Genomic DNA, 224,844 nt, shown 5'->3' with positions numbered 1-224,844 from the left:
GCCGTCGCACGCGAGCCAGATCATCCTCGACTTCCCCGTGATCGACAACGACGAGCTCGCGAAGATCCGCGCGATCGACCGCACGCCAGGATCGCGCCGCACGGTCGTCATCAAGGGGCTCTACCGCGTCGAGGACGGCCACGAGGGCATGGAGCGGCGGCTCGACGAGATGTGCCGCGAGGTCGACGAGGCGATCGTCGAGGGCGCGCAGTACGTCATCCTCTCCGACCGCGACTCGACCGACCAGCTCGCGCCCATCCCGACCCTGCTCATGACGAGCGCCGTGCACCACCACCTGATCAGCGCATCCACGCGCATGCGCGTCGGCATCGTCGTCGAGGCGGGCGACGTGCGCGAGGTGCACCACGTGGCGCTGCTCATCGGCTACGGCGCGAGCGCCGTCAACCCCTACCTCGCGATGGAGACCGCCGAGCAGCTCGCCCTCACCGGCCAGCTCGGCGCCGACGTCGACACCGCGGTGCGCAACCTCAACAAGGCGCTCGGCAAGGGCGTGACGAAGATCATGTCGAAGATGGGCATCTCGACCGTCGGCTCGTACGGCGGCGCGCAGGCCTTCGAGGCCGTCGGCCTCTCGCAGGCCCTCGTCGACCGCTACTTCACCGGGACCCACTCGCCGCTCGGCGGCGTCGGGCTCGAGGTGATCGCCGAGGAGAACCGCCTCCGCCACCGCGCTGCCTACCCGGACGAGCGGGCGCCGCTCGCGCACGAGCGGCTCGCGACGGGCGGCGAGTACCAGTGGCGCCGCGACGGCGCCCCGCACCTGTTCAGCCCGGAGACGGTCTTCAAGCTGCAGCACGCGACCCGCACCGGCCGCTACGAGGTCTTCGAGGAGTACACCCGGCTCGTCGACGACCAGGCCGAGCAGCTCAAGACGCTCCGCGGCCTCATGCGCTTCAAGACGGATGCGGTGACGCCCGTGCCGATCGACGAGGTCGAGCCGGTCTCCGAGATCGTCAAGCGCTTCTCGACCGGCGCGATGAGCTACGGCTCGATCTCGAAGGAGGCGCACGAGACGCTGGCGATCGCGATGAACCGGCTCGGCGCGAAGTCGAACACCGGGGAGGGCGGCGAGGACGTCGAGCGGCTCCTCGACCCCGAGCGGCGCAGCGCGATCAAGCAGGTCGCGTCGGGCCGCTTCGGCGTCACGAGCATGTACCTCACCCACGCCGACGACCTGCAGATCAAGATGGCGCAGGGCGCGAAGCCCGGCGAGGGCGGCCAGCTGCCGCCGGGCAAGGTCTACCCGTGGGTCGCGCGCACGCGGCACGCGACCGCGGGCGTCGGGCTCATCTCGCCCCCGCCGCACCACGACATCTACTCGATCGAGGATCTCAAGCAGCTCATCTTCGACCTCAAGCGCGCCAACGCATCCGCCCGGGTGCACGTGAAGCTCGTCTCGCAGTCGGGCATCGGCGCGGTCGCGGCGGGCGTCGCGAAGGCGAAGGCCGACGTCGTGCTCGTCTCCGGCCACGACGGCGGCACGGGCGCGAGCCCGCTCAACTCCCTCAAGCACGCGGGCACCCCGTGGGAGATCGGCCTCGCCGAGACGCAGCACACCCTGATGGTCAACGGGCTGCGCGAGCGCGTGAGCGTGCAGGTCGACGGGCAGCTGAAGACGGGCCGCGACGTCCTGATCGGCGCGCTCCTCGGCGCCGAGGAGTTCGGCTTCGCGACCGCACCCCTCGTCGTCTCCGGCTGCATCATGATGCGCGTCTGCCACCTCGACACGTGCCCCGTGGGCGTCGCGACGCAGAACCCGGTGCTGCGCGAGCGCTTCACCGGGAAGCCCGAGTTCGTCGTGCAGTTCTTCGAGTTCCTCGCCCAGCAGGTGCGCGAGCTGCTCGCGTCGCTCGGGCTCCGCTCGATCGACGAGGCGATCGGCCGCGCCGACCTGCTCGACGTCGACCCGGCGGTGCGCCACTGGAAGGCGTCGGGGCTCGACCTCGCGCCTGTGCTCACGGCCCCCGCCGGCGTGCAGGGCGCGCCGCGGAAGACGGTCGAGCAGGATCACGAGCTCGAGCAGCAGCTCGACACGCACCTGCTGCCGCAGCTCGCCGCCGCGCTCGACGCGGGCGAGCGGCTCGTGCTCGACCTCGAGATCGCCAACACCGACCGCGCCGTCGGCACGATGCTCGGCCACGCGGTGACGAAGCGCGCCGGGGAGGCGGGGCTCGAGCCGGGCACCGTCGACCTGACGCTGCGCGGCTCCGCAGGGCAGTCGCTCGGCGCGTTCATCCCGCGCGGCATCGCGCTGCGGCTCGTGGGCGACGCGAACGACTACGTCGGCAAGGGACTCTCGGGCGGCCTCATCACGGTGCGCCCGCCCGAGGACGCGGCGCTCGTCGCCGAGCGGAACGTCATCGCCGGGAACGTCATCGGCTACGGCGCGACCGCCGGAGAGCTCTACCTGCGCGGCGTCGTGGGCGAGCGCTTCCTCGTGCGCAACTCGGGCGCGACGGCGGTGTGCGAGGGCGTCGGCGACCACGCGCTCGAGTACATGACCGGTGGCACCGCCGTCATCCTCGGCGCGACGGGCCGCAACATCGGCGCGGGCATGTCGGGCGGCTGCGCCTACATCCTCGACCTCGACCGGCGGCTCCTCAACCAGGACTCGTTCCACCAGGGCGAGCTGCGCATCGATCCGCTGCGCGACGAGGATCGCATCGAGCTGCGCGCGATCCTCGCGCGGCACGTCGAGCTCACGGGCTCCGCTGTCGCCGAGCGGCTACTCGCGACCGACTTCGAGCGCTTCTCGAAGCTCGTGCCGCGCGACTGGGCGATGGTGCGCGACATCCGCCTCGATGCCGAGCGGCAGGGCGTCGATCCCGATTCCGACAACATCTGGCGCAAGATCCTGGAGGTGACCGGTGGCTGATCCTCGTGGATTCCTGAAGGTGACGGAGCGCGAGCTCCCGAAGAAGCGACCCGTGCCGGTCCGCATCCTCGACTGGCGCGAGATCGGCGAGCCGGGGGACCGCGCGGTGCTGCAGCGCCAGGCCGGGCGCTGCATGGACTGCGGCGTGCCGTTCTGCCACCAGGGCTGCCCGCTCGGCAACCTCATCCCCGAGTGGAACGACCTCACGTGGCGCGGCGAGGGGCGCGCCGCGAGCGACCGGCTGCACGCGACGAACAACTTCCCCGAGCTCACCGGGCGGCTGTGCCCGGCGCCGTGCGAGTCGTCGTGCGTGCTCGGCATCAACCAGCCCGCGGTGACGATCAAGTCGATCGAGCAGTCGATCGCCGACGAGGCGTTCGCGAACGGCTGGACGGAGCCGCATCCGCCCGCACGCCTCACCGGCAAGACGGTCGCGGTCGTCGGCTCGGGCCCCGCGGGGCTCGCCGCCGCGCAGCAGCTCACGCGCGCGGGGCACACCGTGGCCGTGTACGAGCGCGACGACCGCATCGGCGGCCTGCTGCGCTACGGCATCCCCGACTTCAAGCTCGAGAAGCGCACGATCGACGCGCGCCTCGCGCAGATGCAGGCGGAGGGCACGCGCTTCCGCGCGGGCGTCGAGATCGGCCGCGACCTCAGCTGGGACGACCTGTACGACCGCTTCGACGCGGTCGTCGTCGCGACCGGCGCTCCCGTCGCGCGCGAGCTCGACATCCCGGGCCGCGGCCTCGACGGCGTGCACCTCGCGATGGACTACCTCGTGCAGCAGAACCGCGCGGTCGCCGGCGCCACCCGCGCCGACCAGATCTCGGCGGCGGGCAAGCACGTCGTCGTGCTCGGCGGCGGCGACACCGGCTCCGACTGCATCGGCACCGCGCACCGCCAGGGCGCGCTCTCGGTCACGAACCTCGCGATCGGCGTGCAGCCGCCCGCTGAGCGGCCCGCGCACCAGCCGTGGCCCGTGCACCCGAACCTCTTCGAGGTGCAGACGAGCCACGAGGAGGGCGGCGCGCGCGAGTACCTCGTCTCGACCGTCGAGTTCCTCGCGAACGGGGCCGGCGAGGTGCGGGCGCTCCGCATCGCCGACACCGAGATCGTCGACGGCGTGCGGCGGCCCAAGGCCGGCACCGAGCGCGAGCTCCCCGCCGACCTCGTGCTGCTCGCGCTCGGCTTCACGGGTGCGGATGCGTCGATCGGCGACGCGCTCGGCGTCCCGTTCGAGCGCGGCCTGCCGCAGCGGCGGGCCGACTTCTCGACCGACCGCCCGGGCGTCTTCGTGGCCGGCGACGCCGGACGCGGCGCATCCCTCATCGTGTGGGCGATCGCCGAGGGCCGCGCGACGGCCGCGGCGGTCGACGCCTACCTCGAGGGATCGAGCGAGCTGCCGTCGCCGGTGCGAGCGACCGACCGCCCCTTCGCGGCGTGAGCGAGGGCGCCCGGGTGAGTCCCGGGCGCCCTTGCTGGCAGGATGGAAGACGATCGTGCCGATCCCACCCAGGCGGCGCGAGGACGAAAGCGAGTGACTTGTGAAGAGAGCCAAGATCGTCGCGACGTGGGGGCCGGCCCTTGCCGGCTACGAGACCACGAAGGCCGCCATCGCAGCCGGAGTGAACGTCGCGCGCATGAACCTGAGCCATGGCGACCGCAGCGTCCACGAGGAGGTGTACGCCGACATCCGCCGCGCCTCCGACGAGCTCGGCAAGCCCGTCGGCATCCTCGTCGACCTGCAGGGGCCGAAGATCCGCCTCGGCAGGATCCCGGGCGGCCCGTACGACCTCGCCGAGGGCGACCGGTTCGTGATCACGACCGACGAGGTCGAGGGCGACGGCCAGCGCGCCGGCACGACGTTCGCGGGCCTCCCCGCCGACGTGCGGCCCGGCGACCCGCTGCTCATCGACGACGGCCGCATCGTGCTGCGCGCCGTCGAGGTGACCGAGACCGATGTCGTGACCGAGGTCGTCGTGGGCGGCCCGGTGTCGTCGAACAAGGGCATCAACCTGCCCGGCGTCGCCGTCAACGTGCCGGCGCTGAGCGAGAAGGACGAGTCCGACCTGCGCTGGGCGCTCGACCTCGGCGCCGACATCATCGCGCTCTCGTTCGTGCGCGACGCGAAGGACATCGAGCGCGTCCACGCGATCATGGCGGAGGAGGGCCGCAAGCTCCCCGTCGTCGCGAAGATCGAGAAGCCGCAGGCGGTCGAGAACCTCGCCGACATCATCGACGCGTTCGACGCGATCATGGTCGCGCGCGGCGACCTCGGCGTCGAGCTGCCCCTCGAGCAGGTCCCGCTCGTGCAGAAGCGCGCGATCGAGATGGCGCGCCGCTGGGCCAAGCCCGTGATCGTCGCGACCCAGGTGCTCGAGTCGATGATCGAGAACCCGCGCCCCACGCGCGCCGAGGCGAGCGACTGCGCGAACGCGATCCTCGACGGCGCGGATGCGGTGATGCTCTCGGGCGAGACGAGCGTCGGCAAGCACGCGATCACGACGATCGAGACGATGTCGCGCATCATCGGGGCGGCGGAGGAGCAGGGGCTCGGCCGCATCCCTCCGCTCGGCACGAAGCCGCGCACGCAGGGCGGCGCGATCACGCTCGCCGCGCTCGAGGTGGCGGAGTTCGTCGACGCGAAGGCGATCGTCGTCTTCACGGAGTCGGGCGACTCTGCGCGCCGCATGTCGCGCCTGCGCCCGGCGATCCCCATGTTCGGCTTCACGCCCGACCCCGAGGTCGAGTGCCGCATGCAGATGATCTGGGGCATGACGACGCACCTCGTCGACCGCGTGATGCACACCGACGACATGATCGCCCAGGTCGACGACATCCTCATCGGCAAGCGCCTCGCTGCGACGGGCGACAAGGTCGTCGTGGTCTCCGGCATGCCGCCGGGCATCTCGGGCTCCACCAACGACCTGCGCGTGCACCGCGTCGGCGACGTGCACGCCGAGGCGGCGCCCGCGTACCACGGCAAGCGCCGCATCGAGGTCGTGCACTCCGCACCGCATCCCGACGAGGCCTGACGCCCTCGCTGGTCGAGTAGGCGGCGCAGCCGCCGTATCGAGACCACTCGCCCTCGCTGGTCGAGTAGGCCCGTTCGCCGGTCGAGGAGGCCCGTTCGCTGGTCGAGTAGGCGGCGCAGCCGCCGTATCGAGACCACTCGCCCTCGCTGGTCGAGTAGGCCCGCAGGGTCGTATCGAGACCACTCGCTCCGCTGAGCGATGCGGTCTCGGTACGCGGCCCTCGGGGCCGCTACTCGACCTTGACGACTCCGGGCTCAAGCCGGCTGCGCCGACTTGAGCCCTCCGTCGTCAAGTGCCGGTGGTGGGACTCGAACCCACATTCCTCGCGGAAGCGCAGTTTGAGTGCGCCGCGTCTGCCAATTCCGCCACACCGGCTCGGACTGCGGGCGAAGCCGCGCGCTGCCGAACACTAGGCTAGTGGTCATGACCGATGACCTCTTCGCCGAGCCGCAGCTCGACTCCGCAGCCGACACGACGCCCAGCACGGCGCGCACCGTCCTCGTCGCCGAGGACGAGTCGCTCATCCGCCTCGACATCGTCGAGACGCTGCAGGCCGCGGGCTACGAGGTCATCGGCGAGGCCGGCGACGGCGAGCGCGCCGTCGAGCTCGCGACCGAGCTGCAGCCCGACCTCATCGTCATGGACGTGAAGATGCCGAAGATGGACGGCATCTCGGCCGCCGAGAAGATCGGCGAGGCGAAGATCGCCCCCGTCGTGCTGCTGACGGCCTTCAGCCAGAAGGAGCTCGTCGAGCGCGCCGGCGAGGCCGGGGCGCTCGCCTACGTCGTCAAGCCCTTCACGCAGAACGACCTGCTGCCCGCGATCGAGATCGCGCTCGCGCGCTGGGACCAGATCCGCGCGCTCGAGTCGGAGGTCGCCGACCTCGCCGACCGCTTCGAGACCCGCAAGCTCGTCGACCGCGCGAAGGGCCTGCTGAACCAGAAGATGGGCCTCGCCGAGCCCGAGGCGTTCCGCTGGATCCAGAAGGCGTCGATGGACCGCCGCCTCACGATGGCCGAGGTCGCGCAGGCCGTCATCGAGCAGCTCTCCGCCAAGAAGTAGCGCCTCGCCCGCCGGTCGAGCCCGCGCACCAGCGCCCGCCCGCCCGCCGCGTGCGCTCCTGCCCCGAGCGGTCGCTTCCGCGTCCGAGCGGTCGCTTCCGCGTCCGAGCGGTCAGTCCCGCGCTTGAGCGGTCGCTTCCGCGCCCGAGCGGTCAGTGCCGCTCTTGAACGGTCAGTCCCGCGCTTGAACGGTCGCTTCCGCTCTTGAACGGTCACTTCCGCTCTTGATTGGTCGGTTGCGCGCCTGATCGGCCAGCCCGGTGTTGAGGACGGCCGCGCGCGTCCGCGCCGTCGGGCCCTGTCCACACCCCGGCGCATCGCGCAGCGCGGGACAGCCGCGGCGCGTGCATCATCCCGCGTATGCGGAGTCCACACGGTCTGACCATCCGCCAGGGCCTCGAGCGCGGCTACACCGAAGCCGAGCTGCGCTCGATGGCGTTCACGCGCCCCGCTCGCGGCGCTCGCATCACGGCAGCGATCGGCGACGAGGCGCGAGCGCTCTTCGAGGCCGTGCGCGTCCTCGCCCGCGATGATCACTTCTTCTGCCTCACCACCGCCGCGCGCATCCACGGCATGCCTCTGCCCATGCGGCTCGAGAACGAGGCGACGGTGCACCTCGCGGCTCCGACTGACGGCTCTCGCATGCGCCGCAAGGGAGTCGCCGGGCACCGGCTGAAGTCCGAGGTGGTCGAGGTCGACGGGACGCGGGTGGAAGCGAGAGCGGACACCTTCGTGCACCTGGCGACCATGCTCACCGTCGAGGAGCTCGTCGCGGCAGGTGACTGGCTGGTGTCGACGAAGCGACGTGATCCGCTGTTGTGGAGGACTTGACGGATGCGCTGCGACGCTACGCGGGAGCGCGCGGGCTCCATCGGGCCCGGCGCGCGCTGGCGCTCGTCCGCGTCGGCGCCGAGTCGCCGCGCGAATCGCTGGTGCGGTTGCTCATCGTCGGGGCGCTGCCCGAGCCTGTGCTGCAGCACGAGGTGTTCGACGCGACCGGGCTCTTGGTCGCTCGCCTCGACATCAGCTGGCCGCTCCTGAAGCTCGGCGTCGAGTACGACGGCGAGCACCACGACGATCCCGCCCAACACGAGCGCGACCGCGTCCGGCGCGAGCGGCTGCGCGCACTCGGGTGGAACGTCATCGTGGTGACGAGAGATGATCTGCGGGACGGAGGAGCGAGAATCCTCCAGCAGATCGTGGCCGCGCACCGGCGCTACGCGTCGTGGACCGCGGCCTGAGCAACCGCTCGTGGGCGGAGGTGACCTTTCGGACGCGGGCGTGACCGTTCGGACGCGGAGGTGACCGCTCGGACGCGGAGGTGACCGCTCGGACGCGGAGGTGACCGCTCGAGCGCTGAAGCGACCGCTCGGACGCGGAGGTGACCGCTCGGACGCGGAGGTGACCGCTCGAGCGCTGAAGCGACCGCTCGGTCGCGGGGCTGACCGCTCGGACGTGGACGTGCCCGACGCGAAGGTGACCGCTCGGATGCGGAAGTGACCGCTCGGACGCGGAAGTGACCGCTCGGACGCGGAAGTGACCGCTCGGATGCGGAAGTGACCGCTCAGGGAGCAGGCACGCGGGCGCGGAGCGTGGCGCGACCCGCGCGTCAGCGGGACTTGATGAAGTTCGTGATGCGGAGGGTCGAGGCGCGGCGGCCCTCGTCGTCGGTGCAGACGACCTCGTGCACCGTCATCGAGCGCCCGAGGTGGATGGCGCGGCACTCGGCCGTCACCCATCCGCTCGTGATCGAGCGCGTGTGCGTGGCATTGATGTCCGTGCCGACTGCGTAGCGGCCCTCGCCCGCGTGGATGTTGGCGCTCACCGAGCCGAGCGTCTCGGCGATCACGCAGTAGGCGCCGCCGTGCACGAAGCCCACGGGCTGCCGGTTGCCCTCCGCGGGCATGCGCGCGACGGAGTGCTCCGCCGAGAGCCGCAGGAACTCGATCCCCATCCGCTCGGCGAGCTCACCGCCCGGCCGGCCCTCACGTCGTGCGAGGAGCGCGGCGGTCGCCTCGTCGACGTCGGCGCCGTCGTGCTCGCTGGGCAGGGTCATCGCAGCTCCGCTCGGAAGGGGGTGTCGGCAGCGGCCACTAGGCTGGCCGACGTGTCGGATCCGAAGCCTACCCTCATGGTCATCGACGGGCATTCGCTCGCATTCCGGGCGTTCTTCGCCCTCCCGCTCGAGAACTTCGTGAACTCGCAGGGGCAGCACACGAACGCGATCCACGGCTTCCTGTCGATGCTCCTGAAGCTGCTCGCCGACCACAAGCCGACCCACCTCGCCGTCGCGTTCGACATCTCCCGCTTCTCGTTCCGCACCCGCGAGTACGCCGAGTACAAGGGCACGCGCGACGAGACGCCCAAGGAGTTCAAGGGCCAGGTGCCGCTGCTCGAGGAGGCGCTGCACGCGATGGGCGTGCGCACCCTCTCGAAGGAGGACTACGAGGCCGACGACATCCTCGCCACGCTCTCGGTCGAGGGCCCGAAGGCGGGCATGGACGTCTTCGTCGTCTCGGGCGACCGCGACACGATCCAGCTCGTCAACGACCGCGTGACGCTGCTCTACCCCGCGGTGCGCGGCGTCTCCGAGCTCAAGCACTACACGCCCGAGACGGTGCGCGAGCGCTACGGCATCGAGCCGCACCAGTACCCCGAGATCGCGGCGCTCATCGGCGAGACGAGCGACAACCTCACCGGCATCGACAAGGTGGGCGAGAAGACCGCCGTCAAGTGGATCCAGCAGTACGGCACCGTTGAGAACCTCCTCGCGCACGCCGACGAGATCAAGGGCGTCGTCGGCAACAACCTCCGCGAGCAGCGCGAGCGCGCCGAGCGCAACCGACGGCTCAACAAGCTCCTGACCGACGTCGACCTCGGCGTGCGCCCCGAGGAGCTCGCCCGCGGCCCCATCGACGAGGCGGCGCTGCGCGACGTCTTCCAGCGGCTGCAGTTCCGCACGCTGCTCGACCGGGTGCTCAAGCAGGAGGGCAGCGGCGAGCAGGCGGCGGCGCTCGAGCCGACCGTGCAGTCGCCCGCGGTGCAGAAGCTCGTCGACGAGGAGCTCGACCTCTGGCTCGAGCGCGCGACCGGCACGGTCGCCGTCGCGATCGCGCCCGACGGGGTGGGCGGCATCGCCGGCTTCGGCGTCGCGACCGAGGGCGCGAGCGCCTACGTGCCCTACAAGGCCGGCACGGCCGACTACGACGGATTCGTCGCGTGGCTCGCGTCGGACGCCCCGAAGGTGCTCCACGACGTCAAGCGCTCCATCAAGGTGCTCGAAGAGGCAGGGCTCGCGCTCGGCGGCGCCGTGCACGACACGCGGGTCGCCGCGTGGCTCGCGACCCCGACCGCGCCGCCGAAGACGTTCGAGCTCGACTGGCAGACCGAGGCGCTGCTCGGCGCGACGCTGCCGGCGCCCGACCCGAACCAGCTCGTCCCCGAGATCGCGCCGGAGGAGCTCGGCACCGTCGCGTGGCTCACGGGCGAGCTCGCCCGCGCGCAGCGCCCGCGCCTCGACGAGGGAACGCAGGGCGTGCTCGACCGCATCGAGCTGCCGCTCATGCCCGTGCTGCACCGCATGGAGCGCCAGGGCGTCGCGATGGACCGCGACGTGCTGCAGCGCATCCACGACACCATGCGGGAGCAGGCCGCCGGCCACGCGGAGGCCGCGTACGCGGAGATCGGCCACGAGGTGAACCTCGGCAGCCCCAAGCAGCTGCAGACGGTGCTCTTCGAAGAGCTCGACATGCCGAAGACGCGCGCGACGAAGACGGGCTACTCGACCGACGCGCAGTCGCTCGCCGACCTGCAGGAGACGAATCCGCATCCGTTCCTCGGCCTGCTGCTGCAGCACCGGGAGACGACGAAGCTCGCGCAGATCATCGAGTCGCTCCTCAAGGCCATCCAGGACGACGGGCGCATCCGCACCCGCTACGACCAGACGGGCTCCGCCTCCGGCCGCCTCTCGTCGAACGACCCCAACCTGCAGAACATCCCGGTGCGCACCGAGGTGAGCCGCGAGATCCGCTCGGCGTTCGTGCACGGGGCCGAGTTCGAGACGATGCTCACCGCCGACTACTCGCAGATCGAGATGCGCATCATGGCGCACCTCTCGGGCGACGCGGGCCTCATCGAGGCGTTCCTCTCGGGCGAGGACCTGCACCGCTTCGTCGGCAGCCGCATCTTCGGCGTCGACCCGAGCGAGGTGACGCCGCTGCAGCGCGTCAAGGTCAAGGCGATGAGCTACGGCCTCGCGTACGGGCTGAGCGCCTTCGGCCTCTCGAAGCAGCTGCGCATCTCGCAGGCCGAGGCGAAGCAGCTCATGCTCGACTACTTCCAGCGCTTCGGCGGCATCCGCGACTACCTGCGCGGCGTCGTGCAGCAGGCGAAGGACGACGGCTACACGACGACGATCTTCGGCCGCCGCCGCCCGTTCCCCGACCTCACGTCGTCGAACCGGGTGCTGCGCGAGAACGCCGAGCGCCAGGCGCTCAACTCGCCGATCCAGGGCTCCGCCGCCGACATCATCAAGCGCGCGATGCTCGGCATCGACCGGCGCATCATCGACGAGGGCCTCGGCTCGCGGATGCTGCTGCAGGTGCACGACGAGCTCGTCTTCGAGGTCGCGACCGGCGAGCGCGAGGCGCTCGAGGCGATCGTGCGCGAGGAGATGGGCGGCGCCGCCGACCTCTCCGTGCCGCTCGAGGTGCAGGTGGGCGTGGGTCCCAACTGGGATGCCGCGGCGCACTAGCCTGATGCGATGAGCGATCCGCTGCAGTTCGGCCTCTTCATCCCGCAGGGCTGGCGCCTCGACCTCGTCGGCATCGACCCCGCAGACCAGTGGCAGCGGATGCTGTCGGTCGCCGAGGCCGCGGATGCCGGCCCGTGGGCGTCGGTGTGGGTCTACGACCACTTCCACACCACCCCGCAGCCCACGCACGAGGCGACGCACGAGGCGTGGTCGCTCATGGCCGCGCTCGCGGCGAGCACCTCGCGCGTGCGGCTCGGGCAGATGTGCACGTGCATGGGCTACCGCAACCCCGCCTACCTCGCGAAGGTCGCCGCGACCGTCGACGTGATCTCCGGCGGTCGGCTCGAGTTCGGCATCGGCGCCGGCTGGTACGAGCACGAGTGGCGCGCGTACGGGTATGGCTTCCCGGGCGTCGGGGAGCGCATCTCGGCCCTGCGCGACGGCGTGCAGATCATCCAGCGGCTCTGGGCCGAGGGGGAGGCGTCGATCGAGTCGGAGACCTTCACCGTCGACGGCGCGATCTGCCGGCCCCAGCCGCTGCAGACGGGCCGCGACGGCCGGCCGCGCGTCCCCACCTGGATCGCGGGCGGGGGCGAGCAGCGCACGCTCCGCTACGCGGCCAAGTGGGCCGACGCGACCAACTTCGGCGGCGGCCCCGAGCAGTTCGCGCGCAAGCGCGACATCCTGCGCACGCACCTCGACCGCGAGGGGCGCGACCCGGCGCACGTGCGGCTGACCTCCAACCTCAACATCGTGGTGCGCGAGACGGAGGCGGAGGCCCGGCGCGTGGTGGAGGAGGTCAACGCGCGCGCCGACTCGGCGCTGCGCCCCGAGCACGCGGGCACCGGCTTCTCGAGCAGGGGCGCCGTGATCGGCACGCCGCAGCAGGTGATCGACCACGTCGGCGCGCTGCGGGACGCGGGCCTCGGCACGCTCATCGCGTACATGCCTGACGTCGCCTACGACCGCACCGGCATGGAGCTCTTCGAGCGCGACGTCATGCCGGCCCTGTGACTTCGCCGTAGGCTGTCGGCATGACAGACGAGACCGTCGGCGCATCGTCGCGCCCGCAGACCGACATCGACCGCATCGCCGAGGACTACGTGCACCGCGCGGCCGTCCTGAACCCCGAGCTCAACGTCTGGACGGGCCTCGAGGGCGACAAGGCCGGCTACGGCGACTACTCGCCCGAGGGCCGCGCCGCGATGGCCGAGCTCGCGCGCGACGTGCTCGCCCAGCTCGAGCAGGCCGAGCCCGCCGACGACATCGACTGGGTCACGAAGACCGACCTCGCGCGCGAGCTCCGGCTCGAGCTCGACATCGACGCCGCCGGCTGGGGCGACCGCGACCTCAACAACCTGGCGAGCCCCGCGTCGTCGATCCGCGACATCTTCGACCTCATGCCCACCGCATCCGAGCAGCACTGGGACGACATCGCGCAGCGCATGCGCAACGTGCCGGGCGCGATCGACGGCTACATCGCGTCGCTGCGCGCGGGCATCGCGAGCGGCAACACCCCCGCGGCCCGCCAGATCGACAACGTGCTCGAGCAGTACGCCGACTACGCGGCCGGCACCGGCTTCTTCCACGAGTTCGCCGCCGGCGCGAAGGCGGGCGACGCCGAGCTGCCCGAGTCGCTGCGCCGCGACCTCGCGGTCGCCGCGGGCGAGGCCACCACGGCGCACGAGCGGTTCGCGGCCTTCCTCCGCGACGAGCTCGCCGCATCCGCCAACCCCGTCGACGCCGTCGGGCGCGAGTTCTACTCGCTCATGTCGCGGCGCTTCCTCGGCGCCGAGGTCGACCTCGACGAGACCTACGCGTGGGGCATCGAGGAGCTCGACCGGATGCGCTCCGAGCAGGAGGCCATCGCGAACGAGATCAAGCCCGGCGCGAGCGTGCAGGAGGCGATCGAGTTCCTCGACGGCGACGCGAGCCGCAAGCTGCACGGCACCGAGGCCCTCAAGGCGTGGATGCAGCGCACGAGCGACCAGGCGATCGAGGAGCTCGGACGCACCCACTTCGACATCGCCGAGCCGATCAAGGCGCTCGAGTGCATGATCGCGCCCACCGAGACGGGCGGCATCTACTACACCGGCCCCGCCGACGACTTCTCGCGGCCCGGCCGCATGTGGTGGTCGGTGCCCAAGGGCATCACCGAGTTCGACACGTGGCGCGAGCTCACGACCGTCTACCACGAGGGCGTCCCGGGCCACCACCTGCAGATCGCGCAGCAGACCTACAACCGGGGCGAGCTGAACCTCTGGCGGCGCGCGTTCGCGGGCACGTCGGGCCACGCGGAGGGCTGGGCGCTCTACGCCGAGCGCCTCATGGAGTCGCTCGGCTACCTCGACGACCCGGCGGACCGCCTCGGCATGCTCGACGGGCAGCGGATGCGCGCGGCCCGCGTCGTGCTCGACATCGGCGTGCACCTCGGCAAGCCGCGCCTCGACGGCACGGGGGAGTGGGACTTCGACTACGCCTTCGAGTTCATGAAGCAGAACGTGAACATGAACGAGCCGTTCGTGCGCTTCGAGGTCAACCGCTACTTCGGCTGGCCGGGCCAGGCGCCGTCGTACAAGATCGGCCAGCGCATCTTCGAGCAGATCCGCGACGAGGCGAAGGAGGCCGAGGGCGACGCGTTCGACCTCAAGCGCTTCCACATGCGCGTGCTCAACATCGGCGGCGTCGGCCTCGACACGCTGCGCGAGGCGGTGCTCCGCCGCTGATCCCGCAGCGCCTGCACCCCGGTTGTCGCGTCTCATAGCCGGGGTGTAGGATTGTGCGGTCACTCGTGTGACGCACGAACAATCCGTATCGCCGCAGCGCATCCGCATGCCCTTCGGCCCGACATCCCCCACCAAAGGCAACTTGAACTCTATGACCACTGCAACGACCACGGCTCCCAAGCAGGTCGCTGTGAACGACATCGGCTCGGCCGATGACTTCATGGCCGCCGTTGAGAAGACCCTGAAGTTCTTCAACGACGGCGACCTCATCGAGGGCACCGTCGTCAAGATCGACCGCGACGAGGTCCTTCTCGACGTCGGCTACAAGACCGAGGGCGTCATCCCCTCGCGCGAGCTCTCCATCAAGCACGACGTCGACCCGACCGAGGTCGTCGAGGTCGGCGACACCGTCGAGGCGCTCGTCCTCCAGAAGGAGGACAAGGAGGGTCGCCTGATCCTCTCGAAGAAGCGCGCGCAGTACGAGCGCGCCTGGGGCGATGTCGAGCGCATCAAGGACGAGGACGGCGTCGTCACCGGCACCGTCATCGAGGTCGTCAAGGGCGGTCTCATCGTCGACATCGGCCTGCGCGGCTTCCTGCCGGCGTCGCTCATCGAGCTGCGCCGCGTCCGGGACCTCACGCCGTACCTCGGCCAGGAGATCGAGGCGAAGATCCTCGAGCTCGACAAGAACCGCAACAACGTCGTGCTCTCGCGCCGCGCCCTCCTCGAGGAGACGCAGTCGGCATCGCGCGGCGCCTTCCTGCAGTCGCTGCAGAAGGGCCAGGTCCGCAAGGGCGTCGTCTCGTCGATCGTCAACTTCGGCGCGTTCGTCGACCTGGGCGGCGTGGACGGCCTCGTGCACGTCTCCGAGCTCTCGTGGAAGCACATCGAGCACGCCTCCGAGGTCGTCGAGGTGGGCCAGGAGGTCACCGTCGAGATCCTCACCGTCGAGCTCGACCGCGAGCGCGTCTCGCTGTCGCTCAAGGCGACGCAGGAGGACCCGTGGCAGATCTTCGCCCGCACCCACGCGATCGGCCAGGTCGCGCCGGGCAAGGTCACGAAGCTCGTCACGTTCGGCGCGTTCGTGCGCGTCGCGGACGGCATCGAGGGCCTCGTGCACATCTCGGAGCTGTCGTCGAAGCACGTCGAGACCGCTGACCAGGTCGTCTCGGTGGGCGACGAGGTCTTCGTGAAGATCATCGACATCGACCTCGAGCGCCGCCGCATCTCGCTCTCGCTCAAGCAGGCGAACGAGGGCGTCGACCCCGAGGGCACCGACTTCGACCCGGCGCTCTACGGCATGCTCGCCGAGTACGACGAGCAGGGCAACTACAAGTTCCCGGAGGGCTTCGACCCCGAGACGAACGAGTGGAAGGAAGGCTTCGACGCCGAGCGCGAGGCCTGGGAGGCCGAGTACGCCGCAGCGCAGTCGCGCTGGGAGGCGCACAAGGCGCAGGTCGCGTCGGCTCGCGACGCCGAGCTGCTCTCGAACGACGTGCCCTCGGGTGCGTCCTCGTTCGGCGGCAGCACGGAGGAGTCGGGCGCGGGCACCCTCGCCGACGACGAGGCGCTCGCCGCGCTCCGTGAGAAGCTCACGGGCGCCAGCGAGTAGCAGTCCCCCCCCTGAAGCGGGTCGCACCACATGCGGTGCGGCCCGCTTCGGCGTTCCGGGCGTGCGGGCGAGCTCAGCCGGGCGCGCCGCGGTCCGTCGCCGGCCGGAGGTCGGCGTTCCTACGGCGGCGCGCGCTGCGCACGATCGACCAGGCGAGCAGCCCCAGCAGCGCGAGGCCCACGAGCACGAGCACGGGCGCGACGATCGCCAGCAGCGACATCCCGACCGCGCCGACGTCCTCGATCGTCGAGACGACGGGGGCTGCGACGCCCGCGGTCGCGGCGTTCGCGGTCGGCCGCAGCGCCGTCTTGCCCGCGTGCACCCCGAGCGCGATGACCGCGCCCACCACGATCGGCACCCACTGGTTGCTCGCGAAGAACTCCGCGGGGTCGGTGACGGCGACGGTGGATGCGGTGGAGGAGGATCCGAAGACGAGGCCGCCAGCCGCCGGGCGCACGAGCGTCTGCACGACATCGTTGACACTGTCGACCGCGGGGATCTTGTCGGCGACGACCTCGATCACGAGCAGCACCGCGAGGATGCCGAGCACCCATCCGTTCGACAGCCACGCCCAGCCGTCGGGGAGGGCGAGCGCGCCGGGGAAGAAGCGATCGGCGAGGCCGACGATGAGCAGCGGGATGTAGGCGTTCATGCCCGCGGCGGCGGCGAGCCCGGAACCGGTCAGGAGCTCGAGCATGGGCCCTCCCTCGGGGGCGGCGCGGGCGGCCGCCTGCCGGGATGCTAGCCCCACGGCCTGGGCGCCGCGCCGATGCCTGCGCGCACGGTAGGTTCAGTGCATGATCGCGACGGCCTCGCGGGTGCGCACGGGCACGGTGCGGCCCGACCGCACGCGCGAGCGCGCGACCGCCGTCAACCAGCTGCTGCTCGCGGCAGCGGCGCTCGCAGCCGCGGGCCTCGTCGTGGTGCTCGCCGACATCGAGCACGGCGACATCCTCTTCCTCGGGGTGCTGTCGATCTTCGGGCTCACGGTCGCTGCGCTCGTCGTGCCGTGGAACCGCATCCACCCCCGTTGGGTCGGGGCGATCCCGATCGGCGACATGGCCGCGATCTTCTTCCTGCAGCGCGGCGAGCCCGACGCGCAGCTGTGGCTGCTGTGGATGGTGCCCGCGACGTGGCTCGCCACGATCGGCGGCTGGCGCGGGCTCGTGATCGGCGCAGCCGGCTCGAGCGTGCTGTTCTGGATCGCGACGGCGCTGCACGGCGAGGCGACGACACCCGTGCAGATGGTGCTCGGCCCGCTCGCGATCTCGGTCGCCGCGATCGTCGCGTTCGTCGCCTCGCGGCGCGCGGCGGCCCAGCGCGCCCTGCTCGACGAGCAGGCGGAGTACCTCGACCACGCCGTCGAGCGCGCCCGCCGCCAGGAGGACGCCGTGAGCGAGCTGCTCGACGCGGTCGACTTCGGCGTCGTGCGCATCAGCGCCGACGGCTCCATCTCGATCGAGAACGACGCCCACTCGCGGCTGCACGCGATCGAGAGCGAGGGCCAGCTCTACGAGGCCGACGGCGTGACGCGGATGGACGCCTCGCAGGCCCCGCTCGCGCGCGCACGCCGCGGAGCCACGTTCGAGAACGTCCTCTACTGGCAGGGCCCGCCGGGGGAGGACCGTCGCGCGCTGCAGGCGACCGCGCGGCGGCTCATCGACGTCGACGGCACCGACGTCGGCGTGATCCTCGTCACGCGCGACGTGACCGCAGAGCGGCTCGCCGTCGCGATGCGCGACGAGCTCGTCGCATCGGTCTCGCACGAGCTGCGCACGCCGCTCACGAGCGTGCTCGGGCACCTCGACCTCGCGCTCGAGGACCCGGACGTCGGCGGTGCCGCCCGTCGCAGCCTCGAGATCGCCGAGCGCAACGCCTCGCGGCTGCTCGTCATCATCGGCGACGTGCTCGCGGCCACCGCCGAGGGCCCGGGCCGCTTCGACGTCCGTCCGGTCGAGGAGGACCTCGCGAGCGTCGTCCTCGCCTCGGTCGAGGCGCTCGAGCACAAGGCCGAGGCGCGCGGCATCCGCATCGACGCCTCGGGCGTCGAGCCGGCCGTCGCGCACATCGATCCCATCCGCATCCGCCAGGTCGTCGACAACCTCGTGGGCAACGCCGTGAGCTACCACACGGGCGACGGCCTCATCGAGGTCGGCGTCACGTGCGACGACAAGCACGCGTGGCTCGTGGTGCGCGACGACGGCCCCGGCATCGCCGAGGACGTGCTGCCGCACCTGTTCGAGCGGCGCTTCCGCGCGGAGTCGGCGCAGCGCAGCCGTCCGCACGGGAACGGCCTCGGGCTCGCGATCAGCCGCGACCTCGTCCGCGCCCACGGCGGCGAGATCACCGTGCAGAGCGAGCCGGCCGCCGGCGCCACCTTCGTCGTGCGGCTGCCGCTGCGCAGAGCAGGAGCCACCGCATGACCCTCGACGCCGACACCGTCAAGCTCATCACCGCGCTCGTCGTGCACGTCGCGGGCGGCATGTTCGTGCTCGAGACGATGCTGCGCAAGGACGACCGCGCGGGACGCGTGTGGGCGCTCGGCTTCATCGCGGCGATGATCGCGACGGAGGCCTACCTGCTCGACGCCGTGACGGATGCGGGCTGGTGGCCGATCGCGATCGGCAACGCGTCGTGGGTGACGGCGATCGGCCTGCTGTGGATCGGCTGCCGCGTGTTCAACGGCCGGCAGGCGCGAGGCGCCGCGATCGTCGTCGGGGCAGCAGCGGTCGCCGCCGTCGTCGCGGTGCTGCTCGAGCTCGCGAGCGGAGCGCCCGTCGGCGACGGGCCCGGCAGCGCGCGCTGGTCGGGTGCGTGGGTCATGTTCGCGGCGAACGCCGCCTTCGCGGGGCTCGGTGCGGCCGAGACGGTGCGCGGCGCCATGCGGCGCACCCGCACCGCGCTCGGCCTCGGCGTCGTGATGCTGCTCGCGTCGGTCTTCCAGGCGGCGCGGCTCGTGAGCGCGATCGTGCTCGGCACCGACGATGAGGGCTTCCGCACGTGGATCAGCAGCGGCGTCGCGGGCGTCGCGACCATCTGCCTCGTGATCGTCGCGGTGCTCGCGGCGTCGGTGCTCCGCGCGGAGCAGGTGCGCATGCGCGGCACCGAGGACTCGTCGCTCATGGCGATCGCGCCCGACGGCGTGCTGCTCGCGCCGTCGTTCGTGCGCGTGCTCGGCGGGCGGCTGATGCGCGCCAACCGCCGTGCCGAGCTGTTCGCCGTGCTCGTCATCCGCATCGACGCGCTCGCGCGCATCGCGACGGCGTTCGGCGCCGACGAGGCCGAGCACGTGCGGCAGGCCGTGCGCGCCGCGGCCCGGCGGCTCTCGCCCACGACCGCCGCGCTCGGCACCGACGACCGCGGCACGCTCATGCTCGCGTTCCAGCCGGCGACTCCCGCCGAGGCGCGGCAGCTCGCCGCGCGCATGCACCGGGCCATGCTCGACCAGCTGAGCACCGCGGGGGTGCCGGTCGTGCCGCCGATCGGCATGGGCGTGAGCCTCACGAGCATCACGGGCTACGACCGCGACACGCTCCTCGACGCCGCGAAGGCGGCCGCGAAGCGCGCGATCGCGAGCGACGACGTGACGGTCGCGGTCGCGGGCGAGGACGACGAGGCCGAGGGCCCGAGCGTCGGTCAGGCGGTGCGGCGGTAGCCGACCCCTCGCACGGTCTCGATCCAGCGGGGCTCGGAGGGCGACTCGCCGAGCTTGCGGCGGAGGTTCGCGACGTGCACCTCGATCGCGCGCGCGTCGTGCTCGCTCAGGTAGTGGTCGGGCTCGCCGCGCTCGCCGCGCAGCATGCCGGCGAGCTGCATCTTGCTCACGACGCGGCGGCCGGAGCCGAGCAGCATCCGCAGGATGTCGAACTCGCTGCGGGTGAGCTCGACCTCGGAGCCCTCGAGCTCGACGACGCGCGCACCGGGCTCGAGCCGCAGCCCGCGGTGCTCGAGCGGCGCGAACTCCGCGTCGACCTCGCTCCACTGCTCCGCCGGGGCCTCGGCCGACGCCGCCGCGGCCGCAGGCCCGGGGTGGCTCTCGGCCGCGACGGTCGGCGCAGGGCCCGTCGGGAGCGGGGGAGAGGGATGCGTCGACGCGAGCACGCGGGGACGCCGCATCATGGCCTCGATGCGGGCGCGGAGCTCGCGGGGGCGGAACGGCTTCACGATGTAGTCGTCCGCGCCGGTCTGCAGCCCCACGAGCGTGTCGATCTCGTCGCCGCGCGCGGTGATCATCACGATGTAGGCCGTGCTGATCGCGCGCACCTGGCGTGCGGTCTCGAAGCCGTCGATGCCCGGCATGTTCACATCGACCGTCACGACGATCGGGTCGTGCTCCCGCACGAGCTCAACCCCGGTGACGCCGTCCGCGGCGACGTGCACCGTGAACCCGCCCTGGGTGAGCACCTGCGCCAGCAGCTCCCGGATGTCCTCGCCGTCCTCGATGACGACCGCGACGTCCTCGTCCATGGGTGTCTCCGCATCCGCACCGCGTGACCCGGTGCATTCGCGATCGATAGTAGTGCGCACCGCCGACGGGCGGGGCGCGATCACGCGGCTCTGGTCACGGGAGCCGCTGGAGTCCTTCCGACGAGCACGACGGCGAGCAGCAGCAGCACGCCCGCCGCGATCGGGATGGCGTAGGCGGGGCTCGCGGCCGCCGCGACCGCGGTCCCGACGACGGGGATCCGCAGGGTGGGCGCCCACGCCTCCGCACCGATGCGGTGGGCGGTGCCCTCGCGCTCGGCCGAGACCGCCGTCGTCATGCTCCACGCGCCGTCCGGCGCGCGCTCCATCGAGACGATCCGCTCGAGGTGCGTGGCACCGGTGCCGCCCGCGGGCACGCTCACGACGTCGCCCGGCTCGAGCCGCTCGGCGGGGACGCGCGTGACGACGAGCAGGTCGCCCGCCGCGTACTGCGGCGCCATCGCGTCGGTGCCGGCGACCTCGGCCCGGGCGAGCCCCGCGAGCGAGCCGCTCCACAGGACCGCGGCCGCGGCGCCGACGAGCCCCAGGCAGCCGAGCAGGATGAGGGCGGCGGTGCGCAGAGCGCGCATGCTTGCTCCTTCGGTCAAGATCTCGTGGATCGTGCCCGACGCTACGGCGGCAGGCTCAGCGGCGCGGTGCCGAGCGCCAAGCCCCCGCTTGAGGCTTCCTCAGGAGTTCCCGTGCGAGACTCGGTGCATGCCACTCGTCGCGCTCACCGGAGGCATCGCCTCGGGCAAGTCCACGATCGCGGACCGGCTCGCGCAGCACGGCGCGGTCGTCGTCGACGCCGACGCGATCGTGCGCGAGCTGCAGGAGCCCGGCCAGCCCGTGCTCGCCGCGATCGCCGAGGAGTTCGGCGCGCACCTGCTGCGGGCAGACGGCTCGCTCGACCGCGCGGCGCTCGGCGCCGAGGTGTTCGCCGACCACGACGCGCGCCACCGCCTCAACGCCATCGTGCACCCGGCGGTGGGGCGGGAGTCCGCGCGCCGGTTCCGCGCCGCGCTCGAGGCCGATCCGCGCGCCGTCGTCGTCTACGACGTGCCGCTGCTGGTCGAGGCGCGGCCCGACGACCCGTGGGACCTGGTGGTCGTCGCGCACGCGCCGGCCGAGACGCGCATCCGCCGCCTGGTCGAGCTGCGCGGGATGGATGAGGCGGATGCGCGGGCCCGCGTCGCGGCGCAGGCGAGCGACGAGCGCCGGCTCGCCATCGCGGACGTCGTGATCGAGACCGCGGGGTCGCTCGAGGAGACCCTCGCGCAGGTCGACCGGCTCTGGGAGCGGCTCGTCCAGGGGGATGTGGGCGGCCGCTCGTAGGCTGGTCGCATGGAACCGACGCGTGCCGTGCGGCCGTTCGAGGTCGTGAGCGAGTACCAGCCCTCTGGCGATCAGCCCAAGGCGATCCGCGAGCTGGCCGCCGCGGTCGACCGGGGCGAGACCGACGTGGTGCTGCTCGGGGCGACGGGCACCGGCAAGAGCGCAACGACGGCGTGGCTCATCGAGCAGGTGCAGCGGCCCACGCTCGTCATGGCGCACAACAAGACGCTCGCGGCGCAGCTCGCGAACGAGTTCCGGGAGCTGCTGCCGAACAACGCGGTCGAGTACTTCGTCTCGTACTACGACTACTACCAGCCCGAGGCATACGTGCCGCAGACGGACACCTTCATCGAGAAGGACTCCTCGCTCAACGCCGAGGTCGAGCGGCTGCGGCACTCCGCGACCAACTCGCTGCTCTCGCGTCGCGACGTCGTCGTCGTCTCGACCGTCTCGTGCATCTACGGCCTCGGCACGCCCGAGGAGTACCTCGAGGCGATGGTGGCGCTCCAGGTGGGGATGCGGATCGACCGGCAGGCGCTGCTGCGCCGGTTCGTCGCCATGCAGTACCAGCGCAACGACGTCGCCTTCGCGCGCGGCACGTTCCGGGTGCGCGGCGACACGATCGAGATCATCCCGATGTACGAGGAGCACGCGATCCGCATCGAGCTCTTCGGCGACGAGATCGAGGCGCTGTCGACGCTGCACCCGCTCACCGGCCAGGTGCTCGAGACGCACCAGTCGATCTCGATCTTCCCCGGCAGCCACTACGTCGCCGGCACCGACCGCATGCACGCCGCGATGGAGCGCATCCGCACCGAGCTCGAGGAGCGGCTCAAGGTGCTCGAGCGCGAGGGCAAGCTGCTCGAGGCGCAGCGGCTGCGCATGCGCACGACGTTCGACCTCGAGATGATGGAGCAGATCGGCTTCTGCTCCGGCATCGAGAACTACTCGCGCCACATCGACGGCCGCGAGCAGGGCGAGCCGCCGCACTGCCTGCTCGACTACTTCCCCGACGACTTCCTCGTCGTCATCGACGAGTCGCACGTCACGGTGCCGCAGATCGGCGCGATGTACGAGGGCGACGCGAGCCGCAAGCGCACGCTCGTCGAGCACGGGTTCCGGCTGCCGAGCGCCCTCGACAACCGCCCGCTCAAGTTCGACGAGTTCCTCGAGCGCACGCCGCAGAAGGTCTACCTCTCGGCGACGCCCGGCAACTACGAGATGGGGCTCGCCGACACGGTCGTCGAGCAGATCATCCGCCCGACGGGCCTCGTCGACCCGCAGCTCGTCGTGAAGCCCACGAAGGGCCAGATCGACGACCTGCTCGAGGAGATCCGGGTGCGCGCCGAGCGCGACGAGCGCGTGCTCGTGACGACGCTCACGAAGAAGATGGCGGAGGAGCTCACCGAGTACTTCACCGAGGCGGGGGTGCGGGTGCGCTACCTGCACTCCGACGTCGACACGCTGCGGCGCGTCGAGCTGCTCACGCAGCTGCGGCAGGGCGTGTTCGACGTGCTCGTCGGCATCAACCTGCTGCGCGAGGGCCTCGATCTGCCTGAGGTGTCGCTCGTGTCGATCCTCGACGCCGACAAGGAGGGGTTCCTGCGCTCGTCGCGGTCGCTCATCCAGACGATCGGGCGCGCGGCGCGCAACGTCTCGGGCGAGGTGCACCTCTACGCCGACACGATCACCGACTCGATGCGGCTCGCGATCGACGAGACCGAGCGGCGGCGCGAGATCCAGATCGCGTACAACACCGAGCACGGCATCGACCCGAAGCCGCTGCGCAAGCGCATCGCCGACATCACCGAGGTGCTCGCGCGCGAGCAGGCCGACACCGACGACCTGCTCGAGGGCACGCGGCGCGGCGCGCCCACGCCGCGCCTCGCGAAGGACCGCTCGGAGCTCGACGGCCCCGCGCAGCTCGAGGCGATCATCGCCGACCTCACGGCGCAGATGACGGAGGCTGCGGGCGAGCTGAAGTTCGAGCTCGCCGCACGCATCCGCGACGAGCTGCACGACCTCAAGCGCGACCTGCGCCAAATGCGTCAGGCGAGTTAGCGGCGGCCATTTCTGGCCGCCGCTCGCCTGACGCCGACGCCCGTCCCGGGCGGAGGAGGCGAGCGAGGAGAGCCCATTTCTGGCCTCTCCTCGCCGCGCGCCGAGGCCCGTCTCGGGCCGAGGGGGCGAGTGAGCGGCGGCCATTACTGGCCGCGCGCCGAGGAGCAGCGTGGCGCGGGATGATGCTGTCGTGACGACGATCGACCTGAACTCCGACCTGGGCGAGAACGTGCCCGACCGGATCGTCGGCGACGACGAGGCCATGCTGCGCGTGGTGTCGAGCGCCAATGTCTCCTGCGGCTTCCACGCGGGCAGCCCCGAGGGCATCCGCGCGACCCTGCGCGCGGCAGTCGCCCAGGGCGTCGCGATCGGCGCGCACCCCGGCTACCGCGACTACGAGGGGTTCGGGCGCCGCGCGACGGACGTCGACTCCGCGACGCTCCAGGCGCACGTCGAGTACCAGCTGGGAGCGCTGCAGGGCCTCGCCGCCGCCGTGGGCGGGAGCGTCGTGTATGTGAAGCCGCACGGCGCCCTCTACAACACCATCGCGCGCGACGAGCGGCAGGCGCGCGCCGTCGTCGCGGCGATCCGCGCCGTCGACCGGTCGCTCGTGCTGCTGGGCCTCGCCGGCGGCGTCGTGCTCGACATCGCGGAGCACGCGGGCCTCGCCACCGCATCCGAGGCGTTCGCCGATCGCGCGTACACGCCCGAGGGCCTGCTGGTCTCGCGCAGCGAGGAGGGCTCGGTGCTGCACGACCCACAGCTCGTCGCCGCGCGGATGGTCCGGCTGGCGCAGGAGGGCGTGGTGCGGGCGGTCGACGGCACCGACGTCGCGGTGCGCGCGGAGTCGATCTGCGTGCACGGCGACAGCGCGGGTGCGATCGCGATGGCCGAGGCGACGCGAGCTGCGCTCGAGGCCGCCGAGGTGACGATCGCGCCGTTCGCCGGGCCGCGCGCGTGACGGGTGCCGCATGACCCGCGTGCTGACCGTGGCCGACACCGCGCTGCTGCTCGAGGCGGGCGACCTCGACGAGACGATGCGCCTGCTGCCGGCGCTGCGGGCCGCCGCGCTCGAGGGCGTCACCGAGCTCGTCCCCGCCGCCCGCACGATCCTGGTGCGGTTCGACCCGAGCGTCGTGCACCCCACCAACCTCGCCGAGCGACTGCTCGCCGTCGCGCCGGCCGAGCACCGGGCCGCCGCGGGCGACGTCGTCACGATTCCGGTGCGCTACGACGGGGAGGACCTCGCCGAGGTCGCCGAGCTCCTGGGCCTCGACGCCGAGGCGCTGATCGCCCGGCACCAGGCGGCGGCCTGGACGGTCGCGTTCACCGGGTTCGCGCCTGGCTTCGGCTACCTCGTCGGCGACGACCCGGTGTTCGACGTGCCGCGCCGGCCCTCGCCGCGCACGCGCATCCCCGCAGGGTCCGTCGCGCTCGCCGGGCGCTTCTCCGGCGTCTACCCGACGCAGAGCCCGGGCGGCTGGCAGCTCATCGGCCGCACCGATCTCGCGATGTGGGACCTCGATCGCGACCCGCCCGCGCTGCTCGCGCCCGGCACCGCCGTGCGCTTCGAGCGCGTGGAGCGCGAGCTCATCGAGACCGCGCGGCCCGCGAGCGCGGTGGCGGGCACGGTTGCGAGCGCGGCGGCGGGTGCGACGCACGCCATCGAGGTCGTGCGGCCCGGGCTGCAGCTGCTCGTGCAGGATCTCGGCAGGCCCGGCATGGCGGCGCAGGGCGTCTCGGCCGCGGGCGCCGCCGATCGGGCTGCGCTGCGCGAGGCGAACCGCGCGGTGGGCAACGCGCCCGGCGAAGCGGGGCTCGAGCTCGCCGGTGGCGGAGCCACGCTGCGCTTCCGCGGCTCGGGCGTCATCGCGCTCACGGGGGCGGGGGCGGATGCGGCGCTGCACGCGGGCGATGCGGTCCACGTCGTCGAGTCCGGGCGTCCCGCCGCCGTCGAGGACGGCGACGAGCTGCGCATCGGCGGCGTGCGCGACGGGCTGCGCGTCGTGCTCGCCGTGCGCGGCGGGCTCTCGATCGATCCGGTGCTCGGCAGCCGCTCCACCGACACGCTCGCGCAGCTCGGCCCCGCGCCGCTCGCGGCCGGCGACGTCGTGCCGCTGCACGGGCCGGGGCGCGCGATCCGCGCGGTCGAGCGCACCCGGGCTCCGCGCATCCCCCTGCCCGCGCCCGGCGAGGAGGTCGAGCTCGGCATCGTGCTCGGTCCGCGCGACGACTGGTTCACCCCGGCGGCCCTCGCCTCGCTCGTCGCGCAGTCGTGGGCGGTGACGCCGCGCTCCGATCGGGTCGGCGTGCGGCTCTCCGGCGAGCCCCTCGAGCGCGCGCGGCACGGCGAGCTCGAGAGCGAGGGCGCGGTGACCGGCGCCATCCAGGTGCCGCCCGACGGGCAGCCCGTGCTCTTCCTGCCCGACCACCCGCTCACCGGCGGCTACCCGATCATCGGCGCCGTCGTCGACCGCGACCTCGACCTCGCCGGCCAGCTGCCGCCGGGGTCGCGCGTCCGCTTCCGCATCGTCGCCGCCGACGGCGCCGCGACCGACTGACCAGGAGACCACCGTGCAGAAGATCCTCATCGCCAACCGCGGCGAGATCGCGGTCCGCATCGCGCGCGCCTGCGCCGAGGCGGGGTATCGCTCGGTCGCCGTCTACGCCGACCAGGATGTCGACGCGATGCACGTGCGCCTCGCCGACGAGGCCTTCGCGCTCGGCGGCACCACCGCATCCGAGACCTACCTGAGCATCCCCTCGCTGCTCGCCGCCGCCCGCGCGAGCGGCGCCGACGCCGTGCACCCCGGCTACGGCTTCCTCTCGGAGAGCGCCGACTTCGCGCAGGCGGTCGAGGAGGCGGGGCTCACCTGGATCGGCCCGACGCCCGAGAGCATCGAGGCCCTCGGCGACAAGGTGACCGCGCGCCGCATCGCGCAGCAGGCGGGCGCGCCGCTCGCCGCAGGCACCGACCGGCCGCTCGCAGGCGCCGACGACGCCGTCGCCTTCGCGCGCGAGCACGGGCTGCCGGTCGTCGTGAAGGCGGCGTTCGGCGGCGGCGGCCGCGGGCTCAAGGTCGCGCGGACGATCGACGAGGTGGCGGATGCGTTCGGCTCGTCGACGCGGGAGGCCATCGCGGCGTTCGGCCGCGGCGAGTGCTTCATCGAGCGCTACCTCGAGCGGCCGCGGCACGTCGAGGTGCAGGTGCTCGGGGACGGCCGAGGCCGGGTCGTGGTGGTGGGGGACCGCGACTGCTCGCTGCAGCGTCGCAGCCAGAAGCTCGTCGAGGAGGCGCCCGCGCCGGGCCTCACCGCGGCACAGCGTGACCGCATCCACGCCGCTGCCCGCGACATCTGCGCCGCGGTCGACTACCGGGGCGCGGGCACGGTGGAGTTCCTGCTGGGCGCCGACGGCACCATCTCGTTCCTCGAGGTGAACACGCGCCTGCAGGTCGAGCATCCGGTCACCGAGGCCGTCACGGGCGTCGACCTCGTGCGCGAGCAGCTGCGCATCGCCGAGGGGGAGGGGCCCTCGATCGGCGGCACGCCGCCGCCCGTCGGCCACGCGATCGAGCTGCGCCTCAACGCCGAGGATCCGGGCCGCGGCTTCCTGCCCAGCCCGGGCCGAATCACCGCGCTGCGCGTGCCCGGCGGTCCCGGCGTGCGATGGGATGCGGGGGTCGAGGCGGGCGACCGCGTGGAGGCCGCGTTCGACTCGCTCGCCGCCAAGCTCATCGTGCACGGCGCGGATCGCGATGCGGCACTCGTGCGGCTGCGGCGGGCGCTGCGGGAGCTCGAGGTGACGGGCATCGCGACGGTGGCGCCGTTCGCCGAGGCGCTGCTCGACGAGCCCGACTTCTCGACAGCGGGCTTCGCCGTCTCGACGCAGTGGATCGAGGCCGAGCTCATGCCGCGGCTCGCGCTCCAGGATCGTCCCGCGCCAGCGCCCGCCGAAGCGCTGCGGCGCGTGCCGATCGAGATCGACGGGCGCCGGGTCGTGCTGGGCCTGCCGCCCGGGGCGCTCGCGGCGGCCGCGGGCGTCTCCCCGTCGGCTCCGCGCGTGCAGGACGCAGCGGATGCGCTGGGCGCGACGGATCCGGAGGCGGTCGCGGCCCCCGTGCCAGGCACCCTCGTGCGCTGGCTCGTCGCCGACGGCGCCCGCGTCGAGGCCGGCGACGAGCTCGCGGTGCTCGACGCGATGAAGATGGAGACGCGCGCGCTCGCGCACCGGGGCGGAACGCTCGAGCACCGGGCCGCGGAGGGCGACGCCGTGGCGGTCGACGAGGCGATCGGCCGCATCGCGGGGTGAGCCGAGCGCGAACGCCCGGGGGACGTGTGGGTGGTCGAACGTAGACTTGTTCGGTGACGATCACCACCACCAGCACCCCCGAGCTGCACGTGCGCGGCGCGCGCGAGCACAACCTCAAGGACGTCGATCTGCGCATCCCGCGCGACGCGCTGGTGGTCTTCACGGGGCTCTCGGGCTCGGGCAAGTCGTCGCTCGCGTTCGACACGATCTTCGCCGAGGGGCAGCGCCGCTACGTCGAGTCGCTCTCGGCCTACGCGCGGCAGTTCCTCGGCCAGGTCGACCGGCCCGACGTCGACTTCATCGAGGGGCTGAGCCCCGCGGTCTCGATCGACCAGAAGTCCACGAACCGCAACCCGCGCTCCACCGTCGGCACGATCACCGAGGTGTTCGACTACATGCGCCTGCTGTGGGCGCGCATCGGCGTGCCGCACTGCCACGTGTGCGGCGAGCGCATCCAGCGGCAGACCGTGCAGCAGATCGCCGACGAGCTCATGGAGCTGCCCGAGCGCACGCGGTTCCAGATCCTCGCGCCCGTCGTGCAGCAGAAGAAGGGCGAGTTCGCCGACCTGCTCCGCAACCTCGTCGCCACCGGCTATTCGCGCGCCGTCATCGACGGCGAGCTCGTGCAGCTCGCCGAAGCCCCGGCGCTCAAGAAGCAGGTCAAGCACGACATCTCGGTCGTCGTCGACCGCCTCGTCGCGGAGCCCGGGATGCTCTCGCGCCTCACCGACTCGCTCGAGACGGCGCTGCGGCTCGCCGACGGGCTCGTCACGATCGACTACGTCGACCTCGACGAGGCCGACCCGGAGCGCCGCCGCACCTTCAGCGAGAAGCTCTCGTGCCCCAACCGGCACCCCGTCGCGCTCACCGAGATCGAGCCGCGGACGTTCTCGTTCAACGCCCCCTTCGGCGCGTGCCCCGAGTGCACCGGCATCGGCACGCGCATGGCCGCCGACCCCGACCTCGTGATCGCCGACGAGGCGCTCTCGATCCGCGACGGCGCGATCCTGCCGTGGACGCAGTCGGGCAAGGGCCTCTACACGTACTTCGAGCGCCTGCTGACGGGCCTCGCGAAGGAGATGGGCTTCTCGCTCGACACCCCGTGGAACGAGCTCGACGCCGACGTGCAGCAGGTCGTGCTGCACGGCACCGAGGGCAACGTCATGGTGCAGTGGCGCAACCGGTACGGGCGCACCCTCAAGTACGCCTCCGGGTACGAGGGCGTCATGCCCTACATCCAGCGCAAGCACGCCGAGGCCGACAGCGACTGGGTGCGCTCGAAGCACGCCGAGTTCCTGCGCGAGGTGCCGTGCCCGGAGTGCGGCGGCGCACGGCTCAAGCCCGAGGTGCTCGCCGTGCTCGTGCACGGCATGTCCATCTCGACCGTCGCCGAGATGAGCCTCACCGACGCGCAGGCGTACATGCACGGGCTCGAGCTCGATGAGCGCGAGGCGACGATCGCGGCGGCCGTGCTGCGCGAGATCCGCGCACGGCTCGACTTCCTCATCCGGGTTGGGCTCGGCTACCTCACGCTCGCGCGCGCGGCCGCGACCCTCTCAGGCGGCGAGGCGCAGCGCATCCGCCTCGCCACGCAGATCGGCGCGGGGCTCACGGGCGTGCTCTACGTGCTCGACGAGCCCTCGATCGGCCTGCACCAGCGCGACAACCGCAAGCTCATCTCGACGCTCGAGGCGCTGCGCGACCTCGGCAACACGCTCATCGTCGTCGAGCACGACGAGGACACCATCCGCACCGCCGACTGGATCGTCGACATCGGTCCGGGCGCCGGTGAGCACGGCGGCGAGGTCGTGCACTCCGGCAGCTACGACGAGCTCATCGAGAACCAGGCGTCCCTGACGGGCGCCTACCTCGCGGGCCGCGAGCGCATCCCGGTGCCCGCCGAGCGGCGCCCGATCGACCCCGAGCGGATGCTGCGGATCGAGGGCGCGCGCGCCAACAACCTCCAGTCGATCGACGTCGACATCCCGCTCGGCGTCTTCGTCGCCGTCACGGGCGTGTCGGGCTCCGGTAAGTCGACGCTCGTGAACGACATCCTGCACAAGGTGCTCGCGAACGCGCTCAACGGCGCCCGCCAGGTGCCGGCGAAGCACACGCGCGTCACCGGTCTGCACCACCTCGACAAGGTCGTGCACGTCGACCAGGGCCCGATCGGCCGCACCCCGCGCTCGAACCCCGCGACGTACACGGGCGTGTTCGACAAGATCCGCAACCTCTTCGCCGAGACGGCGGAGGCGAAGGCGCGCGGCTACCTCGCCGGGCGGTTCTCGTTCAACGTCAAGGGCGGGCGCTGCGAGGCGTGCCAGGGCGACGGCACGCTCAAGATCGAGATGAACTTCCTGCCCGACGTGTACGTCGAGTGCGAGGTCTGCCACGGGCAGCGCTACAACCGCGACACGCTCTCGGTGCACTACAAGGGCAAGTCGATCGCCGACGTGCTCGCGATGCCGATCGAGGAGGCCGCCGAGTTCTTCGCACCCATCTCGTCGATCCACCGCTACCTCAAGACGCTCGTCGACGTGGGGCTCGGCTACGTGCGGCTCGGGCAGTCCGCGACGACGCTCTCGGGCGGCGAGGCCCAGCGCGTGAAGCTCGCGACCGAGCTGCAGCGGCGCACGTCGGGGCGCGCGATCTACGTGCTCGACGAGCCCACGACCGGTCTCCACTTCGACGACGTGCGCAAGCTGCTCGAGGTGCTCGACGGGCTCGTGCAGAAGGGCAACACCGTCCTCACGATCGAGCACGCCCTCGACGTCATCAAGAGCGCCGACTGGATCATCGACCTCGGCCCGGAGGGCGGCTCGGGCGGCGGCACGATCGTCGCGACGGGCACGCCCGAGGAGGTCGCGGAGGTGCCGGAGAGCTTCACCGGCGGCTTCCTGAAGGAGATCCTGGGCGCAGGCGTGCGATGAGCCGCCCGGCGGGCTCCCGCACGGTGCCGTACAAGCCGGCGCCCGGCACCATCCCGACCGCTCCGGGCGTCTACCGGTTCCGCGATGAGCACGAGCGCGTGCTCTACGTCGGCAAGGCGAAGAACCTGCGACAGCGGCTCTCGAACTACTTCCAGCCGCTCGAGACGCTGCACGAGCGCACCCGGCGCATGGTGCTCACCGCCGTGCGCGTCGAGTGGACGATCGTCGCGAGCGAGTTCGAGGCGCTGCAGCTCGAGTTCACCTGGATCAAGGAGTACGAGCCGCCGTTCAACGTGCAGTTCCGGGACGACAAGTCCTACCCGTACCTCGCGGTGACGATGGGCGACGACGTGCCGCGCGCGATGATCACGCGCAATCGCGGCATCCGGGGCGCGCGCTACTTCGGGCCGTACACGAAGGTCTGGGCCATCCGCGAGACCCTCGACCTGCTGCTCAAGGCGTTCCCGATGCGGTCGTGCAGCCAATCCGTCTACGATCGCGCCGAGCGCACCGGGCGGCCGTGCCTGCTCGGCGACATCGGCAAGTGCTCGGCGCCGTGCGTCGGCCGCGTCACGCTCGACGAGCACCGGGCGACGGCCCGCGACCTCGTCGCGTTCATGAACGGCGGCGACCAGGAGTTCGTCGACCGCGTGCGGGAGGAGATGCAGCGGGCGAGCGCCCGGCTCGAGTTCGAGCGGGCCGCGCGGCTCCGCGACCAGCTCGCCGCGCTCGAGTCGGTGCTCGAGCGCACGAGCGTCGTGCTCTCCGACCACGTCGACGCCGACGTCTTCGGCCTCGTGCACGACGAGCTGAGCGCCGCCGTGCACCTGTTCGCGGTGCGCGGGGGCCGCATCCGCGGCACGAAGTCGTGGGTCGTCGACACCGAGATCGATCTCACCGACGGCGAGCTCGCCACGCAGATCATGCGCATCGCCTACGAGGCGGGCGATCCGCCGGCCCGCGAGGTGCTGCTGCCGCGCCAGCCGGACTCGGTGCACGAGGTCGAGACGTGGCTCACCGAGCGCCGAGGCGAGCACGGCCTCCCGGGCCGCGTCGTCGTGCGGGTGCCGCAGCGCGGGGAGAAGCGCAAGCTCGCCGACTCGGCGACGGTGAACGCCGCGCACGCGCTGCAGGTCGCGCGCACGAAGCGCACGAGCGACTACGTCACGCGCTCGCAGGCCCTCGCCGACCTGCAGGAGGCGCTCGGCATGGCCGAGGCGCCGCTGCGCATCGAGTGCTTCGACGTCTCGCACCTCGGCGGCACGGGCGTGGTCGCCTCGATGGTCGTCTTCGAGGACGGCCTGCCGCGCAAGGACCAGTACCGCAAGTTCGCGATCGCGCAGACGACCGACGACACCGACTCCATCCACCAGGTGATCACCCGGCGGGCGCGGTACATCGTCGAGGGAGACCCCGAGGACTCCGGCACCCGATTCGCCTATACGCCCCAGTTGCTGCTCGTCGACGGCGGACGGCCGCAGGTGCAGGCGGCGAAGCGGGCGCTCGACGAGGCGGGCGTGCGCGGCATCGCGCTCGCCGGCATCGCGAAGCGGCTCGAGGAGCTCTGGCTCCCCGACGACGAGTACCCGGTGATCCTGCCGCGCACGAGCGAGGCCCTCTACCTCGTGCAGCGGCTGCGCGACGAGGCCCACCGGGTGGCGATCAGCTACCAGCGCGTCAAGCGCTCGAGCGCGATCGAGTCGCAGCTGAGCGGCATCCCGGGCCTCGGGCCGGCGCGCGTGCGCGCGCTGCTGCGGCACTTCGGCTCCGCGAAGCGCGTGCGCGCCGCCGCCCCGGAGGAGCTCGCGGAGGTGCCCGGCATCGGGCCGGCGCTCGCACAGGCCGTCGCGCGACGACTGGGCGCCGATACGATGGGCGCACCAGCCGAGGGACAGGGATCGCAGTCGTGAACGCCAGAGAGATCGTCATCATCACCGGGATGTCCGGTGCGGGCCGCACGACCGTCGCCAACGCGCTGGAGGATCTCGGCTGGTTCGTCGTCGACAACCTGCCTCCGACGATGCTCCGGGCGCTCGTGCGCACGGCGGCGGGGAACGCGAGCACCGAGCCGAAGCTCGCCATCGTCGTCGACGTCCGCGGCGGCGCCCTCTTCGACGACGCGCGCCGCTTCGTCGAGATGCTCCGCGCCGAGCACCAGGTGCGCGTGCTCTTCCTCGAGGCGAGCGACGCCGAGCTCGTGCGCCGCTACGAGCAGGTGCGCCGCCCGCACCCGCTACAGGGCGACGGCACGATCCTCGACGGCATCCGCATGGAGCGCACGCGCCTCGAGTCGTTGCGCGGCATGGCCGACGACCTGCTCGACACCACGGGGCTCAACCCGCACCAGCTCACCACCCGCGTGGGGGAGCGCTTCGCGCCCGGGGGCGAGCTCGAGGTGACGCTCACGGTGATGAGCTTCGGCTTCAAGTACGGGCTGCCGGTCGACGCCGACCTCATCGCCGACATGCGCTTCCTCCCGAACCCCTTCTGGATGCCCGAGCTGCGCGGCCACGACGGCACCGAGGCCGTCGTGCGCGACTACGTGCTGCAGCAGGAGGGCGCGGCCGAGTTCGCCGATCGCTACATCGAGGCGCTGGGGCCCGTGCTCGCGGGTTTCGCCCGCGAGAACAAGCTGCACGCCGTCCTGGGCGTAGGGTGCACCGGTGGCAAGCACCGCTCGGTCGCGATGGCCGAGCACCTGGCGGGGCGCCTCAACGGCACCCCCGGCCTGCGCGTCGCGGTGAAGCACCGGGATCTGGGGCGCGAATGACGAGAGGAGCTGGCGTGGCACTGACCGACGACGTCAAGGAGGAGCTCGCGCGGGTGCGCGTGACGCGACCCCAGACGAAGGCGGCAGAGGTGGCGACGCTGCTGCGCTTCGCCGGGGGCCTGCACGTGATCTCGAACCGCGTCGCGGTCGAGAGCGAGCTCGACTCCGCCGCGGCCGCGCGGCGACTCGCGCGGAGCATCCTCGAGCTCTACGGCGTGCGCGCCGAGATCGCGAAGATCTCCTCGGGCTCGAACCGCCAGAGCGGCGCGTACCTCGTGCGCGTCATCGCCGAGGGCGAGACGCTCGCGCGGCAGACCGGGCTCATGGATGCGCGGCGCCGGCCCGTGCGCGGCCTGCCGAACAAGGTCACGACCGGCTCGCTCGAGGACCTCGCCGGCATCTGGCGGGGCGCGTTCCTCGCGAACGGCTCGCTCTCGGACCCGGGGCGCTCGGCGGCGCTCGAGGTCGTCTGCCCGGGCAACGAGGCCGCGATGGCCCTCGTCGGCGCGGCCAGCCGGCTCGGCGTGCCCGCGAAGTCGCGCGAGGTGCGCGGCGCGCACCGCGTCGTGATCCGCGAGGGCGAGCCCATCTCGCGCATGCTCACGACCATGGGCGCCCACGAGACGGTGCAGGCGTGGGCCGAGCTGCGGCAGCGCCGCGAGGTGCGCGCGACCGCCAACCGGCTCGTCAACTTCGACGACGCCAACCTGCGGCGCAGCGCCCAGGCCGCCGTGGCCGCGTGCGCCCGCATCGAGCGCGCCCTCGAGATCCTCGGGCCGGAGGTGCCCGAGCACCTCGCGTACGCCGGGAGGCTCCGCCTCGAGCACCGCGATGCGAGCCTCGACGAGCTCGGCCACCTCGCCCAGCCGACGATGACGAAGGACGCCGTCGCCGGCCGCATCCGCCGCCTGCTCGCGATGGCCGACCGCGCCGCGCAGGACCGCGGGATCCCCAGCACCGAGGCCGCGGTCCCGGAGGACATCGACGTCTGAGCGACCAGCCTCGGCGGAGGTCGCCGTGGATAGGATCGAAGCGACCAATCGGCGCGTTCCGCGCGAGAGAGGAGAGCCAGCCATGGCCGTCTACACCCTTCCCGAGCTGCCGTACGACTACGCAGCGCTCGAGCCCCACATCTCCGCCAAGATCATGGAGCTGCACCACGACAAGCACCACAAGGCGTACGTCGACGGCGCGAACACCGCGCTCGAGAAGCTGCAGGCCGCTCGCGACGCCGACGACTTCGCGAACGTGAACAAGCTCGAGAAGGACCTCGCGTTCAACCTCGGCGGGCACACCAACCACACCGTCTTCTGGAACAACCTCTCGGGCGACGGCGGCGGCGAGCCCGAGGGCGAGCTGCAGGCCGCGATCGGCGAGTTCTTCGGCGACTTCGCGAAGTTCAAGGCGCACTTCACGGCGAACGCGACGGGCATCCAGGGCTCCGGCTGGTCGGTGCTCGCTTGGGACTCGATCGCTGCGCGCCTCAACGTGTTCCAGCTCTTCGACCAGCAGGGCAACGTGCCCGTCGGCGCGCACCCCATCCTCATGCTCGACATGTGGGAGCACGCGTTCTACCTCGACTACCTCAACGTCAAGGCCGACTACGTCAAGGCGTTCTGGAACATCGTCAACTGGCAGGACGCCCAGGCCCGCTTCGACGCGGCGAAGGCGCAGACCGCGGGGCTCATCACCCGCTGACCACCGTCACCATGTGACCGGGGCCCCGGGCACCGCGCCCGGGGCCCTTCCATCCCGACAGTCAGGAAGACCATCCCATGACTCTGAAGGTAGCCATCAACGGCTTCGGTCGGATCGGCCGCAACTTCGTCCGTGCAGCGCTTGCCCAGGGCGCTGACATCGACATCGTCGCGGTCAACGATCTCACCGACAACAAGACGCTCGCCCACCTGCTCAAGTACGACTCGGTCGCGGGCGTGATCGACGCGCCCGTCACGTTCGACGAGGGCACGATCAGCGTCGGCGACGACCAGTTCCGCGCCCTCGAGGAGAAGGACCCGAGCAAGCTCCCGTGGGGCGAGCTCGACGTCGACGTCGTCATCGAGTCGACCGGCCGCTTCACGAAGGTCGACGCCGCCTCGGCGCACCTCGAGGCCGGCGCGAAGAAGGTCATCCTCTCCGCTCCCGCGAAGGGCCCGGCCCCGACGTTCGTGATGGGCGTCAACCACGAGGACTACGACCCCGAGACCGACCACGTCATCTCGAACGCGTCGTGCACCACGAACTGCCTCGCGCCGCTCGCGAAGGTGTTCCACGAGTCGTTCGGCATCGAGCGCGGCCTCATGACGACCGTGCACGCCTACACGGCGGACCAGAACCTGCAGGACGGGCCCCACAGCGACCTGCGCCGCGCCCGCGCGGCCGCGCTGTCGATCATCCCGACCTCGACCGGCGCCGCGAAGGCGATCGGCCTCGTGCTGCCCGAGCTCAACGGCCTGCTCGACGGCTACGCGCTGCGGGTGCCGACGCCGACGGGCTCGATCACCGACCTCACCGTCACGACCCGCGACGGACTCACGGTCGACGAGGTGAACGCCGCCTACCGCGCAGCCGCCGAGTCGGGTCCGCTCAAGGGCTTCCTGCAGTACACGGAGGACGAGATCGTCTCGGCCGACATCGTCGGCAACCCGCACTCGTCGATCTTCGACTCGGGCCTGACCCGCGTGATGGGCGACCAGGTGAAGATCTCGTCGTGGTACGACAACGAGTGGGGCTACTCCTGCCGCCTCGTCGACCTCGCGGCGCACGTCGGCGCGAAGCTCTGATCCCGATGGCGATCCGCACCCTCGACTCGCTCGGCGACCTCGCCGGGAAGACCGTCCTCATCCGCTGCGACTTCAACGTGCCGCTGCAGGATGCGCGCATCACCGACGAGGGGCGGATCGTCGCCTCGCTGCCCACCCTTCGCGCCCTGCTCGAGCAGGGCGCGAAGGTGGTGGCGATGTCGCACCTCGGCCGCCCGAAGGGCGCGCCCGAGGCGCAGTACTCGCTCGCGCCCGTCGCGGAGCGGCTCGGCGAGCTGCTCGGCGCCGAGGTCGCGTTCGCGACCGACACCGTCGGCGACGACGCGGCACGCGTGCGCGCCGCGCTGCAGGACGGGCAGCTCGCGCTGCTCGAGAACCTGCGCTTCGACCCCCGCGAGACGAGCAAGGACGCCGCGGAGCGCGAGGCGTTCGCCGCCGAGCTCGCCGCCGGCGCCGACGCGTTCGTCTCCGACGGCTTCGGCGTCGTCCACCGCGAGCAGGCGAGCGTGTTCGAGGTGGCCGCGGCGCTCCCGAGCGCCGCGGGCCTGCTCGTCGAGCGCGAGCTCGACGTGCTCTCCCGCCTGACCGAGACGCCCGAGCGCCCCTACGCCGTCGTGCTCGGCGGCTCCAAGGTGAGCGACAAGCTCGGCGTCATCGAGCACCTGCTGCCGCGCGTCGACCGCCTGCTCATCGGCGGCGGCATGCTCTTCACGTTCCTCGCCGCGCAGGGCCACGGCGTCGCCGCGAGCCTCCTCGAGGAGGACCAGCTCGAGCGGGTGCGCGGCTACCTGCAGCGCGCCGACGAGCTGGGCGTGCAGCTGCTGCTGCCGACCGACGTCGTCGTCGCGGCCGCGTTCGACGCCGACGCCGAGCACGAGACGGTCGCGGCCGACGCGATCGAGTCGTCGCGCTTCGGCGCCTCCGGCATCGGCCTCGACATCGGCCCGGCCTCCGCCGCAGCGTTCGCGGACGCGATCCGCGACGCGCGCACCGTCTTCTGGAACGGCCCGATGGGCGTGTTCGAGATGCCGGCGTTCGCGGCCGGCACGCGCTCGGTCGCGCAGGCGCTCACCGAGGTCGACGGCCTCGCGGTGGTGGGCGGCGGCGACTCCGCGGCCGCCGTGCGCCAGCTCGGCTTCGCCGACGACGACTTCGGGCACATCTCCACCGGCGGCGGCGCGAGCCTCGAGTTCCTCGAGGGCGCACGGCTGCCGGGACTCGAGGCACTCGGCTGGGAAGGACACTGATGGCAGACCGCATCCCGCTCATCGCGGGCAACTGGAAGCTCAACCAGGATCACCTGCAGGCGATCGCGCTCGTGCAGAAGCTCGCGTGGACCCTGCAGGACGGCAAGCACGACCACTCGCAGGTCGAGGTGGCGGTCTTCCCGCCGTTCACCGACCTGCGCAGCGTGCAGACCCTCATCTCCGCCGAGCGCTTCGAGCTGCGCTTCGGCGCGCAGGACGTCTCGCAGCACGACTCGGGCGCCCACACCGGCGAGGTGTCGGCGGCGATGCTCGCGAAGCTCGAGTGCTCGTACGCGATCGTCGGGCACTCCGAGCGCCGGCAGGACCACGGCGAGACGGATGCGCTCATCGGCAAGAAGGCCGCCGCCGCCATGCGGCACGGGGTCACGCCGGTGATCTGCGTGGGGGAGACGGCCGAGGACCTCGAGCAGCACGGCGCGAGCGCCGTGCCCGTGCAGCAGCTGCGCGACGTGCTCGCCGAGCTCCCCGAGGCGGGCGAGATCGTCGTCGCCTACGAGCCGGTCTGGGCGATCGGCTCCGGCCAGGCTGCCACGAGCGAGCAGGCGCAGCAGGTGTGCCAGGCGCTGCGGCGGGTGCTCGCCGAGGTGCGCGGCGACGAGGCTGCGGCGGCGACCCGGATCCTGTACGGCGGCAGCGTCAAGTCGGGCAACATCGCCGGCTTCATGCGCGAGGCCGACATCGACGGCGCCCTCGTGGGCGGCGCGAGCCTCGACGCGGCGGAGTTCGCGGCGATCGCCCGCTTCCGCCAGCACGTCGGTACCTGACCTCCGCAGCCGCGGGGAAGACCTGCGGTAGGATGGACGTTGCACTCCGCACGGCCCTGTTCGGTCGTGCCCGCATTCGGAAAGAGAGCCCTGTGGAGATTCTCCAGATCATCATGCAGGTGATCCTCGGCATCACGTCGGTGCTGCTGACGCTGTTCATCCTGCTGCACAAGGGTCGCGGCGGCGGCCTGAGCGACATGTTCGGCGGCGGCGTCGGCTCGTCGATCGGCTCGTCGGGTGTCGCTGAGCGCAACCTCAACACGATCACGGTCGTCGTGAGCCTCGCATGGGTCGCCTCGATCGTCGTGCTCGGCCTCATCACGAAGTTCGCGAGCCTCTGATGGCGTCGGGAGGCAGTGCGATCCGCGGCTCGCGCGTCGGCGCGGGCCCCATGGGCGAGCAGGACCGCGGCTTCCACGCCGAGCGCGTGGCGGTCTCGTACTGGGACGCGATGGGCAACGAGACGGTCCGCTACTTCGCGGCCGACCTGCCCGAGGATGAGATCCCCGAGGTCATCGACTCGCCGTCGACCGGTCTGCCGGCCGGCCGCGACAAGGACAACCCGCCGCAGGTGGCGAAGAACGAGCCGTACAAGACGCACCTCGCGTACGTGAAGGAGCGCCGCACGCCCGAGGAGGCCGCCGAGCTGCTCGAGGAGGCGCTGCAGAAGCTGCGCTCCGCCGAGGGCCGCGGCTGAGGCGACCCCGACCGAGCCGCTAGCGGCCGTCCTCCTCCAGGAGGGCGGCCGCTTCGGCGTCGAGCAGCATGAGCGTCTCGCGGCGGCCCGCTGCGGTGACCGCGGGTGCCGCCTCCGGCGCCGCGCCGCCGCGCACGAGCGAGACGGCCTCGGCCTTGTCGCCGCCGGCGACGACGAGCCAGACGCGGTCCGAGGCGGTGATCGCACCGACGGTGAAGCTGATGCGCTCGGGCGGGGGCTTGGGGGAGTCGCGCACGGCGATGACCCCGACGCCCGGCTCGTGCACGCCCGGGTGGCCCGGGAAGAGCGACGCGATGTGCGCATCCGGCCCCATGCCGAGGAGCGTCAGGTCGATCTGCCCGAGCTCCGCGAGCATCGCGCTCGCCGCCGCGGCGGCGTCGTCGAGGCCGGCGTCACCGACGCCAGGACCGGCGGCGGCGGGCAGCTCGTGCACGTTGCCCGCGGGGATCGGCACGCGGTCGAGCAGCGCCTCGCGCGCCTGCCGGGCGTTGCGGTCGGGGGAGTCGGCCGGCACGAAGCGCTCGTCGCTCCACGTCACGTGCACGCGCTCCCAGTCGACAGCGCGGTCGGCGAGCGCGGCGAGCAGCTCGATGCCGACCGAGCCGCCCGTCAGGGCGATCGTCGCCCTGCCCTGGGCCTCGGTGAGCTCGGCCAGCAGCGCGGCGAGCCGGTCGGCGGTCTGCCCGACGAGGCTCGCGCGGTCGGGGTGGACGATGACGGTCATCTCGGCTCCTCTGCGATCGACTGCAGCACCTGACGGTACATGTCGTCGGGATCGAGCTTCCGCAGCTCCTCGGCGAGCTGATCCTGGAGCGCGCGCGTCGACAGCGCCACGTGGTGCGCCGGCTGGCCGGGCTGCTCGAGCACGCCGACCGAGTCGCGCACGCGCGTGAGAGACGAGTCGCCGCTCGTGCGCCGCAGCTGCACCGCGTGCAGGCCGCTCGAGCCGGTCGGGGTGTCGCCGGCCTCGAGCTTCTCGACCGGCACCTGCAGGCGCAGCCGCAGCCACGCCGCCATGAGGTGCACGCTCGGGTTGGCCAGGTCGCCGCTTACCGCGACCGAGCTCACCGGCTCGTACGGCGGCTGGTCGAGCAGCGCCGCGAGGTGCGCCCGCCAGTTCGTCAGCCGCGTCCACGCGAGGTCGGTGTCGCCCGGCGTGTAGCAGCCGGCGAGCGTGAGGATCGCCGCGTGCGGATCCGCCTGCTTGCCGGAATCGGTGATGCGGCGCTGCGAGATCTGCCCGAGCTGCGACGCCGAGGGCGTCTCGGGCATGAACGTCGGCCACCAGGCCACGACCGGCGCGTCGGGCAGCAGCAGCCCCTGCACGATGCCGAGCAGGTGCGAGCCGAGCTCGCCGTAGCACTGCAGCAGCACGACCTCGCTCGCGCCCGCGTCGGCGCCCACGCGCAGCTCGGCGTCGAGCCGCGCCTCCTCGCGGGCGTTGATGTGATCGGGGTTGCGGGAGACGACCAGCACGCGCATCGGGTGCTCGCGAGAGGCCTGGTTGGCCGCCCGGATCGCCTCCTCCTCGTGCCCGATCTGCGTGTGGACGACGAGCGTCAGCACGCGGCCGAGCGCGACGACGCCGCCCTCCTCGCGGATCTCGAGCATGCGCCGCTGCACCTCAGCGGTCGTGGTGCGGGAGAGTCGGATGATCACGGGCGCCTCCAGTGCCTGCCGTCGCGCGCGAGCAGCTCGTGGGCGCTGCGCGGGCCCCACGATCCGGGCTGGTACTGCTCGACGGGGCCGCCCTCGGCCTCCCAGTGCTCCTCGATCGGGTCGAGGATCCTCCAGGAGAGCTCGACCTCCTCGTGGCGGGGGAAGAGCGGCGGGTCGCCGAGCAGCACGTCGAGGATGAGCCGCTCGTACGCCTCGGGGCTCTCCTCGGTGAAGGCGTGGCCGTAGCCGAAGTCCATCGTCACGTCGCGCACGTGCATGCCGGGGCCCGGCACCTTCGAGCCGAAGCGCATCGAGACGCCCTCGTCGGGCTGCACGCGGATCACGAGCGCGTTCTCGCTCATGGTGCGCAGGTCGGAGGCCTCGAAGAGGTACTGCGACGCGCGCTTGAAGACGATCGCGATCTCGGTGACGCGGCGCCCGAGCCGCTTGCCGGCGCGCAGGTAGAACGGCACGCCCGACCAGCGGCGCGTGTCGACCTCGAGCTTGATCGCCGCATAGGTCTCGGTCGCGGAGTCGGGGCGCATGCCCTCCTCGTCGAGGAAGCCGAGCACCTGCCCGCCGCCGTGCCAGCCGCCGCCGTACTGCCCGCGGGCCGTCGAGTGCTCGAGGGGGAGCGGCACGCGCGCGGCGCGCAGCACCTTCTCCTTCTCGACCCGCAGGTCGGCGGCGTCGAACGACACCGGCTCCTCCATCGCCGTGAGGGCGAAGAGCTGCAGCAGGTGGTTCTGGATCACGTCGCGCGCGGCGCCGATGCCGTCGTAGTAGCCGGCGCGGCCGCCGACGCCGATGTCCTCGGCCATCGTGATCTGGACGTGGTCGATGTGGTTGGCGTTCCAGATCGGCTCCCACAGCGCGTTCGCGAAGCGCAGCGCGAGGATGTTCTGCACCGTCTCCTTGCCGAGGTAGTGGTCGATGCGGAAGACGCTGTCGGCGGGGAAGACCGACTCGACGACGTCGTTGAGCTCGCGCGCGGAGGCGAGGTCGTGGCCGAACGGCTTCTCGATCACCACGCGGCGCCAGCGGTCGCCGTCGCCCTCGGCGAGCCCGGAGCGCTTGAGCTGCTGGGTCACGAGCGGGAAGGCGTTCGGCGGGATCGACAGGTAGAAGGCGTGGTTGCCCATCGTGCCGCGCGTGCGGTCGAGCTCGGCGAGCACCTCGGCGAGCCGGTCGAAGGCCGCGTCGTCGTCGAAGTCGCCCTGCACGAACCGGATGCCCTCGGCGAGCTGCCGCCACACCGACTCGCGGAACGAGGTGCGGGCGTGCTGCTGCACCGCCTCGCGCACGACGTCGGCGAACTGCTCGTGGCTCCAGTCGCGGCGGCCGAAGCCGACGAGCCCGAAGCCCGGCGGCAGCAGGCCCCGGTTGGCGAGGTCGTAGACCGCCGGCAGCAGCTTCTTGCGCGCGAGGTCGCCCGTGACGCCGAAGAACGTCATCGCGTTGGGTCCGGGGATGCGCGTGAGGCGCTGGTCGCTCGGGTCGCGCAGCGGGTTGCTGCCGGCCGCGATCACCGCACCCGCGCCCGCGCCCGCGACCGGGGCCGGCTGCGCGGCCCCGGTCGAGGTGCCGGTCATCGCGATGCGGCGGCGAGGAGCCGGTCGAGGCCCTCGTCGAGGTCGTCGAGCGTGAGCGTCAGCACGGGGCGGCCGTGCTCGGCGAGCACGCTCGCGTCGCCGGACGCCTGCGCCTGGATCAGCTGGCCGAACGTGAACGGGCGGCCCGGGATCGCGAGGTCCTCGTGCGGCTGGCCGAGCAGCTGCAGGAAGACGCCGTTCGGCGTGCCGCCCTTGTGGTACTGCCCGGTCGAGTGCAGGAAGCGCGGTCCCCAGCCGAACGTCACCGGCCGGCCGGTGCGAGCGGCGAACGCCGCGCGCAGGCGCTCGAAGCGCGGCTGCCCGATCCGGTCGAGGTAGGCGTGGATCGCGAGGTAGCCGCCCTCGCCCAGCTGGGCGAGGAGGGCGTCGATGGATGCGTCGACCGTGTCGAGCGCGACGCCGTCGGTGCCGCGCACCTCGATGCCCGCATCCGTCGCCACGGGCGCAGCGGCGGGCTCGAGCGAGTCGAGCAGACCGCGCGCCGCGACCTTGGCCGACTCGACGTCGGGCTGGTCGAACGGGTTGATGCCGAGGAGGCGGCCCGCGACGGCGACCGCGAACTCCCACACGAGCAGCTGCGCGCCGAGCGTGCCCGCGACCTCGACCTCGCCCTCGGCGACCTCGCGCGCGTCGCGGGCCGAGCCCACGAGCCGCACGACCTGCAGGTCGTCGAGACCTGCGGAGAGCTCGGGCGCTCGCTTCTCGAGCACGATCGGCAGCAGGCCGAGGCCCTCCTTGCCGGTCGACTCGGCGATGAGCTGCTCGGCCCAGTCGCCGAGGCCCACGATGTGCGTGCCGTCGGCGACGATGCCCGTCTTGTCGCGCAGCGGCCGCGTGCCCGCGATCGCCGCCGCGAGCCGCAGGCCCGGGTTGTGCTCGGCATCCTCGCTGATCTCCGGCAGCACGGCGATCGCCTCGTCGATGAGCTCGCGCACGTCGACGCCGGCGAGCGCCGACGGCACGATGCCGAACGCGGTGAGCGCCGAGTAGCGGCCGCCGACGTTGGGGTCGGCGTTGAAGACGCGGTAGCCCGCGCGGCGGGCGTCGGCGTCGAGCGGCGAGCCGGGGTCGGTGACGACGATGATCCGCTCGGCGGGGTCGATGCCCGCGTCGCGGTACGCCGCCTCGAAGGCGCGCCGCTGGCTGTCGGTCTCGAGCGTCGAGCCCGACTTCGAGGAGACGACGAGCGCGGTGCGGTCGAGCCCGTCGCGGAGCGCGCGGCGCACCTGGTCGGGGTCGGTCGAGTCGAGCACCGTGAGGTCGACGCCCTCGGTGCGCGTGATCACCTCGGGCGCGAGCGACGAGCCGCCCATGCCCGCGAGGGCGATGCGGTCGACGCCGCGCTCGCGCAGCTGCCTGCGGAGCGCCTCGACGTCGTCGACGAGCCCGCGCGAGCCCGCGGCAGCCTCGACCCAGCCGAGCCGGATCGAGGCCTCGGCCTCGGCGGCCTCGCCCCAGAGCGTCGCGTCGCCGGCGACGAGCCGCCCCGCGACGCCGTCGGCGACGAGCTGCGGCACGACGCGGTCGATCGCCTCGGCGGCGGCCCCGGAGGCCGCGATGATGAACGTCATGCCTGGGCTCCCGCGGGGCTCATGTGCTCGCGCACGGTCTGGACGAGCTCGCCCCAGGAGGCGTCGAACTTCTCGAGGCCCTCGGTCTCGAGCAGCTCGACGACCTCGGTGTAGGAGACGCCGACGGCCTCGAGCGCGTCGAGCACGGCCTCGGCCTCCTCGAACGTGCCGGCGATGGCGTCGCCGGCGATCCGGCCGTGGTCGGCGACCGCCTCGAGCGTCTTCTCGGGCATCGTGTTGACCGTCTGCGGCGCGACGAGCTCGGTGACGTAGAGCGTGTCGGGCAGCGCCGGGTCCTTGACCCCTGTCGACGCCCACAGCGGGCGCTGCGTGTTGGCACCGGCCTCGAGCAGCGTGAGCGCGCGCTCGGTGCTGAACGCCTCGAGCCACACGCGGTACGCGAGGCGCGCGTTGGCGATGCCCGCCTTGCCCCGCAGCGCCGTCGCCTCCTCGGTGCCGATCGCGTCGAGCCGCTTGTCGATCTCGGTGTCGACGCGCGAGACGAAGAACGACGCGACCGAGTGGATCTTCGAGAGGTCGTGCCCCGCCTGCTGCGCCCGCTCGAGCCCCGTGAGGTAGGCGTTGATGACGTCGCGGTACCGGTCGAGCGAGAAGATGAGCGTCACGTTGACGCTCATGCCCGCCGCCGTCGTCGCCGCGATCGCCTCGAGGCCCTCCTGGGTCGCGGGGATCTTGATGAGCACGTTCTCGCGGCCGACGCGCTCGTGCAGCATCGCGGCCTGCGCGATCGTGCCCTCGGTGTCGCGGGCGAGGCCCGGCTCGACCTCGATCGAGACGCGGCCGTCGACGCCGCCGGTGGATGCGTAGACGTCGGCGAAGAGATCGCACGCCTGCGCGACGTCCTCGGTCGTGAGGGCCGTGATGACCTCGTCGACCTCCGCGCCGCTCGCCGCGAGCTCCTGCACCGCGGCCTCGTAGGACTCCCCGGCGGCGATCGCGTTGGCGAAGATCGTCGGGTTCGTCGTGACGCCCACGACGTCCCGCTCGGCGATGAGCTCGGCGAGGTTGCCGCTCGTGATGCGCTGCCGCGACAGGTCGTCGAGCCAGATGCTGACGCCGGCGTCGCTCAGGGCCCGGGTGTTCTCGTTCATTCTCTGCCTCCTGCCCGGCCCGCTCAGCGGGCCGCCTCGATGGATGCGCGAGCCGCCTCGACCACGGCCTCCGCCGTGAAGCCGAACTCGCGGAAGAGCGTCTGCCAGTCGGCGCTCGCGCCGAAGTGGTCGATCGCGACCGATCGGCCGGCGTCGCCGACGATCCCGTGCCACGAGAGCGCCGAGCCGGCCTCGACCGAGACGCGCGCGCGCACGGCGGCCGGGAGCACCGACTCGCGGTACTCGTCGGACTGCTCGGCGAACCACTCGAGCGACGGCGCCGCGACGACGCGGGCGGCGATGCCGTCGGCGCGCAGCTGCTCGCGCGCGGCGAGCGCGAGCTGCACCTCGGAGCCCGTCGCGATGAGCAGCACGTCGGGCGTGCCGCCGTCGGCCTCGGCGAGCACGTAGGCGCCCTTGGCCACGTTCGACGCGTGGGCGAGCGTGTCGCCCGTCGCGTCGCCATCGCCGCGCTCGAGCACCGGGATGTTCTGGCGGGTGAGGGCGATGCCGACCGGCCGGTCGCGGCGCTCGAGGATCGTCTTCCACGCCCACGCGGTCTCGTTCGCGTCGGAGGGGCGCACGATCTCGAAGCCCGGGATCGCGCGGAGCGTCGCGAGCTGCTCGATCGGCTGGTGCGTCGGGCCGTCCTCGCCGAGCGCGACGGAGTCGTGCGTCCACACGTGGACGGGGTGCACGCCCATGAGCGCCGCGAGCCGCAGCGCCGGGCGCTGGTAGTCGCTGAAGATCAGGAACGTGCCGCCGTAGGGGCGCGTCGGCCCGTGCAGCACGATGCCGTTCAGGATCGCGGCCATGGCGTGCTCGCGGATGCCGAAGTGCATCGTGCGGCCGGCGGCGGATGCGTCGGGCCACGCCTTCGTGCCGTGCTCGGCCGGGGCGAACGACCCCTTGCCCTCGAGCGTCGTGTTGTTCGACTCGGCGAGGTCGGCCGAGCCGCCCCAGAGCTCGGGCACGACGTCGGCGAGCGCGTTGAGCGCCTTGCCGGACGCCGCGCGGGTCGAGACCTCGGTGCCGGCCTCGAACACGGGCAGCGCGTCCTCCACGCCCTCGGGCAGCGCGCCCGAGAGGAGGCGGTCGAGCAGCGCCTTGCGCTCGGGGTTCGCGGCGGCCCAAGCGTCGAAGCGCTCCTGCCACGCACCGCGCGCCTCCGCGGCGCGCTCCTGCGCGTTGCGGCGCGTGTACGCGATGACGGCGTCGTCGACCTGGAAGGTCTGCTCGGGGTCGAAGCCGAGCACCTCCTTGACGGCCGCGACCTCGTCGGCGCCGAGCTTCGAGCCGTGGATCTTGCCCGTGCCCTGCTTGTTCGGCGCCGGCCAGCCGATGATCGTCTTGAGCACGATGAGGGTGGGCCTCGCGGTCTCGGCCTTGCCCTGCTCGATCGCCGCGTGGAGCGCCTCGACGTCCTCGACGTACTCCGAGCCGAGGGGGCCGTCGCCCTTGCGCCACGAGACCTCGAGCACCTGCCAGCCGTACGCCTCGTAGCGCGCCTGGACGTCCTCGGTGAACGCGATGTCGACGTCGTCCTCGATCGAGATCGCGTTGGAGTCGTAGATCGCGATGAGGCGGCCGAGCTGCTGGTGGCCCGCGAGCGAGCCGGCCTCGCTCGTGACGCCCTCCTGCAGGTCGCCGTCGCCGGCGATCACGTAGGTGTAGTGGTCGAACGGGCTCTCGCCGTCCGGGGTGTCGGGGTCGAGCAGCTGGCGCTCGAAGCGCTGCGCGTACGCGAAGCCGACGGCCGAGGCGAGCCCCTGGCCGAGCGGGCCGGTCGTGATCTCGACGCCCTTCGTGTGCCCGTACTCGGGGTGGCCGGGGGTCAGCGAGCCCCAGGTGCGCAGCGACTCGATGTCGTGCTTCTCGAGGCCGGACCCCGTGAGGTACAGCTGGATGTACTGCGTGAGCGACGAGTGCCCGACCGACAGGATGAAGCGGTCGCGGCCGAGCCACCGCTCGTCGGCGGGGTCGCGGTCCATCACCTTCTGGAAGAGCAGGTGCGCGACGGGCGCCAGGCTCATCGCGGTGCCGGGGTGGCCGTTGCCGACCTTCTCGACGGCGTCGGCGGCCAGCACGCGTGCTGTGTCGACGGCCTGCTGGTCGTTGGTGGTCCAATCGAGTGCCAAAGAGGCTCCTTCTTCGGGCGATCGCGCGCACAGCGGGACCGCGACGGGGCGGACGGATGCGACCCGTCCAGCATAGTGAGGCAGCGCATCCGCCCCCGGTGCGATTCCCGCATGCGCTCCGCGGACGTCGGCTAGGATGGTGGCTGGCCTCCGGCCCCCTCGCCGGCCCCGTCCTGATCGGATCTCCCTGCATGTCCACTGCGACCACTCCTGGCGTCAGCACGCCGACGGATGCGGGGCGACGGGGGACGAGGCTCGCGGTCAAGGCGAAGGCGTACGTCGCGCTCACGAAGCCGCGCGTGATCGAGCTGCTGCTCGTCACCGCGCTCCCGACGATGTTCCTCGCGGCCGGCGGCGTGCCGCCGATCGGCGCGCTCGTCGCGACGCTCGTCGGCGGCTTCCTGAGCGCAGGCAGCGCGAACGCGTTCAACATGATCCTCGATCGCGACATCGACCGCGTGATGCACCGCACGCAGCAGCGCCCGCTCGTCACCGGCACCCTGTCGGTGACCGAGGCGCGCGTGTTCGCGTGGAGCATGGCGGTCGTCTCGACGGTCGTGCTCGGCGTGTTCGCGACATGGCTCGCGGCGGCGCTCTCGGTCGCGGCGATCGCCTTCTACGTGCTGATCTACACGATGCTGCTCAAGCGCCGCACCGAGCAGAACATCGTGTGGGGCGGCATCGCGGGATGCTTCCCGGTCGTGATCGGCTGGGCGGGCGTCACGGGCACGCTCGACTGGCCCGCCTGGATCCTCTTCACCCTCGTCTTCCTCTGGACCCCGGCGCACTACTGGCCGCTGTCGATGAAGTACCGCGACGACTACGAGGCCGCCGACGTGCCGATGCTCGGCGTGCTGCGCGGCAAGCCGATGGTGGGCATCCAGGTGATCCTGTACGCGTGGGCGTCGCTCGCGTGCACGCTCCTGCTGATCCCGGTGGGCGGCATGGGACTGCTGTACTCGGCCGTCGCGCTCCTCGCGGGCGGCTGGTTCGTCGCCGAGGCGCACGCGCTCTACAGCCGCGCGATCCGGGGCGTGCGCGAGCTGCGCGCGATGCGGGTCTTCCACGCGTCGAACACGTACCTCACGCTCGTCTTCCTCGCGGTGGGCGTCGACGCGCTGCTGCCGCTCTGACGTCCTGCTGCCGCTCTGGCTCGCTGAGCCTCGGCTGACGGCCTCCTGAGCGGCCGCTGACGGGACGCCGCGCGCCGCGGCGCTAGAGTCGCGCGCATCGTCCCCTGCAGAGTCGAGGCCCGATGCTCCTGATGGCCGTGTGCGCCGTGCTCCTGCTCGCCGGCGTCGCCGCGGTCGTCGCGTGGGGCGGCGAGCGCCTGCTCGAGCCAGCGCCCCCGATCGGCGCGCCGCCGTCCCGGCGCGCGGCGCTCGGGCACTACGGGCGCTGGCTCATGCTCCTCGCTGCCGCGGTCGTCGGCCCCGGGGTGCTCGTCGCGGGCGCCGGCGGACGGCTGGCGATGCGGCTACTCGCGATCACGTCGCACGGGTCGCGCGGGCGCCGCACCGAGGGGCAGGCGCTCATCGGCGAGATCACGCTCGAGGGCACCGCGGCGTTCGTCGTCTTCGGCGCGATGCCGCTCGCGCTCATCGCCGGCGCGCTGTTCCTGCTCGTCGCGCCCTGGCTGCCGCAGGGCCGGCTCGGGGGCCTCGCGTACGGCGGCCTGCTGCTCGTGCTCGGCGCGCCGTTCCTCGACCCGCTGCGCGCCGACAACCTCGACTTCGACCTGCTCGGGCCGGGCTGGCTCTCGGTGCTCGTGCTCGGCGGCCTCGTCGTGCTCCACGGCGCGGCGGTCGCGGCGATCGCGGGACGGGTGAGCCGCGCGCTGCGATCACCGACGTGGCGCACGTGGCTGCTGCTCGCGGTGCCGATCGTGGCGGCCGCGCCGCTCGTGCCGCTCGCGGCGATCATGGCGGCGCTGCCCGTGGTCGTCGGCGCGCTCGTCGTGCTCGCGGCCCCGCGCCTCCTGCCATGGTTCCTCGCGCTGCGCTCATCGCCGCGCGGCACGCTCGTCGGCAGGGTCGTCCTGGGCGTCGCCGCCGCCGTGGCGCTCCCCGCGCTCATCTGGGCCGTCGTCTCGATCGTGTCGCGCTGACCGCGACGGCTGACGTCAGACGCGGTCGAGCATCTGCAGCAGGCGGCCCTCGCGGAGCGCCCACGGGCTCACGTCGAGCTCCTTGACGCCGAACGCGCGCATCGTCTCCGACAGCACGATGCCGCCCGCGACGATCTGGAACGTGCGGTCGGGCGTGATGCCCGGGAGCGCGGTGCGGGAGCGCGCATCCATCTTCGCGAGCCGCGGCACCCAGTCGTCGAGCTGCGCACGGCTCAGCACCGCGCGGTCGGCGTCGCCGACGCCCGGCAGCACGTTGCCGGCGAGGCGGGCGAGCGAGCGGATGGTCTTCGACGAGCCGATGACGTGGTCGGGGCGGCCGTGCGGCTTGACGCGCGCGACCGCGTCGTCGAGCACGCCCTTCGCGTAGAGGCGCAGCGCCCGCTGGTCGACCGCCGACGGCGGATCGGCGTGGAAGAAGCCGACGGTGCTGCGACCGGCGCCGAGCGGCACCGAGAGCGCGACATCGGGCTCCTCGTCCTGGCCCATCGCGATCTCGAGCGAGCCGCCGCCGATGTCGAGCAGCAGGATGCGGCCGGCCGACCAGCCGAACCAGCGGCGCACCGCGAGGAACGTCAGCCGGGCCTCGTCGGGGCCGGAGAGGATGTCGAGGGTCACGCCGGCCTTCCGCTCGACGCGCGCGACGACCTCCTCGCCGTTCGTCGCCTCGCGGATCGCGCTCGTCGCCATCACGACGAAGTCGTCGAGCTGCTCCTCGCGCGCGATGGCAGCGCACTCGCCGATCGCCTCGAGGAGGGCGTCGACGCCCTCGCGGCTGATCGCGCCGTCCTCCTGCAGGTAGCGCATGAGGCGGAGCGTGCGCTTGTGCGACCGCTGCGGCACCGGGCGGCCGCCGAGCCGCACGTCGACGATGAGCAGGTGCACGGTGTTCGAGCCGATGTCGAGCACGCCGAGGCGCGCGCCGTGCCGCACGTCGCCGAGCGAGCCGTCCTCCGGGCGTGCTCCGGCGGGGGAGTCGGGGGCGCTCGTCATGCGCCCGATCCTGCCATCAGCCCGCGGCGACCGCATTCGCACCGCGCCGCGCGCGCGGCGCCGCGCCCGACGCATCCGTGCCCGCGCCGACGCGCTGCGCGGGCCGCAGCGACAGCACGACCGCCGCGCCGATCGCGGTCGTCACGACCGAGAGCACCATGTGGATGCCGACGAGCAGGATGGGCAGGCCCGTGTTGGACTGCACGATGCCCACGAGGATCTGCACGAGCACGATGCCGAGCAGCGCGAGGGACCAGCGCAGGTGCAGGCGGGGCCCGCGCGCCGCTGCCGCGACGACGACCGCGAGCACGAGCGCGAGCAGCACGTAGCCGGGCACGGCGTGCACGTGCTGCATGATCGCGGGGTCGAGGCCGTTGCGCGCCGCGCCGCCGTCGCCCGCGTGCGGCCCGGAGCCGGTCGTGAGCACGCCCACGACCACCACGACGGCGAGCGCGAGCGTCATCGCGTGCACGAGGATCGACTGCCAGCGCGGGGCGGTGCGCGGCCCCGACGGGCCGACGACGACCTTCCAGGCGAGCACGGCCGAGAGCGCGACGAGCACGACCGAGAGCAGGAAGTGCACGCCGACGGTGTCGGGCCGCAGCTGCATCCACACGACCACGGCGCCGATGAGCGCCTGGGCGACCGTGAGGCCGAGCACGAGCGCGGCGAGCGTCACGACGAGGCGCCCCGCGCGCCGGCGGATGGCGAGCACGAGCATCACGACCGCGACGACGACGACGATGCCGCCCCACACGCGGTTGCCGAACTCGATGAGGCCGTGGATGCCCTGCTCGGGCACGGGCGTGAAGGACTCGGGGGTGCAGTTGGGCCACTCGGAGCAGCCGAGCCCCGAACCGGTCAGCCGCACGGCGCCGCCGGTGCCGACGATGATGATCTGCGACAGCAGGGTCATCCAGGCCGCGACGACCAGGCTGCGCGAGCGCGTGAGCAAGATGCACCTCTCCTGCCGGTCGCGGTAGGATCGTGGGGAGCCCATCGGCTCCGAATCCCCGTGCCGCTGAACGCGGTGAGGCATGTGCGACGGCCACTCCATTATGGCCCGATCGCGACCGTGCCTCGGCCGGAGGTGCGGAGGCCGCGCGGAATGCCGAGGAGCACCGCCGGGTTGCAACAGATGCGTGAAAAGGGGGAGCGATGTCCGATGTCCTGATCGACCGGCCCGAGCTCGAGAGCTTGGGGCAGTACGAGTTCGGCTGGCATGACTCCGACGAGGCCGGTGCGACTGCGAAGCGCGGCCTGAGCGAGGCGGTCGTGCGCGACATCTCGCGGCTGAAGAGCGAGTCCGACTGGATGCTCGAGCGGCGCCTCAAGGGGCTCCAGCTGTTCGAGCGCAAGCCGATGCCGACGTGGGGTGCCGACATCTCGGGCATCGACTTCGACAACATCAAGTACTTCGTGCGCTCGACCGAGCGCCAGGCGCAGACGTGGGAGGACCTGCCGGAGGACATCCGGAACACCTACGACCGCCTCGGCATCCCCGAGGCCGAGCGCGCCAGGCTCGTCGCGGGCGTCGCCGCGCAGTACGAGTCCGAGGTCGTCTACCACCAGATCCAGGAGGACCTGGAGCGGCAGGGCGTCATCTTCATGGACACCGACACGGCGCTGCGCGAGCACCCCGAGTTCTTCGAGGAGTACTTCGGCACCGTCATCCCGGCCGGCGACAACAAGTTCGCGGCGCTCAACACGGCGGTGTGGTCCGGCGGCTCGTTCGTCTACGTCCCGAAGGGCGTCCACGTAGAGATCCCGCTGCAGGCCTACTTCCGCATCAACACCGAGAACATGGGCCAGTTCGAGCGCACGCTCATCATCGCCGACGAGGGCTCGTACGTGCACTACATCGAGGGCTGCACGGCCCCGATCTACTCGAGCGACTCGCTGCACTCGGCCGTCGTCGAGATCATCGTGAAGAAGAACGCCCGCGTGCGCTACACGACGATCCAGAACTGGTCGAACAACGTCTACAACCTCGTCACGAAGCGCGCCATCGCCGAGGAGGGCGCGACGATGGAGTGGATCGACGGCAACATTGGCTCCAAGGTGACGATGAAGTACCCGTCGATCTACCTCGTGGGCGAGCGCGCCAAGGGCGAGACGCTCTCGGTCGCGTTCGCAGGCCCCGGCCAGCACCAGGACGCCGGCGCGAAGATGATCCACATGGCGCCGTACACGACGTCGTCGATCGTCTCGAAGTCGATCGCGCGCGGGGGCGGCCGCTCGGGCTACCGCGGCGAGGTGCGCGTGGATGCGAACGCGCACCACTCGGCGAACAGCGTCGTCTGCGACGCGCTGCTCGTCGACACGATCTCGCGCTCCGACACCTACCCGGCGATCGACATCCGCGTCGACGACGTGGTGCTCGGGCACGAGGCCACCGTGTCGAAGGTGAGCGAGGAGCAGCTGTTCTACCTCATGTCCCGCGGCCTCGAGGAGACCGAGGCGATGGCCATGATCGTCCGCGGCTTCATCGAGCCGATCGCCCGCGAGCTGCCGATGGAGTACGCGCTCGAGCTCAACAAGCTCATCGAGATGAGCATGGAAGGATCCGTCGGCTGACATGACCGCCACCGAGACCACTCCTGCCCACCTGACCACCGCCGAGCGCTTCGTCCCGATCCAGACGCGCTCCGAGCGGCCCACGTCGTTCGACCCGGCCGACTTCGGCACGCCCACCGGCCGCGAGGTCAACTGGCGCCTCAGCGACCTGAAGCGCCTCGCGCCGCTGCTCGTCGACGAGGAGACCGAGACCGGCGAGACGAACGCGATCGAGTACGACGTCGCGGCGCTCGAGGCGGCGGGCCTGCTCGTCGAGTCGAGCGGGCACGACGCCGCGCCGCGCGGCGAGATCTTCCGCCCCGAGGACGTCGTGAGCGCGATCGCGTGGAAGCGCTGCGAGAACGCGCTGCACGTGCGCCTGCCGGAGGGCCGCGAGCTCTCCGAGCCGATCATCGCTCGCCTGCACGGCACGGGCGCCGACCGCCACGGCAACGCCCACATCGTCATCGAGGCGATGCCCGGCTCGGTCGGCACGCTCGTGCTGCACCACTCGGGCTCGGCGCAGTACGCGCAGAACGTCGAGATCATCGTCCGCGACGGCGCGCGCCTCACGCTCGTGTCGGTGCAGGACTGGGAGGACGACGCCGTGCATGCGGCCGCCCACCAGGCGGTCGTCGGCGACGGCGCCTACCTCAAGCACATGGTCGTCTCGTTCGGCGGCGGTGTCGTGCGCGTCAACCCGTCGCTGCGCCTCGCCGGCCACCGCGCCGAGGGGGAGATGTACGGCCTCTCGTTCTCGGACAGCGGCCAGCACATCGAGAGCCAGGTGTTCCTCCACCACGAGGGCGTCGAGACCCGCGGCGACGTGCTCTACAAGGGCGCGCTCCAGGGCACCGGCGCGCGCTCGGTGTGGATCGGCGATGTGCTCATCGGGCAGGGCGCCACGGGCACCGACAGCTACGAGAAGAACCAGAACCTCGTGCTGACCGACGGCGCCCGCGCCGACAGCATCCCGAACCTCGAGATCAAGACCGGCGACATCGCCGGCGCCGGGCACGCATCCGCCACCGGCCGCTTCGACGACGAGCAGCTCTTCTACCTCGAGTCGCGAGGCATCGAGGAGGAGGAGGCCCGTCGCCTCGTCGTGATCGGCTTCCTCATGGAGATCGTGCAGAAGATCGGCGTGCCCGAGATCGAGGAGCGGCTCGCCGAGGCGATCGAGGAGGAGCTGCGCCGCGGCGCCGGCCTCGCGCCCGCCTCGAAGGCGGGGGCATGACGGCACAGCGCGCGTGCGGCGTCGACGACGTCGCGGTGAGCGCAGCCGTGAAGGTCGAGCTCGACGGCATCGCGGTCGCGATCGTCAAGCAGTCGGACGGCACGATCCACGCCATCGGCGACACGTGCACCCACGGCGAGATCTCGCTGTCGGAGGGGTTCGTCGAGGACGACACGATCGAGTGCTGGGCGCACGGCTCGCAGTTCGCGCTGCGCACCGGCAAGCCGCTCAACCTGCCGGCGTACGAGCCGGTGCCGGTGTTCCCCGTGACCATCGACGGCGACGACGTGCTCGTCGACGTCGCGAACCCATTGACCCAGAATTCGTAGAGAGGGAAGCACGATGAGCGTCCTGGACATCAAGGACCTGCGGGTCTCGATCGAGACCGAGCAGGGCAAGAAGGAGATCCTGCGCGGCGTCGATCTCACGATCAACTCGGATGAGATCCACGCGGTGATGGGCCCCAACGGCTCGGGCAAGTCGACCCTCGCGTACACGATCGCGGGCCACCCGCGCTACGAGGTCGACGGCGGCTCGATCACGCTCGACGGCGAGGACGTCCTCGAGATGAGCGTCGACGAGCGGGCCCGCGCCGGCCTCTTCCTCGCGATGCAGTACCCGGTGGAGATCCCCGGCGTCACGGTCTCGAACTTCCTCCGCACCGCGAAGACCGCGATCGACGGCGAGGCACCGCGCGTGCGCCAGTGGATCGGCGACGTGCGCGGCGCCATGGAGAAGCTGCGCATGGACCCGTCGTTCGGCGAGCGCAACGTCAACGAGGGCTTCTCGGGCGGCGAGAAGAAGCGCCACGAGATCCTCCAGATGGAGCTCCTGCGCCCCCGCTTCGCGGTGCTCGACGAGACCGACTCCGGCCTCGACGTCGACGCGCTGCGGGTCGTCTCCGAGGGCGTCAACCGCATCAAGGGCGAGACGGGCCTCGGCGTGCTCCTCATCACGCACTACACGCGCATCCTGCGCTACATCGAGCCGGACCACGTGCACGTGTTCGTCAACGGGCGCGTGGCCGAGCAGGGCGGTCCCGAGCTCGCGCACCGCCTCGAGGAGGAGGGCTACGATCGGTACCTGAAGGCAGGTGTGTGATGGCGCTGATCGAGGTCGACGCGGCGAAGTTCGACGAGGCGACCGAGGCGCTCAAGGACGTCGTCGACCCGGAGCTCGACGTCAACATCGTCGACCTCGGGCTCGTCTACGACCTCGCGTGGGACGACGAGCAGGATGCGCTCGTCATCTCGATGACGCTCACCTCGGCCGGCTGCCCGCTCACCGACGTGATCGAGACCGAGATCGCCGAGAAGCTCGACGGCGTCGTCGAGCGGTTCCGCATCAACTGGGTCTGGATGCCGCCGTGGGGCCCCGAGCGCATCACGGAGGACGGCCGCGAGATGATGAGGGCGCTGGGCTTCACGATCTGACGCCGTCAGATCGCGGAAGGCCCGGTGGGCCTTCCGGCCCAGCGCCGTCACGAGCGCAAGCGAGTGAGCTGGGCTTCACGATCTGACGCCGTCAGATCGCGGAAGGCCCAGTGGGCCTTCCGGCCCAGCGCCGTCACGAGCGCAAGCGAGTGAGCTGGGCTTCACGATCTGACGCCGTGAGATCGCGGAAGGCCCAGTGGGCCTTCCGGCCCAGCGCCGTCACGAGCGCAAGCGAGTGAACTCGGGTTCACGCCCACCGAGGAGAGCAGCCACGCATGGACCCCGCTTCCTGGCTCTTCGACCTCTACGGCGCCACGATCCCGGTCGGCGGCGGCCAGGAGCTGCTGCTGCGCGAGGTCGTCGGCAACGCCTTCGGCCTCGCGAGCGCGCTCGGCGGCATGCTGCGCCGCGTCTGGGCGTGGCCCGTCGGCATCGTCGGCAACCTGCTGCTGCTGACGGTCTTCCTCGGCGCCCTCCTCGATCCGTCGCACACGCTGCCCGCGCTGCTCGGCCAGGCCGGCAGGCAGGTGATGTTCATCGCCGTCGCGATCTACGGATGGGTGCGGTGGCGCCAGGCGCGCGGCCCGCAGGGCACGATCGTGCCGCGCTGGGCGAGCGGCCGGCAGCGCATCGGCCTCGCGGTCGCGATGGTCGTCGGCACGGTCGCGCTCACACCGATCTTCCGCGCGCTCGGCTCGTTCGAGCCCGTGTGGGCGGATGCGTGGACGTTCGTCGGATCGCTCCTGGCGACCTACGGGATGGCCCGCGGGTGGACGGAGTTCTGGCTCATCTGGGTCGCCGTCGACCTCGTGGGCGTGCCGCTGCTGGTCGCCGCCGGCTATTGGGCGACGGCCGGGATGTACGCCTTCTACGGCGCGTTCACCGTCGCGGGCTTCATCGTGTGGGCGCGCGCCCGCCACAAGCCCGTCGTCTCGACGCTCCTGCCGGATCCGCGGGTCGAGCGCAAGGACGATCCGCGCTGACGAGGGGTGCGAGGATGTCGCCATGAGCTCCGTCTCGACGACTCGCCGCAACCGCGCCGCCGTGCTCGCGGCCGCTCGCGCCGCCGGCGAGTCGTCCCGCGCCGAGCTCGCCGAGGCGACCGGCCTCAGCATCGCGACAGTCTCCCGCGCCGCGGCCGCGCTGATCGACGCGGGCCTCCTCGTCGAGCACGCCACGGTCGGCCCGGCGGGCGGCCGCCCGCTCGGGCGCGTGCGCGTCGCGGCCGGCGCGGCGCTCGTGCTCGCGGTCGACGTCGCCGACCACCACACGACCCTCTCGCTCGTCGACCTCGACGGCGCGGTGCGCTGGAGCGAACGGCTCGACGACCCGCCCGAGGGGCCCGAGGAGCGCCTCGCGCACACCCTCGAGGCCACGACCGGCGCCTTCCTCGTCGACCGGGACGGCCGGATGCCCGTCGCCGTCGGCGTCGCGATCCCCGGTCCCGTGCAGACCGACGGCACCGTCGACTTCGCGCCCGCCCTGCACTGGCACGGCGTGCGGCTCGGCGAGCTGCTGCGCGAGCGCCTCGGCGCGCCCGTGGCGGTCGGCAACGACGCCAACCTCATCGCCGTCGCCGAGTCGCGCTGGGGCGCGCAGCGCGGCGCGTCGAGCCTCATGGCGCTCGCCGTGTTCGAGGGCGTCGGCGCGGGCATCGTCGAGGCTGGCCGGATCGTGGAGGGCAGCCGCGGCTTCGCCGGGCAGATCGGCCGCATGCTCGTCGGGCCCGACTCGATCGACCGGCAGCAGGACGACTTCGGCGACCTCGAGTCGCAGCTGGGCTCCGCGGGCCTCGTGCGCCGCGCCGCAGAGGCCGGGGTCGCGCTGCCCCCAGACGCGGAGCCGTTCGCGGCGCTGTTCGCGCACTTGGGGGACCGCTCCGCCGCGGGTGCGCTCGCGGAGCGGGTGCTCGACGAGTTCGCCGTCGCGCTCGCCAACGTGTGCGCGCTGCTCGATCCCGAGGCGATCGTGCTCGCGGGCCGCTTCGCGCCGCTCGCGGGCGTCGTCGGGCCCGAGCTCGAGCGGCGCCTGACGGGCCGCGTGCTGCACCTCCCGGCGCTCGTGCCGGCGTCGACGCCGGTCGACGGCGCGCTGCTCGGCGCCGCCGCCATCGCGATCGACGCGTTCGGGCCGCTCGAGCAGCTGCTCGACCGCGAGGTCACGATTCGGCCACGGCGCTAGCCGCGTCGCCTCCGGCGTGCCAGACTGTCCCCATCATTTCTCGCAGTCTGCGTGAAAGTGCAGGCTCAGATGCAAGGAGGCATCGACATGCGACAGCGCGCACTCGGTCTCGCAGCGGTGGCGACGGCGGCTCTCGTCGTCGCGGGCTGCTCGACCGTCTCGAACGAGCCCGCCCCCAGCGGCTCCGAGGGGGAGGCGGCCGGCCCCTTCACGATCGGCGTCAGCAACGGCTTCGTCGGCTCGGAGTACCGCACCCAGATGATCGCCGACATCGAGGAGGCCGCGTCCGAGTACCAGGACGAGGGCCTGCTCGAGGACCTCGTGCTCGAGAACGCCGACACCGACGTCAACGGCCAGATCCAGCAGGTCCGCAACCTCATCAACGCCGGCGTCGACGCCATCATCGTCGACCCGAACTCCGGCTCTGCGCTCGACCAGGTGTTCCAGGAGGCGACTGACCAGGGCATCCACGTCTTCGCGATCGACCAGGCCGTCACGGCCGAGAGCGTCATCAACGTCGGCATCGACCAGGCCCTCTGGGCGGAGACGAGCGCCGAGTGGCTCGCCGAGCAGGTGGGCGAGGGCGGCAGCATCGTCGCCGTCAACGGCATCTCGGGCCACCCGGCCAACGAGGCGCGCTGGGGCGCGGCCGAGGCGGTGTTCGAAGACGCGGGCGTCGAGGTGCTCACGACCGCCGACGGCGGCTGGGACCAGGCCACAGGCCAGCAGCAGATGGCGAACCTGCTCGCGACCTACCCCGACATCGACGGCGTGTGGACGCAGGACGGCATGGCCCTCGGTGTGCTCCAGGCGCTCATCGCCGCCGAGAAGCAGGACGAGATCGTGATGTCGGGCGAGGCCCGCAACGGGTTCCTGCGGCTGTGGAGCGAGCAGGGCGACGGCTTCGAGTCGATCGGCGTCGTGAACCCTCCCGGCACCGGCGCGACGGCGCTGCACATCGCGATGGCGATGCTGCAGGGCCAGGAGCTCGACGAGGCGCAGCTCGAGAACGGGCACGACATCGTGCTCGAGCTCGAAGAGCCCGTCACGAGCGCGAACTTCGACGAGGTCTGGGCCGAGGTCGAGGGCGAGCCCGACACCTACGTGCTCGACTCCGTGCTCTCGCGCGACGACGTGCAGCGCTTCTTCCAGTAGGAGACCGACGATGACCGAGACCTCGCCGCTCGTGCGCCTCACGGGCGTGCGCAAGCGCTACGGCGGTGTGCGCGCGCTCCAGGGTGCGAGCCTGACGGCCGCGGGCGGCGAGGTCCACGGGCTGCTGGGGCCGAACGGCTCCGGCAAGTCCACGCTCGGCAAGGTGCTCGCGGGCTCGGTGCGCCCTGACGCCGCAGAGATCGAGATCGACGGCGCTCCGGTGCGCATCGGCTCGCCGCGGGCGGCCGCGCGGCTCGGCATCGCCGCCGTCTACCAGCAGCTGAGCCTCATCCCCGAGCTCACGGTGGGGGAGAACCTCGTGCTCGGGCAGGAGCCGGGCCGCGCCGGCTTCCTCTCCGACCGCGCGGCGCGCCGCCGGGTGGGCCCGGTGCTCGAGCGGCTCGGGCCGGCGCTCGGTGACGTGCGCGCCGACCAGCCCGTGCGCGAGCTCGCGCCCGGCCAGCAGCAGCTCGTCGAGATCGGCAAGGCGCTGCTGCGCGAGCCGCGCATCCTGCTGCTCGACGAGGCGACCGCGTCGCTGCACCGCGACCAGGTGGCCGTCGTCTTCGAGATCGTGCGCGAGCTGCGCCACGCCGGCGCGAGCATCCTGTTCGTCTCCCACCGGCTCGACGAGATCACCGACCTGTGCGACCGCGCGACGATCCTGCGCTCGGGCGAGACGGTCGCCGAGACCCCGATCGCGGGCGTGCAGCCCGACGCGCTCGTGCGCCTCATGGTCGGCGACGTGCAGGCCGTCGAGCGCGACCACGGCGAGCGACCCTCCGGGCGCGTCCGCCTCGAGGTCCGCGACCTCGCGGGCGGCCGCCTGCGGGGGGTGCGGATGCAGGCGCGCGCAGGCGAGATCGTGGGCCTCGGCGGCCTCCAGGGCCAGGGGCAGTCGGAGCTGCTGCTCGCGCTGTTCGGCGCGACCGCGGCGACGGGCGAGGTCGAGGTCGACGGCGCCCCCGTGCGCCTCGCCTCCCCGCGCGCGGCCGCCGCGCGAGGCATCGCGCTCGTGCCCGGCGACCGCGGCACCCAGGGCACGCTCCCGCCGCGCTCGATCCAGGAGAACCTCGCGATCGCGAGCATCGGCCGTCGCAGCCGCGCGGGTGTGCTGCGCGCCGCCGGGGAGCGCGCCGCCGCCCGCTCGATGGTCGACGCGCTCGCCATCAAGCTCGGCGATCTCGGCGATCCCGTCTCGAGCCTCTCGGGCGGCAACGCGCAGAAGGTCGTCTTCGGCAAGTGGCTGCTCACCGAGCCCGGCGTCGTGCTGCTCGACGACCCGACGAAGGGCGTCGACGTCGGCGCGAAGGCGGAGATCTACCGCATCATCCGGCGCCTCGCCGACGAGGGCGCGACCGTCGTCATCAACTCGAGCGAGGATCGCGAGCTCGTGACCGTGTGCGACCGCGTGCTCGTCATGTTCGAGGGCGCGATCCACGCCGAGCTCGTCGGCGACGAGATCACCGAGCAGCGGCTCGTCGAGGCCGCGCTGCGGATCGGCGCGGGCTCGCAGCACGCGCCGGGGGAGCGCACCGCGGAGGACGCCGCATGACCGCCACCGCGCCCCCGCCCGTCGACGAGCGCACGCCCATCGGCGAGCGCCTCGGACGGGTCCGCGTCGCCTCGTGGGCGACCGCCGGCCTGCTCGTCGCCGCGGTCGTGCTCGCGGTCGTGCTGCAGCCGGGCATCACCACCCCCTACGGCATCGCGTCGACGTTCGCGACCTTCCTGCCGCTCGTGCTCGTCGCGGTCGCGCAGGCGGTCGTCGTGATCGGCGGCGGGCTCGACCTCTCCGCGGGCGCGATCGTCGCGCTCTCGAGCGTCGTCGCCGTGCAGGTCATGCAGGGCAGCGACGGGCTCGCGCTCGTCGGGTTCGCCGCGGCGATCGGCACCGGCCTCGCGTGCGGCATCGTCAACGGCCTCATCGTGAGCCGGCTGCGACTGCAGCCGCTCATCGCGACCTTCGCCACCGCATCCGTCTTCTCGGGCCTCGCGCTCCTCGTGCTGCCGACCCCCGGCGGCACGGTGCCCGCGGTGCTCACCGGCACGTTCCGGCAGGCCGTCGCCACGGTGCCGGTCTCGCTGCTGCTCGTCGTCGCCGTCGCGCTCGGCTGGCTCGTCGTGCGCCGGCTGCGCATCATGCGGCACATCCGCGCGACAGGCGGCGGGCCCGCGGCCGCCTTCGCGTCGCTCGTGCCCGTCGCCGGCGCGCAGCTCGCCTCCTACGCGATCTGCGGCGGCGTGTGCGGCATCGCGGCGATGGCGGTGCTCGGCAACGCGGGCTCCGGCGACCCGTTCATCGGCGGCGACCTCGCGCTCAACAGCATCGCGGCGGTCGTCATCGGCGGCATCGCGCTGCGCGGCGGCATCGGCTCGCCGATCGGCGCGATCGCGGGCGCCATCACGCTCTCGCTCGCCTCGACCATCCTCTTCTCGATCGGCCTGCCCACCTCGTGGCGAGCGCTCGCCTCCGGGCTCGTCGTCATCCTCGCGCTCGCCCTGAGCGCCCTCGGCGCACCGAGGAGGCAGCGATGAGCCGCACCGACCTCGCGACCGCGCCCGTCGCGAGCCGCGCCGCGCGCCTGCTCCGCGACCCCGTCGTCATCGCGGCGCTCATCGCCGTCCTCCTGGTCGTCATCGGCGGCGTGCTGAAGCCCGGCTTCGCCGCTCCCGACCAGATCGTGAACATGCTGCGGGTCGCCTCGTTCCTCGGCATCATCGCCATCGGGCAGACGATCGTCGTGCTCTCGGGCGGCGAGGGCATCGACCTCTCGGTCGGCGTGACCGCGACGCTCGCCGCGATCCTCGCGAGCCGCACGATGAACGGGTCGGATGCGCTGCTCGTGCCGGGCGTGCTGCTCGCCATCGGGGTCGCGGCCCTCATCGGCCTGACGAACGGCCTCGGCATCGTGCTGCTGCGCATCCCGCCCTTCGTCATGACGCTCGGCATGCTCGGCGTCGTGAGCGGGCTCGTGCTCGTCGTCACCGGCGGCGTCGCGGACGGCCGCGCCGCCCCGGCGCTCGTGCAGCTCGTCAACGGGCGCGACGTGCTCGGCGTCCCCGGCATCCTGCTCGTCTGGGCGGTGCTCGCCGTGCTCGTGACGCTCCTGCTGCGCCGCACGACCTTCGGCGCCCAGCTCTACGCCGTCGGCTCGAGCCGCGAGGCGTCGCGCCTCTCGGGCGTGCCGGTCGGGCGCACGCTCGTCGTCGCCTACGTCCTGTGCTCGGTCTTCGCGGCCCTCGGCGGCATCGCGATGGTCGGCTACTCGCAGCAGGTGTTCCTGAGCCTCGCCGACGACCTCACGCTCCCGTCGATCGCCGCGGTCATCATCGGCGGCACGCTCGTCTCGGGCGGCGTCGGCGGCTACCTCGGCAGCGCGATCGGGGCGATCGTGCTCACCGTCCTCACCAGCCTCCTCACGACCCTCAGCATGCCCGAGTGGGCGCGCACCGTCGTGCAGGGCGTCGTGCTCATCGCGCTGCTGGCCGTCTACGGCCGCCAGCGCCGGCTGCGGGCCTGACGGCGCCGCTCACCTGATCGAAGGGATCCCCACCATGGCTCAGCGCTCCGTGCTCGGCGTCGGCATCGTCGGCGCCGGCTTCATCGGCGAGTTCCACGTGCGATCGTTCGCGGGCGTGCGCGACGGCGACGTCGTCGCGGTCGCCTCCCGCACCTCCGAGAGCGCGACGCGGCTCGCGGGCATCGCCGAGGAGCTCGGTGTCGGGCGCGACGTCGCGGTGCACGCCGACGTGCGCGCGCTCGTGCGCGACGACCGCGTCGACGCGGTGTGGGTGCTCGCGCCCAACGACTCCCGCCTCGAGGTCGTGCGGGCGATCGTCGAGGAGGTGCGCGCCGGCGCACGCCTGACCGGCATCGCGATCGAGAAGCCGCTCGGCCGCACCGTCGCCGAGGCGCGCGAGATCCTCGAGCTCGTCGAGTCGGCGGGGCTCCTGCACGCCTACCTCGAGAACCAGGTCTACTCGCCGTCGATCACGCGCGCGCACGAGCTCGTGTGGCGCCGAGGCGCCGAGGCCGCCGGCACGCCCTACCTCGCGCGCTGCGCCGAGGAGCACTCCGGACCGCACAAGGCGTGGTTCTGGGACGGCGCGAAGCAGGGCGGCGGCGTGCTGAGCGACATGATGTGCCACTCGGTCGAGGCGGGCCGCTACCTGCTGACGCCGCCCGGCGTGGACCCCTCCGACTGGCTCACGCCCGTCTCCGTGACCGCGAGCATCCAGAGCCTCAAGTGGGGCCGACCCGCCTACGCCGAGCGGCTCATGGAGCTCTACCCCGGCGCGCCCGACTACCGCGAGCGGCCGAGCGAGGACTACGCGCGCGCCGCGTGGGAGTTCGTGAACGGCGACGGCGAGACGGTCATCGCCGAGGGCACGACCTCGTGGAGCTACGTGGGCGCGGGCCTGCGCCTCTCGTTCGAGCTGCTCGGCCCCGAGTACTCGATGCAGTCGGACACGCTCGCGACCGAGTCGCGCGTCTTCCTCTCGCGAGCGCTCGGGCAGGCGCAGGGCGAGGACATGCTCGAGAAGCAGAACGCCGAGCAGGGCCTCATGCCGATCGTCTCCGACGAGGCCGTCTCCTACGGCTACACGGGGGAGAACCGCCACGTGACGAGCTGCTTCCTGCGGGGCGAGCAGCCGCTCGAGTCGCTGCGCAACGGCCTCGCGGTCGCCGAGCTGCTCATGGCGGCGTACCAGTCGGCCCAGACGGGGCAGACTGTGCGCTGGCCCGTCGACGTCGAGGGCTTCGTGCCCGACGTCGCGCAGGGCGCCTGGAACCCGCGCCGCGCGACGGCCTAGCTCCGGCGGTCGCGGCCCGGGCGATCGCGGCCCGGGCGGTCGCGGTCGGACCGGTCGCGATCGGGCCGAGCGCGCTGCGGCCGATCGCGGCCGTCGCGGTCGCCCCGGCGCTGCCGGTCCTGCCGCCCGCGCTCGCCGGGCTCGCGGCGCCCCGTGTCGACGCGGATGTCGATGGGCACGCCGAGGATGCGGGTCTGCGAGAGCCGCTCGAGCTGCGCGCGGTCGAGCTCGGGCAGCTCGACGAGCGTGAAGTCGAAGCGGATCTGGATGCGGCCGAAGTCGTCGCGCCCGAGCCCGCCCTCGTTCGCGAGCGCGCCGACGATCTGCCGGGGTTCGACGCCGCGCTTGCTGCCGACCGCGAGGCGGTAGGTCGTCACGTCCGCGGGCCCGCGGCGCGGGCGCCGCTCGCCGCCGTCGGCGCGCTCGCGCTCGGGCCGCGGCGCGCGCGAGGCCTGGAGCGCCCGGTCGGCCTCCTCGTCGAGCAGCAGCGGGGTCTCGCCCTGCGCGACGACGGCGAGGGCCGCCGCGACGTCCTCCTGCTCGGCGTCGTGGTGGGCGACGTAGTGGGCGACGATGTCGCGGAACGCCTCGATGCGGTCGGTCTGCTCGAGCGCCGCGGTGATCGCGTCGTCGAAGCGCGTGAGCCGCGTCTGGTTGACCTCGCCCGCGCTCGGCATCGGCATGATCGCGAGCGTGCCGCGCGTCGCCTTCTCGATCGCCGAGAGCATCCGCCGCTCGCGCGCGGTCACGAAGCTGATCGCGTCGCCCGTGCGGCCCGCGCGGCCCGTGCGGCCGATCCGATGCACGTACGACTCCGTGTCGATCGGCAGGTCGTAGTTGATGACGTGGCTGATGCGCTCGACGTCGAGGCCGCGGGCGGCGACATCGGTCGCGACGAGCACGTCGAGCTCGCCCGAGCGGAGCTGCTCGATGATGCGCTCGCGCTGCGGCTGGGCGACGTCGCCCGAGATCGCGGCGGCGGCGTGGCCCCGCGCCCGCAGCCGCTCGGCGACCGTCTCGGTCTCGCCGCGGGTGCGCGTGAAGACGATCGCGGCCTCGAACGGCTCGACCTCGAGCACGCGGGTGAGCGCCTCGAGCTTCTGCTGGTAGCTCACCATGAGCGCGCGCTGGGTGATGCTCGGCGAGGTCTGCGCGCCGCCGCGCACCGTCACCTCGGCGGGCTCGCGCAGGTGCTGCTGCGAGATGGCGCGGATCTGCCGCGGCATCGTTGCCGAGAAGAGCGCGACCTGCTTGTCCTCCGGCGTCTGCTGCAGGATCTCGTCGACGTCCTCCGCGAAGCCCATCCGCAGCATCTCGTCGGCCTCGTCGAGCACGACGTGCGTGAGGCCCGAGAGGTCGAGGGTGCCCTTCGCGAGGTGGTCCATGATGCGGCCCGGCGTGCCGACCACGACGTGCACGCCGCGGCGCAGCGCCGAGAGCTGCACGCCGTAGCCCTGCCCGCCGTAGATCGGCAGCACGTGCACGCCGCCGAGGTGCGCCGCGTAGCGCTCGAACGCCTCGCACACCTGTACCGCGAGCTCACGGGTCGGCGTGAGCACGAGCGCCTGCGGCTCGCGCCGCGCGACGTCGATCGCGGCGAGCACCGGCAGCGCGAACGCCGCGGTCTTGCCCGTCCCCGTCTGCGCGAGGCCGATGATGTCGCGCCCCTCGAGCAGCAGCGGGATCGTCTCGGCCTGGATCGCCGACGGCGTCTCGTAGCCGACATCGTCGAGCGCGCGGAGGATCTCGGGCGGCAGGCCCAGGCTCGCGAACGCGCTGCCCTCGCCGTCGCGGTCGCCGGCAGGGTCGCGGTCGTCGCCAGGGGCGCCGTGTTCGTCGGTCATGGTCCCCACGCTACGCGCTGCCGGGTCGGCGGCGGTGCACGAGCGGATGCGGGGCGGACGACGAGGGGCCCGCGCTCGAGCGCGGGCCCCTCACGGGTCGGTCGTGGGGCTCAGCGCGCGCGGCGCTCGAACGCGCGCACGCCCGCCCACGCGGCGGGGAGCACCGCGGCGGCGATCGCCCACTTCACGAGGCCGCCGACGATGAACGGCACGAAGCCCACGGCGAGCGCGCCCGCGAGGTCGACCGGCGCGCCCATCGCGGCGAGCACGGCGGCCATGTAGGGGATGCCGAAGGCGAAGGGGATGAGGCTCGCGAGGCCGAAGAGCGCGATCGCGAGCACGGGGCGGCGGTCCCAGCGGCGCTCGGCGAGCCAGCCGACGACGGCGGCCGTGGCGATGAAGCCGATGATGAAGCCGAACGACGGCTTGCCGATCGCGGCGATGCTCCCCGTGAAGCCCGCGAAGACGGGCGCGCCGGCGAGGCCGAGCGCCATGTAGCCGCCCATCGCCGCGATGCCGCGACGCATGCCGAGCGTCGCGGCCACGAGCATGACGCCGAGCGTCTGGCCGGTGATCGGCACGGGCCACATCGGGATCTCGACCTGCGCGAGCGCCGCGACGACGGCGATGCCGGCGGCGACGAGGAGCAGGTCCTTCACGAGCGTGCGGTGCCCGACGAGCGCGTCGGCGAGCACGGTGCGGCGGGGCAGGGGCAGGGCGGCTGCAGTCATGGCGACAGCCTAGGCGGGCCCGCGGACCGCGCCGGCATCCGCTCGGCATCCGCCGCGGCGCATCGCCCGCGCTGATAGGCTGGGCGGCTGGCCCGCCTCCGTCCGGGCCGCCCCGCACCCCGTCGAGAGAGGCTCCCGCGCGTCATGATCGCCGTGTCCGGCTTCGAGCTCTCCGTCGGCCCCCGCACGCTCATGAGCGACGTGTCGTTCCGCATCGCCGCGGGCGACAAGATCGGGCTCGTCGGGCGCAACGGCGCGGGCAAGACGACGATGACGAAGGTGCTCGCGGGCGTGAGCGACGACCGCGACGGCCACACGTTCTCGGGCACCGTCGAGCGCACCGGCGAGATCGGCTACCTGCCGCAGGACCCGCGCTCGGGCGACCCGAAGCAGACCGCGCGCCGACGCATCCTCGACGCCCGAGGCATCGGCGAGCTCGTCGAGGGCATGCGCCTCGCGACCGAGCAGATGGGGGAGGGCGGCGCCGTCGCCGACGAGGCGATGCGCCGGTACAGCCGCCTCGAGGATCGCTTCCTCGCGCTCGGCGGCTACGCGGCCGAGGCCGAGGGCGCCGCGATCGCGTCGAACCTGCAGCTGCCCGACCGCATCCTCGACCAGCCGCTCGAGACGCTCTCGGGCGGCCAGCGCCGCCGCATCGAGCTCGCCCGCATCCTCTTCTCGGGCGCCGACACGATGCTGCTCGACGAGCCGACGAACCACCTGGACGCCGACTCCGTCGTGTGGCTGCGCGAGTTCCTCAAGGGCTACCAGGGCGGCCTCATGGTCATCAGCCACGACGTCGAGCTCGTCGAGGAGACGGTGAACCGCGTCTTCTACCTCGACGCGAACCGCCAGGTGATCGACATCTACAACACCGGGTGGAAGCTCTACCTGCGCCAGCGCGAGGCCGACGCCGAGCGCCGCAAGCGCGAGCGCGCCAACGTCGAGAAGCAGGCGAGCCAGCTCGAGCTGCAGGCGGCCAAGATGGGCGCGAAGGCGACGAAGGCCGTCGCGGCGAAGCAGATGGCGCGCCGAGCGGAGCGGATGCGGTCGGGGCTCGAGGAGGAGCGCGCGGTCGACCGGGTCGCGAAGCTGCGCTTCCCGAAGCCGGCGCCCGTGGGGAAGACCCCGATCATGGCGCGCGACCTGTCGAAGTCGTACGGCTCGCTCGAGATCTTCACGGCCGTCGACCTCGCGGTCGACCGCGGCTCGCGCGTCGTCGTGCTCGGGCTCAACGGCGCGGGGAAGACCACGCTCCTGCGCATCCTCGCCGGGGTCGCCGAGAGCGACACCGGCGAGATCGAGCGCGGCCACGGCCTGCGGATCGGCTACTACGCGCAGGAGCACGAGACCCTCGACGTCGACCGCACCGTGCTGCAGAACATGCTGACCGCATCCCCGGACATCGCGCCCACCGAGGCGCGCCGGGTGCTCGGCTCGTTCCTCTTCACCGGCGACGACGCCGACAAGCCCGCCCGCGTGCTCTCGGGCGGGGAGAAGACGCGCCTCTCGCTCGCGATGCTCGTCGTCTCGAGCGCCAACCTGCTGCTGCTCGACGAGCCGACGAACAACCTCGACCCCGCGAGCCGCGAGGAGATCCTCGGCGCGCTCGGCGCCTACGAGGGCGCCGTCATCCTCGTGAGCCACGACGAGGGCGCCGTCGAGGCGCTCGACCCCGAGCGCGTGCTCATCATGCCCGACGGCACCGAGGACCTCTGGAACCCGGAGTACCTCGAGCTGATCGGGCTCGCCTAGCCTCGGAAGTCGGAGAGGAGCGGCCATGGATGCGCTGACCGGCCCGGTGCTGGTGGTCTGGCTGTCGTTCCACGCCGTCGGCGTGCTCGCCTTCGCGATCTCGGGCGCGCTGCTCGCGGTCGAGAAGCGGATGGACCTCGTCGGCATCGCCGGGCTCGCCGTCGTCACGGCGACCGGCGGCGGCATGGCGCGCGACGTGCTGATCGGCGCCACCCCGGTGGCGGCCCTCACCGACTGGTGGATGCTCGCGGTGGCGCTCGGCGGCGCGGCGGTCGTGTTCCTGCTGCACCGCTGGATGCGCCGGCTCGACAAGGCGGTGCTCGTGTTCGACGCGATCGGGCTCGGCGTCTTCGTCGTCGCCGGCGCGTCGAAGGCGATGCAGCTGGGCGTCGGCCCGGTCGGTGCCGCGTTCGCCGGCATGCTCACCGGCATCGGCGGCGGCGTGCTGCGCGACGCCCTCGCCAACGACATCCCCGCCGTGTTCCGGCGCGACTCGCGCCTCTACCTGCTGCCGGCGCTGCTCGGGTCGAGCGCCGCCGCCGCGGCGATCGCGCTCGGCGCGGGCCACTGGCTGCTCATCATGGGGATCGCCGCGCTCGTGACGACGCTGCGCATCGCGAGCGAGCTGCTCGGATGGCGGCTGCCGTCCGTGCGCACCGAGGCGATCCCGACGGTCGGCGGCTGACTCAGCCGCGATCGAGGATGTCGTCCTCGACGTCGGCGTCGGTGCGGCGCGCGCGCACGGGGCGCTCCGTCGGCCGCTCGCCGCGCAGCTCATCGCGCATGCCCCACGCGAGCGCCGCGAAGCCGCCGAGCGCGAAGACGAACCACTGCAGCGTGTACGACAGGTGCGGCCCCTCGTCGAGCACGGGGCGCGTCGCGACCGCGACATCGTCGGGCACGCCGCCGCCCTCGCTCGCGAGCAGCCCGTAGGCGCCCGTGTACGTCGGCTCGCCGAGGTCGGCGGCGATCGCGTCGAGGTCGACGGATGCGATCTGCCCCTCCGGCGCTCCGCGGCCGGGGATCGCTCCCTCGTCGGGGCGCAGGCGCGCGACGACGACCGTCTGCCCCGCGGGGGTCTCCGGCTCGGTCACCGGCCGCTCGGCCCCCGACGCCTGGTCGATCCAGCCGCGGTCGACGAGGAAGACGGCGCCGTCGGTCGTGCGGAACGGCGCGATGACGTCGAAGCCGACCTGCCCGCCCTGCCAGCGGCCGCGCAGCAGCAGCTGCTCGTCGAGCAGGTACTCGCCCTCGAGGCGCACGGGCGTCCACTGCTGGTCGGCGTCGTACGCGTCGAGCGCGGGCAGCGCATCCGCCACCGCGACCGGCTCGCGGTCGTAGTTGCTCGCGAGCCGATCGATCGCGGCGAGCGCCTCCTCCCGCCGGTTCCACTGCCACACGCCGAGCGCGCAGCAGACGATCGCGAACACGACGGCCGCGGCGAGGTAGCCGAGCCAGCGAGGCTCGCGCAGGAGGCGCAGCATCAGGCGATCCGCTCCACGGTCTCGCCGAAGGCCGTCGCCGTCACCGGGAAGCCGCGCGAGCGCAGCCACGCCGCGAGCGTCTCGCGGTGCTCGTCGCACGCCGCCCACGTCTTGACCCGGTCGGCCGAGTGGATGCGGGGGTTGCGCCAGTGCAACGCGTGGGCGGCCGTCGCGCCGCAGCCGGACGCCGAGCAGCGGGCCTCGCCCGAGCCGCCGTCGAGCATCGAGAGCAGGCTCACTCGGCGTCCCCCTTGCCCGGCGGCAGCGCGTTCGGCGGCGTGAGGCCCTGCGTGACGTGCCGGGTCGAGACGTTCGCGATCACGACCGCGAAGTAGGGGATGAAGACGGCGAAGAACGCCGGCACGAGCTTCCACCACCCCGGCACGACGAAGAAGATGCCGAAGCACGCGACGCGCACGAGCATGAGGTAGAAGTACATGCGGAAGCGCCTCTGACGATCCTCGTCAGGGGACATCGGGAGGTCGGTGATCGACCCGGAGCGCTCTCGCATGGCTCCACCGAGTCTACGCCCGCGCGCCCGGCGCCCACCCTGTGCGAACCGCATGGATCGGGCGACGTAGGCTTCTCGGCATGACCTCTCGCACCGTCCTCGTCACCGGCGGCAACCGCGGCATCGGCCGCGCCATCGCCCAGGCCTTCCTCGACGCCGGCCACCGCGTCGCGATCACCTCGCGCGACGGCTCCGGGCCCGAGGGCCCCCTCGCCGTCGCCGCCGACGTGACCGACAGCGCCTCGGTCGACGCCGCGTTCACGCGCATCGAGGCCGAGCTCGGCCCGGTGGAGGTCGTCGTCGCGAACGCCGGCATCACGCGGGACACGCTGCTCATGCGCATGAGCGAGCAGGACTTCGTCGACGTCGTCGACACGAACCTCACGGGCGCCTTCCGCGTCGTGCAGCGCGCGTCGAAGGGCATGCTGCGCGCGAAGTGGGGGAGGGTCGTGCTCATCTCGAGCGTCGTCGGCCTCTACGGCGGCCCGGGCCAGGTCAACTACGCCGCGTCGAAGGCGGGCCTCGTGGGCATCGCCCGCTCGATCACGCGCGAGCTCGGCGCGCGCGGCATCACCGCGAACGTCGTCGCACCCGGCTTCATCGAGACCGACATGACGGCCGAGCTCGACGACGCGACGCAGGCGGAGTACAAGAAGGCGATCCCGGCCGGCCGCTACGCGACTCCCGAGGAGGTCGCCGCCGTCGTGCGCTGGATCGCCGGCGACGAGGCCGCGTACATCTCGGGCGCCGTCATCCCCGTCGACGGCGGCCTCGGCATGGGGCACTGACGCGCGAGCCGAGGAGGGGGCGATGGAGAGCCGGCACGTGAGCGTCGTCATCCGGCGCGCGCCGCGCGAGGTCGCGGCCTTCGCCGGCGATCCCTCGCACCTGCCCGCGTGGGCCGCGGGGCTCGCGCAGGGCGAGCTGCGCACCGAGGCCGACGCGCTCGTCGTCGACTCGCCGATGGGCCGCGTGCGGGTGCGCTTCGCGCCGCCCAACGACCTCGGCGTGCTCGACCACGACGTGACGCTGCCCGACGGCACGGTCGTGCACAACCCCATGCGCGTCGTCGCGCATCCGCTCGGCGCCGAGGTCGTCTTCACGCTGCGGCGCCTCGAGGGCGTCGGGGCGGATGCGTTCGAGGCCGACGCGCAGGCGGTCGCGGCCGACCTCGAGCGGCTGCGGGCGCTGCTCGAGGGCTGAGGTCAGCGGGTCGGGACGCCCGGCAGCAGCGCGAGGAGCTCGCGGAAGTCGGGCACGTCGACCACGTGGCTCGCGCGCTCCCGCACCGCCGGCTTCGCGCAGAAGGCCACCGAGACGCCCGCGGCGCCCATCATGAGCAGGTCGTTCGCGCCGTCGCCGACCGCCATCACGGCCTCGCGCGCCACGCCGAGGTTCGCGCGCAGCGACTCGAGCGTGTCGCGCTTCGCCGCGCCGTCGATGATCGGGCCGGTCGAGCGGCCCGTGAGCCGACCGCCTGCGACCTCGAGCCGGTTGGCGCGCGCGTGGTCGATGCCGAGTTCTGCCGCGAGCGGATCGAGCACCTCGTGGAAGCCGCCGGAGACCGCGGCGATCCGACCGCCGCGCGCGTGCACCTCGGCGATGAGCTCTGGGACGCCGTCGGTCACCGTCACCTGCGCCCGAGCGTCGTCGACGACGGAGGCGGGGAGGCCCTCGAGGATGAGCAGGCGCTCGGCGAGGGACGCCGCGAAGTCGAGCTCGCCCTGCATCGCGCGCTCGGTGACCGCGGCGACGTGCCGCTCGGCGTCCGGGCCGACGGCGCGCGCGAGCAGCTCGATGACCTCATCGCGGATGAGCGTGGAGTCGACGTCGGTGACGACGAGCAGCGAGGCGCGCGTCACTGGTCGATCTTCGCGCCCTTGGGCACCGTGACGATGCCCGAGGCCGAGACGGCGAAGCCCCGCGCGCGGTCGTGGTCGTGGTCGACGCCGACCTGCACGCCGGGACCGATCTCGACCGACTTGTCGATGATCGCGCGGCGCACGACGGCGCCCGCGCCCACGTGCACCCCGTCGAACAGGATCGCGTCGGAGACGGTCGCGCCCGCGTCGACCGTGCACCAGGGCGCGACGACGCTGCGCACGATCGAGGCGCCCTGCACGACCGAGCCCGAGCCCACGATCGCCTCGTTGACGTCGGCGGCGCGGCCCCACGCGTCACGCGTGAACTTCGCCGGCGGGGCGTTGACGATCTGCGTGTAGATCGGCCACTCGCGGTTGTAGAGGTTGAAGATCGGCAGCGCCGAGATGAGGTCCATGTGCGCGTCGAAGAACGACTCGATCGTGCCGACGTCGCGCCAGTAGTACTTGTCGCGCTCGGTCGCGCCCGGCACGGTGTTGTGCTTGAGGTCGTACATGCCGGCCTCGCCGCGCTGCACGAACCAGGGGATGAGGTCGCCGCCCATGTCGTGGTCGGAGTCCTCGATCGCGTTGTCGGCCGTCACGGCCTCGACGAGCGCATCCGCGTCGAAGACGTAGTTGCCCATCGAGGCGAGCACCTCGCCGGGCGCGACGACGAGGTCGGATGCGTCGGCGGGCTTCTCGTGGAACGCGCGGATGAAGCCGCTGCGCTCGGCGTCCTCCTCGATGACGCCGAACTGGTTGGCCAGCTCGAGCGGCTGGCGGATGCCCGCGACGGTCGCGCGCGCGCCCGAGGCGATGTGCGCGTCGATCATGTCGCGGAAGTCCATGCGGTAGACGTGGTCGGCGCCGACCACGACGACGATGTCGGGGCGCTCGTCGGCGATGAGGTTGAGCGACTGGAAGATCGCGTCGGCGCTGCCGGCGAACCAGTGCTTGCCCGTGCGCTGCTGCGCGGGCACCGACGTCACGTAGGAGTTGAGCATGTTCGACATGCGCCACACCTGCGAGATGTGCCGGTCGAGCGAGTGCGACTTGTACTGCGTGAGCACGACGATCTGCCGCAGGCCCGAGTTGATGAGGTTCGAGATGGCGAAGTCGATGAGGCGATAGGCGCCGCCGAACGGCACGGCCGGCTTCGCCCGGTCGGCGGTGAGCGGCATCAGCCGCTTGCCCTCGCCGCCGGCGAGCACGATCCCGAAGACCTTCTTGTCCATGCCCATCACCCTATGCGCCGCCCGCTGGACGCGACCAGGGACGCGCACAGACTCCCGTGCCCTCCTGGCGTACGGTGAAGCCATGCGCGTCGACCTGCTGACCAAGGAGTACCCGCCGGCCGTCTACGGCGGCGCCGGAGTGCACGTGACCGAGCTCGTGCGGGCGCTGCGGCGCTCGATCGAGGTGCAGGTGCGCTGCTTCGGCGCGCCTCGCGACGAGGCCGACGTCACGGCCTACGACGTGCCGGCCGAGCTCGCGGAGGCGAACGCCGCGCTGCAGACGCTCGCGGTCGACCTGCAGATCGCCGATGCCGTCGCCGGCACCGACCTCGTGCACTCCCACACCTGGTACGCGAACGAGGCCGGCCGCCTCGCGCAGCAGCTCCACGGTGTGCCGCACGTCGTGAGCGCGCACTCGCTCGAGCCGCTGCGCCCCTGGAAGGCCGAGCAGCTCGGCGGCGGCTACCGCATCTCGAGCGACGTCGAGCGGCGCGCCTACGAGGCCGCCGATCGCGTCATCGCGGTCTCCGACGGCATGCGCGCCGACATCCTGCGCAGCTACCCCGCGCTCGACCCCGAGCGGGTCGTCACGGTCTACAACGGCATCGACCTCGAGGCGTGGGCGCCGAACCCCGACGCCGACCGCGCGCGCGCCCTCGGGCTCGACCCCGACCATCCGTCGGTCGTCTTCGTCGGCCGCATCACGCGCCAGAAGGGCCTGCCGCACCTGCTGCGCGCCGCGCGCGAGCTGCCCGAGGGGGTGCAGCTCATCCTGTGCGCCGGCGCCCCCGACACGGCCGAGATCATGGGCGAGGTGCGCGGCCTCGTGGAGGAGCTGCAGTCGACGCGCGAGGGCGTCGTGTGGATCGACGACGTGCTGCCGCGCGACGACCTGCGCGCGCTCCTCACGCACGCGACGACCTTCGTCTGCCCGAGCGTGTACGAGCCGCTCGGCATCGTGAACCTCGAGGCCATGGCGTGCGGCGCGCCCGTCGTCGGCAGCGCGACCGGCGGCATCCCCGAGGTGGTCGACGACGGCGTCACGGGCTTCCTCGTGCCGATCGACCAGGTGCAGGACGGCACGGGCACGCCGACCGACCCCGCCCGCTACGAGGCCGACCTCGCCGACGCGCTCACGCGCATGCTCGCCGATCCCGAGGCGGCCCGCCGCATGGGCGCCGCGGGCCGGGAGCGCGCGCGCGAGCGCTTCGACTGGGGCCGCATCGCCGAGCAGACGCGCGGCATCTACGAGGCGGTGCTCGCCGAGCGCTCGGCATGAGGCGCCCCGCGCGGCGGCGCGGGAGGGCCTCGCGCGCTCGATAGGCTCGCACCCATGGCCAGCGTCCTCGAGCTCTCCGACGTGTCGTTCGTGCGGAACGGCAACCGCATCCTCGACTCCATCACCTGGACCGTCGGCGAGGCCGACCGCTGGGTGATCCTGGGGCCGAACGGCGCGGGCAAGTCGACCATCCTGCAGCTCGCCGCCGCCACGACCCACCCGTCGTCCGGCACCGTCGACGTGCTGGGGGAGCGGGTGGGGAAGGTCGACGTCTTCGACCTGCGCACGCGCATCGGCCTCGCCGCCACGGGCCTCGCCCGCCGCATCCCGGCGTGGGAGCGCGTCGGCGACGTCGTGCTCACCGCGGCCTACGCCGTCACGGGCCGCTGGCGCGAGCGGTACGAGTCGGAGGACCTCGAGCGCGCCGCCGAGGTCATGGACGCGTGGGACCTCACCGAGCTCTCCACCCGCACCTTCGGCACGCTCTCCGACGGCGAGCGCAAGCGCGTCCAGATCGCGCGCGCGGTGATGACCGACCCCGAGCTCATGCTGCTCGACGAGCCCGCCGGCAGCCTCGACCTCGGCGCGCGCGAGTCGCTCCTCGAGTCGCTCGAGGAGTACGCGTCGAGCTCCCTCGCCCCCGCGATCGTCATGGTGACGCACCACGTCGAGGAGATCCCGCCGGGCTTCACCCACGCGCTGCTGCTCTCGGCCGGACGCGTGACCGCGGCAGGCCCGCTCGCCGAGGTGCTCACCGACGACAACCTCACGACCGCGTTCGGCGTGCCCCTGCAGGTGCGCCACGAGGACGGCCGCTGGCGGGCCCAGGCTCGCCGCTGAGCGCGCCGACCTGATACACTCGTCCGTCGGCCCCCGATGCATCTGCACCGCAGCCGAAGACTTTCCGCGCCCGAGCGACCAAGGACTGCCATGAAGACCGAGATCCACCCCGACTACAAGCCGATCGTGTTCCGCGACCTCGCCTCGGGCGAGACGTTCCTGACGCGCTCGACCGTGACGAGCGACAAGACGATCGAGCTCGACGGCGAGACCTACCCCGTCATCGACGTCGAGATCTCGTCGGCCTCGCACCCGTTCTACACGGGCAAGCAGCGCATCATGGACTCGGCCGGCCGCGTCGAGAAGTTCAAGAACCGCTACAAGGGCTTCGGCGGCTGATCCTCAGCCACCACGAGAGGGCGACGGGCTTCGGCTCGTCGCCCTCTGTCGTGTGCGGTCCGGGTTCGCTCGTGCGGGCTCGCGCGCACGCGCACGCACGGGTGCGACGGGTCTCGTGACGCGTGCGGCTGCGCCGCGCGCTCCTCGACCTTGACGTCTCCGGGCTCACGATGGTGAGCCCTCCGCCGTCAACGCCTCAGCGGCCAGCCGCGGCCCGCGCTGAACGACGGGTCGGTGCGGCGCCGGAACTGCTCGAAGTCGGCCGCCTGCTCGTCGGCCCAGCGCATCGTGAGCTCGTGCAGCGAGATCGGGTCGATGCGCAGCTCGGGGTGCCGCGCCGTCATGGCCTGGGCGATCCGGCCCGCGGCGATCGCGTCGGCGCTCGCGTCGTGCGCGTCGACGAGCTCGACCCCGTAGACCTCGGCAGCGACCGTCAGCGTGCGCTTGCCGCGGCGGTAGCGGTCGAGCCGGCGGTCGAGCACCATCGGGTCGATGACCGGGCGCGCATCGAGCGGCTCGTGGCCGTGGCGGCGGCACTCGGCGTCGAGCAGCGAGATGTCGTAGGCGGCGTTGAACGCGCACACCGCGAGGCCCTGCGCGAGGTAGCCGGCGAGCAGGTCGCGGATCTCGCACACCGAGGCCGACGCCTCGGCGCCCTCGGCCCGCGCGCGCTCGGTCGTGATGCCGTGCACGGCGATCGAGCCCTCCGGGATCTCGACGCCGGGGTCGACGATCCAGTGGCGCTCCTCGACGACCGAGCCCGACGCATCCAGCACGCCGACGTAGGCGGTGACGATGCGCGCCTCGAGCGGGTCGACGCCCGTCGTCTCGAGGTCGAACACCACGAGCCGGTCGATCCAGCGGTCGGGCGCGGAGGCGCTCACCTCGAGGATCGGGCGGCGCAGCTGCGTGTCGGTCATGGCCCCACGGTAACCGCGGCCTCCCACAGCCGCCGGTAGGCTCGGCGGGTGCCTGAGGAACCCGCCCCGATCGCGTCGCCCTACCGCGCGCTGCTCGAGGCGCTCCCGCAGCGCCGCCGGGAGGTCGACGTCGCCGGCACGCGCACCGCGCTCGTCGAGTACGGCGCGCCGGATGCGCCGCCGATCGTCTTCGTGCACGGCTTCCGCGGCGACCACCACGGGCTCGAGCCCGTCGCCGCCCACCTGCCCGGCATGCGCATCCTCATCCCCGACCTCCCCGGCTTCGGCGCCTCGGATGCGCTGCCGCGCGCGACGATCGAGGCGTACGCCGCGTGGCTGCGGGCGCTCGTCGCCGCGGAGGCGCCCGGCGCGCCGGTGCTCGGCCACTCGTTCGGCTCGATCGTCGTCGCGCACGCGGCCGCGAGCGGGCTCGACGCGAGCCGGATCGTGCTCGTCAACCCCATCGCGACGCCAGCGCTTTCCGGCGTCAACCGCGTCGGGTCGCTGCTCGCGCTCGCCTACTACCGCGCCGCCGCGGCGCTCCCGGAGCGCGCGGGGCTCGCGCTGCTCGGTGCACCGCCGATCGTGCGCGGCATGAGCGCCTTCATGGCGAAGACGCGCGACCGAGCGCTGCTGCGCTGGATCCACGACCAGCACGACCGCTACTTCTCGCGCTACGCGTCCCGCGCGTCCGTGCTCGAGGCCTTCGACGCCTCGATCCGCCACACCGTCGGCGAGGTCGCCGAGCGCGTCGCGCAGCCCGTGCAGCTCATCGCCGCCGACCGCGACGACATCACGCCGCTCGCGCAGCAGCACCGCTTGCGCACGCGCTTCCCCGACGCGCGGCTCTCGGTGCTCACCGGCGTCGGCCACCTCGTGCACTACGAGCGCCCGCGGGAGGCCGCGGCGATCATCCGCCGGTTCCTGGCGGAGGCGGGCTGACGTGCGGGTGCTGTTCGACTGCCGCTACGTGCGGCACGAGCGCCACGACGGGATCTCGCGCTTCTCGGCCGAGCTCGTCGCCGAGCTCGCGCGCGACCACGACGTCACGATGCTCGTGAGCGACCGGCGCCAGCTCGCGATGCTGCCGCCGCTGCCGCACGTGCTCGGACCGTCGCCGACCGGCCCGCTCGAGCCGCTCACCGCGTGGCGCCTGCGCCGCGTGGCCGCCGACGTCGCGTTCTCGCCCATGCAGACGATCGGCTCGATCGGCCGCGCCTGGCCGCTCGTGACGACCGTGCACGACCTCATCTACTACCGCCACCCCGAGCCGCCGCGGAACCTGCCGGCACCCGTGCGGCTGCTGTGGCGGCTGTACCACCGCGCGTTCTGGCCGCAGCGGCTGCTGCTGAACGGGGTCGACGGCGTCGCGACGGTCTCCGAGACCACGCGCGGGCTCATCACCGAGCACCGGCTGACGCGACGGCCCGTCGCGGTCGTGCCCAACGCCGTCACGCGCCTCGGGGAGCCCGTCGCGCACGCGGCCCCGCCTACGCGCCGGCTCGTCTACATGGGCTCGTTCATGCCCTACAAGGACGTCGAGACGCTCGTGCGGGCGACCGCCCTGCTGCCGGGCCACGAGCTGCACCTGTGCAGCCGGGTCGACCCCGCGACGCGAGAGTGGCTCGCACGGGTCGCGCCGGGCGCATCCGTCGTCTTCCACGACGGCGTCTCGGACGCCGAGTACGCCGACCTGCTGCGCAGCGCGACCGCGCTCGTCCACGCCTCGCACGACGAGGGCTTCGGCATCCCGCTGCTCGAGGCGATGAGCCTCGGCGTGCCCGTCGTCGTGAGCGACATCCCGATCTTCCGCGAGGTGGGGGGCGACGCCGCCGTGACGTTCCCCGTGGGCGATGCGGATGCGCTCGCGCGCGCCGTGCGATCGCTCGAGGGGGAGTGGGCGGCCCGGTCGCGCGCCTCGAGGCAGCAGGCCGCGCGCTTCAGCTGGCGCGCGTCGGCCGAGCGGCTGGGGGCGTTCCTCGAGGAGGTCGTCGCGAGGGCGGGGCGCAGGGTCTCGTGACGCGTGCGCCTGCGGCGCGCTGCAGAGTTGCGGCGTGTGGGGCCGCACGAACGGTGAGAGGCCCGACACGCCGCAACCCTTCGCCGCGCTTGCGGCGCGCTCCTCGACCGGCGGGCTAGAAGGGCGCGACGAGGGCGTCGGCGATCGCCGTGAGCGTCTCGCTCGTGCCGTCCTCCACGCGCACGGCGGCCCGCGCATCCCACTTCGTCTCGCCCCGGTTGACGATCACGATCGGCACGTCGGCGCGCCGCGCGACCTCGAGCAGCCGCGTGCCCGAGTTCACGACGAGCGACGAGCCGGCCACGAGCACCGCGTCGCCAGCGGCGATCACGTCGCGCGCGGCGGCGAAGACCGCGGTCGGCACGAGCTCGCCGAAGAACACGACGTCGGGCTTGAGCATGCCGCCGCACACCGGGCAGACGGGCGCGCGGAAGTCCTGCGAGGCGTCGATCTCGACGTCGCCGTCGGGCTGCAGGCGCACCTGCTCCGGCACCCGGATCCACGGGTTGTCGGCCTCGATCTGCTCGGCGATGCGCTCGCGGTCGAACGTGCGGCCGCACTGCAGGCACGAGACGGTGTGCATGCGGCCGTGCACGTGCACCACCTCGCGCGAGCCCGCGCGCTCGTGCAGGTCGTCGACGTTCTGCGTCGCGATGCCGGTGATGAGGCCCGCCTCCTCCATGCGCGCGAGGGCGCGATGGCCGTCGTTCGGATGCACGCCGGTGAAGCGCCGCCAGCCGAGGTGGCTGCCCGCCCAGTAGCGGCGCCGCGCGGCCTCGCTGCTGCGGAACGCCGCGAAGTCCATCGGGGTGCGGCGCGGGGCGCCCTCGCCGCGGTAGTCGGGGATGCCCGAATCGGTCGAGATGCCCGCGCCCGTGAGCACGGCGACCCGGCGGCCGCGGAGCAGGTCGATCGCAGTGTCGAGCACGCGCCCACCCTACTCGCGCCGCTACCCTGGAGCACGGTGCGCCGACGGGGCGGCGCCCGAGGGGAGCACGCATGCCGGTCATCGGGATCGACGCGCTCGACGACCCCCGGCTCACCGACTACGTCGCGCTCACCGACGTCGCGCTCCGGCGTCGCACCGAGCCCGAGCGCGGCCTCTACATCGCCGAGTCGCAGACGGTGCTCGAGCGCGCGCTGCGCGCCGGCCACCGACCGCGCTCGGTGCTCGTGGCGCCCCGCTGGCTCCCGCACGTCGAGGCGGTGCTCGCCGAGGCGGCGCCGGGCCTCGACGTGCCCGTCTTCGTGGGCGAGGAGCCCGTGCTCGAGGCGCTCACCGGCTTCCACCTGCACCGCGGCGCGCTCGCCGCGATGCAGCGGCCCGAGCTGCCGGATGCGGCGGCGCTGCTCGCGCGCGCCCGCCGCGTCGTCGTGCTCGACGGCCTCGTCGACCACACGAACGTCGGCGCCGCGTTCCGCTCGGTCGCGGGCATCGGGGCGGATGCGGTGCTCGTGACGCAGACGTGCGCCGACCCGCTCTACCGGCGCAGCGTGCGGGTGTCGATGGGCACCGTGCTGCAGGTGCCGTGGACCCGCATCGATTCGCTCGAGGCCGCCGCGCCCGTCTTCCGCGAGGCCGGCTTCGAGACCGTCGCGATGGCGCTCCGCGACGACGCCGTCGACCTCGACGACTACGCGACGGATGCGCCCGAGCGCGTCGCGCTCGTGTTCGGCTCCGAGGGTCCAGGGCTCTCGGCCCGCGCGCTCGCCGCGGCCGACCGCGTCGTGCGCATCCCCATGCACCACGGGGTCGACTCGCTCAACGTCGCCGCGTCGGCCGCCGTGGCGATGTGGGCGCTGCGGAGCCGCGCGTGAGCGCCGCTGTCACCGCGGTGACGCAGCGGCGCAGCCGGCCGCATCCGCTCGTCGTCCTGCTGCGCGCGCTCGTCGTGCTCGCACTCGTCGCCGCGCTGCTGCTCGGCCTCGCCGTCGCCTTCGCGCCCGCGCCGTCCGTCGCCCCGCGCGCCGTCGCGGCGCCCCAGCCCGAGGCCGCGCCGGTCGCCGTCGCGTGGCCGGAGGGCGCGCGATCGGCGGGCTACGCCGTCGCCGGCTTCGAGGGCGCCATCGAGTCGTGGGGGAGCGAGGAGGCGCATCCGATGGCGAGCGTCACGAAGCTCGCCACCGTGCTCATCGTGCTCGAGGCGCATCCGATCGAGGGCGACAGCCGCGGTGCCGAGATCGCGCTCGACGCCGACGACGTGCGCGCCCAGGGCCGCGCGATCGCCGACAACGCGCCGATCGCGCCGGTCTACGACGGCATGGTCGTGACGCAGCGCGACCTCATCGAGTGGTCGCTCGTCGACTCGGCCGGCAACGCCGTGTGGTCGCTCGCCAACTGGGCGTTCGGCTCGATCGACGGCTTCCTCGCCGCCGCCGACGCGTGGGCCGACCGGCACGACCTCGCGCACACCTCGCTCGCCGATCCCGCCGGGCTCTCGGCGCAGAGCGTCTCGAGCGCCGCCGACCTCACGCGCATCGGCCTCATGGCGGTCGACGACCCCGTGGTGCTCGCGACCCTGCAGCTCGAGTCGGTCACGATCCCCGGCATCGGCTACGCGCCGAACACCAACCGCATCCTCGGCGAGGGCGACGTCGACGGCGGCAAGACGGGCACCCTCAAGGTGTGGGGCCGGAACCTCCTCGTCACCGCCGAGCGGCTCGTCGACGGCGAGCGCCGGCGCGTCGTCGCCGTCGTGATGGGCACCATCACCGCCGAGGAGATCGACGCGCAGATGCTCGCGCTCGTCGAGAGCCTCTGGACGGGCTTCGCGCGGCGCGAGGTGCTGCCCGAGGGCACGGTCGTCGCGGAGTACGTCGCGCCGTGGGGCGCGCGCGTCGAGGCGAGGACGCAGACGGCGCTCGAGGCCGACGCGTTCGGCGAGGTCGTGCCCAGCGCGACCGTCGCGGTCGACGAGGCGATCGAGCCCGGCCGGCCGCGCGGCGAGGTGGGCAGCGCATCCGTCACCGAGCTCTCGGGGGAGACCCGAACCACGAGCGTGCGGACGACCGGGATGCTCGCCGAGCCCGACCTCGCGTGGCGGGCGGCGCATCCGCTCGACGCGCTCGCCTGGTACCTCGACTAGGCGCCCTCCGGCGGCTCCGGCGGCAGCTCGTGCGGCGGCGCGGGCGGCAGCTCGTGCGGCAGCACGGGGCCGGGCGTGGGCCGCTTCGGCAGGATCGCATCGCCCGACGAGCGGCCGCGCAGCCGCCGCAGCACCCACGGCGCGAGGTGCTCGCGCGCCCAGTGGAGGTCCTCGAGGCGCGTCTGCTGCCACGACCGCGCGGGCAGCGGCTCGGGCTCCATGTGCGTGAGCGCGTGCGCGACGCCGAGCGCGTCGAGCACGAGCATCGCGATCTCGTGGTGGCCGTAGGCCGAGAAGTGCAGCCGATCCGGCGCCCACATCTGCGGCTGCTGCAGGTGGCGCGCCGACCACATGTCGGCCATGACCGCGCCGTGCTTCGCCGCGACGCCCCACAGGTTGGCGTTGTAGATGCCGACCTTGCCGCGGATGGAGCGGAGCACGGGCGTCATCGCGATGTCCGGGCCGTTGAACAGCACGACCTCGGCACCCGTCGCGCGCAGCCGCCCGACGACGTCGTCGAGCCGCGCCGCGAGCGCATCGGGGTCGCCGCCCGGGCGGATGAGGTCGTTGCCGCCCGCCGAGATCGTCACGAGGTCGGGCTGCAGGGCGATCGCGGGCTCGAGCTGCTCGTCGACGATCTGGCCGAGGAGCCGGCCACGGATCGCGAGGTTGGCGTACTCGAAGCCGGGGTTCGTGCGGGCGAGCTCCTCGGCGACGCGGTCGGCCCAGCCGCGCACGCCGTTCGGGAGGTCCGGCTCCTCGTCGCCGACCCCCTCGGTGAAGCTGTCGCCGAGGGCGACGTAGCGCGTGTAGGGGTGCTCCATGCCGGGGTGCTGCATGCCTCCCATCCTGCCCGCTCCCGCCAAGCGCGGCTCCCGGTCGCGTGGGCGCGCCGTGGGACGATGGATGCGTGAGCAAGCAGGACGGCTCGAACCGCCTCGTCTCGGGTCCCGAGGTCGACGACGCGACCGCGACGATCCTGCACGTCGACCTCGACGCGTTCTTCGCATCGGCGTCGCTGCTCGCGCGCCCCGACCTCGTGGGGCTGCCCGTCGTGATCGGCCACGACTCGTCGCGCTCGGTCGTGACGGCCGCGACGTACGAGGCGCGCAAGTACGGCGTGCACTCGGCGATGCCGATGGCGCGCGCGCTCCGGCTGTGCCCCCGCGCGGTCGTGCTCGAGCCCGACTTCCGGCTCTACGCCCGGCTGTCCGCGCACGTCATGGGGATCCTCGACGACACGTCGCCCGACGTCGAGCGGCTCGGCATCGACGAGGCGTTCGTCGGCATCGCAGGTCTGCGGCGCCTCGCGGGCGGGGCGAACCGCATCGGCCCCGCGCTCCGGGCGCGCATCCGCGCCGAGACGGGCCTCGTCGCCTCGATCGGCGCCGCCGGCACGAAGTACGTCGCGAAGCTCGCCTCCTCGCGCGCGAAGCCCGACGGGATGCTCGTCGTGCCCGACGACGCGGTCGTCGGCTTCCTGCACCCGCAGCCCGTCTCGGCGCTGTGGGGCGTGGGCCCGAAGCAGCAGGAGCGGCTCGCCCGCTACGGGCTGCACACGGTCGCCGACGTCGCGCACACGCCCGAGGAGCGGCTCCAGGCGTGGTTCGGCGAGGCGACCGGCCGCCACCTCGCCGCGCTCGCGTGGGGCCGGGACGCGCGCTCGGTCGAGGAGCGCGGGCACGAGCAGTCCTTCGGCCACAACCACACCTTCTTCCGCGACGTGACCGATCCCGCCGAGCTGCGCGGCGAGATCCTGCGGCTCGGCACGGGCGTCGGCCGACGGCTGCGCGACGCGGGCGTGCAGGGCCGCACCGTCACGCTCACGGTGCGCTTCCACGACTTCCGCACGATCACGCGCTCGCGCACCCTGCCCGAGGCGACCGACGTCACGCGCGTGATCGTGGAGACGGCGTGGTCGCTGCTCGACCAGCTCGGCCCCATCGGCCCGGTGCGGCTCGTCGGCGTGCGGGCGAGCTCGGTGCAGGACGCCGCCGACCACGGCCTGCTGTGGGACGACAGCGAGACGTGGGGGAGCGCGGAGCGTGCGATGGATGCGGTGCACGACCGCTTCGGCGCGGCCGCGGTCGCCCCGGCGAGCATGCTGCGGCGCGAGCGGAAGCGCGAGGACACGGGGCCCTCGGGCGGGGACTGAGGTCGGGTGGGGTGCGTCAGCGCCGCCCGCGACCGAGCCAGCGCTCGAGCGGGATCGAGCCGGACTGGTTCGGCGTCAGGATCCAGACGACGGCGTAGACGCCCCAGCCGAGCACGGGGAGCGCGAAGAGCAGGAGGGTGACGAGGCGGACGATCCACACGTTGATGCCCGTCTTCGCTGCGATGCCGCCGCAGATGCCGGCGAGCAGTCGGGCGGGGCCGCGGCGGAAGCCGGCGCGGCGGATGCTGTCGAAGACCATGGCGGCAGGCTAGCCGCGCGAGCCGGGAGCGCGCTGGGGAGTGCCGACCGCAACCGCCCGGGAACGGCTCGAGGCCCGGGAGCATCTGCTTCCGGGCCTCGATCTGTGCGCGAGGGGGGACTTGAACCCCCACGCCCTAATACGGGCACTAGCACCTCAAGCTAGCGCGTCTGCCAATTCCGCCACCCGCGCAAGGTGTCGGACCACTTGGTGGGCCGATCAACGACTCTAGCACGGCCCGAGCGCGCTCGATGACCACGCCGGGCGGCTAGCCTTGCCTGGTGACCGACGGACTGACTCGAACTGCGCGCATCGCGAGGGACCTCATCCGGATCGACACCCAGAACTGGGGCGGCGGCCGCTCGAGCGGCGAGGCGGAGGCCGCGGCCTACGTCGTCGAGGCGCTCGCAGCGATGGGCGTCGCGAGCGAGACGTTCGAGGCCGCGCCCGGCCGCACGAGCGTCGTCGCGCGCATCGAGGGCACCGATCCGTCGCTGCCGCTGCTCGTCGTGCACGGGCACCTCGACGTCGTGCCGGCCGACGCGAGCGAGTGGAGCGTCGACCCCTTCGAGGGCGTCGTGCGCGACGGCATGCTGTGGGGCCGCGGAGCGGTCGACATGAAGCAGATGGACGCGATGATCCTCGCCGCCCTCGAGCGCATCCTGACCTCCGGCCGGCGCCCGCGTCGCGGCCTCGTGGTGGCGTTCTTCGCCGACGAGGAGGCCGGCGGCGCGTTCGGCTCGCAGTGGCTCGTGCGCAACCACCCCGACCTCTTCGCGGGCGCGACCGAGGCGATCAGCGAGGTCGGCGGCTACTCGATCGAGATCGAGGGCCGCCGCGCCTACCTGCTGCAGACCGCGGAGAAGGCGCTGCAGTGGATCCTGCTGCGAGCGCGCGGCACCGCGGCGCACGGATCGCAGCACATGCGCGACAACGCCGTCACCGCCCTCGCGCGCGCCGTCGCCGCGGTGGGCGAGCACGAGTTCCCGGTCGAGCTCACCGACACCACCCGCGAGCTCATCGCCCGCGTCGCCGAGCTGCTCGGCGCCGAGGACGACGACCCGGATGCGGTGGCTGAGCGCACGGGCACGGTCGCGCGCTTCCTGCGCTCGAGCCTGCGCCACACCGCCAACCCCACGCAGCTCGACGCGGGCTACAAGCACAACGTCATCCCCTCGGTCGCCGAGGCCCGGATCGACGTCCGGCCGCTGCCGGGCCGCGAGCGCGAGGCGATCGACGGCATCCGCGCCCTCGTGGGCGACGCGATCGAGGTCGAGCTCGTGCACGGCGACGTCGGCCTCGAGCAGCCCTTCTCGGGCCCGCTCGTCGAGGCGATGACCGCGGCGCTCGGCCGCCACGACCCGGGGGCGGCGGTGCTGCCGTACATGCTCTCGGGCGGCACCGACAACAAGGCGCTCTCCGAGCTCGGCATCGCCGGCTACGGGTTCGCGCCGCTGCGGCTCACGCCCGAGCTCGACTTCGCCGCCATGTTCCACGGCGTCGACGAGCGCGTGCCGCTCGACGCCCTCGACTTCGGCACCGACGTGCTCGAGGACCTGCTGCTCACCTACTGAGAGACCCATGGACTGGCTGATCGCGATCTTCCTCGGGGCCCTGCAGGGCGCCACCGAGTTCCTGCCCATCTCCTCGAGCGCGCACCTGCGCATCGCGGGCATCTTCCTGCCCGGCGCCGAGGACCCGGGCGCGACGTTCACCGCGATCACCCAGATCGGCACCGAGCTCGCGGTGGTGATCTTCTTCTGGAAGGACATCACCCGCATCATCGGCAAGTGGTTCCAGCAGTTCTCGGGCAAGGCCGACCGCCAGGACCCCGACGTGAAGATGGGCTGGCTCGTGATCATCGGCACGATCCCGATCGTGCTCGCGGGCGTGCTGTTCCAGGACCTCATCCGCGACCAGCTGCGGAGCCTCTGGATCACCGCGACCGTCCTGATCGTCTTCGGCCTCGTCCTCGGCGCCGCCGACCTCCTGGGGCGCCGCATCAAGACCCTCGAGACGACGACCTACCGCGACGGTCTGCTGATCGGCGTCGCCCAGGTGCTCGCGCTCATCCCGGGCGTCTCGCGCTCGGGCGCGACCGTCACGATGGGCCGCGCGCTCGGCTACCAGCGCCCCGCGGCCGCGAAGTACGCGTTCTTCCTCGCCGTGCCCGCCGTCTTCGGCGCCGGCATCTACGAGACCATCCAGGCGCTTCGCGAGCCGACCTCGGTCGGGCTCGGGATGGGTCCCACGATCCTCGCGACCGTCGTCGCGTTCGTCGTCGGCATCGCCGTCATCAAGTGGCTCATGGCGTGGATCTCGCGGCGGAGCTTCCTGCCGTTCGTCGTCTACCGCATCGTGCTCGGCACGCTCCTGCTCGTCGCGCTCGCCGCCGGCTGGATCGACGCGCTGTGAGGTCGTGGGAGCGGCCGTCGGTGCCGTCGCTCGCCGAGCTCGGCCACGGCGAGGGGCAGCTGCCGAGCGTGCACGACGTGCGCACCGACGCGCGCGTCGTGCTGCCCGACGGACCCGTCGCATCCATGTACACGTGCGGCATCACGCCCTACGACGCGACGCACCTCGGGCACGCGTTCACCTACCTCGCGTTCGACACGCTCACGCGCGTGTGGCTCGACGCGGGCGTCGAGGTGCGCACGGCGATGAACTCGACCGACGTCGACGACCCGTTGCTCGAGCGCGCTGCGCGCGACGGCGTCGACTGGCGGCGGCTCGCCGAGCAGCAGCAGGAGCTCTACCGGCAGGACATGGCGGCGCTGCGCATCCTGCCGCCGGATCGCTGGATCGCCGTGACCGAGCGCATCGCGCCGATCGCGCAGGCGGTGCAGCGGCTGCTCGAGACGGGCGACGCCTACCGGCTCCCCGCACCCGACGCCGAGGGCGGGGGCGAGGACGTGCTCTTCGACACGACCCGCGAGCGCGCGTTCCGCATGGGCGCGGGCAGCCGCACCGACGAGGCCGAGATGCTCGAGCTGACCCGCGAGTTCGGCGGCGACCCCGACCGCCCCGGGAAGCGGTCGCCGCTCGACCCGCTGCTGTGGCGCGCCGAGCGGCCGGGGGAGCCCGCGTGGGACTCGCCGGTCGGCCGCGGGCGCCCCGGCTGGCACGTCGAGTGCACCGTCATCGCGATGGACGAGCTCGGCGCGCCGTTCACGGTCGCCGCGGGCGGCCGCGACCTGCGCTTCCCGCACCAGGAGATGCAGGGCCACCACGCGATCGCGCTCGGCGCACCGCTCTTCAGCCGCGCGCGGCTCAACGCGGGCCTCGTCGCGTTCGAGGGCGAGAAGATGTCGAAGTCGCTCGGCAACCTCGTGCTCGTCTCGGCGCTGCTGCGGGCCGGTGCGCGCCCCGCGGCGCTGCGGCTCGCGCTGCTGGCGCACCACTGGCGCGACGACTGGGAGTGGTTCCCGCACGAGCTCGAGGAGGCCGAGCGCCGCCTCGACCGCTGGCTCGCGTGGTCCGTGACGCCCGATGACGACCCGTCGCACGCGGACTCGGTCGTCCCGTGGCTGCGCGTGACCCTCGCCGACGACCTCAACACCCCCGCGGCGCTGCAGGCGGTCGACGCCTTCATCGCGCGCGCGCCGGCCGACGAGGCGAGCATCGCCGCGATCGACGCGCTGCTCGGCATCGACCTGCGGAGCGTGCCCGCACGCTGAGGCGGCTCAGACGGGCGGCGCGTCGTCCTCGGGCTGCTCGCCCGGCTCCTCCGGGTCCTCGCCGCGCGGCGCGTCGGGGCGCTGCGGCTCGGTGCCGCGCACCGGGCCCTGGCGCGGAGAGGGCTGGGAGCGCAGGAACCGCTCGAACTCGTGGGCGAGCGCCTCGCCGGAGGCCTCGGGGCTCTCGACCGCGTCGCGCTGCTCCTCGAGCTTGCCGATGTAGGCGCGCATGTCGTCGTCGCGCTCGGTGATCTCGTCGATCCCGCGCTCCCACTCGCCCGCCTGCTCGGGCAGGTCGCCGAGCGGGATCGTCACGTCGAGCATCTCGGAGAGCCGGTCGAGCAGCGCGATGACGGCCTTCGGCGCGGGCGCGTTGTGCACGTAGTGCGGCACCGATGCCCACAGCGACGCGGTCTCGATGCCCGCCTCCTGCGCGAGGAGCGACAGGACGCTCATGATGCCGGTCGGGCCCTCGTACTCGCTCTGCAGCACGCCCAGGCGCGACTGCAGCACGCGGCTGTCGCTCGAGACCGCGGTCGAGATCGGCCGCGAGTGCGGCACGTCGGCGAGCATCGCCCCGACGAACACGATCGCGTCGATCTCGCAGCCGCGCGCGATCTCGAGGAACTCCGCGGCGAACGCCGTCCAGTTGCGGCTCGGCTCGGCGCCGACGACCGCGAAGAGCTCGCCCTCGTTGCCCGTCGAGACGTCGAGGCCCGCGTCGTCCGCGAGCGACGTGCGGCCGGAGGGCCGGGTCGGCGCGTAGGCGATCGTCGCGGGCCACTGCAGCGCGCGCGTGCCGTCGTCGAGCGTGCGGATGACCGGGCGGTGGAGCGCGAAGTCGACGTACTCGTCGGGCTCGATCTCGTCGAACGCCTCGAGCTCGCACGCCTCGATGAGCCGGCGCACCGCGCTGCTGGCCGCGTCGCCCGCGTCGGTCCAGCCCTCGAACGCGACGACCATGATCCGGCCCTCGATGGGTCCTCGTGCCACCCCCGGCACCTCCTCACGTCGAACGCCCACTCTACGCCGCCGACCCCCGGCCGTCCGCTGGTCCGGGGCGGGGCGGATGCGCGCCGCCGCTAGGCTTCTGCGGTGACCTCCCGAGCCCCTGCCGCCGTGCTGTTCGACATGGACGGCACCCTCATCGACACCGAGCCGCTGTGGATGGCGGCGGAGGCGCGCCTCGCCGCCGAGCACGGCATCCCGTGGGGCCCCGAGCAGGCCGAGGCGCTCGTCGGCGTCGACCTGTGGGACGGCGCCCGCGTCTTCCAGTCGCTCGGGGTGCCCATGCACGAGGACGCGATCGTCGAGCGGCTCGTCGGCGAGGTGCTCGCCGGCATCGGCGACGACCTGCCGGCGCGGCCGGGCGCCATCGAGCTGCTGCACGAGCTGCTCGAGCACGACGTGCCGGTCGCCCTCGTCACGATGTCGACGCGCGACCTCGTCGACCGCGTCGAGGCCTCGCTCGCGGCGCGCCTCGGACGCGCGCCCTTCCAGGCGACGGTCGCGGGCGACGAGTGCCGCCAGGGCAAGCCCCACCCCGAGCCCTACCTGCGCGGCCTCGAGCTGCTCGGCGTCGAGGCCGCGGGCTCGATCGCGATCGAGGACTCGTTCCACGGCGCCCGGAGCGCCCTCGCCGCCGGGCTCACGACGATCGGCGTGCCGCACGCTGTCGACGTCTCGCAGCTGCCCGGCGTCGTGCACTGGCCCACGCTCGCGGGGCGCACGGTCGCCGAGCTCGCGGATGCCGTGCTCGAGGTGCGCGCATGATGGGCAGGACCGGCCCCCTCCAGTGGGGCGACGTCGTGCAGCTCACCGGGCCGAAGCAGCGCATGTACACGATCGTCCTCACCGAGGGGAAGCAGTTCGGCACGCAGCACGGCGCCGTGCCGCACGCCGAGCTCGTCGGGCTCGAGGACGGCTCGCTCGTGACGGTCGGGGAGGCCGGCTACCTCGCGATCCGCCCGCTGCTGCACGACTACGTCATGTCGATGCCCCGCGGCGCCGCGATCATCTACCCGAAGGACGCGTCCCACATCGTGGGCTTCGCCGACATCCACCCCGACCTCACCGTCGTCGAGGCGGGCGTCGGCTCGGGCGCGCTCTCGCTGTGGCTGCTGCGGGCGCTGCACGGCACGGGCAGGCTCGTCTCCTTCGAGCGGCGCGAGGAGTTCCGGGATGTCGCGGAGGCGAACGTCACCGGCTTCTTCGGCGAGCGGCCCGCCAACTGGGAGACGGTGCTCGGCGACCTCGCCGACGAGCTCGACCAGCACGTGCCCGACGGCGGGGCCGACCGGGTGCTGCTCGACATGCTCGCGCCGTGGGAGTGCGTCGACGCGACCGCCCGCGCGCTGCGACCCGGCGGGCTCGTGCTCTGCTACGTCGCGACGGTGACCCAGCTCTCGCGCACCGTCGAGGCGATCCGCGCCGACGGGCGCTTCACCGCGCCGAAGTCGACCGAGACGCTCGTGCGCGGCTGGCACGTCGAGGGCCTCGCCGTCCGGCCCGACCACCGCATGGTCGCGCACACCGGCTTCCTCATGACGGCGCGCCGCGTCGCCGACGGGGTCGAGCTGCCCTCCTTCCGCCGCCGCGCGGCGAAGGCCGACTTCGCCGAGGCCGACATCGAGGCGTGGACCCCGGGCGCGCTCGGCGACCGCGTGCCGAGCGACAAGCGCGCGCGGCGCGCCCGGCGCGACGCCCAGCGGCAGGCCGACGCCATCGCTGCCGGCGGGCGCGACGCGGCCGCCGAGCCGAGCGCCGCCGGGCCGGACGCCGCCGGCGCGCCGATAGACTGACCGCGCATCCCGACCCCGAAAGGCAATGCTGTGCGCACACGCCCTCTCACGATCGCCGCGCTCGTCGTCGCGGCGGCCGGCCTCACCGCCTGCCAGGCGCCCGCGACCAGCCTCGACGGCTGCACGCCGCAGCTGCAGCCGGGCGCCGCATCCGAGCAGGTCTCCGTCGAGCGGGGCGAGGGTGCACCGACGGTCGAGTTCGAGCGCCCGCTCGTGAGCGAGGGCGACCAGGTCTCGCACCTCGGCGGTGCGGGCGAGCGCGTCGACGAGGGCGACATCGTCGACGCCGACTACGTCGTCTACTCGGGCAAGACCGGCGATGAGATCACGAGCTCGTACGCCACGAGCGACGAGCAGCGCCCCGCCGAGCCGCTGCGGCTCGCGGCCGGCGGCGAGACCGCGCTCAGCCAGGCGGTCGAGTGCGCCGCGCCGGGCTCGAGCGTCGTGCTCACGACGACCGTCGAGACGCTGTTCGGCCCGAGCGCGTCGTCGCCGATGCTCGACATCGCGCCCGCCGACACCGCGGTCGTCGTGCTCGACGTCACCGGCGTGCACCCCGGCCGCGCCGAGGGCAACGCGCGCCCCGGCCAGCAGGGCATGCCGGCGATCGCCCTCGCGACCGACGGGCGACCCGGCGTGACGTTCCCCGGCAGCCCCGCCCCCGAGGACCTCACCGTCATGCAGAGCATCGAGGGCACGGGCGAGGAGGTCGCCGAGGGCGACACGATGCTGCTGCACTACACGGGCATCGTCTGGGAGACCGAGGAGGTCTTCGACTCGTCCTGGGAGCGAGGCACGCCCACCGTCATGACGGTCGACGACGCCAACCTGATCCCGGGCTTCGTCGACGCCGTCGTCGGCCAGCCGATCGGCAGCCAGGTCGTCGTCTCGATCCCGCAGGAGCTCGGCTACAACGACCCCGCGACGCGCCCCGCGTCCATCGGCGAGGGCGAGCACCTGCTGTTCGTCATCGACATCCTCGACCGCATCGAGCCCGCCGCCGGCTGAGCCGTCGGCGTCACGGCGGCGTCCTGATGGCCAGGATCGAGGCGGAGGAGCGGCAGTTCTCGCTGCTGCTCGCGCTCGTCGACACCCGGGCGGGCGTCACGAAGCAGGAGCTCTTCGAGCGCGTCGCCGGCTACCAGGGCCAGCCCGCGGGCGACGCGCTCGAGCGCATGTTCGAGCGCGACAAGGACGCCCTGCGCGAGCTCGGCATCGTGATCGACGTCGTGCAGCCGCCCGGCGACGACAGCAACCACGACGCGCGCTACCGCGTGCTCGACGGCGTGCTCGGCGATCCGGCCGAGCTGCAGTTCGACGCCGACGAGCGCGACCTGCTCGACCTCGCGCTGCGCGTGTGGCACGAGGGCGGCCTCACCGAGGAGGCGCAGCGCGCGGCGCTCAAGCTGCGCGCCGACCCGGAGTTCCGCGGCGGGCTGCCGCTCGAGCGCACGCCCGGGCGCAGCGTCGAGCCGGCGCCGACCGCGAGCCCAGCCGCCATCCTGCAGCCGCGCCAGCGCCCGCGCGAGAGCGCGTTCCAGGCGCTCAAGCGGGCCGCCGACCGCAGACGCGAGGTGGTCTTCGACTACCTCAAGCCCGGCGAGCGCGAGCCCCGTACCCGCACGGTGCAGCCGTGGGCGACGGTGCTCTTCCGCGGGCGATGGATGCTCGTCGGGCACGACCTCGGCGCGGACGCCCCCCGCACGTTCCTCATGCAGCGCATCGTCTCGCCCGTCAAGGACCGCGCGGCGAAGCGCCCTTTCGAGGCGCCCGCCGATGCGGCGGCGACGGCCCTCGCGAAGCTCGAGGAGATCTGGGCCTCGGCGACCGTCGGCGTCCACGCCGTGCCGGGCAGCGACGCCGACATCCGGCTGCGCCACCGGCCGGGCACCGCGGAGGAGGACGGCCTGCTCGTCATCCACCACGCCGACCGCCACCTCATCGCCGACGAGCTCGCCGGCTTCGGCGCCGACGTGGCCGTCGCGTGGCCCGACGAGCAGCGCGAGCTCGTGCGCGAGCGCCTCGAGCGCATCCGCGACGCGCACGCCGAGGAGGAGCCCCGATGAGCACCGGCCGCGTGGAGCGGGGCATCGGCCTGCTGCTCTCGCTCATCCAGTACGCCACCGCATCCGGGTCGGTCTCGGTGCAGGAGGCAGCGGCGCACTTCGACGTGCCCGAGGCGCGCATCCGCGAGGCCGTGCAGCGGGTGTTCATGTCGGGCGTGCCCGACGGCGCGGGCGACTTCATCCGCTTCGACATCGACTTCGACGCGTTCGAGGAGCAGGACCTCATCTCGGTCACGCAGCGCCCGGCGTTCGAGGACGAGTCGGTGCGGCTCTCGCCGCGCGAGGCGAGCGCCCTCATCGCGGGGCTCTCCCTCGTCGCCGGCTACACGGGCGCCGATCCCGCGCGCGTCGAGACGCTGCGCGACAAGCTGCGCCGCGCCACGACCCACGGCGCGGAGACCGTCGCGGTCGACGCCCTCGCGGTGCCGCGCGCCGCGCAGCTCGTCCGCGACGCGATCCGCGATCGGCGCGTGCTCACGATCGACTACCGCAAGCCCGACGAGGGCTCGCAGCGACGCCGCGTCGCGCCGCTGCGGCTCGACCTGCGCGAGGGCCAGGTCTTCGTCGAGGGCGTCGACCTCGACCGGCAGGGGCTCCGCACCTACCGCCTCGACCGCATCGAGTCGGTCGAGCCCTCGACCGACGCGTGGCCGGATGCGCTGCCCGAGCGGGAGCGCACGGTCGCGGGACGCGCCCACGTCGTCGCGACGCTTGCCGCGGCCGCGATGCTGCGCGACTACGCGGCCTCCGAGCCCGTCGCGCTGGGCGACGGCCGCGTGCGGCTCGAGATCGAGGTGTGGAGCGAGGCGAGCGTGCTGCGCGCGGTCGCCTCGTGCGGCGGCGACGCCGAGATCGTCGCGCCCGCGAGCCTGCGCCGCGCGATGCACCGGTTCGCCGTCGAGGCGCTCGGCGCGGCCGAGCGCGCGGCCGCCCCCGGCGCCTGACCGCCCGGCGCCTGACCCTCCCGGCGCCCGTGCACGACTGAGCGCGCGCCTGAGCGGATGCGCTCATCGGCGCGGTAGGATGGACGACGACCGAGGCACTGGCCGGCCGAGACACTGGCCGACCGAGAACGGGCGAGGGGCGATCATGGGTGGATTCTTTGGCAATGCGGCATCGCATTGGTGGATCATCCTGCTCATCGTCATCCTCATCTTCGGGGCGGCGAAGCTGCCGGCGCTCGCGCGCAGCATCGGCCAGTCGGTCAACATCCTGAAGAAGGAAGTCAAGGACGGCTCGAAGGACGAGGCGACGGCGCCGGAGTCGGACGACCCCGCCTCGAGCACCGACCGGAAGTAGCCGATGGCCCGCAAGGGGCGCACGGCTGATCGCGACGGCCGGATGCGGCTCGGCGAGCACCTCCGCGAGTTCAAGCGCCGCTTCTACATCTCCGCCGCGGCGATCGTCGCGGCGGCGATCGGCGGCTTCTTCCTCGCGAAGCCCGTGCTCTACCTGCTGAGCGCGCCGCTCGACGACCTCAAGGCCGCGGGGCTCGAGGTCGACCTCAACTTCACGAACATCACGCAGGCGTTCGACGTGCAGATGCGCATCGGCTTCATGCTCGGCCTCATCATCGCGAGCCCCGTGTGGATCTGGCAGCTGCTCGCCTTCGTCGTCCCGGCGCTGCGCACGGTCGAGCGGCGCTACGTCTTCGGCTTCATCGCCGCCGCGGTGCCGCTGTTCGCCGGCGGCTGCGCGACGGGCTGGTTCGTGCTGCCGCGCATCATCCGCCTCTTCGTCGGCTTCGCGCCCGACGGCTTCACGGCCTTCCTCGGCGCATCCGACTACTGGGACTTCTCGCTCAAGCTCGTCTTCGCGGTCGGCGTCGCCTACGTGCTGCCGCTCGTGGTGGTCTTCCTCAACCTCGCGGGCATCGTCGAGGGGCGCACGATCCTGGGGGGCTGGCGCTGGGCCGTGCTGGTCGCGACCCTCTTCGGCGCCTTCGTCACCCCTGCGGGCGAGGTGCTGAGCATGTTCATCATCGCGGTGCCGATGGTCGTGCTCTACTTCGCCGCGACGGGCATCGCGCTCCTCGTCGACCGACGCCGGGCCAAGCGCGAGCGCCGCGCCGCCGAGGTGCGGGCATGAGCGCGGAGGCGCGCGCGACGATCGCGACCGACGCGTTCGCCCGCGCGATGCCGTTCGGGCTCGACCCGTTCCAGCGCGAGGCGTGCGAGGCGATCGAGGCGGGCTCGAGCGTGCTCGTCGCGGCCCCGACCGGCGCCGGCAAGACCGTCGTCGCCGAGTTCGCGATCCACCTCACGATGCAGGCGCCCACGGGCCGCGTCGTCTACACGACGCCGATGAAGGCGCTCTCGAACCAGAAGTTCCGAGAGCTCACCGAGGTCTACGGCGCGGCCGACGTCGGGCTCCTCACCGGCGACACGTCGATCAACGGCGACGCGCGCATCGTCGTCATGACGACCGAGGTGCTGCGCAACATGCTCTACGAGGGGCGCGACCTCTCGCAGCTCGAGTACGTCGTGATGGATGAGGTGCACTACCTCGCCGACCGGTTCCGCGGAGCGGTGTGGGAGGAGGTCATCATCCACCTGCCGAGGCACGTGAGGCTCGTCTCGCTCTCGGCGACCGTCTCGAATGCCGAGGAGTTCGGCGCGTGGCTCGACGCCGTGCGCGGCGACACGAAGGTGATCGTGAGCGAGCACCGGCCCGTGCCGCTCGACGCGCACGTGCACATCCGCGACCGCCTCGTCGACCTCTTCGACTCGAAGGCGGGGGAGGAGTCGCACCGGCCGAGCCGCGAGCTGATGGAGCTCGCCCGCGGCACCGACATCGCCGACTCCGCGGCTCGGGGCCACCGCGACCGCGGCGGACACAACCGCTACCGCTCGCGCCGCCCGCAGCGCGGCGGCCGGCGACCCGGCGGCGGCTTCGGCGGCCCGCCGCGCGTCGACCGCGTCGAGCTCATCGACCTGCTCGACCGCAACGAGATGCTCCCGGCGATCGACTTCATCTTCTCGCGCGCCGGATGCGACGCGGCGGTGCGGCAGGTCGTCGACGGCGGCGTGCGCCTCACGACGCCCGAGGACCGCGCCGAAATCCGCGCGATCGTCGACGAGCGCACGCGGCTGCTCGACGACGCCGACCTCGGCGTGCTCGGCTACTTCGACTGGCGCGACGGCCTCGAGCGGGGCGTCGCCGCCCACCACGCGGGCCTCCTGCCCGTGTTCAAGGAGGTCGTCGAGGAGCTCTTCCGCGCGCGCCTGCTCAAGGTCGTGTTCGCGACGGAGACCCTCGCGCTCGGCATCAACATGCCGGCCCGCACCGTCGTGCTCGAGCAGCTCGAGAAGTTCAACGGCGAGGCGCGCGTGCGCATCACGCCGGGGGAGTACACCCAGCTCACCGGCCGCGCCGGCCGACGGGGCATCGACACCGAGGGCCACGCGGTCGTGATCTGGAACGGCCGGCTGCAGCCCGTCGAGGTCGCCTCGCTCGCGTCGCGCCGCACCTACCCGCTGCACTCGAGCTTCAGCCCCACCTACAACATGGCGGTCAACCTCGTCGACCGCCTCGGCGTCGCGGGCACGCGCGAGGTGCTCGAGACGTCGTTCGCGCAGTTCCAGGCCGACCGCTCGGTCGTGCAGCTCGCGCGCCGCGTCGTCGACCAGCGCGCGAGCCTCGCCGGCTACGCCTCGTCGATGACGTGCCACCTGGGCGACTTCACCGAGTACGCGGCGCTCCGCCGAGAGGCGAGCGACCTCGAGCGCGACGCGCAGCGCAAGGACCTCGGCCACGGCGAGCACGACGCGCTCCAGCGGCAGCTGCAGTCGCTGCGGCGCCGCATGCGGCAGCACCCCTGCCACGCGTGCCCCGACCGCGAGCAGCACGCGCGCTGGGGCGAGCGCTACTGGCGCCTGCGCCGCGACATCGAGAAGGCCGAGCGGCAGATCGACCGCCGCACCGGCGCGATCGCGCAGACCTTCGACCGCATCACCGAGGTGCTGCGCGAGCTCGACTACCTCGAGGAGACCGAGGACGGCACGCACGTCACGGCCGCCGGCGAGGTGCTGCGCCGCATCTACGGCGAGCGCGACCTGCTGACGGCCGAGAGCATCCGCCGCGGGCTGTGGACGGGGCTCGACGCCGCCGGGCTCGCCGCGCTCGCGTGCGCGCTCGTCTTCGAGGGGCGCCGCGACGAGGGCATGCTGCCCGAGCGGATGCTGCCGAAGGGCCCCTTCCTCGACGCCCTCGACGCGACCCAGACGCTCTGGGCGAGGCTCGACGACCTCGAGCAGGCGCACCGCATGCCCGGCACCGAGCCCCTGCAGACGGGGCTCACCCTCGCGATGCACCGATGGGCGCGCGGCTACCCGCTCGACGGCGTGCTGCGCGACACCGAGCTCGCCGCGGGCGACTTCGTGCGCTGGACGAAGCAGACGATCGACCTGCTCGAGCAGATCGAGCAGGTCGCGCCAAAGCGCCTCGCGCGCACGGCTCGGGATGCGGTGGACGCGATCCGCCGCGGCGTCGTGGAGTCGTCGGGATCGGCCCAGTGACCGCACCCTCCAACCCCATCAGCGGGGCCGGCATCCAGCCGCGCCCCGCGCGCACGCGCGCCCGCGCGCCGCTGCCGACGGCGTACGCGTGGGCCGCGGCGATCCTCGCCGGCGCCATCATGCCCTTCGCCTTCCAGCCCGTGGGTTGGTGGCCGCTCATCGTGCCCGCCGTCGCCCTCGCGATGCTCGCGCTGCGGGGCCGTCGGCTCGGCGCGGCGTTCGCCCTGGGCCTCACGACCGGCGGCCTCTTCTTCCTGCTCCACATCCAGTGGATCACCGTGTACCTCGGCCCCGTGCCGCTCATCGCCCTCACCGCCTGGATGGCGATCTGGTGGGGGTTCGGCGGCGTCGTGCTCGCGCTCGCGTGGCGATGGGCGGAGCCGCGCGCCCGCGGTCCCCTCGGCGCGTTCGCCGCGATGCCGCTGCTGCTCGCGGGGCTCTGGACCCTCCGCGAGTCGCTCTCCTCGACCGTGCCGTGGGGCGGGTTCGCGTGGGGCAGGCTCGCGCACTCGCAAGCGGCCAGCCCGCTCGCCGACACGACGAGCTGGGTCGGCTTCACGGGCCTGACGTTCCTCGTCGCGGCGCTCTCGGCGCTGACCGTGCAGCTCGTGCTGCACCACCGCACGATGCTGCGCCGCCGCCTCACGCTCGGCGCCGCCGCGGTGATCCTCGCGGTCGCGATCCCGGCGTTCCCCGTCGAGCAGACCGGCACGATCCGCGTCGGCGCGGTGCAGGGCGACAGCGAGGCGGGCCTGCTCGCGCCCTACACGCCGGGCGAGATCCTGCAGCAGCACGTCGACGCGACGGCCGCGCTCGAGGGCGAGCAGCTCGACCTGCTGGTGTGGCCCGAGAACGCGGCGGAGTTCTACGCCGACGAGTCGCCGGCGACGATGGCCGTGCTCGACCGGGTCGCGAGCGAGTTCGACGCGCCCCTCGTCGTCGGCACCGTCACGCGCGACGGCGAGGACACCTACAACGCCCTGCTGCAGGTCGAGCCCGGCGAGGGCGTCGTCGCCGAGTACCGGAAGCGGCATCCCGTGCCGTTCGCCGAGTACCTGCCCTCGCGCGCCTTCTTCGAGCCGGTGCTCGACGCGCTCGGCTTCCTCGAGCTCATCCCGCGCGACTTCTCGATCGACCCCTCGAGCGCGAACGCCTTCGACGTCGCGGGCGTGCACGCCGGGCTCGCGATCTGCTTCGACATCATCGACGACTCGCTCGCCCGCGAGATGGTGCTCGACCACGGCGCCGAGATCATCCTCGCGCCCACCAACAACGCCGACTTCGGCGAGGGCTCGCCCGAGAACGTGCAGCAGCTCGCCATCGCCCAGCTGCGCGCCGCCGAGGCCGGGCGCGCCGTGGTCAACATCTCGACCGTGGGCACGAGCGCCATGATCGGGCCCGACGGCGCGATCATCGACCGCCTGCCGCAGTATGCGCCCGGTGCCATGCTGGAGGACCTCCCGCTGTCGTCGACGGTCACGCCGGGCATCCGGCTGGGAGGATGGATCGAGTGGGCGCTGTGCGTCGGCAGCGCTCTCGCGCTGGCCGGCTTCGGCATCGCCCGCGCCCGACAGCGGAAGGATGCGGATGCCTGACGTCATGATCGTCGTGCCGACCTACGACGAGATCGAGGGTCTCGAGCGCACGGTCGGCCGCCTGCGGCAGTCGGTGCCGCACGCCGAGCTGGTGATCATCGACGACGGCAGCCCCGACGGCACGGGCGAGCTCGCCGACCGCCTCGCGAAGGCCGACGCCGGCACGCTCGTCATCCACCGCACCGAGCGCGGCTACCGCTCGGCGGTCATCGAGGGGATGCGCTTCGCGATGTCGCGCGGAGCCACGCGGGTCGTCGTCACCGACGCAGACGGCTCCTACGACGCCGACGGCCTGCCCGAGCTGCTCGCGGTCTCGCAATCCGGCGTCGACCTCGTGATCGGCTCGCGATTCGTCGAGGGCAGCGACGTGCGGAACATGGGCCCGCGTCGCCGCTGGGCCGCGCAGATCGGCAACGCCTACGCGCGCGCGATGCTCTCGACGGGCGTCAAGGACCTCACGAGCAGCCTGCGCGTCTACCGCACGCGCATCCTCGAGCGGATCGACCTCGACGCGATCGAGGTCGACGCCTACGCATTCCAGATCGCGATGGCCGTGCGGGTCGCGCAGGCGGGCGGCACGATCGCAGAGGTGCCGATCGGCTTCATCGAGCGCGCGGTCGGGTCGTCGAAGATGCGCGTGTTCGAGGAGCTCGCGACGCTCGGCGCCGTCACCAAGTGGGGCCTCTCGGGCGTGCGCGCGCTGCCGAAGCCGCCGCGCTGAGCAGCCGCTGACGGGCACCGCCCGACGTCGGCCGCCGCCGCTCAGCGCCGGTCGACGAGCGGCAGCGCGAGGTCGCAGCGGTCGGTGACGATGCCGTCGACGCCGATCTCGAGCAGCTCCTCCATCTCGGCGAGGTCGTTGATCGTCCACACGTGCACCTCGACGCCCGCGCGGCGGAACGCGGCGACGCTGCGCTCGGTCACGAGCTCGATCCCGCGGTGCCGTCGCGGCACCTGCAGCGCGACGACCGGCGCGAGGACGCGCTCGAGCGGCCCGCGGAGGCCGAGCCGCTGCGCGGCGAGCGCGCGCACGACGATCGCCTGCGATGCGCTCGTCGCGACCTCCGGCAGCAGCTGCTGGGCCTGACGGCGGCGGCGCTCCGAGAAGGAGGTCACGAGCACGCGGTCGACCGCCTTCGCCTCGACGATCGCGCGCACGGCCGGCGCGACCGCCGCATCCGACTTGAGGTCGATGTTCCACTTCGCATCCGGCAGCGCGAGCAGCGCCTCGCGCAGGCCGGGCACCGTCGCGCCCTGGCCGAGGTCGATGCCCTGCAGGTCGCGCCACAGCGTCTGCTCGATCACGACGTCGCGGCCCGCGACGCGGTCGAGGCTCGGGTCGTGCGCGATGACCGCGACGCCGTCGGCGGTCGCGTGCACGTCGGTCTCGAGGAACGTCGCGCCCGCGTCGACGGCGGCGATGAACGCGAGCATCGTGTTCTCGGGTGCGCCGACGGCGAGCCCCCGGTGTGCGAGCACACGCGGGGGCGTCGGCGTCAGGAAGGGGGTCACGCGTGCCGCGGCCCGCCCTCGGGGCTGTCGAAGCTGCCCTGGCCGTAGCCGGGCTCGGCGGGCGGCACGTCGACGTCGGGCGCGTCGGCCTTGGCCTCGCGGGCCGAGTCGAGCGCGTCGCCCAGGTCGGTGTCGGGCACCTCGTCGGCGAGCGACGTCTGCGACGAGACCTGCTCGGTCGAGCCGGCGCCCTGGGGGTCGATGCCGCTCGCCTGGAGCGTCTCGGCGATCGAGGGCACCTCGACGTCGGAGACCGAGTCGGCCTGGAACGTCTCGTCGAGGATCGACGGCTCGGCCGAGTCGTCCTCGCGCTTCGGCTTCTGGAACGGCACCTGGGCGCGGCCCTCGAAGAACCCGCGGCCGACGCCCTGCAGCGCATCCGTGAGCTCCGACGGGATGATCCAGAGCTTGTTCGCGTCGCCCTCGGCGAGCTTCGGGAGGGTCTGGAGGTACTGGTACGCCAGCAGCTTGTCGTCGGCGTCGCCCTCGTGGATGGCGGCGAACACGCGCTCGATCGCCTCCGACTCGCCCTTGGCGAGCAGCACCTGCGCCTCGGCGTCACCCTTGGCGCGCAGCACCTGGGCCTTGGCCTGGCCCTCGGCGCGGAGGATCTCCGACTGGCGGAGTCCCTCGGCCTCGAGGATCTGCGACTGCTTCGAGCCCTCGGCGGTGAGGATCGCGGCGCGGCGGTCGCGCTCGGCGCGCATCTGCTTCTCCATCGAGTCCTGGATGGAGTGGGGCGGGTCGATCGCCTTGAGCTCGACGCGGCTCACGCGCAGGCCCCACTTGCCGGTGGCCTGGTCGAGCACCTGGCGCAGCTGGCCGTTGATCGTGTCGCGGCTCGTGAGCGCCTCCTCGAGGTTCATGCCGCCGACGACGTTGCGGAGCGTCGTCGTCGTGAGCTGCTCGACGGCCGAGAGGTAGTCGGCGATCTCGTAGGTCGCGGCGCGAGCGTCGGTGACCTGGAAGTAGACGACCGTGTCGATCGAGACGACCAGGTTGTCCTCGGTGATGACCGGCTGCGGCGGGAACGACCGCACCTGCTCGCGCATGTCGACGTGGTACGCGACCCGGTCGATGAAGGGGACGAGGAAGTTGAGGCCGGGCTGCAGCACCTTGTGGAAGCGGCCGAGCCGCTCGACCACGCCGGTGAATCCCTGCTTGATGATCCTGATCGACCTGAAGAGCGTGACGAGCACGAACAGGACGACCAGGGCCACGACGACGAGCAGGAAGGCTCCGAGGATGAATCCTCCGTCGAGGGGCATGAGGGGCTCCTTCGGTTATCGCTGGGCGGGGACGACGATGGCCGTCGCCCCCTCGATGGCGGTGACGACGATGCGCTCGCCGACGTCGGGATCCCGCGGCGGCACCGCGGGGGAGAGGCGGGCGGTCCAGACGTCGCCGTTGGCGAGGGTGACCTCGCCGGCGCCGCGCTCGAACGAGCGGGTGACCTCGCCGGCCATGCCCATGAGCGCCTCGATGCCCTGCTTGTTGATCTCGCCGGAGTCGTGCAGCCGGTGCAGCAGCTTGGGCCGCACGAGGAACAGCAGCAGCAGCGCCGCCGCGGCGGCGATCAGGATCTGCGCCCACCACGGCAGCCCGGTGATGCTCGAGACGAGCCCGACGACCGACGAGAGCCCGATCATGAGGAACGTGAACTCGAGCGTCACCATCTCGATGATGAAGCACACGAGCGCCACGACGAGCCACGCGATCCAGGCGTATTGGACGAGATCCACACGCCCAGCATATGGAGCGGCGGCTGGAGGGGTCGCGGGACGCGCCCACGGGTGCCGTCTCCGCACGACACGCCGGGCGCAGTAGTGTCGACGGGAACGTAAGGAGCCCCCGTGTCGAACCCCGCGTCGAACCCCGCGCCGAACGCCGAGCCGGACGCCCAGCCGAACCCCGCATCCGCCGCCCTCCAGCCCGGATCCCTCGCAGGGCGCACCGCCCTCGTGACGGGATCGAGCCGCGGCATCGGCGCCGCCACCGTCGCGCTGCTCGCGGGCGCGGGAGCCGACGTCGTCGTGAACTACCGCGCGAAGGCGCCGCGCGCCGAGAAGGTCGTCGCCGCCGCGAAGGAGCAGGGCGTCGAGGCGATCGCCGTGCAGGCCGACCTCACCGACCCAGCGAGCCTCGAGGCGATGTTCGCCGAGGCGGCCGCGCGCTTCGGCGGCCTCGACATCCTCGTGATGAACGCATCCGGCGGCATGGAGTCGGGCATGGGCGAGGACTACGCGATGCGCCTCAACCGCGACGCGCAGGTCGCGCTGCTCGAGGCGGCCCTGCCGGTGCTGCGCGACGGCGCGCGCGTCGTGTTCGTCACGAGCCACCAGGCGCACTTCATCCGCTCGACGCCGACGATGCCCGAGTACGAGCCGGTCGCGCTGTCGAAGCGCGCGGGCGAGGACGCGCTGCGCGAGCGCATCCCGCAGCTCGCGGAGCGCGGCATCGAGCTCGTCGTCGTCTCGGGCGACATGATCGAGGGCACGATCACCGCGACGCTCCTCGAGCGCGCGAACCCGGGCGCCATCGCCGGTCGTCGCGAGGACGCCGGCCGCCTCTACAACGTCGAGGAGTTCGCGCACGAGGTCGCGCTCGCAGCCGTCGAGCCCGTGCCCGCCGACAACACCCGCCTCGTGGGCGACGTCTCGGGCTTCGGCGACGCCGAGGGCAGGCGCGGCTGATGCGCGCCGAGGACATCGAGCAGCTCGTCACGCTCTCGCGCCCCGCGGTCGACCCGGCCGGCGAGTGGGCGATCGTCGCCGCCTCGCGGCCGAGCCTGCGGGCCAACCGCGCCGTGGGGCAGCTCTGGAAGGTCTCCCTCTCGGACGGCGCTCGGCGCCGGCTCACGGGCGGCGTCGCGGACTCCGCGCCGCGCCTCACGCCGGACGGCGCCACGGTCCTGTTCCTCCGCGCCGACGCCGACGACAAGGCGCAGGTGTGGGCGATGCGCGTCGACGGCGGCGAGCCCGCGCAGGCGACGGCGGCGCCCGGCGGCGTGCTCGAGTTCGCCGTCTCGCCGACGGGCGACCGCATCGCGTTCATCGCCTCGGTCGTCGAGCCCGGCCGCTACGGCTCCGTCGAGGGCGTGAGCCCCGCGCAGGAGCCCGCGCGCCTCATCACGCGCAACCGCAGCCTCGCGAACGGCGTCGGCAGCCTCGTGGGCCGGCACACCCACGTCTTCAGCGCCGAGCTGCCCGACCTCGACGCCGAGCCGCGCTACCGCCGTGCCGCGCATCCGCACGACGACGCCCGCACCGCCGACGACGCCCCCCACGCGCCCGCCGCCGTGCAGCTGAGCCACGGCGAGTTCGACCACTCCGCGCCCGTGTTCTCCATCGACGGCGAGCGCGTCCTGTGCGTCACCGCGCGGCACGACACGCGCGACGAGGATCTGCGCACCGCGGTCGTGGAGTTCGACGCGACGACCGCCTCCGGCGAGCCGCACACGATCCTCTCGTCGCGCGCCGGCCTCTCGGTCGACGAGGTGCTGCCGACCCCGGACGGCGGCTTCGTGCTGCTCGCGGGCAAGGTGGGGGAGTCGGGCCGCGACTTCGTCGCGCGCCACGTGCAGCTGTTCGTGCTCGAGCAAGCGGGCGCCCACCCCGAGGAGGTCACCGACGAGGCGACCGTCGACCTCGGCGAGGTCGGCAGCCACGCGACGGTCGTCGACGACGGCGTGCTCGTGCAGGAGCGCCGGCGCGGGCGCGTGCGCCTCATGCACGTCACCGGCGGCGGCTCGGACGAGCTCATCGGCGGCGACCTCGAGGTGCTCGGCCACGGCGTCGGGGCGGGCGTCACCGTCGCGACGGTGCGCACGCCGACGTCGATGGGCGAGGTCGCGGTGCTCGACGCGCAGGGCGTGCGCGTGCTCACCGACTTCGGCGCGCCGCTCCAGGCGACCGGCATCGTCGAGCCGACCGAGCACGAGTTCGCGGGCCGCGACGGCAGCCCCGTGCACGGCTGGGTGTGGGTGCCCGAGGGCGAGGGCCCGCATCCCGTACTCCTCAACATCCACGGCGGCCCGTTCGCGCAGTACGGCGTGGGCGTGTTCGACGAGGCGCAGGTCGCGGTCGCCGCCGGGTACGCGGTCGTGCAGTGCAACCCGCGCGGCTCGGCCGGCTACGGCCGCGAGCACGGCCTCGCGATCAAGCAGGCGATGGGCAGCGTCGACATGCACGACGTGCTCGACTTCCTCGACGCCGCGCTCGACGCGCATCCGCAGCTCGACCGCGAGCGGCTCGGCATCATGGGCGGCTCGTACGGCGGCTACCTCACGGCGTGGACGATCGCGCACGACCACCGCTTCGCCGCGGCGGTCGTCGAGCGCGGCTTCCTCGACCCCGAGTCGTTCGTCGGCACGAGCGACATCGGCTGGTTCTTCTCCGAGGAGTACACCGGCGCCGACGCGGATGCGATGCGAGCGCAGTCGCCGATGGCGCACGTCGGGCAGGTGCAGACCCCCACGCTCGTCGTGCACTCCGAGCAGGATTGGCGCTGCCCGCCCGAGCAGGCCCAGCGCTACTTCTCGGCGCTCAAGCGGGCGGGCGTCGAGACCGCGCTGCTGCTCTTCCCCGGCGAGGACCACGAGCTCACGCGCTCGGGCCAGCCCCGTCACCGCGTGGAGCGCTTCGAGCACATCCTCGCGTGGTGGGCGAAGCACCTGCCCACGCCCCAGAACCACCAGTAGGGGGCACCCGATGACGCTCGTGCAGGTCGCGCAGCGGGCGGTCGACCTCGACCGGGCGTCGCGCTGGTACGCGCGGCTGCTCGGCATCGATCCCGCCGCATCCTTCGACCCGCCGGGGCTCGTCTTCTTCGTGCTCGGCGACGTGCGGCTGCTGCTCGACCGCGGCGCGCCGTCGGCGCTCGTCTACCTGCGGGTCGACGACCTCGACGCGACGGTCGAGCGGCTGCGGGCGGACGGCGTGCCCGTCGTCACCGAGCCGCACGTCATCTTCACGCACGAGGATGCGACGCTCGGACCGGCCGGCACCGACGAGCGCATGGCGTTCGTGACCGACAGCGAGGGCAACACCGTCGGCCTCGTCGAGCACCGGCCGCGCACCGACGCCGCGTAGGCCTCGGGCGCCCACGCACGCCTCACGTCATCAAGCCGCTGGCCTCGTCGACGGCGCGCACGACCGCATCCCGCCCCTCGCGGTCGATGAGGCCGAGCTCGTGCGCGTGCCGCGCCGCGTCGTCGTAGGAGCTGTGGAAGCGGATGCCGGCAGCCTCGAGCCGCGAGCGCTCGTCGCCGACGACCTCGACGACCTCGTGGATGAGCACGGTCGTGACGAAGTCGGGGCCGCGGCGCAGCATCTCGGCGCCCACGTGCGCGTCGGCCTGGCCGCTGTCGCCGAGGAACAGGAAGCGGCACTCCGGGAACAGCGAGCGCTCGCGCTCGAAGTTCTGCAGCTTCCGCGCCTTGATCGACTTCTTCGTGAAGAGGTTGAGGAGCGACCCGCCGAGCACGGAGTGCGGCGGCAGCCCGAGCCCCGCGAGCGCGTTCCGCGTGTACTGCTCGATGAGGCCGCGCGGCCCCTCGGGGCGGGCGGTGACGAACGTCAGGTCGCCCGGTCGCGACGGCTCAGCGGCGCGGCCGCGGTCGAGCGCGTGCAGCAGCTCGACGACGCCCGGGTAGACGGTGCCGCGCGGGAAGCGGCGCTCGTGCAGCATCGCCTTGAGCGTGTCGTCGATGTCGCACAGGATGCGCAGGTCGTGGGAGGGCGCGTCGGCCGCCTCCGCGGCGATGTGCGCGAGCACCGCGTCGCGATCGGCGGGCACGAGCCGCTCGTAGACGACGTGCTCGAGGTCGTGCCGATCGCCCGTGGCGTTCAGCAGGTACTTCATGTCGCGGAACGGCTCGCCCGTGAGCGACAGGAGCATCGCGCGGATGCCGGAGGAGAGGATCGCGCTCAGCGGCAGGCGCCGCAGGGCGTGGATGACGCGCGCGCGCATCGCGGGGCTCAGCTCGTCGGCGCGCTCGACGCAGAGCAGCTGCACGAGCTCGCGCCGCTCGGCGCCGCGGAACAGGCCGACGACCGCGCTCCCGGCGATCGCCTCGACGGTGCGGTCGAGGTCGACGCGCTCGAGCACGCCCTCGAGCTCGCCGACGGGCGTCTCGCGCAGCTGGTGCAGTGCTTCGCTCGGCCTCACGACATCGATCCTGGCACTCGCACCCTGAGCGCCGCGCGATCGATGCGCGCGTCGAGCCGCGTGACGCGCCCCGCGGCATCCCCGTCGAGCTGCACGGGCAGCAGGTCGTCGACGCGCCCGAGCGTCACCCGCTCGGCGTCGCGGTGGCGCAGGATCCCCTCCGCGCGGGCGACGCCGGCGCCCGCCGCCGCGATGCGCCCCCAGTGCGCGAGATGGCGCGGGCTCACGGTCGCGACGTGCAGGAGGCCGTCGTCGAGCCGGGTGCCTGGCACGACCTGCAGCCCCGCGGGGATGCGCGCGGCGTTGTGCACGAGCACGCTCCACGCGTGCGCCGTCTCGACCGGGCCGCCGTCGAACCGGCCGCGCACGGCGAAGCTCGGCCCGCCCAGGCGCCGGGCGCCGAGCGCGATGTACGAGACCCAGCCGAGCCGCCGCTTGTGGCGCAGCGACGCGGCCTCGACGGCGAGCGCGTCGTGGCCGACGCCCGCGACCACGAGGAAGACGCGCTCCGGATCGCGGCTCCCGTCCGCGCGCGTCAGTGCGACGCGGCCGAGGTCGACGGATGCGTCACGGCCGCCGAGCGCGATGCGCGCGGCCGCGGCGGGGTCGCGCAGCGGCAGGTCGAGGTTCCGCGCGAAGAGGTTGGCGGTGCCGGCCGGCACGATGCCGAGCGCGGGACCGCCGCCGGCGAGCTCGGTCGCGACCTCCCGCACGGTGCCGTCGCCGCCGATCGCGACCACCGCATCCGCCCCCGAGGCGCGCGCCGCGCGTGCCTGCGGGCCGCCCGGCTCGGCGAGCGTCGTGGGCAGCACGTGCGCGTCGGCGCCGACCGCCGCGACCTCGCGCAGCACGGCGTCGACCGCGCGGGGGAAGCCGCGCGCCGACGGGTTGCCGATGATCGCGACCTGGAGCACGGCGCCAGCGTAGCCGCGCGGGGTTCGCACCACGGGCCGGGGCGACGCAGATCAGGGCAGGGCGGGACGCAGCGCGAGGAACGCCGCGAGCCGCTCGATCTCGTCGTGCACGGCGGCCCGCAGCCGGGCGTCGGGCTCGACATCCCAGTGGATGCGGTGCACGCGCAGCGCGCCCGCCTCGCGGTCGGCCTTCGCGTCGACCTTCCCGACGAGCGCGTCGCCGTCGAGGATGGGCAGCGCGAAGGCGCCCCAGCGGCGCTTCGCCGCAGGCGTGTACTGCTCGAGCGCGTACTCGAAGCCCCACAGCTGCGTCATCCGGCGGCGGTCGGAGAGCAGCCGGTCGAGGGGCGAGAGCAGCGCGACGCGACCCGCGAACCCGTCGGCTGCCGCGCCCGGGTCGAGCCGCCACTCGCCGCGCACGCCGTCGATGCACACCGGCTCGCCGACGTCGCCGAGGTGCGTCGGGCGAGCGATGCCGCATGCGCGCAGCCAGCGCTCGCGCCAGGTGCGCTCGGCGTCCTCGACCGGCACGGGCTCGACGGGCGGCAGCACGCGCTCGGCGAGGTCCCAGACGCGCGCGGTGCCGACGCGCTCGGCGACGACGACCTCGCCGCGGATCTGCAGCACCTCGAGCAGCATCGCGACGTTCCGATCGGTGTTCCAGCCGCTCGAGCGGTACGGCACGTCGGCGGCGTCGTCGATCTCGCCCTGGGGGAGCGGGCCGTCCTGGCGCAGCTGCTCGAGCACGCGGTCGCGGAACCCGGCGTTGGCCTCGAGCCACGCCGCGGCGCTCGGATGGAGCGCGCTGGGGGAGCGGCCGATCGCGGTGAGCCACGGCAGGTCGGCCGTCGCGCGCACGCCGATCACCCATGCCTCCATGGGATGGCGGTGGGGCCCGAGGTGCTCGACGAGCGACTGCTCGACCTCGACGGCGCGCCGCACGTCGTCGTAGGCGAGCGACGGGATGCGCGTGTGGGCGATGTGCTCGGCGGAGGGGCACACGATGTCGGTCGGGTTGAGCGGCAGGAGCGTGAGCCGCTCGACGACGTCGGGGAGGTCGCCCGCGTCGCGCTCCGGACCCGCGTCGAGCAGCTGCGCGCGCACCGCGATGCGGCGCGCCTCCTCGAGCGCGAGCGTGCGCGCCGGTGCGGGATCGCGTGCCATGCGCCGACGCTAGCGCCGACCGCCCACGCGCGGGCGGGCCCGCATGCCGGCAGTGCCAGGATGAACGCATGTCGGACACGCCCCGCCGCCTCGAGACCGTCGCCGTCGCCGCCGGGCGCCCGCCCCATCGGCCGGGCGCCCCCTTCAACGAGCCGGTGACGTTCGCGAGCGCGTTCGTCGCGGGCGGCGAGCTCGAGTACGCGCGCTACGGCAACCCCACGTGGACGGCGCTCGAAGAGGCCCTCGGGGCGCTCGAGGGCGGCGAGTGCGTCTCGTTCGCGAGCGGCATGGCCGCGGTGAGCGCCGTGCTGCACCTGGTGCCGAGCGGGGGAGCGGTCGTCGTCGCGCGGCACTCCTACCAGCACACGCTCGCGCTGCTCGACGACGGCGCCCGCACGGGGAGCTTCGAGGTGCGCCGGGTCGACGTCGCCGATGCCGACGCGGTCGAGGCGGCGATGCCGGGCGCGGCGATGGTGTGGCTCGAGTCGCCGACGAACCCCGCGCTGGAGCTCGCCGACATCCCGCGGCTCACGGCCGCCGCGCGCGCCGCGGGCGCCATGAGCGTCGTCGACAGCACGTTCGCCTCGCCCATGCTGCAGCGGCCGCTCGAGCTCGGCGCCGACATCGTCGTGCACTCGGCGACCAAGCTCATCGCCGGCCACAGCGACGTCGTGCTCGGCGCGGTCGTGACCGGTGCGGCCGAGGCGGCCGAGCGCATCCGGCACCACCGGGGCCTGCACGGCGCGATCCCCGGCCCCATGGAGGCGTTCCTCGCCCTGCGGGGGCTGCGCACGCTCTCGGTGCGGCTCGAGCGCGCCGAGGCCAACGCGCGCGAGCTGACGCGCAGGCTCGCGGATGCGCCGGGGGTCGTCGAGGTGCGCGACCCGGGCTTCGGCACCGTGCTCGCGATCGTGCTCGAGGACGCCGCGGCCGCCGACCGGGTCGTCGAGCGCGTGCGGCTGTGGATCCCCGCGACGAGCCTCGGCGGCGTCGAGTCGACGCTCGAGCGGCGGCGCCGGTGGGCGACCGAGGCGCCGACGATCCCGGAGGGCCTCATCCGCCTCTCGGTCGGCATCGAGCACATCGACGACCTCGCCGACGACCTGCTCGCCGCCCTTGGCGACGGTCGCGTCGACTAGCCTGCTGGCATGAGCCGCACCGCATGGGCCGTCGTCTGCGCCATCCTCGCCGTCATCATCGCCTGGGTGCTCGTCGACGTCGTCTTCAGCGTGCTGTGGTTCGTCGTCAAGCTCGCGATCGTCGCGATCGTGGCGGTGGTCGTGTTCCTGGTGCTGCGCGCGCTCATCGGGCGCGGCGGCGATCGGCCCTCAGCGCGCTGACACGCGGCGCGCCGGCCGGCGGTGGCGCTGCGCTGCGCTGCGACAGCCTGGCCGGCTGGCCTGGTCGGTGCAGCGCGGCGGCTCAGCCGAAGCGGAGGCGCGAGGGTGCGACGAGCCGTGCGCCCACATCTGCCCAGCGGGCCGTGCGGGTCGTCAGCGCAGGGGAGGGGCTGCCGGCCGCGAACGACCCCTGCGCGGCGCGCAGGTCGGGGAAGCGGCCGAGCGAGGCGCCCGCTCCGTCGACGGCGACGAACTCCCCGAGCGTCTCCTCGACGAAGCCGAGGAACGTGACGCCGTCGCGCGCGGTGCGGCTCGCGACCCACAGCCCGTCGCCGGGGGAGGCCCACGCGATCACGCCCGTGGCGGAGTCCGGAGCGGCAGCCGAGGCATCGGGGCGAGCCAGCGTGTCGGTCATGTCCTGCTCCTTCGTCACGATTGTTAGTTCGTCGATCGAAATGTATCACGGTCGAACGGTAGAGTGGTGCGCATGATCCGACGGATCAGGGGAGGAACGCGATGACGCAGGTCGAACGACGCGAGCACGGCAGCTCCGGGTACTGGTATCCCGAGCACCGCCGGCCGACGAGCGTCGACGTGCTCAACCTGCTGCGCCGGTACCGGGCGGCGGAGGCGCAGATGCGCGCGCGCACGCGCTCGTCGATGGGCATGGGCGAGACCGATCTGCTCGCGCTGCGGCTGCTGCTGCAGGCGCAGCGGCGCGGCGAGCTCGTGCGCCAGCGCGACCTCGCGTCGGCGCTCGGCCTCGCGTCGCCCTCGGTCACCGCGCTCGTCGACCGGCTCATGAAGAGCGGGCACGTGCGCCGCGAACCGCACCCGGATGACCGGCGCGCCACGATCGTCGTGCCGACGACCGACACCGACAGCGAGGTGCGGGCGACGCTCGGGGCCATGCACCGGCGCATGATCGAGGTCATCGACGCGATGGACGACGCGCAGACCGACGCGGTGGCGAGCTTCCTCGAGCGCATGGTCGCGGCTGTGGAGCACATCGACGAGCACGCCGATGCGCACGGTGACGCGCACGCCGCGCCGTAGGCTCGCACGGTGACGACTCGAGAGTTGCCCGAGGGCGCGCGGCTGCGACGCGCCCGGCCCGGCGACGAGCCCGGCATCCTCGCGCTCATCCGCGCCCTCGCCGTCTACGAGCGCGAACCGGATGCGGTCGAGAACACCGAGGAGCGGCTCACGGCGATGCTCTTCGGCGACGAGGCGAAGGTCTTCGCGCACGTCGTCGAGCGCGACGGCGAGATCGTGGGCATCGCGATCTGGTTCCTGACGTACTCGACGTGGACGGGCGAGCACGGCATCTGGCTCGAGGACCTCTACGTCGACGAACCGCACCGCGGCCGCGGCTACGGGCTCGCGCTCATGGCGGCGCTCGCTGCGGAGTGCGTCGAGCGCGGCTACCGGCGGTTCGAGTGGACGGTGCTCGATTGGAACGAGCCGTCGATCGGGTTCTACCGCGCGATCGGCGCGGCGCCGCTCGACGAGTGGACGACGCAGCGGCTCACCGGCGAGGAGCTCGCGGGGCTCGCAGCGCGCGCAGAGGAGTCGACAACGCCTCTTCCGCCCGCCAGCACTGAACGCCGATAATGCACATTATGTCGGATAAGCGATGGGCGACGCTCCCCGCGTGACCGGCTCCGTCTGGTGGGATCTCCTGCTCGGCATCGGCATCGCCGTGCTCGTGACGTGGCTCGCGCTCGTCGTCGCGCTGATCGCCATGCGGCCGAGCGGCCCGGTGCTCCGTGAAGCGCTGCGCATCCTGCCCGACGTGCTCCGCCTGCTGCGCCGGCTCGCGGCCGACCGCTCACTCCCGCGCGGCGTCCGCATCCGCCTGTGGCTGCTGCTCGCCTACCTCGCGATGCCGATCGACCCGATCCCCGACTTCATCCCGGTGCTCGGCTACGCCGACGACGCGATCGTCGCGGCGGCGGTGCTGCGCAGCGTCGTGCGCCGCGCGGGACTCGACGCCGTGCGGGCGCACTGGCCCGGTACGGACGACGGGTTCGCCGCCGTCGTCCGCCTCGCGGGCCTTGACCGCCCCGCGCGCTGACGGGCAGCGCGGGCGTAGCATCCGGCCATGCTGCGCGAGATCGCCGAGGGCGTGTGGGTGCACACGAGCGCGTTCATCGAGAGCAACGCGGTCGTCGTCCGCGGCGACCGCGGGGCGCTGCTCGTGGATCCCGGCATCACCGAGGACGAGCTCGTGTGCATCGCCGACGACCTGGGCGCGCTCGGCCTGCCGGTCGTGGTCGGCTTCGCGACGCATCCCGACTGGGACCACGTGCTGTGGCATCCGCGGCTCGGTGAGGCGCCCCGCTACGGCACCGCGCGGTGCGTCGAGACGATGCGCGCGTTCCTCGCGCAACCCGACTGGCGCGCGCAGCTCGCCGAGGCGCTCCCGCCCGAGCACGCCGACGAGATCCCGCTCGCGCTCCTCGGCGAGCTCACCCCGCTCCCCCGCGGGGCCGAGCAGATCCCGTGGGCGGGGCCGGCCGTGCGGGTCGTCGAGCACCGCGCGCACGCGCCGGGCCACGCGGCGCTCGTGATCGAGCACGCCGGCGTGCTCGTCGCGGGCGACATGCTCTCCGACACGCTCATGCCCTTCCTCGACCTCGACGCCGAGCATCCGCTCGACGAGCACCTCGCGGCGCTCGATCGCCTCGAGGCGCTCGCGGGCGGCGTGCGCGCCGTCGTGCCCGGCCACGGCTCGATCGGCGACGCCGCAGCCCTCGCGAGCCGCATCGCCCTCGACCGCGCCTACGTCGAGGATCTGCGCGACGGGCGCGACTCCCCCGACCCGAGGGTGGGCGCCGCTGCGCCGCTCGACTGGATCCCCGAGGTGCACCGCTTCCAGGTGCAGCGCTGGCGCGAGCGAACCGCGAGCTGATCCCCACCGGACTCGCAGGATCACAGGGTTACGCTTGCCGCGACCATTGGGGGACGTCCTGCGCGCAGTCGAGATGCTCGAGCCGGGGAGCCTGCTCGCCGATCGCTATCGGATCGGCGAGGTGCTCGGAGCGGGCGGCAGCGGATCGGTGCACCGAGCGACCGACGAGGCGCTCGGGCGCGACGTCGCGGTCAAGGTGCTGCTGCGCGACGACGCCGACGACATCGAGCTGCGCCGCGAGCAGGCCGAGCTCGACCTCCTCGCGCGCCTGAGCCACCGCTCGCTCGTGACGCTCTACGACGCGGGAGCCACGACGATCGGCGGCGCTGCCCTCACCTACCTCGTGATGGAGCTCGTCGAGGGGCCCACGCTCGCCGCCCGCCTCGCGCAGGGCAACATCCATCCCTCCGACGTGCAGCGCATGGGCCGCGACCTCGCGGACGCGCTCGCGCTCGTGCACACGGATGGCGCGGTGCACCGCGACGTGAAGCCCGCGAACATCCTGCTCGCGCGACCCGCGATCGCCGACCACGAGTTCGACGCGAAGCTCGCCGACTTCGGCATCGCCGCGGCGGTCGGCGCGACCCGCCTGACGGCGACGGGCGCGGTCGTCGGCACCGCCGCCTACCTGAGCCCCGAGCAGGCGACCGGCTCTCGGGTCGAGCCCTCCTCCGACATCTACTCGCTCGGGCTCGTGCTGCTCGAGTCGCTCACCGGCGAGCGCGAGTACCCGGGCACGCTCGCCGAGTCGCTGAGCGCCCGGCTCGCGCGCGACCCGAACATTCCGGGCTGGGTGGGCTACGACTGGAAGTCGCTCCTCACGGCGATGACGGCCCGCGACCCCGCGTCGCGTCCCACGGCAGCCGAGGTGCGCGAGCGGCTCGCCGAGCCGTTCGCGACGGATGCGGCGGGTCCCGCGGGCGCAGCGGCGGACGATGCGACCGCGGCGGTCGCGGCGGCGGGCGCCGCTGCCGCGGGCGCGGCGCTCGCTCCGACCGGATCGCTCGCGGCGACCGGCGCCGCCACGCCGACCGAGGCCCTCACTCCGACCGAGGCGCTCACGCCGACCGAGGCGCTCACGCCGACCGGATCGCTCGCCCCGACGGGCGCGCTGGGCGCAGCCAGCGCTGTCGCCGCCGTCGACGACGCGCCGGCCACGGCACCCATCGGCACGGCTTCCCTCGGGACGGCGCCGGGCGATCCGGCCGCGGAGCCCCATGCGCGCGGCCGGGGCCGCCGCCGCGCCGCTCTCGTCGCCGCGGGCGTCGCGATTGCCGCCGCGACCGCCGCCGCGGTCGCGGTGCCCTCGATGCTCCCGCAGCCGACGGCGGCCGATCCGGCGCCCGGCGTCCCCTCGATCGCGGGGCCCTCGGACACAACCGCTCCCGAGGCGCCGGCACCCACGCGGGCGGGCGAGCCTGCGCAGACGGGCCAGCTCGCCGGCTCGACCGACACGTCCCCCTCGCCGACACCGCCCCCCGAGCCGACACCGACGCCGACGCCCACGCCCGAGCCGTCGGAGGAGCCGGCGCCCGCCGCGCCCGAGCCGGAACCCTCGGCACCGGTGCCGGCACCGGCACCCGTGCCGAGCGAGCCCGCCCCGCAGCCGGACTCCGAGCCCACGCCGGAGCCCGTGCCGAGCGGCGCATCGCTGCCGCAGCCGCCCGCCGAGACGCAGCAGCCCTGAGCCCGGCGCCGGCCCGGGACGAGCCGGCCTGAGACGAGCCCGCCCGAGCCGCGGGCTTCCGGGCTGGCCACGGCGCGGCTAGCCTGGCCGCGACCCGAGGAGCCCGCCATGATCCGCACCCGCACGACCGCCGCCGCGCTGCTCATCGCCGCGGCGCTCGCCCTCACCGGTTGCGCCGGAGTCGCGCAGGACACCGACGACGACGCCGTGCCGGCGACCCCATCCGCGGCGACCGCAGGCCCGGCGAGCCCGGGCGCGAGCGACGACGACGGCGACGACGACGGCGATGATGACGTGACCGAGCTCGTCGCGATGGTCGGCACCGAGCAGGATCCCGAGGCGTACGAGATCGCGCTGCTCGACGACGACGGCCGCGCCGTCACGACGCTGCCGGCCGGCGACTACGAGCTCACGTTCCGCGACCGCTCGCGGATGCACAACTTCCACCTCACGGGCCCCGGCGACGTCGACGTCGCGACCGACGTCGCGGGCAGCGACGAGTCGACGATCGAGATCACGCTCGAGCCGGGCACCTACGCGTTCGTGTGCGACCCGCACCAGGGATCGATGAGCGGCAGCCTCGAGGTCACCGGCTGACGCGCGACCTCACTCGGTGACGCGCCCCTCCCCCGCGTCGACGTCGAGCGTCATGCCGAGCGGGTCGGCGGTCGCGGCGCGGAACCCGAGCTCCTCGTAGACCGAGACGGCCTCGGGGCTCGAGAAGAGCCCGACGACCGCGGCCGCTGGCGCCTGCGTGCGCACGTGGTCGAGCAGCCGCTCGACGATCGCCGTCGCGATGCCCTGCTCGGCGGCGTCGGGGTGCACCATCACGTCCTGCACGTACCAGTAGCGCGCGCCGTCCCCGACGAGCCGCCCGACGCCCACCACCGCATCCGCGTCGGTGACGACGACGCCGTGCAGCGAGCGCTCCAGGCCCGCGCCGACGGAGGGCCAGTCGAAGTGGTCGAGCCAGCCCACCGCATCCGCCACCGCGTGCAGCTCGTCGACCGTGGGCACGCGCTCCTCGAACCTCGCCATGCCGCCACGCTAGCCGCCGCGCCTGGAGCCGCGCCGGGCAGACTGTCTGCATGAGCGCGCGACTGCTGCTGCTGAGCGACACCCACGTGCCCGCGCGGGCGAAGGGCCTGCAGGAGCAGGTGTGGCGGATGGTCGACGAGGCGGATGTCGTCGTCCACGCGGGCGATTGGATCGAGGAAGCGCTGCTCGACGAGCTCGAGGCGCGGGCGCGGCGGCTCGTGGGGGTCGCGGGCAACAACGACGGGCCGGAGCTCTGGTCGCGGCTCGGCGAGGTCGCCCGCGTCGAGGTCGAGGGTGTGCGGATCGCGGTGGTCCACGAGACCGGCGCCGCCGCGGGCCGCGAGCGGCGGTGCGACGCGAGGTTCGGCCCGGATGCCGACGAACCCGCCGACGTGCTCGTCTTCGGCCACTCGCACATCCCGTGGGACTCGACGAGCCCGCAGGGCGTGCGGCTCCTCAACCCTGGCTCCCCGACCGACCGCCGGCGGCAGCCGGTCGGCACCGTCATGACCGCGACCGCGCGCGACGGCGCCCTCGACGATGTCGCACTCGTGCCCACGCCCCGCTGAGGCAGCGCTCAGCCGTCCCGCAGGCGGCGGTGCCACGCTGGCGCCCATGACCCACGACCAGCTGCAGACCGTCACCGACATCATGCGCTCGACCCGCATCGCCGCGCTCACCTACGTCTCGGCCCAGGGCCGCCTCGTCTCGACCCCCATGGGCACGCAGGACTTCGAACACCCCGGGACCGTCTGGTTCCTCACGCAGCGCGACACCGACAAGGTCGCGGCGATCGCGGCCGACCCGCGCGTGAACGTGCACTACGCCGGCAAGGAGGGCTGGGTCTCGCTCGCCGGCACCGCGCGCTACGTCGACGACCGCGCCAAGCTGCGCGAGCTGTGGGACGCCTCGGCCGACGCCTTCATGGAGGGCGGCCCCGACGACCCGGACACGGGGCTCATCGAGGTGACCGCCGACTCCGCCGAGTACTGGGACTCCCCCGGCGCGATCGCGACCGCCGTCCAGCTCGTGAAGGGCCTCGTCTCCGACGAGCCGGCCGAGCCGGGCGACAGCGGCCTCGTGCAGCTCTGAGCGCCCCGGCAGGAGGAGCGATGACGCGCGGCGACGGCGCCGAGGCCGCGGACGGCGCAGGCGCCGTCTCCGCCGAGGACGCCGCGGCCGTCGAGCGGGCGCGCGCGCTGCTGACCGCCATGGCCGCGCGGCTCGCCGCGGCAGGCGCGCGCGACGAGGCGCTCGCGCGCTACGAGGAGCCGAAGCCGGCGCTCGGCGTCATCCCCCGCCGACCCACGATGCGCCCGCTCGGCCGCGCATGGCGGCTCGGCGCGCTGCTGCTGCAGGCCGACGGCTCGGTGTGGGCGACGGGGATCTCGACGCGCGTCGCCGAGCCCGGGCGGCCGCAGCACCACAGCGCATCCGTCGAGACCCGCCGCGCCTACCGCGCCGCCGCGATCCAGGGCGGGTTCCCGATGGGCGAGACCGTGAACCACTCGGTGGCGCCCATCGCGCTCGACGCGACCCTCATCGGCGGCCCCGGCCCGCTCGTCGTGCGGGACGGCGAGGTGTGGGTGCGCTGGGGCAGCGACGCGCCCGTGCCGCTCGCGCGCTACCTCGACGACCTCGCCGATCTGCTGCTGCACCCGCCCCAGGGCGCGTAGCCGAGGAGTCGCGGCAGCCTGGCAGGATCGGAGGCATGCCTGCCGATGCCACCCACGAGCCCTACTTCGTCGCCCTGGGCGACGGCCGCTACCGCCCCACCGAGCGGGCGAGCGGCGCGTGGCAGCCGGGCGAGATGCACTTCGCACCCCTCGGCGGCCTGCTCACGCACGCGATCGAGCGGCACCGCGGCGCACGCCACGCGAGCGAGGCCGCTCCCCTGCTGCTCGCGCGCATGACGTTCGACATCCTCGGCTTCCTCGCCCTCGACGAGACGGCGGTGCGGGTCGAGACGCGGCGCCCGGGACGCACGATCGAGCTCACCGAGGCCGTCGCATCCATCGCCGGCCGCGACGTCGCTGTCGCCCGCGCGTGGCACAGCGTCGCGCTCGACACCGCTGCCGTCGAGGGCGGGGCCGCCGCCCCGCTCCCCTCGCCGAGCGCCATGCGCCCCGCGGAGTTCGCGGGCGAGTGGGGCGGCGGCTACGTGCGCTCGATCGAGCTGCGCGACGACGGCGACCGCGCGCCCGGCCGGGGCCGCGCGTGGCAGCGCACCGCGCATCCGCTCGTCGAGGGCGAAGCGGTCGCACCCGTCGCTCGCTGGATCGGGCTCATCGACGCCGCGAACGGGATCGCGGTGCGCGAGGCGCCGGATGCGTGGGGGTTCCCCAACCTCGACCTCACCGTGCACCTGCACCGCGAGCCCGAGGGCGCGTGGGTCGGCTTCGACACGACGGTGTCGTTCGGCCCGAGCGGGCAGGGCATCACGCACACGGCGCTGCACGACGAGCGCGGCCACGTGGGCTTCTCGTCGCAGACGCTCACGGTGCGGCCCGCGCCGGCCGCAGGCTAGCTCGCCGGGCCGTCCGCGTGCTCGGGCGGCCAGACGACCGCGAAGCGCTCGAAGACGATCTCCTCGTCCTCCGACCACGTCGCGCCGCGCGCGGCGGCGGTGCGCTCCCAGTAGCGGCGGTGCTCGCGCCGCCATGACTCGAGCGAGCGGTCGTCCTCGCCCTCGTCGTAGGCGAAGTCGGCGGTCGCGCTCGCGAAGTCGCCGAGCCGCAGCTCGGTGCTGCGGATGATGATGCGCGGCACGCCGCGGCCGTCGCACGCGATCCAGTGCGAGCCGACGCGCGGCAGCGGCTCGCCGTCGGCGAGGAACTGCGCGGCGAGCTCGGAGGTCGCGCGCTTGCGGCCCGAGAGCACCTCGTCGAGCAGGGCGTCGGCGAGCCGCGCCGAGTCGCCGAAGTGCTCGACGGTGTGCTCGGGGCCCGCCGCGACGGCTGCGGGGTGGGCGGCGGCGTAGTCGCGCCACATGGCGGCGGCCGCCTCGAGGTCGGGGGCGGATGCGGGCTGCGGCTCGGTGGCGTCGGTCACCGGTCGATCCTGGCACGGCGCGGCACGGCACGGGCTGCGGTGCGGCGCGACGGCACGGGCGGCGGCTCGGGCAAGCGGACCGGGCGGCCGCGTCACCCCAGCGCCCGGCAGCGCTCGACGGCCCAGTCGAGGAGCGCGTCGCGCTGCTCGACCGGCGAGACGAGCACGAGCTCGATCGGCTCGCCGCCCATCGTGCCGAGCACGCGGAAGATCGTGCCCTGCTTGTCCTCGGCGATCGCGTGGAGGTCGCAGCGGCCCGGCTCGAGCGGCACCTCGACGACCGTCGGGCGGTCGCCGCGCCGCAGCTCGACGCCGATCGGCAGCGGGTCGGCGCGCGCGCCCGAGCCGTCGACGGGCGCGAGCAGCGGCGTCGCGAGGATCGCCTCGACCGTGCCCCGCTGCGGCGACGGCTCGGCGAGCGGCGTGAACCGCAGCCGCAGCACCGCGGGCCCCGAGCCGTCCAGCGGGATCTCCGGCGGGAGCCACGCGACCTCGGCGACCGCCGTCTCGAAGTCGTGCAGCTCGCACGCGTCGGCGCCGAGCGAGTCGAGCTGCCCGAGCGGATCCTCGGGCGCGCCCTCGATCACGGTGCCGTCGGCGAGCTCGAGCGTCGCGAGGTGCTCGAGCGGCGCCCGGTCGCACGTCGGCTCGGGCAGCGCGAGCCGCAGGTTCCGCCGGGCGCCGGCGGGGATCTCGGCGTCGTCGTCGCGCACCATCGGCGACGACCACCGGCTCGAGGTGTAGGTCGCCCGCACGACCGTCAGCGGCGCATCCGTCTCGTTCGTGACTCTCAGCTCGATGTGCCCGGAGGCGACGTCGCCGCGCAGCTGCACGATCTCGAGCAGCACGGCGGATGCGGCGGGCGCGCTCGGGGACGGACCCGCGGTCGCGCTCGGCGCCGCGCTCAGGGGCGCGGCGGTCGCCGGCGTGGGGGTGGCGGCACCGGGTGCCGGGATGGCGCAGCCGCCGAGAAGCGCCGCGCCGACGAGCGCGGCGCCGGCCAGCAGGGCCGCGCCGCTGCTCCTCCGCCGCGACATGCCGCCATCCTGCGCGACGGCCCAGCCGGGCGCAACGAGCCCGGGCGAACCGGTACTGTCTGACATCGTGCCCGCCGGCGCGGGGACAGCCCGAACGACGCTGTACGGAACCGGAGAGACGATGGACCTGACGCCGCTGCTGGATGCGCTCGATGCCGTGAGCGGCGTGATCTGGGGGCCGTTCCTGCTCATCCCCCTGCTCGTCGGCACGGGCATCTACCTCACCGTGCGCCTCGGCGGCCTGCAGTTCCGGAAGCTCGGCGCGGGGCTGCGCCTCGGCCTCTTGAAGCGCAAGGACGACGGCGCAGAGGGCGACATCTCGCAGTTCCAGGCGCTCACGACCGCGCTCGCGGCGACCGTCGGCACGGGCAACATCGTCGGCGTCGCGACCGCGATCGGCATCGGCGGGCCCGGGGCGCTCTTCTGGATGTGGGTCACCGGCCTCGTGGGCATGGCGCTCAAGTACTCGGAGGCCTACCTCGCGGTGCGCTTCCGCACGACCGACGACGCCGGCGAGAAGTCGGGCGGGCCGCAGTTCTACCTGCAGAAGGGCATCCGCGGGCCGCTCGGCAAGGTGCTCGCGCTCGCGTTCGCCATCTTCGCGGTCGTCGCGTGCTTCGGCATCGGCAACATGACCCAGGGCAACTCGATCGCCTCCAACGTCGAGCACACGTGGAGCATCCCGACCTGGGTCACGGGCGCCGTCCTGACCGTCATGACGCTCGTGGTGCTCGTCGGCGGCATCAAGTCGATCGGGCGCGTGACGGCGGGGTTCGTGCCGATCATGATCGTCTTCTACGTGCTCGGCGGGCTCTACATCCTGCTCGCGAACCTCGGCGCGCTGCCCGCCGCCCTCGCGCAGATCTTCACGGATGCGTTCACGGGCACCGCCGCCGCCGGCGGCTTCGCGGGTTCGGTGCTGATCATCGCGGTGCAGATGGGCGTCGCGCGCGGGCTCTTCTCGAACGAGTCGGGCCTCGGCTCCGCAGCGATCGCCGCCGCCGCCGCGCGCACGACGCACCCCGTGCGCCAGGGCCTCGTGTCGATGACCCAGACCTTCATCGACACGCTCATCGTCGTCTCGATCACGGGCCTGACGATCATCGTGACCGGCGTGTGGGACGACGTGGACGCGGCGACGGGCGAGCAGATCAGCGCTGCGCTCATGACCGGCGAGGCCTTCACGAACGGGCTGCCGGGCGAGTGGGGCCACTGGATCGTGACGATCGGCCTCGTGATGTTCGCCTACTCGACGATCCTCGGCTGGTCGTACTACGGCGAGCGCAACGTCGAGCGGCTCTTCGGCCGGCGGCTGGTCATGCCCTTCCGCGTGCTGTTCGCGCTCGTCGTCTTCATCGGCTGCACGACCGAGCTCGACCTCGTGTGGAAGTTCTCCGACATCGCGAACGGCCTCATGGCGCTGCCCAACCTCATCGGCCTCATCATCCTGTCGGGCCTCGTGGCCCGCGAGACGCGGCACTACCTGCGGCACGACCCCGACCTCGAGGCGACGCGCGAGGAGATCGAGGCGTTCATGGCCGACGAGCCCGGCTGGGCCGACTGGAAGGCCGGCGACGAGATCGGCACGTCCCGCATCGACCTGCAGGCGGTGCGCGACGAGCGCCGCTAGCGGCTACTCGGCGAGCGCCGCCTCGATCGCCGTCTCGACGTCGGCGTAGTCGCGCAGCTCGAGCTGCTCGCCGTCGACGAAGAACGTCGGCGTCGACTGCACGCCCGCGTCGACCCCGGCCTGGTAGTCGAACGCGATGCGCTCGGCGGTCTCCTGCGCGCCGACCGCCTCGTCGTACGCCGCCATGTCGAGCCCGAGCTCCTCGGCGTAGCCGCGGAACGTCGCCGCCGCGTCCTCGGTGCCGGCCCACTCGGCCTGCGTCTCGAACAGGCGCGCGTGCATCGCCTCGAACTCGCCCTGCTGCGCGGCGGCCTCGGCTGCCGCTGCGGCGGGCACGGCGTTCGGGTGGCCCTGCAGCGGGAAGTAGCGCACGGCGAAGGTCACCTGGCCCTCGTAGCGCTCGCGCAGATCCTCGACGATCGGGTGGAACTGCCCGCACGCCGGGCACTCGTAGTCGAAGAACTCCACCACGACGGGCGCGCGCTCCCCCGCGTCGTCGAGCACGTGCGTGCTCTCGGCGACGAGCTCGACCGGCGCGCCGCTGGCGGCCTGGTGCTGCTGGCTCTCCCACGGGCGCACCACGAGCAGGGCGACGGCGACGATCAGGACGATCGCTCCGACGACGGCGGCGATGCTGACGGCTGCGTTCTTCGACATGGGTACCAGGCTACCGAGGGCACGGCCCTTACCTCCGCGAGCCGGAGGCGAGCGCGCCGGCGGCGGCGCGCCCGGCAGGCTGTCGGCGGGGGCCGCTACCCTCGCCGCGTGGAGCTCGAGTACACCGCGGTCGCCATCGAGTGGCGGGGGCCTGCGCCCTTCGTCTTCCTCCCCGTGCCGCCCGACGGGTCGGCGATGATCGCCGAGCTCGCGCCCGAGCTCACCTACGGGTGGGGTGCGATCCCCGCCGAGGCGACGATCGGCGGCACGACCTTCACGACGTCGCTCTTCCCGCGCGACGGCGCCTACCTGCTGCCCATCAAGGTCGCCGTGCAGCGGGCCGAGGGCGTGGGCGTCGGCGACCGGGTCACGGCACGGATGCGGCTGGGCCGATGAGCGGGCCGGTGTCAGGGTCGGCGTCGGGGTCGGCGTCGGTGCTGGGCGGGCGCCTCGGCGCCCTCGCCGCGCGCGCGGCGACGACGGCGGAGCGCACGGTCCATCGCCTCGCGAAGCCCGCCGCGATCGCGCTCGCGCCCGTGCTGCTGCGGCAGGCGAAGCAGCTGCAGGCCGGGCTCGTGTGGCTCCCGGAGCCGAAGGGTCAGCGGCACGGCGTGATCGCCGCCCCCGAGGGCGCGGGCGCGGGGACCGCCGACGGAGCAGAGCCGCTGCGGCTCCTCGCGATCGGCGACTCGACGGCGACGGGGGTCGGCGCCGACCGCCTCGACGACGGTCTCGTGGTGCAGACCGCGCAGCGGCTCGCGGTGCTGCAGCGCCGCCCGGTCGCGTGGCGGATCATCGGCCTCGAGGGCTCGACCGCGGCGCAGGTGCTCGAGCGGTTCCTGCCCGAGGTCGACGAGGGGCCGTGGGACGCGATCCTGCTGCTCGTGGGCGCGAACGACGCGCTGCAGCTCGTCGGCAGGCGCCCGTTCGCGCGCGCGGTGCGCGCCCTCGTCGCCGGGCTCCGTGCGCGGCTCGCGCCCGGCGGCGTCATCGGCGTGACCGGCACGCCCCAGATCGACACGTTCGCCTGGCTGCCGCAGCCCATCCGCTCGCTCATGGGCGGCCACGCCCGCACGCTCGACGACGTGCAGCAGCGCATCGCGGCCGAGCAGCCGGGCGTCATCCACCTGCCCACGCCCGCGATCGTCGAGCCGCAGCAGCACGCCGCCGACGGCTTCCACCCCTCCGCCGAGGGCTACCGGCTCTGGGCGGGCGTCGTCGCGCCGCGCCTGTCGCAGGCCCTCGACCGCCACCGCGCCCCGGGGCGCCCGCACGAAGGAGCGAGCCGACGATGAGCGAGCCGCGCACCGCACCCGTCCGCCACGGCATCGTGCCGCCGTACCTGCTCGAGCAGCTCGCGGCCTCCGGCGCACCGACCGCGTCCCTCGTGGCCGAGCGCACGCTCGGGCTCGACCGCGGGATCCGCGCCGAGCGGCTCGCGAGCCCGCCGCCGGCGCCTCGCGTGCGGTCGGCGCTGCCCGAGCGCGTGCCCGGCGAACGCGCGCCGCAGCGCGTGATCAGCGACGCGCACCGGGGCACGACGCTCCCGGGCACGCAGGTGCGCGCCGAGGGCGAGCCCCCGACGGGCGACATCGCCGCCGACCAGGCGTTCGACGGGCTCGGCGCGGCGTGGCGCATGCTCCACGACGCCTTCGGCCGCGACTCGCTCGACGGCGCCGGCATGCCGCTGCTCGCGACCGTGCACTACGGCGACCGCTACGCGAACGCGTTCTGGGACGGCACGCGCATGGTCTTCGGCGACGGCGACGGCGAGGTCTTCGCGGGCTTCACGAGCGCGATCGACGTCATCGGGCACGAGCTCGGCCACGGCGTCATCGCGTCGACCGCCGACCTCGTCTACCGCGATCAGCCGGGCGCCCTCAACGAGTCGATCGCCGACGTGCTCGGCGCCCTCGTGAAGCAGCACGCGCTCGGGCAGACCGCCGACGAGGCCGACTGGCTCATCGGCGCGGGCGTCTTCACCGACGCCGTGCGCGGCGTGGCGCTGCGCTCGATGGCGGCGCCCGGCACCGCCTACGACGACCCCGCGCTCGGCAAGGACCCCCAGCCGGCGCACATGCGCGACTTCGTCGTCACGAGCGACGACCTCGGCGGCGTGCACATCAACTCCGGCATCCCCAACAAGGCCTTCCACCTCGTCGCCACGACGATCGGCGGGCATGCGTGGGAGGCGCCCGGCCGCATCTGGATCGACGCGCTCACGGGAGGCCTCTCCCCCACCGCCGACTTCGCGGCGTTCGCGGCCGCGACCGTCGCCGCATCCGTCGCCCGCTTCGGCGACGACGCCGCCGAGACGCGAGCGGTGCGCGCGGCGTGGGCTGCGGTGGGCGTTGCCGAGGCGCCAGGGGCGGGTGCGGATGCGACGGCGGACGAGGCCGTGCGGGTCGCGCGGACGGGCGGCACGCTCGGGCGCACGCGCGCGGCGGTGCTCGAGCTCGAGGCGATCCCGTCGGGCGATCGCGAACAGCTCGACACGCTCGTCGCCTCCGGCCGGCTCGCGGAGCTCGAGGAGCAGACGCTGCCCGACGCGCCGCTGTGGCGCGTGACGATCGAGACGAAGTGCGACGTCACGGTCGCCGAGCCGCTGCTGCCAGAGGAGGTCGTCGCCCTCTTCCGCCGGCTGCTCGAGCTCGGCGACGAGCCCACGGGCTGAGCGCCGCCGGCTCCTCCCTTCCGCAGAGTGTCGGAAGAACGCAGCAACCGGCGGCGCAGACCGCATCGTCCCGGCACTCTGTTCAGGCGGTCCTGGTTCGCAGCACCGCGGCGAGGTCGGCGAGCCATCGGTCGGGGCTGGGCCAGAGGTCGCGGTGCGTCGCGCGCACGACGTGGAGCCCGATCCGGGTGAAGTCGCGGTACTTCTCGATATCGCGGTCCCACCGGCCGGCTTCGCGGTGACCGGAGCCTTCTACTCCTCGACCACGCGTGCGTCGCGGTGCAGCAGGTCGCACCGCCCGAGGAAGCGGCCGGTGACAGGGTCGTGGATGCGCGCCTGCACCTCGGCTCCGGCATCCCGGCGTCGACGATGCTCAGCCGCATGTCGGTCTCCCTGGGCGACTCGACACCCAGCCGGATGCGGGGCAGCGCCGCGCGCAGCGCTCCCGCTCCGGCGCAGCGCGCCCAGCGCCGCGCGACGTCGCCGAGCTCCACGAGCGTCGCCAGCGGTCCGGGCAACCTGCGGCTCGGATAGTTCTCGGCACGAGCCACGATCGCGTCGCCGACCATGACGAGCTCGTGCTCGGTGCACGTCGCGGCGAGCTGCGCCCAGAGGGCAGCGGGAGCGAGCACGCGCGATCCGCCGACTTCCCACGTCTCGAGTCGACCGGCCGCGATGCGCGTCGCACGCACGCCTTCGCGCACCGGGTGCCCGCGGCCGATCGCCGAGACGATCGCGACCGTCGAGGACCGGGCGAGCCTCCACGGGACCGGCAGCCCTAGCACGGCGAGCGCGGACACGCCCGCGAGCGCCTGCCACGGTCGCAGCAGCGGCGCGTATGCCTCTGCTTGCGCGAGCGAGGACCCCGGCGGCTCCATGGCACGCGCGCCGTGGAAGGTCCTTGCGAACGAGGGGCCGCGGAGCCTGCCGGCCGACACCCCCTCGGCGCGCGCCTGGGTGACGGTGAACCCCGCCCTCCGCAGCCCGCTCGGCACCGCATCCATGGCCCGGAACCTGCCATACCGCCGCACCGCGTCGTGCCTGCTCTCCACCGCGCCGCCCTCCCCGCACGCCGCCCGGCGAGGTGGGTCATGGAGAGTGTCAGCAACATGCAGGAACCGACGCGCCGCGCTGCGATCTGCCGACACACTGCCGGCGTCCGCGCCTGCGCGTCAGCGCTCGGCGGCGCGCATCGCGGCCTCGCGGATCTCCACGATGTACGGCGCGACGACCTGCTGGCTCACGCGGCAGTCGGCGACGAACACGCCCTCGGCGCCCGAGGCGAGCCAGCGCTCGAGCTCGGCGAGGTCGTCGAGCGAGGCGATGACCGCCGCCTCGGCCCCGAGCCCGCGGCCGAGCGCGGCGAAGTCGACCTGCTCGATGAGCATCGGCTCCTCCGCGACGCCGCGCACCGCGTACTGGTGCACCTCGGCACCGTAGGCCGCGTCGTTCACGATCACGACGACGCCGCGCCGCACCGTCCGCACGACGCTGTCGAGGTCGGCGAGCCCCATGAGCGCGCCGCCGTCGCCCGACACGAGCACGACGGTCGACTCGGGCCGCGCGACGCCCGCGCCGACCGCGCTCGGCAGGCCGAGCCCGATCGTCTGGAACGCGGTGCCCACCATGAGCAGCCGCTCCGGATCGGCGACCGAGAGGTGCGTCGGCGCCCAGCCGATGAAGTGCCCGCCGTCCTGTACGATCACGCGATCCTCGGGCAGGATGCGCTCGAGCGCGTGGAAGAGGCTCCGCGGGTCGAGCCGGCCGTCGGGCGCCGCGGCGTCGCCCGGCTCGCGGTCGAAGTGCACGCCCGTGACGTCCCCGAAGCCGGCGGCCTCCCAGCCCGCGTCGCCGCTCGCGTAGCCGCTGCTATCCACGTCGCCGCTCGCGGGGGCGCCGCCATCCGCCTGGCCGCCTGCGGCATCCGCCCCCAGCAGCGCGAGCAGCGCCTCGGCCACGAGCCGCGCGTCGCCGCGCACCAGCTCGTCGACGCGCGGGTTGGTCGCGGTCGCGGCGAGGTCGACCTGCAGCACGCGCGCGTCGGCGCCGAACGCGTCGCCGAAGCGCGTCTGGAACTGGTTGAGCCCCGCGCCGACGACGAGCACGACGTCGGCCTGCTCGATGGCCGCCGCGGCCCGCTCCGATGCGAAGCCGCCGGTGATGCCGAGGTGCCGGTGGTCGGGCGCGAAGACGCCGCTGCCGAGGGCGCTCGAGGCGGTGCGCGCGCCGAGCCGGGCGGCGAGGGCCCGCAGCGCCGTCGCCGCGCCCGCGAGGTGGGCGCCGCGGCCGGCGATGAGCAGCGGGCGGCGCGCACCGTCGAGCAGCTCGGCCACGCCCGCGAGCTGCTCGGCGTCGATCGAGACGAACGGCTCCTCGACGGTGCCCGCCGCGCTCGGCGGCTTCTCGTCGCCGGCGAGCTCGACGTGCCCGAGGTCGTACGGGATCGCGAGCACGACGGGCCGCCGCTCGGCGAGCGCGGTCTCGACCGCCAGCCGCGTCGCCGCGCGCGCGTTGCCCGCGCCGACGACGACGGTCGGTGCGCCGACGGCCGAGGCAAGCGCCGCCTGGTCGACGTCCCACGGGCGCGGCCCGCCGGTCGGCTGGTCGCCGACGACCATGACGAGCGGCACGCGGGCCTGCGCGGCCTCGGCGAGCGGAGTGATCGCGTTCGTGAAGCCCGGGCCGTACGTGGTCGTCGCGATCGCGAGCCGGCCGCTCGCGCGGTGGTAGGCGTCGGCGGCCGCGACGGTCGCGGCCTCGTGGCGCACGGCCGTCAGGCGCATGGCGCCGCGCCGCACCACGGCGTCGAGGAACCAGGCGTTGCCGTTGCCCATGAGGGCGAAGACGTCGTCGGCGTGCTGCTCGAGCTCGGCGGCGACGGCGGCAGAGACGGTCGAGACGGCAGTGGCAGTGGCAGGCATGGGCGCTCCGGGGATGCTGGAGGCTCGGCGGCGCTCGGCGACACCGCACGGAACCTCGACGATGAGATCCATGTGTGTCGCGCGCGCCAGCGCGTGGTCCCATTTGTCGAGACCGGCCCGGGCTGCCGCCCGTGCCTGACGCCGCCCATGCTAGCCGACGCGCCGCCGGATTCGAGCGGTGGAGGCGAGCGGCGGATGCGAGCGGCGGATGCGGAGGCGGGCTCAGTCGCGGAAGGTCTCGCGGGCGGCGGTCGGCAGCCCGAGCTGGCCGTCGTGCGGGTGCGCCCGCAGGTGCTCGCGCATGAGCGGGATCGCGAAGTCGACGAGCCCCCGCTCGGGCGCGAGCACGATGCCGCCGTCGAGCAGCCGCAGCCGCTGCTTGCCGGCGTTCCCCGCGCTCACGCCCATGCGCTCGGCCACGGCGGTCGTCGAGGCAGGGCCGTCGTCCTCGGCCATCGCGATGAGGTAGTCGCGGTCGCGGGCGGAGAGCCCCCGCAGCGCTGGCACGATGACGCTCTCGCCCATCGCCGCGAACGCGACCTCGACGGCGTGCCGCACCGCATCCGTCGTGATCTCGTGCGCCTCGGGCGCGTGCTCCCACGCGCGCGCGCCGATCGACTGCACGAGGTACGGGTAGCCGCGGCTCGCGCGCGCCGCCTGCTCGAGCGCCGCCTCGCCGATCGAGCGGCCGCGGCTGCGCACCGGCTCGGCGATCGCGGCGCGCGACTCGGCGAGCGTGAGGGTGTCGAGCCGCACCTGCTGCGCGCGCCGGAAGAACGTGAGGCCGTCGGCGTCGAGCGCCGCGGCGATCGAGGCGGGCACGCCCGCCGCGACGACCGCGATGCGGCGATCCTCGCGCAGCAGGTGCTGCACGGCGATCGCGATGCGCCGCAGCGCCTCGAGCGACTCCTTCGCGACCTCGTCGAGCGAGACCAGGACCCCCGCGCCCCGCGCCTCGGCGAGCTCGACGAGCCGCGTGAGCATGCTCTCGAGCCGCGGTTCGCGCTCGTAGCGCTGCGCGACCGCCGTCGTCACCCCGCCCACCTGCGAGACCGTCAGCCCGGTGACCTCGCGCGTGAACGCCTCCGGATCCGTCTCCTGCAGGAGCGCCGGAAGCCGATCGCGCTCGAGCGTGTCGACGAGCCCCGCGTGCAGCGTGCCGTGCAGCACCGTCCAGCCGCGGGCGCGCGCCTCGTCCTCGACGGCGTTGAGCAGCACGGTCTTGCCGACCCCGCGCATGCCGGTGACGAGCGCCGCGCGGTACGGCGACCACGCGCCGAGCGCGAAGACCTCGCGCCACTCGTCGAGCAGCGCGTCGCGCCCCGCGAGCATCGGGGGCGAGATGCCGAAGCCGGGCCGGAACGGGTTGTCGTGCACGCGCCCACTCTGCCACCGCGCGCCGACACGGCGAGCCAGCGCGCCGCATCCGCCGCGCGCCGTGGAACCATGGTGGCCATGCCCGCGATGACGCTGCCCCGCGCCCTGCGCACGGGCCTGCTCGTCTCGGCCGCCGCGCTCGCGGCCAACCTGCTCGCCGTCGTGCTCATCGGGCTCGGCGTGGGCGACGCCGCCGTGCTCAACGGCGTGCGCACCGCGCTCATGTGGCTCCTGACCCCCTCGATCGCGGTCGCGCTCGTCGTCATGGGCGCCCTGCGCCACGGACCGGGCCGCTGGCACGTCGCGGCGATCGCGCTGTGCTGGCTCGGCGACGGGCTCGGCGCGACCACCGGGCTCACCGTCGTGCTGCTCGGGCTCTTCCTGCTCGGTCACCTCGCATACATCGGCGCGCTGTGGCGCACGCGCAAGCGCTCGCTCGCATGGAGCCCCGCTGCGATCGGCTACGCCGTCGTCGCCCTCATCGCGGGCATCATCACGGCGGCGGGGGCCGGCTCGCTCGCGGTCCCCGTGCTGCTCTACGCGCTCGTGCTCGCCGCGCTCGCCGCGTTCGCCGCCGTCGACACCCCGGGCCTGCTCGGCGGGCTCCTGTTCATGACGAGCGACCTCGTCAACGGCCTCAGCATGTTCGCGATCGGCATCCCGGATCCGCTGCGCTCGATCGTCGTGCTCTCGGGGTACGTCGGCGCGACCGCGCTCCTGGCGGTCAGCCTGCAGCGCCGGCTCGGGCTCACCGATCCCGAGCGGCGGCAGCGCACGTCACGGGCCGCCGCTCGCACGACCTCGGGCTATTACCGCACCGACTAGCGATCATCATCGACACAGGCTGGACTTCTGTCCGGGCAGCCGCTGGGATCGAAGCATGCAGCGCATCGCAGACAGCCGGCCCGATCCCGCGCGCGACGAGCGGCCCGGTCCCCTCGGCATCCTCGGCGGCATGAGCTGGCACTCGACCCTCGAGTACTACCGCGCCGTCAACGAGCGCGTCGCGCGCGCCCGCGGCGGCCACGCATCCGCCCGCATCCTGCTCTCGAGCCTCGACTTCGCCGAGGTGCGCGACTGCCAGGTGCGCGGCGACTGGGACGCCGCGGGAGCGCTGCTCGCGCGCGAGGCGTCCGCGCTCGAGCGCGCGGGCGCCGGCTCGATCGCGATCGCGACGAACCTCATGCACAAGGTCGCGCCCGCGGTCGAGGCCCGCATCGGGGTGCCGCTCGTGCACATCGGCGACGCGGTCGCGGCTGCGGCCCGCGCCGCGGGGGCGCGCACGCTCGGCATCGTGGGCACCCGGTGGGTCATGGCCGAGCGCTTCTACGCCGACCGGCTCGCGGCGCACGGCATCGCCGCCGTCGTGCCGCCCGAGGCCGTGCAGGCCGAGCTCGACCGCATCGTCTTCGACGAGCTGACGCAGGGGGTCATGACGGATGCGTCGCGCGCGGTGTTCCGCGACGCGTTCGCCGCGCTCGTGGCCGACGGCGCAGAGGCGATCGTGCTCGGGTGCACCGAGATCATGCTGCTCGTGCGGGCCGAGGACGCAGCGGTGCCGCTCATCGACTCGTGCGACGCCCACGCCGACGCGCTCGCGCGCATCGCGCTCGGCGAGGCTGCGCCCCATGCGCTCGCGCCCGCTGCGCCGACGCCGGCCGCACCCGCGCCGGCCGCCGCCTCAGCCGGTCTGCTCGCCCCATAGCGCGCGCATCGCGTCGAGCACGGTGCTCACCGCGGGCACGCGCTCGGCGCCGTGCCGGTAGCGCAGCGACACCGTGCGGCCCGAGCCGTCGGCGAGCGCCGCGACCACGACGTCGTCGCGCGTGAGCACGCGCAGGGCCATCGCCGGCAGGAGCGTGACCGAGCCCGTCGCCGCGACGAAGGCCTGCGACGCGACGAAGTCGTCGGTCTCGAACTGGATCTTCGGCGCGAAGCCGGCGTCGCCCGCGAGCGACTCGAGGTGCGCGCGGCAGCGCTCGCACCCGCCGACCCAGTCGTCGCCGGCGAGCGCCGCGATGTCGATCGGCGCCCCCGTCGCGAGCTCGTGCTCGAGCGGCAGCACGATGCGCGAGGGGTCGGGGCCGAGCTCGAGCCTCGCGAGCTGCACGTCGTCGTGCAGCTCGTCGTACTCGAAGGCGACCGCGACGTCGGCATCGCCCGCGAGCACGGCCTCGATCGCCTCCGGCGGCTCGAGCTCGATCACGCGGGCGGTGAGCTCGGGCACGGCGAGGCGGGCGGATGCGATGGCGCGCGGCACGAAGTCGGCGAGCGCCGAGGGGAAGGCCGCGATCGTCACGGTGCCCGCGCCCTCGGCGAGCGAGGTCAGCTCGGCCTCCGCCGAGCCGAGGAGGCCCGCGATCGCGTCCGCGTGCCGCAGCAGGCGCTCGCCGGCCTCGGTGAGCGTGACGCCGGTCGACGAGCGCAGCAGCAGCGCCTGCCCGACCTCGTCCTCGAGGAGGCGGATGTGCTGGCTCACCGCGGGCTGCGTCCAGCCGAGCGCGCGGGCGCCGCCGGAGACGGAGCCCTCGCGCGCGACCGTGCGGAAGATGAGGATGCGACGCGGGTCGAGCTGCATGCGTCCAGCATGCCGCACGCCGCAGGGCATCGCGCGCAGCTCGCTCGGTGCCGCGCTCACTCCCCCGGCATGCGCACGGGCGCGTCGATCGCTCCGGTCGGCGGCTCCTCGCGCGGCCGCGGGCGCCGCGCCGCGAGCAGCTCGACGGCGTACATCGCGCCGAGGATCATGCCGCCGCCGACGAGCAGGCGCCACGAGAGCTCCTCTCCGCCGAGCGCCACCGCGAACGCCGTCGCCCACACCGGCTCGGCCGTCATGATGACCGCGGCGCGCGTCGCGCTCAGCTGCGCCTGCGCCCACGTCTGCACCCACATCGCCGCGATGGAGGCGAACACGACCATGTAGAGCATCGAGGCCCACTGGCCGGCCGTCGCGGGCAGCGTGACGCCGTCGGGCGCCCCGGCGGCCAGGCACACGATGCCGATGACCCACAGCTGCACGATCGAGATGCCGAGCGCGTGCTCGACGCGCGCCCACCGCGCGGTCGCGATGATGTGCAGCGCGTAGGCGAGCGCTCCGCCGAGCGTGAGCGCGGCGCCCGGCCCGAGGTCGATGCCGGTGAGCGTGAGCACGACGAGGCCCGCCGACGCGACGCCGACCGCGATCCACGTGCCGCGGTCGATGCGGTGCCGGAAGGCGGTCGCGGCGATCAGCGGCGTCAGCACGACGTAGAGGCCCGTGAGGAAGCCGCTCACCGATGCGGGCGTCGTCTCGAGCCCGACGGTCTGGAGGATCTGCGCGGCGGTGTAGAGGAGTCCGAGGACGGCGGATCGCAGCAGCAGCGCGCGCCCGAGGCGCGCGACGCGGCGCCACGCGATGGCGGTCATGATGCCCGCGGCCAGGAGGAAGCGGACGCCGAGGAAGTCGAGGGACGGGACGTGCGCGACGAGGTCCTTGATGAGGAAGAACGTCGATCCCCACACGATGGTGAGCCCCACGAGCAGCAGCGTCGCCAGTCGCGCCGTGCTCCGCTCCACCACCCGCTCAGCCTAGGCGGGTAGCGTCGCCGGCATGACCGACTCCCAGATCGCCATCACCGAGAACCCCGAGGCGCACCGCTACGAGGCGCACGTCGACGGCGAGCTCGCCGGCTTCGCCGACTACCGCGACGCCGAGTCGGTGCGTTCGTTCGTGCACACCGAGGTCGACCCGTCGTTCGGCGGCCGCGGCGTCGGCTCGCGGCTCGTCGACGAGGCGCTGCGCTCGACGATCGCGCAGGGCCGTCGCATCCGCCCGCTGTGCTCGTTCGTCGTCGCGCGCTCGGGCGCCGACGAGTTCGCCGCGCACGTCGTGCACTAGGCCCGCTCGCCGAACCCCTCCGCGGCGAGCCGCTCGATCGCCGCGATCGCCTCGGCCGCCTGCGGCCCCGTCGCCTCGAAGCGCACCGTCGCGCCGCGGTCGAGCCCGAGCGAGAGCACGCGCAGCATGCTCGTGGCATCGACGCCGTCGACGGTCACCTGGGCGTCGAACGCGCTCGCGGTGCGCACGAGCTCGGCCGCGGGCCGCGCGTGCAGCCCGTGCTCGTTCGCGAGCTCGACCTCGAGCACGGCGCCGCCCTCGCCGGCGGGCTGGGGCGCCGGCGCCGGCGCGCCGGCCGACCGGTCCTCCGCCGCGGCGAGCACCTGCTCGAGCGTGGCGCCCGATTCGGCGGCGACCGCCGCGGCGACCGCTCCCTCGACGATCGGTGCGTCGGCGATGCGGATGCGCTCGGGCGCGTCGTGCAGCTCGAGCGCGGTCTCGGCGGTCAGCACCGCCGAGCCGAGATCGCACAGCACGACGACGCCGTCGCCGGAATCGGCCGATGCGAGACCCGCCTGCACCTTGTCGAAGCTCGTGCCGATGCTGCCGTCGTCGGTGCCGCCTGCCGCGACGATCGCGACCGACGCGGCCATCTGCGCCGCGAGCTCGACGACGCCCTCGGCGATGCGCGCCGAGTGCGAGACGATCAGGAGCCCGACGCTCACGCGGTCTCCGCAGCCGCCCGCAGGATGAGCGAGGTCGACTCGGCGCCCGGGTCCCGGTGCCCGATCGCCCGCTCGCCGAGGTAGGAGGCGCGGCCCTTGTGGGCGACGAGCGGCTCCGTCGCGACAGCGCCCTCGGCCGCGGCCGCCGCGGCCGCCTCGAGCACCGCGCGCACGTCGTCGCCCGCGGTCGCGGCGGCGTCGACCGCCGGGCTCCACGCATCCACCATCGTCTTGTCGCGCAGCTCGGCCTTGCCGCGCGCGACGATGCCGTCGCGCGCGGCCGTGAGCACCTCGACGAGCGCGGGGGCGTCGAGCTCGGCGCGGTCTCCCGACGCCATCGCCGCCTTCAGGAACGCCGTGCCGTAGAGCGGCCCCGCGGCCCCGCCGACGGTCGAGATGAGCGTCGTCGCGACGAGCTTGAGCACCGCGCCCGGCGTCGCGTCGGCGTCGAGCCCGTCGAGCCTGCCGAGCACGGCCTGGAAGCCGCGGTCGAGGTTCTCGCCGTGATCGGCGTCGCCGATCGCGCGGTCGAGGGCGGTGAGCTCGGCCTTCCGCGCGGCCACCCGCTCGGCGACGGCCTCGATCCAGCGGCGCGCCCAGGCTCCGTCGAGCGCGCTCACCGGCCCCACCGCAGCGCGGCGGTGTGCACCGGCGCGTCGTAGAGGTCGAGCAGCTCGTCGTCGACCTTGAGCACGCTGATCGACACCCCCTGCATCTCGAGGCTCGTGACGTACGACCCCACGAGCGAGCGAGCCAGCTCGATGCCGCGCTCGGCGAGCACCTCGGCGGCGCGGCGGAAGACGATGTAGAGCTCCGAGAGCGGCGTGCCGCCCATCCCGTTGACGAGCAGCACGACCCGGTCGCCCTGCTGGAACGGGAGGTCCTCGAGGATCGGCTCGATGAGGCGGTCGACGAGGCGGTCGGCGGGCTCGAGGGCGATGCGCTCGCGGCCCGGCTCCCCGTGGATGCCGATGCCGATCTCCACCTCGTCCTCGCCGAGCTCGAAGCTCGGCTCCCCCGCGTGCGGCACCGTGCACGGCGCGAGCGCGAGGCCCATCGACCGCACCTGGCTGTTGACGCGCCGGGCGACCTCGGCGACCCGGTCGAGCGAGTCGCCGCGCTCGGCCGCCGCGCCCGCGATCTTCTCGACGAGCAGGGTGCCCGCGACGCCGCGGCGTCCCGCGGTGTAGAGCGAGTCCTTCACCGCGACGTCGTCGTCGACGACGACCGACTGCACCTCGATGCCCTCGGCGAGCGCGAGGTCGGCGGCGGTCTCGAAGTTGAGCACGTCGCCCGTGTAGTTCTTGACGATGTGGAGCACGCCGGCTCCGCCGTCCACCTGCTTCGTCGCCTCGAGGATGGGGTCGGGCGTGGGCGAGGTGAACATCGCGCCGGGCACCGCCGCGTCGAGCATGCCGACGCCGACGTAGCCGGCGTGCAGCGGCTCGTGGCCGGAGCCGCCGCCCGAGACGATGCCGACCTTGCCGGCGACCGGCGCGTCCGCGCGCACGACGGCGAACGGCGGGTCGACGACGACGCGCACGAGGTCGGGGTGTGCCGCCGCGAAGCCCGCGACGCCTTCGTCGACGGTCTTGGCAGGGTCGTTGATGAGCTTCTTCACGGTGCGCCTCTCCTCGGGTCGGCTGACGCTGTTCGTGCCCACGCTACGCCGCGGCGGCTGGAATCTCGACGGTCGGGAGACGAATCCTCAGAGACACCTGTGCGGGAGAGATGAGGATGGTTATTGTGGCGGTACCGCTCGAGCGGGCGGTGCGGGCGAGGGTGCCCGCGGAACCAGAAAGCAGGGACCTGTGGATCTGAACATCGGTCTGGTATTCCTCTCGGAGCTGGTCGGCACCGCGATGCTCCTGCTGCTCGGCTGCGGCGTGGTCGCCAACGCCGTGCTCGCGGGCACCAAGGGCTTCGGCGGCGGCTTCCTCATGATCAACTTCGGCTGGGGCCTCGCCGTCTTCGCGGGCGTCGTCGTCTCCATCTACTCGGGTGCGCACATCAACCCGGCGGTCACGCTCGGGCTCATGGCGCGCGACCTCTCCACCGGCGTGGAGTACAACTGGGCGCTGCTGCCGGTCTACCTGATCGCGCAGCTGCTCGGCGCCTTCCTCGGCGCGGTGCTGTGCTGGCTCGCCTACAAGCAGCACTTCGACGCCGAGGAGGACCCGGGCGCCAAGCTCGGCACCTTCTCGACCGGTCCCGGCATCCGGAGCACGGGCTGGAACCTCACCACCGAGATCATCGGCACGTTCGTGCTCGTCTTCGTCGTGATCGCCTTCGGCGCGCAGGGCGCCGACGACACGCTCGGCGTCCCTGCGGGCCTCGCCTCGCTCGGCGCGCTCCCGGTGGCGCTCCTCGTGGTCGGCATCGGCGCCTCGCTCGGTGGTCCGACGGGCTACGCCATCAACCCGGCGCGCGACCTGGGCCCCCGCATCGCACACGCGGTGCTGCCCATCCGCGGCAAGGGCTCGAGCGACTGGAGCTACTCCTGGATCCCGGTCGTCGGTCCCATCATCGGCGGCGTGCTCGCGGGCCTCACGGCACCGCTGCTCGTCGCGGTCACCGTCGCGGCCTGATCGGGCGGAGGAGGGGGTCGACGATCCCCTCCTCCTCTCGCGTGCACCGCATCCATCCCACCCAACACCCCAACGAAGGAGTTCCCCGTGAACGACTACGTCATCGCCATCGACCAGGGCACGACCTCGACCCGCGCCATCCTCTTCGACCACGCCGGCAGCATCGTCTCGACCGGTCAGCTCGAGCACGAGCAGATCTTCCCGCAGGCCGGCTGGGTCGAGCACGACCCGATGGAGATCTGGAACAACACGCGCGAGGTCATCGGCCAGGCCCTCTCGAAGGCCAACGTCACGCGCCACAACGTCAAGGCCATCGGCATCACCAACCAGCGCGAGACCGCGGTCGTCTGGAACAAGAAGACGGGCGAGCCCGTCTACAACGCGATCGTCTGGCAGGACACGCGCACGCAGAAGATCGTCGACCGCCTCGCCGACGGCGACACCGACCGCTACAAGCAGAAGGTCGGGCTGCCGCTCGCGACCTACTTCTCGGGCACCAAGATCGTGTGGATCCTCGAGAACGTCGACGGCGCGCGCGAGGCGGCCGAGGCGGGCGACCTGCTCTTCGGCACGACCGACTGCTGGGTGCTGTGGAACCTCACCGGGGGCGTCAACGGCGGCGTGCACGCGACCGACGTGACGAACGCGTCGCGCACCCTGTTCATGGATCTCGAGTCGCTCACGTGGGACGACGCGATCCTCGCGGACTTCGGCGTGCCGCGCTCGATGCTGCCGGAGATCAAGCCGTCGTCGGGCGAGTTCGGCATCGCCGCGTCGGAGTCGCTGCTGCGCGAGACGCCCATCACCGGCATCCTCGGCGACCAGCAGGCCGCGACGTTCGGGCAGGCCGCGTTCGACACCGGCGAGGCGAAGAACACCTACGGCACGGGCAACTTCCTCATCTTCAACACCGGCGAGGAGATCGTCCACTCGAAGAACGGCCTGCTCACGACCGTCGGTTACAAGATCGGCGACGAGCCCACGCACTACGCGCTCGAGGGCTCGATCGCCGTGACCGGCTCGCTCATCCAGTGGCTGCGCGACAACCTCGGGCTCATCCCCGACGCGCCCTCGGTCGAGCAGCTCGCGAAGACGGTCGACGACAACGGCGGCGCGTACTTCGTGCCCGCGTTCTCGGGCCTGTTCGCGCCCTACTGGCGGCCGGATGCGCGCGGCGCGCTCGTGGGCCTCACCCGGTACGTGAACAAGGGCCACCTCGCGCGGGCCGCGCTCGAGGCGACGGCGTTCCAGACCGCCGAGGTCGTCGACGCGGTCAACGCCGACTCGGGCGTCGACCTGACCGAGCTCAAGGTCGACGGCGGCATGATCGCCAACGACACGCTCATGCAGTTCCAGGCCGACATCCTGCAGGTGCCCGTGGTGCGGCCGGTCGTCGCCGAGACGACGGCGCTCGGCGCCGCCTACGCGGCCGGCCTCGCGGTCGGCTTCTGGGGTTCGCTCGACGAGCTGCGCCAGCAGTGGCAGGAGGACCGCCGCTGGGAGCCGCAGATGGACAAGGAGGCGCGCGACCGCACCTACCGCAACTGGAAGAAGGCGGTGCAGAAGACGCTCGACTGGGTCGACGAGGACGTCGACTAGGCGCTCGGAGTGCACAGGGACGGGGCGGCCGCGGCCGCCCCGTCCGGCGTTCCTAGGTCGCGCGCTGCTCGGGGTTCGACAGCCAGATGATCGCGCCGGCGATCGCGACGAGCACCATCGTCGTGCGCGCGGTCGAGACGGCGAGCACGATCGAGATCCACCAGTCGTCCTCGGCCGAGAGCCGTCCGCGGGCGACCGGCTGCTTCGCCGAGATGGCGACGGCGATCGCGATGAGGTCGAGCCCGACGAGCATCGTCACGAGCGCGTAGCGCCGCCGCGGCAGCTCCCCCGTGCGCGACGCGCGGCCCGAGCCGTGCGGCTCCGCGACGTTCGCGACCGGTAGCAGCGCGCGCATCCAGCCGTCGAGCCACCAGCCGAGCAGCACGAGCCCGAGCACGAGCGCGAGCAGCACGGAGCGCACGACCAGCTCGTCAGTGGCGCTGCCCGCCTCGGCCCACGCGTTCGGGGCGAGCCGCGCTCGCACGACGGGCAGCGCGCGGGCGAAGAACGCGGCGCCGGCGATGGCGTAGCCGAGCACGACGACGAGGATCGTGAGCGGATGCCGCATGCGCACGAGCATCCAGCCGACGACGAGCGCCGCGCCGGAGGCGAAGGTCACCGCATCGAGCGCGCCGTACGTCGTCGCGCCGAGGAGCGTCGTCGACTGCATGAGCACGATCGCGGTCTCGCCGGCTGCGTAGAGCACGATGCAGTAGAGCGCGCCGAGCCGGTAGCCGCGCGAGGCCGGCGCGACGAACGCGGCGAGCAGCAGCAGCAGCACGCCGATCGTGCGCAGCGTCACCGAGGGCGCGAGGCTCGGCGGGCGGTGCAGCAGCAGCGTGAGTCCGTAGCTCGCGAGCAGGCCGCCGACGGCGAGCGCGACGAGCAGCAGCGATCGCGAGGCGCGGTCGGCCCATGTGAGGGGCCAGTGCTGCCACACCTCCTCGCGCGACCAGCTGCCCTGCCGCTGGGCGCGCGGCTGCTCGAGCGCGCTCACGCCCGCATCAGGCCGCGGCACGCCGCCACGCGTCGAGCGTGCGGGTCGCGGCACCCGAGTCGATGGCGGCGGTCGCGACGGCGAGCTCCTCGGCGAGGCGCTCCTTGAGCGGGCGGTCCTTCTGCCGCGGGTCGCCGTCGAGGCGCCAGGCGACGAGCGCCGCTGCGGCGTTGAGCAGCACGACGTCGCGCACGGGACCGGGCTCCCCCGCGAGCGTGCGGCGCAGCACGTCGGCGTTGTGCTCGGGCGAGCCGCCGCGCAGGTCGTCGAGGCTCGCCCGGCGGATGCCGAGCTCGCGCGGATCGATGTCGTGCTCGACGACGTCGCCGCGCGCGACCTCCCAGAGCTCAGAGTGGCCCGTCGTCGTCAGCTCGTCGAGGCCGTCCTCGCCGCGCACGACGAGCGCGGTCGCGCCGCGGGTGGCGAACACGCCGACGAACTGCTCGATGACGTGCTTGTCGGCGACGCCGACGAGCGAGACCTCGGGCCTGGCGGGGTTGACGAGCGGGCCGAGGTAGTTGAAGACGGTGGGCACGCCGAGCTCGGCGCGCACGGGGCCCGCGTGGCGGAAGCCCGGGTGGAAGCGCGTCGCCCACGCGAACGAGATCCCCGCCTCGTCGAGGATGCGCCGCACGCGGGCGGGGTCGTCGTCCGCGGGGACGACGCCGAGCACGTCGAGCACGTCCGAGGCGCCGGACGACGAGGAGACGGCGCGGTTGCCGTGCTTGAGCACCGGCACGCCTGCCGCGGCGACCACGATGCTCGCGGTCGTCGAGATGTTCACCGTGTGCTGGCGATCCCCGCCTGTGCCGACGATGTCGACGACCTTCGCGTCGCCCGGCAGCGGCACCGCGGCCTCGAGGATCGCGTCGCGGAAGCCCACGAGCTCCTCGGCCACGACGCCCTTCGCGCGGAGGGCCACGAGGAAGCCGGCGATCTGCGATGCGGTGGCCTCGCCGGCCACCACCTGGGCCATCGCCCACTCCGCCTGGCGGATCGCCAGATCCTCCCCCTCCAGCAGCGTCTCGAGCACGACTGGCCAGGTGAAGAGGCGATCCATACCTCCAGCCTATCTTTTTGCGGCACGCTGGCCGGTCGGGTCGAGACCGGGGCCGCAACTGTCACTAGGATGGCTTCCGTGTCCACTACTGCGCTCCCCACATCGCCGTCCTCGGCACCGCTGATCAGGCGGCCGAACTCCGTTGCGGTCGGCACCATCGTCTGGCTCGGCAGCGAGGTCATGTTCTTCGCCGGCCTGTTCGCGATCTACTTCACGCTCCGCTCGATGTCCGGCGACCTCTTCGCCACCGAGGCCGAGAAGCTGAACGTCGTCTTCGCGACCATCAACACGCTGATCCTGCTCTCCTCGAGCTTCACGTGCCAGGCGGGCGCGAACGCCGCAGAGCACCACCAGGCGCGGCGCACGGGCGGGATCTTCGAGTTCGCCAAGTGGGGCATGATCGAGTGGTTCTACCTCACGTACGTGCTGGGCGCGATCTTCGTCACGCTCCAGGTGTTCGAGTACCTCGAGCTGATCCACCACGGCGTGACGCTGTCGTCCAACTCGTACGGCTCGGCCTTCTACATCACCACCGGCTTCCACGGCCTCCACGTGACGGGCGGCCTGTTCGCCTTCCTGTTCGTGATCGGCCGCGCGTACGCGGTGAAGCGCTTCGCTCGCAAGGAGGCGACGAGCGCCCACGTGATCTCGTACTACTGGCACTTCGTCGACGTGGTCTGGATCGGCCTGTACCTCGTCATCTACTGGCTCAAGTAAACGGTTGGGGCTGAACACCTTGGCATCACGCAAGAAGACCGGTCGCAGGCATCCGCTGGCGAGCGCTGCCCTGCTCATCATCGGGCTCGTCGCCGCCGGCGGCGCATCCGCCGCGGTGGGCACCGTCGCGAACGCGCAGCCCGCGCAGTCGTCGCCGCACGCGCAGCAGCTGACGGAGCAGGACGGGGCGGAGCTCTTCCGCGCCAACTGCGCCTCGTGCCACGGCATGAACGCGGAGGGCACGGAGCACGGCACGAGCCTCATCGGCGTCGGCGCGGCGTCCGTCGACTTCCAGGTCATGACCGGCCGCATGCCCATGGCCTTCCAGGGCCCGCAGGCGCTGCAGCGCGAGCCGCAGTTCACGCAGGAGCAGTCGGACGCGATGGGCGACTGGATCGCCTCGCTCGCCCCCGGCCCCGAGCGGCCGGCCGAGGAGTGGCTCGACACCTCGCAGGTGACCGACGAGGAGCTCGCCGAGGGCGGCGCGCTCTTCCGCATCAACTGCGCGATGTGCCACAACGTCGCAGGCGCCGGCGGCGCCCTGACCGAGGGCAAGTTCGCGCCGCACCTGCGCGACATCGACGCCGCGCACATCTACGAGGCCATGCAGACCGGCCCGCAGAACATGCCGGTCTTCAACGACAACAACATCTCGCCCGAGCAGAAGCGCCAGATCATCGCGTACCTGCACTACCTGGATGAGAACCCGTCGGTCGGCGGCTTCGACCTCGGGGCCCTCGGCCCCGTGTCGGAGGGCCTGTTCATCTGGATCTTCGGGCTCGGCGGTCTCGTCGGGGTCGCGGTCTGGCTGACGTCGAGGCCGAACTGATCCATGGCGCAGGACACAGAGAGGAACCCCATGTCGGCTGAGGACCAGTCGGCTCCCCACGAGCCCAGCACCGAGAGCGTCGTCGTGTACGACCGCGGTGCCGCGATCGAGCAGTCGGACGCGTTCGAGAACCCGGGGCTGCCCCCGCACCGCCCGCGCCAGACCGATCTGCACCCGCACAAGGAGCGTCGCGCCGAGCGCCAGGTCGTCGGCTGGTTCCTGGTCTCGATGATCGGCTCCGTGCTCGCGATCGTCGCCTACATCGCCCTGCCGATCACGCCGGGCGACATGGCGAGCGTCCGCATGAACAACCTGTTCCTGGGCCTCGCGATCGCGCTCGCGCTGCTGAGCATCGGCATCGGCGGCATGCACTGGGCGCGCCAGCTCATGAGCGGCCACGAGGTCGTCGAGGAGCGCCACCACACCCGCGGCTCGGTCGCGAGCCGCGAGCGATCGGTCGAGATCTTCCGCCTCGGCGACGAGGAGTCCGGCTTCTCGCGCCGCACGCTCATCCGCAACACGCTCATCGGCGCGGTGGCCCTCGTGCCGCTGCCCGCGATCGTGCTGTTCCGCGACCTGGCGCCCGCCGAGGACGCCGTCGAGGCGATCGCCCACACGATGTGGGAGCCGGGCATGCGCCTGGCCCTCGACCCCTCGGGCACGCCCATCAAGGCGACCGACGTCACGATCGGCTCCGCCTTCCACGTCATCCCCGAGGACCTCAAGGGGATCGGCCACAACGAGGGCTACCTCGACCAGAAGGCGCTCGCCGCCGTGCTGCTCGTGCGCGTGCCCACCGACCGCCTCAAGGAGGCGCCGGGCCGCGAGGGATGGTCCTACGACGGCATCGTCGCCTACTCCAAGATCTGCACGCACGTCGGCTGCCCCGTGGCGCTGTACGAGCAGCAGACCCACCACCTCCTGTGCCCGTGCCACCAGTCGACCTTCGACGTGACCGAGCACGCCAAGGTGGTCTTCGGTCCCGCGAAGCGCCCGCTCCCCCAGCTGCCGATCACCGTCGACAGCGAGGGCTACCTCGTGGCGCAGCGCGACTTCACCGAGCCGATCGGCGCGTCGTTCTTCGAGCGCCTGCACCACGTCGACCCCGAGCACGTGCAGGTGTCGGCGCCTGAGATGGAGACCCGCGCATGACCTCCACTGCGACTCGCCCCACGTTCACCGCGAAGGCGTCCAACTACCTCGACGAGCGCACGAGCATCTCGACGATGGTCGCGGCGCTCGGCCGCAAGGTGTTCCCCGACCACTGGTCGTTCATGCTCGGCGAGGTCATCCTCTACTCGTTCGTGGCGATCCTGCTCTCGGGCACCTTCCTGACGTTCTTCTTCGAGCCGTCGATGACGGCCGTGCACTACGAGGGCTCGTACGTGCCGCTCAAGGGCATGGAGATGTCGGCGGCGTACGCCTCGACGCTCGACCTGTCGTTCGACATCCGCGGCGGCCTGCTCATGCGCCAGCTGCACCACTGGTCGGCGCTGCTGTTCATCGCCGCGATCGGCCTGCACATGCTGCGCGTGTTCTTCACGGGCGCGTTCCGCAAGCCCCGCGAGCTCAACTGGGTCGTCGGCTTCATCCTCTTCATCCTCGCGATGGCGGAGGGCTTCACGGGCTACTCGCTCCCCGACGACCTGCTCTCGGGCAACGGCCTCGCGATCATCAACGGCATGGTCAAGGGCATCCCGATCGTCGGCACCTGGATCTCGTACCTGCTCTTCGGCGGCATCTTCCCGGGCACCGACATCGTGCCGAGGCTGTTCGTGCTGCACATCATGCTGCTGCCGGCGCTCGTCATCGCCCTCATCGGCGTGCACCTCGTGCTCATGGTCATCAACAAGCACACGCAGTTCGCCGGCCCCGGCCGCACGAACGACAACGTCGTGGGCGCGCCGATCATGCCGCTGTTCGCCGCGAAGGCCGGCTCGTTCTTCTTCATCGTGTTCGGCTTCCTCGTCGCGATCGCCTCGACGTTCACGATCCTGCCGGTGTGGGACTACGGGCCCTACGACCCATCCCCCGTCTCGGCCGGGACGCAGCCCGACTGGTACATCGGCTTCGCCGACGGGGCACTGCGACTGGCGCCGGGTCTCGAGTCCGAGATCTTCGGGCTCACGCTGTCGTGGAACATCCTGATCCCGATGGCGGTGCTCGGGCTCTTCATCGTGCTGGTCATGTTCTACCCCTTCATCGAGGCGTGGATCACGGGCGACAAGCGCGAGCACCACATCGCCGAGCGTCCCCGCAACAACCCGACGCGCACCGCGATCGGCGCTGCCGGCGTCTGGTTCTACGCGATCATGTGGGCCGCCGCCTCCTCCGACCTCATCGCCACGCACTTCCACCTCAACGTGTTCCAGGTCACCTGGGCGCTGCAGGCGATGATCACCATCGGCACGGTCATCGTGTACTGGCTGACGAAGCGCATCGCGCTCGGCCTGCAGAAGAAGGATCGCGAGATCCTGCTGCACGGCTACGAGTCGGGCAACATCCGCCGGCTCCCCGGTGGCGAGTACGTCGAGGTGCACGAGCCCGTCGACGAGTACTCGGCCTGGCGGCTCAAGAGCTTCGACACGTACGAGCCCGTCATGGTGCGCCCGAACGCCGAGGGCAGGATCACGCCCGCGACGCACCTGCGCGCCGCGCTGTCGCGCTGGTTCTTCGAGGACCGCATCGCGCCGGTCACGAAGGGCGAGATCGAGGCTGCGAAGCACGACCACCACTGATCCCCGCAGCACGAATGAGGCCCGGAGCACTGCGCTCCGGGCCTCGCTCGTTGCAATTCGAAGGAATGCCGGGCGGGCAGATGCGTTGACCTGCGTTGGATCGACCTGCCGGATCCGCTCGACCCGGCCCGGTCGGATCGACCCGTCCTGAGAGGATCACCATGCCCATCGAGTTCGGCGCCCACACCTTCGCCGCAGTCCCCGTCGTCGACGGCCGCCCGCTCTCCCACGCGCAGGTGCTGCGCGACGCCGTCGCGGAGGGCGTCGCCGCCGACCGCGCGGGCCTCGCGTTCTTCGGCGTCGGCGAGCACCACCGCGAGGACTTCGCGGCGAGCGCGCCCGAGATCCTGCTGGGCGCGCTCGCGACCGCGACCGAGCGCATCCGCCTCGGGACGGCCGTGACGGTGCTCTCGTCGAACGACCCGGTGCGCGTCTTCGAGCAGTTCTCGACCATCGACGGCATCTCGAGCGGTCGCGCCGAGATGATCGTCGGCCGGGGCTCGTTCGTCGAGTCGTTCCCGCTGTTCGGCTACCGCCTCGAGGACTACGAGGAGCTCTTCGAGGAGCGCCTCGAGCTGCTCGCCGCGCTCGTGCGCGAGGAGCCGGTGACGTGGAGCGGCCGGCTGCGCTCGCCGCTCAAGGACCAGACGGTGCACCCGCGCTCGCACGCCGCCGAGCACGGCGGCCGCATGCCCGTGTGGGTCGGCGTGGGCGGCAGCCCGGAGTCGGTCATCCGCACGGCGCGCCACGGCTTCGACATGATGCTCGCCATCATCGGCGGGAGCCCGGCGCAGTTCGCGCCGTTCGCGGGGCTGTACCGGAAGGCGATGGAGCAGTTCGGGCACACGGATGCGTCGGGCGCGCCGCTCGGACGCGTCGGCATGCACTCCCCCGGCCTCATCGCCGAGTCGGACGCCGAGGCCAAGCGCATCCTCATGCCGCAGTGGATGGTCTACCGCAATCGCATCGGCCGGGAGCGCGGCTGGGGCGACGCGACCGAGCGCGAGTTCGACGCGCAGGTCGCCGAGCACGGCGCGATGTTCGCCGGGAGCCCCGAGACCGTCGCGCAGAAGATCGTCTGGGCGGTCGAGACGCTCGGCATCGAGCGCTTCGACCTGAAGTACGACTCGGGCACGAGCCACGAGGACAACCTGCGCTCGATCGAGCTCTTCGGCAGCGAGGTCATCCCGCGCGTGCGCGCCCTCATGGGCGAGTGACGCAGCGCTAGGCGAGCACTGCGGCGGCGCGCTCGAGCAGCCGCTGCGCGGCCGACGCCCCGCGGTCGTCGCCGCGCCCCGCGTTGGCGAGGGCGTGGCCGAGCAGGTGCGTCGCGGCGATCGACGTGACGCGGGGATCGTTCGCCCACCCGGCCTGCAGCTCGTCGGCGAACGCGGCGAGCGCGCTCCCGGCGGCCGTGCCGGGCGTGCGCTCGATCGCCGAGACGACGACGTGCCCGAAGAGCGCGCCGCGGTCGTCGGCCGGGTCGCCGAGGCCCGCCGTGTCGATGTCGAGGATGCCCGTGATGGTCGAGGGGTCCTGCTCGTCGACGAAGACCTGACCGAGGTGCAGGTCGCCGTGGATCGTGACGGGGCGCGGCACCGCGGTGCGCGCGTAGCGCTCGTGGACGCGCTGCGCGAGCGCCGTGGTCTCGCGGGCGAACACGGGAGCGGTCTCCTCCATGCGCTCGGCGTACCAGTCGACCCGGCGCGCGAGCGACTCCCGCGCGCCGATCGCGACGGGCACCGCCGCGATGTGCGCGGAGAGCTCGTCGAGCGCGAGCGCGAAGCGGTGCCGGTCGATGCGCTCGAACACGTCGATCGCCGGCACGCCCGGCAGCTCGCGCAGCAGCACGAGGCCGGCCTCCGAGTAGCCCAGCGACGGCGGCACGTGCACGCCGGCGCTCAGGAACCGCTGGTGCAGGTCGTGGATCGTCGCGGCGAGGGACGGGTGCACGACCTTGGCGAACCAGCGCTCGGTCGCCGTCTCGACCCGCAGCACCGCGCGCTTGCCCGGCCGGTATGCCTCCATGCGCAGGCTCGCCCCGGAGGCCTCGATCCCGAACTTCGCGAGCACGACGCCCGCGGCCTCCGGGTAGGAGACGGCGGGCAGCGACGGCAGCGCCGGATCCTGCGGGTACACCCACGCGGTCAGGCGGCGGCCGGATGCGTCGGTGAGCTCGACCGTGTGCTCGTCGGTGGGCGCGCTCGGCGAGGTGCTGACGTAGATCGTGACGCGCTCCACGGCGTCCTGCGGCGTGCGCACCCCGCACGAGTAGCCGACGATGAAGCCCTCGTTGACGGGCTCGACGTCCTTCTGGGTGAAGTCGACGAGCTCGCGGCCGCTGGCCGCGAGGAGCCGCATGAGCACCGCAGCCGCGTTGTCGAGCATGGCCCCCATCCAACACCGCCGCGCCCGAGAATCCCCTGCGTCCCGCGTATCGTGGAGCCATGCGCTGGCTGGGACGCGTCACCGCCGAGCAGCAGGCGACCTGGCTGCAGGTGCTCAAGGTGCTCGTCGCGATCGCCGTCTCGTGGTTCGCGAGCCTGCTGCTCGTGGGCGCCGAGCTGCCCATCTTCGCGGCGATCGCGGCGCTGCTCGTCGTCGCGCCGAGCGTCAACCAGTCGCTCGGCAAGGGCATCGAGCGCTCGGTGGGCACGCTCGGCGGCGTCGTGCTCGCGTGGCTCGCGAGCCTCGTGCTGCCGCCGGGGCCGCTCATGGTGCTCGCGGTCACGATGCTCGCCGTCGTCGTCGCGCGCGGCCTGCGGCTCGCGCCGATGGCGGCGAACCAGCTGCCGATCAGCGCGATGATCCTCCTCGCCCTCGGCGCGGGCTCCGGGCCGCTGTTCGGCTTCGAGCGCATCGTCGAGACCCTCATCGGCGCGGTGTGCGCGCTGCTCATCAACCTCGCCGTGGTGCCGCCGGTGCAGCACGAGCCCGCGGAGCGGGTGATGCGCGAGCTCGCGCACGCGATCGCCGACGCCTACGACCGCGTGGGCGGTGCGCTCGCCGCAGGCGCCGAGCGCGAGGACCTGCTGCCCGAGGCCCGGGCGCTGCGCGAGCGCATCCAGGCCACCCGCGCGGCGATGGACGACCTCGAGGATTCGACCCGGCTGAACCCCCGCGCGCGGCTGCTGCGCGACCGCCTCGAGCGCGACGAGCGGCTGCTGCTGACCCTCACCGTGCTCGCGAACCGCGTGATCGGCATGTCGCGCACGATCGCCGACCGCGAGGAGGCGTTCGCCGACCCGGCCCTCACCCGCGACCCCACCGTGCGCCGCATCGCCTCCGAATCGCGGCGCATCGCGCACGAGGTGCGCGCGCTCGTCGACCAGCACGCGCTCGACGACGGCCGCACGACGTCGATGCCTCGGCTCGACGGTCCGATGCTCACCGAGCCGATCGCGGTGCCCACGCCCGATCCCGTGCACTGGGTGCTGATCGGCGCGCTGCTCGAGGACGTGCGTCAGGCGAGGGAGTCGCTCGAGGCCGGTTCCGAGGGCGTGTAGGGCGCGAGCCACTGCAGCCGCCAGAACTCCTCGGCGGAGAGCTCGAACGAGTGCGTGTCGATCGAGACCGACCGGCGCACCGCATCCGGGTCGAGGTGCTGGCGCGCGAGGATCGACACGGCGCTCTGGCGCAGCAGCGCCGACTTGCCGTAGTGGATCGCGATGATGTCGGGCGTCGCGGGGGTGTCGGAGACGACGAACGCGCTCGAGAGCAGGCGCGAGCGGCCGAGCATGCGCCACGAGAAGTGGCGCCCCGCCCACGCGGCCTCGGCGATCACCTCGCGGTCGCCCTTGTCGGGCCGGTGGTATTCGTAGACCTCGCGCAGCTGCAGGGGCGAGCTCTGCACGAGCTCGAACGTCACCCTCGGGTTCTTGCGCTCGACGTGGGTCCAGTACGGGAAGGTCGTGGCGCGGATCGCCCACGTGCCCCGCAGCAGGCGGGCCAGCTCGGCGGGGTCTGCGACACGGGGCATGGGATCAGGATAGCCACCGATACGCTTCACGTCATGGCGAACGGCGAGCTCCAGCACGCGATCCTCGTCGCGGCCCGCGCGTACCAGGGCCGCACCGACCGGCAGGGGGAGCCCTACGTCGCCCACGCGGTCCGCGTCATGCTCGACGTCGAGGGCGACGACGCCCGCGCGGTCGCGATCCTGCACGACGCGATCGAGTGGGGCACGATGACGCCGCAGTCGCTGCTCGGCGAGCACTTCTCCCCCGCGGTCGTCGCCGCGGTCGACGCGCTCACGAAGCGCGACGACGAGCCGCTCGAGCAGGCCATGGCGCGCATCCGGGCCGACGCCCTCGCCGCGCGCGTCAAGCGGGCCGACCTGCGCGACAACGCGCAGCAGTGGCGGCTCGACGCGATGCCCGACCCCGAGACCCGCGACCGCATGCTCGCGCACTACCGCCGGGCGGCCGAGCTGCTCGGCACGACCCTCGACGAGATCTGCGGCCGCGCGGTCGGCTGACTACCAGATGCCCCACGGCCGGCGCCGGACGCGCCGCTCGATGGGCAGCAGCAGCCGCATGAAGAGCCGGTAGCGGCGCGCGTCGAGCACGAGGTCGTGGCTCGGCAGGTGGTCGACGATCGGGCCGAAGACCTGCTTGAAGACGCCCGGCCCGTGCAGCCGGTGCGAGCGGTCGTCGGCCTGCCACGACGGCGGCGTCGCGTACGCGTCGTACACCTCGGCGCCGTCCTCCTTGAACCACTGCATCGCCTGCCAGCGGATCAGGTGCGCGCCGCCGCGGATCGCGCGGTCGGGCACCGAGCCGCCGTCCTTCGCGAGGGCGTAGCGGCCGAAGCGGATCATGAAGGCGGATGCCTGGGGCCCGTCGTGCGCGCCGTCGTACCCGAACCAGAAGTGGCCGCTGCCCTGCGCGACGGCCGAGCTCCAGAGCGTGCGGTAGTACTCGTAGGGCTTCATGCCCTCGACGCCCTTGCCGCCCGAGACCGTCTGCATGAGCTCGTACATCGTGCGGTAGGTCGCCTCGCCCGGCTCGACCTTCTCGACGCGGTAGCCGTGCTTCTCGGCGTAGCGGATGTGGTTGCGCAGGCTCTTCTTGAAGCCGGCGAAGATCTCGTCGACGTCGCGCGTGAGGTCGACGAGCACCGTGTAGGTGTTCTGCTGGATGGGGTTCGCGGCGCGGAACCCCGCGTCGCGCAGCACCGCGCGGCGCTCGGGCGTGTCGACCTCGAACGGCTCGACCTTCACCGCGTACACGCCCTTCGCGGCGCCGCCGCGCGCGGCGCGGATCGCGGCGGCGAAGTCGCCGAACCGCTCGAACGGGATGCCGGGGCCGGTCGGGAAGTACCAGAAGCGGCCGGCGAGCGAGCGGTGCTCGAGCGCGAGCGCGTGGACGGTCGGCGAGCCCTCGAGCACGAGGTATCGCGGGTGCAGCCGCTCGGTGCGCTTGAGGTCGGCGTAGGCGGTGCTCTGCACCCACTGGCCGCCGTCCGGGTTCTGCCGCACGAGGTCGTCCCACGCGCCGACCTCGGCCGCCGTCGCGTCCCGGAGCGTCCAGCCGCCTGCCGTCGTCACGATCGCTTCTCCCTCATCCGTCACCTGCGCACCATCGCCCACCACGCGCGGCTCACCAGAGCCCGGTGTAGCGCTGCTTCACGCGCCACTCGATCGGGCGCACGGCCTTCCGCCACACGCGCTGCGCGGTGGGCCGCAGCAGCAGGTCGTGGCTCGGCGCGAAGTCGACGATCTCGCCGAACTGCTGCTTGAAGCGCGCGAGCCCCGCCATCCAGTGGTCGGGGTCGTCCTTCGCCCACGTCGGCGGCGCGCCCATCATGTCCATGCCGGTGAAGCCGCGCTCGCGGTAGTGCTTCGCTCGCGTCCAGCGCCCGAGGTGCGCGCCGCCCTCGATGAGGCGCTCCGGGCGCGAGCCCTCGTCCTTGTCGATCACGGTGCGGCCGAACGGGATCGTGAACGTCACCGTCTGCGGCCCGTCGCCGCCGTCATGGCCGAGCCACCAGTCGGCCTGGCCGCGCTTCGTGAACGCGCGCCAGATCGTCTTGTAGTAGGCCTCGTCGCGCATGCCGGCGAGGCCGCGGCCCCCGCGGATCGTCTGCATCCGCTGCCACGCGAGGTCGAACAGCGCCTCGTCGCCCTCGACGCGCTCGATCGTGAACCCGTCGCGCTCGGCACGGCGGATGAGCTTGCGCGCGGTCTTCGAGAACGACGCGAGGATCTCCTCCTCGGTGCGCTCGAGGTCGATGACGACGGTGTGCGTGTGCAGCTGCACGTCCTCGGCCTGGGTGAGCCCGGCATCCGCCAGCAGCGCCATGCTCGCGGCATCGCGAGGGAGCCTCGGCTCGAGCTTGACCGAGATGAGGCGCGGATGCTCGCGGCGCACGTAGGTGCGGATCGCGTCGACGACCGCCCGCATGTCGGGGTGCCACGGCGCGCACGGGAAGTACCAGAAGCGGCCGATCCACCCGTTCCGCTCGAGTGCGAGCGCGTAGACGGGCTGCTCGGCGTCGAGGACGAGGTGGTGCGTGGTGAAGCCGTCCCAGCGCTTGAGCTCGGCGAACGCGAGCGTCTGGGTGAACTGGCCGCCGTCGGGGTTCTGCAGCACGAGGTCGTCCCAGTCGCGCAGCTCCTCGGCGGTCGCGGGGCGCAGCCGCATGGGCGTCGTCGGTCGTGAGTCGGTCATCGCAGCGTGTCCGGGCCCTTCTTGATGCGCCACTCGACGCGGCGCACGACGCGCTCCCACAGCCGGTGCCGCACGGGGTGCAGCACGAGGTCGAACGACGGGAGGTAGCTCGTGATGGGGCCGAAGCGCAGCTTGAACTGCGCGAGGCCGTGGAACGGGTGCGTCGGGTCGTCGGCGCGCTCGGGCGGCGGCGTGCCGGCGAGGTCGAACGCGAGCTTGCCCTCGGCGATGCAGTCCTGCATCGCGGTCCACAGCAGCAGCGCCGAGCCGCCGTTGATCTTGCGGTCGGGGCGCGAGCCGCCGTCCTTGTAGACCGCCGTCCGGCCGGCGGTCGTGACGAAGATGCCGGCCTGCGGCTCGCCCGAGTCGTCGTCGTAGCCGAAGTAGAAGCGCCCGGTGCCCTCGCGCGTGAAGCGGCCCCAGAACTCGTCATAGTACGCGCGCTCGCGCATGCCCGCCATGCCCTTGCCGCCGGCGACCGTCAGCATCATCGCGTGCATGCGGTCGAAGGTCTCCTGCGTCGGCTCGGGGCGCTCGACGCGGTAGCCCTTCTTCGTCGCGCCGCGCACCTGGCGGCGGATCATCTGCGAGAACGAGGCGAACAGCGCCTCCTCCCCCACCGTCAGGTCGAGCACGACCGTGTGCGTCATGACCTGCATGTCGCGGCTCGGCTCGAGGCCCATCGCGGCGAGCTCGGCGATGCGCTCGGGCGTGCGCTCGAGGTGCGGCTCGATCTTCACGACGAGCAGGCCTCGCTCGCCCTCGGCGAAGGCGCGCAGGCCCTCGACGACGGGCGCCATCTCGGTCGCGGTCGGGCCCATCGGCAGGTACCAGTAGCGCCCGAGCGACACCCTGCCCTCGAGGGCGAGGGCGTGGATGCGCTCGGTCGCGCCGCCCGGGAGTGGGGCGTCGATGACGAGGTGGACGGGCTCGAGGCCGTCGAAGCGCTTGGTCTCGGCGAACGCGCGCGACTGCACCATGTGGCCGCCGTCGGGGTTCGTCTCGATGAGCGCATCCCACTCGGCGATCTCGGTGGGCGAGGCGCGGCGGACGGAAGCTGCGATGGGCATGGAACCTCTCGGGCTGGCGGGCGGCTCCAGTCTAGGAGACAGCCGCACCGGGGTCGTCGGTGCGCGGCCCGGCGCCGGTCCGGCGCTGGTCGGGGCGCGGCTCGGTGCCACGCTCGCTGATCGGCTCCCCGCGCAGGTCGCGCACGAGCAGCGTCGCGCCCACGACCGCGACGGGCGTCGCGACGACGGCCACGCCCGGCACGAGTAGCAGCAGGTAGGCGACCATGCCGAACCCGAGCGTGCGCCAGGGGCGCGAGCGCAGCAGCGCGCGCCGCTCGGCGAGGGTGAGGCCGCGCGCGTCCCCCGCGTAGCCAGTGAGCTCGCGGGCGAGCGCGCGACCGCCGAGCACGGCGCCCGTGACGAGGCCGAGCACCGTGCCGACGAGCGGCACGAGGCCGACGAGGAACACGACGACCGCCGTGCCGATCGCCATGCCGATGAGCACGGCCGCGTCGCGCAGCCCGCGCGCGAGAGAGGCCCAGAACCCGCGCTCCTCGACCGGCGCGAAGCCGCCGAGGCGACGCTCGACCGAGCGCGAGATGCGCTCGTAGAAGGGGTCGCCGACCGCGAGCGTGATGGCGGCGAACGTCAGCACGCACAGCACGACGGCGCCGACGAGGATCCCGAGCGCGAGCGCGCCGCGCAGCAGGTCGGCCCACACCGCATCCCACGTGTCGGCGAACGGCGTGAGCGCCGCAGCCCATCCGCCCACCTGGAAGCTCAGCACCACGAGCAGCGCGAGCATCGCGAGCCCGACGATGAGCGCCGGCACGGCGCCGAGAGCCATGAGGCCGGGTCGGCGCGCCCATGTGCCGAAGCCGCGCAGCAGCAGGCCCGCGCCGGCGAGCATCTCAGAGATCCGGTGCCGCATGCCGCCATGCTGGCACGAGCGCCCGAACCCGCGCCGAGAGCGCGCCGCCGAACGGCCACCGCTGCCGGCCGCCGCCGTAGGATCGCCGCGTGACGACTCCCGCCGCGCCGCGCCCGGCCCACGCGGTCGCGGTGCTCCTCGCGGCGGTGCTGTGGGGCACGACCGGCACCGTCGCGCACTTCGCGCCCGCGGGCGCCTCGCCGCTCGCGATCGGGCTCGCGACCTTCGCCATCGGCGGCGCCGTGCTCGCGCTCGTCTCGGCGCGCCGCGTGCTCAGGGTGCTGCGGCAGCGTCGGCACCTCGGATGGGTGCTCGCGGGCGCCGTCGGGGTGGTCGCGTATCCCGCCGCCTACTACCCGTCGATGGCGCTCGCGGGCGTCGCGGTCGGCAACGTCGTCGCGCTCGGCTCCGGCCCGATCTTCGCGGCGCTCCTCGAATGGGCGATCGATCGCCGCAGGCCCGATGCGCGCTGGGCGCTCGCGACGGGCGTCGCCGTCGTCGGCATCGCGCTGCTCGCGGTCGGCGGCCACGCCGAAGCGGGCACGGACCGGTCGGGCACGGATGCGGCGCTCGCGCCCGCGGGCGTCGCGCTCGCGCTCGTGGCGGGCCTCGGCTACGCCCTCTACGCGTACGCCGGTGCGAGGCTCATCGCGCGCGGCGCGCCCTCGACGGGCGCGATGGGCGCGCTCTTCCTCGTCGGCGGCGGCGTGTGCGCCGCGTGGCTCGCGATCGTCGGCCTCGGCCCGCTCACGGCACCCGCGGGCCTCGCGACGATCGGCTACCTCGGGCTCGTGCCGATGGCGCTCGCCTACCTGCTGTTCGGCTTCGGCCTGCGGGTGCTGCCCTCGTCGAGCGCGACGACGATCGCGCTCGCCGAGCCGGTCGTCGCGACCCTGCTCGCCGTCGCGGTCGTCGGCGAGCGGCCGGATGCGCTCGGCTGGACGGGCCTCGCGATCGTCGCGATCGGCATCGGCGTGCTCGCCGCGCCTCGTCCACCGGATTCCAGGCCTTCGGGGGTACGGTTCGGGGCACACCGGAGGAAGGGGGACGCGATGCCCGATCCGAGCATCAAGGACGAGAGCTCTACGAGAAGCTGCGCGACGAGGGCAACTCCAAGGAGAAGGCCGCCCGCATCGCGAACGCCGCGGCCCGCGACGGCCGCTCCGCGGTCGGCGAGCGCGGCGGCGAGGCGGACTCCTACGAGGACCGCACGGTCGACGAGCTGCGCGAGCGCGCGAAGGAGCTCGGCATGGAGGGCTACTCGCACCTCAAGAAGGCCGAGCTCATCGACAGGCTCCGGAACCACTAGCCGGCGGTGGACGAGCAGCAGCGCGGGCGCGACGAGACGCCCGAGGAGCGGGCCGACCGCAACTTCAGCGACATCCTGCAGGAGCTGCGGGTCGTGCTCACGGGCACGCAGCTCATCTCGGGCTTCCTGCTCGCCGTCGCCTTCCAGTCGCGGTTCGAGGATCTCGGCGAGCAGGAGATCCAGCACTACCTCGTGCTCGTCGTGCTCGCCGCGGTCGCGACGCTCCTTGGCCTGACGCCCGTCACGCTGCACCGACTGCACTTCGCCAAGCGGCTCAAGGCGCAGATCGTGCGGCGCGCGAACGGCCTGCTGATCGCGACCCTCGCTGTCGTCTCGGTGCTCGTCGTGGGCGTCACCGCCTTCATCTTCGAGGTCGTCGTCTCCCCCGCGGCCGGCCTCTGGGCGGCGAACGGGGCCGCGGCGGCCGTGCTGCTGCTGTGGCTCTTCGCGCTGCTCTCGGGCAGGCGAGCCGCGCCGATCGACGCGCCCGACTGACGGTCGGCCGCGTGTTGCGCCGCGTTACCGCGGGGCGTGCCCGGTGCCGAGCCCGGTGCGAGCATGGCGGCCACGGCACTGAGGGAGGCCATCGATGACGGAGCACTGTCGCGACGAGCACGCGTGGGACGCGATCCGGCGGGTCGACCTCGAGCGGCCGTCGAGCCGCAAGTGGAGCCTGCACCCCGGCACCATCGGCGCCTGGGTCGCCGAGATGGACTTCGGCACCGCGCCCGCGGTGCGCGACGCGCTGCGCCGCGCCGTGGCCGACGACGTGCTCGGCTACCTCTCCCCCGCGACCGCGGCCGAGCTCGGCGAGGCGACCGCGGCCTGGCAGGCGCGCGACTTCGGCTGGCACGTCGACCCCGAGCGCGTCCACGCCGTCTCCGACGTCATGGCGGCGCTCCGCGTCGCCGTCGAGGAGTACTCGCCCGAGGGCTCGGCGGTCATCGTGCCGACGCCCGCGTACATGCCGTTCCTCACCTACCTCGAGGCGCTCGGGCGCCCCGTCGTGCAGGTGCCCGGCGTCGTCGTCGACGGCCGCTGGCAGCACGACCTGGACGGGATCGACCGCGCGCTCGCGGCCGGCGCGGGCACGCTCGTGCTCTGCAACCCGCACAACCCCACGGGCACGGTGCTGCCGCGTGCCGAGCTCGAGCGCATCGCCGACCTCGTCGACCGGCACGGCGCGCGCGTGTTCGCCGACGAGATCCACGCGTCGATCCGCTTCGACGGTCGCGAGCACGTGCCCTACGCCTCCGTCTCGGACGCCGCGGCGGCGCACACCATCACGGGCACGAGCGCCTCGAAGGCCTGGAACATCCCGGGGCTCAAGGCGGCGCAGCTCATCACCGCGAACGACGCCGACGAGGCCGCCTACCGCCGCTTCGGCTTCTCCGTCGTCCACGGGGCCTCGACGCTCGGCGTGATCGCCTCGACGGCCGCCTACCGCGACGGCGGCGGCTGGCTCGCCGGGGCCGTCGGCTACCTCGAGCGCAACCGCGACCTGCTCGGCCGCCTGCTCGCCGAGCGGCTGCCCGACGTGCGCTGGCATCCGCCGGAGGCGACGTACCTCGCGTGGCTCGACGTGGGCGCGCTGGGCCTCGACGGCTCGCCCGCCGAGCTGCTGCGCGAGCGCGCGGGCGTCACGCTCACCGACGGCGCGCTGTGCGGGGCGGGCTCCGAGCAGCACGTGCGGCTCGTCTTCGCGACCCCGGCCCCCGTGCTCGCCGAGGCGGTCGACCGCATCGCCGGGGCGCTCGCGCCCGTCGCCGCCGGAGCCGCCCGATGAGCGCCGCGTGGGGGTTCGACACCCGCCAGGTGCACGCCGGCGCGATCGTCGACGCCGAAGCCGGCGCCCGCATCACCCCGATCTACCAGAGCGCCGGCTACGTCTTCGACGACTTCGACGACGGCGAGGAGCGCTTCGCGGGCCGCAGCGCCCGCCGCGCCTACTCGCGCAACGACAACCCGACGAACGTCGTCGCCGCGCGCCGCATCGCCGACCTCGAGGGCGGCGTCGACGGCGTGCTCGTCGCGAGCGGCCAGGCGGCGATCGCCGCCGCGCTCGGGGCGCTCGCGCAGGCGGGCGATCACATCCTCACGACCGACCGGCTCTACGAGGGCACCCGCGAGATGGCAAGGGGCGCGCTCCGCCGCATGGGGCTCGAGCTCGAGGCGGTGCCGATCGACGCCGACGAGGATGCGTGGGCCGCAGCGGTGGGCCCCGAGACCCGCGCCATCTACGCCGAGTCGATCGCGAACCCGCTCGGCGAGGTCGCCGACCTCGACCTGCTCGGCCGCGTCTCGAAGCGCACGGGCGTGCCGCTCGTGGTCGACAACACGGTGGCGACCCCCTACCTCTGCCGCCCGTTCGAGCACGGCGCGGCCGTCGTCATCCACTCGACCTCGAAGTGGCTGAGCGGGCACGGCTCGGTCATCGGCGGGGCCATCGTCGACGGCGGCACGTTCGACTGGGATGCGGCTGCCGCGCGGTTCCCGCACCTGCACGCGCCGCGCCCGCACGGCGCTCCGTCGTTCGCCGAGCGCTACGGCGCCGCGGCGTACGCCGCCTACCTCCGCGCCGTCGTGGTGCTCGAGCACGGCCCGAGCTTCCCGCCGACGAGCGCCTTCCTCCTGCTGCACGGCATCGAGACGCTCTCGCTCCGCATGGAGCGGCACGTCGCGAACGCCCGCGTCGTCGCCGAGGCGCTCACCCGGCACCCCGCCGTCGCGCGCGTCCACTACCCCGGGAGCGACGACGATCCGCGCCGTGCCGTCGTGGCGCGCATGCTGCCGCGGGGCGTCGGCTCGATCGTCTCGATCGACCTCGGCACGCGCGACGCCGCCCACGCGTTCCTCGACCGCTTGCGGCTCGTGAGCCAGATGACGCACATCGGCGACGTGCGCACCCTCGCGATCCACACCGGCTCGACCATCCACGGCAAGCTCGACGAGGCCGAGCGCCTCGCGCTCGGGATCACGCCCGGGCTCGTCCGCATCTCGGTCGGCATCGAGGAGGCCCAGGACATCGTCGACGACCTGCTGCAGGCGCTCGACGTCCTCGCGCCGCGCTCCGCCGCCGAGTGTGACGCCGTGTTGCAGCCCGAGGTGCACTGACCGCATCCATCGGTTTTGCTATGGGAAGCACCAAGCAAGACTTATGGAGGTCACCGTGGTCCGCTTCCCCTCTCGACGCTCGACGGCGATCGCCGCCGCCGCCATCGCCGCCCTCGCGCTCTCCGCCTGCTCGACGAGCCAGGCGGCATCGCCCGCGGCGCAGGGCGGCGAGCCCGTCGACGGCGGCACGCTCACCTACCTCGAGCACCAGGCCTACACGTCGCTCTACCCGCCGGCCGCAGGCTTCTACCCGAACGGCGCGCTCGTCAACAACCTCACGGCGCGCCTGCTGCACCAGGATCCCGAGACGCTCGAGCTCGAGCCCTGGATCGCGACCGCCCTGCCCGAGGTCAGCGACGACGCGACCGAGTACACCTTCGACGTCCGCACCGACGTCACCTACTCCGACGGCACGCCGCTCACGGCCGAGAACGTCGTCGCCAACATCGACCTCTTCGGGCTCGGCGACACCGACCGCGCGCTCATCGTGAGCGAGGCGATCAACAACTACGAGCGCGGCGAGGTCGTCGACGACGACACCGTGCGCTTCCACTTCAGCGCGCCCGCACCGGGGTTCGCGCAGGCGGTCTCGACGATCAACTCGGGGCTGCTGGCGGATGCGTCGCTCGAGCTCGACTCGGAGGGCTTCGGTCCCGGCAACGCCGAGCGGGTCATCGGCGCGGGGCCCTTCGTCGTGGAGTCGGAGCAGCTGGGCACGAGCATCCGCCTCGCCGCCCGCGAGGACTACGCGTGGGCACCGCCCTCCGCCGAGAACCAGGCGCGACCGCACGTCGACGCGGTCGACATCGTCATCGCGCCGGAGGACAGCGTGCGCATCGGCTCGCTCACCTCCGGCCAGGCCCACATCGCCCGCCAGGTCGAGCCCCAGCACGAGGAGCAGGTCACCGCCGCGGGCCTCGAGCTCGTCGCCGCGCAGACGAACGGCGTCAACAACGGCCTGAGCTTCCGCTTCGACCACCCGCTGCTCTCGGACATCCGGGTGCGCCAGGCCCTGATCGCCGGCATCGACCGCCAGGAGGTCGTCGACTCGATCTTCTCGGACGGCTACCCGCTCGCCACCTCGTCGCTCAGCCGGACGGCACTCGGCTATGAGCAGCAGACGGATGCCTACGCCTTCGATCCCGACCGCGCGAACGCGCTGCTCGACGAGGCCGGCTGGGAGACGGGACCGGACGGCATCCGCAGTCGCGACGGCGTGCGCCTCCACCTGGTGGTCAACGAGGCGCTCCCGCAGCCCCGCTCGCGCGACGTCATCACGCTCGTCTCCCAGCAGCTGCGCGAGATCGGCGTCGAGCTCGAGCTCTTCCAGGGCGACCAGGCCGCGCAGACCGCCGCCTCCTCCGACATCGATCAGATCCAGATCTACCACTCGATGGTCGGCCGTGCCGACTTCGACGTCATCAAGAGCCAGTACTCGATCGACAACCGCAACACGCTCGCGAACCGCGACGCCGTGGGCGAGCCGATCGATGCAGAGCTCGAGTCGCTGCTGCGCCAGGTGGCGTCCGAGCCCACCACCGAGGGGCGCGTCGCCGCGGCGGCAGCGGTGCAGGCGCACCTGACCGAGCACGCCTACGTGCTGCCCTTCTTCGAGGAGCCGCAGGTCTACGGCGTGCAGCCGATCGTGCAGGGATTCGAGACCGAGTCGGTCGGCCGCCCCAGCTTCGCGAACGTCTGGCTCGAGGGCTGAGATGGCCGTGCCCTACCCGCTCCGCCGCACCGGCCAGGCCGCACTGGTCGTGCTCGCCACCTTCGTGCTCGCGTTCCTGCTGCTGCAGGCGCTCCCGGGCGACGCCATCGTCGCCCGGTACGCGAGCCCGGAGCTGGGACTGAGCGCGGCGCAGCTCGAGGAGCTGCGCGCGGCCTACGGCGCCGACCAGCCGATCTGGCTGCAACTGTGGCAGTCTGCGGTCGGCTTCCTCACGGGCGACCTCGGCACTTCGCTGCAGAACGGCGCCGACGTCGAGGCGCTCATCGCGACGGCACTGCCCTCCACGCTCCTGCTCGCCTCCCTCGGCTTCGTCGCGGCGGTGCTGCTCGCGGTGGCCATCGCCGTCGTCGCGACCTTCGGCCGTGCCGAGTGGCTGCGCCGCGCGTTCCGCTCGCTGCCGCCGCTGTTCGTCTCGATCCCCGTGTTCTGGCTCGGCATCGTGCTGCTGCAGGGCGTCTCGTTCCAGCTCGGGCTGATCCCGGTCATCAACGCCGACCCGGTGGAGGCGCTCGTGCTGCCCGTGCTCACGATCGCGGTGCCGATCGCGGCGCCGCTGGCCCAGGTGCTCATCCGCAGCATCGACGACACGGTCGCCGAGCCCTTCATCGCCGTCGCGAAGGCCCGCGGCGCGAGCTCCGGATGGCTGCTCTCGCGCGAGGTGGCACGCAACGCACTGCTGCCGACGCTCACGATCGCGGGGGTGCTCTTCGGCGAGCTGATCGCCGGCGCGGTCGTCACCGAGACGGTCTTCGCGCGCACCGGGCTGGGCAGGCTCACCCAGGAGGCCGTCGCGACGCGCGACATCCCCGTGCTGCAGGCGATCGTCGTCATCTCGGCGATCGGCTTCGTCGCGATCAACCTGGCTGTCGACCTCATCGCCCCGGCGATCGACCCCCGGCTGCGGAAGGCGGTGCACGCATGAGCGCCATCACATCGACGCTGCTCCCACGGAGCCGCGCAGCGGCGCCTGCGCGCAAGCGGCCGGCGCTCACGCTCGCGCTCTCGGTCGCCGTGCTCGTGATCGCGCTCGCCTGGGCGATCGTGCCGGGGCTCTTCACAGCCCAGGACCCGATCGCCGGCGTCGCCCTCGACGCCCTGCAGGCGCCGAGCGCCGCGCACCCCTTCGGCACCGACGCCACCGGCCGCGACCTGCTCGCGCGCGTCATCTTCGGCGCCGGCAACTCGCTCTCGGGCGCAGCCCTCGCGGTGCTCGTCGGCCTCGTCGCGGGCACCGGCATCGGCGTGCTCGCGGGTTCGCTCGGCGGTGTCGTCGAGGAGATCCTCATGCGCGTCGTCGACGTGCTGCTGGCGATCCCCGGGCTGCTGCTCTCGCTCAGCGTCATCGTGCTGCTCGGCTTCGGCGTCTGGAACGCCGCGATCGCCGTCGGCGTCACCTCGATCGCGGTCTTCGCCCGGCTCGCCCGGTCGCAGGTCGTGAAGGTGCGGCGCAGCGACTACGTCGAGGCGGCCTTCGGCTCTGGCGGCTCCTTCCTGAGCGTGCTGCGGCGCCACGTGCTCCCCAACTCGCTCGGCCCGGTGCTCGCGCTCGCTGCCCTGCAGTTCGGCAGCGCCATCCTGCAGATCTCCACGCTCGGCTTCCTCGGCTACGGCGCCCCGCCGCCCACCCCCGAGTGGGGCCTCCTCATCGCGGAGAGCCGCGACTACGTCGCCACTGCCTGGTGGCTCACCACCCTGCCCGGACTCGTGGTCGCAGCCGTCGTGCTCGCGGCCAACCGCGTCGCAGCAGCAATCAGAGAGGCAACAGCATGAGCGCACTCCTCACGATCGACGACCTCGCCGTCTCCTACCACGCCCGGGGCGAGCGCCGCACGGCCGTGCACGGCGTCAGCCTCGAGCTGCAGCGCGGCGAAGTGCTCGCGCTCGTCGGTGAGTCGGGCTCCGGCAAGACCACGATCGGCCAGTCGATCATCGGCCTGCTCGCCGGCGGCGGCCGCGTCGATCGCGGCTCCGTGCAGCTGCAGCTCTCCGGCGGGCCGGTCGAGCTCACGCGGCTGCCCGGCCGCGCGCTGCAGCAGATCCGCGGAGCGCGCGTCGCGCTCGTGCCGCAGGACCCCGGCACCTCGCTCAACCCCGTGCAGACGATCGGCGACTCGGTCGCCGCTCCCCTGCGCATCCACCGCTGGGGCACGAGGGAGGCGATCCGCCGTCGCGCGCTCGACCTGCTCGACCGCGTCGGCCTCGACGACCCCGAGCGCCGCGCGAAGCAGTACCCGCACGAGCTCTCCGGCGGCATGCGGCAGCGGGCGCTCATCGCCGCCGCCGTGGCGCTCGAGCCCGACCTCATCATCGCCGACGAGCCGACGAGCGCGCTCGACGTGACGGTGCAGCGACGCATCCTCGACCTGCTCGACTCGCTCCGCGACGAGCTCGGCTCGAGCGTGCTGCTCATCACCCACGACCTCGCCGTCGCGGCCGAGCGCGCCGACAGCCTCGCGGTGCTGCGCGGCGGCCGGCTCGAGGAGGCCGGCCCCGCGCGCGACGTGCTCGAGGCACCCACGAGCGCGTACACCGCGGCGCTGCTGGCCGACGCGCCCGCGCTCGACGACGCACCGCCCCGCGCGCCTCGGCCGGCCGACGCGCTCGACGACGAGCCGCTCGTCGCGATCGACGGGCTCGTCCACGAGTACGGACGGGGGCGGGATGCGTTCCGCGCCGTCGACGAGGTGAGCCTCCGGATCGAGCGCGGCGCGACGCACGCGCTCGTCGGCGAGTCGGGCTCGGGCAAGACGACGATCGGGCGCGCGCTCGCCGGCTTCCACCGGCCGACGTCCGGCAGCATCGGCATCGGCGACCTCGACGTCGTCGCCGAGCGCGGCAGCCGCCGGCTGCGGCACCGCGTGCAGCTCGTCTCGCAGAACCCGTTCGCGTCGCTCGACCCCCGCCGCACGATCGGTCAGACCGTCGGCGAGCCGCTGCAGAACCTCCCGGTCGCGCACGGCGGCGAGCGCGACCGGAAGCGCCTGGCCGAGCGGGTCGCGACGGCGCTCGAGCAGGTCGCGCTCCCGGCCGAGGTCGCCGAGCGGCTGCCGCGCGAGCTCTCCGGCGGCCAGCGCCAGCGCGTCGCGATCGCCCGCGCGCTCATCATCGAGCCCGAGGTCGTCGTGCTCGACGAGGCCGTGTCGGCGCTCGACGTGACGGTGCAGGCGCAGATCCTCGCGCTCCTCGAGCGGCTGCAGCGCGACCTCGGCCTCACCTACCTCTTCATCACCCACGACCTCGCGGTCGTGCGACGCATCGCCGACACCGCCACGGTGCTGCGCGGCGGCCGCGCGGTGGAGACGGGCACGGCGCACCAGGTGCTGACCGACCCGCAGCACGACTACACGAGGGCGCTGCTCGACGCGGTGCCCGCGCCCGACTGGCTGCGGGACGCCCGCCGCGGCCTCGGGCGACACGCATCGACCGGGCAGCTGGAGGTGGCGTGATGGCGCCGACGATCGGATTCTTCACCCGCGTGCTCGACGACGCGGGCGCGAGCGAGCGGTACCGCATCGCGCTCGACCACATCGAGCTCGCCGAGCGGATGGGCTTCGCCTCGGCGTGGGTCGCGCAACACCACCTCGACGGCGCCGAGGGCGGGCTCCCCTCCCCCTTCGTGCTGCTCGCGGCGGCGGCGCAGCGCACCGACCGCATCCGCCTCGGCACCGCGATCCTCACGCTCGCGCACGAGCATCCGGCGCGCGCGGCCGAGGACGCCGCGGTGCTCGACGCGCTCTCGGGCGGCCGCACCGAGCTCGGCCTCGGCACGGGCGGCGGCCCCCGCACGCTCAGCGCGTTCGGCGAGGATCCGCAGCAGCGGCGCGCGATCTACGACGCGAAGCTCGTGCGGCTGCGCGCGCTGCTCGACGGCAGCGCCGACGAGACCCTCTACCCGGATGCGTCCGGGGTGCACCGCGCCGGCGCCGGGCTCGCGGACCGGATCTGGCAGGCGACGTTCTCGCCCGAGGGCGCGAGCGCGATCGGGGCGCAGGGCGACGGGCTCATGCTCTCGCGCGTGCAGCCGGTGCCGCCCGGGCACGACGGACCGCGCCCGCCGCGCGTGTGGGAGGTGCAGCGGCGGGTCGTCGACGCCTACCTCGAGGCGCTCCCCGCGGGCGTCGAGCCGCGCATCCTCGCCTCCCGCAGCGTCGTCGTCGTCGACCGCGACGAGCGGGACGCCGTGCGCGAGCACGCCGGCGCGGGACTGCGCGCGCAGGCCGCCGGCCTCGCGCTCGGCACCCACGACACGACGCTCGACGAGCTGCTCGTGCGCACCGAGACGCACCTCGGCACGCCTGACGAGGTCGTCGAGTCGCTCGGCGCCGACCCGATCGCGGCCGCTGCGACCGAGGTCTCGATCCAGGTGCACTCGGTCGACCCCCACCACACCATCACCGCCCGCTCGCTCGAGCTCTTCGCGACCGAGGTCGCGCCCGCGCTCGGATGGGCGGTCCAGCGCCAGCAGGAGGAGCAGCGCCATGTCGCATGACGACGTCATCGATCACCTCGCCGAGATCGCCCCCGGATCGCCGCTCGACGCGATCCGGCGCGCCCGGCCCGACGCGCGGGAGCACGCGCAGCAGAGCTTCCTCGCGCTGCTCGAGCCGGCCGAGCCCGGCGAGCTCGCCCTCGAGCAGCGCTACGCCATCGCCGCCTACGTCGCGCTGCTGCACGAGCGGGAGGCCGAGCCGACCCGGTTGTCCGCGTTCTACCTCGAGCTGCTGGCCGATGCCGCGGAGCCCGCGGTCGTCGACGCCGTGCGCGACGCGGCGGCCGCCGGGCGCGCATCCGGCCCCTACGGCGGCTACCGCGAGTCGGCGCTGCAGGACGAGACGCTGCTCGGCCCGAGCGCGCGCGTCGAGCGCGGCGTGCTCGGCGAGCCGCTCGCGGCGGCGCTCGAGCACGCGCACCTGCTCGTGCTGCACCCGCGCGACGCGCGTCCCGAGTCGCTGCGCGCACTCGTCGACGCCGGCTGGCACGCCGACGCGATGGTCTCGCTCAGCCAGCTCGTCGCATTCCTCGCGTTCCAGCTGCGGCTCGTCCACGGCCTGCGCGCCCTCGCCGCCGCGCCCGCATCCGCGTCCGCGCCCGCATCCGCATCCACCCCGGCCGAGCTGCAGGAGGCCCGAGCGTGACCGAGATCCGCGACTACCCCGCGCTCCGACGCCCCGAGTCGTTCACGCAGCGCAGCCTCGGCTGGGTGCCGTGGGCGCCGCCCGTGGCCGAGGAGGCGCTCACCGGCGCGCAGCGCGACGCGCTCGTCGAGCCCGCTCGGGCCCGCAGCCCCTACTTCCGGCTGCTCGCGCGGGATCCCGAGGCGCTGCGGGCGCGCACGCTCACCGACCTCGACATCTTCGGCAACGAGCAGGGCGGCATCCCACGCTGGGAGCGCGAGCTCGCCGCGACCGCCGCCTCGCGCGTCAACGGCTGCGTCTTCTGCGCCTCGGTGCACTCGGCCGCGGCCTCGCGCCTCTCGGGTCGCACCGACGACGTGCAGCGACTGCTCGACGAGGGCGTCGGCGCGCGCCTCGACGAGCGCTGGGATGCGATCGCGGATGCCTCGGCGGCGCTCACCGCGACGCCCGCGGGCTTCGACGGCTCGCACGTCGAGCGCCTGCGCGACGCCGGTCTCGACGATGCGGGGATCGTGGACCTCGTCAGCAGCGCCGCCTTCTTCAACTGGGCCAACCGCCTCATGCTCACGCTCGGCGAGCCCGAGGTCGTGCGCTGATGGGGGCTCCCGCGGTGCTCGACCACGCCGTACTCGCCGGCCCGGACCTCGCCGCGGTCGTCGACGACGTCGAGCGCCGCACGGGCGTGCGCGCCGCCCCGGGCGGCCGCCACCCGAGCGGCACCGCGAACGCGCTCATCGCCTTCACCCGGCGCGGCGAGCGCGTGCGCCAGTACCTCGAGCTCATCGGGCCGGATGCGGCGGGCGGCTGGAGCGCGGACCGAGTGCCGCGCTTCGGCATCGACGCGCTCACCGCGCCGCGCGTCGCCTCCTTCGCGATCGCCCCGCGCGACCTCGACGCGACGATCCGCGAGGCGCGAGGCGCAGGGCTCGACTACCGCGACGCCGAGCCGCTCTCGCGCGAGACGCCCGACGGGCGCCTGCTCGAGTGGCGCCTCGGCCTGCCGGGCCCCGAGTCGCAGCCCCCGTTCCTCATCGACTGGGGCGGGACACCGCATCCGGCGCTCGAGGGCCTGCCGGTGCTCGAGCTCGTCGCGCTGCGGCGGCTCGCGCGCGACCCGCACGCGGAGTCGGCTCGCTTCGCCGCGCTCGGCATCGAGGTCGGCGACGGCCCCGACGCGCTGCAGGTCGTCGCGGCCGACGCCGACGGGTTCGAGCTCGAGGTCGAGGCGCACGGGCGCACGGCGCTGCTGCGCTGAGCGCACCGCCGCCGGTGCACGGGCAGGCGGAAGGGCGGGCACGCGGAAGGGCGGGCACGCGGAAGGGCGGGCACGCGGAAGGGCGGGCACGCGGAAGGGCGGGCAGCCGATCGTGGCTGCCCGCCCTTCGCCGCGCGTGCCGGCCGCTCAGACGATCGAGACCGCCGCACCGAGGCGCTGCTCGGCGAGGCGAGCGCCCTGACCGAGCGACTCGAGCTTCGCGATCGCGATCGAGGGGTGGATGCGGCCGCCGAGCCCGCAGTCGGTCGAGGCGATGACGCGCTCGGGCCCGACGATCCGCGCGAACCGCTCGATGCGGTCGGCGACGAGCTCGGGGTGCTCGACGACGTTGGTCGCGTGGCCGATGACGCCCGGCGCGATGCGCTTGCCCTCGGGCAGCTCGACCTGCTCCCACACGCGCCACTCGTGCTCGTGGCGGGCGTTCGCCGCCTCGAACGAGTAGCTGCCGGCGTTCACCTCGAGCACGAGCGGCGCGATGTCGCCGAACGCGACGTCGGTCGTGTGCGGGCCGTGCCAGGAGCCCCAGCAGAGGTGCAGGCGAACGAGCTCCTCCGGGAGCCCGGCGATCGCGTGGTTGAGCGCCTCGACGCGGATGCGCGTGAACGCGAGGTAGTCCTCGATCGAGGGCTCGGGGTTGATCTGGTCGAAGTTCTCGGCGAGCGACGGGTCGTCGATCTGCACGATGAACCCCGCATCCGTGATCGCCTTGTACTCCTCGCGCAGCACCTCGGCCCACGCCCAGATGTGCGCCTCCTCGTCGGCGTAGTGGCGGTTGGCGATGCGGGCTGCGGAGCCGGGCGAGAGCGCGGTGAGGAAGCCCTCCTCGGCCCCGGCCGCGTCGAGCCCGGCGCGCAGGTTGGCGATGTCGATCGCGAGGGCCTCCTGGCCGATGTAGCGCAGCTCGCCCGTGGTGGCCGGGAACGCCGTCGCGGGCTGCTGCTGCAGCACCGGCTGGTCGGGGTCCTGGTAGGCGTCGCGGAACCGCACCCAGTCGCGGCGATCGGGGAACGACGTGAGCCGCACGTCGCCGGGCGCCGAGCGCACCGGCGGCTCGGTGAAGATGTCCTCGCCGGTGATCTCGAGGCCCGCGACGCGCTGGAAGACGTACGTCCACCACGCGGCGTAGTCGGAGGGGTTCGACATCGCCTTGCCGTACTCGCCGTCGCCGATGATCGTGATGCCGAGGTCGCGCTGGCGGCGGACGAGATCGGCGACCGCGGTGCTGAGGAGCTCCTCGAACTCGGGCGTGCGCTGCAGCGTGAGGCCGTCGTCGGCGAACGCCCGCGCCCTGTTGGCGGCGATGAGCTCAGGGGTGCGCGGCAGGCTGCCGGCGTGGGAGACGTCGATGCGAGTCATGGTGTGCCTTCCGGTGTGGGTGCCTCGCACGCTATTGACCCCGCGCCGGCCGGCGATAGCCCGCCGCGTCACGCTTCGTCATACGTCCCTTCCGGCGCCCAGACAGTCCCGTCACAGATATCTGATACCGTCGAGAGGAGCCGTTGGCCCGCCGCACGATGCGTCGCTCGGGCCGCACCGCAAGGGCACGGAATCCGCACTCCTCCCCCGCCGCCCACAGCGCTACAGTCGCGTTGTCGCCGCGTGTGCGCGCCGCATGCCCGTGATGGAGGGATGTGTGAACGCTGATGCCTGAGGATGACCAGCGGAACGACGACCGCTCGAGCCGGGCCCCGCATCCGCCGCTCGAGCGCAGCAGGTTCGGCGGCACCGAGCGCCGCCCGGAGCGACCGCGCGACGAGGCGCCGGTCTCGCGCAGCGACCTCAGCAAGGGGCCGGCCGAGCTCATGGAGCACCGCGAGGCGCGCGTGCACTGGCGGGTCCTGCTCATCGCATCCGCCGTGATCATCGCGTTCTCGATCTGGGCGATCGCCATGCCCGGCAACGCGCGCGACACGATGCAGGACGTCGTCGCGTGGATCGCCACGAACCTCGGCTGGTACTACGTGCTCACCGTCACCCTCGTGATCGGGTTCGTGCTGTGGGTCGCGCTCTCGAAGGAGGGCAAGGTGCGGCTCGGGCCCGACCACTCGCGCCCCCAGTACGGCCTCTTCACGTGGGTCGCGATGCTCTTCGCCGCGGGCGTCGGCATCGACATGCTCTTCTACTCGGTCACGGGCCCCGTCGTGCAGTACCTCGACCCGCCGAGCGGCGAGGGGCGCACGATGGCCGCCACGCAGGACGCGGTCGTGTGGACGATGTTCCACTACGGCATCGCCGGCTGGTCGATGTACGCGCTGCTCGGCATGGCCATGGGCTACTTCGCCTACCGCTGGGGCATGCCGCTGTCGATCCGCGCCGCCCTCTACCCGCTGCTCGGCAAGCGCGTGCGGGGACCGCTCGGCGACAGCATCTCGACGGTCGCGCTCGTCGGCACGGTCTTCGGCGTCGCGACGTCGATGGGCATCGGCGTCGTGCTGCTCGGCGTGGGCTTCTCGCTCATCTTCGGTCTGCCGCAGGGCATCGCGCTGCAGATCGGGCTCGTGATCGTCGCCGTCGTGCTCACGATCGCCGCCACCACCTCGGGCGTCGACAAGGGCATCCGCTGGATCTCGGAGCTGAACCTCTGGAGCGCGGCCGCGATGATGCTCTACATCCTCGTGACCGGCCAGACGGCCTACCTGCTCAACGCGCTCGTCGAGAACATCGGGCGCTTCCTCGTGACGCTGCCCGAGCGCACGCTGCAGACGTTCGCCTACGAGCCCGACGGCGCCGAGTGGATGGGGGGCTGGACGCTCTTCTTCTGGGCGTTCTGGCTCGCGTGGGGCCCGTTCGTGGGCGTCTTCCTCGCGCGCATCTCGCGCGGCCGCACGCTGCGCGAGTTCGTGATCGCCGCGATCACGGCGCCCGTGCTGTGCGACTTCATCATGGTGTCGCTCTTCGGCAACTCGGCGCTCTACGAGGTGATCGTCAACGGCAACGAGGCGTTCGCCCAGCTCGCCGTCGACAGCCCGGAGCAGGGCTGGTACGCGCTGCTCGACATGTTCCCCGGCGCGATGTTCCTCATCGGCCTCGCGACCCTCTCGGGCCTGCTGTTCTACCTGACGAGCGCCAACTCGGGCGCGATGGTGATGTCGAACTTCTCGTCGTCGATCCCCGAGCCCTCGCAGGACGGCCCGAAGTGGCTGCGCATCTACTGGGCGCTGCTCACGGCGCTCCTGACGATCGCGATGCTGCTCGCGGGCGGCGTCACGACCATGGAGTACGCGACGCTCATCTTCGCGCTGCCGGTGACGATCATCGCCTACCTCGTCATGTTCTCGTTCTCGAAGGTGCTGCGCATGGAGCGGGCGGAGCGGCAGGGCGAGGTGCTGCGGCGGCGCAGCGTCGCCTCGAGCGGCGGCAGCGTGCCCGAGCGCTCGTGGCGGCAGCGGCTCGAGCGCATGCGCGCCTTCCCGTCGCAGCGGCAGGTCGCCCAGTTCCTCGACCGCACGGTGCGGCCGGCGCTCGCCGACGTCGCCGCCGAGTTCCGGGCGCAGGGCTACGAGGTCGAGACCGACCGGATGGCCAACACGACGACCGGCATCGACGAGCCGTACCTGCGCGTCTCGATGGATGAGTTCCGCGACTTCCACTACCAGGTCGCCCTCGTCGAGGCTCCGGTGCCGATGTTCGGCGGCCGCATGTCGCGCGAGACGGACGTCTACTGGCGGCTGGAGGTCTTCACGCAGACCGGCTCGGGCGGCTACGACCTCATGGGCCTCACGAAGCAGCAGATCATCGACGACGTGCTCGACCGCTACGAGGCGCACCTCGCGTTCCTCGCCGCGACCGAGGAGTCGGACGTCGCATCGGTGCTCACCCCGCGCATGCCGCATGCGACGGGCACGCTGCCGGCGCTGCCGAAGGGCGCCGACGACGTGCAGGACCTCGACGACCCCGGGAAGCCGCGCGACTGATCCGGGGGTTCCCAAGCGCCGGCTTCCGCGATTGGGTGGCGGAGCGAGGGGCATCCTCGCACTACCCGACGACGAGGAGGACCGATGGCTTCCATCGCGAGGATCACCACCATCAGCGCACGCTCGGAGCAGAGCTTCGAGGATGCGGTCAAGCAGGGCATCGCGCGCGCAGGCGAGACACTGCGCGGCATCGAGGGCGCGTGGGTCAAGGACCACGTCGTCAACATCAAGGACGGCACGATCACCTCGTGGCAGGTGACGCTCGAGGTGACGTTCGTGCTCGACGACGCCGGCGCGCCCGTCGACGCCAGCAGCGACTGAGCCCGCGCGGTTCGGGTCGGGGAGGTCGGCGCTCGCCGGCCTCCCCGTTGCGACCGATCGGTCGGCGTCAGCGCGGCGCTCCGGGGCGGGCGTGCACCGACCGGCAGGTCGACGCCTCCATCGCGAGGGGCTTCGCCCCGCGTTCGGCTCAGAACGGCAGGAGGTCTCCGGCGCCGGCCTCGTCCGGGAGCCCCCATTCCTCCGCCTTGTCCCCTGAACTCTCCACGAACACCGGTCCCACGCTCGACGGCTCGTCGACGTAGATCGCGCCGGTGGGCGAGGTCCAGGTCAGCACGCCCGGGCTCGTCTGCCCGACCTTCCATCGCCTGGCGTGGGAGAGCTGGGCGCCTTTGAGGGTGTGGTGGCGTCTGCAGAGGTGGGCGAGGTTGTCGTGGCAGGTCGTGCCGCCCTCGGCCCACGGCTTGGTGTGGTCGATGTCGCAGCGGCGGGCGCGCTGCCCGCAGCCTGGCCATCGGCAGTGCTGGTCGCGGGCACGCAGCAGCCGCTTGAGCTGGCTGGAGGGCGTGTAGGAGTCGACGGCGAGCACCTGGCCGGTGAGCGGGTCGGTGAACAGCCGCGCCCAGCTGCTGGCGCGCTCGGCGAGGATGCGGGCGGTCTCCGGATCCAGCGGTGCGCCGTTCGCGAGCCGCGCGACCGCCGCCTCGAGGCCCGCCATGGGCTCCCCGTCACCGTTGTCGCCGGTGAGGACGGGCGCGGGGATGAGCACGCTGACCTCGGCGCGGATGCCGTGCAGGCCGGTGTCGGTGGGGTCGGCGGTCAGCAGCAGGTCGGCCAGCAGGTCGGCGCGCAGCAGGTCGGCGCGCAGCTGGTCGAAGGTGCGCCGGTCGCGGCCGCCGTCGGCACCGACCGGCGCCTCACCGACGGCATCGGCGCCGTTCCCGGGCGTGTCGGCGGCATCGGCAGCCCGGTCCGGCGCGCCCGCGCGCGCCCGAACCGACGCCTTGGCCATCTGGGTGAGGCGGTCGTGGATGCCGTGCGCGAGCGCGGTCGGCAGCAGCGCGCGCAGCATCGACATGCCGTCGTCGAGGTCGCTCACCCACACGCCGCGCTGCTCGCGGGCGGTGCGGTGCCGCTCGACGAGCGGCTCCGCCAGGTGCTGCTCGAGCTCGCGCCGCGCGATCGCCCGCAGTCGGCCCGGGGTGGTCTGCTCGGCGTGCGGCAGCAGCGCCGCTTCGAACGCCTCCCGCGCCGCCGGATCCTGGATCGGCGCGCCGATCTCCGCGATCACGGCGACGTGGCCGCGGTGGATGCGCGCCTGTCCCCACGCCTCCACGGTCGCGGGCCAGCGGCCGGTGTCGGCCATCGCGGCGTTGAGCTCGGCCTCGACGGTGCGGTCGGAGCGGCGCTGCCGCAGCCCGAGCTCGCACGCGGCATCCCGCAGCCCCACCGCCGGGTCGAGGCGCTCCTCGAGCGCATCATCGACCGCGACGTGGCCGATGCCGGCGAGCAGGTGCGTGCGCATCGCCTGCAGGCCCGCGATCGCGGCGTCGATCTCGACGACCGCGCGCATCGCCGTCTCGGACACGTCGCGCGGCGTGGGGCCGTCGGCGCCGGAGCCGCGCACGGGCTCGGGCTCCTGCCCGTCCCGCGGCGTCGCGTCCGTCGTCATGCAGGCATGCAACCACGGGCCACCCACGCGGCCCGACCGGTGGGGACAACCCGCCCGGGCCGACGGCAGGTCTCGAGACGCGAGCGCCTCCGGCGCGCGCTCCTCGACCGGCGAGGGAGCGGCGAGCGCAACGGGCGCGGTCTCGAGACGCGAGCGCCTCCGGCGCACGCTCCTCGACCGGCGAGGGAGCGACGAGCACCACGGGAGCGGGCGCGGGTCTCGTGACGCGAGCGCCTCCGGCGCGCGCTCCCCGACCAGCGAGGGAACGGCGACGGGCGCGGGTCTCGTGACGCGTGCGCCTTCGGCGCGCGCTCCTCGACCGACGAGGGAGGAGCGAGCGCCTCAGGGTCTCGAGACGCGTGCGCCTTCGGCGCGCGCTCCTCGACCGGCGAGGGAGCGGCCGCTCGGGAGCCCATGAGCGGATCTCAGCGCTCCGTACCCCAGAGGCGCATGTGCGTGGGCTGGGAGTAAGGTTGACGGCTGACGAATCCGCATGCACGACTGAAGAGACTGAAGAGAGACGACGATGTCCGACATCACATTCCAGCTGCTCGCGATCGCGGTGTACTTCGCCGCGATGATCGCGATCGGGATCTACGCCGCGCGGAAGACCAAGAGCCACGAGGACTACATGCTCGCGGGGCGCGACCTGAACCCGTTCACGGCAGCCCTGTCGGCCGGCGCATCGGACATGTCCGGCTGGCTCATGATGGGTCTTCCCGGTGCCATCTACGCCGCGGGCCTCATCGAGGCGTGGATCGCGATCGGCCTCACGATCGGCGCCTTCCTCAACTGGCAGTTCGTCGCGCCGCGCCTGCGCGCCTACACGGAGGTCGCGCGCAACTCCATCACGATCCCGAGCTTCTTCGAGAACCGCCTCCGCGACCGCACGCGCCTGCTGCGCCTCGTCTCCGGCGTCATCATCCTCGTCTTCTTCACCTTCTACGTCTCCTCGGGCATGGTCGCCGGCGGCGTCTTCTTCGAGTCGTCCTTCGGCTCCGAGTACATCTGGGGCATGCTGCTCGTGAGCGGCGTCACGCTGCTCTACACGCTCTTCGGCGGGTTCCTCGGTGCTTCGCTGACGGATGTGGTGCAGGGCCTGATGATGTTCCTCGCGCTCATCATCATCCCGGTCATGGCCTTCGTGACGGTCGGCGGCCTCGGCGGCGTGCAGCAGGGCATCGCCGACTCGGGCGCCGAGCTCACCGGCCTCTTCCCGGCCGACATGAACGGCATGGTCGTGCTCGGCATCGTCTCGGCCCTCGCATGGGGCCTCGGCTACGTCGGCCAGCCGCACATCATCGTGCGCTTCATGGCGCTCAAGGACGTGCGCTCGGCCAAGGCCGGCCGCAACATCGGCATCAGCTGGATGGTCATCTCGCTCGTCGGCGCCGTCGTCTCGGGCTTCATCGGCATCGCCTACGTCCAGCAGCAGGGCATCGCGCTCGACAACCCCGAGACGGTCGTGCTGCTCATGTCGCAGGCGCTCCTGCACCCGTTCGTGGCCGGCCTCGTGCTCGCCGCCGTCCTCGCCGCGATCATGTCGACGCTCTCGAGCCAGCTCATCGTCTGCTCGTCGGCGCTCGTCGAGGACCTCTTCCAGGTGTTCGTGAAGCGCCAGCCCTCGCAGAAGGTGCTCGTGCTCCTCGGCCGCGCGTGCGTGCTGCTCGTCGCCGTCATCGCGGCGATCCTCGCCATCACGCCGAACGACACGATCCTCGGCCTCGTCGGCTTCGCCTGGGCGGGCTTCGGCGCCGCCTTCGGCCCGATCGTGCTCTTGAGCCTCTACTGGCGCAAGCTCACCAACTGGGGCGCGCTCGCCGGCATGATCGTCGGCGCCGCGACCGTCTTCATCTGGGACGCCATCGAGAAGGCGAACACGGTGGAGGGCGTGATCGCGCCCGGCTTCGAGGCGTTCACCCTCTACGAGAGAGTCCCGGGCTTCGTGCTCAACCTCGTCGTCGCCATCGTGATCAGCCTCTTCACGCACCGCCACGACGAGGAGGTCGACGAGGAGTTCACGCGCACCGGCTCGATCGTCATCTCGGGCGGCACCGCCGAGTCGCACGTGAGCCGCGCGGCCGCCGCCGACCGCAACGTGCTCCCCTGACGTCGGCGGGGATGCATCCCCGCTGATCCGCGGATGCCTACGACGACCGCGCGGCCCCGAGCCGCGCGGTCGTCGCCGTCCGGCGGGGCATCCCGTCACCGGGTGTGGCTACCCTGGGCGCAGTCGGCCGGCGCAGGCCGGCGGAGCCATCGCGACCTGGGGCGGGTGATCGAGATGACGGCAGTGCCGCGCGCCGCGCTCGAGCACGCACACGCATCCGCCTCCCACGCATCCGCCTACCCCGCATCCGCATCCCCCGCATCCCGGCCCCCCGCATCCGGCGACCCGACCTGGAGCGCGCAGCACTACGACCTCGAGCTGCACTGCGACGTGGCCGTCAACCGGCTCGAGGGCGTGGCCCGCATCGTCGGGCGCGCAGCGGGCGATCTCGACGCCCTCGAGCTCGACCTCGTGGGCCTCGCCGCGACCGCGGTCACGATCGACGGCGCCCCCGCCGCCTGGACGCAGCATCCCGAGCGGCTCGAGCTCCGCCCGGCCGCGCCCATCCCCGCGGGTGCGTCGTTCGCCATCGAGGTCGCGTACGGCGGCTCCCCCGCGCCCCGAGCCACACCGTGGGGCGAGGTCGGCTGGCGGCATCGCGGCGAGGGGGCGATCGCCGCGGCCGATGCCGGAGCGGCTCCCACGTGGTACCCGTGCAACGACCGGCTCTCGGATCGCGCCACGCTCCGCATCCGCATCACCGCCGAGCAGCGCTGCCGCGCGATCGCGACCGGCGCGCTCGTGGAGGAGACGACGGATGCGGGCCGCACCGCCCGCACGTTCGTCACGCGGGCGCCCACCGCCCCCGCGCGCACGTCGCTGCACCTCGGCCGCTACCTCCGGGGCGCCGCCACCCGGGCGGCCGTGCCGCTCGTCGCCTACGTGCCGTCGGCGCTCGGGCCGCGCGCGCTCGGCGACCTCGCCGTGGTGCCGCGCATGCTCGCGTGCTTCGTCGAGCGCTTCGGCCGGTACCCGTTCGACGACTACACGATCGTCGTCGCTCCCGACGCGCTCGAGCGGCCGCGGGAGTCGCTCGCGGGCGCGGTGCTGCGCGCCGACCGCGTCGACGGCTCGCCCGCCGCCGAGCGCCCGCTCGCGCACCTGCTCGCCCACCAGTGGTTCGGCGCCGGGGTCGGCGGGGCCGACCTGCAGCACCGCTGGCTCGACGACGGCCTGGCCCGCTACGCCGAGTGGCTGTGGTCCGAAGCGGCGGGCGATGCCTCGACCGACGCGCTCGCGCACGAGCACCACGAGCTCCTCGCCGATTCGCCCCAGGACTTCGCGCTCACGGATCCCCCGCCCGAGCTGCTCGTCGACGACCGCATCGGGCACCGGGGCGCGCTCCTCGTCCACGCGCTGCGGGTGGCGCTCGGCGACCTCCCCTTCTTCGCGCTGCTGCAGGCGTGGGCCGCGCAGCACGCGCACGGCCCGGTGACGACCGACGACTTCCGACGGCTCGCGGGTGCGCACGCCCGCGCGGGCACGTCGCTCGACGCCCTGCTCGACGCCTGGCTGCTCGACCCCGCGCTCCCGCCGCTCCCCTCTCGCGCGCGGCGCGGCCGGGGCGAGCGCGCTCGACTCCGCGGCCGCTGACCGCAGCGGCGCTACGCTCCAGTCGGAGGACGCATGCTCGAATCGCTGCTGTGGGGCGGCATCGCCGCGAGCTCGCTGCTGGTGGGCGCGCTGCTCGCCGCGGTGCGCAGCTGGTCGGAGCGCGCGGTAGGCCTCGTGCTCGCCTTCGGCGCCGGCGCGCTCATCGCCTCGGTCGCGTTCGAGCTCGCCGAGGCAGGCCTCGCCGAGGGCGGCCCACTCCCCGTGGGCCTCGGCCTCGCTGCCGGCGCCGTCGCGTACGTCGCGGCGGACCGCGCCGTCGAGCGCTGGTCCGGGCGGCGCGGCGGCGGCGCCGGCGGCGTCCCGCTCGCGGTCGGTGCGCTGCTCGACGGCGTGCCCGAGCAGGCGGTGCTCGGCATCGGCATCGGCGCGGGCGACACCGTGAGCCTCGCGCTCCTCGTGTCGATCTTCGTCTCGAACCTGCCCGAGTCGATCGGCTCGTCGAGCGACATGCTGCGCGCGGGCCGCTCCCGCCGCTTCGTGGTGCTGCTCTGGTCGGGCGTCGCGCTCGTGAGCGTCGCCGCCGCGGCCACCGGCACGGCGCTGGCGGATGCGGCGTCGGGCCCCGCGGTCGGGTTCGTCGACGGCATCGCTGCCGGCGCGCTGCTCGTGATGCTCATCGACGCGATGATCCCGGAGGCGCAGTCGAAGGCGAAGGACCTCGCGGGGCTCGCGACGGTCGTCGGCTTCGCGGTCGCTGCGGGCCTGTCGCTGCTCGGCGAGGGCTGAGCGAGCACGCCGACCGAGCACGCCGACCGAGCACGCCGCCCGGGCACGCCGAGGATCGCTGGAGCAGGCGCCTCAGGGCTCCCGGGAGCGCGAGCGGCCGATGACGCCCGCGAGCACCGCGTGCGCGAGCGGCACGACCGACGCGACCATGAGCACGGTGCCGAGCACCGCATCCGTCGACCGCACGATCGCGCCGGCGACCAGCAGGCCGGTGAAGAGCAGCGCGGAGACGACGCGGCCGGTCGCGCGCTCGAGCCGCGCGACGCGGCGCTCGAGGCGCGGCGACTCGACCGCGAGCCGGCCCTCCTCGGCGCGAGTCGCGAGGCGGTCGAGACGGCGCGGGAGCCCGACGACGAGCCGCGCGAGCGCGAGCGCCTCGTCGACCGCAGCGCGCGCGAGGTTGCCGCGCCCGTCGCGCACGAGGCCCGCGGCGTAGGGCTCGACGGCGTCCCACAGGTTGAAGCGCGGGTCGAGCGAGCTGCACACGCCGGAGGTGAGCGACATCGCGCGGATGACGAGCAGGAAGTGCTCGGGCAGCTGGAACGGCAGCGAGCGCATGAGCTCCTGGAACTCGAGCGCGAAGTCGCGGAACTCCCGCGGGTCGACCTCGCGCAGCTCGGCGAAGCCCATGCCGCCGAAGCGCGCGAACGCCTTCGTCATCGCCCGCTCGAGCTCTGCGGTGTCGGCCGAGGGCAGGAGCGCTCCCACCTCCTGGATCGCGGCGACGAGGCCGCGGCCGTCGCGCGCGGCCGCCGCGATGAGCAGCGAGCGCAGCCCGCTGCGCGTGCTCGCCGGGATCTCGCCCATCATCCCGAAGTCGATGAAGGTCAGACGCCACCGCGGCTCGCCGGGAGCCGCGTCCGGGGTCGGCGTGACGAAGAGGTTGCCGGGGTGCGGATCGGCGTGGAAGAAGCCGTGCACGAACAGCTGGTCGAACATGACGGATGCGAAGGCCTGCGCGACCTCGGACGGGTCGATGCCCGCTGCCCGCAGGGCGTCGACGTCGGTGAGCTTGATCGCCGTGACGTCGGCGAGCGTCAGCACCTGGCGGGTCGTGCGCTCCCACACGACGTGCGGCACGGCGACGCGCGGGTCGTCCTCGAAGGCCGCGGCGAAGCGCTCGGCGCTCGCCGCCTCGTGCAGGTAGTCGACCTCCTCGAGGCTCGTCTGCGCGAACTCCTCGACGAGCGCCTGCGTGTCGACGCGCCGGGCGACGATGCGCACGCGGCTCAGCCAGCGCGCGACGACGCGCAGCGCCTCGAGGTCGGTGTCGACGATCGCCCGGATGCCGGGCCGCTGCACCTTCACCACCGCATCCGCCCCGCCCACCATCGCGGCGTCGACGTCGGTGAGGGTCGCGCGATGGGCCTGCCCGAGCGACGCGGCGGCGAGCGGCCCGGGGTCGATCGCCGCGTACGCGCGCTCGAGCGGCATGCCGAGGTCGCGCTCGATCGCGGCGCGCAGCGGCGCGAACGGCACGGGCGGCGCCTCGTCCTGCAGGCCCTCGAGCTCGCGCGTGATCTCGGGCGGCAGCACGTCGAGCCGCGACGAGAGGAACTGGCCGACCTTGATCATGAGGCCGCCGAGCTCGACCGCGAGCCCGTGGAAGCGGCGCGCGAGGCGCGTGAGCCGCGCGGCGCGGCCGCGCGCTGCGAGGCCGGCGAGCCCGAGCCTGGGCAGCAGCACCTCGAACCACCACATCGTCGCGAGGTGTCGGGCGGCGAAGCGCAGGATGCGGCGATAGCGGGCGCGCGTCGGGGCGGCGTTCGTCATCGGCTCTCCTCGCCCCCGGCGAGCCCGCGACGACCGGCGCCGCGCGGCGCGAGGACCGCCTCGATCGTACGGCCGCGGGCCGTCGCGCGCGCGGGCAGGGCTCAGCCCTGCGCGAGGATCGCGTAGATCTTGCGGCGCGCCTCATCCAGCAGCGCCACCGCCTGCTGCACCTGCTCGGGCTTGCCGGTGCGGCCGACCTGCGCGGCCGCCTGCGCGAGCTCGACACCCGCCTTGGCGAGCGCCCCAGGGCCGGCGCTCTCTCGCTCGCTCGACGCGTGCCACGGCGCCTTGCCCTCCGCCGCATCCGCCTCGGCCCTGCCGCCCTCGGTGAGCGAGTAGGTCTTGCGGCCCTCCGACTCGTGGGCGTCGATGAGGCCCTCGTCGGCGAGCAGCTGCAGCGTCGGGTAGACCGACCCGGGGCTCGGGCGCCAGCTGCCGCCGCTGCGCTCCTCGATCTCGCGGATGATCTGGTAGCCGTGCATGGGCCGCTCGGCGAGCAGCGCGAGCACGGCGGCGCGCACGTCGCCGCGCCCCATCCTCGGGGTCGCCCGGCGGTCGAACGCCGCCCGCAGCTGGTCCATCGCCTCCCATACGTTGGGGCCGTTCGGCCGGCCGGGGCCGAATCCGTGGCCCTCGCCGAAGCCCGCTCCTGCGAATGATCCGTGCATGATGCCCTCCGCTCCATCGCGTCCTGACGACTGTCAACGATATGTCGTTGGCGCGGCGCGCGGAAGAGGTGACTTCGCGGTGCACGGATGCGAGGGATGCGCTTGCCATGCTGGCGCCATGGCGAAGTCCGCAGACCTCCTGGCCGTCCTCATCGACGCCGACAACGTCTCCTCGGCGAGGATCGGTGCCGTGCTCGGCGAGATCGCGCAGTACGGCACCGCGTCGGTCAAGCGCGTCTACGGCGACTGGACGACGTCGAACCTCAGCGGCTGGAAGGCCGCAGCGAGCGAGCACGTGATCCAGCCGATCCAGCAGTTCGCCAATACGACCGGCAAGAACGCCACCGACAGCGCCCTCATCATCGATGCGATGGACCTGCTGTACACGGGACGCTTCGACGCGTTCTGCATCGTGTCGTCCGACAGCGACTTGACGCGGCTCGCCTCGCGCATCCGCGAAGCGGGCGTCACGGTGCACGGCTTCGGCGAGCGGAAGACCCCGCCCGCGTTCCGCAACGCGTGCGATCAGTTCACCTACCTCGACCTGCTCGCGGAGCCCGACACAGAGACGGCCGTGCCGACGGTGCGGGAGCGAACGCCGACGAAGCAGCTGCGCGCCGACACGAAGCTCGTCGCCGGTCTGCGAGCGAGCACCTACGCGGCATCCGGCGAGGATGGATGGGCGAACCTCGGCGCGATCGGTGCCCTGATGCGCAAGCACCAGCCCGACTTCGACTCGCGTGATTGGGGCTACGCGAAGCTGTCGGACCTCGTGCGGGCGACCGAGCTCTTCGAGGTCGCGCCCCGGCCGGGCGGCGGGGTGCAGGTGCGCGACCGCAAGGCCGCTGCGGCGTAAGGCGCCGCCCCGCCCGGGACCTACACCCGCTCGAGCACGACCACGGGAGTGTGGTGCCGGCGCTGCGACAGCGACTCGACCTCGCCCCAGCCGGTCGCGCGCTCGAAGCGCGCCCACAGCTGCTCCCGCTCGTCGCCCGTCGCCTCGCGGCCGCGCACGCGCACCGGTCCGTCGACCGTGTCGACGGTCGTCTCCGGCTGCGCCTTGAGGTTGAGCCACCACGCCGGGTCGGCCTCGGCCCAGCCGTTCATCGCGAGGGTCGCGAAGCCGCCGTCGTGGTCGAGGTAGCCCACGATCGCGACGCGCGGCTCCCCCGACTTGCGTCCCACCGTGTGCAGGCGCAGCATGCCCATCTTGCCGTCGCGACGGGGCCGCGCGAGCCCCTTGCCGGTGGTGCGGTAGAGCAGGCGGTGGCCGATCCAGGCGCCGCGCACGAACCAGCGCGGCGGCACCTTCGGCGTGGTCGGTGTCGCAGCCATGATGCCTCCAGGATCCGCCTGTCCCTCGCCTCAGCGTAGACGTGGACGTCGCGATGCGGCAGTGCTGATGCCGCGGTGCGCGAGGCGCCGTCGGAGCCTCCGGCGCGCCCGGCGCCCCGTTGAGCCACCCACGCACCGGCGCTAGCGTCGACGCATGGCAGGCGGCGAGCCATCCGAGCACGACCGCATCGCGGATGCGGTGCGGCGCCTCGAGCGGGCGGAGGAGGCCGAGCGCGACGCCGACGACCGCGCCCGCCTGCGCCGCGAGGCCGCGGCGGCGCGCCGCTCCGAGCTCGAGCGCGCCGCGATCGTCGACACCGCGATCCAGCAGGCCATCCGGCGCGGCGAGTTCGACGACCTGCCGGGCACCGGCAAGCCCATCCCGGGACTCGACCGCCCCTACGACCCCGACTGGTGGATCAAGCGCAAGATCGAGCGCGAGCAGCTGCAGGGCCTCGGCCCGGCGGCGCTCACGCTGCGCGTCGAGGACGCCGAGCTCGAGCAGCGGCTCGACGCGCTCGGCAGCGAGGCGGATGCGCGCGAGCTGCTCGAGGACTTCAACGCGCGGGTCGTCGAGGCACGCAGGCAGCTGCTCGGCGGTCCGCCCGTCATCACGGCGACGCGCGACGTCGAGGCCGAGCTGAGCGCGTGGCGCGAGCGCCGTGCCGCGCGGCTCGCGGAGCAGCGCGAGCGCGACGCGGCCGAGCGTGACGCCGCCCGCCCGCGCCGGCGCTGGTGGCGGCGCCGCTGACGATCGAGACCCGCTCGACCCTCGCAGGTGCATGGGCCAAGGTGGAGCCATGAGCCGCACCGCAGGTGTCTACCGCAACCCGACCGCGCGCGATTGGCGCTGCGAGCCCGTCACCGGCATCGCCGAGTTCCACGCGAGCCTGCCGAGCTACGCCCCCACGCCGCTCGTCGAGCTGCCGGAGCTCGCGCGCGAGCTCGGCGTCGGCCGCGTGTTCGTCAAGGACGAGTCGGCGCGCATGGGCCTGCCCGCCTTCAAGGCGCTCGGCGTCTCGTACGCGATCGTGCGCGCGCTCACCGAGCGCCTCTCCCCCGGTGCCGAGCCGCTGCCCGTCCACGAGCTGCGCGAGCGGCTGCACGGCAGCGGCGTGACCCTCATCGCCGCGACCGACGGCAACCACGGCCGCGCCGTCGCCCACCTCGCGGCCATGCTCGGCGTCGCCGCCGAGATCTTCGTGCCGTCGACCGTCACCGAGACGGCTCGGCATGCGATCGAGGGCGAGGGCGCGACGGTGCGCGTGCTCGGGGCGCCCTACGACGAGGTCGTCGCGGCCGCGGCGGATGCGGCGGCCGACGACCCGGATGCGCTCCACATCCAGGACACCGCGTGGCCCGGCTACCACGAGGTGCCGCAGTGGATCGTCGACGGCTACGAGACGCTCTGCGCCGAGGCCGACGAGCAGCTCGCCGAAGCGGGCGCCGAGCGCCTCGACCTCGTCGCGGTGCCCGTCGGCGTCGGCTCGCTCGCGCAGGCCGTCGTGCGCCACTGGCGCTCCGCATCCGTGCCCGACGGGCGGCGGCAGCCGACGATGCTCTCGGTCGAGCCCGAGCTCGCGCCGACGCTCATCGCCTCGCTCGAGGCGGGCGAGCCCGTCGGCGTCGAGACGGGCGGCACGATGATGCTCGGGCTCGACTGCGGCACGCTCTCGGAGCTCGCGTGGCCGATCCTGCGCGACGGGGTGGATGCGGCGGTGACGGTGACCGAGGACGACGCGGCGCGCGCGGTGCACGACCTGCAGCGGCTCGGCGTCGACGCCGGGCCGTGCGGCGCGGCGTCGCTCGCGGGGCTCCGGGCGCTGCGCGCGGCCGAGCACGAGACCGGCGACGCCGCCGAGCTGCTGCCGGCCGACGCCGTCGTGCTGCTGCTCTCGACCGAGGGCTCGGCCGCGAACCCGCTGCCGGAGCGCTACCGCTGACCGCCGGCCGTCACGGCAGCCGCGGGTCGACGATCGTGATGCCCGTCGCCGACGAGTGGTCGAAGCCCGGCAGCAGCGCGCCCGCCTCGGCGAGCCCGACGGTGCGCTCGACGAGCCGCTGCGGCTCGAGCACGCCCTGCTCGATGAGCGCGAGCATCCCGGGGTAGTCGCGCGCCGCCATGCCGTGGCTGCCGAGCACGTCGAGCTCCCACGCGATCACGCGGTCGAGCGGCACCCGCGGGTGGCCGTCGACCGGCGGCACGAGGCCGACCTGCACGTGCCGGCCGCGGCGACGCAGGCTCAGCACCGCATCCGACGCCGTCTGCTCGCTGCCGACCGCGTCGACCGACACGTGGCTGCCGCCGTCCGTGAGCGCCGCGACGGCCGCCGGCACGTCGCGCCCGTCGACGAGCACGGTCGCCTCGGCCCCGAGCCGCGCGGCGAGCTCGAGCGCCGCCGGGTTGCGATCGACGGCGATCGGCCGCGCGCCGAGCGCCCGCGCGATCATGACGGCGCTGAGCCCCACGCCGCCCGCGCCGACGACGGTCACCCACTCGTCCGCCGCGACGCGCGCGCGGCCGACGAGCGCCCGGTAGGCGGTCACGAAGCGGCAGCCGAGGCTCGCCGCGGTGGCGAAGTCGACGCCGTCGGGGATCGCGACGAGGTTGGCGTCGGCCGCGTGCAGCGCGACGTGCTCGGCGAACGAGCCCCAGTGGGTGAAGCCCGGCTGCTGCTGCTCGGGGCACACCTGCGCGTCGCCCGCGAGGCACCACGCGCAGCGCCCGCAGCCGCACACGAAGGGCACGGTCACGCGATCGCCGACGCTCCAGCGCTCGACGCCCTCGCCGACCGCCGACACGACTCCGGCGAGCTCGTGCCCGGGCACGTGCGGGAATGCGACGCCGTCGTCGTGCCCGGCCCACGCGTGCCAGTCGCTGCGGCAGAGCCCGGTCGCGCGCACCTCGACGACGACGCCCCCGGGCGGCGGCGACGGATGCGCGACGTCGCGGACGGCGGGCACGGCACGGGCGGCGTCGAGCAGGAGGGCGCGCATGGAGCGATCCTCGCAGGCCGCAGCCGCCGGCGCGGTCAGGCGTCGCCGGTGATCGTGCGCGACTCGAGCGGCTCGCCCGGCGCCCGCACCGTGCGGTGCGTGTCGATCGCGATGACGGCGCCGACGATCACGAGCGACAGTGCGACCGACGCGGCGGTGTCGCTCACGTAGTGGTAGCCGAGGTAGATGCGGCCAGCCGCCTGCGCGACGACCATGACGATCGCGACGGTCACCGCGAGCACCGTGAACCACGTGCGCGAGCGGCGGCTCGCGAGCAGGAAGGCGAGCAGCAGGAAGAAGTCGGCGGCGCCGAGCACGTGCCCGGAGGGGAACGAGAACGTGTGGTCGGGGCCGAGCAGCATCTCGGCGACCGGGGGCCGCGGGTGCTGCACGATCGGCGCGATGATGAGCGCGAGCGCGACGCCCGTGAGCATGCCGGCGGCGAGCAGCAGCGGCCGCCACAGGTGCTTCGCGGTGAGCCCCCAGACGACGACGACCGCGAGCACGATGACCGGCAGCGCGACCGGCCCGAAGACGAACGCGAGCACGGCCATGAAGGCGGTCGTGTCGGGTGTGCGCCGGTCGTCGACCCAGTCTTCGACAGGCGCGTCGAACGACGCGAGCCCGGAGCCGGTGACGACGCCGACGAGCAGCGCGACGAAGAGGACGAGGCCCACCGCGATCATCGTCGCCGCCGTGGCATAGAAGCGTCGTCGGGCCGCGGGCTCGAGATGCCGCTCCTCCACGAGGAAGCGGTCGTGCCACCGGCGTGCGCGCTCGCGCCGTGAGAGCTGCGTCATGGGCGATCATCCTGCGGGAGCCGGGCGAGGGACGACCGATCCTCTCACGCACGGCGCCCATCCGCGCCCGTCGGCGCCCGCTGGAGCATGATGGATGGGTGAGCACCGCAGGAGACGAGGCGTCGGCCACAGCGAAGCAGCGCCGCGTCTGGGATCGCGCTGCCGCCGGCTACGACCGGATGATGACCCGCAACGAGCGGTGGCTCGCGGCCGACCGCGCGTGGCTCGGCCGTCGCGCGACCGGGAGCGTGCTCGAGGTGGCGATCGGCTCCGGTGCGAGCCTGCCCCACTACCCGGTCGGCGCGCGCATCACGGGCATCGACCTCAGCCCCGCGATGCTCGGCCTGTCCCGCGCCCGCGCCGCCCGGCTCGGCATGAGCGTCGACCTCGTCGAGGGGGATGCGGAGCGGCTGCCGTTCCCGGACGCCTCCTTCGAGACGGTCGCGTGCGCGCTCGCGCTCTGCAGCATCCCCTCCCCCGAGCGCGCCATCGCCGAGATGCGCCGTGTGCTCGTGCCGGGCGGCCGCCTGCTGCTGCTCGACCACGTGCCGAGCACGTGGCCGCCGATCCGGGCGGTCCAGTGGCTCGCCGAGCGCTGCTCGATCCCGCTCGCGGGCGAGCACTTCACGCGGCGACCGCTGCCGCTCGTCGAGGCGCACGGCTTCGAGATCGACGAATCGGCGCGACGCATCGCGGGCATCGTCGAGCGCCTCTCCGCGACGAAGCGGTAGCCGCGCTCGCGACGCCGCGCGGCGCGGCGCCCGAGCGGCGCGCGGTCAGCGGATGCGGTGGCCCGTCGTGGGCTCGAAGGCGAGCACGCTCGATGTGCGTACGGCGAAGGCGAGCCGCTCGCCGATCGCGGGCCTCGCACCCTTCGGCAGGCGTGCGGTCCAGCGCGCGCCGTGCCCGGTGCCGTAGACGTAGGTGTCGGAGCCGTGCTCCTCGACGAGGTCGACCACCAGCCGCACGAGCGCGGGGTCGTCGCCCGGGTGCGGCACGAGCTCGAGGTCCTCGGGGCGGATGCCGTAGGTGAGCGCGGTGCCCGCGTGCGGCGCTGCGGCCCGGAACGGCAGCGCGAGATCCTCGACGTGCGCGCCCGACGCATCCGACCACGACCCCTCGACGAGGTTCATCTGCGGCGAGCCGATGAAGCCGGCGACGAAGAGCGTCTCGGGCTCGTCGTAGAGCTCGCGCGGCGTGCCGACCTGCTCGATGCGCCCCTGGTGCATGACGACGACGCGATCGCCCATCGTCATCGCCTCGGTCTGATCGTGCGTGACGTACACGGTCGTGACGTCGAGCGTGCGCTGGAGCGCGGCGATCTGCCCGCGCGTCTGCACGCGCAGCTTCGCGTCGAGGTTCGACAGCGGCTCGTCCATCAGGAAGACGGAGGGGCGGCGCACGATCGCGCGACCCATCGCCACGCGCTGGCGCTGGCCGCCGGAGAGCTCGCGTGGCTTGCGGTCGAGCAGCTGGTCGAGCTCGAGCAGCGCGGCCGCCTCGCTGACGAGCCGCTGCCGCTCGGCGGCCGGCACCTTGGTGTTCTTGAGCGAGAACTCCATGTTGCCGGCCACCGTCATGTGCGGGTAGAGCGCGTAGCTCTGGAACACCATGGCGACGTCTCGCTGGCTGCCGTCGACGCCCGTGACGTCGCGATCGCCGAACGCGATCGTGCCCGACTCGGGGAACTCGAGACCGGCGAGCGCGCGGAGCGTCGTCGACTTGCCGCACCCCGAGGGGCCGACCAGCACGAGCAGCTCGCCGTGCTCGATCTCGAGGTCGATGCCGTCGATCGACGGCCGCGAGGCCCCGGGGTAGGTGAGCGTGACGTCAGTCAGCGAGACGTTGACCATGGTGTGTGCTTCCTCCTCAGGTGGTGCGTCAGCCCTCGAGCTGCGAGGCCAGGTTGTCCTCGTAGAGGCCCTCGAGCTCTGCCTGCAGGGCCGCGAGCGACTCGGCGACATCCGCATCCGTCGTCAGGATCTGCTGCAGCGCCGTCGCGAGGGCGAGGTCGCCGCCGGGCAGGAAGACGCGCATGAAGTCCTGCGTGCGGGTGCGGGTGTTGAGCTGGTCGACGGCCACCTGGAAGTTGGGGTTGGCCTCGTAGAGCGACGACGCGTCGGCGTCGGTGCGCACCGGCACGTAGCCGGTCTCGGCAGAGAACGCAACGGTGCTCTCGGCGCTCGTCAGGTGGTCGGCGAGCATCGCGGCGGCGAGCTGCTCCTCAGGCGTCGATGCCGCCGAGATGGCGATGCCGGCGCCGCCGGTGGGCACGACGAGCTCCTGCTCGACGGGGCCGCCGGGGAGGAACGCGACGCCCACCTCGAACGAGGCCGCCTCGGTGACGCCGCCGAGCGAGCCGGTCGAGCCGATGAACTGGCTCGTGGCGCCAGCCGCGAAGTCATCCGCGGGCGAGTTGCTCGAGACGTTGGCCCAGCCGTCCTGCACGGCGTCCTGCGCGAACTGCACGGCCTCGACGGTGCCCTCGCCCGTGATGGCGCTCGCGTCCCACTCGTCGGACCATCCGCCGCCGTAGCCCCAGACGAGGTTGTTCATCATCCACGCGGGGTAGTCGGATGCGGGCGGGAAGCTGAAGGCGATGTCGGTCACGCCGGCCTCGACGAGCGCCTGCGAGTTCTCGCGCACCTCGTCCCAGGTCGTCGGCGCCTCGGTCAGGCCCGCCTCGGCGTAGTGGTCCTTGTTGTAGTAGTAGATCGTCGTGGAGCGCGCGTACGGCACCGCGAAGTGCGCGTCCTCGTAGAGGTAGTCGTCGAAGAGGGTCTCGTTGTAGGTGCTGCTGTCGCCGCCGGCTGCCGCGAACACGTCGTCGAGCGCGAGCAGCGAGTCGTTGACGTAGTTGGTGAACCACGTGGCGTCCGACATCACGACGAGGTCGCCGACGTCGCCCGAGGTCTGCGCGGTCTGGAAGCGCTGCGAGACCTCCTCGTAGTTGGCGCCGGCCGTCACGATCTCGACCTCGATGCCGGTCTCCTCGGTGAACGCCTCGACGAGCTGCTGCTCGATCTCCTGCGAACCGCCGGGGTGGTTGGTCCAGAAGCTGATCGACTCGGCCGGCTCGACCGAGGCCCAGTCGACCTCGGACGCGGCGTCGGCGGTGCCGGCGCCGACGGTCGGGCCGCACGCGGTGAGGGCGAGGGTCGCGACGCCGAGCGCCGCGACGGCGGTGGTGATGCGCTTCGCGTGCGTCGGGCGGATGCGGTGGGACATGGTGCTCCTTGGTGAGGGTGGGGTGGGGATGGGGTCAGGGGTCGTTCGGGGCGAGGTCACTTCACGGCGCCCTGCGTGAGGCCGCTCACGATGAAGCGCTGCAGGGCGGCGAAGACGACGAGCACGGGCAGGATGACGAGCACGGCGCCGGCCATGAGGTAGCCGTAGCTGCCGGTCTGCCCCTCGATCGTCTGCAGCAGGTTGAGCCCCACCGGGAGCGTCATCGTGTGCACCGAGTCGGTGATGATGAGCGGCCACATGAAGCTGTTCCACTCCCCCACGATCGTCACGAGCGCGACGGTCGCGATGGTGGGCGCCGAGACGGGCACGACGATGCGCCAGAGCCGCTTGAGGTGGCCGGCGCCATCGAGCTTGGCCGCCTCGAGGAGCTCCTTCGGGAGGGTCTTGAACTGCTGCCGCAGGAGGAACGTGCCGAACGCCGTGCCGAGGCCGGGCAGGATGATGCCCCAGAGTGTATTGCGGCCGCCGAGCGCCGAGATGGTCAGGTAGTTCGGCAGCAGCGCGGCCTCCGGCGGCACCATGAGCGCGACGAGCACCGCGAGGAAGACGGCGTTCTTGAAGCGGAAGTCGACGAAGACGAGCGCGTACGCGGTCGTGATCGCGAGCACGACCTTGATGGCCGAGCCGACGATCGTGACGATGAGGCTGTTGCCGAGCACGGTCAGCAGCGGCACGGTGTCGGCGACGTGGCGGTAGTTGTCGAGCGTCGGCGCCTGCGGCCAGAGGGTCGGCTGCGTCGTGATGATCTCGGGGATCGGCTTGAACGATGCGATGACCATCCACGCGAGCGGCAGGACGATGATCGCCATCGCGATGAGGATCGGCAGGTAGCCGCCGAGCACGGTCGCCGCGAGGTTGCGGCGCGAGAAGGCCTGGCGCCATTGGGTGCGGAGGGAGGCGGTGCGGGTGGTGGAGCTCATGCGTAGTGCACCCGCTTCTCGACGAACCGCATCTGGAAGGCGGTGATGGCGAAGAGCACGACGAAGAGCACGACCGAGATCGCGGCGGCGTAGCCGGCGTTCTGGTACGGCCCGAAGCCCTGCAGGTACAGCTCGAACACGATCGTGTTCGTGCCGTTGCCCGACGGCGTCATGATCTTCAGGATGTCGAACGCCTGCATCGAGCTGAGGATGGTCGTGACGGTGAGGAAGAACACCGTCGGCGACAGCAGCGGCAGCGTGAGGCGGAAGAAGCGCGTGAGGGCGCCCGCGCGGTCGATGCGCGCCGCTTCGATGAGGTCGCTCGGGATCGACTGCAGGCCCGCGAGGAAGACGACCGCGCAGAAGCCGAGGTTCTTCCAGACGTAGACGATCATCACCATGACGAGCGCGAGGTCGCCGTCGAGGTACCACTCGGGCGAGCGCGCGCCGAGCGCCCGCAGCACGTGGCCGAGCAGGCCGATCTGCGGGTCGAAGATGAAGTTCCAGACCATGCCGACGCCCACGCCCGAGAGCACGTAGGGCGCGAAGATCGCCGTCCGCCCACCCGTGACCCCCGGGATGCGGTGGTTGAGCGCGAGCGCGACGAGCAGCCCGAGCACCATGGAGGCGAGCACCGTGACGACCGTGAACGTGATCGTCACGCGCCACATCTCGGCGCCGGCGGGCGAGGTGAAGAGCCGGACGTAGTTGTCGAGGCCGGCGCTCGTGGCGCTCGTCGACCCCATCCGCCAATTGAGCGTCGAGTAGTAGACGTTGCTCAGCAGGGGGTAGTAGATGAACGCGGCGATCAGCAGCAGGTTGGGTCCCGCGAAGGCGAGGAACACCAGCGCATCGCGGCGCCGCTGGCGTCGGCGATGCGGGTTCTGGACGGGCACCCGACGAGCCTGTTGAGCCGCGCTGAACCGGAACTGTCGCCCCGGCGACCGCCCGGGGCGCTTCCGGTGAACCGCAGGTTATCCGACAGCGTTCGCGCGGTGTCCGCGATCAGGTGTCCCCCGAAGCGCGCAAGACGGCCCGCCCCCGACTGCGAGCATCGGGAGCGGGCCGTCGGTCAGTCGCGGCCGGATTCCGGAACTACGAGCGATGCCCAGCGGAACTTCGGGGTACAGCGAGCGAATGCTGCGCGTCTGGCTCTGGACCGCCTTCCGGCGGCGGATCGGGCGCGCTCGGCGACAATGGGACGGTGACGAGGAGCGATCGATGAGCGACACGGTCCCCGAAGGTCGCGTGCCCGCGCGGGTGCTGCTGGTCGGATGCGGGAAGCTCGGCACGCGGCTCGGCGAGCGTCTGGTGCGCAAGGGCGCCGAGGTGGTCGCGCTCCGCCGAGACCCATCGGCGCTGCCGGAGTCGTTCACCCGGATCGCGGCCGACCTCACCGCCCCTTTGGCCGAGCCGCTGCCGCAGGCCGACGCGATGGTCATCACGCTGCCGCCGGGCGACGGCTACCGGCTGCCGCTCGAGCACCTCGCCCAGGCGTTGCCAGCGATCCCCAGCCGCGTCGTCTTCGTCTCGTCGACGCGCGTGTTCGACGGCATGCAGGGCCCGGACCCGATCACCGAGGCGGACGAGCCGCGTCCGGGCTCCGAGCGAGCGCGCGTCCTGCGGGAGGGCGAGCTGCTCGCGATCGAGCGCTTCGGCGCGCACATCGTGCGCCCCGCTGGCATCTACGGCCCGGGCCGCGACTTCCTCATCCGCCAGGTCGCGGCGGGCACCCCGATCCAGCGCGCTCGGCGCACGAACCGCATCCACGAGACCGACCTCGTGCGAGCCCTGCACGCGATGCTGACGGTGGACGCGCCGCCCGCCGCGCTGCACGCGGTCGACCAGGCGCCGGCGCCGCTCGGGGACGTGGCCTCGTACCTGGCCGACCTGCTCGGCGTCGCCGACCCTCCGGCGATCGAGCCCGCCGAGCCGAGCGGCACCGTCCTGGACGGCACGCTGCTGCTCGAGCTGCTCGGATCTCTGACGCATCCCCACTACCGATCGGGCTACGACTCGATGGTCGTCGACGGCTGAGAGCGTGCATCTCGCGCGCCCCGACCGCCTGCTGATGGGACGATGCGCCGCCCCTACGATCGGTAGGTGCTCTCCACCTACCTCGCTGCGTACGTCTGGCTCGCGCCGGCGATCCTCGCAGCGGAGGCGATCGTCGGACTGCTGCTCGCGTGGATGCTGGCAAGCAGGCCCCGTGTTGCCTGGGCGCTGGCCGCGGTCGCCCTCGTCGCGGTAGTTGCCGCGACGCTCTACCCCACCGGCCGTGCACTCGAGGTCGGCTGCACGTTCGAGCTCGAGCTGCAGGTGTTCGCGCCCGAACCGCTGGCGAACGTCGCGCTCTTCGTGCTCCCGACGCTCTTCGTCGCGGTCGCGAAGCAGTCGCCCGCTTGGGGCGCCGCAACAGGCGTCGCACTGTCTGCCGCGATCGAGATGGTGCAGGCGTTCGTCCCTGAGATCGGCCGCTCATGCGCCGTCGACGACTGGGTCGCGAACTCCATCGGCGCTGTGCTCGGCGCTCTGCTCGCCGCGTTCGCCTTGCTGCTCAGGAGGCGCCGTGCTGAGCGTCAGGCGGATGCGCAGATCGCTGCGGCCACGCATCGCTGACCGCTGCTGGCCACTGCCACGGGCCGCGCGCAGTCGGCAGCTGCTCGAGCCGAGCCGATGAGATCAAGAGACGGAAAACCCCCTCCTCAGGAGGGGGTTTTGGTGGACCTCCGTAGAGAGTTTGAGAACCCCTGCCCACACCTGAAAACTCTGTCTTTGCGCAGGTCACGGGGCTTCTACGACCACGACCAGCGTTCCTCCGAGCCTACCGTTTCCGACTCCAGGGGTCGGATGGTGCGATCACTTGGGATGGCTCAAACCCTCCTTCGCCCGGAGCAGGTCGACGATTTGGTAGCGCAGTATCGCGAGGGCGCGACGCTCGTCGAGTTGGCATCCCGCTTCGGAGTGAACCGCCGCACGGTCGCCATGCACCTCACCCGTCGGGAGGTGACGATCCGCCGCGGGCGGTTCGATCCTGCCCGCATCCACGAAGCAGCCGACCTCTACCTCAGCGGGTTGACGCTGGTAGAGGTCGGCGTGAAGGTTGGGGTGGGGCCTCAGGCAGTCCGGCAAGCGCTCGCTTCGCACGGTGTCGTGATCCGGCCTGGCGGGCGCCGTGGTTCTAGCATCACAGCATCCGCTGCCGTGGGCGGTTGAGCCTAGGAACGAAGGACCGGCACACGAGTGTCTGCTTCGGCGACCGCTTCGCGGCGCTGGTGACGACGGTTCGCGGCCTCGCGCAGGCGCGCGCGGATGAGCAAGACGACGCTCACGGGTCCCATGATGATGAACTTCAGTGCGTTCCAGCAGGCCCACAGCACGATTAGGTGGAGCCAGCCGGGGCCGCCGTCGGCTGCCGCGCCAGAGCAGACGCTGGCGATCAGGATGTACGGAAGCGCGACCAGCATCGCGGGTATCCCCCACTTGAGTCCGCGACGGGTGCGGATGGCAGCGAGCAGCCGGTTGCTCGGCATGTAGCGGTGCAGATAGTCGCGAGTGTGAACGCTGAGCGTCCAGATAAGGCGGAACATGACGGCCTCTCGTCACACGTGTTACTCCGTCGAGGAGGCAGAACGTGTGTGAGTGCCCGAAGGCCGTCCCGGAGGACCCGCAATATGAGGAGAACCTGCCTCACCATCCACTGTACGCCGGGGTCGGCGTTCATGGAACCCTCGCCCTCGGGCTCCCCGCGTCGCCGCGCGCACCTCTCTATACGAGTGAGAGGACCTGACGATGACGACGACCCTGAGCCAGGTAGTCCAGGACGAGCGCACAGCACGGATGCTGCTGTCGATGATCGTCGAGCCAGACGACGCCGTGACAGGCCGTCTCCTGGGCGACCTGGGAGCGCTTGAGGTGCTCCGACTCGCCGAGCGTGATGACGCCGTGACAGGCCTCAGTGCTGTTGACGCTCAGGTGTGGCGCGCCCAGTTCGAGCGCTCAGACGCTCAGACACTTGAGCAGCGCATCGTCGACGCCGAGCGCGCCGGTATCGGCACGCTGATCCCCGGCGACAAGGAATGGCCCTCTGCGCTCGACGAGCTTGGCGACCGACGGCCATACGTCCTGTGGACTCGTGGCACGACATCTTTCCTCGCGCGACCGCTCAATGATCTCGACTGGCAACCTGCGCTGTAGCAACTTGACGCTATAGCTCCGGACTCGGTCAGATTCGAGGCTCTCGTTCCGGGGTATTTCAGGGCGACGGAGCTTCCCTCAGTGGTCCGTCTCCGGGGCCAGGCAAAGCTCCTGGAGGATGGGCCAGCGGCGTCATCGCTCTCCAGCGTTCAAAGCGGCCTCGGCTGGCGCGCTCGGCGCCGCGTCGGTGGAGTTCGTGCCGCTAGGAGGTGGACCGCGGCGCGTGCTCGGGACGCATTCGCTTGCCATTGGCCGCCAGGATCACGCACAGCGCCAAGCCAGCAAAGACGAAGACGTCTGCGACGTTTCCGATGAACCAGTCGGCATAGGCGATGAAGTCAACGACGTGGCCCCTACCCGGACCAGGGGCTCGTGTCAGGCGATCGACCACGTTCCCGAAGGCGCCACCGAGGATCAGTCCGAGTCCCACCGCCCAGGGCAGCGACGTCGTCCTCCCGATGAGCCAAGCAGCGACCGCGGAGCCGGCAATGGCTATGACCGTGATGATCGGGGTGGCGCTGGCGCCCAGCGAGAACGCCGCGCCGGGGTTGAAGGCAAGCTGAATGGCGAGCAGGTCGCCGAGCAAGGGCTGCCGCTCTCCTAGGGCGAGCGTCGCCTCCGCCCAGACCTTGGTGAGCTGATCGACCGAACCCGCGACGAGGGCCACAACGAATCCCAGCATGGCCGCTCGACGACGTGGTCGGCCGTCCCATCGCGAGGCGGTAGCGCCGGCCGCCGCCGAGGGCGCGCTCGCATCGGTGGCCTGGGTCACATCGCCATCCGCGATCAGTGCGCGCGGCAAGTCCGGGTCCGCGGCCTCTGACGGCATCTGGTCCGCATTCAATGGATGTACATCCTTCGCCGTTTCGATTGTGTGGTGCCGCACGGGTCATGCGCACCTTGGTGCAGCATCCCCGGTCGAGTCAGAGCCCGAAGGCTCCGCCGCTGACCAGGATGAAGATGCCGAGGCCGATGAGGACGAGCGGGAACAGGATGTGCTCCCAGCGCTCCAGCGCCTCCGCGATCGGTCGGCGGGTGGCAACGAACTTGGCCAAGCCCACGAGCACCGCCACCAGCACGAGGAACACGACGCAGTAGGCGATCACGGCGGCCGTGCCCACGCTAAGGAACACTGGGACGTAGACGCCGATGTTATCTCCGCCGTTGGCGAAGGTCACCGCGGCGACGGTCCACACGGCGACCTTCTTGCCTTCGATCTTCGCGTCGTCGTCGTCGTCGTCGCCCCCGCGCCAAGCCTGCCAGGCGGCCCACAACCCCAGGCCCAGCGGGATGAGGCCGAAGTACGGGATGACCTCCGGGGGCAGGAACGCCCCGGCTCCCAGGGCCACCAGCACGGCCGCACCGAGGATGCCGATGAACCCGAGGTACTGCCCGATGAGGATGCGGGCGGTGGTGCCGCGCTCACCGGCGCCTCGGGCGAAGAACAGCGAGAGGATGATGATGTCGTCGATGTTGGTGGCGAGGAACAAGCCGATCGCTTGCAGGACCGAGGACAGGATCATGCGCCCGCACCCGTCTCGCAGCAACCGGGCACCGAGCAGGCCGGGTCGAGGCAGGGTGCGTCCTCGTTGACCGCCAGGGTGGTGTCGACCAGGGCGGTCAGTGCCCGCGACAGGTGCGGGTCGGCGATCTCATATCGCGTCTGCCGGCCCTCGGGTATGGCGACCGCAATGCCGCAGTCGCGCAGGCACGCCAGATGGTTCGACACGTTCGAGCGCGTCAACCCCAGAGCTTCGGCAAGCTCCGCGGGGTGAGCCGGCGCCTCGAGCAGCGTCAGTAGTATCCGGGATCGCGTCGGGTCGGACATGGCGCGCCCCAACCGGTTCATCACATCCACACGAGAAGCAATAATCAGCATATGCTGAACTATACAGCACTCACTGAACTGCGATCGGCACTCGCGCCGTCCGATTCGTCGTCGACATGGCGAGGGTGTCAGGCCCCGGAGTGCGCTGCGTCGGCGCCCCAAGCGCTTCGGCATCCTCCGCTCCCAAGGAGCGGATCATCCTCGGCTGCAGGCGCGAACCAGAGCGGCGCAGGTAGGCCGGGGCTCGGCAAACAGTCTAAGGGCCGCCATCGTCGAAGAGGCCGGTGCGGGCGGCGTAGCGGCCGTCGCTGACGGCGACTGCCTGCGCCCAGGACGTCGCGGTCGAGAGGCCGGTGAGCCGCGCCACGACCGGCGCCGGGAGTTCCTGCACGAGCGAGACCACCGCGCCGGTTCGGGCAGCACGCACGCGCACACCGACCGCGTTGAGGCGGTCGGTGAGGGCGTCCGTAGAGATCGAGGTGCCGTGGTATTGGCCGGGGAACAGCCAGTCATCCTCACCTGCGTCGGAGAGAAGCCGCGGCGCTTCTCGATGTCCTCTAGCCTCTACCGCCAGCTCGCCTATCGCGCCGTGCAGATCGAGTGGGTCGGCACCGAGCCGGATGGCAACTCGCCCAGCTTCCCCGGTGATGTCGGTGACGCGCAGTCGCCGCAGCTGCACGACCCGAGTGCCGTAGAGCAGCACGAGCACGCCGGCGAGACGAGTCCGCGGGTCGATGGCCCGTTCGTGGAGCAGGCGTTCGAGCAGCTCCCATCGCTCCTCAACGCTCGAGCCGGTCGGCGTGAGGGTCGACTTGCGCTGCGGCGGCACCCTGAGTCGGGGGCACAGCTGGTTGCGCGCTGCCCAGCGCAGGAATGCGGCGGTTCGAACCCGGCGGGTCGTGCCCGTCGAGAGCCAGAGGTCGAGTCTGGCTTGGTCGAGCTGGGTGATGGACTCGGACCGGTCGGTGAGCCAGGCGAGCAGACTCAAGACCTGCCGCAGCTCGTCGCGTCGGCCGGAGGTCTGCCCCGGTGTGACTGGGCGGTCCTGCTCGTGCAACTGTCGTAGCGGTCGCCAGCGCGCGAATCTCTCGAAGGCGCGGCGGTGCGCAGCGTTCGTGATGCCGGCTGCCGTTTCGGCGCACCATCGCTCGAAGCGGACGAGGTGCTCGTCACGTGGCGGCAGGAGCTCGTTCTCAACGAGGAGCGAGCGCACCGGTGCGACCTCGTCGAGACTGCCGAGGCTGTCGAGGAGCTCGTGGCTTAGCGTGTCCGTCCTCGAGAGGGCCAGGGCAAGCTTTGCTGTGGTGGTGTTGCGTCGGAAGGCGCGCAGGGTGCGGCGCGCATCGGCGGCGAGGCAGCGCTCCCGAAGTCGAGCCAGGGCGGGTCGGGCCGCGATGAGTTCATCGGGCAGCAGTCGATAGAGCTTGTCGTCGGCGTAGCAGCGACTGCACCACTTTCGCAGGTGGAGGCGCGCTCGAGTTCCACATCGCTTGCAATCTCGATGCATCAGCGGGCTGTTGGTCGAGCAGCTGAGGCACAGCGGTCCGACGGTCGTGCGCGCGTTCACCCGCTTGGGCAGCGCGCAGTTGATGCACCGCTCGATGTTCTGGGGGACGCATGCCCAGCAGATCGGTGCGCCATCGGCGTCTCGAGCTCTCGGCACGGTGAGTCGGGCGCAGAGCGAGCACGGCTCGGGACGGCGGTCGCACGGCAGGCATATCGCCTTGTCCGTGGCTGCGAACTTGCACTCGCCCCTCGATCCGCACCGGGTGCAGGTGTCCATCCGTGCGGCGGCGTAGCACGCGAGGCAGGTCGCCCTATCAGTGCCTTGGAACCGGCACTCGGCCTCGGTGCCGCATCGGGTGCAGACGTCCGGGACCGGGACGGCCCGGCAGCGCCAGCACATGAACACGCCACAGGTCTATGACCGGACCGGCGACGAACTGGATATCCGGCTCCGACCCTCTGTTCATGAGCGGCTTCCGAGCGTCGGCGGGCTCCAAGACCTCAAGGACACCATCGGTCTCCTCCCCGATGCAGTGACCCGTTCTGGGGCACATCGCCTACGTGTCGCTGGAGGGGCTCATCTCTCCGTGGCCTTCGCAGTCGGGGCTGCCCTGCCATCGTCTCGTATCGGATACATGGACGTGATTGACCAACAGGGCGCCACCTGGGCGAGCGATGGTGAGGCGCGGTTCATCGCCCAACCACAAGTACAAGTCGCAGGAGAGGGGCGAAGTCCTTCGGCGATCACAGCCGGCCGGCCCTCCGTAGCCGTCTACGTCGATCTCCTGCCGCAACGCAGCGACACCGCCTTCGTTCGGTACATCGAAGCCCACGAACCGTTTCTCGCGGCTTGGCGTCATCTCACAAGTGCGAGCGGCACGCTACTCGACCCCTCTGATGCAGGCCTGATCGCCGCAGACGTTGCCGCGCACATTCGTGCCCTGTCGAACGACAACTCCAACGCCGAGGTGCACCTCCTGCTACGGTGCCCGTTCCCACTTGCGCTGCTCATCGGGAGGCTCACCAATACCCTGCGCGTGGTCGTCCACGAGTGGGATGACTCCGATCCCATCACTGGTGAAGATCACCGCGCAAGGTACGTGCCTACCCTTCGTGTACGTACGTCCGCTAGCGCAGGGGTGATCGAAGAGGTGCTTCTCCCGGATGCGTGTTGACTACGGCAGTCGGCGCGCTTCACAGTGAGCGCTCGGCGCCATAGCGTCCCTGTGAATGCTGCGGTACTTCGCTCACCTCAGCGATGAAGCCACGAACTCGATCGAGGGCAGTTCGTGCTCGTGCGGCGTCGATCTTCTGCGCGGCGGACTCGGGCGGGGTGCCGAGGGGTGCGTCGTCGGTGACGCGGTAGCGGTCGCGGTATGCGGCGATCACGCGTGCGGCCTTGCGCCACGCTGTGGCTCGTCGTCGGTCGGCGGGAGGCGCTCCAAGGGCGTTCGTCCACGGTGCACTCTCGGTCAGCGCAGCTTCGAGTACGGCGTCGGCACGGGCCTCGATCAGCGCTTCTCGCTGGTCAAGGGCTGCTCGCATCTCGGCGTCGATGATACCATGCGCCTGCGGGATGAGGCCGGCGATGAGTCGCGCTGGCTTGCGTGTCCTGCCGGAGCGTGCGGGACGCGCGGTCGCCCGGTCGACCCGGTAGTGGAGAACGGCGGCGATGTCGTCGGCGTCGCCGAATCCGCGCGCGGCCACGAGGCGCGGGAGGAGCGCCTCGACATTGTGATGGTTGGCTTCGGCACGACGGAGTTCAGCCGCGAGCGGGCCGAACGCATCGGACTCGACGGCGCTCTCGGCCTGTTCCGCGGTAAGCCCGGAGCCGCGGACGAGAGCGGCCCAACGGTCGTGCTGGGCTGCGGCGACGATGGTCTCGTACTCGGCGGCGAGCTGCGCGATGGAGCCCCACTGCTCCTGCTCGGTCACGATGGTCTCGTGCGCAGAGAGTTCGGCCGCGCTGTGCTGCAGAACGCCGTAGAGCACGCTTCGCGCAGTGGCATGCGGGTCGTCGCCCGGGTGTGGCTGGCCGTGGTCTTCGGCGCGGTCGAGAGTCACGTAGGCGTGGTTCGCGTGCCGCCCTCGTGTCATCGCGACGTAGAAGGTCTCCCTCGTCGAGGTCGGTTCGACCAACACGTGCGCCGTGTCCGTAGTGATGCCCTGCGCACGGTAGGCGGTGACTGCGTAGCCGAGATCGACATGCTCACCTACGTACGAGGCTGGAAGCACGATGCTGCCACCGAACCTGCGGCCACGCCTGCGAGACGTGATGGTTCCGTCTTCCTTGACCGCTGTGCCGGCCCCGTAGTCGCGTGCGATGGCGACGGTCCCGTCGTCGCCGACGGCGGTGATGGTCCAGATGTCGCCGTTGCGCACCCAGTCCCGCCCGGCCAGGGTGCGGAGGTTCCCGTTGTTGCGTCGGGTGATGATGGTGTCGCCGACGCCTGCGGCGGTGCCGTCGCGCAGCTCGACTTCGCGGTCGGGGTTCAGCGTCTTGCTGAGGATCAGGTCGGCGCGGGCGCGACCGTTCAGCGTGGTCACGTCTTCGTGGGTCTCGGCGATCAGCACAGAGACGAGCCCGGCGTCCCGGTCGGCACGCCAGGCGTTGTAGGCCGTGTCGGCCATCGCCTCGCCGTCGCCCTCCGCGATGCGCTCGTGGGCGAGGTAGGTGTCGATAGCCGCCGTGCGTCCGTGGCGTAGCTCCAGCGAGGCGGTCTTCTCCCAGGTGTGGGTGAAGCGGTGAACGTCGACCAGTTCGGGGGTGTCGGCCCGGTCCCTGGCGATCAGCGCGAACGCGCCGCCGGCGTCTACGGATTGCAGTTGGGCATAGTCGCCGACCAGCAGCACCTTCGCGCCAGCGTCTTGAGCGATGTGTGTGATGCGGTCCAGTGACAGGGTGCCGGCGAGGGAGGCTTCGTCGATGATGACGAGCTGTCCCGCCTCGAACGTGGTGCCGTGGACGAGGTGGTTCTGCCACCACTTCGCGGTGTTCTCAGTCTCGATTCCAAGGTCGTCGGCGAGGACCTGGGCGGCGACCGCTGATGGCGCGAGCCCGACGACGGCCCCGGAGCCGTGCTCGGCTTCCCACGCGCGGCGGAGCGCGTTCATAGCGGTTGTCTTGCCCGCCCCCGCGGGACCGACGAGGATATCGAGCATCCGACCCGACACCGCGATCCGGGTCAAGGCATCGGCTTGGTCATCGCCGAGCATCCGACCGTCCGCGTCGGGTCTGTACGTGATCTTCTCGACCGTGGCAAGCGTCACCGTCGACCCGCCGAGGTTGGCCGCTCGTTCGAGGAGTCTGTCCTCGGCCGCGAGCTGGGACTCGGAGGTGAATACGGTCGAGCTCTTCGGACGGAACACCGAGGTGCCGTCGGGGCGACGGAACACGACCGGCGAGGTGGCGAGCTCAGGTGGCGTCAGCCGCAGCGAGACGAGCTCGGCGGCGTCGGCGATCATCGCGACGATCGCTTCCCGGTCCTGCATGGTGGCGAACCGCCACCCCATCGTCTGCCGGGATGCCTCGGCCATGAGATTCCATCGCCGCCAGGTCGACCGTTTCTCACCGACCACCGCGACGACCGTACGCCCCAGCTCGCTGATCACGTCGAGCGGCACGTCGTCGGCACGCAGGAGCATCGGCTTGTCGTTGTCGGTGACCTCGCGCGCCCACAACGTCGCGTCCTGGCCCAGGGTCTTGCTCGCTCGCGTTCGCCACTCGGCGGTCAGGTCAGCAAGGGATCGGACCTGCTTCTCGGGGCGGGTCGCGAGTGTGGCTTGGGCTCGCAGTTTGAGGATCGTCGCGTTCGATGGTTGGCGTCCGTGCTGGGCGACGTACTCGGCGATGAGCCGGTTCTTCTCGGCGTCGATGTGGCGGGCGCGGGTAGAGAACTCTGTGACCAGCCCTTCCGGAACTCCCGTGATCGCCCATGCTGGGTTCCGGTCGCGGCCCATCTCGCGCGCTTCCCAGGAGACGCCGAATGTTCGGGTCATCTGGTCGGCGAACACGGCTTCGTGTAGTTCGGAGAGCGCGACGACGGCGGCGTGCATCGGTCTGCCGTCGAGCGAGCGCCACTTGCCATCGAGGACGGTCTTGGCCTTGTTGCTGATGACGACGTGCGTGTGGAGGTGGGGGTCGCCGGCGCGGGAGTCGAAGTGATCGAATGCGGTCGCGATGAGCCCGGTGACATCGACCTGTGCAACCGCGCCGTCCCCGGCGGTTGCGCCGGTACGGGTGGCTGCAACCTCGCGCTCCATGAACGCAACCACCTCCGCAACCGCGCGATGATGCGCCTCCGCGATCAGCGCTTGGACCCCGGCATCGGCGACCGCCCACAACACTGACGCGGACTTCGGGATCGAGAAGGTGAAGTCGAAGCCCGCCACCGCACGCCGTGTGCTCCGGGTAGTCTCCTCGGCCACGATCTGCGCGACAGCCTCGCCCTTGGCGCCGGGCGTCGTCGTCGGTTCGAGGTCAGCGATCCGCGCCTCGATCCGCTCTTCCGGGCTCTTGTAGTTCGGGAACGCTCGCCCGAGCGGCTCGTCGGTGATCGGATCATGGCCGGTCCCCATCAGGAGCTGGAGCTGGTGTTCCGATACTCGGTCGCCCACATGAATCTCGCCCTTGCCGAGGGCCGCTACTCCCGCGCCGATCCAGCGACCAGGAGGTGTGTCCTCCTTCATGTAGTAGCGAGTGAGCGGCGTCGAGAGCGGCCTGTTGCCGTCGGCAGCCGCGACCGTCTTGAGCAGGTACTTGTAGCCGTCGCCCGCCGACATCACACGCATCGAAACCGTCATGCTCACCTCCGCTCCTGCCGGGTAGGTGAGCACCCGCACCCGGTGATCTCGGACGCGGTAGTGCCCGCACCACCTCGATCTGCAAGACGCGTGTGACCTCGGGCGGTGGTCGGAGCGAAGACCGGAAAGGGCGGCTCCGGGCGGTGCCGCCCGTACCGACGAGGGCGGGCTCTGGGCGGGTGTCGGAGTCGTGCACCTGGCAGGTGACCAGCTCGCCATCAATGGGTCGGCCTACCGACCTCCCTTGTCGGCGCTCCCCACCAACGCTTCCGCATCTTCACCCTCGCCCGGTGCACCGTTCCGCACCCCGCTGGCGACAGATTCCTCACGCGGCGGGGGAACCCTCGACCATGTGCGAGCGAGACGAGGGACGATCGCGCTCTCGCACACCAGATCATCGACTTCGCGCTCCACAGACCGGCTGGCTCACCGAACAGGAGCGGCGAGCCGGAGACCCTGTAGTCCCTGATCGATGGACTGCTCAGCGCTGGGGACGCTACGCCGATGCCATAACTCGCTGGGAACACATCACGGGGCGACCCGCGCCCGCGCCAGCACTCCTGAACGACGCCGACGGCCCTCGCCCAGATCCAACTAGGTGGTCGTAATCCCACGTTCTTGTCGCACGTGTGTCGCAACCTGTCCACGAACTTGTCGTAGCGCACACTCGAAGGCATGAGCGGCGCTGGACGGCCATGATCGGTGACGGGATCAACGTCACCCCGGCACTCGCCGAAGCGACCGTGGGGATTGCGACGGGCGCGACAGGGTCAGTTGCCGCGATCGAGTCCGCGCACGTCGCCTTCACCGGCCGCGACCAGCGACTGATCCCCGCCGCCATCCGCCATGCGCGTCACGGCCGACTCATCAGGGCCGCGAACATCGTCCTCGCGTTGCTCATCGCCGTGATCCACTTCCCGCGCGCGCTCTCCCGCGTGCTCGGGTTCGGCGGTGTCGTGCTGGTCCAGGAGGTCGCGGAGGCCATCGTGATCCTCAACGGCGTGCTCGCCGCCCGGCGGCCAGCGATCCTCTCGGCATCCGTCACGCCCGCGGTCCGGACGCTCGCATCCGCGTGAGCGGCCACGATCGGGTTGCCGCCACTCTCGGCCAGGACGACCGGGCGCGTGTCCATCTCGCACGGGTACTGTTGGCGGCCGGCGGCGGGTTAGCAATAGCCGCGTCCGGGTCGCCGTACGACCTGTGGCCATTCGCCCCGGTCGGGGTCGCCCTGGCACTCCTGGCCGTCCGCGGCCGCACCCCGGGAGCCGCATTTGCGTTGGGGTTCATCACGGGCGCGACCCAGTACGCCGTCCACATCTCATGGATCACGGTCTACCTCGGACCCGCGCCGCTGCTCGGCCTCACCATCGTCATGGCGACGTGGTTCGGGCTCGGCGGCATCGCGAGCGCCTCCGTGTGGCGACTCGTCCGTGCAGCCAGGTGGCTCTCGACGGTGCTCGCCACCATCGGACTCGCCGCCGTGTGGACGACGCGCGAGCTGCTCGCATCCACCATCCCCTGGGGTGGGTTCTCCTGGGGGCGGCTCGCCTACTCCCAGGCGGACAGCCCCTTCGGACCTGTCGTCGGTTGGGCGGGGATCGCGGGCCTGACGTTCGCGATCGCCCTGCTCGGCGCCACAGCCGCAGTGACGGTGAGGTCCGCTTCCCGGGCCCACGTGACCCGCCGCGCCGTCGCACCCGTAGCCGTCGCAGCCATCCTCGCGCTCGTGCCCGCCGTCCCCGTCGAGTACGACGGGACCATCCGGGTGGGGGCTGCTCAGGGGGCGTCGGAGGCAGGACTGCTCGCCCCCTACGAGCCAGGCCAGATCATCGCCGAGCATGCCGCCGCGACCACGCTCCTCGACGGCGAGAATCTCGATCTGCTCGTCTGGCCCGAGAACGCAGGCGAACGCGAGCCGCAGACGAACCCCCAGACCATCGCGCTGCTGGAAGACCTGCAGCGGCAGTTCACGGCCCCCATCATCCTGGGAGCGGTGACGACCGAGGGCACGCGGACGTACAACTCGCTGCTGCTCTGGGATGAAGGCGTCGACGCGGTGTATCACAAGCGACACCCGGTCCCGTTTGCCGAATACCTCCCGAGCCGTGCCGTGCTCGCCCCCGTGCTGGATGCGTTCGGTTTCCTCGATCTGATCCCCCGGGACTTCTCGATCGACCCCGCCAGCGCGAACGTCTTCGATGTCGGCGGCGTCCGCGCGGGCCTGGCCATCTGCTTCGACGTCGTCGATGATGCACTCGCCCGCGAGATGGTCCTCGATCGTGGCGCGCAACTGATCCTGGTTCCGTCGAACAACGCCGACTTCGGCGAGGGCAGTGCGCAGAACGTGCAGCAGCTCGCGATCGCGCGACTGCGTGCGATGGAGAGTGGACGGTCGCTCGTCATGATCTCCACCGTCGGCACGAGCGCGATCGTGCTCGCGGACGGCAGCATCCTGCAACGCCTGCCGCAGTACGAGCCGGGCGCGATGGTCGCCACGCTACCGCTGTCCGCCACGGTCACGCCCGCCATCCGTTTCGGCCGCGGGATCGAGGTCGCCATCGCGATCGCAGCGCTGCTCACCGTGCTCGCTGGTGCTGGCGCCTCGCCCGCCCGTCGCGCATTTCGGTGAGCACCAGAGGAGGAACGTGGTGGACGCGAAGTGTGACGTCGCACCCACCCGTATCCAATGCATAGGTCGCTCGAGACACCGGTCAGCGCCGAATCTTTTCGCAGCGTGCGACGAGGCTCATCGCTGAATCCTCGGCAGCGTGCGACGCGGCTCAGCGCGTCACGACGGGTGCCGCCATTGGCGGCCGCGGCTGTGACACGAGCAAGTCGGCAGCAGGCGCCCCCGTCGTAAACCGCTGCGCCCCGCGCATGGCAAAGTGCACCGCGAGGTACGCGAGGCCGAGCGCCAGCGCGGTGATACCGAAAGAGAGCCAGTCCTCGCCGGCGACCGGCTGCGCGGATGAGAACGCTGAGACACCGGTGAGCGCGAGCGGAACCATGATGAAGACGTTGTTGGCGGTGTGCAGCACCGACGCCGCCTCGAGCCCACCCGTGCGGTAGGTGAGCATCGAGCAGGTGAAGCCGACCAGCGAGAGCTGCAGCGTCGCCGCGATCGACGGGTGCGTGTGCATCGCGCCGAACAGCAGCCCGGTCGCAAGGCCGGTCCAGACCGCGTTCCCCAGCGGTCCACGCAGCACCCATGGCCCGACCGCCGCGGCGACCAGCGCGAGCAGCGAGAGGTACCAGGTCGCTGGCTGCAGCACGATCACAGTCAGCACCGGCAGCAGCATGACGAGCGCGGGCACGTAGCGGTGGCGCAGCCAGCCGCCCATCAGCTGCGGCAGCAGCCCGCGGAATGTGAACTCCTCGCCGGTCGCCTGCAGCGGCGTGGTCAGCAACACCACCGCGACGAGGCCCCAGTTGGGATCCCACTGCCACTCGACACTCGGGTCCATCCAGAGCGAGACGCCGATGTAGATCGCGAAGATGGGGAGGATCAGCAGCGCCGAGCGGCCGACAGCGCCCCAGCGCCAGCGACCGACGACACTCGAGGCGTACCCGGCCGCGCCCTTGCCGAACGCCGCCAACGCGACGATGACGCCCGGGATCATCGCGGCCCAGGCCATGTTCACCCCGGCCATGCCCAGCGGCGAGCCGATCACCTCGGCGAGCAGGTCGGCCGTGAGCTCGGCCTCGTCGGTCGGCGCCGCGGTCGGGTCGAGCTGCAGGAAGAAGGCGACCATGCCCGGCATCAGTAGTGCGAGCGAGATGATCTGGCCCCCGAAGAAGAAGCCGATCGCGATCGCCCATGCCAGGAACCAGCGACCGACGCGCTGCTCGAGCGGCTGAAGCACCAGCGCGAAGGACTTCCCCGCCATCGGCAGCGTGGCAGCCAGCAGTGCCGGCTTCTTGGGCGGATGCATCGCAAAGCCCAGCTGCCGCGGGAAGGCGTCCCTGTCTTGCGGCTGACCGTAGGGCGCCCGCCCATGGGGCGATTGGCCTTCGCCGGAGTATCCGTAACCGAGCGCTGCTGAGCCGACGGGAGCATCGCCGTAAGGCGGCTGCCGGCCGCACGGCGGTTGCGTCTCAGCGGGCTGCTGGCCGTGCGGCATCCGCCGATTGGAGGAAGGCCGAGGCTGCTGCGCCTGCTGCGAGTGATCCCAGGGCTGGGCGGACTGATCGGTCACCATGCTCCTCGCGTGTGTCGCCCCGAGGCTATCGATCTCAGCCTTGAGTTCCGTGAGCGTCGACCGAGAACAGGGCACACGACTGGCACCCGAGCGATCGTGGCTCCGCTCGGCAAGCAGTTTGTCGAGTCGTCAGTGTGGGCACGAGAGGTCCTCCGCTACGAGCATTAGGTTTAGGTACGTGGGTGCCTGCTGGTTGACGCGCGGAACACGTTCGCGCACATTCGCGCGAGCCGGTGTTGTTGTAGAGGTCGCCGAGCACTCCGGCCCACTCGCCAGATGACGAGTAGCACGCCGACGTTCGCGTCATGGATGGAACGCCAGCAAGTCCTCTTCTACCTCGCCGCGATCGTCACCGGTATCGCGCTTGGCTTGCTGGCACCGGGCTCCGAGCGGCTCGCGGTCGCGATCAACCCGGCCATCGCCGCGCTGCTGTTCGTCACCTTCCTCGGGGTGCCTTTTGCGGAGATCGCGCGCGGGTTCCGCGACGTGCGATTCCTGACCGCGCTGCTGGTGCTGAACTTCGTCATCGTGCCCGTCGTGGCCGTCGGCCTTTCCCGCTTCGTGGCGCACGATGATGCGCTCCTGGTCGGCGTGCTGCTCGTGCTGCTGACCCCGTGTGTCGACTACGTGATCGTGTTCGCCGGCGCAGCCGGCGGCGCGCATGAGCGGCTGCTCGCTGCCACTCCCCTGCTGATGGTGGTGCAGCTGCTTCTCTTGCCGCTCTACCTGTTCATCATCGCGGGCCCCGTTGCGACCGAGAGCGTGGAGCCGGGACCGTTCATGGAGGCGATGGTGCTCCTCATCCTGATCCCGCTCGGCGCTGCAACGCTCACCCAGTGGGCCGCGCGGCGCGTGCGTCTCGCCGCCGCAGCCACGGCCAGCGCGCTGCACGCGATGGTGCCGCTGACGATGCTCGTGCTGCTCGTCGTCATCGCGTCGCAGACGCCGGCGATCGCCCGCGACCTAGTCCTGCTGGTTGAGCTCGTGCCGATCTACATCGCGTTCCTTGCGGTCATGGCCGCCCTCGGTGTCGGCGTCGCGCGGCTTGCACGCCTCGACGTCCCTCGTAGCAGGGCGCTCGTGTTCAGCGGTGCGACCAGAAATTCGCTTGTCGTCCTCCCACTCGCCCTCGCGCTTCCGCCAGACCTCCGGCTCGCGGCTGCCGCCATCGTGACGCAGACCCTCGTCGAACTCATCGGCATGGCCATCTACGTCAAGCTGATCCCCCGACTGCTCCCGCCGCAAGCAGCAAGGCCCTGAACCTCGGCGCACTGATCCGGTCGCACCGTCATGTGCCGGAAGCGACCAGCCAGAGCAGCATCGCGTTCAGTGCGATGAGAGCGACGGATGCCACGATCCCGGCTGCGGTCGTCACCGCGCGGTTGCGGAACTCGCCGAGCACTTCGTGTTTGGCGGTGAGGGCGACGAGCGGGATGAGCGCGAAGGGGATGCCGAACGAGAGCACGACCTGGCTCAGCACCAGCGCGAGGGTGGGGTCGACGCCGAGCGCGAGGATCACGAGCGCAGGGATGAGGGTGACGAGGCGTCGAGCGATAAGCGGAATGCGCACGTGCAACAGTCCATGCATGATCTCAGCACCGGCGTACGCCCCCACTGAGGTGCTCGCGAGGCCGCTGGCGAGCAGGCCGACTGCGAAGAGGGTCGCGACGAGAGGCCCGATTCCATCCCGTAGTGCGGCATAGGCGCCCTCGAGGGTGTCGGTGCCCGGAACGCCAGCGAGGTTGGCGGCCGCCAGCAACAGGATGCAGAGATTGACGGTGCCAGCGATCAGCATCGCGACGCTGACGTCCCAGCGCGTCGCACGCAGGAGGCGTCGGGTCGAGATGCCTCGCAGCTCCTCCAGGGGAACGTTGAAGCGCACCTGCGGCTGCGATGGAGCGAAGCGATCTCGAGCCAGGGCGCTGTGCGCGTAGATCGCGTGCGGCATGATCGTGGCACCGAGAATGGATGCCGCGAGCAGCACGGAGTCGGTGCCCTCGAACCGAGGCAGGAGGCCGGCTGCGACACCGCCCGGGTCCGGGGGCGCGACGAACACTCCGAACGAGAAGCCGATGGCGATGATCACGACCAGTCCGATGACGACGAATTCGAAGCTGCGTGCGCCTCGCCGGGACTGGACCACGAGCAACACCAGCGACACGGTTCCGGTGATCATTCCTCCCCACAGCAGCGGGATGCCGAACAGCAGATTCAGCGCGACGGCACCACCGATCACCTCGGCGATATCGGTCGCCATGGCGACCAACTCGGCCTGCAACCAGTACGCACGGCGCACATACGGATTGCGGATGCGTGCCCTGAGCATCTCCGGCAGGCTGCTGCCGGTGACGATGCCGAGCTTGGCCGAGAGGTACTGGATGAGCCACGCCATGACATTGCCGAGCACCACCACCCAGACCAGAAGATACCCGTAGCGCGCGCCGGCCGTCATATTGCTGGCCACGTTGCCGGGGTCGAGATAGGCGACCCCCGCCACCAGCGCGGGTCCCAACAGCCATGCCAGCCGGGGCGCTGATGATCTTTGCCGCGTTGTACGCGTCACGGGTTGTGCTTGTCGTTCTTCGCGCACGATTTTCGGCATACCGAAATCCTATGCTCATTCTGCGTCACGCGGAAGCAGAGGTCGCGCAGATCGAGGACATGCAGCGGATCCCTGGCCCGGCCCACCGTCGGCGCAGCCCGGTTGCTCGTTGCGCCGGCGGTACGCTTGTCGGGTGGCTCGGACTGTGCCGCGCTCGGCGCTGCAGCGCCGTTGCGTGCGGTGCCGGCCGTCGGTGCCTGTGGGGCCTGTTCATCTCGTTCCATCTCCGCTTCGAGTTGTGCGCAGATCTGGGAGAGTGGCATCGCTAATCGGCTCGCTGCTCATCCCGCGTCGCCGCCTGTGGGTCAAGGCGGCACCAGCCGGGCTCGAACTCGCAGGGCTTGCCCGCGGCGAGGATCCCGCGCTCGAGCGAGCAGTCGACGACCTCGCACGGCGACTTGATTCAGAACCACTTGGGTAGCGTTCAGGCGCAGCAGGAGGTGGGGAGTTCGTTGCGGAAGAGGTTCGCGGTGAGGCGGATTCCCTCGGCCATGGTGAGGTACGGGGCCCAGATGTCGGCGAGTTGGGCGACGGTGAATCCGGCGGTGATGGCGTAGGTCGCGGCGAGCATCATCTCGCCGGCGGTCTCGGCGAGGGCGTGGACGCCGAGGACTCGGCCGGTGTCAGCGTCGGCGACGATCTTGATGCCGCCGCGGGTGTTGTGGTTGGTGATGGCTCGGGGCACTTCGGACAGTCGCAGGTAACGGCAGGTGCACCGGTATCCCGCGGCGAGGGCTTCGGCTTCGGTCATCCCGGCGGAGGCGAGCTGAGGTGAGGTGAACAACACCGAGGGCATCCCGGTGTAGTCGACCTGCTCGTGGCGGCCGAGCGCGTTGCGGGCTGCGATCTTCCCGGCCATCGCGGCGACGTACACGTACTGCGGCACATCGGTCACGTCGCCGGCGGCGAACACGGTCGGGTTCGTCGTCCGCTGGTCCTTGTCGACGATGATGAAGCCACGGCCGTCCCTCGCGACGCCCGCCGCAGCGAGGTCGAGCCCGTCAGTGCGTGGTGCGCGTCCGGTGGCGATGAGGATTCGTCCACCGGTGGCCGCCTTGCCGGTGCGGGTGATCGCCTGCACCAGGTCGCCGTTCCGGGTAATCGTCACGGCTCGGTCGTTGATGACGGCGATTCCCTCGGCGAGGAAGGCATTGTGGAGTTCGGAGGAGAGTTCGGGTTCGGCGTGCGGAGCGAGCCGGCCGACGATGGTGACCTCGACCCCGAGGCGGGCGAAGAGCTGCGCCTGTTCGAGGCCGACGAAGCCGCCGCCGATCACCACGAGCGAAGCGGGCAACTCGGTCAGCTCCATGGCCGTGGTCGAGGTGAGGTAGTCCACCTGCTCGAGACCGGGGATGGCCGGGGCGTGCGGTTCGGCTCCGGTGGCGACCAGATACGACCTAGCACGAACTCGTCGGCCGTCGACGAGGAGTGTTGCAGCGTCAGTGAACGTCGCGGCGCCGGACTGAATGTCGAACCCGTAGGCGGCGGCGATGTCAGCGTATTTGGTCTGGCGAAGTATGCCGATCAACTCGTCCTTCTGCTGCATGAGCGCGCTCAGGTCAACCTCGCCGGCGGATGTGGGGGTGCCTGGGAACGGGTTCGATCGGGCGGCATGTCGAGTGTGCGCGGCGGCGAGGAGTGTCTTGGAGGGCACGCAGCCGACGTTCACGCAGGTGCCACCGAGCGTTCCCGACTCGATGGCGACCACGCTCGCCCCTTCGAGTCGAGCGTGGATCGCCGCGGACATCGCCGCACCGCCCGTGCCGATCACTGCAAGGTCAAACTCGCCGTGCCGTGCCATGTTGCCTCCTCTGGGAACCGGGTCGTTCATGCCGCCTCATCCGACAGAATGGACCTTCAAGCATGCTTGAAGGTCAAGCGGGCGGCGGAAGGCGTAGTCACGATGCGGATCGGGGAGCTCGCGGAGAAGGCGAGGACGAGACCGTCGACGCTGCGGTACTACGAGGAGCGAGGGCTGCTTCAGCCTCCGGAGCGCACGACCGCCGGATACCGCAACTATGGCGACGAGACAGTGCAGCGGCTCGAGTTCATCGGTCGGGCCCGAGCGGCAGGACTCACCCTCGCACAGGCCGCGGCGATCCTCGATGTTCGTGACGCTGGCGGTTCACCATGCGGTCATGTTCGGGATCTCCTCGACCGACGGCTGGTTGAGATCGATGAACAGCTCGCGAAGCTCAGCCTCCTGCGGGCGAGTGTCGCCGAGCTCCGCGGGCATGCGGCACAGACACCGCCAGAGGCGTGCACACCCGAAACGATCTGCGAATATCTCTGAGTCCGAGTATCACGAGCGCTGAGGGTCCCACCTTGCGGTGGTCACGGAATTCCGGACATGAAACCGGAAGTGCCTACTGCGGCATCGCTGCTTGGATCGCCGTCTCGATGTCGCTCAGCTGCGATAGCTCCAGCCGCTCGCCGTCGACGAAGATCGTCGGCGTCCGGTCGACGCCGAGCTCGGCGCCGGCCTGGAAGTCCTGCTCGACGCGGGCCAGCGTCGCAGGGTCCGAAACGGCGGCGTCGTAGGCCGCCACGTCGAGGCCCAGGCCCTCGGCGTAGCTGCGGAATCGGTCGGCTTCCGAGGCCTGTCTCTCTCCCCACTCGGATTGCGTCTCGAACATCCGCTGATACATCGCCTCGAACGCGCCCTGTTGTGCAGCAGCTTCGACGGCGAGGGCCGCATTGACAGAGTTCGAGTGCCCCGGCAGCGGGAAATAGCGGACAGCGAAGGTCACCTCGCCGTCGTACTTCTCACGGAGCTCTTCCATCGTGGGGTACACGGCGCCGCAGGCCTCGCACTCGAAGTCGAGGAATTCGACCACGACAGGAGCGCCGGGGCCCGCGTTGTTCAGGATGTGCGTCGATTCGTCCACGAGTGGTGGCAGTGCAGCGGGGGAAGCAAGAGCGTCGACCGGTTCTTCGCGTGCGACCGGCGAGCCGTTCCCCTCCCAGGGCCGTACGACCAGCAGCAAAGCGATGATGACGACGGCTGCGGCTGCAGCGATGATCGAGAAAGCAACAACGGGTCGAGTACGCACTCTCCTCACTCTACCTTCCGCCCGTGCTCGCCCGAAGCGCAGGACGCTGCTGCGTCTTCCTCGCCTGCCTCGGCGCCACGCCACGAAGACGCGAAATCGGCCAAGCCTGCAACGCCTAGTCGAAGCTGCCTACCGCTCCCTGCCTGGCCACGCTGGCCCCCAGGACACGACACAGATCAGCTCGCGGTGGAGGTGATTGCTGACCGTCAAAGCCCGCTATACGCGTGCAGGCCGGTGAAGAATTGGTTGACGATCGTGAAGTTGAAGATGATCGCTGCGAAGCCGATGATCTGCAGCCACGCCGAACGAGAGCCGCGCCAGCCGCGCGTCGCACGCGCGTGGATGTAGCCCGCGTACACGACCCAGATCACGAAGGTCCACACCTCCTTCGTGTCCCAGCCCCAGTAGCGGCCCCAGGCGTGCTCCGCCCAGATCGCGCCCGCGATGAGCGTGAAGGTCCAGAAGATGAACCCGATCACGCCGACCCGGTAGGCGAGATCCTCGAGCTGCACCGGGCTCGGCAGCGACCGCAGGAAGCCGTTGTCGCGCTTCTCCTTGATGAGCTGCAGGATGCTCAGGCCCGTGCCGAGGCCCATGAAGCCGGTCGCGAGCGTCGCGACGAAGACGTGAATGACGAGCCAGTACGTCTGCAGGGCGGGCGGTAGCGGTGTGGGCGCTACGTAGTAGTTGACCGTCGCAACGCCCAGGAACACGGTCGCAAGCCCGGTGAAGAACACCCCTAGGAAGTTCAGGTCTTTCCACAGCCGCGACAGCACGAACACGCCGACGATGACGGCGACGCCGGTGAGGGCGAACTCGTACATGTTCGCCCACGGCACCCGTCCGGCAGCCAGCCCGCGCAGCAGTGTCGCGCCCAGGTGGAGCGCCCATGCGAGCACGGTCAGCGTGAAACCGATGCGGGCGCCGCGCCCGGCTGCCGCGCCCGGGGTGCCGGCCACCGTCGGCTCGGCCGCGGACGTTGGCGCGCCAGCGCCGACGGGCATGCGCGCTTCGGCGGGCACGATCTTTGTCGCCGAGCGGCGCGCGACGTCGATCGCGTAGGCGATGAACGCGAGCGTGTACACCGCCATCGCTGAGTAGACGAGCAGCAGCGAGTAGGAGTCGAGATCAGCTACGGGCACGGGTCGATTGTACCCTTCCGTGTTGAGGGCCCCATGAACCCCAACACTTGCAGCGACGCATCGTGGAGCGTCTCCAATCCTGCTTGGGACGGACGATGGCGGTCACGCCGGACCAGCCGCCACGACCGCAGCCGCGACTTGAGACCCAGCGAGAGCGGCTCTCGGCGCAATCTGGTGCCGTCCAGTCCCCCAGCTATCGGAGTTCGCTGCCTCTCGTCAGGAGAGTGCGCGGTCGTCAGATGGATGCCTCGCGGCGACGGCTTGCCTGAGCCGACTACGCTGGGCCCAGAAGCGCGCAGACCTGCTGCCAGCTGCGTGAGATCAGCCGCGGATGGACAGCAGCGCGCGCTCGGTGCGCTCGTGAAGGCGCACCGGGACAGTGCTGCGGCAACACGCGGCCAGCGAACCAGGAGTGGACCATGTCGCAGTTGTGGTGGGTGTCGTGAGCCACCCACGATGCACTCAGCACCGGCATCGAACTGCGTGTGATCGCCGGGCCGTCGCAGCAGATCGCGACCTTCGGCGATGAGCGCCGCCGACGCCGTCGGTCTGACGCCCCCGAGCTTCGACCAGTTCCTGCTCCCGGTCTCTTCGTCCGCGCTTGTGTTGCCGACGATCTCCATTCTGCTCGCCATCGTTTACGTGGCGGGGGTCGTGCGATTGCTACGGCACGGACATCGTTGGCCGTGGCTGCGCACCGCCTGCTTCCTGCTCGCCTGCCTGCTGGTGGCGGTGGTCACGGGCGCAGGCGTCGACGCCTATGGCCGGCTGATGTTCTCCATATTCATGTTCCAGCAGCTCGCCTTGATGGTGGTGATCGCCCCGTTGCTCGTTCTCGGATCCCCGGGAACCCTGCTCCTGCGCGCCACACCGCATCGTGGCCTGGGCAACACCGTGCTCCGAGTCGCGCTGTGTGGATTGCGTTCGAGAGCGGCTCGATTCGCGCTGCATCCGGCGCTCGTCATCCCGTTGATGCTGCTGTCCTTTTTCGGACTCTACTTCGGTGGCGTCGCGGATGTGGTGCTGCGATTCTGGTTCGGCCACATCCTTCTTGAAGTCGTGTTCCTCATCGTGGGGATCCTGATCACCGCGCCGCTGGTGTCTTCGGATCCGCTCCCGCGCCGGACCTCGTATCCGAGCCGGATGTTCGATGTGTTTCTCGAGATGCAGGTTCATGCCGCGTTCGGGCTCGTGATGCTGTTCTCGGCGACGCCGGTCGTCCCCTACTTCGCCGCCGCTGCTCCGGAAGCGTGGGAGGTCGACCCGGTTCGCGACCAGGGGATTGCCGGGATTCTGGCATGGACGTTCGGAGAGTTGCCGCTGCTCGCGATGCTGATCGTGACGCTCGCACGATGGCGACGCCAAGACACGAGGCAAGCCGGGCGGGACCAGCGCCGCGCCGATGAAGACGCGGAGGCATACAACGAGTACCTGCGGCGGCTGCAGCAGCGGGCCCAGGGCAGCGACGCGGACCGGCAGAGCTGAACAGCCCAGCTCGGGAGCGATCGCCACCGCACTGCCGCCAAGCCTGCGCTCGAGCGGCGCGCCAGTGCGTCAGCAGTCGTGCTGACCCCGTGCCCATCGCTCGACGCTGCCGGACTACGTCCAATCCGAGCTCGAGGCCTCTTCGTCTCCTCAATCCGAGCATTGCGGCCGATGTCTCCTCGGCGCTGGTGGTTCGCAACAGTCTCCGACTCCAAGGCTTCAAGAGGCCCCCGAGACCGCGGCACTTTCGCGCTTGACCCGGTGCACAGCGGTCGTCCGGGAACCTTTGGCGATGCCCGCCCGCCCACCGGTCAATTCGTACAGTTAGTCGATCCTCCGGCCAACACCGGCGACAGCGTCGCCCCCAATGCGTCTTGCGAGGTCTTCGACCGCCCGCTCGAGCGTCGGGTCCTCGCCGCGCGCGAGCCCAGCGAGCTCGAGCCGCCCTTCCGCAGCCTTCACCCACATGCGGCGGCGCGGGATGAGCAGCGAACCCAGCATGGAGAGGAACAGCACCACCGTAATCCAGAGCACCGGCGTCTGCGTGTGGTCGACGTGCACTTCAATCACGCCGTAGCGCCGCACATCCTCGAACGTGATCGTGCCGAGCCCACCGGGGATGTCCACCGTCTGCCCCGGCGCGATCGTCAGCGCATCGGTGCCCGACTCCCCACCCGCGATCTGCGTCATCTCGTCGGTCTCCAGCGCGTACACCGAGCGCGGGATGCCCGCGTCGAGCCCAAGGTCGCCCGTAAACGCCTGCAGCGACAGCACGGGGTTGGCGATGTCTGGGTACGCGGACGCGAGCGCACCGGTGTCGAGCTCCACGGCGGTCGGGTAGAAGAAGCCACGCAGCCCCAGCTGCTCCTCCAGGCCGTCCGGCAACTTCATCACGCCCAGGCTCGTCATCAGGTCGTCCTGCGCCAGGAATGGGGTGTACTCGTCGTAGACGAGCTCACCCTCGGCATCGCGCACCGAGATGCGCGGTGCATAGCCGTTGGAGATCAGGTAGAGGTCAGCGCCCGCGACGTCCAGCGGCTCGTTCACCTTGATCTGCGCGTCGCGCGCCTCCCCGCCCTCAGTGACCGACACGTGTGCCGTGAAATCGAGCGGCGCGCCCACGGCGTTCGGATTCCTCGTCTCGTAGACGACATCGAGGTCATCGAGCTGCACCGCGAACGGCGGCAGGGTCGCGTCGTCGAACCACTGCCCTTCCGTGAACGTGTCGTAGCTCGAGAGCGTGTTCGCGAACCCGCGCCCCTCCACCAGCAGCCGCTGGCCGTTGTAGCCGAAGCCCGAGCCGAGCCCCACCACCAGGATCAGCGCGAGCATCGCGATGTGGAACAGCAGGTTGCCCGTCTCGCGCAGGTAGCCGCGCTCGGCAGAGACCGAGTCGCCGTAGCGCGTCGTGCGGTACCCGAGCTTCTTGAGCACCCCATCCGCACGGTCGAGGTCGGATGCGTCGCCCGCCACGGTCTGGAAGCCGACGAGGCGAGACAGGCGGGCGGGCGTGCGCGGCGGCAGCGCGCGCATGGCCTTCCAGTGGTGCATGAGGCGCGGGATGACGCAGCCGACCAAGGAGGTGAACAGCAGGATGTAGATGGCCGAGAACCACGGGCTCGAGTAGACGTCGTGCAACGAGAGCGCGTCGTAGAACCAGACGAGCTCGGGGTTGTCGGCGCGCACCTGGATGACGCCGTTCGGGTCGCTCGAGCGCTGCGGCACGAGGCTGCCAGGAATCGCTGCCACGGCGAGCAGCAGCAGCAGCACGATCGCGGTGCGCATCGAGGTGAGCTGCCGCCACATGAACCGCAGCCAGCCGAGGACGCCGAGCTTCGGCCCGCTACCGAAGGCGAGCTCGTCGCGCTCTGGCTCATCGACGTGGTCGACCGGGCGCAGCGGGTCGGTGGCGGCCGCGTGATCGCGGCTAGATGATCGTGACATACGAGGGGATCCACCCCTGCATCTCGTTCATGATCGCGTCCCAGACACCGGTCACCATCAGTAGGCCGATGATCATCAGAGTGACACCTCCGCCGATGTTGATTGCCCGGATGTGCCGTCGCATCCACGCCATCGCCGAGCCCATCCAGCCAAGCCCCATCGCGAGCAGCAGGAACGGTATGCCCAGCCCCAGGGCGTAGGCGAAGCCGAGGAGGGCGCCTTGCCAGGCGCTACCGGTGGTGACGGTGAGAGCGCTGATGGCGGCTAGGGTCGGGCCCGAGCACGGGGTCCAGCCGAGCGCGAAGATGATCCCCACAATTGGCGCTGTCCACATTCCGCCGCCCTTCAGTTGCGGCGGCTTCCATACGCGTTGGAGGACCCGGAACTGCCCGACGAACACCATCCCCAGCAGGATCAGCAGCACGCCGAGAACGCGCACGAGCACCGCGGACCAAACGAGCAGGAACGAGCTGATGGTGCCGACGAGGGCGGTGCCGAGCACGAACACGGCGGTCAAGCCGCCGACGAAGAGCGCCACGCCGGTGATGAGCCTGGCACGGCCGCCCTCCTCCCCGACCAGCGATCCCATCAGGCCCAGATAACCCGGGACCAGCGGCAGGATGCAGGGACTCGCGAAGGAGACGATGCCCGCAAGCAGCGCGATCGGGACGGAGAGCAGCAGTTGCCCGCTGAGCACGGCCCCGCCTGGGTCCAGGGCACCGCTCAGCACGAGCAGCCGGCTCATCGCTCCAGTTCCTCCTGCAGCAGGGTCGCGAGAATGCTGGTGTCCGTGACGGCACCGGAGACGCGCGCAGCGACACGACCCTCGGCGTCGAGGATGATCGTCGATGGCACCGCGTTGGGGGCGACGATGCCTGCGAACGCAAGCTGGCCCTGAGCGGATTGGTCGTCGAGCACCGAAGGGTATTCGATGCCGAACTCCTCCTCGAAGGCCAGCGCCTGGGCGGCGCCATCGCGCACGTTGATCCCGATGAAGTCGACTCGGTCACCATACTCGGCGTGCAGGTCCGCGAGCACGGGCGCCTCGACGCGGCAGGGCGGGCAGGCGGCGTACCAGAAGTTGACGAGCGCGACCCCGTCGAGCGTTGCGGAGTCGAACTCGCCGCCGGTGGCCAAGGGGCCGGTGAACGATCCGGGAGCGGCGCGCGCTTCCGGCGCGATCTCCGTGACGATACCGTCGCCCGCGATGTAGCCGGCATCGCCGCCCTGGCCGTCGACACCTGCTGCGCTGCCGCAGCCGGTGAGCACCAGCGCACTCACCGTGACCGCCGGGATCAAGAGACCACGGACCGTGGAGCGGCTGCTGCGGCCAGGGAAGCTCTGTGTCGAGAGCTTGGACCCACGCTGGGATCGATCAGCGCGCTCGGCAGCGCCAGCCATGGAGTACCGGGTGAGCATCACTTGGAGCGTACTGGTCGCTCCTATGAATGGTGCGAGCAAGCTATCGCATGCGGCACGCCGCCAACTCTGCGCGGAAGGTGACAGGTAGGTAACGGATTGGTAACGTCGACTTCTGTGCCGCTGGCACCCGAACCTACGGAGAAACTGCCTGTGCCAAGCCCGATCCACAACACCAATTCCACCGACTCGCGCAACGGGCCGCGCATGACCCGAGCCTCCATCGGTCTGGGCGTACGCCGCGTCGGCGTGATCGCCATCGCCGCTGCCCTCGCAACACCTCTCGCGGCGCCGGCCCTCGCCGCCGACCCCGGCTCCGGGCAGCCGCTCCCGAACATGGTTATCGACGCACAGGCGGTGTCGGGCGTCGTGACCGCCGGCGACAACGGCCTCAGCGACGACCGCCTCGATGTCCAGGCCACGACCGCCGAAGAGCTTTCCCAGATCCGGGCAGAACTGGAAGCAGCGCTGGAACGCGAGGAAACGCTAGAACGCGAGGAAGCGCTGGAGCGACAGGAACGGGCAGGACAGGCGGCCGCGACCGGTACCGCAGGCAACGGTGCCGGAGCTCCGAGCGCCACGCAGGCGGAGCCCGTGACTGCAGCCGGAGCCACCGGCAGCGTCATCGCGGATGCCGCAATCGCGCAGGTCGGCGTCTCCCAGGACTGCGTCGCCATGGTGCGCCGCGCAATCGGGGCCGCGGGACTGCCGTACTCGGGAATGAGCTCGCTGTTCAATCTCGGTCCGACGATCCCGATGTCAGCTGCTTCGCCCGGCGACGTCATCTACTACGCAGACGGCGGGGTGGGTCGCGCGCACATCGGCATCTACATCGGCGGTGGACGCGCCGTACATGGCGGTTGGTCAGGCTTCAACACCGTGATCGCCGGTGTCGACATCGGAGGTTCAGCACCGGTGTTCATCGACATCACCTGAGTAGAAGAGCCCGCGCCGCCGCGACAGCGGACCTCGATGACACGTGACCCGACTCCACGCCGCGGCCACTTCCACCGCCATCGTTTGTGGACGTGGCAGGACGTCGACGGTGATCGGATCGACACCGCTGCCGTCGCGTGACCCGAAGAGGTGCGACCTGAATTCACCGATAACTGTATAGTCATTGCATGCTGACTATTGTTCCGCGTCTCGGCGTCATGAACCGGCTCGGCCGGGCGATGGCCGATCCGACGCGCTCCCGGATTTTGATGGCGCTGCTCGAGGGCCCGAACTACCCCGCCGAGCTCTCGCGACAGTTGGAGTTGACGCGGTCGAACGTGTCGAACCACCTGACGTGTCTGCGCGACTGCGGCATCGTGGTCGCCGAGCCCGAGGGCAGGCAGACCCGCTACGAGATCACCGACCCTCACCTTGCGGCGGCGCTGACCTCGCTCGTGGACGTGACGCTGGCCGTGAATGAAAAAGCGCCGTGCGTGGACGCCTCGTGCACCGTGCCGGGCTGCTGCGCGCGAGCGGACGCATGAGGTCCGTGACGAAGTCCCGAGTGGATGGGCCCGCAATCGACGAGGATGACGACCACAACGGGCCTTGGTGGACGGATCGAGGGATCCTCGTCCCAGTCTTATCCGGCCTCGCGTTCCTCGCAGGGCTGCTCTGCGAATGGTCGGGGGCGACGATCCCGGCCCTGGTGCTGTTCTGGATCGGCTTGCTGCTGGGCGCGTCGACGTTCACCCCCGGCGCGATCCGGAAGCTGCTCAAAGGCAAGCTCGGTATCGGGCTTCTGATGACGATCAGCGCGGTCGGCGCGGTCATCCTCGGATACGTCGAGGAAGCCGCAGCGCTGGCGTTCCTGTACTCGATCGCGGAGGCGCTGGAGGACAAGGCGATGGACCGTGCCCGCGGCGGGTTGCGGGCACTGCTGAAGCTCATCCCCGACACCGCGACCATCCGCCGCGGTGGGGCCTCTGCCGAGATCGCGGCGCAGGACCTGACCGTCGGGCAGATCTTGCTGGTCCGTCCAGGGGAGCGGATCGCGACGGACGGGATCGTCCGCTCGGGACGCAGCAGCCTGGATGCCTCCGCGATCACCGGCGAGTCGATCCCGGTCGAGGTCGAGCCCGGCGACGCCGTGTCGGCCGGGGCGATCAACACCGCTGGTGCGCTCGAGGTGGAGACGACCGCGGCGGGGACGGACAACTCGCTGACCACGATCGTGGGACTGGTCGAGCAAGCGCAGGCCGAGAAGGGCGACCGTGCCCGCCTCGCCGATCGGATCGCCCGCCCGCTGGTTCCCGGTGTGCTGATCCTCGCCGCCCTGGTCGCACTCCTCGGCTCCCTGCTCGGCGACCCCGAGCTGTGGATCACCCGCGCCCTCGTCGTGCTCGTCGCCGCTTCCCCGTGCGCGCTGGCCATCTCCGTACCGCTCACGGTTGTCGCCGCGATCGGTGCTGCCAGCAAGTTCGGCGTGATCATCAAGTCCGGCGCGGCCTTCGAGCGCTTCGGCACGATCCGCCACGTCGCCGTCGACAAGACCGGCACCCTTACCCGCAACGAGCCCGCCGTCACCGCGGTCCTCACCGCCGACGGCGTGTCAGAGGACCAGGCGCTGGAGTGGGCGGCCGCGCTGGAGCAGCGCAGCACGCACCCCCTCGCCGCAGCGATCACCGCCGCAGCGCCCGGAGCCCGCGCGGCGCTCGATGTGACCGAGCAAGCCGGACACGGCATCGAAGGCACCGTCGAAGGGGCGAGGATCACCGTCGGCAGCCCCCGCTGGCTCAATGCGGGCCCGCTCGCCAGCCGGGTCGCTGGACTGGAGGAGCAGGGCATGACGGTCGTGATCGTCCACCGCGACGGGACGCCGGTCGCCGCAATCGGCGTCCGCGACGAGCTGCGCCCCGAAGTTCCAGAGGCCGTCCGCACGCTCGCCGGCCAGGCCGTCGGCGTGACCATGCTCACCGGCGACAACGCCCGAACCGCGCACGCCCTCGCCGCGCACGCTGGAATCGACGACGTACGCGCCGAGCTCCGCCCCGAAGACAAGACGACGGCGATCCGCGAGCTGTCCCGCAAGGCAAGCACAGCGATGATCGGCGACGGCATCAACGATGCCCCCGCCCTCGCCGCCGCAGACATCGGAATCGCGATGGGAGCGACCGGGTCAGACGCTGCGATCGAGTCCGCGGATGTCGCCTTCACCGGCCACGACCTGCGCCTCATCCCGCGCGCGTTCGACCACGCTCGCCGTGGGCGCCACATCATCAATCAGAACATCATCCTGTCGCTGCTGATCATCGCCGCTCTGCTCCCACTCGCACTCTTCGGCGTTCTCGGACTCGCCGCCGTCGTCCTGGTGCACGAGATCGCAGAGGTCATAGTGATCCTCAACGGGCTCCGCGCCGCGCGCACACGGAAGGCGGCCTAATGATCGCGCGAGAGGACGGGACAAGCGCCGCGAAGTCAACCGTGGCGCACGACGGACCGCCAGCTCGGGACAGGTCCAGGGCCACCCCGCCGCGCGCGCTCGGCATCGCCGTCGCCGTCGCTGGAGCCGGGCTGATCCTCGACCAGGGGACGAAAGCGCTCGCATTGGCCCAGTTGCAGCCGGGCCATCGCGTCCCGCTCGTCGGCGACCTGTTGGGCCTGTCGTTGGTCTCCAACCCCGGAGCCGCGTTCTCGATCGGCTCCGGCGCCACATGGGTGTTCACCGTCGCCGCCGTCATCGCGGTTATCGTGACGCTCGGTTTCGCCACGCGACTGCGCGGCGCTCGATGGGGCATCACCCTGGGGCTGATCCTCGGCGGTGCGGCCGGCAATCTCGTCGACCGGCTCGTGAACCCGCCCTCCTTCGGGCACGGGCACGTCACGGACTTCATCGCGTACGGGAACCTCTTCGTCGGGAACGTCGCAGACATCCTCGTCCTCGCCGGGGTCGCACTGCTCTGCCTGCTTCTCGTGAATTCGGACGAGGCAGGAATCCCGCAGCAGCGGGAACGCCGGAGCCGCCCTCAGCTCGCCGCCCACGAAGGGCGGCCATTCCCGAGGAACGAGCGGGAGGCTTGACTGCGTGAAAGTGCAGCTGCTGCATCTCGACGACTGCCCGAACACTGCGGACGCCGAAGCACGTACGCGCAGGGCGTTGGACACGCTAGCTGTCACCGACGTACCCGTCGAGTCGGTGACGATTCGCACCGAAGCAGAGGCTACGAGCAACCGGTTTGGAGGCTCTCCCACGATCCAGGTCAATGAGGCCGATCTGTTCCCGGCGACACCGGTCCGCGGGTTGGCGTGCCAGATCTACGCGACGGAGAAGGGCTTCGCTGGGGCACCGACGCAAGAGCAGCTCGAGGAGGCAATGCGCGATCGTCTCTAGGCGCGAGTTCGTCGGCTCCGCGCACATCAGACGACCCACTTGTCGAAGAACCCGCCGCAGCCACGGACCAAGCCCGGTCAGGCAGCCATGCCAACGTGGCCGCAGCGCCTACATCTCAGCGCAGGGAGACGCCGCGCGAGTTCAAGAACGACTCCGGGTTGGTGAGCGTGCCGCCGACGCGCAGCTGGAAGTGCAGGTGACAGCCTGTCGAGTAGCCCGTCGAGCCCTCGTAGGCGACCACCTGTCCAGCGCTCACGCGCTGCCCGGGGTAGACGTTCGCGGGGCGGATCATGTGGAAGTACTCGCTCTGCACGCCGCCGCCGTGGTTGATGTAGAGCATGTTCGCGCCATAGGTGTCGCGCGAGCGCAGCGCGACGGTGCCGTCGGCGACCGCGTAGATCGGGGTACCGCAGCCGGCGGCGATATCCACGCCGGCGTGCAACTTGCGGCCCAGCTGTCCGAGCGGGTCGTTACGCCAACCATACGCAGAAGTGAAGCGGCCGTAGTGCGGCGTAACCCAGCCGCTGCTGCTCGGGCCAGTCGGCGGCACGGAGCTGCCGCCACCGGACCCGCCACCGTTCTGAGCGGCCTGCTCGGCGAGCCGTCGCTGCTCCTCGAGCGCGCGTTGGCGGGCCTCCTCGCGCTCACGCGCCTCACGTTCAAGCCGCAGCTGCTCCTGCTCGGCTAGCCACGCGCGGTGGCGCTGCCCTGCCTGGTAGTCGTCCTCGGTCGCGGCACGGTCCTCGACCAGCACCTCGAGCTGCGCTTCGAGCTCGACCCGCCGCTCCTGCTGGGCCTCGACGGCCTCTTGCGCCGCGATCGCCGAAGCCTGTGCCACTGCGTAGGCCTCATCAGCGGTGACCTTGAGCGCCTGGAGCTCGTCGCGGGCGACCGCGGCCTGGTCCTGCAGCGCCTGCGCGGCGTTGGCATCTTGCTGCGCCTGCTCGTAGAGCGTGTCTGCAGTGCCGGCGGCACGATCCATCATGTCGAGGCGGTGGAGCCAGGTGTCGGCGGAGCCGGGGTTGGCGAAGAGTTCGGCGCTCATGTCGCCCGTGCCACCGGAGCGCGCGAGCTGCGCAGCGAGCTGGCCAGCAGCGAGCTGTGACTGTTCGGCACTCACCGTGGCCTCGTCGGCCTGGCCCTGCAGCCGCTCGGCGACCGCGACGGCCTCGTCGTAGACGCGCTGGGCCTCGATCGCCTCGGCAGCGCGCTGGTCGGAGAGGGCCTGCGCATCCACCGCGTCAGTCTCCAATTGCGCGATGAGGGCGCGGATCTCGCTGATTTGCTGGTTCTTGGCGCTCACACTGCCGCGGGCGGCCTCGACCTCCGCCCAGGTCGGGAAGCCGTACTCGTCGACAGCATCGGCCTGCGGCACACCCGGCACGATCAACGTCGCAAGCATGGCACCGACGGCGACGGTCGCGGCCATGCCGAATCGGAGGCTGCTCCAGCGCGAACGCGCGCCGAGTGCCCGCCCATCAGACTGTGCCATCTCTTCCCGTCCGGCAGCACTAGCGCTGCACTACCCGCTGACTCAAGCCAAGCCCGGCCAAGCCGAGCCTGGCCAAGGTATCAACATTCATGTTCCACCTGAGAGTCGAGATCGGCGGAGGCCTGCGGGGCGTGTCTGGAATCAGCCCTGGCGCCGGCGCCTCCCTTGCAGGCGCGCAGTCAAGACTTGCCCGTCCGTTACCGTTCCGTTACTTTAGAAGGAGGATTGCGCTGGCGACACTGGTTGCACGCGCGACGACGGCATGAGCATGACCTGCTACATGCCTTGTCTCGAATGTCGACACTTATCGTTCCCAACCCAAGGACCAAGCTACGCGTGACACCAGAACCCGACCGGTCAGCTGGCGCACTCCATGAAAGCGCGTCGCCAGACACGCCTCAGGTCTTGACTCGTAAGTCGATGCGCGAGCGCGAGCGTGCTGCTGCGAAGATCGCGCAGACCGCGGCGGAAGCTCGCGCTAGCGCGCGTGCCACCGTGGCGGAGGGCTCGCCACCGATCTACACGAGCCGCCGCGCCATCCGCGAAGCCGCCACGCGCACGGCGCGCGCCATCCCTGTCCGGCTGGCCGAGCCGACGCGCGCATCTTCGCACATCGTCGTCGACGCCGCGGCGCTGGGCAATGGCGGCGAGCATGTTCCCACCATTCGGGCCGCTCGCGTATCGCCGCTCCGGCCCGCCCCTCCTGCCTCGCCCACGCGCCCATCCGACACGGCGACCCGACGCCTCCGCCGAATCGCGCGGAAGACGACCGCCGGTGCCGCCCTGCTGTTCATCGGCTCGCTCGTCGTCGTCACGTCCTTGCCCGCTCAAGCGATGCAACTGCCCGCCGAGTCAGACCCGCGGTCGCGCAGATCGAACCGGATGTGCAAGCGCTGGATCCCGTCACCGCGGAGGCGACGACCCTCTTCGCCCGCGACGAGATCGTCGTCAACGACCCCCTCGAAGCGGCGCTGATGTCGCCCGAGGAACGAGCCGCAGTCCAGGTGGTCGCGGACAGGGAGCGCGCGGGACTTACTACGGCGGGAGCCCCGCCTTTCCCAATGCCTGGTCGATGCTCGAGACCGACTATGTGCAGACTCCGTTTCCGCAGATTTCTCAGCTACCGATCTCGAGTGGCTTCGGATACCGGCCCGGTGGGATGCACGGTGGCACCGACATCCCGCTTCCCCCTGGGCAGGAGATCCGCCCGATTGCTAACGGCGTCGTCTCAGCCGTCTGGCAGGGCAACAACCCGGGCGGCGGCGGCTATGCCGTCTTCGTCGACCACAACATCAACGGTCAATTCGTGCAGTCCTGGTACCCGCACATGCAGGCGGGGTCCATCCGAGTCGAAGTCGGTCAGGTCGTCGATGTGTCGACTGTCGTCGGTCAGGTCGGCAGCACCGGCAGATCCACCGGACCGCACCTGCACCTCGAGTTTGAAGAACAGCGACTATGTGTCCTTCGACCCCCTGCTCTGGTTGCAGACCCGCGAAACGCGGCTCGAGATCCCTTAGCTCGGGTCGGCTCCGCCGGCCTCGGCGCCAGAGCGGCGCTTGATCGCGAAGACGATCCCCGCGGCCAAGACGACGGCCGCGACCCCTCCGGCGACCAACAGCGGCAGGTTGCCTCCCTCTGCCGTCTGGTCCTCAGCACCCGTATCAGGCGCCGCGATAGCCTCCGGCGAGCTCGATGAACTACTGTCGCCCGTCTCCCGTGAAGCGGGCGCCGACGACGCGGGAGCGCTTTCTCCACACACTGGTGCGGCTTCACCGCCCCTCGCACCTTCAGCACCCGATGCCGGTTCGAACGCGAACTCGATGACACCGTCGACCGCGTGTCCGTCGGCCGACACGAGCTGATACGTCAAGGCGTAGTCGCCAGCTCCACCGAGTTCGGCGTCGAGCGCGATGGTTCCGCCCTCTACGGCGATGCAGCCATCGCCGTAGAACAACCCGTCGGCGTCCGTCAACTGCATCACGTTGGCTCCGCTCGCCCTTCGATCGCAAGGATCTCCTCGTTCATCACGACGCTGAACGTGCCCGGCTGCTCCACGACCACGTCTCCGTTGGCCGGAGTCGAGCCGGTGACGGATGCGTGGGAAGGCAGGAGGATGACAGCCGCAGCGCGGCAACGATAAGCAGCATGCTCCCATGCTAGGCCGACACCAGGATGCTGCAGCGCGAGTCGGCGTCGCCACCACCTACGGATGCCTGACGCCAGTCGCCTCCTGCTCACTGATCGCGCGGTCTCAATCTGGAAGGTCGAATGCGGCACCGCGATCGGAAAGTGCCCGGCGACACACTGTTGGATGTCCTGTAGGACTTCGGCTGCGTGCCCGTCGGTAAAGCACTCGTCGTCGACCACCACGTGCGCGCTGATCGTCGGCAATCCTGTCGCAACGGTGGAGGCGTGCAGGTCGTGGACAGCGACCACGTGCTCGAGCTCGAGGATGTGGCGACGGACCTCGTCCAGGTCGAGCCCCTTCGGGGTGAACTCCATGAGTACACCCGCGGTCTCCTTCATCAGGAGGAACGCTCGCGGCGCGATGAGCGCGGCGATGAAGAGGCCGGCGATCGCGTCCGCCTGCTGGAAGCCGGTCGTCCAGATGATGATTGCCGCGGCGATGACGCCGAGGGAACCGAGCGCATCGTTCAGCACCTCTAGGAACGCGGCCCGCATGTTGAAGTTCGCGCCGCGATTCGCGGAGAGCACCACGATCGCGATGATGTTCACGACGAGTCCGACCACGCCGAACACGATCAACTCGGATGCTGGGATCTCGGGAGGCTCGAAGAGCCGACGAACCCCTTCGACAGCCGCATACACGCCTACGGCGAGCAGCAGCGTTGCCTGCCCTAGTGCAGCGATTACCTCGACGCGCCTGAATCCCCATGTTCGCTTTGACGTTGACGGTTGCCGCATGAGGGTCGCCGCGATCAGCGCGACCAACAGCCCTGAGGCGTCAGTAAAGGCGTGCGCCGTGTCGGTGAGAAGCGCGAGGCTCCCCGTCACGATAGAGCCGATCAACTGCGCAATAACGATAGTGACTGTGAGTCCGAAAGCGATGCCGAGCCGCACTCGGAAGTCACCCGCCTCCCAGTGCCACCACTTGACCCGTGGCTATGCGTCGTTTCCATGCATATCCTCCTGAACCGTCCCCGGTTCTCTGCCGCTCCTATGCGGGTGCCAGCACCGGGTGTGATGGCGTTTCGAGGTCAGCGTAGTACGCGGCCTCGAACTCCTCGGGAGGGACGTCGCCGAGGGTGGAATGCAGGCGCCTGGCGTTGTACCAGTCGACCCATTCAGCGGTGACCCATTCGACGTCCTCCAGCTGCTTGAGCGGACCGGTCCGGAAGGGCGAGTCGTCGCGAATCGCTTCGGTCTTGAACAGCCCGATCGTCGACTCGGCGAGGGCATTGTCA

At 72.4% G+C, this 224,844-nt stretch carries 213 protein-coding genes, 2 tRNA genes and 2 pseudogenes (1 of these 217 only partly in view); 135 read left to right on the top strand and 82 right to left on the bottom strand.

The window, feature by feature from the left end; genetic code table 11:
- The 3 genes from gltB to pyk form a co-directional block, all read left to right on the top strand.
- Positions 1-2,896 carry the 3' portion of a glutamate synthase large subunit gene (gene gltB / locus BLT67_RS01090; RefSeq protein ID WP_092665029.1) on the top strand. Its footprint begins 1,670 nt before the window's first position, so 2,896 of the gene's 4,566 nt are visible here — the last part of the coding sequence; its start codon lies off the left edge, out of view; its stop codon occupies positions 2,894-2,896.
- Complete coding sequence (locus BLT67_RS01085; RefSeq protein ID WP_092665027.1) at positions 2,889-4,340, top strand: glutamate synthase subunit beta; 1,452 nt, start codon at positions 2,889-2,891, stop codon at positions 4,338-4,340. Before gltB ends, BLT67_RS01085 begins: the two co-directional genes overlap by 8 nt.
- A 100-nt stretch (positions 4,341-4,440) precedes the next feature.
- Positions 4,441-5,931, top strand: coding sequence for a pyruvate kinase (gene pyk, locus BLT67_RS01080; protein WP_092665024.1), 1,491 nt, complete (start codon positions 4,441-4,443; stop codon positions 5,929-5,931).
- A 293-nt stretch (positions 5,932-6,224) separates the two neighbouring features.
- On the opposite strand, the gene BLT67_RS01075 is transcribed toward pyk, so the two are convergent.
- Positions 6,225-6,306, bottom strand: a tRNA-Leu gene (locus BLT67_RS01075).
- Positions 6,307-6,354: 48 nt separating this feature from the next.
- On the opposite strand from BLT67_RS01075, the gene BLT67_RS01070 reads away from it, so the two are divergent.
- The 3 genes from BLT67_RS01070 to BLT67_RS01060 all read left to right on the top strand — a co-directional run bounded on the left by BLT67_RS01070 (position 6,355) and on the right by BLT67_RS01060 (position 8,233).
- Positions 6,355-6,993, top strand: coding sequence for an ANTAR domain-containing response regulator (locus BLT67_RS01070; RefSeq protein ID WP_092665021.1), 639 nt, complete (start codon positions 6,355-6,357; stop codon positions 6,991-6,993).
- 359 nt (positions 6,994-7,352) lie between these two features.
- Positions 7,353-7,823, top strand: a complete 471-nt coding sequence (locus BLT67_RS01065) for a hypothetical protein (RefSeq protein WP_092665018.1) — start codon at positions 7,353-7,355, stop codon at positions 7,821-7,823.
- A 101-nt stretch (positions 7,824-7,924) separates the two neighbouring features.
- Positions 7,925-8,233 (top strand): DUF559 domain-containing protein, encoded by a 309-nt coding sequence (locus BLT67_RS01060; protein ID WP_157674090.1) that lies wholly within the window; start codon positions 7,925-7,927, stop codon positions 8,231-8,233.
- Between the two features lie 368 nt (positions 8,234-8,601).
- On the opposite strand, the gene BLT67_RS01055 is transcribed toward BLT67_RS01060, so the two are convergent.
- Entirely contained in the window at positions 8,602-9,048 is a 447-nt protein-coding gene (locus tag BLT67_RS01055) for a PaaI family thioesterase (RefSeq protein ID WP_092665012.1), read from the bottom strand.
- A 75-nt stretch (positions 9,049-9,123) separates the two neighbouring features.
- Between BLT67_RS01055 and polA the strand changes: the two genes are divergently transcribed.
- The 4 genes from polA (at position 9,124) to rpsA (ending at position 16,083) form a co-directional block, all read left to right on the top strand.
- On the top strand, positions 9,124-11,745 hold the full coding sequence (gene polA, locus BLT67_RS01050) for a DNA polymerase I (protein WP_172802032.1): 2,622 nt from the start codon (positions 9,124-9,126) through the stop codon (positions 11,743-11,745).
- Between the two features lie 9 nt (positions 11,746-11,754).
- Positions 11,755-12,759, top strand: coding sequence for a TIGR03560 family F420-dependent LLM class oxidoreductase (locus BLT67_RS01045; RefSeq protein WP_231945529.1), 1,005 nt, complete (start codon positions 11,755-11,757; stop codon positions 12,757-12,759).
- 20 nt (positions 12,760-12,779) lie between these two features.
- On the top strand, positions 12,780-14,471 hold the full coding sequence (locus tag BLT67_RS01040; protein WP_092665006.1) for a DUF885 domain-containing protein: 1,692 nt from the start codon (positions 12,780-12,782) through the stop codon (positions 14,469-14,471).
- 151 nt (positions 14,472-14,622) lie between these two features.
- Positions 14,623-16,083 (top strand): 30S ribosomal protein S1, encoded by a 1,461-nt coding sequence (gene rpsA / locus BLT67_RS01035; RefSeq protein ID WP_092665004.1) that lies wholly within the window; start codon positions 14,623-14,625, stop codon positions 16,081-16,083.
- A gap of 73 nt (positions 16,084-16,156) precedes the next feature.
- Here the strand turns inward: rpsA and BLT67_RS01030 are convergent, their stop codons facing one another.
- Positions 16,157-16,780, bottom strand: coding sequence for a DUF4126 domain-containing protein (locus BLT67_RS01030; RefSeq protein WP_092665001.1), 624 nt, complete (start codon positions 16,778-16,780; stop codon positions 16,157-16,159).
- Between the two features lie 100 nt (positions 16,781-16,880).
- Here BLT67_RS01030 and BLT67_RS01025 point away from each other — a divergent pair, with 100 nt between their 5' ends.
- Both BLT67_RS01025 and BLT67_RS01020 read left to right on the top strand, forming a co-directional pair.
- Positions 16,881-18,506: a sensor histidine kinase gene (locus tag BLT67_RS01025; protein ID WP_092664998.1), complete on the top strand. Its 1,626-nt coding sequence runs from the start codon at positions 16,881-16,883 to the stop codon at positions 18,504-18,506.
- On the top strand, positions 18,503-19,738 hold the full coding sequence (locus BLT67_RS01020; protein WP_092664995.1) for a diguanylate cyclase domain-containing protein: 1,236 nt from the start codon (positions 18,503-18,505) through the stop codon (positions 19,736-19,738). Before BLT67_RS01025 ends, BLT67_RS01020 begins: the two co-directional genes overlap by 4 nt.
- Here BLT67_RS01020 and BLT67_RS01015 read toward each other — a convergent pair.
- Together BLT67_RS01015 and BLT67_RS01010 are read right to left on the bottom strand one after the other, a co-directional pair.
- Positions 19,720-20,550, bottom strand: coding sequence for a response regulator transcription factor (locus BLT67_RS01015; protein WP_092664992.1), 831 nt, complete (start codon positions 20,548-20,550; stop codon positions 19,720-19,722). The two genes, BLT67_RS01020 and BLT67_RS01015, sit on opposite strands and share 19 nt — an antisense overlap.
- 80 nt (positions 20,551-20,630) lie before the next feature.
- Positions 20,631-21,137: a hypothetical protein gene (locus BLT67_RS01010; protein WP_092664989.1), complete on the bottom strand. Its 507-nt coding sequence runs from the start codon at positions 21,135-21,137 to the stop codon at positions 20,631-20,633.
- A 127-nt stretch (positions 21,138-21,264) separates the two neighbouring features.
- Here BLT67_RS01010 and coaE point away from each other — a divergent pair, with 127 nt between their 5' ends.
- The 15 genes from coaE (at position 21,265) to BLT67_RS00935 (ending at position 39,445) form a co-directional block, all read left to right on the top strand.
- On the top strand, positions 21,265-21,882 hold the full coding sequence (coaE, locus tag BLT67_RS01005) for a dephospho-CoA kinase (protein WP_092664986.1): 618 nt from the start codon (positions 21,265-21,267) through the stop codon (positions 21,880-21,882).
- 9 nt (positions 21,883-21,891) lie between these two features.
- A complete protein-coding gene (gene uvrB / locus BLT67_RS01000) occupies positions 21,892-23,943 on the top strand; it encodes an excinuclease ABC subunit UvrB (RefSeq protein ID WP_092664984.1) in 2,052 nt (683 codons plus the stop codon).
- 190 nt (positions 23,944-24,133) lie between these two features.
- On the top strand, positions 24,134-24,904 hold the full coding sequence (locus tag BLT67_RS00995; protein ID WP_092664981.1) for a LamB/YcsF family protein: 771 nt from the start codon (positions 24,134-24,136) through the stop codon (positions 24,902-24,904).
- 10 nt (positions 24,905-24,914) lie between these two features.
- Positions 24,915-26,504, top strand: a complete 1,590-nt coding sequence (locus tag BLT67_RS00990) for a 5-oxoprolinase subunit B/C family protein (protein WP_092664976.1) — start codon at positions 24,915-24,917, stop codon at positions 26,502-26,504.
- A gap of 13 nt (positions 26,505-26,517) precedes the next feature.
- The gene (locus BLT67_RS00985) at positions 26,518-28,254 is read left to right on the top strand and encodes an ATP-binding protein (protein WP_092664973.1); all 1,737 of its coding nucleotides are present in this window, start codon (positions 26,518-26,520) and stop codon (positions 28,252-28,254) included.
- 53 nt (positions 28,255-28,307) lie between these two features.
- Positions 28,308-31,184 (top strand): excinuclease ABC subunit UvrA, encoded by a 2,877-nt coding sequence (uvrA, locus tag BLT67_RS00980; protein WP_092664968.1) that lies wholly within the window; start codon positions 28,308-28,310, stop codon positions 31,182-31,184.
- On the top strand, positions 31,181-33,094 hold the full coding sequence (gene uvrC, locus BLT67_RS00975; protein WP_092664965.1) for an excinuclease ABC subunit UvrC: 1,914 nt from the start codon (positions 31,181-31,183) through the stop codon (positions 33,092-33,094). The genes uvrA and uvrC overlap by 4 nt, the downstream gene beginning before the upstream one ends.
- Positions 33,091-33,954: an RNase adapter RapZ gene (gene rapZ, locus BLT67_RS00970; RefSeq protein WP_407922509.1), complete on the top strand. Its 864-nt coding sequence runs from the start codon at positions 33,091-33,093 to the stop codon at positions 33,952-33,954. The genes uvrC and rapZ overlap by 4 nt, the downstream gene beginning before the upstream one ends.
- 14 nt (positions 33,955-33,968) lie before the next feature.
- Positions 33,969-34,946 (top strand): DNA-binding protein WhiA, encoded by a 978-nt coding sequence (gene whiA, locus BLT67_RS00965; protein WP_092664962.1) that lies wholly within the window; start codon positions 33,969-33,971, stop codon positions 34,944-34,946.
- Positions 34,947-35,028: 82 nt separating this feature from the next.
- Complete coding sequence (locus BLT67_RS00960) at positions 35,029-35,652, top strand: superoxide dismutase (protein WP_092664959.1); 624 nt, start codon at positions 35,029-35,031, stop codon at positions 35,650-35,652.
- Between the two features lie 77 nt (positions 35,653-35,729).
- Positions 35,730-36,737 carry a type I glyceraldehyde-3-phosphate dehydrogenase gene (gene gap / locus BLT67_RS00955; RefSeq protein WP_092664956.1) on the top strand — a complete coding sequence of 336 codons (1,008 nt, stop codon included), beginning with the start codon at positions 35,730-35,732 and terminating at the stop codon, positions 36,735-36,737.
- Between the two features lie 5 nt (positions 36,738-36,742).
- Complete coding sequence (locus BLT67_RS00950; protein ID WP_092664953.1) at positions 36,743-37,963, top strand: phosphoglycerate kinase; 1,221 nt, start codon at positions 36,743-36,745, stop codon at positions 37,961-37,963.
- Positions 37,963-38,748: a triose-phosphate isomerase gene (gene tpiA / locus BLT67_RS00945; protein WP_092664950.1), complete on the top strand. Its 786-nt coding sequence runs from the start codon at positions 37,963-37,965 to the stop codon at positions 38,746-38,748. Before BLT67_RS00950 ends, tpiA begins: the two co-directional genes overlap by 1 nt.
- A 92-nt stretch (positions 38,749-38,840) precedes the next feature.
- Positions 38,841-39,089: a preprotein translocase subunit SecG gene (secG, locus tag BLT67_RS00940; protein ID WP_092664947.1), complete on the top strand. Its 249-nt coding sequence runs from the start codon at positions 38,841-38,843 to the stop codon at positions 39,087-39,089.
- Complete coding sequence (locus tag BLT67_RS00935) at positions 39,089-39,445, top strand: RNA polymerase-binding protein RbpA (protein ID WP_031223206.1); 357 nt, start codon at positions 39,089-39,091, stop codon at positions 39,443-39,445. Before secG ends, BLT67_RS00935 begins: the two co-directional genes overlap by 1 nt.
- A 19-nt stretch (positions 39,446-39,464) precedes the next feature.
- Here the strand turns inward: BLT67_RS00935 and pgl are convergent, their stop codons facing one another.
- Genes pgl through tkt form a run of 6 tightly spaced genes read right to left on the bottom strand, consistent with a single transcriptional unit; the run spans position 39,465 to position 47,559 of the window.
- The gene (gene pgl, locus BLT67_RS00930) at positions 39,465-40,190 is read right to left on the bottom strand and encodes a 6-phosphogluconolactonase (RefSeq protein ID WP_092664944.1); all 726 of its coding nucleotides are present in this window, start codon (positions 40,188-40,190) and stop codon (positions 39,465-39,467) included.
- Positions 40,187-41,125 (bottom strand): glucose-6-phosphate dehydrogenase assembly protein OpcA, encoded by a 939-nt coding sequence (locus tag BLT67_RS00925; protein WP_092664941.1) that lies wholly within the window; start codon positions 41,123-41,125, stop codon positions 40,187-40,189. The genes pgl and BLT67_RS00925 overlap by 4 nt, the downstream gene beginning before the upstream one ends.
- Positions 41,122-42,717, bottom strand: coding sequence for a glucose-6-phosphate dehydrogenase (zwf, locus tag BLT67_RS00920; RefSeq protein ID WP_092664938.1), 1,596 nt, complete (start codon positions 42,715-42,717; stop codon positions 41,122-41,124). Before zwf ends, BLT67_RS00925 begins: the two co-directional genes overlap by 4 nt.
- Positions 42,714-44,309, bottom strand: a complete 1,596-nt coding sequence (locus BLT67_RS00915) for a glucose-6-phosphate isomerase (RefSeq protein WP_092664934.1) — start codon at positions 44,307-44,309, stop codon at positions 42,714-42,716. The genes zwf and BLT67_RS00915 overlap by 4 nt, the downstream gene beginning before the upstream one ends.
- Positions 44,306-45,421 (bottom strand): transaldolase, encoded by a 1,116-nt coding sequence (gene tal, locus BLT67_RS00910; RefSeq protein ID WP_092664931.1) that lies wholly within the window; start codon positions 45,419-45,421, stop codon positions 44,306-44,308. The genes BLT67_RS00915 and tal overlap by 4 nt, the downstream gene beginning before the upstream one ends.
- A 23-nt stretch (positions 45,422-45,444) precedes the next feature.
- On the bottom strand, positions 45,445-47,559 hold the full coding sequence (gene tkt / locus BLT67_RS00905; protein ID WP_092664928.1) for a transketolase: 2,115 nt from the start codon (positions 47,557-47,559) through the stop codon (positions 45,445-45,447).
- Between the two features lie 191 nt (positions 47,560-47,750).
- Between tkt and BLT67_RS00900 the strand changes: the two genes are divergently transcribed.
- Positions 47,751-48,692, top strand: coding sequence for a heme o synthase (locus tag BLT67_RS00900; protein ID WP_092664925.1), 942 nt, complete (start codon positions 47,751-47,753; stop codon positions 48,690-48,692).
- 122 nt (positions 48,693-48,814) lie between these two features.
- On the top strand, positions 48,815-49,666 hold the full coding sequence (locus tag BLT67_RS00895; RefSeq protein WP_092664921.1) for a hypothetical protein: 852 nt from the start codon (positions 48,815-48,817) through the stop codon (positions 49,664-49,666).
- A gap of 15 nt (positions 49,667-49,681) precedes the next feature.
- On the opposite strand, the gene BLT67_RS00890 is transcribed toward BLT67_RS00895, so the two are convergent.
- Together BLT67_RS00890 and BLT67_RS00885 are read right to left on the bottom strand one after the other, a co-directional pair.
- Positions 49,682-50,677, bottom strand: a complete 996-nt coding sequence (locus BLT67_RS00890; protein WP_092664918.1) for a Ppx/GppA phosphatase family protein — start codon at positions 50,675-50,677, stop codon at positions 49,682-49,684.
- A gap of 16 nt (positions 50,678-50,693) precedes the next feature.
- On the bottom strand, positions 50,694-51,632 hold the full coding sequence (locus BLT67_RS00885; RefSeq protein WP_172801952.1) for a COX15/CtaA family protein: 939 nt from the start codon (positions 51,630-51,632) through the stop codon (positions 50,694-50,696).
- 203 nt (positions 51,633-51,835) lie between these two features.
- On the opposite strand from BLT67_RS00885, the gene sufB reads away from it, so the two are divergent.
- The 12 genes from sufB (at position 51,836) to BLT67_RS00825 (ending at position 64,057) form a co-directional block, all read left to right on the top strand.
- Positions 51,836-53,254 carry a Fe-S cluster assembly protein SufB gene (gene sufB, locus BLT67_RS00880; RefSeq protein WP_092664911.1) on the top strand — a complete coding sequence of 473 codons (1,419 nt, stop codon included), beginning with the start codon at positions 51,836-51,838 and terminating at the stop codon, positions 53,252-53,254.
- A gap of 1 nt (position 53,255) precedes the next feature.
- Positions 53,256-54,470 (top strand): Fe-S cluster assembly protein SufD, encoded by a 1,215-nt coding sequence (gene sufD, locus BLT67_RS00875; RefSeq protein WP_092664908.1) that lies wholly within the window; start codon positions 53,256-53,258, stop codon positions 54,468-54,470.
- Positions 54,467-54,799: a non-heme iron oxygenase ferredoxin subunit gene (locus BLT67_RS00870; protein ID WP_092664905.1), complete on the top strand. Its 333-nt coding sequence runs from the start codon at positions 54,467-54,469 to the stop codon at positions 54,797-54,799. The genes sufD and BLT67_RS00870 overlap by 4 nt, the downstream gene beginning before the upstream one ends.
- A gap of 13 nt (positions 54,800-54,812) precedes the next feature.
- Complete coding sequence (gene sufC, locus BLT67_RS00865; protein WP_092664902.1) at positions 54,813-55,571, top strand: Fe-S cluster assembly ATPase SufC; 759 nt, start codon at positions 54,813-54,815, stop codon at positions 55,569-55,571.
- Positions 55,571-55,903 (top strand): metal-sulfur cluster assembly factor, encoded by a 333-nt coding sequence (locus BLT67_RS00860; protein WP_092664900.1) that lies wholly within the window; start codon positions 55,571-55,573, stop codon positions 55,901-55,903. Before sufC ends, BLT67_RS00860 begins: the two co-directional genes overlap by 1 nt.
- A 275-nt stretch (positions 55,904-56,178) precedes the next feature.
- Positions 56,179-56,886, top strand: a complete 708-nt coding sequence (gene pnuC, locus BLT67_RS00855; protein ID WP_092664897.1) for a nicotinamide riboside transporter PnuC — start codon at positions 56,179-56,181, stop codon at positions 56,884-56,886.
- A 22-nt stretch (positions 56,887-56,908) separates the two neighbouring features.
- A complete protein-coding gene (locus BLT67_RS00850) occupies positions 56,909-58,084 on the top strand; it encodes an ROK family transcriptional regulator (protein ID WP_092664894.1) in 1,176 nt (391 codons plus the stop codon).
- A gap of 87 nt (positions 58,085-58,171) precedes the next feature.
- Entirely contained in the window at positions 58,172-59,239 is a 1,068-nt protein-coding gene (locus tag BLT67_RS00845; RefSeq protein WP_157674088.1) for a substrate-binding domain-containing protein, read from the top strand.
- 10 nt (positions 59,240-59,249) lie between these two features.
- A complete protein-coding gene (locus tag BLT67_RS00840; RefSeq protein WP_092664888.1) occupies positions 59,250-60,794 on the top strand; it encodes a sugar ABC transporter ATP-binding protein in 1,545 nt (514 codons plus the stop codon).
- Positions 60,791-61,777: an ABC transporter permease gene (locus BLT67_RS00835; RefSeq protein WP_092664885.1), complete on the top strand. Its 987-nt coding sequence runs from the start codon at positions 60,791-60,793 to the stop codon at positions 61,775-61,777. Before BLT67_RS00840 ends, BLT67_RS00835 begins: the two co-directional genes overlap by 4 nt.
- Positions 61,774-62,763, top strand: a complete 990-nt coding sequence (locus BLT67_RS00830; protein WP_092664882.1) for an ABC transporter permease — start codon at positions 61,774-61,776, stop codon at positions 62,761-62,763. Before BLT67_RS00835 ends, BLT67_RS00830 begins: the two co-directional genes overlap by 4 nt.
- 34 nt (positions 62,764-62,797) lie before the next feature.
- Entirely contained in the window at positions 62,798-64,057 is a 1,260-nt protein-coding gene (locus tag BLT67_RS00825) for a Gfo/Idh/MocA family protein (protein ID WP_092664879.1), read from the top strand.
- Here BLT67_RS00825 and BLT67_RS00820 read toward each other — a convergent pair.
- Complete coding sequence (locus BLT67_RS00820) at positions 64,054-65,901, bottom strand: DEAD/DEAH box helicase (protein WP_092664876.1); 1,848 nt, start codon at positions 65,899-65,901, stop codon at positions 64,054-64,056. The genes BLT67_RS00825 and BLT67_RS00820 overlap by 4 nt on opposite strands.
- A gap of 110 nt (positions 65,902-66,011) precedes the next feature.
- Complete coding sequence (locus BLT67_RS00815; RefSeq protein ID WP_092664873.1) at positions 66,012-66,632, bottom strand: biotin transporter BioY; 621 nt, start codon at positions 66,630-66,632, stop codon at positions 66,012-66,014.
- A gap of 144 nt (positions 66,633-66,776) precedes the next feature.
- Between BLT67_RS00815 and BLT67_RS00810 the strand changes: the two genes are divergently transcribed.
- Complete coding sequence (locus BLT67_RS00810; RefSeq protein ID WP_092664870.1) at positions 66,777-68,387, top strand: ABC-F family ATP-binding cassette domain-containing protein; 1,611 nt, start codon at positions 66,777-66,779, stop codon at positions 68,385-68,387.
- Positions 68,388-68,412: 25 nt separating this feature from the next.
- Complete coding sequence (locus BLT67_RS00805) at positions 68,413-69,072, top strand: trimeric intracellular cation channel family protein (RefSeq protein WP_092664867.1); 660 nt, start codon at positions 68,413-68,415, stop codon at positions 69,070-69,072.
- A 1-nt stretch (position 69,073) separates the two neighbouring features.
- On the opposite strand, the gene BLT67_RS00800 is transcribed toward BLT67_RS00805, so the two are convergent.
- The 3 genes from BLT67_RS00800 to BLT67_RS00790 are packed head-to-tail and all read right to left on the bottom strand — an operon-like array spanning position 69,074 to position 70,382.
- Positions 69,074-69,871 carry an SURF1 family cytochrome oxidase biogenesis protein gene (locus BLT67_RS00800; RefSeq protein WP_092664864.1) on the bottom strand — a complete coding sequence of 266 codons (798 nt, stop codon included), beginning with the start codon at positions 69,869-69,871 and terminating at the stop codon, positions 69,074-69,076.
- Positions 69,871-70,110: a hypothetical protein gene (locus BLT67_RS00795; RefSeq protein ID WP_331712148.1), complete on the bottom strand. Its 240-nt coding sequence runs from the start codon at positions 70,108-70,110 to the stop codon at positions 69,871-69,873. Before BLT67_RS00795 ends, BLT67_RS00800 begins: the two co-directional genes overlap by 1 nt.
- Positions 70,107-70,382: a DUF3099 domain-containing protein gene (locus BLT67_RS00790; protein ID WP_157674086.1), complete on the bottom strand. Its 276-nt coding sequence runs from the start codon at positions 70,380-70,382 to the stop codon at positions 70,107-70,109. Before BLT67_RS00790 ends, BLT67_RS00795 begins: the two co-directional genes overlap by 4 nt.
- 80 nt (positions 70,383-70,462) lie before the next feature.
- Between BLT67_RS00790 and fabG the strand changes: the two genes are divergently transcribed.
- Positions 70,463-71,170: a 3-oxoacyl-ACP reductase FabG gene (gene fabG, locus BLT67_RS00785; protein WP_092664858.1), complete on the top strand. Its 708-nt coding sequence runs from the start codon at positions 70,463-70,465 to the stop codon at positions 71,168-71,170.
- Positions 71,171-71,192: 22 nt separating this feature from the next.
- Positions 71,193-71,585, top strand: a complete 393-nt coding sequence (locus tag BLT67_RS00780) for an SRPBCC family protein (protein WP_092664855.1) — start codon at positions 71,193-71,195, stop codon at positions 71,583-71,585.
- A gap of 2 nt (positions 71,586-71,587) precedes the next feature.
- Here BLT67_RS00780 and serB read toward each other — a convergent pair whose 3' ends face one another.
- A complete protein-coding gene (gene serB, locus BLT67_RS00775; RefSeq protein ID WP_092664852.1) occupies positions 71,588-72,244 on the bottom strand; it encodes a phosphoserine phosphatase SerB in 657 nt (218 codons plus the stop codon).
- Entirely contained in the window at positions 72,241-73,485 is a 1,245-nt protein-coding gene (glgC, locus tag BLT67_RS00770) for a glucose-1-phosphate adenylyltransferase (RefSeq protein WP_092664848.1), read from the bottom strand. Before glgC ends, serB begins: the two co-directional genes overlap by 4 nt.
- A 76-nt stretch (positions 73,486-73,561) precedes the next feature.
- On the opposite strand from glgC, the gene glgA reads away from it, so the two are divergent.
- The 3 genes from glgA to BLT67_RS00755 all read left to right on the top strand — a co-directional run bounded on the left by glgA (position 73,562) and on the right by BLT67_RS00755 (position 75,937).
- Complete coding sequence (gene glgA, locus BLT67_RS00765) at positions 73,562-74,758, top strand: glycogen synthase (RefSeq protein ID WP_092664845.1); 1,197 nt, start codon at positions 73,562-73,564, stop codon at positions 74,756-74,758.
- 54 nt (positions 74,759-74,812) lie between these two features.
- Positions 74,813-75,598: an ABC transporter ATP-binding protein gene (locus tag BLT67_RS00760; RefSeq protein ID WP_092664842.1), complete on the top strand. Its 786-nt coding sequence runs from the start codon at positions 74,813-74,815 to the stop codon at positions 75,596-75,598.
- Between the two features lie 90 nt (positions 75,599-75,688).
- Positions 75,689-75,937, top strand: coding sequence for a type B 50S ribosomal protein L31 (locus BLT67_RS00755; protein WP_092664839.1), 249 nt, complete (start codon positions 75,689-75,691; stop codon positions 75,935-75,937).
- A 188-nt stretch (positions 75,938-76,125) separates the two neighbouring features.
- Here BLT67_RS00755 and BLT67_RS00750 read toward each other — a convergent pair whose 3' ends face one another.
- Positions 76,126-76,857 (bottom strand): exonuclease domain-containing protein, encoded by a 732-nt coding sequence (locus BLT67_RS00750; RefSeq protein WP_092664834.1) that lies wholly within the window; start codon positions 76,855-76,857, stop codon positions 76,126-76,128.
- Between the two features lie 48 nt (positions 76,858-76,905).
- Between BLT67_RS00750 and BLT67_RS00745 the strand changes: the two genes are divergently transcribed.
- Together BLT67_RS00745 and BLT67_RS00740 are read left to right on the top strand one after the other, a co-directional pair.
- A complete protein-coding gene (locus BLT67_RS00745) occupies positions 76,906-77,799 on the top strand; it encodes an alpha/beta fold hydrolase (RefSeq protein WP_231945528.1) in 894 nt (297 codons plus the stop codon).
- Between the two features lies 1 nt (position 77,800).
- Positions 77,801-78,877: a glycosyltransferase family 4 protein gene (locus BLT67_RS00740; protein ID WP_092664831.1), complete on the top strand. Its 1,077-nt coding sequence runs from the start codon at positions 77,801-77,803 to the stop codon at positions 78,875-78,877.
- 115 nt (positions 78,878-78,992) lie between these two features.
- Here the strand turns inward: BLT67_RS00740 and BLT67_RS00735 are convergent, their stop codons facing one another.
- Complete coding sequence (locus BLT67_RS00735; RefSeq protein WP_092664828.1) at positions 78,993-79,805, bottom strand: Sir2 family NAD-dependent protein deacetylase; 813 nt, start codon at positions 79,803-79,805, stop codon at positions 78,993-78,995.
- 71 nt (positions 79,806-79,876) lie between these two features.
- On the opposite strand from BLT67_RS00735, the gene BLT67_RS00730 reads away from it, so the two are divergent.
- Together BLT67_RS00730 and BLT67_RS00725 are read left to right on the top strand one after the other, a co-directional pair.
- Entirely contained in the window at positions 79,877-80,695 is an 819-nt protein-coding gene (locus BLT67_RS00730) for a TrmH family RNA methyltransferase (RefSeq protein ID WP_092664825.1), read from the top strand.
- Positions 80,692-81,963, top strand: a complete 1,272-nt coding sequence (locus BLT67_RS00725; RefSeq protein WP_157674084.1) for a D-alanyl-D-alanine carboxypeptidase family protein — start codon at positions 80,692-80,694, stop codon at positions 81,961-81,963. Before BLT67_RS00730 ends, BLT67_RS00725 begins: the two co-directional genes overlap by 4 nt.
- Here BLT67_RS00725 and BLT67_RS00720 read toward each other — a convergent pair.
- On the bottom strand, positions 81,960-82,802 hold the full coding sequence (locus BLT67_RS00720; RefSeq protein ID WP_092664819.1) for an SGNH/GDSL hydrolase family protein: 843 nt from the start codon (positions 82,800-82,802) through the stop codon (positions 81,960-81,962). The genes BLT67_RS00725 and BLT67_RS00720 overlap by 4 nt on opposite strands.
- A 71-nt stretch (positions 82,803-82,873) precedes the next feature.
- On the opposite strand from BLT67_RS00720, the gene dinB reads away from it, so the two are divergent.
- Complete coding sequence (gene dinB / locus BLT67_RS00715; protein WP_092664814.1) at positions 82,874-84,118, top strand: DNA polymerase IV; 1,245 nt, start codon at positions 82,874-82,876, stop codon at positions 84,116-84,118.
- Positions 84,119-84,134: 16 nt separating this feature from the next.
- Here the strand turns inward: dinB and BLT67_RS00710 are convergent, their stop codons facing one another.
- Together BLT67_RS00710 and BLT67_RS00705 are read right to left on the bottom strand one after the other, a co-directional pair.
- Positions 84,135-84,377, bottom strand: coding sequence for a PspC domain-containing protein (locus tag BLT67_RS00710; protein WP_092664811.1), 243 nt, complete (start codon positions 84,375-84,377; stop codon positions 84,135-84,137).
- A gap of 106 nt (positions 84,378-84,483) precedes the next feature.
- Positions 84,484-84,569 (bottom strand) — tRNA-Leu (locus BLT67_RS00705).
- Between the two features lie 89 nt (positions 84,570-84,658).
- Between BLT67_RS00705 and BLT67_RS00700 the strand changes: the two genes are divergently transcribed.
- The 3 genes from BLT67_RS00700 to BLT67_RS00690 are packed head-to-tail and all read left to right on the top strand — an operon-like array spanning position 84,659 to position 88,054.
- Complete coding sequence (locus BLT67_RS00700; RefSeq protein WP_231945527.1) at positions 84,659-85,951, top strand: M20/M25/M40 family metallo-hydrolase; 1,293 nt, start codon at positions 84,659-84,661, stop codon at positions 85,949-85,951.
- Between the two features lie 7 nt (positions 85,952-85,958).
- A complete protein-coding gene (locus BLT67_RS00695) occupies positions 85,959-86,792 on the top strand; it encodes an undecaprenyl-diphosphate phosphatase (RefSeq protein WP_092664802.1) in 834 nt (277 codons plus the stop codon).
- A complete protein-coding gene (locus BLT67_RS00690; protein ID WP_092664799.1) occupies positions 86,789-88,054 on the top strand; it encodes a hypothetical protein in 1,266 nt (421 codons plus the stop codon). The genes BLT67_RS00695 and BLT67_RS00690 overlap by 4 nt, the downstream gene beginning before the upstream one ends.
- 6 nt (positions 88,055-88,060) lie before the next feature.
- Here the strand turns inward: BLT67_RS00690 and BLT67_RS00685 are convergent, their stop codons facing one another.
- On the bottom strand, positions 88,061-89,047 hold the full coding sequence (locus tag BLT67_RS00685) for a PAC2 family protein (RefSeq protein WP_231945525.1): 987 nt from the start codon (positions 89,045-89,047) through the stop codon (positions 88,061-88,063).
- A gap of 102 nt (positions 89,048-89,149) precedes the next feature.
- Here BLT67_RS00685 and BLT67_RS00680 point away from each other — a divergent pair, with 102 nt between their 5' ends.
- The 10 genes from BLT67_RS00680 to BLT67_RS00635 all read left to right on the top strand — a co-directional run bounded on the left by BLT67_RS00680 (position 89,150) and on the right by BLT67_RS00635 (position 99,754).
- Positions 89,150-89,827, top strand: a complete 678-nt coding sequence (locus tag BLT67_RS00680; RefSeq protein WP_231945524.1) for an HAD family hydrolase — start codon at positions 89,150-89,152, stop codon at positions 89,825-89,827.
- Entirely contained in the window at positions 89,824-90,855 is a 1,032-nt protein-coding gene (locus tag BLT67_RS00675; RefSeq protein WP_407922508.1) for a tRNA (adenine-N1)-methyltransferase, read from the top strand. Before BLT67_RS00680 ends, BLT67_RS00675 begins: the two co-directional genes overlap by 4 nt.
- Before the next feature lie 30 nt (positions 90,856-90,885).
- Entirely contained in the window at positions 90,886-91,863 is a 978-nt protein-coding gene (locus tag BLT67_RS00670; protein WP_092664793.1) for an FKBP-type peptidyl-prolyl cis-trans isomerase, read from the top strand.
- Between the two features lie 26 nt (positions 91,864-91,889).
- Positions 91,890-92,921, top strand: a complete 1,032-nt coding sequence (locus BLT67_RS00665) for a helix-turn-helix transcriptional regulator (protein ID WP_092664790.1) — start codon at positions 91,890-91,892, stop codon at positions 92,919-92,921.
- Positions 92,918-93,865 (top strand): helix-turn-helix transcriptional regulator, encoded by a 948-nt coding sequence (locus tag BLT67_RS00660; RefSeq protein ID WP_092664787.1) that lies wholly within the window; start codon positions 92,918-92,920, stop codon positions 93,863-93,865. Before BLT67_RS00665 ends, BLT67_RS00660 begins: the two co-directional genes overlap by 4 nt.
- Positions 93,866-94,010: 145 nt before the next feature.
- Positions 94,011-94,220: a twin-arginine translocase TatA/TatE family subunit gene (gene tatA / locus BLT67_RS00655; protein ID WP_092664784.1), complete on the top strand. Its 210-nt coding sequence runs from the start codon at positions 94,011-94,013 to the stop codon at positions 94,218-94,220.
- A 3-nt stretch (positions 94,221-94,223) separates the two neighbouring features.
- Entirely contained in the window at positions 94,224-95,009 is a 786-nt protein-coding gene (gene tatC / locus BLT67_RS00650) for a twin-arginine translocase subunit TatC (RefSeq protein ID WP_231945523.1), read from the top strand.
- Positions 95,006-97,438 (top strand): DEAD/DEAH box helicase, encoded by a 2,433-nt coding sequence (locus BLT67_RS00645; RefSeq protein WP_092664781.1) that lies wholly within the window; start codon positions 95,006-95,008, stop codon positions 97,436-97,438. Before tatC ends, BLT67_RS00645 begins: the two co-directional genes overlap by 4 nt.
- A complete protein-coding gene (gene lnt, locus BLT67_RS00640) occupies positions 97,435-99,033 on the top strand; it encodes an apolipoprotein N-acyltransferase (RefSeq protein WP_092664777.1) in 1,599 nt (532 codons plus the stop codon). The genes BLT67_RS00645 and lnt (BLT67_RS00640) overlap by 4 nt, the downstream gene beginning before the upstream one ends.
- Entirely contained in the window at positions 99,026-99,754 is a 729-nt protein-coding gene (locus tag BLT67_RS00635; RefSeq protein WP_157674082.1) for a glycosyltransferase, read from the top strand. Before lnt (BLT67_RS00640) ends, BLT67_RS00635 begins: the two co-directional genes overlap by 8 nt.
- Before the next feature lie 41 nt (positions 99,755-99,795).
- Here BLT67_RS00635 and BLT67_RS00630 read toward each other — a convergent pair whose 3' ends face one another.
- The 3 genes from BLT67_RS00630 to BLT67_RS00620 are packed head-to-tail and all read right to left on the bottom strand — an operon-like array spanning position 99,796 to position 102,287.
- Complete coding sequence (locus tag BLT67_RS00630) at positions 99,796-100,545, bottom strand: glycerophosphodiester phosphodiesterase family protein (RefSeq protein ID WP_092664771.1); 750 nt, start codon at positions 100,543-100,545, stop codon at positions 99,796-99,798.
- Positions 100,542-101,813: an SPFH domain-containing protein gene (locus tag BLT67_RS00625; protein ID WP_172801951.1), complete on the bottom strand. Its 1,272-nt coding sequence runs from the start codon at positions 101,811-101,813 to the stop codon at positions 100,542-100,544. Before BLT67_RS00625 ends, BLT67_RS00630 begins: the two co-directional genes overlap by 4 nt.
- 15 nt (positions 101,814-101,828) lie before the next feature.
- On the bottom strand, positions 101,829-102,287 hold the full coding sequence (locus tag BLT67_RS00620; RefSeq protein ID WP_231945522.1) for an NfeD family protein: 459 nt from the start codon (positions 102,285-102,287) through the stop codon (positions 101,829-101,831).
- Positions 102,288-102,398: 111 nt separating this feature from the next.
- Here BLT67_RS00620 and BLT67_RS00615 point away from each other — a divergent pair, with 111 nt between their 5' ends.
- The 3 genes from BLT67_RS00615 to BLT67_RS00605 are packed head-to-tail and all read left to right on the top strand — an operon-like array spanning position 102,399 to position 105,635.
- A complete protein-coding gene (locus BLT67_RS00615; RefSeq protein ID WP_092664769.1) occupies positions 102,399-103,238 on the top strand; it encodes an SDR family oxidoreductase in 840 nt (279 codons plus the stop codon).
- The gene (locus tag BLT67_RS00610; RefSeq protein WP_092664766.1) at positions 103,238-105,244 is read left to right on the top strand and encodes a S9 family peptidase; all 2,007 of its coding nucleotides are present in this window, start codon (positions 103,238-103,240) and stop codon (positions 105,242-105,244) included. The genes BLT67_RS00615 and BLT67_RS00610 overlap by 1 nt, the downstream gene beginning before the upstream one ends.
- Positions 105,245-105,254: 10 nt before the next feature.
- Positions 105,255-105,635, top strand: a complete 381-nt coding sequence (locus BLT67_RS00605; protein WP_092664763.1) for a VOC family protein — start codon at positions 105,255-105,257, stop codon at positions 105,633-105,635.
- 22 nt (positions 105,636-105,657) lie between these two features.
- Here BLT67_RS00605 and BLT67_RS00600 read toward each other — a convergent pair whose 3' ends face one another.
- Genes BLT67_RS00600 through BLT67_RS00590 form a run of 3 tightly spaced genes read right to left on the bottom strand, consistent with a single transcriptional unit; the run spans position 105,658 to position 108,791 of the window.
- Positions 105,658-106,713: a phosphatase domain-containing protein gene (locus BLT67_RS00600; protein WP_092664759.1), complete on the bottom strand. Its 1,056-nt coding sequence runs from the start codon at positions 106,711-106,713 to the stop codon at positions 105,658-105,660.
- Entirely contained in the window at positions 106,710-107,627 is a 918-nt protein-coding gene (locus tag BLT67_RS00595) for a diacylglycerol/lipid kinase family protein (protein ID WP_157674080.1), read from the bottom strand. The genes BLT67_RS00600 and BLT67_RS00595 overlap by 4 nt, the downstream gene beginning before the upstream one ends.
- 51 nt (positions 107,628-107,678) lie before the next feature.
- Positions 107,679-108,791, bottom strand: a complete 1,113-nt coding sequence (locus tag BLT67_RS00590) for a DNA glycosylase AlkZ-like family protein (RefSeq protein ID WP_092664753.1) — start codon at positions 108,789-108,791, stop codon at positions 107,679-107,681.
- Between the two features lie 68 nt (positions 108,792-108,859).
- On the opposite strand from BLT67_RS00590, the gene BLT67_RS00585 reads away from it, so the two are divergent.
- Both BLT67_RS00585 and BLT67_RS00580 read left to right on the top strand, forming a co-directional pair.
- Positions 108,860-109,930, top strand: coding sequence for a trans-sulfuration enzyme family protein (locus BLT67_RS00585; protein ID WP_092664748.1), 1,071 nt, complete (start codon positions 108,860-108,862; stop codon positions 109,928-109,930).
- A gap of 9 nt (positions 109,931-109,939) precedes the next feature.
- Complete coding sequence (locus BLT67_RS00580; RefSeq protein WP_092664744.1) at positions 109,940-110,131, top strand: hypothetical protein; 192 nt, start codon at positions 109,940-109,942, stop codon at positions 110,129-110,131.
- Between the two features lie 82 nt (positions 110,132-110,213).
- On the opposite strand, the gene BLT67_RS00575 is transcribed toward BLT67_RS00580, so the two are convergent.
- Positions 110,214-110,546 carry a hypothetical protein gene (locus tag BLT67_RS00575; RefSeq protein ID WP_092664741.1) on the bottom strand — a complete coding sequence of 111 codons (333 nt, stop codon included), beginning with the start codon at positions 110,544-110,546 and terminating at the stop codon, positions 110,214-110,216.
- 101 nt (positions 110,547-110,647) lie between these two features.
- Between BLT67_RS00575 and BLT67_RS00570 the strand changes: the two genes are divergently transcribed.
- The 6 genes from BLT67_RS00570 (at position 110,648) to BLT67_RS00545 (ending at position 115,329) form a co-directional block, all read left to right on the top strand.
- Positions 110,648-111,187 carry a MarR family winged helix-turn-helix transcriptional regulator gene (locus tag BLT67_RS00570; protein WP_092664738.1) on the top strand — a complete coding sequence of 180 codons (540 nt, stop codon included), beginning with the start codon at positions 110,648-110,650 and terminating at the stop codon, positions 111,185-111,187.
- A 9-nt stretch (positions 111,188-111,196) separates the two neighbouring features.
- Positions 111,197-111,745, top strand: a complete 549-nt coding sequence (locus BLT67_RS00565) for a GNAT family N-acetyltransferase (protein WP_092664735.1) — start codon at positions 111,197-111,199, stop codon at positions 111,743-111,745.
- 40 nt (positions 111,746-111,785) lie between these two features.
- Positions 111,786-112,208, top strand: coding sequence for a YkvA family protein (locus tag BLT67_RS00560; RefSeq protein ID WP_092667438.1), 423 nt, complete (start codon positions 111,786-111,788; stop codon positions 112,206-112,208).
- Positions 112,209-112,235: 27 nt separating this feature from the next.
- On the top strand, positions 112,236-113,045 hold the full coding sequence (locus BLT67_RS00555) for an MBL fold metallo-hydrolase (RefSeq protein WP_092664732.1): 810 nt from the start codon (positions 112,236-112,238) through the stop codon (positions 113,043-113,045).
- A 46-nt stretch (positions 113,046-113,091) separates the two neighbouring features.
- Positions 113,092-114,732, top strand: a complete 1,641-nt coding sequence (locus tag BLT67_RS00550; protein WP_092664729.1) for a serine/threonine-protein kinase — start codon at positions 113,092-113,094, stop codon at positions 114,730-114,732.
- A gap of 108 nt (positions 114,733-114,840) precedes the next feature.
- The gene (locus tag BLT67_RS00545; protein WP_092664726.1) at positions 114,841-115,329 is read left to right on the top strand and encodes a cupredoxin domain-containing protein; all 489 of its coding nucleotides are present in this window, start codon (positions 114,841-114,843) and stop codon (positions 115,327-115,329) included.
- A gap of 9 nt (positions 115,330-115,338) precedes the next feature.
- On the opposite strand, the gene BLT67_RS00540 is transcribed toward BLT67_RS00545, so the two are convergent.
- A complete protein-coding gene (locus tag BLT67_RS00540) occupies positions 115,339-115,770 on the bottom strand; it encodes a GNAT family N-acetyltransferase (RefSeq protein WP_092664723.1) in 432 nt (143 codons plus the stop codon).
- 50 nt (positions 115,771-115,820) lie between these two features.
- On the opposite strand from BLT67_RS00540, the gene BLT67_RS00535 reads away from it, so the two are divergent.
- The 4 genes from BLT67_RS00535 to BLT67_RS00520 are packed head-to-tail and all read left to right on the top strand — an operon-like array spanning position 115,821 to position 118,297.
- Positions 115,821-116,339, top strand: a complete 519-nt coding sequence (locus BLT67_RS00535) for a metallophosphoesterase family protein (RefSeq protein WP_092664718.1) — start codon at positions 115,821-115,823, stop codon at positions 116,337-116,339.
- 46 nt (positions 116,340-116,385) lie between these two features.
- Positions 116,386-116,862, top strand: coding sequence for a pyridoxamine 5'-phosphate oxidase family protein (locus tag BLT67_RS00530; RefSeq protein WP_092664715.1), 477 nt, complete (start codon positions 116,386-116,388; stop codon positions 116,860-116,862).
- A 20-nt stretch (positions 116,863-116,882) separates the two neighbouring features.
- Positions 116,883-117,446, top strand: a complete 564-nt coding sequence (locus BLT67_RS00525; RefSeq protein ID WP_231945521.1) for a hypothetical protein — start codon at positions 116,883-116,885, stop codon at positions 117,444-117,446.
- A gap of 35 nt (positions 117,447-117,481) precedes the next feature.
- Positions 117,482-118,297, top strand: a complete 816-nt coding sequence (locus BLT67_RS00520) for a thioesterase family protein (protein ID WP_092664712.1) — start codon at positions 117,482-117,484, stop codon at positions 118,295-118,297.
- Here the strand turns inward: BLT67_RS00520 and BLT67_RS00515 are convergent.
- Both BLT67_RS00515 and BLT67_RS00510 read right to left on the bottom strand, forming a co-directional pair.
- A complete protein-coding gene (locus BLT67_RS00515; RefSeq protein WP_092667436.1) occupies positions 118,294-118,761 on the bottom strand; it encodes an ASCH domain-containing protein in 468 nt (155 codons plus the stop codon). The genes BLT67_RS00520 and BLT67_RS00515 overlap by 4 nt on opposite strands.
- Positions 118,762-118,913: 152 nt before the next feature.
- Positions 118,914-119,858, bottom strand: a complete 945-nt coding sequence (locus BLT67_RS00510) for a hypothetical protein (RefSeq protein WP_092664709.1) — start codon at positions 119,856-119,858, stop codon at positions 118,914-118,916.
- Positions 119,859-119,979: 121 nt separating this feature from the next.
- On the opposite strand from BLT67_RS00510, the gene BLT67_RS00505 reads away from it, so the two are divergent.
- A complete protein-coding gene (locus tag BLT67_RS00505) occupies positions 119,980-121,488 on the top strand; it encodes an alanine/glycine:cation symporter family protein (RefSeq protein WP_092664706.1) in 1,509 nt (502 codons plus the stop codon).
- Positions 121,489-121,491: 3 nt separating this feature from the next.
- On the opposite strand, the gene BLT67_RS00500 is transcribed toward BLT67_RS00505, so the two are convergent.
- Positions 121,492-122,145 (bottom strand): DsbA family protein, encoded by a 654-nt coding sequence (locus BLT67_RS00500; protein ID WP_092664704.1) that lies wholly within the window; start codon positions 122,143-122,145, stop codon positions 121,492-121,494.
- Between the two features lie 108 nt (positions 122,146-122,253).
- On the opposite strand from BLT67_RS00500, the gene BLT67_RS00495 reads away from it, so the two are divergent.
- Genes BLT67_RS00495 through BLT67_RS00485 form a run of 3 tightly spaced genes read left to right on the top strand, consistent with a single transcriptional unit; the run spans position 122,254 to position 124,819 of the window.
- Positions 122,254-122,541 (top strand): DUF1905 domain-containing protein, encoded by a 288-nt coding sequence (locus BLT67_RS00495; RefSeq protein ID WP_092664701.1) that lies wholly within the window; start codon positions 122,254-122,256, stop codon positions 122,539-122,541.
- Positions 122,542-122,549: 8 nt separating this feature from the next.
- A complete protein-coding gene (locus BLT67_RS00490) occupies positions 122,550-123,440 on the top strand; it encodes an SGNH/GDSL hydrolase family protein (protein WP_157674078.1) in 891 nt (296 codons plus the stop codon).
- A complete protein-coding gene (locus tag BLT67_RS00485) occupies positions 123,437-124,819 on the top strand; it encodes a protealysin inhibitor emfourin (protein WP_092664696.1) in 1,383 nt (460 codons plus the stop codon). The genes BLT67_RS00490 and BLT67_RS00485 overlap by 4 nt, the downstream gene beginning before the upstream one ends.
- A gap of 1,172 nt (positions 124,820-125,991) precedes the next feature.
- Here the strand turns inward: BLT67_RS00485 and BLT67_RS00475 are convergent.
- The gene (locus BLT67_RS00475; RefSeq protein ID WP_092664690.1) at positions 125,992-127,740 is read right to left on the bottom strand and encodes a thiamine pyrophosphate-binding protein; all 1,749 of its coding nucleotides are present in this window, start codon (positions 127,738-127,740) and stop codon (positions 125,992-125,994) included.
- Between the two features lie 222 nt (positions 127,741-127,962).
- Entirely contained in the window at positions 127,963-129,117 is a 1,155-nt protein-coding gene (locus BLT67_RS00470; RefSeq protein ID WP_092664687.1) for an ATP-binding protein, read from the bottom strand.
- Between the two features lie 78 nt (positions 129,118-129,195).
- On the opposite strand from BLT67_RS00470, the gene BLT67_RS00465 reads away from it, so the two are divergent.
- The gene (locus tag BLT67_RS00465; RefSeq protein ID WP_157674076.1) at positions 129,196-129,942 is read left to right on the top strand and encodes a lysoplasmalogenase family protein; all 747 of its coding nucleotides are present in this window, start codon (positions 129,196-129,198) and stop codon (positions 129,940-129,942) included.
- Positions 129,943-129,997: 55 nt separating this feature from the next.
- Complete coding sequence (locus tag BLT67_RS00460) at positions 129,998-130,822, top strand: aspartate/glutamate racemase family protein (protein WP_092664681.1); 825 nt, start codon at positions 129,998-130,000, stop codon at positions 130,820-130,822.
- Here BLT67_RS00460 and BLT67_RS00455 read toward each other — a convergent pair.
- A complete protein-coding gene (locus tag BLT67_RS00455) occupies positions 130,799-131,695 on the bottom strand; it encodes a LysR substrate-binding domain-containing protein (RefSeq protein ID WP_172801950.1) in 897 nt (298 codons plus the stop codon). The two genes, BLT67_RS00460 and BLT67_RS00455, sit on opposite strands and share 24 nt — an antisense overlap.
- A gap of 56 nt (positions 131,696-131,751) precedes the next feature.
- A complete protein-coding gene (locus BLT67_RS00450; protein ID WP_092664675.1) occupies positions 131,752-132,675 on the bottom strand; it encodes a DMT family transporter in 924 nt (307 codons plus the stop codon).
- Between the two features lie 31 nt (positions 132,676-132,706).
- On the opposite strand from BLT67_RS00450, the gene BLT67_RS00445 reads away from it, so the two are divergent.
- Positions 132,707-132,994 carry a GNAT family N-acetyltransferase gene (locus tag BLT67_RS00445; RefSeq protein WP_092664673.1) on the top strand — a complete coding sequence of 96 codons (288 nt, stop codon included), beginning with the start codon at positions 132,707-132,709 and terminating at the stop codon, positions 132,992-132,994.
- Here the strand turns inward: BLT67_RS00445 and dhaM are convergent.
- Genes dhaM through dhaK form a run of 3 tightly spaced genes read right to left on the bottom strand, consistent with a single transcriptional unit; the run spans position 132,991 to position 135,280 of the window.
- Positions 132,991-133,659: a dihydroxyacetone kinase phosphoryl donor subunit DhaM gene (gene dhaM / locus BLT67_RS00440; RefSeq protein WP_092664671.1), complete on the bottom strand. Its 669-nt coding sequence runs from the start codon at positions 133,657-133,659 to the stop codon at positions 132,991-132,993. The two genes, BLT67_RS00445 and dhaM, sit on opposite strands and share 4 nt — an antisense overlap.
- Positions 133,656-134,279 carry a dihydroxyacetone kinase subunit DhaL gene (gene dhaL / locus BLT67_RS00435; protein ID WP_092667435.1) on the bottom strand — a complete coding sequence of 208 codons (624 nt, stop codon included), beginning with the start codon at positions 134,277-134,279 and terminating at the stop codon, positions 133,656-133,658. Before dhaL ends, dhaM begins: the two co-directional genes overlap by 4 nt.
- Entirely contained in the window at positions 134,276-135,280 is a 1,005-nt protein-coding gene (gene dhaK, locus BLT67_RS00430; protein ID WP_092664668.1) for a dihydroxyacetone kinase subunit DhaK, read from the bottom strand. The genes dhaL and dhaK overlap by 4 nt, the downstream gene beginning before the upstream one ends.
- Before the next feature lie 196 nt (positions 135,281-135,476).
- Here dhaK and BLT67_RS00425 point away from each other — a divergent pair, with 196 nt between their 5' ends.
- Together BLT67_RS00425 and glpK are read left to right on the top strand one after the other, a co-directional pair.
- A complete protein-coding gene (locus BLT67_RS00425) occupies positions 135,477-136,247 on the top strand; it encodes an MIP/aquaporin family protein (protein ID WP_092667434.1) in 771 nt (256 codons plus the stop codon).
- A gap of 87 nt (positions 136,248-136,334) precedes the next feature.
- Entirely contained in the window at positions 136,335-137,846 is a 1,512-nt protein-coding gene (glpK, locus tag BLT67_RS00420) for a glycerol kinase GlpK (protein WP_092664665.1), read from the top strand.
- Positions 137,847-137,898: 52 nt separating this feature from the next.
- On the opposite strand, the gene BLT67_RS00415 is transcribed toward glpK, so the two are convergent.
- Positions 137,899-138,843: a hypothetical protein gene (locus BLT67_RS00415; protein ID WP_157674074.1), complete on the bottom strand. Its 945-nt coding sequence runs from the start codon at positions 138,841-138,843 to the stop codon at positions 137,899-137,901.
- 7 nt (positions 138,844-138,850) lie between these two features.
- Positions 138,851-139,903: an anthranilate phosphoribosyltransferase gene (trpD, locus tag BLT67_RS00410; RefSeq protein WP_092664659.1), complete on the bottom strand. Its 1,053-nt coding sequence runs from the start codon at positions 139,901-139,903 to the stop codon at positions 138,851-138,853.
- A gap of 69 nt (positions 139,904-139,972) precedes the next feature.
- Here trpD and ctaE point away from each other — a divergent pair, with 69 nt between their 5' ends.
- From ctaE to BLT67_RS00385, 5 genes are all read left to right on the top strand, one after another.
- The gene (gene ctaE, locus BLT67_RS00405; RefSeq protein ID WP_092664656.1) at positions 139,973-140,620 is read left to right on the top strand and encodes an aa3-type cytochrome oxidase subunit III; all 648 of its coding nucleotides are present in this window, start codon (positions 139,973-139,975) and stop codon (positions 140,618-140,620) included.
- Positions 140,621-140,630: 10 nt separating this feature from the next.
- Positions 140,631-141,449: a cytochrome bc1 complex diheme cytochrome c subunit gene (gene qcrC / locus BLT67_RS00400; RefSeq protein ID WP_092667433.1), complete on the top strand. Its 819-nt coding sequence runs from the start codon at positions 140,631-140,633 to the stop codon at positions 141,447-141,449.
- A 30-nt stretch (positions 141,450-141,479) separates the two neighbouring features.
- Positions 141,480-142,601, top strand: a complete 1,122-nt coding sequence (gene qcrA, locus BLT67_RS00395) for a cytochrome bc1 complex Rieske iron-sulfur subunit (protein WP_092664653.1) — start codon at positions 141,480-141,482, stop codon at positions 142,599-142,601.
- Positions 142,598-144,187, top strand: a complete 1,590-nt coding sequence (gene qcrB, locus BLT67_RS00390) for a cytochrome bc1 complex cytochrome b subunit (protein ID WP_092664650.1) — start codon at positions 142,598-142,600, stop codon at positions 144,185-144,187. Before qcrA ends, qcrB begins: the two co-directional genes overlap by 4 nt.
- Positions 144,188-144,348: 161 nt before the next feature.
- Positions 144,349-145,404, top strand: coding sequence for an LLM class flavin-dependent oxidoreductase (locus BLT67_RS00385; RefSeq protein ID WP_092664647.1), 1,056 nt, complete (start codon positions 144,349-144,351; stop codon positions 145,402-145,404).
- Between the two features lie 7 nt (positions 145,405-145,411).
- Here BLT67_RS00385 and BLT67_RS00380 read toward each other — a convergent pair whose 3' ends face one another.
- A complete protein-coding gene (locus BLT67_RS00380; RefSeq protein WP_157674072.1) occupies positions 145,412-146,575 on the bottom strand; it encodes a phosphotransferase family protein in 1,164 nt (387 codons plus the stop codon).
- Positions 146,576-146,634: 59 nt separating this feature from the next.
- Here BLT67_RS00380 and BLT67_RS00375 point away from each other — a divergent pair, with 59 nt between their 5' ends.
- The gene (locus BLT67_RS00375; RefSeq protein ID WP_092664641.1) at positions 146,635-147,693 is read left to right on the top strand and encodes an FUSC family protein; all 1,059 of its coding nucleotides are present in this window, start codon (positions 146,635-146,637) and stop codon (positions 147,691-147,693) included.
- Here BLT67_RS00375 and BLT67_RS00370 read toward each other — a convergent pair.
- A complete protein-coding gene (locus BLT67_RS00370; protein ID WP_092664638.1) occupies positions 147,651-148,166 on the bottom strand; it encodes a hypothetical protein in 516 nt (171 codons plus the stop codon). The two genes, BLT67_RS00375 and BLT67_RS00370, sit on opposite strands and share 43 nt — an antisense overlap.
- Before the next feature lie 33 nt (positions 148,167-148,199).
- On the opposite strand from BLT67_RS00370, the gene BLT67_RS00365 reads away from it, so the two are divergent.
- Positions 148,200-148,664 carry an HD domain-containing protein gene (locus BLT67_RS00365; RefSeq protein WP_092664635.1) on the top strand — a complete coding sequence of 155 codons (465 nt, stop codon included), beginning with the start codon at positions 148,200-148,202 and terminating at the stop codon, positions 148,662-148,664.
- On the opposite strand, the gene BLT67_RS00360 is transcribed toward BLT67_RS00365, so the two are convergent.
- Genes BLT67_RS00360 through BLT67_RS00345 form a run of 4 tightly spaced genes read right to left on the bottom strand, consistent with a single transcriptional unit; the run spans position 148,665 to position 152,799 of the window.
- Positions 148,665-149,735, bottom strand: coding sequence for a lipid II:glycine glycyltransferase FemX (locus BLT67_RS00360; protein WP_157674070.1), 1,071 nt, complete (start codon positions 149,733-149,735; stop codon positions 148,665-148,667). It lies immediately after the preceding gene.
- 52 nt (positions 149,736-149,787) lie between these two features.
- Positions 149,788-150,858 (bottom strand): lipid II:glycine glycyltransferase FemX, encoded by a 1,071-nt coding sequence (locus BLT67_RS00355; protein ID WP_157674068.1) that lies wholly within the window; start codon positions 150,856-150,858, stop codon positions 149,788-149,790.
- Positions 150,855-151,928 carry a lipid II:glycine glycyltransferase FemX gene (locus tag BLT67_RS00350; RefSeq protein WP_092664626.1) on the bottom strand — a complete coding sequence of 358 codons (1,074 nt, stop codon included), beginning with the start codon at positions 151,926-151,928 and terminating at the stop codon, positions 150,855-150,857. Before BLT67_RS00350 ends, BLT67_RS00355 begins: the two co-directional genes overlap by 4 nt.
- A 31-nt stretch (positions 151,929-151,959) precedes the next feature.
- Entirely contained in the window at positions 151,960-152,799 is an 840-nt protein-coding gene (locus tag BLT67_RS00345; RefSeq protein WP_092664623.1) for an EI24 domain-containing protein, read from the bottom strand.
- An 89-nt stretch (positions 152,800-152,888) separates the two neighbouring features.
- On the opposite strand from BLT67_RS00345, the pseudogene BLT67_RS00340 reads away from it, so the two are divergent.
- The 13 genes and pseudogenes from BLT67_RS00340 to BLT67_RS00280 form a co-directional block, all read left to right on the top strand.
- A pseudogene (locus tag BLT67_RS00340) lies at positions 152,889-153,719 on the top strand (DMT family transporter); the annotation flags it as partial.
- Positions 153,720-153,892: 173 nt separating this feature from the next.
- Positions 153,893-154,108, top strand: coding sequence for a DUF7218 family protein (locus BLT67_RS13615; protein WP_231945669.1), 216 nt, complete (start codon positions 153,893-153,895; stop codon positions 154,106-154,108).
- 6 nt (positions 154,109-154,114) lie between these two features.
- Positions 154,115-154,603: a DUF6328 family protein gene (locus BLT67_RS00330; RefSeq protein WP_092664620.1), complete on the top strand. Its 489-nt coding sequence runs from the start codon at positions 154,115-154,117 to the stop codon at positions 154,601-154,603.
- Positions 154,604-154,697: 94 nt separating this feature from the next.
- Positions 154,698-155,894, top strand: coding sequence for a MalY/PatB family protein (locus BLT67_RS00325; protein WP_092664617.1), 1,197 nt, complete (start codon positions 154,698-154,700; stop codon positions 155,892-155,894).
- On the top strand, positions 155,891-157,222 hold the full coding sequence (locus BLT67_RS00320; protein WP_092664614.1) for an aminotransferase class I/II-fold pyridoxal phosphate-dependent enzyme: 1,332 nt from the start codon (positions 155,891-155,893) through the stop codon (positions 157,220-157,222). Before BLT67_RS00325 ends, BLT67_RS00320 begins: the two co-directional genes overlap by 4 nt.
- Positions 157,223-157,265: 43 nt before the next feature.
- Positions 157,266-158,933, top strand: a complete 1,668-nt coding sequence (locus tag BLT67_RS00315) for a TIGR04028 family ABC transporter substrate-binding protein (protein WP_092664611.1) — start codon at positions 157,266-157,268, stop codon at positions 158,931-158,933.
- A gap of 1 nt (position 158,934) precedes the next feature.
- Positions 158,935-159,876, top strand: coding sequence for an ABC transporter permease (locus BLT67_RS00310; RefSeq protein ID WP_157674066.1), 942 nt, complete (start codon positions 158,935-158,937; stop codon positions 159,874-159,876).
- A complete protein-coding gene (locus BLT67_RS00305; protein ID WP_092664608.1) occupies positions 159,873-160,724 on the top strand; it encodes an ABC transporter permease in 852 nt (283 codons plus the stop codon). Before BLT67_RS00310 ends, BLT67_RS00305 begins: the two co-directional genes overlap by 4 nt.
- Entirely contained in the window at positions 160,721-162,400 is a 1,680-nt protein-coding gene (locus BLT67_RS00300) for a dipeptide ABC transporter ATP-binding protein (RefSeq protein ID WP_092664605.1), read from the top strand. The genes BLT67_RS00305 and BLT67_RS00300 overlap by 4 nt, the downstream gene beginning before the upstream one ends.
- A complete protein-coding gene (locus tag BLT67_RS00295) occupies positions 162,400-163,443 on the top strand; it encodes an LLM class flavin-dependent oxidoreductase (protein ID WP_092664602.1) in 1,044 nt (347 codons plus the stop codon). Before BLT67_RS00300 ends, BLT67_RS00295 begins: the two co-directional genes overlap by 1 nt.
- A complete protein-coding gene (locus tag BLT67_RS00290) occupies positions 163,433-164,089 on the top strand; it encodes a CMD domain protein (RefSeq protein ID WP_092664599.1) in 657 nt (218 codons plus the stop codon). Before BLT67_RS00295 ends, BLT67_RS00290 begins: the two co-directional genes overlap by 11 nt.
- Positions 164,086-164,685 (top strand): alkylhydroperoxidase domain protein, encoded by a 600-nt coding sequence (locus BLT67_RS00285; protein WP_092664596.1) that lies wholly within the window; start codon positions 164,086-164,088, stop codon positions 164,683-164,685. The genes BLT67_RS00290 and BLT67_RS00285 overlap by 4 nt, the downstream gene beginning before the upstream one ends.
- Positions 164,685-165,344, top strand: coding sequence for a VOC family protein (locus tag BLT67_RS00280; RefSeq protein ID WP_172801948.1), 660 nt, complete (start codon positions 164,685-164,687; stop codon positions 165,342-165,344). The genes BLT67_RS00285 and BLT67_RS00280 overlap by 1 nt, the downstream gene beginning before the upstream one ends.
- A gap of 147 nt (positions 165,345-165,491) precedes the next feature.
- Here BLT67_RS00280 and BLT67_RS00275 read toward each other — a convergent pair whose 3' ends face one another.
- Entirely contained in the window at positions 165,492-166,721 is a 1,230-nt protein-coding gene (locus BLT67_RS00275) for a cobalamin-independent methionine synthase II family protein (protein ID WP_092664593.1), read from the bottom strand.
- A gap of 287 nt (positions 166,722-167,008) precedes the next feature.
- Here BLT67_RS00275 and betT point away from each other — a divergent pair, with 287 nt between their 5' ends.
- Together betT and BLT67_RS00265 are read left to right on the top strand one after the other, a co-directional pair.
- Entirely contained in the window at positions 167,009-169,279 is a 2,271-nt protein-coding gene (gene betT, locus BLT67_RS00270; protein ID WP_092664591.1) for a choline BCCT transporter BetT, read from the top strand.
- An 84-nt stretch (positions 169,280-169,363) separates the two neighbouring features.
- Entirely contained in the window at positions 169,364-169,600 is a 237-nt protein-coding gene (locus BLT67_RS00265; RefSeq protein ID WP_092664588.1) for a dodecin family protein, read from the top strand.
- A 148-nt stretch (positions 169,601-169,748) separates the two neighbouring features.
- Here BLT67_RS00265 and BLT67_RS00260 read toward each other — a convergent pair whose 3' ends face one another.
- Positions 169,749-171,230 (bottom strand): HNH endonuclease, encoded by a 1,482-nt coding sequence (locus tag BLT67_RS00260; RefSeq protein WP_092664586.1) that lies wholly within the window; start codon positions 171,228-171,230, stop codon positions 169,749-169,751.
- A 526-nt stretch (positions 171,231-171,756) separates the two neighbouring features.
- On the opposite strand from BLT67_RS00260, the gene putP reads away from it, so the two are divergent.
- The 3 genes from putP (at position 171,757) to BLT67_RS00245 (ending at position 175,680) form a co-directional block, all read left to right on the top strand.
- On the top strand, positions 171,757-173,340 hold the full coding sequence (putP, locus tag BLT67_RS00255; protein WP_092664584.1) for a sodium/proline symporter PutP: 1,584 nt from the start codon (positions 171,757-171,759) through the stop codon (positions 173,338-173,340).
- A gap of 174 nt (positions 173,341-173,514) precedes the next feature.
- On the top strand, positions 173,515-174,933 hold the full coding sequence (locus tag BLT67_RS00250) for a M1 family aminopeptidase (protein WP_157674064.1): 1,419 nt from the start codon (positions 173,515-173,517) through the stop codon (positions 174,931-174,933).
- Positions 174,934-174,966: 33 nt separating this feature from the next.
- On the top strand, positions 174,967-175,680 hold the full coding sequence (locus BLT67_RS00245) for a ZIP family metal transporter (protein ID WP_092664577.1): 714 nt from the start codon (positions 174,967-174,969) through the stop codon (positions 175,678-175,680).
- 72 nt (positions 175,681-175,752) lie between these two features.
- On the opposite strand, the gene BLT67_RS00240 is transcribed toward BLT67_RS00245, so the two are convergent.
- Positions 175,753-177,453, bottom strand: coding sequence for an ABC1 kinase family protein (locus tag BLT67_RS00240; RefSeq protein ID WP_092664574.1), 1,701 nt, complete (start codon positions 177,451-177,453; stop codon positions 175,753-175,755).
- 101 nt (positions 177,454-177,554) lie between these two features.
- Complete coding sequence (locus tag BLT67_RS00235) at positions 177,555-178,121, bottom strand: PadR family transcriptional regulator (RefSeq protein ID WP_092664571.1); 567 nt, start codon at positions 178,119-178,121, stop codon at positions 177,555-177,557.
- A gap of 118 nt (positions 178,122-178,239) precedes the next feature.
- Here BLT67_RS00235 and BLT67_RS00230 point away from each other — a divergent pair, with 118 nt between their 5' ends.
- On the top strand, positions 178,240-178,977 hold the full coding sequence (locus tag BLT67_RS00230) for an NYN domain-containing protein (protein WP_092664568.1): 738 nt from the start codon (positions 178,240-178,242) through the stop codon (positions 178,975-178,977).
- A gap of 20 nt (positions 178,978-178,997) precedes the next feature.
- Here the strand turns inward: BLT67_RS00230 and BLT67_RS00225 are convergent, their stop codons facing one another.
- Entirely contained in the window at positions 178,998-179,456 is a 459-nt protein-coding gene (locus BLT67_RS00225; RefSeq protein WP_092664565.1) for a nitroreductase family deazaflavin-dependent oxidoreductase, read from the bottom strand.
- 154 nt (positions 179,457-179,610) lie between these two features.
- Between BLT67_RS00225 and BLT67_RS00220 the strand changes: the two genes are divergently transcribed.
- Positions 179,611-180,207, top strand: a complete 597-nt coding sequence (locus BLT67_RS00220; RefSeq protein WP_092664562.1) for a DnaJ family domain-containing protein — start codon at positions 179,611-179,613, stop codon at positions 180,205-180,207.
- A gap of 49 nt (positions 180,208-180,256) precedes the next feature.
- Positions 180,257-181,399 carry a diaminopropionate ammonia-lyase gene (locus BLT67_RS00215; RefSeq protein ID WP_172801947.1) on the top strand — a complete coding sequence of 381 codons (1,143 nt, stop codon included), beginning with the start codon at positions 180,257-180,259 and terminating at the stop codon, positions 181,397-181,399.
- Between the two features lie 10 nt (positions 181,400-181,409).
- Here the strand turns inward: BLT67_RS00215 and BLT67_RS00210 are convergent, their stop codons facing one another.
- Both BLT67_RS00210 and BLT67_RS00205 read right to left on the bottom strand, forming a co-directional pair.
- Positions 181,410-182,453, bottom strand: coding sequence for an alcohol dehydrogenase catalytic domain-containing protein (locus tag BLT67_RS00210; RefSeq protein WP_092664556.1), 1,044 nt, complete (start codon positions 182,451-182,453; stop codon positions 181,410-181,412).
- A gap of 35 nt (positions 182,454-182,488) precedes the next feature.
- Positions 182,489-183,253, bottom strand: a complete 765-nt coding sequence (locus tag BLT67_RS00205; RefSeq protein ID WP_092664552.1) for a phosphatase PAP2 family protein — start codon at positions 183,251-183,253, stop codon at positions 182,489-182,491.
- 98 nt (positions 183,254-183,351) lie between these two features.
- On the opposite strand from BLT67_RS00205, the gene BLT67_RS00200 reads away from it, so the two are divergent.
- Positions 183,352-183,984: a class I SAM-dependent methyltransferase gene (locus BLT67_RS00200; RefSeq protein WP_231945520.1), complete on the top strand. Its 633-nt coding sequence runs from the start codon at positions 183,352-183,354 to the stop codon at positions 183,982-183,984.
- A gap of 45 nt (positions 183,985-184,029) precedes the next feature.
- Here the strand turns inward: BLT67_RS00200 and BLT67_RS00195 are convergent, their stop codons facing one another.
- From BLT67_RS00195 to BLT67_RS00180, 4 genes are read right to left on the bottom strand one after another with little or no spacing between them, the layout of a single operon-like run.
- Entirely contained in the window at positions 184,030-185,106 is a 1,077-nt protein-coding gene (locus tag BLT67_RS00195) for an ABC transporter ATP-binding protein (RefSeq protein ID WP_092664548.1), read from the bottom strand.
- 28 nt (positions 185,107-185,134) lie between these two features.
- The gene (locus BLT67_RS00190) at positions 185,135-186,481 is read right to left on the bottom strand and encodes an ABC transporter substrate-binding protein (RefSeq protein ID WP_092664545.1); all 1,347 of its coding nucleotides are present in this window, start codon (positions 186,479-186,481) and stop codon (positions 185,135-185,137) included.
- 56 nt (positions 186,482-186,537) lie between these two features.
- Positions 186,538-187,422: a carbohydrate ABC transporter permease gene (locus BLT67_RS00185; protein ID WP_092664542.1), complete on the bottom strand. Its 885-nt coding sequence runs from the start codon at positions 187,420-187,422 to the stop codon at positions 186,538-186,540.
- Positions 187,419-188,318, bottom strand: coding sequence for a carbohydrate ABC transporter permease (locus BLT67_RS00180; RefSeq protein ID WP_092664539.1), 900 nt, complete (start codon positions 188,316-188,318; stop codon positions 187,419-187,421). Before BLT67_RS00180 ends, BLT67_RS00185 begins: the two co-directional genes overlap by 4 nt.
- A 325-nt stretch (positions 188,319-188,643) precedes the next feature.
- Between BLT67_RS00180 and BLT67_RS00175 the strand changes: the two genes are divergently transcribed.
- The 3 genes from BLT67_RS00175 to BLT67_RS00165 all read left to right on the top strand — a co-directional run bounded on the left by BLT67_RS00175 (position 188,644) and on the right by BLT67_RS00165 (position 190,638).
- On the top strand, positions 188,644-189,459 hold the full coding sequence (locus BLT67_RS00175) for a sugar nucleotide-binding protein (protein WP_092664536.1): 816 nt from the start codon (positions 188,644-188,646) through the stop codon (positions 189,457-189,459).
- Between the two features lie 66 nt (positions 189,460-189,525).
- Positions 189,526-190,041 (top strand): VanZ family protein, encoded by a 516-nt coding sequence (locus tag BLT67_RS00170; protein ID WP_092664533.1) that lies wholly within the window; start codon positions 189,526-189,528, stop codon positions 190,039-190,041.
- A 249-nt stretch (positions 190,042-190,290) separates the two neighbouring features.
- On the top strand, positions 190,291-190,638 hold the full coding sequence (locus tag BLT67_RS00165; RefSeq protein ID WP_021064891.1) for a hypothetical protein: 348 nt from the start codon (positions 190,291-190,293) through the stop codon (positions 190,636-190,638).
- 2 nt (positions 190,639-190,640) lie between these two features.
- Here BLT67_RS00165 and BLT67_RS00160 read toward each other — a convergent pair whose 3' ends face one another.
- On the bottom strand, positions 190,641-191,012 hold the full coding sequence (locus BLT67_RS00160) for a hypothetical protein (protein ID WP_021009745.1): 372 nt from the start codon (positions 191,010-191,012) through the stop codon (positions 190,641-190,643).
- A 202-nt stretch (positions 191,013-191,214) separates the two neighbouring features.
- On the opposite strand from BLT67_RS00160, the gene BLT67_RS00155 reads away from it, so the two are divergent.
- Entirely contained in the window at positions 191,215-191,619 is a 405-nt protein-coding gene (locus BLT67_RS00155) for a DNA processing protein DprA (RefSeq protein ID WP_021009746.1), read from the top strand.
- Between the two features lie 202 nt (positions 191,620-191,821).
- Here BLT67_RS00155 and BLT67_RS00150 read toward each other — a convergent pair whose 3' ends face one another.
- The 4 genes from BLT67_RS00150 to BLT67_RS00135 form a co-directional block, all read right to left on the bottom strand.
- On the bottom strand, positions 191,822-192,463 hold the full coding sequence (locus BLT67_RS00150; protein WP_231945519.1) for a signal peptidase II: 642 nt from the start codon (positions 192,461-192,463) through the stop codon (positions 191,822-191,824).
- A 79-nt stretch (positions 192,464-192,542) separates the two neighbouring features.
- A complete protein-coding gene (locus tag BLT67_RS00145) occupies positions 192,543-193,142 on the bottom strand; it encodes a cadmium resistance transporter (RefSeq protein WP_092664530.1) in 600 nt (199 codons plus the stop codon).
- Positions 193,139-193,498 carry a Cd(II)/Pb(II)-sensing metalloregulatory transcriptional regulator CmtR gene (gene cmtR / locus BLT67_RS00140; RefSeq protein WP_021009749.1) on the bottom strand — a complete coding sequence of 120 codons (360 nt, stop codon included), beginning with the start codon at positions 193,496-193,498 and terminating at the stop codon, positions 193,139-193,141. The genes BLT67_RS00145 and cmtR (BLT67_RS00140) overlap by 4 nt, the downstream gene beginning before the upstream one ends.
- Before the next feature lie 205 nt (positions 193,499-193,703).
- Positions 193,704-195,014 (bottom strand): hypothetical protein, encoded by a 1,311-nt coding sequence (locus BLT67_RS00135; RefSeq protein ID WP_157674062.1) that lies wholly within the window; start codon positions 195,012-195,014, stop codon positions 193,704-193,706.
- Positions 195,015-195,351: 337 nt separating this feature from the next.
- Here BLT67_RS00135 and BLT67_RS00125 point away from each other — a divergent pair, with 337 nt between their 5' ends.
- The gene (locus BLT67_RS00125) at positions 195,352-196,128 is read left to right on the top strand and encodes an SAVED domain-containing protein (protein ID WP_231945518.1); all 777 of its coding nucleotides are present in this window, start codon (positions 195,352-195,354) and stop codon (positions 196,126-196,128) included.
- Positions 196,129-196,147: 19 nt separating this feature from the next.
- Here the strand turns inward: BLT67_RS00125 and mobF are convergent, their stop codons facing one another.
- Complete coding sequence (mobF, locus tag BLT67_RS00120; RefSeq protein WP_092667427.1) at positions 196,148-199,756, bottom strand: MobF family relaxase; 3,609 nt, start codon at positions 199,754-199,756, stop codon at positions 196,148-196,150.
- 629 nt (positions 199,757-200,385) lie between these two features.
- On the opposite strand from mobF, the gene BLT67_RS00115 reads away from it, so the two are divergent.
- Together BLT67_RS00115 and lnt (BLT67_RS00110) are read left to right on the top strand one after the other, a co-directional pair.
- Positions 200,386-200,832, top strand: a complete 447-nt coding sequence (locus BLT67_RS00115; RefSeq protein ID WP_172801946.1) for a heavy metal translocating P-type ATPase — start codon at positions 200,386-200,388, stop codon at positions 200,830-200,832.
- Entirely contained in the window at positions 200,829-202,385 is a 1,557-nt protein-coding gene (gene lnt / locus BLT67_RS00110; RefSeq protein WP_157674060.1) for an apolipoprotein N-acyltransferase, read from the top strand. Before BLT67_RS00115 ends, lnt (BLT67_RS00110) begins: the two co-directional genes overlap by 4 nt.
- A gap of 151 nt (positions 202,386-202,536) precedes the next feature.
- Here lnt (BLT67_RS00110) and BLT67_RS00105 read toward each other — a convergent pair whose 3' ends face one another.
- Positions 202,537-203,955, bottom strand: a complete 1,419-nt coding sequence (locus tag BLT67_RS00105) for a CPBP family intramembrane glutamic endopeptidase (RefSeq protein WP_157674058.1) — start codon at positions 203,953-203,955, stop codon at positions 202,537-202,539.
- 309 nt (positions 203,956-204,264) lie between these two features.
- On the opposite strand from BLT67_RS00105, the gene BLT67_RS00100 reads away from it, so the two are divergent.
- Positions 204,265-205,215, top strand: a complete 951-nt coding sequence (locus BLT67_RS00100) for an arsenic resistance protein (protein WP_197674424.1) — start codon at positions 204,265-204,267, stop codon at positions 205,213-205,215.
- A gap of 28 nt (positions 205,216-205,243) precedes the next feature.
- Here the strand turns inward: BLT67_RS00100 and BLT67_RS00095 are convergent, their stop codons facing one another.
- From BLT67_RS00095 to merA, 3 genes are all read right to left on the bottom strand, one after another.
- Positions 205,244-206,557, bottom strand: a complete 1,314-nt coding sequence (locus tag BLT67_RS00095; RefSeq protein WP_092664515.1) for an Nramp family divalent metal transporter — start codon at positions 206,555-206,557, stop codon at positions 205,244-205,246.
- Positions 206,515-206,820, bottom strand: a complete 306-nt coding sequence (locus tag BLT67_RS13305; protein WP_157674056.1) for a hypothetical protein — start codon at positions 206,818-206,820, stop codon at positions 206,515-206,517. The genes BLT67_RS00095 and BLT67_RS13305 overlap by 43 nt, the downstream gene beginning before the upstream one ends.
- 161 nt (positions 206,821-206,981) lie before the next feature.
- Positions 206,982-208,358, bottom strand: coding sequence for a mercury(II) reductase (gene merA / locus BLT67_RS00090; protein ID WP_092664512.1), 1,377 nt, complete (start codon positions 208,356-208,358; stop codon positions 206,982-206,984).
- A 66-nt stretch (positions 208,359-208,424) separates the two neighbouring features.
- Between merA and BLT67_RS00085 the strand changes: the two genes are divergently transcribed.
- Positions 208,425-208,850, top strand: a complete 426-nt coding sequence (locus BLT67_RS00085; protein ID WP_456236379.1) for a heavy metal-responsive transcriptional regulator — start codon at positions 208,425-208,427, stop codon at positions 208,848-208,850.
- A 73-nt stretch (positions 208,851-208,923) separates the two neighbouring features.
- Here BLT67_RS00085 and BLT67_RS00080 read toward each other — a convergent pair whose 3' ends face one another.
- Both BLT67_RS00080 and ccsB read right to left on the bottom strand, forming a co-directional pair.
- Entirely contained in the window at positions 208,924-209,610 is a 687-nt protein-coding gene (locus BLT67_RS00080) for a DsbA family protein (RefSeq protein ID WP_092664509.1), read from the bottom strand.
- A 206-nt stretch (positions 209,611-209,816) separates the two neighbouring features.
- Positions 209,817-210,701, bottom strand: coding sequence for a c-type cytochrome biogenesis protein CcsB (gene ccsB, locus BLT67_RS00075; RefSeq protein ID WP_051223145.1), 885 nt, complete (start codon positions 210,699-210,701; stop codon positions 209,817-209,819).
- 576 nt (positions 210,702-211,277) lie between these two features.
- Between ccsB and BLT67_RS00070 the strand changes: the two genes are divergently transcribed.
- Positions 211,278-212,237: a cytochrome c oxidase assembly protein gene (locus tag BLT67_RS00070; RefSeq protein WP_092664506.1), complete on the top strand. Its 960-nt coding sequence runs from the start codon at positions 211,278-211,280 to the stop codon at positions 212,235-212,237.
- A 324-nt stretch (positions 212,238-212,561) separates the two neighbouring features.
- Here BLT67_RS00070 and resB read toward each other — a convergent pair whose 3' ends face one another.
- Genes resB through BLT67_RS00055 form a run of 3 tightly spaced genes read right to left on the bottom strand, consistent with a single transcriptional unit; the run spans position 212,562 to position 215,600 of the window.
- Positions 212,562-214,181, bottom strand: a complete 1,620-nt coding sequence (gene resB / locus BLT67_RS00065) for a cytochrome c biogenesis protein ResB (protein WP_092664503.1) — start codon at positions 214,179-214,181, stop codon at positions 212,562-212,564.
- Positions 214,165-214,926, bottom strand: a complete 762-nt coding sequence (locus BLT67_RS00060) for a cytochrome c biogenesis CcdA family protein (protein WP_092664499.1) — start codon at positions 214,924-214,926, stop codon at positions 214,165-214,167. The genes resB and BLT67_RS00060 overlap by 17 nt, the downstream gene beginning before the upstream one ends.
- On the bottom strand, positions 214,923-215,600 hold the full coding sequence (locus BLT67_RS00055; RefSeq protein ID WP_231945516.1) for a TlpA family protein disulfide reductase: 678 nt from the start codon (positions 215,598-215,600) through the stop codon (positions 214,923-214,925). Before BLT67_RS00055 ends, BLT67_RS00060 begins: the two co-directional genes overlap by 4 nt.
- Before the next feature lie 153 nt (positions 215,601-215,753).
- On the opposite strand from BLT67_RS00055, the gene BLT67_RS00050 reads away from it, so the two are divergent.
- From BLT67_RS00050 to BLT67_RS00030, 5 genes are all read left to right on the top strand, one after another.
- Positions 215,754-216,536 (top strand): NlpC/P60 family protein, encoded by a 783-nt coding sequence (locus BLT67_RS00050; RefSeq protein WP_157674054.1) that lies wholly within the window; start codon positions 215,754-215,756, stop codon positions 216,534-216,536.
- A 188-nt stretch (positions 216,537-216,724) separates the two neighbouring features.
- Complete coding sequence (cmtR, locus tag BLT67_RS00045; RefSeq protein WP_092664494.1) at positions 216,725-217,081, top strand: Cd(II)/Pb(II)-sensing metalloregulatory transcriptional regulator CmtR; 357 nt, start codon at positions 216,725-216,727, stop codon at positions 217,079-217,081.
- Entirely contained in the window at positions 217,078-218,979 is a 1,902-nt protein-coding gene (locus BLT67_RS00040) for a heavy metal translocating P-type ATPase (RefSeq protein WP_172802030.1), read from the top strand. The genes cmtR (BLT67_RS00045) and BLT67_RS00040 overlap by 4 nt, the downstream gene beginning before the upstream one ends.
- The gene (locus BLT67_RS00035; protein WP_092664488.1) at positions 218,979-219,617 is read left to right on the top strand and encodes a signal peptidase II; all 639 of its coding nucleotides are present in this window, start codon (positions 218,979-218,981) and stop codon (positions 219,615-219,617) included. The genes BLT67_RS00040 and BLT67_RS00035 overlap by 1 nt, the downstream gene beginning before the upstream one ends.
- 4 nt (positions 219,618-219,621) lie before the next feature.
- Positions 219,622-219,927 (top strand): hypothetical protein, encoded by a 306-nt coding sequence (locus BLT67_RS00030; RefSeq protein ID WP_092664485.1) that lies wholly within the window; start codon positions 219,622-219,624, stop codon positions 219,925-219,927.
- Positions 219,928-220,042: 115 nt separating this feature from the next.
- On the opposite strand, the gene BLT67_RS00025 is transcribed toward BLT67_RS00030, so the two are convergent.
- Complete coding sequence (locus BLT67_RS00025) at positions 220,043-221,356, bottom strand: M23 family metallopeptidase (protein WP_092664482.1); 1,314 nt, start codon at positions 221,354-221,356, stop codon at positions 220,043-220,045.
- 703 nt (positions 221,357-222,059) lie between these two features.
- On the opposite strand from BLT67_RS00025, the pseudogene BLT67_RS13865 reads away from it, so the two are divergent.
- Positions 222,060-222,809: pseudogene (locus tag BLT67_RS13865) on the top strand (M23 family metallopeptidase); the annotation flags it as partial.
- Between the two features lie 123 nt (positions 222,810-222,932).
- Here BLT67_RS13865 and BLT67_RS00015 read toward each other — a convergent pair.
- From BLT67_RS00015 to BLT67_RS00005, 3 genes are all read right to left on the bottom strand, one after another.
- Positions 222,933-223,397, bottom strand: a complete 465-nt coding sequence (locus BLT67_RS00015) for a copper resistance protein CopC (protein WP_231945668.1) — start codon at positions 223,395-223,397, stop codon at positions 222,933-222,935.
- Positions 223,397-224,500 (bottom strand): cation diffusion facilitator family transporter, encoded by a 1,104-nt coding sequence (locus BLT67_RS00010; protein ID WP_092664472.1) that lies wholly within the window; start codon positions 224,498-224,500, stop codon positions 223,397-223,399. The genes BLT67_RS00015 and BLT67_RS00010 overlap by 1 nt, the downstream gene beginning before the upstream one ends.
- Before the next feature lie 97 nt (positions 224,501-224,597).
- Positions 224,598-224,844: integrase core domain-containing protein (locus tag BLT67_RS00005; protein WP_035254666.1), on the bottom strand; the 247-nt coding region annotated here is incomplete at its 5' end.

The organism is Agrococcus carbonis, assembly GCF_900104705.1.
Taxonomy (GTDB): Bacteria; Actinomycetota; Actinomycetes; order Actinomycetales; family Microbacteriaceae; genus Agrococcus; species Agrococcus carbonis.
Note: the sequence above shows the minus strand (reverse complement) of the source record. Positions and strands in the feature narration are given on the sequence as shown.

Bases quoted from the DNA above. Each gene is read 5' to 3' on its own strand.
- BLT67_RS01070 (WP_092665021.1), top strand. From the start codon at position 6,355: ATGACCGATGACCTCTTCGCCGAGCCGCAGCTCGACTCCGCAGCCGAC.
- BLT67_RS01065 (WP_092665018.1), top strand. From the start codon at position 7,353: ATGCGGAGTCCACACGGTCTGACCATCCGCCAGGGCCTCGAGCGCGGC.
- BLT67_RS01055 (WP_092665012.1), bottom strand. From the start codon at position 9,048: ATGACCCTGCCCAGCGAGCACGACGGCGCCGACGTCGACGAGGCGACC.
- polA (WP_172802032.1), top strand. From the start codon at position 9,124: ATGGTCATCGACGGGCATTCGCTCGCATTCCGGGCGTTCTTCGCCCTC.
- BLT67_RS01045 (WP_231945529.1), top strand. From the start codon at position 11,755: ATGAGCGATCCGCTGCAGTTCGGCCTCTTCATCCCGCAGGGCTGGCGC.
- BLT67_RS01040 (WP_092665006.1), top strand. From the start codon at position 12,780: ATGACAGACGAGACCGTCGGCGCATCGTCGCGCCCGCAGACCGACATC.
- rpsA (WP_092665004.1), top strand. From the start codon at position 14,623: ATGACCACTGCAACGACCACGGCTCCCAAGCAGGTCGCTGTGAACGAC.
- BLT67_RS01030 (WP_092665001.1), bottom strand. From the start codon at position 16,780: ATGCTCGAGCTCCTGACCGGTTCCGGGCTCGCCGCCGCCGCGGGCATG.
- BLT67_RS01025 (WP_092664998.1), top strand. From the start codon at position 16,881: ATGATCGCGACGGCCTCGCGGGTGCGCACGGGCACGGTGCGGCCCGAC.
- BLT67_RS01020 (WP_092664995.1), top strand. From the start codon at position 18,503: ATGACCCTCGACGCCGACACCGTCAAGCTCATCACCGCGCTCGTCGTG.
- BLT67_RS01015 (WP_092664992.1), bottom strand. From the start codon at position 20,550: ATGGACGAGGACGTCGCGGTCGTCATCGAGGACGGCGAGGACATCCGG.
- BLT67_RS01010 (WP_092664989.1), bottom strand. From the start codon at position 21,137: ATGCGCGCTCTGCGCACCGCCGCCCTCATCCTGCTCGGCTGCCTGGGG.
- coaE (WP_092664986.1), top strand. From the start codon at position 21,265: ATGCCACTCGTCGCGCTCACCGGAGGCATCGCCTCGGGCAAGTCCACG.
- uvrB (WP_092664984.1), top strand. From the start codon at position 21,892: ATGGAACCGACGCGTGCCGTGCGGCCGTTCGAGGTCGTGAGCGAGTAC.
- BLT67_RS00990 (WP_092664976.1), top strand. From the start codon at position 24,915: ATGACCCGCGTGCTGACCGTGGCCGACACCGCGCTGCTGCTCGAGGCG.
- uvrC (WP_092664965.1), top strand. From the start codon at position 31,181: ATGAGCCGCCCGGCGGGCTCCCGCACGGTGCCGTACAAGCCGGCGCCC.
- BLT67_RS00960 (WP_092664959.1), top strand. From the start codon at position 35,029: ATGGCCGTCTACACCCTTCCCGAGCTGCCGTACGACTACGCAGCGCTC.
- gap (WP_092664956.1), top strand. From the start codon at position 35,730: ATGACTCTGAAGGTAGCCATCAACGGCTTCGGTCGGATCGGCCGCAAC.
- BLT67_RS00950 (WP_092664953.1), top strand. From the start codon at position 36,743: ATGGCGATCCGCACCCTCGACTCGCTCGGCGACCTCGCCGGGAAGACC.
- tpiA (WP_092664950.1), top strand. From the start codon at position 37,963: ATGGCAGACCGCATCCCGCTCATCGCGGGCAACTGGAAGCTCAACCAG.
- BLT67_RS00935 (WP_031223206.1), top strand. From the start codon at position 39,089: ATGGCGTCGGGAGGCAGTGCGATCCGCGGCTCGCGCGTCGGCGCGGGC.
- pgl (WP_092664944.1), bottom strand. From the start codon at position 40,190: ATGACCGTCATCGTCCACCCCGACCGCGCGAGCCTCGTCGGGCAGACC.
- zwf (WP_092664938.1), bottom strand. From the start codon at position 42,717: ATGACCGGCACCTCGACCGGGGCCGCGCAGCCGGCCCCGGTCGCGGGC.
- BLT67_RS00915 (WP_092664934.1), bottom strand. From the start codon at position 44,309: ATGACGTTCATCATCGCGGCCTCCGGGGCCGCCGCCGAGGCGATCGAC.
- tal (WP_092664931.1), bottom strand. From the start codon at position 45,421: ATGAACGAGAACACCCGGGCCCTGAGCGACGCCGGCGTCAGCATCTGG.
- BLT67_RS00900 (WP_092664925.1), top strand. From the start codon at position 47,751: ATGTCCACTGCGACCACTCCTGGCGTCAGCACGCCGACGGATGCGGGG.
- BLT67_RS00895 (WP_092664921.1), top strand. From the start codon at position 48,815: ATGCTCCTGATGGCCGTGTGCGCCGTGCTCCTGCTCGCCGGCGTCGCC.
- BLT67_RS00890 (WP_092664918.1), bottom strand. From the start codon at position 50,677: ATGACGAGCGCCCCCGACTCCCCCGCCGGAGCACGCCCGGAGGACGGC.
- sufB (WP_092664911.1), top strand. From the start codon at position 51,836: ATGTCCGATGTCCTGATCGACCGGCCCGAGCTCGAGAGCTTGGGGCAG.
- sufD (WP_092664908.1), top strand. From the start codon at position 53,256: ATGACCGCCACCGAGACCACTCCTGCCCACCTGACCACCGCCGAGCGC.
- BLT67_RS00870 (WP_092664905.1), top strand. From the start codon at position 54,467: ATGACGGCACAGCGCGCGTGCGGCGTCGACGACGTCGCGGTGAGCGCA.
- sufC (WP_092664902.1), top strand. From the start codon at position 54,813: ATGAGCGTCCTGGACATCAAGGACCTGCGGGTCTCGATCGAGACCGAG.
- BLT67_RS00860 (WP_092664900.1), top strand. From the start codon at position 55,571: ATGGCGCTGATCGAGGTCGACGCGGCGAAGTTCGACGAGGCGACCGAG.
- pnuC (WP_092664897.1), top strand. From the start codon at position 56,179: ATGGACCCCGCTTCCTGGCTCTTCGACCTCTACGGCGCCACGATCCCG.
- BLT67_RS00850 (WP_092664894.1), top strand. From the start codon at position 56,909: ATGAGCTCCGTCTCGACGACTCGCCGCAACCGCGCCGCCGTGCTCGCG.
- BLT67_RS00845 (WP_157674088.1), top strand. From the start codon at position 58,172: ATGCGACAGCGCGCACTCGGTCTCGCAGCGGTGGCGACGGCGGCTCTC.
- BLT67_RS00840 (WP_092664888.1), top strand. From the start codon at position 59,250: ATGACCGAGACCTCGCCGCTCGTGCGCCTCACGGGCGTGCGCAAGCGC.
- BLT67_RS00835 (WP_092664885.1), top strand. From the start codon at position 60,791: ATGACCGCCACCGCGCCCCCGCCCGTCGACGAGCGCACGCCCATCGGC.
- BLT67_RS00830 (WP_092664882.1), top strand. From the start codon at position 61,774: ATGAGCCGCACCGACCTCGCGACCGCGCCCGTCGCGAGCCGCGCCGCG.
- BLT67_RS00825 (WP_092664879.1), top strand. From the start codon at position 62,798: ATGGCTCAGCGCTCCGTGCTCGGCGTCGGCATCGTCGGCGCCGGCTTC.
- BLT67_RS00820 (WP_092664876.1), bottom strand. From the start codon at position 65,901: ATGACCGACGAACACGGCGCCCCTGGCGACGACCGCGACCCTGCCGGC.
- BLT67_RS00815 (WP_092664873.1), bottom strand. From the start codon at position 66,632: ATGACTGCAGCCGCCCTGCCCCTGCCCCGCCGCACCGTGCTCGCCGAC.
- BLT67_RS00810 (WP_092664870.1), top strand. From the start codon at position 66,777: ATGATCGCCGTGTCCGGCTTCGAGCTCTCCGTCGGCCCCCGCACGCTC.
- BLT67_RS00805 (WP_092664867.1), top strand. From the start codon at position 68,413: ATGGATGCGCTGACCGGCCCGGTGCTGGTGGTCTGGCTGTCGTTCCAC.
- BLT67_RS00800 (WP_092664864.1), bottom strand. From the start codon at position 69,871: ATGCTGCGCCTCCTGCGCGAGCCTCGCTGGCTCGGCTACCTCGCCGCG.
- BLT67_RS00790 (WP_157674086.1), bottom strand. From the start codon at position 70,382: ATGCGAGAGCGCTCCGGGTCGATCACCGACCTCCCGATGTCCCCTGAC.
- fabG (WP_092664858.1), top strand. From the start codon at position 70,463: ATGACCTCTCGCACCGTCCTCGTCACCGGCGGCAACCGCGGCATCGGC.
- BLT67_RS00780 (WP_092664855.1), top strand. From the start codon at position 71,193: ATGGAGAGCCGGCACGTGAGCGTCGTCATCCGGCGCGCGCCGCGCGAG.
- glgC (WP_092664848.1), bottom strand. From the start codon at position 73,485: ATGGGCATGGACAAGAAGGTCTTCGGGATCGTGCTCGCCGGCGGCGAG.
- glgA (WP_092664845.1), top strand. From the start codon at position 73,562: ATGCGCGTCGACCTGCTGACCAAGGAGTACCCGCCGGCCGTCTACGGC.
- BLT67_RS00760 (WP_092664842.1), top strand. From the start codon at position 74,813: ATGGCCAGCGTCCTCGAGCTCTCCGACGTGTCGTTCGTGCGGAACGGC.
- BLT67_RS00755 (WP_092664839.1), top strand. From the start codon at position 75,689: ATGAAGACCGAGATCCACCCCGACTACAAGCCGATCGTGTTCCGCGAC.
- BLT67_RS00750 (WP_092664834.1), bottom strand. From the start codon at position 76,857: ATGACCGACACGCAGCTGCGCCGCCCGATCCTCGAGGTGAGCGCCTCC.
- BLT67_RS00730 (WP_092664825.1), top strand. From the start codon at position 79,877: ATGCCGGTCATCGGGATCGACGCGCTCGACGACCCCCGGCTCACCGAC.
- BLT67_RS00720 (WP_092664819.1), bottom strand. From the start codon at position 82,802: ATGCAGCACCCCGGCATGGAGCACCCCTACACGCGCTACGTCGCCCTC.
- BLT67_RS00710 (WP_092664811.1), bottom strand. From the start codon at position 84,377: ATGGTCTTCGACAGCATCCGCCGCGCCGGCTTCCGCCGCGGCCCCGCC.
- BLT67_RS00695 (WP_092664802.1), top strand. From the start codon at position 85,959: ATGGACTGGCTGATCGCGATCTTCCTCGGGGCCCTGCAGGGCGCCACC.
- BLT67_RS00675 (WP_407922508.1), top strand. From the start codon at position 89,824: ATGATGGGCAGGACCGGCCCCCTCCAGTGGGGCGACGTCGTGCAGCTC.
- BLT67_RS00665 (WP_092664790.1), top strand. From the start codon at position 91,890: ATGGCCAGGATCGAGGCGGAGGAGCGGCAGTTCTCGCTGCTGCTCGCG.
- BLT67_RS00660 (WP_092664787.1), top strand. From the start codon at position 92,918: ATGAGCACCGGCCGCGTGGAGCGGGGCATCGGCCTGCTGCTCTCGCTC.
- tatA (WP_092664784.1), top strand. From the start codon at position 94,011: ATGGGTGGATTCTTTGGCAATGCGGCATCGCATTGGTGGATCATCCTG.
- tatC (WP_231945523.1), top strand. From the start codon at position 94,224: ATGGCCCGCAAGGGGCGCACGGCTGATCGCGACGGCCGGATGCGGCTC.
- BLT67_RS00645 (WP_092664781.1), top strand. From the start codon at position 95,006: ATGAGCGCGGAGGCGCGCGCGACGATCGCGACCGACGCGTTCGCCCGC.
- BLT67_RS00635 (WP_157674082.1), top strand. From the start codon at position 99,026: ATGCCTGACGTCATGATCGTCGTGCCGACCTACGACGAGATCGAGGGT.
- BLT67_RS00625 (WP_172801951.1), bottom strand. From the start codon at position 101,813: ATGCCCCTCGACGGAGGATTCATCCTCGGAGCCTTCCTGCTCGTCGTC.
- BLT67_RS00610 (WP_092664766.1), top strand. From the start codon at position 103,238: ATGCGCGCCGAGGACATCGAGCAGCTCGTCACGCTCTCGCGCCCCGCG.
- BLT67_RS00605 (WP_092664763.1), top strand. From the start codon at position 105,255: ATGACGCTCGTGCAGGTCGCGCAGCGGGCGGTCGACCTCGACCGGGCG.
- BLT67_RS00590 (WP_092664753.1), bottom strand. From the start codon at position 108,791: ATGGCACGCGATCCCGCACCGGCGCGCACGCTCGCGCTCGAGGAGGCG.
- BLT67_RS00585 (WP_092664748.1), top strand. From the start codon at position 108,860: ATGTCGGACACGCCCCGCCGCCTCGAGACCGTCGCCGTCGCCGCCGGG.
- BLT67_RS00580 (WP_092664744.1), top strand. From the start codon at position 109,940: ATGAGCCGCACCGCATGGGCCGTCGTCTGCGCCATCCTCGCCGTCATC.
- BLT67_RS00575 (WP_092664741.1), bottom strand. From the start codon at position 110,546: ATGACCGACACGCTGGCTCGCCCCGATGCCTCGGCTGCCGCTCCGGAC.
- BLT67_RS00570 (WP_092664738.1), top strand. From the start codon at position 110,648: ATGACGCAGGTCGAACGACGCGAGCACGGCAGCTCCGGGTACTGGTAT.
- BLT67_RS00555 (WP_092664732.1), top strand. From the start codon at position 112,236: ATGCTGCGCGAGATCGCCGAGGGCGTGTGGGTGCACACGAGCGCGTTC.
- BLT67_RS00545 (WP_092664726.1), top strand. From the start codon at position 114,841: ATGATCCGCACCCGCACGACCGCCGCCGCGCTGCTCATCGCCGCGGCG.
- BLT67_RS00540 (WP_092664723.1), bottom strand. From the start codon at position 115,770: ATGGCGAGGTTCGAGGAGCGCGTGCCCACGGTCGACGAGCTGCACGCG.
- BLT67_RS00535 (WP_092664718.1), top strand. From the start codon at position 115,821: ATGAGCGCGCGACTGCTGCTGCTGAGCGACACCCACGTGCCCGCGCGG.
- BLT67_RS00530 (WP_092664715.1), top strand. From the start codon at position 116,386: ATGACCCACGACCAGCTGCAGACCGTCACCGACATCATGCGCTCGACC.
- BLT67_RS00525 (WP_231945521.1), top strand. From the start codon at position 116,883: ATGACGCGCGGCGACGGCGCCGAGGCCGCGGACGGCGCAGGCGCCGTC.
- BLT67_RS00520 (WP_092664712.1), top strand. From the start codon at position 117,482: ATGCCTGCCGATGCCACCCACGAGCCCTACTTCGTCGCCCTGGGCGAC.
- BLT67_RS00515 (WP_092667436.1), bottom strand. From the start codon at position 118,761: ATGTGGCGCGACTACGCCGCCGCCCACCCCGCAGCCGTCGCGGCGGGC.
- BLT67_RS00510 (WP_092664709.1), bottom strand. From the start codon at position 119,858: ATGTCGCGGCGGAGGAGCAGCGGCGCGGCCCTGCTGGCCGGCGCCGCG.
- BLT67_RS00505 (WP_092664706.1), top strand. From the start codon at position 119,980: ATGGACCTGACGCCGCTGCTGGATGCGCTCGATGCCGTGAGCGGCGTG.
- BLT67_RS00500 (WP_092664704.1), bottom strand. From the start codon at position 122,145: ATGTCGAAGAACGCAGCCGTCAGCATCGCCGCCGTCGTCGGAGCGATC.
- BLT67_RS00485 (WP_092664696.1), top strand. From the start codon at position 123,437: ATGAGCGAGCCGCGCACCGCACCCGTCCGCCACGGCATCGTGCCGCCG.
- BLT67_RS00475 (WP_092664690.1), bottom strand. From the start codon at position 127,740: ATGCCTGCCACTGCCACTGCCGTCTCGACCGTCTCTGCCGCCGTCGCC.
- BLT67_RS00465 (WP_157674076.1), top strand. From the start codon at position 129,196: ATGCCCGCGATGACGCTGCCCCGCGCCCTGCGCACGGGCCTGCTCGTC.
- BLT67_RS00460 (WP_092664681.1), top strand. From the start codon at position 129,998: ATGCAGCGCATCGCAGACAGCCGGCCCGATCCCGCGCGCGACGAGCGG.
- BLT67_RS00455 (WP_172801950.1), bottom strand. From the start codon at position 131,695: ATGCAGCTCGACCCGCGTCGCATCCTCATCTTCCGCACGGTCGCGCGC.
- BLT67_RS00445 (WP_092664673.1), top strand. From the start codon at position 132,707: ATGACCGACTCCCAGATCGCCATCACCGAGAACCCCGAGGCGCACCGC.
- trpD (WP_092664659.1), bottom strand. From the start codon at position 139,903: ATGGATCGCCTCTTCACCTGGCCAGTCGTGCTCGAGACGCTGCTGGAG.
- ctaE (WP_092664656.1), top strand. From the start codon at position 139,973: ATGGCTTCCGTGTCCACTACTGCGCTCCCCACATCGCCGTCCTCGGCA.
- qcrA (WP_092664653.1), top strand. From the start codon at position 141,480: ATGTCGGCTGAGGACCAGTCGGCTCCCCACGAGCCCAGCACCGAGAGC.
- qcrB (WP_092664650.1), top strand. From the start codon at position 142,598: ATGACCTCCACTGCGACTCGCCCCACGTTCACCGCGAAGGCGTCCAAC.
- BLT67_RS00385 (WP_092664647.1), top strand. From the start codon at position 144,349: ATGCCCATCGAGTTCGGCGCCCACACCTTCGCCGCAGTCCCCGTCGTC.
- BLT67_RS00380 (WP_157674072.1), bottom strand. From the start codon at position 146,575: ATGCTCGACAACGCGGCTGCGGTGCTCATGCGGCTCCTCGCGGCCAGC.
- BLT67_RS00375 (WP_092664641.1), top strand. From the start codon at position 146,635: ATGCGCTGGCTGGGACGCGTCACCGCCGAGCAGCAGGCGACCTGGCTG.
- BLT67_RS00370 (WP_092664638.1), bottom strand. From the start codon at position 148,166: ATGCCCCGTGTCGCAGACCCCGCCGAGCTGGCCCGCCTGCTGCGGGGC.
- BLT67_RS00365 (WP_092664635.1), top strand. From the start codon at position 148,200: ATGGCGAACGGCGAGCTCCAGCACGCGATCCTCGTCGCGGCCCGCGCG.
- BLT67_RS00355 (WP_157674068.1), bottom strand. From the start codon at position 150,858: ATGACCGACTCACGACCGACGACGCCCATGCGGCTGCGCCCCGCGACC.
- BLT67_RS00350 (WP_092664626.1), bottom strand. From the start codon at position 151,928: ATGCCCATCGCAGCTTCCGTCCGCCGCGCCTCGCCCACCGAGATCGCC.
- BLT67_RS00345 (WP_092664623.1), bottom strand. From the start codon at position 152,799: ATGCGGCACCGGATCTCTGAGATGCTCGCCGGCGCGGGCCTGCTGCTG.
- BLT67_RS00325 (WP_092664617.1), top strand. From the start codon at position 154,698: ATGACGGAGCACTGTCGCGACGAGCACGCGTGGGACGCGATCCGGCGG.
- BLT67_RS00320 (WP_092664614.1), top strand. From the start codon at position 155,891: ATGAGCGCCGCGTGGGGGTTCGACACCCGCCAGGTGCACGCCGGCGCG.
- BLT67_RS00315 (WP_092664611.1), top strand. From the start codon at position 157,266: ATGGAGGTCACCGTGGTCCGCTTCCCCTCTCGACGCTCGACGGCGATC.
- BLT67_RS00310 (WP_157674066.1), top strand. From the start codon at position 158,935: ATGGCCGTGCCCTACCCGCTCCGCCGCACCGGCCAGGCCGCACTGGTC.
- BLT67_RS00305 (WP_092664608.1), top strand. From the start codon at position 159,873: ATGAGCGCCATCACATCGACGCTGCTCCCACGGAGCCGCGCAGCGGCG.
- BLT67_RS00300 (WP_092664605.1), top strand. From the start codon at position 160,721: ATGAGCGCACTCCTCACGATCGACGACCTCGCCGTCTCCTACCACGCC.
- BLT67_RS00295 (WP_092664602.1), top strand. From the start codon at position 162,400: ATGGCGCCGACGATCGGATTCTTCACCCGCGTGCTCGACGACGCGGGC.
- BLT67_RS00290 (WP_092664599.1), top strand. From the start codon at position 163,433: ATGTCGCATGACGACGTCATCGATCACCTCGCCGAGATCGCCCCCGGA.
- BLT67_RS00280 (WP_172801948.1), top strand. From the start codon at position 164,685: ATGGGGGCTCCCGCGGTGCTCGACCACGCCGTACTCGCCGGCCCGGAC.
- BLT67_RS00275 (WP_092664593.1), bottom strand. From the start codon at position 166,721: ATGACTCGCATCGACGTCTCCCACGCCGGCAGCCTGCCGCGCACCCCT.
- betT (WP_092664591.1), top strand. From the start codon at position 167,009: ATGCCTGAGGATGACCAGCGGAACGACGACCGCTCGAGCCGGGCCCCG.
- BLT67_RS00265 (WP_092664588.1), top strand. From the start codon at position 169,364: ATGGCTTCCATCGCGAGGATCACCACCATCAGCGCACGCTCGGAGCAG.
- BLT67_RS00260 (WP_092664586.1), bottom strand. From the start codon at position 171,230: ATGACGACGGACGCGACGCCGCGGGACGGGCAGGAGCCCGAGCCCGTG.
- putP (WP_092664584.1), top strand. From the start codon at position 171,757: ATGTCCGACATCACATTCCAGCTGCTCGCGATCGCGGTGTACTTCGCC.
- BLT67_RS00250 (WP_157674064.1), top strand. From the start codon at position 173,515: ATGACGGCAGTGCCGCGCGCCGCGCTCGAGCACGCACACGCATCCGCC.
- BLT67_RS00245 (WP_092664577.1), top strand. From the start codon at position 174,967: ATGCTCGAATCGCTGCTGTGGGGCGGCATCGCCGCGAGCTCGCTGCTG.
- BLT67_RS00240 (WP_092664574.1), bottom strand. From the start codon at position 177,453: ATGACGAACGCCGCCCCGACGCGCGCCCGCTATCGCCGCATCCTGCGC.
- BLT67_RS00235 (WP_092664571.1), bottom strand. From the start codon at position 178,121: ATGCACGGATCATTCGCAGGAGCGGGCTTCGGCGAGGGCCACGGATTC.
- BLT67_RS00230 (WP_092664568.1), top strand. From the start codon at position 178,240: ATGGCGAAGTCCGCAGACCTCCTGGCCGTCCTCATCGACGCCGACAAC.
- BLT67_RS00225 (WP_092664565.1), bottom strand. From the start codon at position 179,456: ATGGCTGCGACACCGACCACGCCGAAGGTGCCGCCGCGCTGGTTCGTG.
- BLT67_RS00220 (WP_092664562.1), top strand. From the start codon at position 179,611: ATGGCAGGCGGCGAGCCATCCGAGCACGACCGCATCGCGGATGCGGTG.
- BLT67_RS00215 (WP_172801947.1), top strand. From the start codon at position 180,257: ATGAGCCGCACCGCAGGTGTCTACCGCAACCCGACCGCGCGCGATTGG.
- BLT67_RS00210 (WP_092664556.1), bottom strand. From the start codon at position 182,453: ATGCGCGCCCTCCTGCTCGACGCCGCCCGTGCCGTGCCCGCCGTCCGC.
- BLT67_RS00205 (WP_092664552.1), bottom strand. From the start codon at position 183,253: ATGACGCAGCTCTCACGGCGCGAGCGCGCACGCCGGTGGCACGACCGC.
- BLT67_RS00195 (WP_092664548.1), bottom strand. From the start codon at position 185,106: ATGGTCAACGTCTCGCTGACTGACGTCACGCTCACCTACCCCGGGGCC.
- BLT67_RS00190 (WP_092664545.1), bottom strand. From the start codon at position 186,481: ATGTCCCACCGCATCCGCCCGACGCACGCGAAGCGCATCACCACCGCC.
- BLT67_RS00185 (WP_092664542.1), bottom strand. From the start codon at position 187,422: ATGAGCTCCACCACCCGCACCGCCTCCCTCCGCACCCAATGGCGCCAG.
- BLT67_RS00175 (WP_092664536.1), top strand. From the start codon at position 188,644: ATGAGCGACACGGTCCCCGAAGGTCGCGTGCCCGCGCGGGTGCTGCTG.
- BLT67_RS00165 (WP_021064891.1), top strand. From the start codon at position 190,291: ATGGCTCAAACCCTCCTTCGCCCGGAGCAGGTCGACGATTTGGTAGCG.
- BLT67_RS00160 (WP_021009745.1), bottom strand. From the start codon at position 191,012: ATGTTCCGCCTTATCTGGACGCTCAGCGTTCACACTCGCGACTATCTG.
- BLT67_RS00155 (WP_021009746.1), top strand. From the start codon at position 191,215: ATGACGACGACCCTGAGCCAGGTAGTCCAGGACGAGCGCACAGCACGG.
- BLT67_RS00145 (WP_092664530.1), bottom strand. From the start codon at position 193,142: ATGATCCTGTCCTCGGTCCTGCAAGCGATCGGCTTGTTCCTCGCCACC.
- cmtR (WP_021009749.1), bottom strand. From the start codon at position 193,498: ATGCTGATTATTGCTTCTCGTGTGGATGTGATGAACCGGTTGGGGCGC.
- BLT67_RS00125 (WP_231945518.1), top strand. From the start codon at position 195,352: ATGAACACGCCACAGGTCTATGACCGGACCGGCGACGAACTGGATATC.
- mobF (WP_092667427.1), bottom strand. From the start codon at position 199,756: ATGACGGTTTCGATGCGTGTGATGTCGGCGGGCGACGGCTACAAGTAC.
- BLT67_RS00105 (WP_157674058.1), bottom strand. From the start codon at position 203,955: ATGGTGACCGATCAGTCCGCCCAGCCCTGGGATCACTCGCAGCAGGCG.
- BLT67_RS00100 (WP_197674424.1), top strand. From the start codon at position 204,265: ATGGAACGCCAGCAAGTCCTCTTCTACCTCGCCGCGATCGTCACCGGT.
- BLT67_RS00095 (WP_092664515.1), bottom strand. From the start codon at position 206,557: ATGCCGAAAATCGTGCGCGAAGAACGACAAGCACAACCCGTGACGCGT.
- BLT67_RS13305 (WP_157674056.1), bottom strand. From the start codon at position 206,820: ATGCCACTCTCCCAGATCTGCGCACAACTCGAAGCGGAGATGGAACGA.
- merA (WP_092664512.1), bottom strand. From the start codon at position 208,358: ATGGCACGGCACGGCGAGTTTGACCTTGCAGTGATCGGCACGGGCGGT.
- ccsB (WP_051223145.1), bottom strand. From the start codon at position 210,701: ATGGCGGTGTACACGCTCGCGTTCATCGCCTACGCGATCGACGTCGCG.
- BLT67_RS00070 (WP_092664506.1), top strand. From the start codon at position 211,278: ATGAGCGCCGCCGACGCCGTCGGTCTGACGCCCCCGAGCTTCGACCAG.
- resB (WP_092664503.1), bottom strand. From the start codon at position 214,181: ATGTCACGATCATCTAGCCGCGATCACGCGGCCGCCACCGACCCGCTG.
- BLT67_RS00060 (WP_092664499.1), bottom strand. From the start codon at position 214,926: ATGAGCCGGCTGCTCGTGCTGAGCGGTGCCCTGGACCCAGGCGGGGCC.
- BLT67_RS00055 (WP_231945516.1), bottom strand. From the start codon at position 215,600: ATGCTCACCCGGTACTCCATGGCTGGCGCTGCCGAGCGCGCTGATCGA.
- cmtR (WP_092664494.1), top strand. From the start codon at position 216,725: ATGCTGACTATTGTTCCGCGTCTCGGCGTCATGAACCGGCTCGGCCGG.
- BLT67_RS00040 (WP_172802030.1), top strand. From the start codon at position 217,078: ATGAGGTCCGTGACGAAGTCCCGAGTGGATGGGCCCGCAATCGACGAG.
- BLT67_RS00035 (WP_092664488.1), top strand. From the start codon at position 218,979: ATGATCGCGCGAGAGGACGGGACAAGCGCCGCGAAGTCAACCGTGGCG.
- BLT67_RS00025 (WP_092664482.1), bottom strand. From the start codon at position 221,356: ATGGCCGCGACCGTCGCCGTCGGTGCCATGCTTGCGACGTTGATCGTG.
- BLT67_RS00015 (WP_231945668.1), bottom strand. From the start codon at position 223,397: ATGCAGTTGACGGACGCCGACGGGTTGTTCTACGGCGATGGCTGCATC.